Raw genomic sequence first — 230686 nt, forward strand, 5'->3', positions numbered from 1 at the left:
GGGGCGGTGCACGCGGCGGCCGCGACCAGCAGCGCCGCACGTCCCGTGACTGACACCATGCCCCCTCCCGGCCCCGCGTCGGCGGTGACGGGCGGCGGGCCACCCGTCCTGCCGTACTGGGATGAATCCTCTCACCCCGGGCCGCACATCACATCCGATCCGCTCCGGCGGTCGCGTACGCTCGGGTCGCTGTGACCTCCACCGACTTCAGCGCCGCGCCGCCGGCCCACGCCGCCCGTATCCGCACCTTCCACCCGCGTCGCGGCCGGATGAGCGACCGGCAGCGCGGCGCGCTGGCCCGGCTCTGGCCCGCGTACGGCCTGGAGATCGACGACCTGGACGGGCCGTGCGATCCGGCGGCGCTGTTCGGACGGCGGGCGCCGCTCGTGCTGGAGATCGGGTCCGGCATGGGCGACGCGACCGCCGCCATGGCGGCCGCCGACCCGGACCGACACTATCTGGCGGTAGAGGTGCACACGCCCGGAATCGCCAACCTGCTCGAACTGGTCGAACGGCACGGCCTCGGCAACGTGCGGGTCGCCAAGGGTGACGCGCTGGACCTGGTCCGGGCCATGCCGGAGGGCTGCCTGGACGCGGTGCACGTCTTCTTCCCCGACCCGTGGCCGAAGGCCCGCCACCACAAGCGGCGGATCATCCAGCCGGCGCACGTGGCGCTGCTGCGCTCCCGGCTGGCCCCCGGCGGGACGCTGCACTGCGCCACGGACTGGGCGGAGTACGCCGAGGCCATGCGGGAGACGCTGGCCGCCGACCCGGGGCTGGTCGACGTGCACGGCGGCTTCGCGCCCCGCCCGGAGCACCGGCCGGTGACCAAGTTCGAGCGCCGGGCGCTGACCGCCGGGCGGGAGATCTTCGACCTGATCCACCGGCGGCGCTGAACCCGGTTGGCGCGGCGGCCCATGATCCAGGCACGATGGGAGCCGCCATGACTCTCACCGCCGCGCTGCCGAAGAGCGCCGACCCCGACACCCTCTACGACGCGTTCGCCGGCTGGGCGTCCGAGCGCGGTCTCGACCTCTACCCCCACCAGGAGGAGGCGGTCATCGAGATCGTCTCCGGCGCGAACGTGATCATGAATACGCCGACGGGCTCGGGCAAGAGCCTGGTGGCGATCGCGGCGCACTTCGCGGCGCTGGCCGACGACCGGACCACCTTCTACACCGCGCCGATCAAGGCGCTGGTCTCGGAGAAGTTCTTCGCCCTCTGCGAGGTCTTCGGCGCGGAGAACGTCGGCATGCTCACCGGCGACGCCAGCGTCAACGCCGACGCCCCGATCATCTGCTGCACGGCGGAGATCCTGGCCAACCTGGCGCTGCGCGAGGGCGCCCGGGCCGACGTCGGCCAGGTGATCATGGACGAGTTCCACTTCTACGCCGAGCCGGATCGCGGCTGGGCCTGGCAGGTGCCGCTCATCGAGCTGCCGCAGGCGCAGTTCGTCCTGATGTCCGCGACGCTCGGCGACACCACCCGCTTCGTGGACGACCTGACCCGGCGCACCGGGCGGCCGACCGCCGTCGTCCGCTCGGCCGAGCGGCCGGTCCCGCTCCTCTTCTCGTACGCGACGACGCCGCTGCACGAGACCCTGGAGGAGCTGCTCACGACGAAGCAGGCCCCGGTGTACGTCGTGCACTTCACCCAGGCGGCCGCGCTGGAGCGCGCCCAGGCGCTGATGAGCGTGAACGTCTGCACCCGCGCCGAGAAGGACATGATCGCCCAGGCGATCGGCAACTTCCGGTTCACCTCGGGCTTCGGCAAGACGCTGTCCCGGCTGGTCCGGCACGGCATCGGCGTGCACCACGCCGGCATGCTGCCGAAGTACCGCCGTCTCGTGGAGACCCTCGCCCAAGCCGGGCTGCTCAAGGTCATCTGCGGCACCGACACCCTCGGCGTCGGCATCAACGTGCCGATCCGCACGGTGCTGTTCACCGGCCTGTCGAAGTACGACGGCACCCGCACGCGGCTGCTCAAGGCCCGCGAGTTCCACCAGATCGCCGGCCGGGCCGGGCGGGCCGGCTTCGACACCCTCGGCCGGGTCGTGGTGCAGGCCCCCGAGCACGTCATCGAGAACGAGAAGGCCCTGGCGAAGGCGGGCGACGACCCGAAGAAGCGCCGCAAGGTGGTGAAGAAGAAGCCGCCGGAGGGGTCGATCGGCTGGGGCGAGCCGACCTTCCAGCGCCTCGTCGAGGCCGAGCCGGAGCCGCTGACCTCCAGCTTCCAGGTCAGCCACTCGATGCTGCTCAACGTCATCGGCCGCCCCGGCGACGCGTTCGCCTCGATGCGGCACCTGCTCACCGACAACCACGAGGACCGGGCCGCCCAGCGCCGGCACATCCGCCGGGCCATCGCCATCTACCGGGCGCTGCGGGCCGGTGGCGTGGTCGAGGAGCTGCCCGAGCCGGACGAGCAGGGCCGCCGGGTGCGGCTCACCGTCGACCTCCAGCTCGACTTCGCGCTCAACCAGCCGCTCTCCCCGCTCGCCCTGGCCACCATCGAGCTGCTCGACCGGGAGTCGCCGTCGTACGCGCTGGACGTGCTCAGCGTGATCGAGTCGATCCTGGACGACCCGCGCCAGGTGCTCTCCGCGCAGCAGTTCAAGGCCCGCGGCGAGGCGGTCGCCGCCATGAAGGCCGAGGGCATCGAGTACGAGGCCCGGCTGGAACTTCTCGACGAGGTGACCTGGCCGAAGCCCCTCGCCGAACTGCTGGAGTCGGCGTACGAGATGTACCGGCAGGGCCACCCCTGGGTCGCCGACCACCAGCTCTCCCCCAAGTCGGTGGTCCGCGACATGTACGAGCGGGCCATGACGTTCCCCGAGTACGTCCAGTTCTACGGGCTGTCCCGCTCCGAGGGCCTGGTGCTGCGCTACCTCGCGGACGCGTACAAGACGCTGCGGCAGACCGTCCCCGAGGACGCGAAGACCGAGGAGCTGGTCGACCTCATCGAGTGGCTGGGCGAGCTGGTCCGCCAGGTCGACTCCAGCCTCATCGACGAGTGGGAGCGGCTGCGCAACCCGTCCGACGTCGCGGAGGTGGCCGCGTCGCTGGACGACCGGCCCCCGGCGGTCACCCGCAACGCCCGGGCGTTCCGGGTGCTGGTGCGCAACGCGCTGTTCCGCCGGGTCGAGCTGGCCGGCCTGCGCCGCTGGGACCTGCTCGGGGAGCTGGACGCCGAGCAGGGCTGGAACGCGGACGCGTGGGCCGACGCGCTGGAGCCGTACTTCGAGGCGTACGACTCGATCGGGGTCGGGCCGGACGCGCGCGGGCCGGCGCTGCTGATGATCGAGCAGGGCCGGGAGAAGTGGACCGTACGCCAGATCCTGGACGACCCGGAGGGCGACCACGACTGGGGCATCAGCGCCGAGATCGACCTCGCCGCCTCCGACGAGGCGGGCGCCGCGGTGGTCCGGATCGTCGAGGTCGGACAGCTCTGACCCCGTTCGCGTCGCGGGGGTGGACCGGAGACCGGCCCACCCCCGCGACGTCGGCGGATCAGTCGCGCGGGGTCTGGAAGGCCACGCGGCGACGGCGGAACATCACGAACAGCACGGCACCGAGCGCGAGCACGGCGGCGCCGACGCCGGCGAGCGCGACGGCCGGGGCGCCGGTGACGGGCAGGCCGCCGCCGGAGCCACCGTTGCCGTCACCGGAGCCGCCCTCGCCGCCGGTGATGACGATGCGGGCGGTGTTGTTCGCCGGGTTCGACTCGGTGGAGGACGTCGCGCCGTCGACCACGATCGTGCCGTCGGTGCCCGGAGCCGACTTGATCTTCAGCTTGACGGTGGGCTTGATCCGGCCGTAGCCGGAGAAGGTGGTGGGGAACTCGCTCTCGAAGTTGCAGCGCAGCTTCGCCGACTCCGGCAGCTGCTTGCCCGGCGTGCCGTCGGTGTAGCACCACTCGGCCGGCAGCAGCACCGTGCCGCTCGGCGCGGTGATGACGACACCCGGACCGCCGCCGTCGGACGGGCCGTTGTTCACGATCTCGTAGGTGAGGTCGACCGTCTGCCCGACGCTGCCCTTCACGGGCGGGGCGGTGACGGCGACGTCGAGCGTGTTCTTCTTCGTCCAGAACTGGATGTCGGCGTAGTTGTCCGACTCGTCGAGCTCACGCTCCACGACGGACCGCTTGGCGAGGCCCGCCGCGACGGCCTTGGCGTGCAGCTTCTCGGCGGCGGCGGCGAACGACGGGCCGGTGCCCCTGGTGGCGGCGACCTTCTTCGCCGCCTCCGCCTCGCCCGCCAGGGCGGTGCTGAAGGCGGCGTAGTTCTCGGCCGGACCGGGCAGGTTGCGGCCGAACGTGATGTTGAACAGCGACGCGCCGGTCTCGTCGTCGAACAGCAGCAGCCCCTCGCCGGGGTTGAGCGTCAGCGGCACCGTGCAGGTGACCTGGCTCGGCCCGTAGACGTAGGGCGCGCCGGTGTCCTTCGGGTAGTAGTCGACGTAGGTGCAGTCGCTGTACCGCTCGACGAAGGTGGCGCCGGTGGGCAGGTCGACCCGGACCGTGAAGTCCGTCGCGGGGCTGTCGCCCTCGTTCAGGACGCCGCTGTAGAGCGGGACGCGGTCGCCCGCGCCGACCGGGTGCGCCTTGTCGTTCAGGTTGTCGGCGGCGGCGACCAGGTCGGGGCCCGACGCGACCACGGTGACCGGGAACGAGGTGGTGTTGTCGCCGGGGTTGGCGTCGTCCTCCGCGCCGGCGATGGTCACCGTCACCGAGCCCGCGTCGCCGGGCGTGGCGCCCGTGCGGCTGGCCAGCGACACCGGGTAGACGTTGGTGACCTGTCCGGCCGCGAGAGCGCCGACCGTGCAGGTGACCTTGCTGTCGGCCAGCTTGCAGGTGTCGTCCCAGTCCGACACGGAGGCGGTGACCGCGTCGGAGAGCTTGCTCAGGTCGAGGGTGACGGTCACCGCCGTCGCGTCGGCCTCGCCGTAGTTGTAGACGTACATGCCGATGGTGGTGCCGCTGTTGTCGATCTCCGCGACGGGGTCGCGGTCGAACGAGACCGAGAGATCGGGCAGCGGGTCCGCCGCGTGGGCCGGGGCGGAGAAGCCGAACAGCGCGGTCGTCGCCAGCGCCGCCGCGCCGACGGCGAGGCGGGGCCAACGGGCCGTGAGGGATGTCATGTGAGCTCCGGGAGAGAACGGGGGAAGCCCGCACTCTAGTTGATGATCAGCGACCGCGGTGTCCCGTGCGAAGAGGCGCTCCAGACCCCTGGGCGATGTCAGACCCGTCGATTAGAATGTATGTACTAATCGAGCTTTTGACCTGGGAGGATGCTCGTGACCGCGCCCACCTCCGCCGCCCCCGTCACCCCCTACGCCACCCTCCTCGGGTTCACCCGCTACGTGGACCGCACCGGGCCCACCAAGGCCACCTTCGTGGGCGGCCTGCGCAAGCAGCGGGCGAGCCGACACGGCTTCAACCCCCACGGCCAGTTCGTCAAGGCGCTCAAGGCCGACGTCGCCTTCCACACCGGCGGGACGCACCTGGCCCAGGTCGCCGACCTGGTCAAGCCGCGCTGGCGCCCGCTCTACGAGGCGCTGGTGCCCGGCGCGACCACCTGGCTGCACTCGCTCGGCGAGCCGGCCGGCGTCGACCTGGCCCAGACCCGCGACGCCCTCGCGATGCTGGGCGACCTCCCCGTGAAGATCAACCCGCAGTTCGGCGTGCGCTACGCCGACGGCCGCGCCGAGGCGATCCGGCTGCACTTCGACGAGGCCCCGCCGAGCGAGGAGACCACGCTGGCGACACTGCACCTGATGGCCCGCCACATGGACGCGGTCCTGCCGCACGCCGAGCCGGTGCTCGTCGACGTCCGGCGCGGCGAGTCGCACCGGATGCCGGCCGACGTCAAGCCGGAGCAGGTCGAGCAGTGGCTGGCCGGCGAGGCCGCCGCGTTCCGCGCCATCTGGTCCACCGCGGCCTGACCCGACCCACCCCCCGACGAGCGGCCGCCCCTCCCCGGGCGGCCGCTCGTTCGCGTCTCCCCGGACCGCGCTCGACGACGTCAGCGGTGCCGGGCGCGGTGCAGCAGGTACGCGGTGACCAGCCCACCGGCCAGCACGGCCGCCGCCCCCGCCGTCTGCCCGGTCTCCAGCGACACCCGGAAGGCGTCCCGGACCAGCGCCCGGTCCCGGTCGGAGCCGGCGGCGGCCAGCGCGGCCGGGAACGAGCCGGCCCCCGCCAGCGCGGCCGGCAGCAGGGCGGCGAACCGCGCGTTCAGCACCGCGCCCAGCACGGCCACGCCCAGGCTGCCACCGACCTCGGTCATGGTGCCGTCGACGCCCGCCCCGGCGCCGGCCCGCTCCGGCGGCAGCGCGCTCACCACCGCCTCGACGATCGCCGGGTTGGCCAACGCGCAGCCGGCCCCCATGAGCAGCAGCCCACCGAGCAGCGCCGGATAGCCGTCGCCCGGGGCGTACGTGACGACCAGCAGGCCGACGGCGAGCAGCGCCATCCCGACGGCGACCGCCGCCGGCCGCCCCGTCCGACGGATCAGCGCGGCGGCCACGCCGGTGAGGTTGAGCGCCACGATGGACAGCGCGAACGGCGCCATCCGCAGCCCGGCCTCCCAGGCCGGATAGCCGCGGACGAACTGCAGGTGCTGGGTGAGCAGGAACAGGGCGCCGGTCGCGCCGAAGGTGATCAGCACGACCCCGGAGACCGCGCCCGCGAAGCGGGGGTCCCGGAACAGCCCCATGTCCAGCATCGGGTCGGTGACCCGGTGCTCCCAGGCCACGAAGGCGCCGAGCAGCACGGTGCCGGCGGCGGCCGCGGCGAGCACCGCCGGGGCGGTCCAGCCCTCCTCCGGCCCGGCGGTGATGGCCCAGACCACGCCGGTGAGCCCGGCCGTGGAGAGCAGCACGCCCAGCACGTCGAGCCGGCCGGTGGCCGCCTTGCGGGACTCCGGCACCAGCAGCCGGACGGCCACCAGGCAGACCAGCACCACCGGCACGTTCACCAGGAAGATGGCCTGCCAGGGCAGGTGGGCGAGGATCGTCCCGCCGACCGGCGGCCCGACGGCGAAGCCCAGCGCGCTTGTCGCCGCCCAGACCCCGATGGCCCGCTGGCGGGCCGGGCCCTCGAAGACCTGCACGGCCACCGCGAGCGTGGCGGTGACCAGGAGCGCGCCCCCGACGCCCATGCCGGCCCGGGCCGCGATGAGCTGGCCGGTGGTGGTGGCCAGCCCGGCGGCCAGCGAGCCGGCGCCGAACAGCACGAGGCCGACCAGCAGCATCCGCCGCCGGCCGTACCGGTCGGCCGCGCTTCCGGCGCTGATCAGCAGGCCGGACAGGACCAGGGCGTACGCGTTGATGATCCACTGCACGTCGCTGGTGCTGGCGGCCAGTTCGGTGGTGAGCACCGGCACCGCCACGGTGAGCACGGTGTTGTCGAGCACCACGGTGACCTGGGCCAGGCAGAGCACGGCCAGGATCCACCACCGGTGCCGCAGGACCGCCGGCCCGACCGGGGCGACCGGCGCGGCGACGGTGCTCACGGCGCGTACGGGGCGAGCGGGTTGGCAAGCGTCCCCACGAACTGGAGCGCCGCCGACGGGTCGGCCAGGTCGACCATCTGCTGGTTGTTCCGCAGTTGCAGCCGGTTCAGGCAGGAGAGCGCGAACTCCGGGGCGAACAGGTCGTGCCGGTCGGCCAGGTGCGGCACCGATTCGAGGTAGGCGCGGACGCACCCGGCGACGGTCCGCCAGAAGGTCTCCTCGTCGGCGACGCCCTCGGTGGCCAGGATGGCGTTGAGGTGGCGCAGGAACGAGTCGAACACGTCGGTGAAGACGCAGAGCACCTTCTCGTCCTCGGGGACGGCGGCGCGGATCCGGCGGACCGCCTCGGGCAGGTCGGCCTCCGGGTCCATCACGACGATCTCCTCGGCGATGTCCTTGAAGACCACCCGCTCCACCACGCCGTCGCGGAGCACCAGGATGACGTTCTCGCCGTGCGGCATGAAGGCCAGGTCGTAGGCGTGCAGCGCGTGCAGCAGCGGCACGAGGTAGGCGTCCAGGTAGCGGCGCAGCCACTCCGCCGGGGTCAGCCCGGAGGCGGCGATCAGCGCACCGGCGAACGAGCGCCCGGCCCGGTCGACGTGCAGCAGCGACGCCATGGTGGCCAGCCGCCGGCCGGGCTCCAGGCCCGGCACCGGGCTCTCCCGCCAGAGCGCGGCGAGCATCTTCCGGTACGGCGAGTACCTGTCGGTCGCCGCCTCGAACTGCCGGTGCCGGTAGCCGATCGCGGCCCGCTCCCGGATGATCGTCAGCCCGGTCCGCCGGAACACCGGGTCGGCGGCGATCAGGTCGGCCAGCCAGTCGTTGATGGCCGGGGTGTGCTCCATGTACGCGGCGGACAGCCCGCGCATGAAGCCCATGTTGAGCACCGAGAGCGCGGTCTTCACGTAGTGCCGGTGCGGGTCGGTGACGTTGAAGAAGGTGCGCACGGACTGCTGTGCGAGGTGCTCGTCCGGCCCCTCGCCGAGCGGCACGAGGCGCCGCCGGGCCACCTCGCCGGCGAAGGTGACGGCCAGCTTGTTCCACCACTGCCAGGGGTGCACGGGCAGCAGCAGGTAGTCGGCCGGGTCGAGGCCGAGCCCCGCGAGGGTACGGGCGAACCCGGCGAGGGTGTCGGCGCCCAGTTCGGCGCGGACGTGGGTGTCGTAGTCCAGGTCGGCGGCGCAGGTGAAGGTGGTGTGGTCGCGGTGGGCGGCGAGCCACAGCAGGCGGACCGGCCGGCCGGCCTCCGGGGCGTACCGGTGGTGGTCGTGCACGCCCCAGCCGATCCGGCCGCTGTTGGCCACGAAGCACGGGTGGCCCTCGGTCATCGCCGTCTCGATCTGCTGGAAGTCGGCGTTGACCAGTTCGGCCGCGTCCCGCTCGGGCCGGGCCAGCTTGTACGCGAGCCCGGCCAGGGTGGAGGTGATCTCCTCCAGGTAGACCGGCAGGACGGCGTCGGTGAGGCCGAGCGCGCCGCGCAGCTCCAGGCAGAGGTCGACGGCGTCCAGCGGGGCCTCCCGCCCGTCGACGTACCGGGTCAGGCCGGCGGGGTCGATCCACCAGTGGTTCAGGCTGAGCCGCCGGGCCGCGAAGCGGTACTCGACGGTGCCGTCGTCGCCGCGTACCCGGTAGTGGCCGGGGCCCTGCGGCTCGGGGGTGATGAGCCGCTCGTGGGCGAACTCGGCCAGGGCCTTGCGGACCAGTTGGCGGTTGGCGGCGGCCCAGAGTTCGGGGGTGAGGTGGTCGACGGCGGCGGAGGGGGTGGTCACGGGGTTACCTCTCGGCGGTGGCGGCCAGGAACTGCTCGCGGGTGCAGACGCTGAGCAGGGCGGTCTTCTCGGGCTTGGTGACCGGGCCCACGACGGTGAAGCCGACGGCCGCGTTCAGCGCGTGCACGGCGGTGTTGCGCACGTCGGGCTCGACCACCACCCGGCGGGTGGCCGGGTCGGCGAAGAGCCAGTCCAGCACCGTGGTGAGGACGGCGAGGGTGAAGCCGCGCACGGGGGTGTCGGTGGGCGCGCAGAGGAAGTGCATCCCGACATCGCCCTCGGCCGGGTCGTAGAGGCCGACCAGTTCGACCCGGGCCGGGTCGTAGCGTTCGGCGAGGAACGCCGGCCGGCCCCGCCAGGACCCCAGGTACGCGTCGTGGTGCGGGTGCGCGGCGATCCGCCGGTACTCCTCGGCGACCCGGGCGACGTCGGCGTCCTGCATCATCCAGAACACCGCCTTGGGGTGGGTGACCCAGCCGTGCAGCAGCGCGGCGTCGGCGTCCGGGTCGAGCGGGCGGAGGCGGAACTCGCCGAGCCGCGGGTCGTCGCGGCGGTGGACGGTCACGAGGCCACACCGGCGGGCGCGCCGAACTCCTGGAACGCGATGCTCTTCTCGATCGGGTAGTGCTCGCGGCCGGTCAGCTCCCGGATGATCCAGGAGTTGCGGTAGGGGCCCATGCCCAGGTCGGGCGAGGTGACGCTGTGCGTGTGGGTGCCGGCGTTCTGGAGGAAGACCCCGCGTCCCGTGTGGTCGATGCTGTAGTTGCGGGCCACGTCGAAGCGGCCGTGCCCGTCGAAGCGGAGCCGGTCCCGGATCGGGTCGAGGAAGGCGGGCACCCGGTAGCGGTAGCCGGTGGCCAGCACCAGCCCCTCGGTCTCCAGGGTGAGGTCGCGGCCCTGCTCGACGTGGTGCAGCCGCAGCGCGTACGTGCCGCGCGCCGGGTCGTACGCGGCGTCGGTCAGGGCGGTGTTGGTGAGCAGCCGGGTGGGCACCGGGCCGCCGACGCTCTTCACGTAGAGCAGGTCGAAGATGGCGTTGATCAGCTCGGCGTCGATGCCCTTGAACAGCCCCTTCTGCTCCGCCTCCAGCCGGTAGCGGGTCGGCTCGGGCAGGGCGTGGAAGTAGTCCACGTAGTCCGGGGAGGTCATCTCCAGGGTGAGCTTCGTGTATTCGAGCGGGAAGAAGCGCGGCGAGCGGGTGACCCAGTTCAGCTGGTAGCCGTGGGTGTCGATGTCGGCCAGCAGGTCGTGGTAGATCTCGGCGGCGCTCTGCCCGCTGCCGACCACGGTGATGCTCCGCTTGCCGCGCAGCGCGGCCCGGTGCTCCCGGTACCGCGAGTTGTGGATCACGTCGCCGGCCAGCCCTTCGCAGGCCGGCGGCACGTGCGGCGGGGTGCCGGTGCCGAGCACCAGCCGGCGGGCCCGGTGGGTGACCTGGCGGCCGCCCACCCGGGCGTGCACCACGTACCGGTCGTCGGCCGGGTCGTACTCGATGGCGGTGACCTCGTGTCCGAACCGGACGGCGGGCAGTTGGGCGGCTGCCCACCGGCAGTAGGCGTCGAACTCGGCGCGCAGCGGGAAGAAGTTCTCCCGGATGTAGAACGGGTAGAGCCGGCCGGTCTCCTTGAGGTAGCTGAGGAAGGAGTATGGCGAGGTCGGGTCGGCGAGCGTGACCAGGTCGGCGAGGAACGGGGTCTGGAGGTGGGCGCTCTCCAGCAGCATGCCGGGATGCCAGTCGACGTCGTCGCGGGCCTCCAGGAACAGGCCGTCGAGGTCGTCGATCGGGGCGGTCAGGCAGGCGAGGCCGAGGTTGTACGGGCCCAGCCCGACGGCGATGAAGTCATGTGTCGACATGGGTGTTCTCCAGGGCGGGCGGTCAGCCGACCGCTGTCAGCTCGTCGGCGGTGCGGGTGCGCGCGTACCAGCCGGCGTGTTCGGCGATCAGGTCGAGGACCGCGGCGACGTCGTCCCCGGTGGTCTCGGGGTTGAGCAGGGTGAACTTCAGGTGGTGGGCGCCGTCGACCCGGGTGCCGGCGACGAGCGCGGCGCCGGAGGCGGCGAGCGCCTCGCGGGCGTACAGGTTGGCGTCGTCCACGAGGTCGGCGGCCAGGCCGGCGGGGCGCCAGCGGAACACCAGGGTGCTGAGCGTCGGCCGGGTGACCACCTCGAAGCGGGGGTCGGCGTCGAGCAGGTGCCAGGCCTCGCCGGCCCGGTCGATTACCTCGTCGAAGAGCGCGCCGACGCCGTCCGCGCCCATGATCCGCAGGGTGAGCCAGAGCTTGAGCGCGTCGAAGCGGCGGGTGGTCTGGAGGCTCTTGTCGACCTGGTTGGGGATGCGCTGCTCGACGGCCCGGGCCGGGTTGAGGTAGTCGGCGTGCCAGGTGGCGTGCCGCAGCGTCCGGCTGTCGCGGACGAGCACGGCGCTGGAGCTGACCGGCTGGAAGAAGGACTTGTGGAAGTCGACGGTGACCGAGTCGGCCCGCTCGATGCCGTCGAGCAGGTGCCGGCGGGTGGGCGAGACCAGCAGCCCGCAGCCGTACGCGGCGTCGACGTGCAGCCACACGCCGGCCGCCGCGCAGATGTCGGCGACCTGCGGCAGCGGGTCGATGCTGCCGAAGTCGGTGGTGCCGGCGGTGGCGACGACGGCCATCACGAGCAGGCCGTCCGCCCGGCAGCGGGCGATCTCCCGGGCCAGCGCGTCGGGGGGCATCCGCCGCTGCGCGTCGGTGTCGACGGTGCGGACCGCGTCCGGGCCGAGGCCGAGCAGCCGGGCGGCCTTCTGCACGCTGAAGTGGCCGGCGGCGGAGGTGAGCACCCGCAGCCGGGACAGGGCCTCGGGTCCGGGCCGCAGTCCGGCCCGCGCCCGGGTCTCCTCCCGGGCCAGCAGCAGCGCCTGGAGGTTGGAGTGGGTCCCGCCGCTGGTGAACACCCCGTCGGCGGCGGGACCGAGGCCGATCCGTCCGGCCGTCCAGTCGATGAGCCGGCGCTCGACGAGGGTGCCGCCGGCGCTCTGGTCCCAGGTGTCCATGGAGGAGTTGACAGCGCTGAGCACCGCCTCGCCGAGCAGCGCCGGGATCACCACCGGGCAGTTCAGGTGGGCCAGGTAGCGCGGGTGGTGGAAGTAGACGGCGTCGCGCAGGTAGACGTCGTGCAGTTCGTCGAGCGCCGCGCCGGGGTCGCCGAGCGGGCGGTCCAGGTCGACGGCCGCGACGCGCGGGGCGAGGTCGTCCGGGCCGGCCCCGGTGAACGGCCGGTCCGCGGTGGCCACCCGGCGGGCCACCCGTTCGACGCCCTCGGCCAGCACGGCGCGGTAGCGGTCCAGCGAGCGGGCGGTGAACAGGTGGTCCCGGGCGGCGGCCGGGCCGGCGCCGGCCGAGGGGGCCGGAATGGTGGCTCCGGACAGACTCATGGGCAGTCCTCAGTGGTCGGAGGCGGACACGGCGGCGTCGGCGCGACGGCACGGCGCGGTCCCGCGCGGTCCGGAAATGATCGCGGAATTTAGGGTACCCTAACCTAACTTCCGGTCAAGGCGGTCACCGGACACTCCAGTAGCCGAGCGAGGTCACCTGGTGCCGCCCGACGCCGAGGGTGCGGCGCAGGTGCCGGGTGATGTCCCGGGTGCTCGCCGCCTCGACAGCCACCCAGTAGTGCGCGTCGCCGGATCCACATGGTGGGGTGCACGCCGCAGGCGTCCAGCAGACCGCCGCCGTCCACCAGCAGCCGCCGGTACCGGTCACCGACGGGCTCGGTGTCGAGCACGGTGAGCCGGAAGTTCCGCCCGCCCATGGCCCGCAGCACCAGTGCTTCCCAGTTCCGCTTCACGTCCGCCCCTCCAGTAAGGTCTGCCTAAGTTAGGAAAGGGTAACCTAAGTTGATGTTCACGAACGGGCGGGCCGGCATCCGTCGCGACGCCTGGGGCGTACCGCAGCTGTGGGGCGACACCGTCGAGGAGCTGGCCCGGCTCCAGGGCCGCGCCGCCGCGCTGGACCGGGCCTGGCAGATCGAGGTCGAACGGTGGCGCGCCGAGGGCCGGCTCGCGGCACGCCTCGGACCCGCCGAGCTGGGCTGGGACCGGTTCGCCCGGCGGGCCCGCCTCGCCGACACCGCGGCCCGCTGCTTCCGGCGCCTCTCCCCCGCCACCCGCCGCTGGGTCAGCGCGTACGTGGACGGGGTGAACGCCGGGCTCGCCGAGGGCGCGGCCGGCGCGCCCGAGTTCGCGGCGACCGGCTGCGTCCCCGGCCGGTGGCGGCCCTGGTCCCCGCTCGGCGTCTTCCTCGTGCAGCACATCCTCTTCGGCACCTTCCCCAACAAGCTCTGGCGGGCGCACGTCGAGGCCACCCTCGGCCCGGCGGCGACCGGGCTGTTCGCGGTGGAGGGACCGGGCGGGTCGGGCAGCAACGCCTGGGTGGTGCCCGGTGACCCGGCGGCCGGCCGGGGGCCGGTGCTGGCCGGCGACCCGCACCGCGTGCTGGAGCTGCCCGGCATCTACCAGCAGGTCCGACTGGCCTGCCCCGAGTTCGACGTGCTCGGGTTCGCGTTCCCCGGGGTGCCGGGGCTGCCGCACTTCGGCCACGCGGGCGAGGTGGCCTGGGCGGTCACCAACGCGATGGCCGACTACCAGGACGTCTACCGCGAGCACCTGCGCCGCGCGGGCGGGCGGGTGCTGGTCCGGGACGCCGACGGCTGGCTGCCGGCCCGCCGCCACGTCGAGCGGATCCGGGTCCGGGGCGCCGCCACCGAGCCGGTCGAGGTGATCGAGACCCCGCGCGGCCCGGTGATCGACCACGACCGGCACACCGGCGAGGCGCTCAGCCTGCGGATCCCGGCCCGGGTCGAGGCGGACCTCGGCTTCGACGCGCTGCTGCCGCTGCTGCGGGCGCGGACCGTGGACGACGTGGCCGAGGCGTTGCGCGGCTGGGTCGAGCCGGTCAACAGCGTGCTGGTGGCCGACCGGCACGGCGGGGTGCGCCGGCTCGTCGCCGGGCTGGTGCCGCTGCGCGACGACCGCTGCCGGTGGGTGCCGGTGCCCGGCTGGGAGGCGCGTTACCGCTGGTCCGGCCGGTACGCCGAGACCAAGCCGGTCGAGGTGGCCGGAGTGGCGGTCTGCGCCAACGACCGCCGCGACGACGTGGCCGACCTCGGGGTCGACTTCGCGCCCCCGCACCGCGCCGCGCGGATCCGGGACCTGCTCGCCGCGGGCGTCCCGTCCGACGCCGTGCACGTCGACACGCGGCTGGCGGCTGGCCCGCTGCGGGCGCTGCTCGACCGGCTGGACCCGGCGGCGCTCGCCCCGGAGGCCCGCGCGCTGCGGCGGCGGCTGCGCGCCTGGGACGGCCGGATGGCCGCCGACAGCACCGACGCCGGCGCCTGGGCGGCCTGGCGGAACGCCCTGGTCCGCCGGCTGCACGACCACCCGCGGCTGCGCCCGCTGCGCACGCCGGCCCGGTACGACGCGCTGTTCGCGCCATGGACCGACCCCCTCGCCCGGCTCGGGCACGCCCTCGACGGGCTGGTCGGCGGGGCGGACCGGCTCGGGGTGGACGTGGCCGCGGTCGCCGCGGCGGCGCTCGCCGAGGTGGCGGCGGCCGGCCCGGCCCCGGCGTGGGGCGCCCGGCACCGGCTGCACCCCGTGCACCTCGGCGTGGCGCCCGACGTCGACACCGCGGTGGCGGCGATGCGCGACCGGGTGGCCCTCGGCGGCGACACCGACTGCGTGCTCGCCACCTCCAGCGTCCCGGGGGTCTCCGACGCCTGCTGGCGGGGCCCGGTGGCCCGCTACGTCTGGGACCTCACCGACCGCTCGCGCAGCCGCTGGGTGGTGCCGTTCGGCGCCTCCGGCCGGCCGGGCGACCCGCACTTCGACGACCAACTGCCGCGCTGGGCGGCCGGCGAGCTGATCCCGGTGCCCGACACCGACCTCACCCGAGAAGGAGACCCGTCATGACGTACCAGGAGAAGTTGCCCGGACTCGGCGAGCTGCGGCTCGTCCCGGTCGACCCGGCGGCGGACGCGGTGCTGCTCCACGGCTGGGTGACCCAGCCGTGGGCCCGGTTCTGGGGCATGGGCGACCACACCGAGGCCGACGTGCGCGAGGTCTACGAGTTCCTCGACGGCCTGGCCACCCACCACGCCTACCTGATCATCCTGGACGGGACGCCGGTCGGCCTGTTCCAGAGCTACCGGCCGGAGGCCGACCCGGTCGGGGAGCGCTACCCGGTCCGGCCCGGCGACGTCGGCATGCACCTGCTGCTGACGGCGGACCGGCCGGCGCCCGGCCTCGCCTCGGCGGTCGTGCCGGCCCTGGTCCGCTTCCTGTTCACCGACCCCACCCGGCAGCGCATCGTCGTCGAGCCGGACGTGCGCAACGACCGCGCGCTGCGCCGGCTGGAACGGGAGGGCTTCACCCTCGACGCCGAGATCGACATGCCGGACAAGCGGGCCCGGCTGGCCTTCCTCACCCGGGACCGGTTCGAGGCCGACCACCCGGTCCCGGCCTGACGACGGCAGCGCCCGCCCGGCACGGGGGCCGGGCGGGCGCGGGGCGGTACGGGTGGCTCAGGCGGCCAGGTACTTCTCCAGGTCGTCGACGATCTTGTTGGCGGCGCCGACGCCGATGCCGGTCATCCAGACCTCGTCGGAGACCACGTGCGCCTTGCCCGCCTTGACCGCGGACAGGCCCTGCCAGAGGCTGCCGGCGGTGACCTTCGCCTGCTCGGCGGCGGCCTTCTCGCCGTACGCGGTCACGAAGACCACGTCGCCGTCGACCTCGTTGACCCGCTCGGGGCTGACCAGGTCGAAGCGCTTGTCCTCCTTGCCCTCCAGCAGCTGCCGCTCGGGGCGGCCCAGGCCGGTGTCACCGACCACGATGCCGGAGAACGAGTCCGGACCGTAGACCCGGATGTTGCCCGGGATGAAGCGCACGATGGAGACCTTCCGCGACGAGGCGTCGCCCAGCTTCGCGCCGAAGTCCTTCGCCCGCTTCTCGTACGCGGCCAGCAGGTCCTTGGCCTGCTGCTCCTTACCGAGGGCCTTGCCGTCGAGGAGGAAGTTCTCCTTCCAGGTGATGCCCACCTTCTCGGTGAAGACGGTCGGGGCGATGGCGGACAGCTCGTCGTAGAACTTCTCCTGGCGGAACTTGCTGCCGAGGATGAGGTCCGGCTTGAGCGCGTTGATCGCCTCCAGGTCGGGCTCGGTGAGCACCCCGACCTCCTTGATGCCGGCGAGCTTGTCGGCGCCGAAGTAGGTGGGCCAGCTCTTCGCCTCGCCGGCGGTGGCCGCGCCGACCGGGGTGACGCCCAGCGAGAGCGCGGTGTCGATCTTGTCTGTGTCGAGCACCACCACGCGCTTCGGCTCGGCCGGCACCTTGGTGGTGCCCATGGCGTGGGTGATCTCCCGGGTCTCCCCGGCGGCGGTGCCGGAGACGGGATCGCTCTCCCCGCAGGCGGTGAGGCCCACGCCGAGGGCGAGGGCCGCGGTGAGAGCGGCGGCGAGACGACGCATCAAAAAGGTCCTTTCCTGACAGGTACGGGTCGACGCGCGATCAGGCGTCGCCGACGGAGGCGCCGGCCGGGGCCGGCGTGGCGGCCGGAACGGCCGAGGTGTGGGTGAGGGCAGGCACCACGAGCGGTGCGCCGGTGACCGGGCAGGGCACGACCACGCAGTCGAGCCCGAAGACGTCGCGGACCAGGTCGACCGTGAGGATCTCGCGCGGCGGGCCGGCGGCGACCACAGCGCCGGCGCGCATGGCGACCAGGTGGTCGGCGTACCGGGCGGCCTGGTTGAGGTCGTGCAGCACGGCGACCACGGTCCGGCCGCGCTCGGCGCGCAGCCGGTGCAGCAGGTCCAGCACCTCCACCTGGTGGGCCAGGTCGAGGAAGGTGGTCGGCTCGTCCAGCAGCAGCGCCTCGGTGTCCTGGGCCAGGGTCATGGCGATCCAGACCCGCTGCCGCTGCCCGCCGGAGAGGGTGTCCACCGGCCGGTCGGCGAGTTCGGTCACGTCGGCCATGGCCAGGGCCGCCTCGACGGCCCGGCCGTCCTCCGCGGACCACTGCCGCCACCAGCGCTGGTAGGGCTGCCGGCCCCGGCCGACCAGGTCGGCCACGGTGATCCCCTCCGGCACCAGCGGGCTCTGCGGCAGCACGCCGAGGCGCCGGGCCACCTCCCGGGTGGGCAGGTCGCGGATCGCCGTGCCGTCGAGCAGCACGGCGCCGCGACGCGGGGTGAGCAGCCGGGCCATGGTGCGCAGCAGCGTGGACTTGCCGCAGGCGTTCGGCCCGACGATCACCGTGAACGCGTCGGCGGGCAGGTCCAGGTCCAGCCCGTCCAGCACGGTCCGGGTCTCGTAACCGGCGACCAGGTCACGGGTGGACAGCATCGCGGTCACGACCGCCTCCCTCGGGTCCGCAGCAGCAGGAAGATCAGGTAGGGGCCGCCGATCGCCGCGGTGAGCACGCCGGCGGGGAGCTGGGTGGGCGCGAACAGCCGGCGGCCGGCCAGGTCGGCGAGCACCAGCAGCAGCGCCCCGAGCAGGGCCGAGCAGAGCAGCGGTGGCCGCTCGGCGCGGACCAGCCGCCGGGCCACCTGCGGGGCGACAAGCGCCACGAAGTCCACGGCGCCGACCTGGGCGGTGACCGTGGCGGCGGCCAGCACGCCGGTGGCGGCCAGGCCGATCCGCCGGGCCACCGGGCGCAGCCCGATCCCCCGGGCGGTGTCGTCGTCCAGGGCGGTGCTGCGCAGCGCCCAGCCGGCCCAGAGCAGCACCGGCAGCAGCACGGCGAGGGTGCCGGCGATCCAGGCCGCCTCGGTCCAGCCCTTCCCGGCCAGGGTGCCGATCAGCCAGAGCTGGGCGCGCAGCCCGTCGATCGGGTCGGCGGCGAGCATGACCACCTCGGTCAGCGCCCGGAGCGCGAACGCCACCGCCACGCCGGCCAGCACGAAGCGCTGCGCGGCCAGGCCGTGCCGCGCCCCGAGGGCGAACACCAGGAGCGCCGCCACCAGGCCGCCGACCAGCGCGGCCGGCGCCACCAGGACCGCCGCGGCGCCGCCGGTCAGGGCCACCGTGGCGGCCAGGCCGGCGCCCTGGGTGACGCCGATGACGTCGGGGCTGGCGAGAGGGTTGCGGGCCACGCTCTGGATCAGGGTGCCGGCCACCCCGAAGGCCGCCCCGGCCAGCGCCGCCAGCACCGCGCGGGGCAGCCGCAGCTCCAGCACCACCAGGTCGTACGGGGTGCCGGCACCGGAGAGCGCCCGCACCACGTCCCCGGGAGCCACGTACGGCGTCCCAAGCGAAAGAGAAACCACCACAGCACCCGCGAGCAGCACAACCAGCACACCCGCGACCAGCACCGGCCGCCGCCGCACCGGCACACTGAGCGGCCCGACCCGAACAAGCAACCGCCCCACCAGACCCCGGCCCCCCGCGCCTCCGCGGCGATCTTGCAGTTCGGTCCCCGCGGGTGCGGCATCTGTCCTGTTTGCCGGGGCGGCAACTGCAAGATCGCGAGGGCTGGAGGTGCTCATGCCGTCACGACCTTGGCGCGGCGGACCAGGAAGGCCAGCAGGGGGGCGCCCAGCAGGGCCGTGATGATGCCGGCCGGGACCTCGCCGGGTGGGGCGACCAGGCGGCCCAGCACGTCGGCGCCGAGCACCAGGGCGGGGCCGAGCAGCGCGGCGACCAGCAGGGTCCACCGGTGGTCGGCGCCGACCAGGGCCCGGGCGAGGTGCGGCACGGCCAGCCCGACGAAGGCGATCGGCCCGGCGGCGGCCACCGCGGCGCCGGTGAGCAGCACCCCGCCCACGCCGGCCGCGAGGCGGACCAGGGCGATCCGGTGGCCGAGGCCGCGGGCGACGTCGTCGCCGAGGGCGAGCGCGTCCAGGCCGCGGGCGGCCAGCGCCGCGAGGACGGTGCCGGCGAGGACGAACGGGAGCACCTGTCCGGCGACGCCGACGTCCCGGCCGGTGAGGCCGCCGACCACCCAGAACCGGTACTCCTCGAAGGTGCGGGCGTCGATGCTGAGCAGCGCGTACACGACGGCGCCGAGACCCGCGTCGAGGGCCGCGCCGACAAGCGCGAGGGTGACCGGGCTGGCCCCGTCGCGGGTGCGGTTGGCCACGGCGAAGACCAGTAGACCGGCGAGCAGCGCGCCGGCGATGCCGAACCAGACGTACCCGGTGAGCGTGCTCACGCCGAAGACGGCGATCGCCAGCACCACGCCGAAGGACGCGCCGGCGCTGACGCCCAGGATGCGCGGCTCGGCGAGCGGGTTGCGGGTGACGGCCTGGAAGAGCACCCCGGCCAGCGCCAGGGCGAGCCCGACGACAAGTCCCAGGGCGGTACGCGGCAGCCGCAGCTCGCGGACCACTGTGGTGGCCTCACCGCCGTCCGGGGCGACCAGGGCGTGCCACACCTGGTCGACGGGGAGGTGGCGGCTGCCGAGCGCCAGGCTGGCCAGCAGCGCGACGAGGAGCAGGAGCGCCGCCGCCAGGGTGACCGCGAGGCGGCGGGGCACGCCGCGGCGGGTGGGGGCGTCGGCCCGGGCGGGCCGGACGGCGACGGTGGTCACGGGGGTGTTCGCCTCTCGGATTAGGTACGCCTTACCTTAACCGAGCTGGTTAGGCTCGCCTAACTCGGCAGTGTCGATGCGTGGCTTGCGCCTCCACCAGGGGGAGGCGGCAGGGTGGTCGGCATGGACGGTGCGACGCGCTACTCGATCGGCGACCTGGCCCGGCGGACCGGGCTGCCGGTGAAGACCATCCGCTTCTGGTCCGACCGCGGGCTCGTGCCGCCGACCGACCGCGGCCCGACCGGGCACCGCCGCTACGACGCCGACGCCCTGGCCCGCCTGGAGCTGGTGCGGACGCTGCGCGAGCTGGGCGTCGACCTGCCCTCGGTGCGCCGGCTGGTGGAGCGGGAGGTCACCCTGCCCGAGGTCGCCGCGGCGCACGCCGACGCCCTGGCCACCCAGATCCGGGTGCTGCGGCTGCGCCGCGCCGTGCTGACCGTGATCGCTCGGCGCGGGTCCGACGCCGCCCGGGCCGAACTCCTGCACCGGCTGGCCGGACTCGCCGAGGCGGAGCGGCGGCGGCTGGTCGACGAGTTCCTCGACGGCGCCTTCGCCGGCGTGACCGATCCGGGGTTCGCGGGGATCCGCCGGTCGCTCACCCCCGAGCTGCCCGACGACCCCGCCGACGAGCAGGTCGAGGCGTGGGTGGAGCTGGCCGAGCTGGCCCTGGACCCGGACTTCCGGGCCGGCCTGCGCCGGCTGGCGGAGCAGCATGAGGCGGACCGGGCCGGCGCGCCCGGAGTCCGGCGGGACGCCGTCGCGGTGGTGCGGGCGGAGGTCGCCCCGGCGCTCGCCGCCGGCGTCGACCCGGCCTCACCCCGCGCCGACCCGGTCGTCGCCGCGGCCACGAGCCGGTACGCGCGGCTCTGCGGGCACCCCGACGACGCCGACCTGCGCCGCCGCCTGTTGGACCGGCTGGAGGCCGCCGACGACCCGCGGCGGGAGCGGTACCTGCGCCTGCTCTCCGTGGTCAACGGCTGGCCGCCGCCGGAGAGCCTGACCCCGGTGCTCGACTGGTCGATCCGGGCGCTGCGGGCCCGGCAGCCCCTAACCTGAGGACATGCGATTCGACCAGCACACGGTGGTGCTCCTGGTCCGCCCGGACGACGCGCCCGACCTGCCGCAGGACGCCCTCGACCGGCTCCAGGACGCGCACCTGGCGCATCAGGCCGGGCTGGTGGAGCAGGGCGCCGTCCTCGCGGCCGGCCCGTTCCTCGGCGGCGACGACGAGCGGATCCGCGGCATCGCCGTGCTCTCGGTGGACCCGCAGATGGCCCGCGAGCTCTACGCCAACGACCCCGCCGTCCGCGCCGGGCGGCTCCAGGCACAGGTGCTGAGCTGGATGGTGCCGGAGGGCAACGTGCGCTTCGAGCAGGTGGCGGTGCCCCGCTCGATGCTGGAGGCCGCGACCGGCGACTGACCGGCCCTCACTCCGCGCCCATCACCAGGCCCTCGATGGTGTGCTTCTGGCGGATCGGCACGAGGGTGTCGACCACCGGGCAGCGCAGGTGCGCCCGGACCAGGTCCGGCAGGCCGGCCCAGTAGTCCCGGGTCACCGCCATGTCGTGGTGGGCGGCGTTGCCCGCGCCGGGTGCGTCGACGCCGAGCACCAGCACGGGCCGGGCCAGGTCGCTGACGTTCGGGGTGCCCCGGTGGATGGTCAGCGCGGAGCGCGCCGAGATGTCGCCGCGCTTCGGGTACTTGCGCACCGCGCGGGCCTCGTAGCGGGGGTACCGGTCCTTCGGCGGGAACATCTCGTGGTCGAAGTCGCGGCCGTCGTCCCACTGGGTGCCCGGGGCGATCTCGAACGGCCCCATCTCCTCCACCGTGTCGACGGTGGTCAGGTTGAACGCCAGCGAGGTGAGCCGGCGGCGCAGGCGGGTCTCCTCGGGCATCGGGAAGTCCCGGTGCCACGGCTGGGTCCTCGCGCCGGGGAACGGGATGTCGAAACCCAGCTCGACGAGCTCGTACTCGGGGCCGAGCACCGCGCGGCACACCGACACCACCCAGGGGTGGGTGACCAGGTCGACGAAGCCGCGCAGCTGCTCGGGGTGGATCTCGACGTACCACCGCTCCGGGCCGCGGCCGACGGCGCCGTCGGGCCGCGACCGGGCCTCCCGGAACGCGGCGTGGATGTCCTCGTCCACCCGTGCGACCCAGTCGACCCCGAAGGCGCCACGGCAGGCGGTGATGCCGTCGCGGTAGAGGTCGCCGAGGGCCTCGACGGGGGTCTCTTCCGCACGCACGTCCGTTGTCATCGGGCCTCCTCGTCCGGGGGACGACCCGAGTATTACAACGTTGTATATGGCTCGCAAGAGGAGCCGGAGCCACTCCTGGGAAGGGCCGTCAGTCCTCGGCGGCCTGGCGGCTGCCCGGCACCACCGGCATGGGCCACACACCCGTGCGCGGCGGCCCCGCCGGGACCTCGACCTGGTGGTCCGACCAGACGTACGTCTCGGGTAGCAGGTCGGTCACCGGGACCGCGCGCAGCGCGTCCGGCGGCCCCACGATCACCCGGATCGACGGGAAGTAGTCGAGGAGCACCTGCCGGCACCGGCCGCAGGGCGGGATGACGCCCCGGCCCCGGTCCCCCACCGCCACGATGGTCTCCAGCTCGCCGGCGCCCTGGGTGGCCGCGGCGCCGATGGCCACCACCTCGGCGCAGGGGCCACCGGTGAAGTGGTAGACGTTCACGCCGGTGAAGACCCGGCCGTCGGTGGTCCGCGCGGCGGCGGCGACGGTGTGGTTCTCGCTGCGGCAGCGCAGCTTCGCGACAGCGGTGGCGGCCTGCACCAGCGCCCGGTCGGTGTCCCGCATGATCATCCGTCCCCGTCGTCGACCTCGCCTCGGCGGAAACTCTAGCCGGACCACCCGCCCCCACCTGGGAGGGCGCGCGGGGGGTGGCCGGGGCCACCCGGCCCGGCGGCGGCCGCCCGGTAACCCGGGGGCGCTGCGCCGCGCGGCTGCCTATCCTTGGCGACGACATGCAGAATCCAGCCGCACCCGCCGTACCCGAGACCGTCCGCGACCTGCACCGCCGCCTCTCCGCCCTCATGTTCCGCGACCAGCGCCGGCTCCAGCGCCGGGTGGACGGGGTACGGAAGCTGCGCGACCCGCAGCGACGGGAGTCGGCGCTGGCCGAGATCGCGGCCGACGTGGCCCGGGCCGAGGCGCGGCTGGCCGCCCGGCGGGCCGCCGTGCCGACGGTCACCTATCCGGCGCAGCTGCCGGTCAGCGAGCGCAAGGACGACATCGCCGCCGCCATCCGCGACCACCAGGTGGTGATCGTGGCCGGCGAGACCGGGTCCGGCAAGACCACCCAGCTGCCCAAGATCTGCCTGGAGCTGGGCCGCGGCGTCACCGGGCTGATCGGCCACACCCAGCCCCGGCGGCTCGCCGCGCGGACGGTGGCCGACCGGATCGCCGAGGAGCTGGGCACCGAGCTGGGCGACGTCGTCGGCTACAAGGTGCGCTTCACCGACCAGGTCGGCGACAACAGCCTGGTCAAGCTGATGACCGACGGCATCCTGCTGGCCGAGTTGCAGACCGACCGGATGCTGCGCCAGTACGACACTCTGATCATCGACGAGGCGCACGAGCGCAGCCTCAACATCGACTTCATCCTCGGCTACCTCCGGCAGCTGCTGCCCCGCCGCCCCGACCTCAAGGTGGTCATCACCTCGGCGACCATCGAGACCGACCGGTTCGCGAAGCACTTCGCCGACGCCGAGGGCAACCCGGCGCCCGTCGTCGAGGTGTCCGGGCGGACCTACCCGGTGGAGGTGCGCTACCGGCCGCTGGTCGAGGTCACCGAGGCCGAGGAGGAGGACGAGGCCGACGAGGAGAACGTCCGGGACCAGATCCAGGCCATCGGCGACGCCGTCGAGGAACTGGCCGCCGAGGGGCCCGGCGACATCCTGGTGTTCCTCAGCGGCGAGCGGGAGATCCGGGACACCGCCGACGCGCTCGGCAAGCTGGTGCAGAAGAAGCGCTCGCTGCTCGGCACCGAGATCCTTCCCCTCTACGCCCGGCTCTCCACGGCCGAGCAGCACCGCGTCTTCGCCCCGCACGCCGGGCGCCGGGTGGTCCTCGCCACCAACGTCGCGGAGACCTCGCTGACCGTCCCCGGCATCAAGTACGTGGTGGACCCGGGCACCGCCCGGATCTCCCGCTACTCCAGCCGGCTCAAGGTGCAGCGGCTGCCCATCGAGCCGGTGTCGCAGGCCAGCGCCAACCAGCGCAAGGGCCGCTGCGGCCGCACCTCGGACGGCATCTGCATCCGCCTCTACGACGAGCAGGACTTCGACAGTCGGCCCGAGTTCACCGACCCGGAGATCCTGCGCACCAACCTGGCCTCGGTCATCCTCCAGATGACCTCGATCGGCCTGGGCGACATCGGCGCGTTCCCGTTCATCGACCCGCCGGACCGGCGCAACGTCACCGACGGCGTGAACCTGCTGCACGAGCTGGGCGCGCTGAACCCGGCCGAGACCGACCCGGCGAAGCGGCTCACGGCACTCGGCCGGCGGCTGGCCCAGCTCCCCGTCGACCCCCGGCTGGCCCGGATGGTCCTCGAAGGCGAGCGCAACGGCTGCGCCACCGAGGTGATCGTGATCGCCGCCGCGCTCTCCATCCAGGACCCGCGCGAGCGGCCCGCCGACAAGCAGGCCCAGGCCGACCAGGCGCACGCCCGGTTCGCCGACCGGGAGTCGGACTTCGTCGCGTACCTGAACCTGTGGCGCTACCTGCGCGAGCAGCAGCGGGAGCTGTCCTCCAGCGCCTTCCGGCGGATGTGCAAGGCCGAGTACCTGAACTACCTGCGGGTACGCGAGTGGCAGGACATCGTCAGCCAGCTCCGCCAGGTGCTGCGTACCTCGGACAGGGGTGAGGGCCGGCGCGGGGGCGGCGCGGACCTGCCCGAGGAGATCGACACCCCGAAGGTGCACCAGTCCCTGCTGCCCGGCCTGCTCTCCCACCTGGGGCTCAAGGACGCGCAGAAGCACGAGTACCTGGGCGCGCGCGGCGCGAAGTTCGCGATCTTCCCGGGCTCGGCGCTGTTCAAGAAACCGCCGCGCTGGGTGATGGCCGCCGAGCTGGTGGAGACCTCCCGGCTCTGGGGCCGGGTGGCCGGGCGGGTCGAGCCCGAGTGGGTCGAGCCGCTCGCCCAGCACCTGGTGAAGCGCAGCTACAGCGAGCCGCACTGGGAGAAGAAGCAGGCCGCCGTGATGGCCTACGAGAAGGTCACCCTGTACGGCATCCCGATCGTCACCTCCCGCAAGGTCAATTTCGGCCGGATCGACCCGGCGCTGAGCCGCGAACTGTTCATCCGGCACGCCCTCGTGGAGGGCGACTGGCAGACCCACCACCAGTTCTGGCGGGACAACCAGCGGCTGCTGACCGAGGTGGAGGAGCTGGAGAACCGGGCCCGGCGGCGGGACATCCTGGTCGACGACGAGACGATCTTCCACTTCTACGACCAGCGGATCCCCGCCGACGTGGTCTCCGGCCGGCACTTCGACACCTGGTGGAAGAAGACCCGGCGGGAGCGCCCGGAGCTGCTCACCTTCACCCGCGAGCTGCTGATCAATTCCGGGCGCGGCGGCGTGGACGAGACCGACTACCCGGACGAGTGGCGGGCCGACGGGGTCGCCCTGCCGCTCACCTACACCTTCGACCCGGGCACCCCGACCGACGGCGTCACCGTGGACATCCCGCTGCCGCTGCTCAACCAGGTGCCCGCGGAGAGCTTCGACTGGCAGGTGCCCGGCCTGCGCGAGGAACTGGTGATCGCGCTGATCCGGTCGCTGCCCAAGTCGATCCGCCGCAACTTCGTGCCGGTGCCGGACTACGCCCGGGCGGCGCTCGCGCAGATGCCGGCCGGCGAGGAGCCGCTGCTCGACGCGCTGGCCCGGCAACTGCGCCGGATGACCGGGGTGACCGTGCCGCCGGACGCCTGGGACGTCGGCAAGCTGCCGCCGCACCTGCGGGTCACCTTCCGGGTGCTCGGCGACGACGACAAGCCGGTCGCCGAGGGCAAGGACCTGCCGGCCCTGCAACGCGAGCTGCGCCAGGAGGTACGCCAGGTCGTCGCCGCCGCCGCGCCGGACGTGGCCCGGACCGGGCTGACCGGGTGGGACATCGGCACCCTGCCGCGCACCATCGAGCAGGTCCGTGCGGGGTACGCGGTGACCGCGTACCCGGCCCTTGTCGACGAGGGCACGACCGTCGGGGTGAAGGTGTTCGACTCCCCCGCCGAGCAGGAGGCGGCGCACTGGGCCGGCACCCGGCGGCTGCTCCGGCTGACCGTGCCATCCCCGGCGAAGTTCCTCCAGGGGCGGCTCAGCAACGAGGCCAAGCTGGCGCTGTCCCGCAACCCGCACGGCGGGGTGCCGGCGCTCATCGAGGACGCCGCGGGCGCGGCCATCGACAAGCTCATGGCCGACGCGGGCGGCCCGGCCTGGGACGCCGAGGGCTTCGCGGCGCTGCGCGACCGGGTGCGCGCCGACCTGGTCGACACAGTGGTCGAGGTGATGGGCCGGGTCCGGCAGGTGCTGGCCGCCGCGTACGCCGTGGAGCAGCGGCTCGGCGCCACCCGGAACCTGGCCGTGGTGGCCGCCCTGGCCGACATCCGCAACCAGCTCGGCGGCCTGGTGCACAAGGGTTTCATCACCGAGGCCGGGTACGCCCGCCTGCCCGACCTGCTGCGCTACCTGACCGCGATCGAGCGCCGGCTGGACCGGCTGCCCGGCAACCCGCAGCGGGACAAGCAGCAGCAGGACCGGATCGCCGCGGTGCAGAAGGAGTACCAGGACCTGCTCGCCGCGCTGCCGCCCGCGAAGCGGCAGTCCACGGCGGCCCGGCAGATCCGCTGGATGATCGAGGAGCTGCGGGTGAACGTCTTCGCCCAGGCGCTCGGCACCCCGTACCCGGTGTCGGAGCAGCGCATCTACCGCGCCATGGACGAGGCCGAGGGCCGCTAGAGGGGTTCCACCCCGGCGGGGAGTTGGTCGGCGGCGGTGGCGTCGTGGACGTACTCCAGCAGGATGCGACGCAGTTCCCGGCCGGCGTGGGTGGGCACCACGTCGCGGCGGCGGGCCACCGCGATGGTCCGGCGGACGCCGGGCGGGACGAGCCGGGTGACCCGGATGCCCGCCCGGCGGGCCACCACGATGCCGGGAACCAGGGCGACGCCGAGCCCGGCCTCGACGAAGCTGAGCACGGCGTCCATCTCGCCGCCGTCGACCGAGAGGGTCGGTTCGAAGCCGGCCGCCCGGCACGCCTGGAGGGTGGCGTCGCGCAGGTCGTAGCCCTCGCGGAACATCACCAGGGGCAGGTCGCGCAGGTCGGTGATGCGCACCTCGCCCCGCCCGTCGGCGGCCGGCAGCGGGTCGACCGAGGCGACCACCAGGCTCTCCCGCAGGATCGGGTCGGCGCGCAGACCGGGGTCGGTGCCGGTCGAGGGCTCGATGATCAGCGCCAGGTCGAGGTCGCCGCGGAGCAGGTCGCGGACGAGGTCCTGCGAGCCGCCCTCCTCGACGCGCAGGTCGACGGTGGGGTGGGCGTCGCGGAACCGGCGCAGCACCGGGGGCGCCAGCGAGGTGGCCAGGCTGGGCGTGGCGCCGAGCCGGACCCGGCCCCGGCGCAGCCCGACCAGCTCCTGCACCTCGCGGGTGGCGGTGTCCACGTCGGCGAGGATCCGCTTGGCCAGCGGCAGCAGCACCTCGCCGGCCGCCGTGAGGGTGATGTTGCCCCTTACCCGCTCGAAGAGCGGGGCTCCCAGGTCGGTCTCCAGGGCGTGAATTTGCTTACTGAGAGAAGGCTGGGTGATGCCCACCAGATCGGCAGCTTGGGTGAAATGTCGTACTTCTGCGACCGCGACGAAGTACCGGAGCTGATGGAGCTGCATCTGTATAGCTTATGGCTATCAAGACTGCGAAGTCGATGCATTGGACGCCTGATCGAACTGCTCCTAGCGTCGATCGCGTGGTAATCACGAAAACTCGGTCGCCCATCCGCTCCAACGTCGGCCTCAAGGCCGTCATGGCGGTGACGGGCATCATCCTGGTGCTGTTCCTGGTCGCGCACATGCTCGGCAACCTGAAGATCTTCACGGGCGAGACCTCGTTCGACCACTACGCGCACTGGCTGCGCGAGATCGGCACGCCGCTGCTGCCGTCGACCTGGTACCTGTGGATCCAGCGCACGGTGCTCACCGTGGCCGTGCTCGCGCACATCGTCTCGGCCACCGTGCTGGCCCGGCGCGCGCGGGCGGCCCGCCCGGTCCGGTACGCGCACCGCCGGAAGATCCACGTCAACTACGCGGCCCGCACGATGCGCTGGGGTGGTGTGATCATCCTGCTCTTCGTGATCTACCACATCCTGGACCTGACCACGGGTCACCTGAACCCGCAGGGCGACGCGGCCAACCCGTACGGCAACGTGGTCCAGGACTTCGCGGCGGACCGCTGGTACGTCACGCTCTTCTACACCCTGGCGATCGTCACGCTCGGCTTCCACCTGCGGCACGGCGCCTTCAGCGCGTTCCGCAGCCTCGGCCAGCAGACCCCCAAGGGCGAGCGCCGGGCGCGCGCCGCGGCCCTGGTCTTCGCCGTCGCGCTCTGCGCCGGCTACCTGGTGGTCCCGTTCGCCGTACTCACCGGATTGGTGGCCTGACATGGATCTCTACACCAACGGCGACCCGATCGCCGACACCAAGGCTCCCGACGGCCCCATCGAGACCCGCTGGGAGCGCCACCGGTTCGAGATGAAGCTGGTCAACCCGGCGAACCGGCGGAAGCTCACCGTGATCGTGGTGGGCACCGGCCTGGCCGGCGGTTCCGCCGCGGCGACCCTGGCCGAGCAGGGCTACCAGGTGAAGTCCTACTGCTACCAGGACAGCCCGCGCCGGGCCCACTCGATCGCGGCGCAGGGCGGCATCAACGCCGCCAAGAACTACCGCAACGACGGCGACTCGGTGCACCGCCTCTTCTACGACACCGTCAAGGGCGGCGACTTCCGCTCCCGGGAGTCGAACGTGCACCGGCTGGCCGAGGTATCGGTCAACATCATCGACCAGTGCGTGGCCCAGGGCGTCCCGTTCGCCCGCGAGTACGGCGGCCTGCTCGACACCCGCTCGTTCGGCGGCGCGCAGGTGCAGCGCACCTTCTACGCCCGGGGCCAGACGGGCCAGCAGCTGCTGCTCGGCGCGTACCAGGCCCTGGAGCGGCAGATCGGCCTGGGCAACGTGGAGATGAACTCCCGGCACGAGATGCTCGAGCTGGTGATCGTCGACGGCCGGGCCCGCGGCATCGTGGTCCGCGACCTGGTGACCGGCGAGATCAGCACCGAGATGGCCGACGCCGTCGTGCTCGCCTCCGGCGGCTACGGCAACGTCTTCTACCTCTCCACCAACGCCAAGGGCTGCAACGTCACCGCCTCCTGGCGGGCCCACCGCAAGGGCGCGTACTTCGCGAACCCCTGCTACACGCAGATCCACCCGACCTGCATCCCGGTCTCCGGCGACCACCAGTCGAAGCTCACCCTGATGAGCGAGTCGCTGCGCAACGACGGCCGGGTGTGGGTGCCCAAGGCCAAGGGCGACACCCGCAGCCCGAAGGACATCCCCGAGGACGAGCGGGACTACTACCTGGAGCGGATCTACCCCTCCTTCGGCAACCTGGTCCCCCGGGACATCGCCTCCCGCGCCGCGAAGAACGTCTGCGACGAGGGCCGCGGCGTCGGCCCCGGCGGGCTCGGCGTCTACCTCGACTTCGCCGACGCCATCAACCGGCTCGGCCGCAAGGCCATCGAGGCGAAGTACGGCAACCTCTTCGAGATGTACGAGCGGATCACGGGTGAGGACCCGTACGAGGTCCCCATGCGGATCTACCCCGCCGTGCACTACACGATGGGCGGCCTCTGGGTCGACTACGACCTCCAGTCGACCATCCCGGGCCTGTTCGTGATCGGCGAGGCGAACTTCTCCGACCACGGCGCCAACCGGCTCGGCGCCTCGGCGCTGATGCAGGGCCTGGCCGACGGCTACTTCGTGCTGCCGAACACCATCGCGAACTACCTGGCGTCCGGCCCGCTGGAGAAGGTCGACGCCAGCCACCCCGAGGCGGTCGCGGCGCGGACCGAGGTCGAGGACCGGCTCCAGCGGCTGCTGGCGGTCAACGGCGACCGGACGGTGGACTCGTTCCACCGGGAGCTGGGCCAGATCATGTGGGAGCACTGCGGCATGGAGCGCTCCGAGGCCGGGCTGCGCAAGGCGATCGACGAGATCCGCACGCTGCGCGACGAGTTCTGGCAGCGGGTCCGCGTCCCGGGCGACGGCGAGGGGCTCAACCAGTCGCTGGAGAAGGCCGGCCGGGTGGCCGACTTCTTCGAGCTGGCCGAGCTCATGTGCATCGACGCCCTGCACCGCGAGGAGTCCTGCGGCGGCCACTTCCGGGCCGAGCACCAGACCCCCGACGGTGAGGCGCAGCGCGACGACGACCGGTTCTCCTACGTGGCGGCCTGGGAGTACACCGGCACCGGCCAGCCCGTGCTGCACAAGGAAGACCTGACCTTCGAATACGTCCACCCCACGCAGCGGAGCTACAAGTGAACCTGACCCTGCGCATCTGGCGCCAGAAGGGCCCCGAGGACAAGGGTCAGATGGTGACCTACCAGGTGCAGGACGTGTCCCCGGACATGTCCTTCCTGGAGATGCTCGACGTGCTCAACGAGCGGCTCATCCTCGACGGCGACGAGCCGGTCGCGTTCGACCACGACTGCCGCGAGGGCATTTGCGGCATGTGCAGCCTCATGATCAACGGTGAGGCGCACGGCCCGCAGCGCGGCACCACCGCGTGCCAGCTGCACATGCGGCAGTTCTCCGACGGCGACACGATCGACATCGAGCCGTGGCGGGCCCGGGCCTTCCCGGTGGTCAAGGACCTGGTGGTCGACCGGAACGCCTTCGACAAGATCATCTCGGCCGGTGGCTACATCACCGCGCCGACCGGCAGCGCCCCCGAGGCGCACTCCACGCCGGTGGCCAAGGCCGACGCGGACGCCGCCTTCTCCTCGGCCGCCTGCATCGGCTGCGGCGCCTGCGTGGCCGCCTGCCCGAACGGCTCCGGCATGCTGTTCACCGCCGCCAAGATCACCCAGCTCTCGCTGCTGCCGCAGGGCCAGCCCGAGCGGTACACCCGGGTGATCGGCATGGTGGACGCGCACGACGAGGCCGGCTTCGGCGGCTGCACCAACATCGGCGAGTGCGCGGCGGCCTGCCCGAAGGGCATCCCGCTGAACACCATCGGCCGGCTCAACCGGGACTACCTCAAGGCGACGTCCAAGCGCGCCGGCACCCCGGGCTCCTGAGCCCCGGCCGTCGAGCCACCCCGACCGCCGCGCCCCGCACCGGGGCGCGGCGGTCGCCCTTTTCCGGGGTACGCGAGGCGCCCGCCGCTGCAGTGGCGACCCCGTTCGCGGCAGGGGCAGCGGACGGGCGGCGGCTCGGATAGTCTGCGTCGCTCGATCGACGTCCCGACACGGGAGCAGGTGCCGTGCGTCCTGAACGTCGGCGCTGGCGGCCCCCCGAGCCGCGCTCAGAAGGCGGTCAACGGAAGGACGCGGCGATGACCCGATGGACGGAGAGCATCGAACTGCCGAGCGCGTGGGTCCATGCGTACGGGCCGCGGGTCTGCGCCCGGCACGGCGAGCCGGCCGAGGACCTGCGGAGGGTGACGCTCCGACCGAAGATGCCGGCCTGGGTCTGGATCTGCGCCGTCGTGGCGGGCGGCACCCTCGGCTTCGCCTGCGGTGTGTTCGCGGCGGTGCCCGTGGCGCTCCTCACCGCCATTGTCGAGCGTCAGGTCCGGAAGCCGATGAATGTGCCGGGCTGGCCGTACTGCCCGCGCTGTTTCACTCTGCACCGGATCTCCGTGGTCGGCACGGCCGCCGTGGTGCTCGGTCTTGCCACCTACGTTCTGGGGTTCGCACTGTTCCTGCTCGGCGTCCTGCGGCACAGCCCAGGCGTACCGAGCGACGGCACCCTCGCGCTGATCATGGTCGGAAGCCTGCTTGCTCTCGCCGGGGCGTTGACGCGTCCCTGGTTCTCCTGGCAGAAACTCGCGGGCGCGCACGTGTCGAGAGATCACGGGATCGTGCGGGTCGTGGCGCACGGACGGTTCGCCGCTGACGTCCGGGAGCGGCTCACGGCCCGGACCGGCCGCGCGAGAGGTGGCCGGGACCTGCTTCAAGCCGACCCCCGCGGGTAGCAGTCCGATGGACGGCACCACAGAGGGGACATTCAGGCATGAAGGCACTGACCTGGCACGGCAAGCGTGACGTCCGCGTCGACGACGTACCGGACCCGCGGATCGAGGAGCCGACCGACGCCGTCATCCGCGTCACCTCGACCGCCATCTGCGGCTCCGACCTGCACCTGTACGAGGTGCTCGGGCCGTACCTGAAGCCCGGTGACGTCCTCGGCCACGAACCCATGGGCGTGGTCGAGGAGGTCGGCCCCGCCGTGACCCGGCTCAAGCCCGGCGACCGGGTGGTCGTCCCGTTCAACATCGCATGCGGCTCGTGCTGGATGTGCGACCGCCAGCTCTACGCCCAGTGCGAGACCACCCAGGTGACCAGCCAGGGCAAGGGCGCCGCGCTGTTCGGCTACACCTCGCTCTACGGCTCCGTCCCCGGCGGGCAGGCCGAGTACCTGCGGGTGCCGCAGGCCCAGTTCGGCCCGATCAAGATCCCGGAGACCGGCCCCGACGAGCGCTGGCTCTACCTGTCCGACATCCTGCCCACCGCCTGGCAGGCGGTGAAGTACGCGGACACCCCGCCCGGCGGCACCCTGGCCGTGTTCGGCCTCGGCCCGGTCGGGCAGTTCAGCGCCCGGATCGGGCGGCACCTCGGCGCCGGCCGGGTGATCGGGCTCGACCTGGTGCCCGAGCGGCTGGAGATGGCCCGGCGGCACGGCATCGAGGTGCTCGACGTCAGCGAGCTGGACGACGTGCCCGGCGCGCTGATCGACCTGGTCGACGGGCGCGGCCCGGACGCGGTGATCGACGCGGTCGGCATGGAGGCGCACGGCGCGCCGCTGGGCAAGGTCGCCCAGGCCGCCGCGGGGCTGCTGCCCAACAAGCTGGCGCAGACCATGACCGACAAGGCCGGTGTGGACCGGCTCGTGGTGCTGCACGCCGCGCTCAAGGCGGTCCGGCGCGGCGGCACCGTGTCGGTCTCCGGCGTGTACGGCGGCGAGCAGGACCCCATGCCGCTCATGGAGATGTTCGACCGGGGCGTCCAGCTGCGCATGGGGCAGTGCCACGTGAAGCGCTGGGTCGACGAGATCATGCCGCTGCTCGCCGGCGACGACGACCCGCTCGGCGTCGAGGACCTGCGGACCCACCGGCTGCCCCTGCCGCGGGCGCCGCAGGCGTACGAGATGTTCCAGAAGAAGCAGGACGGCTGCGTCAAGGTCGTGCTCGAACCGTGAACCGGACGGTGGTGATCACCGGCGCGACCAGCGGGATCGGCCGGGCGGCGGCCCGGGAGTTCGCCGGCCGCGGGGACCGCCTGGTCCTCGCGGCCCGCTCCCCCGCCACCCTGGCCGAGGTGCGCGACGAGTGCCGGGCGGCCGGCGCCGACGTGCTGGTCGTACCGGTGGACGTCACCGCGCCCGGCGCCCTGGCCGCGCTGGCCGACGCGGCCGAGGCCGAGTTCGGCGCCATCGACGCGTGGGTGCACACCGCCGCCGTCATGACCTACGGCCGCTTCGACGAGACCCCCGCCGAGGTCTTCGACCAGGTCATCCGCACCGACCTGCTGGCCGCGGCCGAGGTGGCCCGGGTGGCGTTGGGTCGCTTCCGGGCCGCGTCGGCCGGCACCCTGGTCCTCACCGGCTCGGTCCTCGGGCACATCACCGCGCCCTACATGAGCGGCTACGTGGCGGCCAAGTGGGGCCTTCAGGGGCTCACGCGGACGTTGCAGCAGGAGGCCCGGGAGACCCCCGGCGTGCGGATCTGCCTGGTCAACCCGGGCAGCGTCGACACGCCTGTCTACCGGCAGGCGGGCAACTACCTGGGCCGGGTCGGCCGGCCGCCGCCGCCGATCACCACGCCGGAGCGGGTGGCCCGGGCCATGGCGGACTGCGTGGACCGGCCCCGCCGGGAGGTCTCGGTGGGGCGGCTCAACGTCGTCATGCGGTTCGGCTTCACCGTGCTGCCCGGGGTGTACGACGCGCTCGTGGGGCCGCTGATGCGGCTCGCCGGGCTGACCGACCGGCCGGTGGCGCCGCACCCGGGCATCGTCTTCGCGCCCAACCCGGCCGGCGAGGCGGTCCGGGGCGGCTGGCTTCCCGACGTGTCGCGAGTGGTCCGGTCGGTGGGCGGGGTGACCGCGGCGGCCGGCTCGGCGCTGCTGCGCCGGCTGCGCTGAGCCGTGCGTGCGCGCCGTCTCTGCCGCCGGGCCGCGCCACCGGATCCGCCGGGCGTGGGCGCCGTCTCTGCCGCCGGGCCCGCGCCGCCGGATCCGCCGGGCGTGCCTCGTCGCGCGCGCGGGGTGGCGGGCGGGTGGCTACCGTGTACTGCGGGACACGGCGGAGGGACGGGACATGCGGGAACCGGACGACCGGGCACTGGAGCGGGCAGCCGGCGGGCGGCTGTGGCGGATGGCGGGGCTGGCCGCGGTGGCCGGGCTGGCCTGGGCGGCGCGGGACGTGCCCGCGCAGCTCGGCGGCCGGCTCGCCGGCGCCCGCGCGGAGCGGGCGGCCCGCTCGCCGCGCTTCCGCGACGGCACCTTCCACAACCCGTCGGGCACCCGCAGCACCATGGTGGCCGACCCGGGCCGCAACCTGGTCAAGGAGCTGATCTTCGGCAAGCAGAAGCGCCGGCCGGACAGCGCCGTGCCGCTGCTGCGCCCGGCCGACCCGGCACCGGCCGACCCGGCCCGGGAGCTGAGCGTCGTCTGGTACGGCCACGCCTCCACGCTCGTCGAGATCGAGGGGCACCGGGTGCTGCTCGACCCGGTCTGGAGCGACCGCTGCTCCCCGTCCGCGCTGGTCGGCCCGCGCCGCATCCACGAGCCGCCGGTACGCCTCGAGGAGTTGCCCCGGCTCGACGCCATCCTCATCTCGCACGACCACTACGACCACCTGGACATGGAGACCGTACGCGGGCTGCTCGCCCACCAGTCCGCGCCGTTCCTCGTGCCGCTCGGCGTCGGCGCCCACCTGGACCGGTGGGGCGTGCCGGAGGACCGGATCGTCGAGCTGGACTGGAACGAGAGCCACCGGGTGGGTGGGCTGACGCTCACCGCCACCGCCGCCCAGCACTTCTCCGGCCGGGGGCTGCGCCGCGACGGCACGCTCTGGAGCTCCTGGGTGATCGCCGGGGCGCAGCGGAAGGTCTTCTACACGGGCGACTCCGGCTACTTCGACGGCTACGCCGAGATCGGCGCGGAGCACGGCCCGTTCGACGTCACGCTCATGCAGATCGGCGCGTACGACCGGGCCTGGCCGAGCATTCACATGTTCCCCGAGGAGGCGGTCGCCGCCCACCTCGACCTGCGCGGCGGGCTGTTCGTGCCGGTGCACTGGGCCACCTTCAACCTGGCCCTGCACGACTGGTCCGAGCCGGTGGACCGGCTCTGGGCCGAGGCGAAGGCCCGGGACGTCCGGCTGGCCGTGCCGCGACCCGGCGAGCGGGTGGTGGTGGACGAGCCGCCGGCGGTGGACGGCTGGTGGCAGGCCGTCGCCTGACACGCCCGAAAAAACCGGACAAGCAGTCATTCGGCGGCACATTTGTCTACTCTGTGCCCGTGAATGATGCCATCAAGCGGGCCGTCGACCTCACCGTGGCCCTGGTCGCGCTGCTGGTGGCGGCGCCCGTCCTGGCCGCGGTGGCGGTCGCGGTGCTGCTCACCATGGGCCGGCCGGTGCTGTTCCGGCAGGCCCGGATCGGCCGCCACGGCCGCGAGTTCACCATCCTGAAGTTCCGGTCCATGGCGCCCGGCGCCGGCGGCTTCTCCACCGCCGACGACGCGCTGCGGCTGACCCCGCTCGGCCGCTGGCTGCGGGACACCAGCCTGGACGAGCTGCCCAGCCTCTGGAACATCGTCCGGGGCGACATGAGCCTGGTCGGGCCGCGTCCGCTGCCGACCAGCTACCGCTTCCGCTACACCCCGGAGCAGTTCCGCCGCCACGAGGTCCGGCCCGGGCTCACCGGGCTCGCCCAGGTCAACGGGCGCAACGCGCTCGACTGGGACGAGAAGTTCGCCCACGACATCCACTACGTCGACCACCGCGGCCTCCTGCTCGACCTGCGCATCCTGGCCCGTACGGCGGTGGCCGTGCTGCGCCGGCAGGGAATCAGCGCGCCGGGCAGCGCCACCGCGCACGAGTTCCGCGGCCGCGCCGCCGCGGAGCAGCCGGTCCCGGCGACCGCCGGCAGCGGCGCCCGGTGAGCCTCGACCTCGTGATCGTCGGCTGCGGCGGCCACGGCCGGGAGATCGCCCAACTGGTGGCGGCCGTCAACGACGCCGCCGCCCGGCCGCCCTGGCGGCTCGTCGGCTTCGTCGACGACAACCCGTCGGAACGCAACCGCAAGCGGGCCGAGGCGGGCGGGACACCGTACCTCGGGACGCTGGCGGCGCTCGCCCACCTGCCCCCGCAGACCCACGTCGTGCTCGGCCTGGGCGAGCCCCGGGTCCGGCGGACCGTCGGCGCGCGGGTCGACGCGCTCGGCCTGCCCCCGGCGAGCCTCGTGCACCCGGACGCCACCGTGGGGGCCGACCTGGTCGCGGCCGAGGGCCTCGTGGTGTTCGCCGGCGGCCGGATCACCACGAACGTCACCGCCGGCCGGCACCTGCACGTCAACCAGAACGCCACCCTCGCGCACGACTGCGTGGTCGGCGACCACGTCTCGCTGCACCCGCTCGCCGCCGTCTCCGGCGACTGCCGCCTGGACGACGCCGCGCTTGTCGGCGCGGGGGCCGTGGTCCTGCCCGGGCTGCGCGTCGGCGCCGGCGCGACCGTCGGCGCGGGCGCCTGCGTGGTGCGCGACGTGCCGCCCGGCACCGTGGTCAAGGGCGTGCCGGCCCGCTGACTCAGAGCACGAAGGCGTCCGTCCAGAGGGCGCCCGAGCGGCCGGAGAGCGCGTCCAGCATGGCCACCGCCTGCCCGTCGGTGAGCTGCGCGACGAAGTCGACGATCGCCCGCCCCCGGGCCCGGCCGATCCGGTCCGGCGTGCGCGGGTGCAGCTCCGCCTCGGCCAGCTCCACCAGGTCGTGCAGCCGCCGCGGCAGCCGGGACTCCTCCTCCGGGTCCAGCAGCCACTCCCAGAGCGCCTCCACGAGGGTGCCGAGCAGCCGCGCCTGGCCGCGCTGGTGCAGGGCCAGGTCCGGGCGGGCCAGGACGAACCGGTGGTGGACGAACTTGAGCACCTGCACCTCGTGCCACTGCGGCCGGGCCAGCAGCACGTGCCCCGAGCGGACGTCCGGCTCCGGGGTCACCGTGATCGCCTCCACGAAGCGGGTGGACCAGCGCGCGGAGAACCGGGCGACGTACTGCTCGGCCTCGATCGAGCCGTCGAAGGGCAGCGCCAGCAGCCCCTCCACCAGCTCCTCGCGGACGTGCTCGACGGCGGCGGCGAACGCCTCGTCGTCGGCGATCCAGGCGTCCTTGCGGTGCAGCTGGCGGCGCAGCCGCTCGATCGCCGCACCGGGCCGCCGGCCGGCCGCGGCCAGCGCCGGGGAGGTGATCGCCCGGAAGTGCCCGCACTCGCGCTGCCAGGCCATCAGCTCGGCCGCCACCGCGCCCTGCTGGAGGACACCGACCCGGTAGAAGTCCTCCACGTCGTGGATGGCGTACGCGATGTCGTCCGCGGTGTCCATGATCGACGCCTCGGGGGTCTGCTGCCAGTCCGGGATCCGGCCGGCGAACGGCTCCCGCGCCTGCCGCAGGTCGTCCACCTCGGTCCGGTACGCGCCGAACTTCGCCGACCCGCTCTCCGGATCCTCCGGCGGGGCGGCCGCGCCGCGCGGCGCCGGGTCCAGGTGCCGCGGGTGCGGGTCCGGGTGGTCCAGCCGGGTCCACGGGTACTTCAGCATCGCCGCCCGGACCGCCGCGGTCAGGTCCAGGCCGGTGGTCGCCGCGCCGCGGATCTCGGTGCTGGTGACGATCCGGTACGACTGGGCGTTGCCCTCGAAGCCGTCGGGCAGGCCGAGCCGCTGCCGGGCCAGCCGGTCCAGCACCCGCTCCCCCAGGTGCCCGAACGGCGGGTGGCCGAGGTCGTGGGCGAGCGCGGCGGCCTCCACCACGTCCGGGTCGCAGCCGCCCAGCTTCTCCAGCAGGTCGCGGTGCGCCGGGTCGGCGGTCAACCGCTCGGCGATCGCCCGCGCCACCTGCGCCACCTTGAGGCTGTGGGTGAGCCGGTTGTGCACGAGCAGCCCCGACCCGCCCGGGCTGATCACCTGGGTCACCCCGTTGAGCCGGGCGAAGAACGGCGACCCGACGATCCGGTCCCGGTCCGCCCGGAACGGGCTGACGGCGAGGTCACCCAGGGCCCGGGCGCTGCCGCCGAAGAGCCGCCGCGCCCGCGGATCCGCAGGTTGTTCCATGATCGCCACGCTAGCGCAGCCTGCCGCCGGTCGCGATGCACCTGTCGGCCTCCGGGACCGGTGTGCCGGATGGGGTCCGCCGGGTGCCGGCGCCCGGCCGTGGCGCCACCGGCACAATGACTGCCGAACCCACCGGAGAAGGCGGATCAGATCGTGACCCAGTCTGTGCACCAGCGGATCGCCGAGGAACTCGGCGTCGCCGAACGTCAGGTGCGGGCGGCCGTGGAGCTGCTCGACGGCGGCGCCACCGTGCCGTTCATCGCCCGCTACCGCAAGGAGGCCACCGGCCTGCTCGACGACGCGCAACTGCGCACCCTGGAGGAGCGGCTGCGCTACCTGCGCGAGCTGGACGAGCGGCGCGCCGCCGTGCTGGAGTCCATCCGCGGCCAGGGCAAGCTCGACGAGGCCCTGGAAGCGCAGATCATGGCGGCCGACTCGAAGTCGCGCCTGGAGGACATCTACCTGCCCTACAAGCCCAAGCGGCGGACCCGGGCCCAGATCGCCCGCGAGGCCGGGCTGGAGCCGCTCGCGGACACGCTGCTGGCCGACCCGGCGCGGGACCCCCGCGACACGGCCGCCGGCTACGTCGACGCCGACCGGGGGGTGGCCGACGCCGCCGCCGCGCTCGACGGGGCGCGGGCCATCCTCATCGAGCGCTTCGCCGAGGACGCGGACCTCATCGGCACGCTGCGCGAGCAGATGTGGTCGCGCGGCCGGCTGGTCTCCCGGGTACGCGAGGGTCAGGAGACCACCGGCGCCAAGTTCGCCGACTACTTCGACTTCGCCGAGCCGTACCCGAAGCTGCCCTCGCACCGGATCCTCGCCATGTTCCGGGGCGAGAAGGAGGGCGTGCTCGACCTGACCATGGACCCGGAGGCGGACGGCGACTCCGACGCCGTGGTCACCGGCCCCACCCGCTACGAGGCGGCCATCGCCGGCCGGTTCGGGATCACCGACCAGGGGCGGCCGGCCGACAAATGGCTCACCGACACGGTCCGCTGGGCCTGGCGTACCCGGATCCTCATCCACCTCGGCGCCGACCTGCGGCTGCGCCTGTGGCAGGCGGCCGAGGAGGAGGCCGTCCGGGTCTTCGCCACCAACCTGCGCGACCTGCTGCTGGCCGCGCCGGCCGGCGCCCGCCCCACCATGGGCCTCGACCCGGGGCTGCGCACCGGCGTCAAGGTGGCCGTCGTCGACGCCACCGGCAAGGTGGTCGCGACCGACACGATCTACCCGCACGAGCCGCGCCGGCAGTGGGACGCCTCCCTACACACGCTGGCGACCCTGGCCGCGGCGCACGGGGTCGAGCTGGTCGCCATCGGCAACGGCACGGCCAGCCGGGAGACCGACAAGCTCGCCGGTGACCTGATCAAGCGGCACCCCGAGCTGAAGCTGACCAAGGTGGTGGTCTCCGAGGCCGGCGCGTCGGTCTACTCCGCGTCCGCGTACGCCTCCCAGGAGCTGCCCGGGCTGGACGTCTCGCTGCGTGGCGCGGTCTCCATCGCCCGCCGCCTCCAGGACCCCCTGGCCGAGCTGGTGAAGATCGACCCGCGCTCGATCGGCGTCGGGCAGTACCAGCACGACCTGTCCGAGGTGAAGCTCTCCCGCTCCCTCGACGCGGTCGTGGAGGACTGCGTCAACGCCGTCGGCGTCGACGTCAACACCGCCTCCGCGCCGCTGCTCACCCGGGTGTCCGGCATCGGCGCCGGGCTGGCCGAGAACATCGTGCTGCACCGCGACGCCAACGGGCCGTTCCGCACCCGGGCCGAGCTGAAGAAGGTGCCCCGGCTCGGGCCGAAGGCGTTCGAGCAGTGCGCCGGCTTCCTGCGCATCCCCGGCGGCGACGATCCGCTCGACTCCTCCAGCGTGCACCCCGAGTCGTACCCGGTGGTGCGGCGGATCCTCGCCCACACCGGGCAGGACCTGCGCGGGCTCATCGGGAAGTCGGCCATCCTGCGGGGGCTCCGGGCGACCGAGTTCGTCGACGACACGTTCGGCCTGCCCACCGTCACCGACATCCTCACCGAGCTGGAGAAGCCCGGCCGCGACCCGCGCCCGGAGTTCCGGACCGCCACCTTCGTGGAGGGCGTCGAGAAGATCAGCGACCTGACGCCGGGGATGGTGCTGGAGGGCGTGGTCACGAACGTGGCCGCGTTCGGCGCGTTCGTCGACGTCGGCGTGCACCAGGACGGCCTGGTCCACGTGTCCGCCATGTCGCACACCTTCGTGAAGGACCCGCGGGACGTGGTGAAGTCCGGCGACGTGGTCCGGGTCCGGGTGCTCGACGTCGACGTGCCCCGCAAGCGCATCTCGCTGACCCTGCGGCTGGAGGACGAGGTCCCGGCCGGCGGCGGGCGCCCGCAGGGCGGCGAGGGGCGCCGCGACCGTGGCGCGCCGGGCGGCGGCGATCAGCGGGGCGGCCGGGGCGGCCAGCGTGGCGGCGGTCCGCGCGGCGGCCAGGGCGATGGCGGCCAGGGCGGCGGTGCGCGCGGCGGCCAGCGCGATGGCGGTCAGGGCGGCGGCGGTCCACGCGGCGGCCACGGGGGCGGCCAGCGCGGCGGGGGGCAGCGCGGTGACCGGGGCGGTTCGCAGCCGCGGCAGGGCCGCGGTGGCGGGGCGCCGGCGCCGGCCAACAGCGAGATGGCGGAGGCGCTGCGCCGCGCCGGCCTGGCCTGAGTCCGACACGATGAGGATCTTGGACAGGTGCCGTTCGCAGCGAACGGCACCTGTCCAAGATCGCGGTCCGGGCGCGGCGGGTACGCGTACCCTCGCCGTCGTGGGTGGGGACGACGGCCTGGAGTGGCGGGAACAGCAGCGCCGGGCGGTGCGGGCGCACGCGGCGGCCGACGCCCGGCAGCGCGCCGCCGAGCAGGCGGAGGCCGCGGAGCTGGTGGCGCGGTTCGCCGCCGAGGCCTCGCGGCGGGGGTTGCGCACGGACCGGTTGACGGCGGCCGGCTACGACGGGCGCGGCCGCTACCGCACGCGGATCACCGGCTGGTACGTGGACCGGGCGCGGAGCCGGGCGGTGGACACCGAGGGCCGGTTCTACCTGCTCACCGTGCCGCCGGGCCTGCGGGCGCGCCTGTTCGGGGCCGACCCGGAGCCCGCCCCGCCACCGCTGGTGGTCGGCCGCGGCGGCCGGGACGGCGAGTCGGTGCCCCTGGCGACGCTGCTCAGCCTGCGTCTCGAGGCGGGCGACGACTGGCGCTGACCCGCGCGGGGCGCCGGTCGGTGCGCTGCCGGGGCACGCCCCGGGCGGACCGCCGCTCCACCCGCCGCCACCAGCAGAGCTGCACGACGAGGGTGAGCAGGCCGGCCAGCACGATGGCGGCCAGGTTGATCACGAGTTGGAGGGCGGAGCCGGCCGCCTCGTGCCACACCCCGTAGGCGGCGGCGACCGCCACGTTCGCCGCCGCGGGCACGGTGGTCACCGAGATCAGCACGCCGACCAGCGAACCGGACTTCTTCGAGGTCAGCGAGAGCATGCCGGCGATCCCGGCGAGCAGGCCGACCACCCAGGAGAGCGCGTCCGGGCGCCAGATGAAGTCGGTGAGCGGCCGCTCGGCCAGCAACATGTCCCGGCTGACCAGCCCGGCCGCGGTGAGCGCCCAGGTGCTCAGCACGGTGACCAGCATGGCCGCGAGGAAGCCGACCACCAGGGCGTGCACCGAGCGGCCGATGACGTGCGGCTGCCGGCGCAGCAGCGCCACGCAGAGCGCGGCCAGCGGGCCGAACTCGGGGCCGACCACCATGGCGCCGACGATGAGGATGGGCTGGTCGAGCAGCACACCGATGCCGGCGATCATGGTGGCCACGGTGATCAGCGCCAGGAAGGTGCCGGTGAGCACTGTCTGCTCGCCGGTCTTCGCGGCGATCTCGTCCCAGACCACGGCGTCCTCGCCGTGGCCGGGGGCGTCGGCCGCGGCCTTGTCGGCCTGCGCCGACAGGGTCAGCTCCACGTCGTCGGCGGAGATGCCACCGCGCGCGTCCACGTCGAGTTCCTGGAGGCGGTGCAGGACCTGGTCGGCGCTCTCCCGGACGACGTCGCAGAGGATCAGGTCGCCGGCGGGCTGGCGGGCGGCGCCGGGGATGACGGCGAGGTGGGTGACGCCCGGGGTCTCCGCGAGCAGGTCCGTCACGGCCGCGGACCGGTCGGTCGGCGCGATGATCCGCAGGTGCAGCACGTGTCTCCCCTCGCCGGGCCGGGCAGCCGCCGAGTCTACTGGCCGGTTTCCGTTCTCCGCCCGCCGACGGACCCGCTGGCGGCCAGGCCGCGTCCTCCCGGCTGGTCCGTCGGTTTATTGAGGGGGAAAACCGACATCCGCCGGGGGCGACCGATGAGCCAGATGATCCACCTGTCCGCGCCCGATGTGGGGCCGCTGGAGGAGGCGTACCTGATCGCCGCGCTGCGCTCGGGCTGGGTCGCGCCGGTCGGGCCGGACCTGGAGGCGTTCGAGCGCGAGATCGCGGCGCGGGTCGGCACCCGGGGCGCGGTCGGGGTCAGCTCCGGCACGGCGGGGCTGCACCTGGCCCTGCTCGGGGTCGGCGTGCGGCCGGGGGACGTCGTCGTGGTCTCGACGCTGACCTTCGTGGCGACCGCCAACGCGGTCCGGTACACCGGCGCGCGCCCGGTCTTCGTGGACTGCGACCCGCAGACCGGCAACCTCGACGTGCCGCTCACCGCCGACCTGCTCCGCCACCTGCGGGCACGCGGCGAGCGGGTCGGCGCGGTCGTCCCGGTCGACCTGTTCGGAGCCTGCGTCGACTACACCGCGCTGGAGCCGGTGTGCGCCGAGGCCGGGGTGCCGATCGTGGAGGACGCGGCCGAGGCGCTGGGCGCCACGCACGCCGGACGCGGCGCCGGCTCGTTCGGCCAGGTCGGTGTGCTCTCGTTCAACGGCAACAAGGTCATCACGACCTCGGGCGGCGGGATGATCGTCTCCGACGACACCGCGCTGCTCGCCCGGGCCCGCCACCTGTCCACCCAGGCCCGGGAGCAGGCCCGGCACTACGAGCACCGGGAGACCGGCTACAACTACCGGCTGAGCAACCTGCTGGCCGCGCTGGGCCGCGCGCAGTTGCGCCGCCTCGACGGGATGATCGGCCGCCGGCGGCAGCTCCGCGACCGGTACGCCAAGCTCTTCGCCCCGGTGCCCGGGGTCACACTGATCGGCGCCGACGACGCGGCAGCCAACTGCTGGCTGACCAGCCTCGTGGTCGACCCCGAGCGCTCCGGCTGGCAGGCGCGGGAACTCGCCGACCACCTCGCCGAGCGGGGTGTCGAGACCCGTCCGGTGTGGAAGCCGATGCACCTCCAGCCGGCGTACGCCGACGCGGAGAGCTGCCTCACCGGCGCCGCGGACCGCCTGTTCGCCCACGGGCTGACGCTGCCCAGCGGAAGCGCGCTCACCGAGCCCCAGATCGGCGTCGTCCTGGGCGCGATCGACGAGTTCCTGGCCGACCGCACCGGGTCGGCCGCCCGCTGACGCCAGGTGCCCCGCCGCGGATGCCGCAGCGCGACACCGGCGGAACGGTCAGCGGCGTGCCCCCGCGGCGGCCTTGGTGAGGATGTCCTCGAACTGGTCCACGCCCACCGACAGCGACATCCGGTCGAGGTAGACCTGCCGGGCCCGCGCCCCCAGCTCCGCCCGGGCCGCCGGCGCCAGCGCCGCCGCGTCGGCGAACCGCTCGGCGAGCGCCCGCGGGTCCTCCGGGGCGGCCACCAGACCGACCCGGGCCGAGCCGATGAGCGCGGCCGCGTCGCCGCCCACGGAGCCGATCACCGGCACCCCGCAGGCCAGCGCGGCCTGGAGCTTGGACGGGATGGTGCCGGCGAGCGCCGGCAGGTCGCGCAGGCAGACGAGCTGCCAGTCGGCGGCGGCGTAGAGGTCCGCCATCCGGTCGGCGGGCTGACGGCCGACGAAGCGTACGTTGTCGGCACCCAGCCCGGCGGCGAGCCGGCGGGCGGTGTCCTCGTCGGCGCCGGAACCGACGAGGACCAGGTCCATCCGGTCCCGCACCAGCGCGGCGGCCCGGATGGCCGTGTCGATGCCCTGGAGCAGGCCGAGGTTGCCGGCGAACATCACGGTGCACCGCCCCCGGTGCCCGATCGCCGCGCGCGCCTCCGCCGACGCCGGCACCGGCCGGAACAGCACGTCGTCGGTCCAGTTCCAGACCACCCGTACCCGGTCGGGGTCGGCGCCCTGCCGTACCACCAGGTCGGCCATGGTCGGCGAGATCACCACGACGGCGCCGGCCACCCGGTACGCGGCGCGCATGAGCCGGGTCAGGCCACCGGCGAACGCGCGGCTGGCCCAGCCCGTCGGCGCCATACCCGAGTGGAGCACCGACTCGGGCCAGAGGTCCTGCACGTGCAGCACGACCGGGGTGCGCCGGGCCAGCCGGTGCAGGGCGGCCGCGGCGACGGTGGTGGGCGGCGGGTGGTAGACGTAGGTCACGTCGACGTCGCGCAGGGCGCTCACCCCGGCGAGGGTGCTTGTCGCCGCGAAGGAGGCGAAGCTGAGCACCCGCCGCGCGGCGGAGGTGTCGTGGCTGGGGTAGGACGGCACCCGCCGGACCCGCACCGCGCCCTGCTCCTCGCGGTGCCGCCACCGCTGCCGCCACCCCGGATAGGTGCGGCCGTGCGGATAACTGGGGAACGCGGTGAGGACCCGGACGTCGTGCCCCCGCTCGGCGAGTCCCTGGGCCAGATTTCCGGGGATGAACACGCCCTCCGGCGGATACCACTGGCTGACCAGCCCGATCCTCACGCCGGCACCGCCACCCGGGGCGCCGGCTCCACCGGTTCGGCCCAGGTGTCCGGCCGGGCCGGGTCGAACAGATCGTTGGTCCAGAACAGCGTGACCAGCTCGTCCGGGCCGGTGTTGACGATCTTGTGGACCCACATGGTCGGCATGTCGACGAGCACCGGATCGTCCCCGGACACCGCGAACCGCAGCACCTCGCCGTCGCCGACCCGGCGCAGGCAGATGTCGGCGGTGCCCCGCAGCACGACGAACCGTTCCACCTTAACCAGGTGGAAGTGCTCGCCCCGGGTGACGCCCGGCACGGTCGTCGAGCAGAAGGTCTGCCCCGCTCCCCCGTGCGCCCGGACCGCCTCGACCAACTCGCCCCGGGCGTCGGCCCGCCGGGTCAGCGGCATCGGGTAGTGCGCCGGGAAGCAGTGCGAGCGGTAGGTGTTGAACAGCCGGACGTGGTGCCGGTCGGACAGCGCCGGGATGTCCCCGACCCGGTAGCCGGCGGCCATCGTGGTGAGCCGCCCGGCGAGTTCCCGGACGCCGATCCGCAGCGCGGGCAGCGCCGGGTCCCACGAGCCGCCGGCCGGGACGCCGGCGAGCCGCGCCGCCGCGTCCGTGACGTGCACCAGGTCGAGCTGCCGGTCCTGGTGGACCTCCGGCCGGCCGCCCTCGGCGAGGACCCGGCAGAAGGTGGCGACCACGGAGTTGTAAAACGGGCGGCCGTGCTCCCCGTAGAGGTGGGGCAGCGGCACGTCGTCGAGGGGCAGGCCGGCGTCCGCCAGCACGGCCGCCGCGGCGGCCTTGCCGTCGCCGTACGGGGTGCCGTTGCCCGCCTGCACCGAGTTGGCGTAGACCACCCCGCCGGGCGGGACGGGCGCGGCGCGCAGCCCCTCGGCCAGCGCGACCGCCAGCCGGACGTTGCCGGCCGCCACCTCGGTCGGGTCCTCGGCGCGGTTCACCCCGGCCAGGTGCAGCACCCGGTCGACCCCGCTCACCCTGGCGGCGACCCGTGCCGGGTCGGCCAGGTCGGCCCGGGTGAGGACCACCGGCTCCGGCCAACCCAGGGCGCGCAGCAGCACCCGGACGTGCCAGCCGAGGAAGCCGCCGCCACCGGTGAGGGCCAGCCTCAGCATGCCAGCGCCGGATCCCGCAGCGCGAGTTCCGCGCGCACCTCCGGCAGCGTGCGCAGCAGGTCCATGATCTGGGGTACGCCGAGCCGGGGCGCGTTGGCGGAGTTGAAGTCCTCGACCGGGCCGGCGCCGATCTCCCCCTCGGAGACGTAGAGGGCGTAGTTGAGGTCGCGGGCGTCGACAGGCACGCGGAAGAAGTCGCCGAAGTCCTCCGCCTGGATCAGCTCCTCGCGGGTGGCCAGCGTCTCGTCCGGCTTCTCGCCGTGCCGCAGGCCGATCAGGTCGAGCTTGACCGGCACGTCGAAGAGGCGGCAGACCGCCTCGGCCAGGTCGCCGATGGTGCAGGCGGCCGCCTTGCGGATGAAGATGTCGCCGGCCTGCGCGTGCTGGAACGCGTGCTCGACGAGATCGACCGACTCCTCCAGGGACATCAGGAAGCGCGTCATCTGCGGGTCGGTGACGGTCGGCGCGCGACCGGCCTTGATCTGCTCGATGAACAGCGGGATGACCGAGCCGCGCGAGTACATGACGTTGCCGTAGCGGACGCAGCTCACCGTGGTCGGGCTGTCCGGGTGGTTGCGGGCGTGGGCCTGCGCCACCTTCTCCATGAGGGCCTTGCTCATGCCCATGGCGTTGACCGGGTATACGGCCTTGTCGGTGCTGAGCAGCACCACGTTGCTCACCCCGTTGGACTCGGCGGCCTCGACCACGTTCGCGCTGCCCAGCACGTTGGTCCGGATGGCCTCCAGGGGGAAGAACTCGCAGGAGGGCACCTGCTTGAGCGCGGCGGCGTGGAAGACGTAGTCGACGTCCCGGCAGGCCCGCGCCACCGAGTCGAGGTCGCGTACGTCGCCGACGTAGTAGCGCACCCGGCTCTCGCCCACGGTCTGCCGCATGGCGTCCTGCTTCGCCTCGTCGCGGCTCAGCACGCGTACCTCGCCGACGTCGTGCGTGAGCAGGCGCCGCACCATCGTCTGACCGAAGGAGCCGGTGCCACCGGTGATCAACACCCGGCACCCGGCAGGAAGGACAGTCACAGAAACTCCGCTCCTCGTTACTCGGCCGCGACCTTGACGTACTGACAGGCCAACGAGGCGGGACCGGACGAAGAAACGGAAACAGGCATAAACCAGACGAAAGTCCCTCAGCGCACGGTCTGGCTGACCAGCGTCCGGAGCCGGGGCGCACAGGTCCGCTCCCAGGACAGCTCCGCCCGCGCCGCCGCCGCGTGCCGGTCCGCCGCCACGCACACCTGGTCGGCGTCGTCCAGCAATCGCCGCACGCCCTGCGCGAAGGCCGCCGGCCGGCGGGGGTCGGCGAGCACGCCGACCATGGAGCGGGTCACGAAGCGCCGGGTCGCCGGGAGGTCCGAGGCCACCACGGCCAACCCGACCGTGGCGTACTCGTAGAGCTTGGTGCTGACGCAGAGGGCCGCCTGACCGACGTCCTGCAACGCCGACACGCCGATCCCGCAGCTCGCCAGGAGCCGGCCGACCTCGTGCGGCGGCATCGGGTCGAGCAGGACGAGGTTCGCCGGCGTGCCGTGCCGGCGCAGCAGTTCCTCGAAGGCGTGCCGGGCCGCCGCCGAGGGGAACCGGCGCACCACGAGGAACTCCACCTCCGGCGCGACCCGCGCCAGCTCGTGGGCCAGGCCGACGATGACCTCGGCGCCGAACATCGAGGTGAGGGTGCCGGTGTGCACCACCCGGCGCAGCAGCTCCGGGACGAGCGGCCGGGGCGCGTCGCCGAGCAGCGCGTCCGCCGGGTAGTTCGGGGTGACCGAGGTGGGGATGCCCCAGCCACGGAAGCGGTCACCGAGCTCCTCGGTGGCGACGTTGGCGCCGGCCAGCACCGAGGCGTACCGGCGTTCCACACCGGTGATCATGTGGTGGGCGGGCCGACGCAGCAGCCGCGGGCCCGGCAACCGCTCCGAGTAGTACTCGGGGTAGTACTCGTGGACGTCGTAGAGCACCGGCCGGCCGGTCCGGCGGGCCCAACGGCGTGCCTGCGGCAGCAGGTAGAAGTCGTGGATGTGCCAGCCGTCGGGATCCGCCCGGCGGGCCAGCTCCGCGACCCGGGGCACCAGCCGGAGCCGCTCCCGGAACGACGTCGGCGCGGGAAGCCGGGTCTCCCGGACCCGGTCGTGGGGCCGCGACTCCCCCGGCTCCCCACCGAGCCAGATGAAGTGGACGTCGAACCCCGCGTCGAGCACCGACTGCGCACACCGCAGGATCCGCTGGTCGCCCACCGGGTGGACGGTCGGCACGCAGACGGTGCGCCGCAACGCGGGCACTGTCGGCGCGCGGAGCTGCCACCGGTCTGTGCTGATCTGGCCGTTCGGCACGTCCATGTGTCTCCCTGCTTCGTCGAGGCCCGTGGTCACGGGGTGGCGGTCGATCCGTCCAGGAACGGACGCAGGACCTCGGCCGCCGCGGTTCCGTCATGCCACCGGGCGACGAACGCGGGACCGGCCGCCGCCGTGCCCGCGTAGGCCGCCGGGTCGGCGAGAATCTCCTCCAGCACGGCCGCGAACCGGTGCGGTGGCGCGTCCACGATCGGTGGCTGCTCCGGCATGAGCGCCCGGGTGGGCGCGTCGACGTAGCCGACGACGAGGCGCGCGGCGGCCATGGCCTCGACGGCGGCCACGCCGTAGCTGCCCGTGAGGATCTGGTCGACCACGATGTCGGCGCCGGCCACCAGGTCGGGCATGGCGGCGTGCGCGACCGTCTCCGGGGCCAGGTAGCGGATCCGGCCACGGGCGGCGAGGTCCCGCAGGACGGGGTCGATGACCCGCGTGCCCTTGATCGGCGGGACGGTACGACTGGGCCGGTGCAGCACCGTCGGGGGTCGGGCCGCCAGGGCCGGGCGCGGCGTCCACCAGTCGGCGGCCGCGACGGACACCGGCAGCCAGGACGCCCACGGCGCGTCGAGGAGCAGGTCGGGTGTGCTGACGAACAGGGGGACGCCGAGGTCGGCGGCGATCGTCCGATGCCGACGGGAGAGCCCACGGGCGAGGTCCACCCACTCCCGGGGGGCGGTGGCGTAGTACGAGAACGGGTTCCGCTGGATGTGGGCGTCCGGGTCGCGGAGGTCGGTGCCGTGCGCGATCAGCGCCACCCGCAGACCCTGGCCGGCCAGCAGCGGGACGTCCCCGCCGAGATCCGACCTGCCCACCCGGCCGTACACCGGCAGGAAACCGTCCACCGCGATGTGGGTGGCGTCCCGCAGGACGCGCCGCATCCGCCAGCTTCGCCCCCACGGCGTGCTCAGGCGCGGATGCGGCAGCCGGTGGTCGGCGTGGAACGACAGTCGGCGGCCGGGCCGCAGCCGGGGACGCTGTTCCACCGCGAACGATACGGCCGACCCGCCCAGGCGGCGTTCCACCGCGCGCGCCCACTGGTGCGCCTGTCCGGCGTAGTTCGCGGGCCCGACGGCCAGCCGCCACCGCGTGGTGAGGTCCGCCGTGCCGCCCGGCTGTTCCCGCCGGCGGCTGGACAGGCTCACCGGTGGGCTCCCGACGGGACGGGCGTGCCGGCACCGTCGCCCGCCGGCACCGAGGGCTTCGGCGTGCCCTCGGGGCCGCCCGGCCGGTTCCGGTGGAGCCAGCGGACGGCGAAGCCGAGCAGGACCGCGGTCAACGCGACCGCCAACGCCGTGGCGACGGGTTGCGGGAGGTGCCCCCGGGCGGCCAGGAGGACCGGGTAGGCGGCACCGACCAGCAGCAGGTAGCCCCGGACGGAGCCGGCCCAGCCACGCAGGCTCGAACCGGCCAGGCGCAGCGACCAGCCCACGTACCCGACGCTGATCGCGAGGCCGCTCAGGGAGTACGCGCCGATGCCGACCGTGGCGGAGCCGACGAGGAGCCCGGACGCGAGCGAGCCCAGCCGGAGCGCGGTCTCCAGGCCCGACAGCAGCAGCAGGCTGCGGAGCCGGTCCTTGACCGTCATCAGCGTGCTGAGCGGCGATGACACGAAGGAGGCGGCGAGCCAGGGCGCGAGGAGGGCCGAGATGGACCCGGCGGTCCGCCACTGGGCGCCGAAGGCGAGCACGTACAGCTCCGGGCCCAGCAGGAGGACGAAGCCGAACGTCGGCACGGACAGGAACACGAGCCCTGTGGTGACCCGCTCCACGGCGAGGCGGACATCGCCGCCGTCCCGCTCCAGCGCGGCGATTTTGGGAAAGAAGACGCTGCCGACCGCCTGCCCGATCAGTGCGGCCGGCAGGGTCAGCAGGCGGGTCGCGAACGCGAAGAGCCCGGAGACCGTCACGCCGTAGCAGACCGCCACCACCGGTGCGATGGCGCCGACGCTGATCATGTTCAGCAGCGCCGGCGGGCTCGTCAGCAGGGCGAAGCGCCGCCACTTCACTGTCGTCGACCACCACTGGGCGGCGGAGCGGACGCCGAGGACGCCCGAGCGGCGCAGCAGCGCCACCGAGTAGCAGACACGTCCGGCGACGTAGCCCCCCGTGAGGCCCGTCGCGCCCAGTGGCGCGGCCACGAGCTGCCCGACGCCCTGCACGGCGGCGCCCAGCACCGTCGCTCCGCTCACCGCCGCGAACCGCTCGCGGCGGCTCTGGAGCATCCGGGCGGCCGCCGACGTGCCGAGTGCCGCCACCATGGCGGGCACCAGCAACACGCCCGCCCCGGCGCCGAACGCGGACCACCGGCGGCCGCTCACCACCAGGCAGGTCACGAGGATCGCCAGCATGGCGACGGCGACCAGCACCGCGGCGACGACGGCGGTGGCCGTGAGGACGACGGCTTCCCGGTCGTCCTCGGCAAGCGGAATCGCCATCTCCAGGCGCAGCGTGGCCGCCGTCGCGACGATCAGGGCGAGCGAGAGCGCGATCGAGAACTCGCCGAACTCCCGCGGCGCGTAGAGGCGGGCCAGGAACACGGAGGTCAGCATCGCGATGCCCTGGGCCAGGGCGGTGCTGATCGCGAGATGGGACACGTGCCGGTAGAAGGGAGACGCCCCGGGACCGGAGTGGCGCCGCGGCACTACCTCCTCCTCGCGCCGACGAGGAGGGACCGCGGGCCGGTGACCTGATCGTCGCCCCGCACCCACGGGCTGCCGGCCGGCCTCTGGTCGGTCGGCCCGTCGCCCCGCGACGGGCACATCCGGTGGAGGAGCCAGACCTGGGCGGACGCCTGCCCCAGCAGCAGCCACCACCAGGGCGAGGCCAGGATCGAGCTGGCCGCGAGACCGCTGGCGGCGAAACCGGCGAGCCCGAGGCCGGTCGCCATGCGCAGGTCGAACGCCTCCGCCCGGTGGGCCGCGGCGGCCGTCCGCCGCAGCGTGACGCGCACCAGCACCACGATGACGGCGGCCAGCGGAAGGAGCGCCGGCAGGCCGAACTCGGCGGCGATCTCGGCGAAGCTGTTGTGGGCCACCGTCGTGCCGCCGAGGTCGGCCTCCTGCCACTGACCGGCGAGCAACTCGTACGAGCCGGCGCCGCGCCCGAGCAGCCCGGAGCCGACGAACAGCCGCCAGCCCAGCAGCGTCAGGCTCACCCTCATCTGGTCGGACGCGCGCAGGCTGTCGTTCTCCTCGAACGGGGACGTGAACTGCCCCAGCACGCGCTGCCCCGGCTCGCTCGCGGCGGCGAGCGACAAGCCGATCCACGCGACGAGACCGAGCACCAGCACGGGCACCGCCACGGGCCGCTGGCGCAGGCTCGCCGCCCGGCCGAACCACCACACCGCCACGGGGCCGATCACCAGCGCGCCCAGGAAGCCCGTGCGGCTCTGCGTGGCCACGATCAGGACGATCCAGAGGACGACGAGCCCGGCGTGCAGGACGCGGACCAGGATCGACCTCGCGGCGACGCCGCCCCAGACGAGGAAGGGGAGGCAGGTCAACAGGAACCCGGCGTAGTTGTTGGGGTTGTAGAAGGTGCTGGCGACGAGCGTCGCGTCGGGACCGAGGGCCGCGCCGTCCGACAGGTGACGCCCCGACTGCAGTTCCCAGACCGCGATCGCTCCCGTCACCAGGAAGGCCGCCGTCCAGCCCAGGCGCAGCGTGGCGACGCCGGCGCGTGATCCACCGGAGAAGGCCAGCACGCAGAGCCCCGCCGCGAACGCGTAGGCGATCGCGCCGATCTTCCGGAGCCCGGCGTCCGCGTCCACGGTCCAGAAGAGCGAGACGGGCAGCCACAACGCCCAGGTCACCGCCAGCCACAGGAAGAGCCTGGGCACCACGACGGTGGCCGTCCGCGGCCTGATCAGCAGCAGGAACGCCGGCACGACGGCCAGCACGACGACGAGCCGGTAGAGATTCGGGAAGGTCGCCGGAGAGAGATCGACGGTGGCGTACGCGCCCAGCGCGCCGAGGACCGGGAGGAGCGCCAGCAGCAGCCGCCGCACCGTGCCGAACTCGGGGGATGCCGCGGCGGAGTCGCCGCTGTCGGGAGCCGTCACCACAGTCACGAAACGAACCAGGACGCGCGCGGGTTACTTGATCACCGCGTCTGCCCGTACGCACCGCCGACCGCCTCCGGATGTGGTGAGCTGTACGGGTGGCGGGACTGGGTCTGGTGCTGCACCCCACCCGGGACGTCTCCGAGGTGGTCGGGATCATCGAGCGGTGGGCGTCGGGCCACCGCAAGACGCTGCTGGTCCGCGCCGAGGACGAGCACCGGGTGCCGTCCTGCGTCGAGCCCGTCCCCGCGGACGAGTTGGCCGGCCGCGCCGACGCCCTGATCAGCATCGGCGGCGACGGGACGATGCTCGGCGCGCTGCGCATGGCGGTACGCGACCCGAAGCCGGTGCTCGGCGTGCACCTGGGCCGGCTCGGCTTCCTCGTGGAGGTCGAGCCACCGGACCTGCCGCGGGCGCTGAGCCGGCTCGCGGCGAAGGACTTCACCGTCGAGTCGCACGCCTGCCTCGCCTGCGACGTGTGCGGCGACGACGTGGTGGCCTTCAACGACATCGCGCTGGTCCGCCAGCCCGGCTCCGGTTTCGTCACGGCCACCCTCGCGGTGGACGGCCAGCGGTACGGCTACTACCGCTGCGACGCGCTGGTGGTGAGCACGCCGACCGGCTCGACGGCGTACAGCTACGCGGCGGGCGGCCCGCTGATCTCGCCGGCGGCGGACGCCGTGGTGGTGACCCCGTCGGCGCCCATGGCCGGCATCTCCCGGTCGGTGGTGCTCGCACCGGAGGAGAGCATCCGGCTCGACCTCCGGCCGAACTCGGCGGCGGTCGCCGTCGAGATGGACGGGCTGGTGATCAAGGAGGCGGCGACCGAGGGGGCGGTGCAGATCCGCTACCGCCGGGACGCCGGCCGGGTGGTCCGCTTCGACCCGCAGCGCTACCAGGAACGCAACCAGCTCAAGCTGAGCCTGCTCGACCTGCCGTTCCTGCCCGACCAGCTCCGCGAACTGCTCCCCGAGGAGCTGCGCCGGGAGCGCGACCAGCGGGAGCTGGAACCGCCCTGTTGACCGGGGCGGCGGCTCCGCCGGTCAGACCCGGATGCCGGCCCACTGGTGGTGCCGGCGGACCGTGGAGAGGATGAAGTCGACGACCCGGCGGGAGGTGTCCGGCACGCGGTAGTCCGCCGGGCAGGGCACGCCCTCCGCGGCGACCTGGTCGACCGCGACCCGCACCGCCTCCACCACACCGTGCGGGTCCAGCCCGGTCATGATGATCCCGCCGGCGTCGAGCGCCTCGGGCCGCTCGATCGACTCACGCAGGGTCACCGCGGGGAAGCCGAGGATGGCGGCCTCCTCGCTGATGGTGCCGCTGTCGGACAGCGTGCACCGCGCGCGCGTCTGGAGGCGTACGTAGTCGATGAGGCCGAACGGCTCGTGGAAGGCGATGCCCTCCAGCGCGGTGTCGTCGACGGCGAGGGCCTCCAGGGCCTTGCGAGTGCGGGGGTGGGTGGAGACCAGCAACGGCAGCCCCCACTCGTCGCGGACCGCGCGCAGGCAGTCGAGCAGGCGGTGCAGCCGGTCCGGCCGGTCGACGTTCTCCTCCCGGTGCGCGCTGACCACGAAGTACCCGTCGGGCGCCAGCTCCAGCTGGTCGAGGATCGTCGACGCCTCGATGTCGGCGCGGTAGTGCTCCAGCACCTCCCGCATCGGCGAGCCGGTGTGCAGGATGCGCCGCGGGTGCAGGCCCTCGGCGAGCAGGTTGCGCCGGGCGTGCTCGGTGTAGACCAGGTTGAAGTCGGCCACGTGGTCGACGAGCCGCCGGTTGGTCTCCTCCGGCACGTTGAGGTCGAAGCACCGGTTGCCGGCCTCCATGTGGTAGACCGGCACCCGCATCCGCCGGGCCATCAGGGCGGCGATGCAGCTGTTGGTGTCGCCGAGCACCAGCAGCGCGTCCGGCCGGTACGCGGCGACGGCCTCCTCGACCCCCACGAGGACCCCGCCGAGCACCCGGCCCAGCGAGGCGGTGTCGACACCGAGGAACCGGTCCGGCCGGCGCAGCCGCAGCTCGGTGAAGAAGATGTCGGAGAGCGTCGGGTCCCAGTTCTGCCCGGTGTGCACGAGCACGTGCTCGACCGTGCTGTCCAGCCGGGCCATCACCCGGGACAGCCGGATGATCTCCGGCCGGGTGCCGACCACCGTCATGACGCGGGTCATGGCCCGTCCCCTCGCCTCGGGCCGGCGGCGTGACGCCGGCGCACCACCGTCGCGTACGCACGCCACGGCACCTCCCCCGGAGCAACGAGAGGGCTCCGGGGGAGGTTGTGCGCGGTGCGGGATCCCGTCAGGCCCGGCTGAGCACCTCGGTGACCAGCGCCTTCGCCTCGTCCTGGATCCGGGCGAGGTGCTCCGGCCCGCGGAACGACTCGGCGTAGATCTTGTAGACGTCCTCGGTGCCGGACGGCCGGGCGGCGAACCAGCCCGACGTGGTGGTCACCTTGAGCCCGCCGATCGACGCCCCGTTGCCCGGCGCCGTGGTGAGGGTCGCGCTGATCGGCTCGCCGGCCAGCTCGGTCGCGGTCACCTGCTCGGGCGACAGCTTGGCCAGCACCGCCTTCTGCTCCCGGCTGGCCGGGGCGTCGATCCGGGCGTACGCGGGCGCGCCGAAGCGCTCGGCCAGCTCGGCCCAGTGCTCGCTCGGGGTCTTCCCCGTGGTGGCGATGATCTCCGAGGCGAGCAGGCAGAGCAGGATGCCGTCCTTGTCGGTGGTCCAGGTGCCGCCGTCGCGGCGCAGGAAGGAGGCGCCGGCGCTCTCCTCGCCGCCGAAGCCGACCGCCCCGTCGAGCAGGCCGGGCACGAACCACTTGAAGCCGACCGGCACCTCCAGCAGCGGGCGGCCCAGGTCCGCGGCGACCCGGTCGATCATCGAGGAGGAGACAAGCGTCTTGCCGACCGCCGCCGCCGGCCCCCACTGCTCGCGGGTCCGGAACAGGTGGCCGATGGCCACGGCCAGGTAGTGGTTGGGGTTCATGAGGCCACCGTCCGGCGTGACGATGCCGTGCCGGTCGGCGTCGGCGTCGTTGCCGGTGGAGACCGCGAACCGGTCGCGGGCCGCGATGAGCGAGGCCATGGCGTTCGGCGACGAGCAGTCCATCCGGATCTTGCCGTCGCCGTCGAGGGTCATGAACCGCCAGGTGGGGTCGACCGTCGGGTTGATCACCGTGAGGTCGAGGCGGTGCCGCTCGGCGATCTCCCCCCAGTACGCCACGCTCGCCCCGCCCATCGGGTCGGCGCCGATGCGCACCCCGGCGTCCCGGATCGCGGCGATGTCGAGCGCGGCGGGCAGGTCGTCGACGTAGCGGGCGAGGAAGTCGTACTCCCCGGTGGTGTCGGCGGCGCGCGCCCGCGCGTACGGGATGCGCTTCACCTCCTTGAGCCCGGCGGCGAGGATGCTGTTCGCGCGGTCCTGGATCCACTTCGTGACGTCGGTGTCGGCGGGCCCGCCGTGGGTGGGGTTGTACTTGAAGCCGCCGTCGTCGGGCGGGTTGTGCGACGGCGTGATGACGATGCCGTCGGCGAGCCCGGCGGTGCGCCCCCGGTTGTGGGTGAGGATGGCGTGCGACAGCGCCGGCGTGGGGGTGTAGCCGTCCCGGCTGTCCACCAGCACGGTGACGTCGTTGGCGGCGAGCACCTCCAGCGCGCTGGCCTCCGCCGGGGCCGAGAGCGCGTGGGTGTCCCGGGCCAGGAAGAGCGGGCCGTCCAGGCCCTGCTCCCGCCGGTAGTCGCAGAGCGCCTGGGTGACGGCGAGGATGTGGTCCTCGTTGAAGGCGTTGCGCAGGCTCGACCCGCGGTGCCCGGAGGTGCCGAACGAGACCTGCTGCGCCGGGTCGGTCGGATCGGGGTGCCCGGCGTAGTAGGCGGTGACCAGCCGGGGCACGTCGACCAGGTCGGCGGGCTCGGCGGGCTGGCCGGCACGGGGGTGGGCCACGGTCGGAACCTCCTTGCGATGTGCGGGTGGATCAGGGCTCGACGCGCTGGCCCTTGCCGATGACGACGATGCCGTTGTCGGAGACGGTGTACCGCTGGCGGTCCTTCTCCAGGTCGACGCCGATCTCGGCGCCCTCCGGCACGTAGACGTTCTTGTCCAGGATGGCCCGGCGGACCACCGCGTGACGGCCGATCTCGACACCCTCCATGAGCACCGAGCCGTCCACGTGCGCCCAGGAGTGCACCTTCACCTTCGGCGAGACGATCGAGTTCTCCACCAGCGAGCCGGAGATCACCGAGCCGGGCGACACCATCGAACTGACCGCGCGGCCGACCCGCTCGCCCCAGGCGTGCACGAACTTGGCCGGCGGGTACGGCGGCTGGTTGCTGTAGATCGGCCAGTCGAAGTTGTAGAGGTTGAACACCGGGTGGACGTTGATGAGGTCCATGTGGGCGTCGTAGAAGGAGTCGAGCGTCCCCACGTCCCGCCAGTAGCCGCGGTCGCGGTCGGTGCTGCCCGGCACCTCGTTGTCCTTGAAGTCGTAGACGTTCGCCTCGCCCCGCTCGACGAGCATGGGGATGATGCTGCCGCCCATGTCGTGCTTGCTGGTCTTGTCCTCGGCGTCGCGCTCGACCGCCTCGCAGAGCGCCTTGGTGCTGAAGACGTAGTTGCCCATCGAGGCGTAGATCTGGTCGGGGGCGTCGGGCAGCCCCACGGCGTCGGTCGGCTTCTCGCGGAACGCCCGGATCCGCCGGCCGTCCTCGCCGACCTCGATGACCCCGAACTGGTCGGCCATCGACAGCGGCTGCCGGATGCCGGCCACGGTGACCGCGGCGCCCGAGGCGATGTGGTCCTCCACCATCTGCCGCGGGTCCATCCGGTAGATGTGGTCGGCGCCGAAGACGATCACGTGGTCCGGCTGCTCGTCGTTGATCAGGTTGAAGCTCTGGTAGATCGCGTCGGCCGAGCCGGCGAACCACCACGGGCCGCGGCGCTGCTGCGCCGGCACCGGGGTGACGTAGTTGCCGAGCATCGTCGACATCCGCCACGTCTGCGTGATGTGACGGTCCAGCGAGTGGGACTTGTACTGGGTGAGCACGACGATCTTGAGATAGCCGGCGTTGGCCAGGTTGGAGAGGACGAAGTCGACCATGCGGTACATCCCGCCGAAGGGGACGGCCGGCTTCGCCCGGTCGGTCGTGAGGGGCATCAGGCGCTTGCCCTCCCCGCCGGCCAGGACGATCGCGAGCACCTTGGCAGCCATGCTCCGACGCTATCCATCCCGCACCGACTTCACCACTCGTACGGGCACGTTTCCGCACCCGGTGCGGCGGGGGAAAGCACGCTAGGGTGCCGGTCATGAGCGATTCCGCCCGGCTGCGTGTCGACCTGCTCACCCGCGAGTACCCGCCGGAGGTCTACGGCGGCGCCGGGGTGCACGTCGAGTACCTCGCGCGCGAGCTGCGCCGCCTCGCCGACGTGCGGGTGCACTGCTTCGGCGCGCCCCGCGACGAGCCCGGCGTCACCGCGTACGCCGAACCGGCCGCGCTGGCCGGCGCGAACGCCGCGCTGCGCACCATGGGCGTCGACCTGGAGATGGCCGCCGGCGCGGCCGGCACCGACGTGGTGCACAGCCACACCTGGTACGCCAACCTGGCCGGGCACACCGCGAAGCTGCTGCACGGGGTACCGCACGTGGTCACCGCGCACAGCCTGGAGCCGCTGCGCCCGTGGAAGGCCGAGCAGCTCGGCGGCGGCTACGCGCTCTCCTCCTGGTGCGAGCGCACCGCGTTCGAGGCCGCCAACACGGTCATCGCGGTCAGCGAGGGGATGCGGCGGGACGTGCTGACCGCGTACCCGGAGGTCAACCCCGACCGGGTGCGGGTCGTCTACAACGGCATCGACACCGCGCAGTACGCCCCGGACTCCGGCACCGACGTGGTGGACCGGCTCGGCATCGACCCGGCCCGCCCGAGCGTTGTCTACGTCGGCCGGATCACCCGGCAGAAGGGCCTGCCGTACCTGCTGCGGGCGGCCCGGGAACTGCCCCCCGACACCCAGCTCGTGCTGCTGGCCGGCGCCCCCGACACGCCGGAGATCGCCGCCGAGGTGGAGGGCCTGGTCGCCGAGCTGCGGGCCAATCGGTCGGGCGTGATCTGGATCGCCGAGATGCTGCCCAAGCACGAGGTGATCCAGGTGCTCACCCACGCCACCATCTTCGTCTGCCCGTCCGTCTACGAGCCGATGGGCATCGTCAACCTGGAGGCCATGGCCTGCGAGACCGCCGTGGTGGCCACCGCCACGGGCGGCATCCCCGAGGTGGTCGCCGACGGCGAGACCGGGCTGCTGGTCCCCATCGAGCAGGCCGGCGACGGCAGCGGCCGGCCGCTGGACCCGGGCCGCTTCGTGGCCGACCTGGCGGCGACGATCAACGACCTGCTGGCCGACCCGAAGCGGGCCGAGGAGTTCGGTCTCGCCGGCCGCCGCCGGGCCGTCGAACACTTCTCCTGGGACACCATCGCGCAGCGCACCCTCGAGGTGTACCGGTCGGTGGGCGCCGCCGGCTGACCCGAGCGCGAAGCGATCTCGCGCAGTAGGTTGAACCGGTGACTGGACGGTTCCCGATCGAAGACGTCTCCCCCGTCGTCGCCTGCGGTCGCTACCCGGCCAAGGCGGTGGTCGGCGAGATCGTGCCCGTGTCGGCCCGCGCCTACCGCGAGGGCCACGACGCGCTCGGCTGCAACGTGGTCTGGCTCGGCCCGGACGGCGCCGCCCGCCCGTTCACCCGGATGCGCCCCGGCGAGCCCGGCCAGGACCGCTGGCACGCCACCATCCGCCCCGACGCGGTCGGCACCTGGCGGTTCACCGTGGAGGCGTTCCAGGATCCGTACCTGACCTGGCAGAACGCCGTAACCAAGAAGCTCGCCGCCGGCCAGGGCCCGGCCGAGCTGGCCAACGACCTGGCCGAGGGCGCCCGGGTCCTCGAAGCCGCCCTCGACCTCGTGCCGAAGGACGACCTCGACCGGGTCCGGGCCGCGGTCGACGCCCTGCGCGACGACGACGAGGACCTGCCCCGCCGGGTCGGCCCGGCGCTCGACCTGGCCCCGCTGCTCTGGGACCACCCCGTCCGCGAGCTGGTCACCACCGGCGACGAGCACAGCATCTGGGTCGACCGGCCGCGGGCGCTGTTCTCCGCCTGGTACGAGTTCTTCCCCCGCTCCGAGGGCGCCATCCCGGCCACCGTCGACGCGCCCGCCCGCTCTGGCACCTTCGTCACCGCCCTGGACCGGCTGCCCGGCGTCGCCGCCATGGGCTTCGACGTGCTCTACCTGCCGCCGATCCACCCGATCGGCCGGGTCAACCGCAAGGGCCCCAACAACGCGCTCACCGCCGGGCCGGACGACGTCGGCTCGCCCTGGGCGATCGGCGCCGCCGAGGGCGGCCACGACGCCATCCACCCCGACCTGGGTACGCCGGAGGACTTCCGCGACTTCATCGCGGCGGCCGCCGAGCAGGGGCTGGAGGTGGCCATGGACCTGGCGTTGCAGTGCGCCCCCGACCACCCGTGGGTGACCGAGCACCCGGAGTGGTTCACCACCCGGGCTGACGGCAGCATCGCGTACGCGGAGAACCCGCCGAAGAAGTACCAGGACATCTACCCGCTGAACTTCGACAACGACCCGGAGGGCATCCGGGCGGAGATCCTGCGGGTGGTGCTGCACTGGGTCGGCGAGGGCATCCGGATCTTCCGGGTCGACAACCCGCACACCAAGCCGTTCGACTTCTGGCACTGGCTGATCTGGGAGGTCAAGAAGGTCGACCCGGACGTGCTCTTCCTCGCCGAGGCGTTCACCCGCCCGGCGATCATGCACGGGCTCGGGAAGATCGGCTTCACCCAGTCGTACACCTATTTCACCTGGCGCACGTCGGCGGCCGAGATGCGGGAATACTGCGCGGAGCTGGTCGCGGCGGCCGACTACATGCGACCCAACTTCTGGCCGAACACGCCCGACATCCTGCACGAGTCGCTCCAGCACGGCGGCCCGCCGATGTTCAAGATCCGGGCGGTGCTGGCCGCGCTGCTCTCCCCCTCCTGGGGCATGTACGCCGGCTACGAGCTGTTCGAGCACGTCGCCCGCCCCGGCGCCGAGGAGTACCTGGACAACGAGAAGTACGAGCTGCGCCCCCGGGACTGGGCGGGCGCGCAGGAGCAGGGCCGGTCGCTCGCCCCGTTCATCGCCACCCTCAACCGGGTCCGCCGGGACAACCCCGCCCTGCACCGGCTGCGCAACCTGCGCTTCCACGACATCGACAACCCGGCGCTGCTCTGCTGGTCCAAGCACGACCCGGACACCGGCAACACGGTGATCGTGGTGTGCTCGTTCGACTCCCGCGCCGTGCAGTGGGGCAACACCACCCTGGACATGCCGGCGCTCGGCTTCGACTGGCACGAGCGGTTCACCGTGCACGACGAGCTGACCGGCGCCGACTACGACTGGGGGCAGCGCAACGCGGTGCGGCTCGACCCGTACCTGCAACCCGCGCACGTGTTCACCGTGCGGCGGCCCGCCCCGCCGGCCGAGCCCGAGGCCGCGCCGCCGGCCCCGGCGGCGCCCGACCTGACCGTCGAAGACGTACCCGCCGACCTCTCCGGCGGCACCGCCCCGACCGCACCGGCCGTGAAGGACGACCCACGATGGAGCAGCTGATCGCCGGCCAGGCGCACGACCCGCACGCCACGCTCGGCGCGCACCCCGCCGACGGGCACACCACCATCCGGACCCTGCGCCGGGGCGCGACCGACGTGGCCGTCGTCGCCGGCGACGAGCGGCACCCCATGAAGCGGGTGCACGACGGGGGCGTCTTCGAGGCCGTGCTGCCCGGCGAGGTGCTCGACTACCGGGTCGAGGTCGACGGCGCGGTGCACGACGACCCCTACCGCTACCCGCCCACCCTCGGGGAGCTGGACCTGCACCTGATCGGCGAGGGCCGGCACGAACGGCTCTGGGAGGCGCTCGGCGCCCGGGTCTTCGACGAGGGCGTGGCGTTCACCGTGTGGGCGCCCAACGCCCGCGGGGTGCGGGTCGTCGGCGACTTCACCGGCTGGGGTCCCGACGACGGCTGGCCGATGCGCTCACTCGGCTCCAGCGGGGTGTGGGAGGTCTTCGTGCCCGGCGCGACAGTGGGCAGCCGGTACAAGTACCGGATCCTGGGCGCCGACGGGCACTGGCGGGACAAGGCCGACCCGATGGCGGTTCGCACCGAGGTGCCGCCCGCCACCGCCTCCGTGGTGCACCACTCCCGGTACGCCTGGGGCGACACCGACTGGCTCGCCCGCCGGGCGCGCCGGCAGCCGCACCAGGAACCCATGAGCGTGTACGAGGTCCACCTCGGCTCCTGGCGCCCCGGCCTCGGCTACCGCGAACTGGCCGAGCAGCTCACCGCGTACGTCACCGAACTCGGCTTCACCCACGTCGAGTTCCTGCCCGTCATGGAGCACCCCTTCGGCGGCTCCTGGGGCTACCAGGTCACCGGCTACTACGCCCCCACCGCCCGGTTCGGCGACCCCGACGAGTTCCGCCACCTGGTCGACCGGCTGCACCAGGCCGGCATCGGAGTCATCCTCGACTGGGTGCCGGCGCACTTCCCCAAGGACGAGTGGGCCCTCGCCCGCTTCGACGGCACCCCCCTCTACGAGCACCCCGACCCGCGCCGCGGCGAGCACCCCGACTGGGGCACGTACGTCTTCGACTTCGGCCGCCGCGAGGTCCGCAACTTCCTGGTCGCCAACGCCCTCTACTGGCTGGACGAGTTCCACGTCGACGGGCTGCGGGTCGACGCGGTCGCCTCGATGCTCTACCTGGACTACTCCCGCCAGGAGGGCCAGTGGGCGCCCAACGTGCACGGCGGCCGGGAGAACCTGGAGGCCATCGCGTTCCTCCAGGAGGTCAACGCCACCGTCTACAAGCACCACGCCGGTGTGGTGATGGTCGCCGAGGAGTCCACCGCCTGGCCCGGTGTCACCCGCCCCACCGCCGAGGGCGGGCTGGGCTTCGGCTTCAAGTGGAACATGGGCTGGATGCACGACACCCTGCTCTACACCTCCAAGGACCCGATCTACCGGCAGCACCACCACCATCAGCTCACCTTCTCCCTGGCGTACGCCTGGAGCGAGAACTACGTGCTGCCCATCAGCCACGACGAGGTGGTGCACGGCAAGGGCTCCCTGACCGGCAAGATGCCCGGCGACACGTGGCAGCGGCTGGCCAACGTCCGGGCGCTGCTCGCGTACATGTGGGCGCACCCCGGCAAGCAACTGCTCTTCATGGGCTGCGAACTCGCCGACGACCGCGAGTGGAGCGAGGAGCGCGGCCTCGACTGGTACCTGCTGCACGACCCGGCGCGCGCCGGCGTGCAGCGCCTCGTCGGCGACCTCAACCGCGTCTACCGGGAGACCCCGGCGCTCTGGGCGCAGGACACCGACCCCGCCGGCTTCCGCTGGATCGCCGGGGACGACGTCGCCAACAACACCGTCTCGTTCATCCGGATCGCCCCCGACGGCCAGACCCTCGTCTGCGTGGCCAACTTCTCCGCGCTGCCACTGGAGGGCTACCGGGTCGGCCTGCCCGCCGGCGGCGCCTGGACCGAACTGCTCAACACCGACGCCCACCACTACGGCGGGTCCGGGGTGGGCAACCTCGGCACGGTGCACGCCGAGAGCGTGCCGTGGCACGGCATGCCGGCCTCAGCGGCGCTGCGGGTGCCGCCCCTCGGCGTCCTCTGGCTCCGCCCCGCCTGAGCATCGCTGCCCTCTTCCCGCCGCTCGTGACACGTGGTCCGTGGTCCATGGCGTGGAGTCCGTGCTCCGTGGCCTGGGTTCGTGGCTGGCTGCCGGATCTTGGAGAGTTACCGTTCGTGGCGAACCGTAACTCTCCAAGATCGCCGGGCACCGCCGGCGACATGCGCGGAGAGTAGCGCCATCGCCCGCGATCACTACGCTCCGTCGAGATGTCGCGCGGAGCCGCGATCGACCTGAACGGACGTGCCTCACCCTCCGTACCGCTGGACGGATGCCGGACACCCGTGACGGACGAGGCGGAGGAGCTTCGATGGCGTGGAGCAGAGGCACAACCAGGCGACGGAGGACGGCGGGCTCGTCCCGGAACCGGAAGATCGCGGGCGGCGTGGCGCTGGCCATGACGGCCGGTGCCGCGTTCGCGGTGGCCACCGGCACCGGCCAGGCGGCCGAGAACTGCCAGGGCCTGGACACGGCGCTCCGCAACAACCTGACCTTCATCGCCGACCAGCGCCGCAACCCGGACGCCAACTCGGCGGCCCGGATCGCCAACCGGCAGGCCGTGGTCGACCTCATCCAGCAGCGCCGGAGCGCCGCCGGCTGCGCCGGGACGGTCGAGGTGGCCGGTGCGATCTGCCCGAGCGTGCCCTGGGAACAGGCGATGGGCACGCAGCTCGGCCGCGCCTGGGCGGTGACCGAGCAGATGGCCGGCGAGCGCTCCGGCCAGCTCGCCGACCCGCAGGTCACGCGGGCACGGGTGAAGCGACTCACCGGCCTCGTCGACGGGGTAAGCGGCATCGTGCAGGGCGCCCAGGAGGCACAGGCCGGGGAGGCCGGGGCTGCGGCCGGCGGAGCCGGCAAGGTCGGCGCGGCTGGCAATGCCGGTGGAGCCGGTCAAGCTGGTGGAGCTGGCGATGCGGGCGGAGCCGGCAAGGCCGGTGGTGCCGGGAAGGCCGGTGGTGCGGCCGGCGGAGCCGGTGCAGCTGGCGGTGCGGCGGGTGGCGCGGAGCGCGCCGCCAACATCATCAACGCGATCGGCGGCCTGCTGGAGCAGATCGCCGCCATCGTGCAGGCGGCCCAGCAGGCGGACGGCGGCCAACAGGCCGGCGCCGGCCAGGAGGCGGACGGCGGACAGCAAGCCGGCGACGGCCAGCAGGCAGGCGGGGCGCCGGGCGATGAGCAGGGTGCCGGCGAGCAGGAAGGCGCGGGCCAGCAGAACGGCGGCGAGGCGGCAGCGGACCAGCAGGGCCAGGCCGAGCAGCAGAACGGTCAGGCGGCCGACGGGCAGCAGGACGGCGACCAGGCCGCGGAGGGCGATCAGGCCGCAGACGGTGACCAGGCGGCCGGCGGTGGCCAGGCGGCAGCAGCCGGGAAGCGGGTCGCCCAGCGGCTTCAGCAGGTCCGAGCGCGGATCCAGCAGCTCCGGGCGATCGTCCAGCAGATCCGCGCCGCCCGCCAGGCCGCCCGCGACCAGCGCGGCCAGGGCCAGGACGTCGGCCAGGGCCAGAACGGTCAGGGCCAGGGACAGGACGTCGGCCAGGGGCAGGGCGGCCAGGGCCAGGGCGGCCAGGGGCAGGGCCGGGGCGCCGACCAGGCTCCCGGCCGGAACAAGGGCATGAACCAGGCCGGTGCGGGCGCGAACCAGGGTGGCCAGGGGCAGGTCTACATGGTGGCCGACCCGAGCGTGCCCGGCTGTGCCCCGGCCGACCCGGGCCAGGGCGCCGCCAACGCAGGCGAGCAGAACGACGCCGACCAGCAGGACGGCGCGCCCGACGGCAAGAGCAGCGACCCTGCCGACTCAACCGCAACCGACAAGGCCGAGGCCCCAGGCGCCGACGCCGGCATGGCCGACCCCGGCGACCAGGGCGCCATGACCGGCACAAATGGATGACGAACCCACGGCGTCCCCGAGGCCGGCATGACCACCACGCTCCCGAACCGACGCCCACGCGGACAGTGCCCGACGGTCGATCAACCGATCGTGGACACTCACCGTTCGCACCGAACGGCAACTGTCCACGATCCCGACGGAAGCGCAAGGCTCCGGCCCTGACAGCATGACAAAAGGGACCTGACCCCCGACTGACAGACACCCAGACCCCACACGGCGTTGATCATGAGGTTGGCGGCGCTCTAGGAGATCGACTTCGCCGTCAACCTCATGATCAACGGATAAGGCGGGAGGGGTCAGACCAGGCCGGCTTCGCGGAGGAGTTTCCAGAGGCCGGCGCCGTCGGGGGCGGCCAGCCACTTCTGGCCCACCGGGCCGGCCGAGGGGCGGCCGGGTGGGGTGGGCAGGCTGCCGGCGAGCACCGACTGGGTGGGCGAGAGGCGGCGGATCGCCACCCCGGCCACGTTGTCCGGGTGGGCGGCGGCGAACTCGCGGTAGATCTCCTGGTCGTGCTGCCCGTCGTCGCCGATGAGCAGCCAGCGGACGTCGGGGAACTCCCGGGCCAGCCGGGCCAGGGTGGCCCGCTTGTGTTCCCGGCCGCTGCGGAACCACCGGTCGGCCGTCGGCCCCCAGTCGGTGAGCAGCAGCGGACCGGCCGGGTAGAGGTGCCGGGAGAGGAACCGGGTCAGCGTCGGCGCGACGTTCCAGGCGCCGGTGGAGAGGTAGAAGACCGGCGCGCCGGGGTGGGCGGTGACGAGGCGCTCGTACAGCACCGCCATGCCGGGGACGGCGGCGCGGGCGTGCTCGTCGAGGACGAAGGTGTTCCAGGCGGCGAGCAGCGGCCGGGGCAGCGCGGTCACCATGACCGTGTCGTCGATGTCGGAGAGGATGCCGAACCGGACCTCCGGGTCGAGGATGCGGACCAGCGCCTCCACGGGTTCGGCGTCGGCCACGCTGAGGCGTACGCAGCCCCAGCCCGGCGTGAAGTCGGCCTTGATGACGGTGTCGACGAAGCCGCTGCGGTCCGCTGTCGCCTCCTGGGTGGCGCCGCCCGCCTCGATGGTGACCTTCGCGTACTTGGCGGGCAGCGTGGTGAAGCTGCGCCAGCCGCGGACCTTCTCCAGCCGGCCGCGCTGGCGGGTGTCGGGGCGGCCGAGCAGCACCCGGCAGAGCACCCGCGCCCACCCGGGGGCGCCGTACCCGGCGTACGCGATGATGTTGACCTGCCACCCGGTGCGCCGCAGCCGGCGCTCCACCAGGCCGTGCAGCGCGTCCTCGATGCGGGCGGCCCGGTGCAGTTGCGGCACGGCCAGTTGGTCCGGTGGTGTGGGTGGCACGCTGTCACCCTGCCACAACCCGCGCGCACCGGCCACGCGAGTGGTCTGCGCCGATCCCCCCGCCGCCCGTCGCCGGGCGTGACAGACTGCGGTCGAGGCGACGACGGGGGCGTTGGTCGTGTCGAGACCAGAGCGGGACCCGGGACGATGGCGTCCGGCGCTGGACCGGCCGGCGCTGGTGGCGCTGCTGCTCGGCGTCGCCGGGGTGGGCTACCGGCTGGTGCTGACGCTGCTCACCCTGCCCACCTCGAACAGCGACGAGGCGACCTTCGGCCTGGCCGCCCTGCACATCGCCACCGGCAACGAGCGGCCGGTCTTCCTCTACGGCCAGCGCTACATGGGCATGCTGGAGTCCTACCTGGCGGCGCCGCTGCTGGGCTGGGCCGGGGCGAGCTGGCCGGTGCTGCGGCTGCCGCTGCTGGCGCTCTTCGCGGTCTTCCTGTGGCTGGCGTACCGGCTGACCCGCCGGCTCTTCTCCCCCTGGCTGGCCACCGTCGTGGTGGGCCTGCTGGCGCTCGGCTCGGAGCGGGTGGTCCGCGACCAGCTCACCGCTGTCGGTGGCCGGCCGGAGGTGAAGCCGGCGGTGCTGGCGATGGTGCTGATCGCGGTGGCCCTCGGCGAGCGCCGGGTCCGGCACCGCTGGCTGGCCACCGGCCTGTTCGGGCTGCTGGCCGGGGTGGCGCTCTGGTCGGACTGGCTGATCGTGCCCTACCTGGCGGTGGCCGGGTTGCTGCTGCTGTGGGCCGCGCCCCGGGACCTGGTGGGCTGGCCGGGGGTGCTGCTCGTGGTGGGGTTCGTGCTCGGTGTGGCGCCGATGGTGAAGGACAACCTGGTCGCCCCGGACGGGCAGGACTCGCTGTCGGTGTTCCGGGAGATCAGCACGAAGGACGGCGCGACGCCGTCGCTGGCCGAGCGGCTGCACGGCGGGCTGCTGGAGGGGGTGCCGCTGGCCTCCGGGCTCTGCCCCATGGACGGCTGCGCCCGCTGGGCGCAGTGGTTCGGGCTGCTCTATCCGGTGCTGCTGGTGGCCGCCGCCGGGCTCGGGCTTGTCGCGTTCCGCCGGGCCGCCGACCCGCCCGCGCGGACCCGGACCGTGGCGATCCTCGCCCTGGTCGCCGGGGCGGCGCTGACCCTGCTGGCGTACGTGCGCAGCCCGCTCGCCGCGACCGACCCGCTCGGCAACTCCCGCTACCTGTCGGTGCTCCAGATCTCGCTTCCGGCGGTGCTCTGGCCGCTCTGGCGGGCCGCCGCGCACGCGGTCCGGGCCACCGCGGGCGGGGCGGCCCGGCTCGCCGGCGCGCTGGCCGGTGTGGTGCTGGCCGCGCTGGTGGCCGCCACCCTCGCGGGCACCGTGGCGTTCGTGGCGGACGCCCCGTCGCTGCGGGCCGAGGAGCGGCAGGCGCGGGAGCTGGCCGACGCGGTGCGCCGGGCCGGGCTGCGCGAGGTGTACGGGGACTACTGGACCTGCAACAGGTTGATCTTCAACACCGGCGAGGCGGTGGTCTGCGCGGTGCTCGACGGCGACCTGAGCCCGGGGCAGAACCGCTACCCGGCGTACTGGAAGCGGGTGGGGCGGGCGGCCCGACCCGGGTACGTGGTGGCCGTCGGCTCGTCCGCGGAGCGCGGGCTGCGCCGGATGCTCGGTGACCGGGCCGACGCGGCGCTGGTGGCCGAGGTGGGCGGCTATCGGGTGTACCACCCGGACGCCGCCGTGCGGCCGTGGCGCTGAACCCGGGCCGTACGCTGTGCCGATGCTCATCCTGCTGCCCCCGTCGGAGGGGAAGGCCGAGGCCGGCACCGGCCGGCGGCTGGACCTGTCGAAGCTCTCCCTGCCGGAGCTGAACCCGGCCCGGGAGGAGGTGCTCGCCGCCCTCGTCGACCTCTGCGCCGGCCCGGACGAGGCGGCGGCTCGCGAGGCGCTGGGCCTGAGCGAGGGGCAGCGCGGCGAGTTGCGGCGCAACGCGCGGCTGCGGGCGGCGGCCACCGCGCCGGCCGGGCGGATCTACACGGGGGTGCTCTACGAGGCGCTCGACCTGGCCACGCTGCCTCCGGCGGCCGAGCGGCTGGCCCGCCGCTCGGTGCTGGTCAGCTCGGGCCTGTGGGGCGCGGTGCGCCTCACCGACCGGATCCCGCCCTACCGCTGCCCGGTCGGGGCGCGGCTGCCGGGCGTCGGGGCGCTGTCGGCGTACTGGCGCGCGGCGCTGGCGGGGGCCATGGCGGCGGCCGCCGGGAAGGGTCCGGTGCTGGACCTGCGCTCCGGCGCGTACGCGGCCACCTGGGCGCCGCGCGGGGCGGTCGCCGAGCGCACCGTGACCGTGCGGGTGCTGCACGAGCGGGAGGTCGACGGGGTGCCGACCCGGTCGGTGGTGAGCCACTTCAACAAGGCCACCAAGGGCCGGCTGGTGCGCGACCTGCTCACCGCCGGTGCCGGACCGCGGACCGCCGACGCGCTGGTCGGGGCGCTGCGCGAGCTGAAGTACCAGGTCGAGGAGCAGCCGCGGGCGGCCGGTCGCCCCCGCCAGGTCGACGTGGTCGTCACCGAGCTCTGAGGGCGGCTTGCCGCAAATTTTGCTCAAGGCTCGGTCGCAGCGGTTTCGCGGTGCCGACGGCGGGGGCCACGGTTAGGGAACCCCGACGCCGACCAAGGAGCTGTTCCGATGGCCCCCGAGTCCACCGCACTGCTCGACCGGCCCCGCCAGTCGTCACCGCCTCCGCCCCTGGACTGGCTCACCCTGGCCGACGCCTTCGAGGTCGCCTGCCTGGTGCGCTGCACGCCGCCACCGGCCACCGACGCCCGCCGAACCGACGTCGGGGCGTACCGGGGCGGGATCGCCGAGTTCAACCGCGAGGACGCCGCGCACCGGATGCGGCAGCTGCTGCACCGGCTGGACGTGCCGGTGGAGCACGAGCTGGCCACGGGCGGCCTGCGCCGCCGGTACGAGCTGCACCGGCTGTCGGTGCCCCGGGAGCACCGGCCGGCGTACGCGACCCTGCTGGAGGCCGGCTGGCGGCAGGGCCGCCGGGAGCTGCTCGGCGGGCCCTTCCCCGGGGCGTCCACGGCCCGGCGGGTGTGGCGGCCCCGACTGGCGGCCGCGGCGTGGCGGGCGGCGCTGCTGGCCGGCGGCCGGCACGTACGCCGGCACAGCCTCGGCATCCGGCTGGCCGACCGGGACCTGGCCGCGGTGCTGGTCCGGAGCGCGGCGTTGCTGGACGTGCCGGCGGTGCTGCGGCCCGGCTCGGGCTGTTTCCTGGTGAGCGTGGCCAACGGGCCGCACCGGGTGCGGATCACCGAGAGCGCGAAGCTGGCCCCCGCCGCGGCCTGCTGACCGCGGCACCCGAGCCCCGCCCACGGTCACCGCACGGCCGCGGGGGCGGAGTCGGGTGGCCGGGCTTGCGCGGCGGGTGGTCGGCGGCGCACAGTTCAGCCCGTGAGCCGACACTGGTCTGTGCGCGGCCGGCGCCGGACCGCGGCCCCGCTGGCGCTGTTGCTGCTGCTCGTGGCCGGCCTGGCCGGCTGCCGGGACGAGCCCACCGAGCCGGTGCGGATCCGGATCGCGACCGGCAGCCCGACCGCCGTCTACCACGCCTTCGGCCAGTCGCTGGCCGCCCTGCTCAACCGGGAGCTGCCCGGCGTGCGGGCCAGCGTGGTGGTCACGGCGGCGTCCGCGCAGAACGTGCGGCTGGTCGGCGCCGGCGAGGCGGAGCTGGGCTTCACCCAGGCCGACGTGCTGCCGCCGCACGCGCCGGAGCACCCCACGGTGCTCGCCGTGGCCCGGGTCTACGACGACCTGCTGCACCTCGTCACCACCGCCGGCGGCCCGGTACGCACCCTCGCCGACCTGCGCGGGCGGCGGGTGTCGGTGGGCGCCGACGGCTCCGGCACCGAGGTCACCGCCACCCGGCTGCTCACCGTGGCCCAGCTCGGCGGCACGGTGGTGCAGGAGCACCTCGGCCTGGACGACTCGGTGGCGGCGCTGCGTGCCGGCCGGATCGACGCCTTCTTCTTCTCCGGCGGCCTGCCGGTCCGCGGCGTCGCGGAGCTGGCCGGGCGCACCTCGATCCGGATGGTCGACCTGGGCGAGTGGACCGAGCCGCTGCGCAGCGGCTACGGGCAGGTCTACGTGACACGGGACATCCCCCGCTCGGTCTACGGGTCGGACCCGGTCAGCACGGTGGCGAACCCGAACTACCTGATCGTCCGCGCCGACCTGCCGACGGAGCTGGTGCGCGAGGTGACCCGGCTGCTGATGGAGCGCCGGGAGGAATTGGCCGCCGCGCACCCGGCGGCCGGCCGGATGAGTCCCCGGGCCGCGATCGTCACCACCCCGCTGCCGCTGCATCCGGGCGCGGCGGAGTGGTACCGCGCCACCAAACCCTGACGCGGGGTCAGCGCCGCCCGGCCTCGGAGCCGACCCGCGCGACCGGGCCGTCAACGGGCGCCGCGGCCGGTCCGTCCGGCTCGGCGGGCTCGTCGTCGGGGGCCGGGAACCACACCTCGGCGACCAGCCCCCGGGGCTCGCCCTGGCGCATGGTGAGCCGACCGTCGGAGGCGTCGACGAGCACCGCGACGATGGTCAGCCCGAGCCCGGCGCCGTCGACGTTCTGCACGTCGGGGGCTCGCCAGAACCGCTCGGTGGCCTGGTCGAGCTGGCTGGCCGTCATGCCGGGGCCGGTGTCCCGCACCTCCAGGGCGGTCCCGCCGTCGGCCCGCCGTACGGTCACCGTCACCGCTCCCCCGGCGCCGCTGAACTTGACCGCGTTGTCGATCAGCGCGTCGAGCGCCTGGTCGATGGCGGTCGGCACGGTCCGGGCGTACGCGGGCGCCCCGGTCGTGTCGAGCGCGAGGGTGACCGACCGGTGCCGGGCCAGCGGCAGCCAGGCCGCCACCCGGGAGGCGGCGATGCCGGCGGCATCGACGGTGACCCGCTGGTTCTCCTCCCGCTCGGCGCGGGCCAGGGTGAGCAGCGCGTCGAGCACGGTGGCCAGCCGGTCGGTCTCCTCCAACGCCAGCCGGTGCTCGGCCCGGCCGTCGGGGTCGGTCAGGCTCGGTCCCAGCTCCTCCACCCGCAGCCGCAACGCGGTCAGCGGGTTGCGCAGCTGGTGGCTGGCGTGCGCGACGAACGCCCGCTGCCGGTCCATCACGTCGGAGACCGCGTCGGCCATGTCGTTGAAGCTGGTCGCCAGGCGGCGCAGCTCGGGCGGGCCGAGCCGGGGGCGGACCCGGGCCCGCCGGTGCCCCTCGGCGATCTCGTGGGTGACCGCGTCCAGCTCGGTGACCGGGCGCAGCACCCAGCCGGCCAGCCCGAACGCCGTGGAGACGCAGGCCAGCACCGCGAGCAGGCCGATCCCGGCCAGCAGCAGCCACCAGGCGGTGACGGTGCGGCGCACCTTTGCCGCCGGGGTCGTGGTGATCACGGCGCCGAGCACCTCGCCGCCGTCGTTGATCGGGACCGCCACCACGAGCGGCCCGTCCACCCACGGCCAGACCGACTCCGGCCCGCTGAACTGCTGTCCGGAGAGCGCGGTGTCCAGGGCCGGGTCGGTGCCCGCGCCGAACTCCCAGCGGGCCGAGGCGGCCACGGTGCGGCGGTCCCGGTCCACCACGGCGGCGCCGACGCCGTAGAGGTCGTCGTAGGCGGCCAGTTCCCCGTCGAGCGGGCCGGGGGTGCCGCCGCGCAGCGCCGGGCCGGCCAGCGAGGCGAACCGGGTGGCGTCGGCGAGCCGGTCGGCGCGGACCCGGTCGGTCTCCCGGGTGGCCAGGGTGGCGGCGAGGGGGGTCTCCAGGGCGAGCAGCACCAGCACCATCAGCAGCAGATAGCTGATCACCAGCCGGCGGCGCACCGGGGCCTCCTCACTCGCCGCGGAGCCGGTAGCCGACCCCGCGGACGGTCTCGACGAGCGTCGGGTCGCCGAGCTTGCCGCGCAGCGAGCCGACGTGCACCTCGACGGTGTGCCGGTCGGCCCAGGTGGTGCCCCAGACGTCGAGCAGGATCCGGTCCCGGGGCACGGCCACCCCGGGCTGGCGGGCCAGGGAGAGCAGGATGTCGAACTCCTTGCGGGTGAGCGCCACCGGCCGGCCCGCCACCGTGACGGTCCGGCCGCCCACGTCGATGCGGACGGCCCCCGCCTCGATGTGGTGGCGTTCCGGCACGGTGTGCGCGGCGCGGCGCAGCACCGCCTCGATCCGCGCCTGGAGCTCCACCATCGAGAACGGCTTGACCACGTAGTCGTCGGCGCCCAGCCGCAGCCCGAGCACCCGGTCGCGTTCCTCGCCCCGGGCGGTCACCGCGATGATGCCGAGCTGGCTGCTGCGCCGGCGCAGCTCCCGGCACAGGTCGGTGCCGTCGCCGTCGGGCAGGGTCAGGTCGAGCAGCACCAGGTCGCACGGCGCGGCGGAGAGCGCGGCCCCGACGGTGGCGGCGTGCTCGACCTCGTATCCGCGCCGGGTCAGCGCGGACGACAGGGCGGCGGCCACCCGCCGATCGTCCTCGACCAGGAGGATCCGCACCCGTGTCTCCATCCGCTCGACGTGCTGCCCTGGGAATGGTGGCAGACACGGCCCGGCAAGGGGAGACCCCGGGCGCACCGTGCGAACCGGGCACGCCGCCGGTGAGCTGAGGTTCCGCCTGGTGTTCGCGGCTGCTGCCACACCGGAGTCCCCGGTCACCGACCCCGCCGGCGCCCCTGCCGCCGTCAGATGCCGAAGACCTCGTCCGCGGTGGCGTCCCGGACCCCGTCGGTGAAGCCGCGGAAGCCCGGGTCGGCGTGGCTGGCCGGCACGCTCGTCACGTTCTCGCCGGTGGCCTCGGTGACGGCGTCGACAAGCGGCGGGAAGTCGATCTCGGCGTCGTTGAAGGAGTCGTCGTCGGCCTGCCCGAGGTTGATCACCTGCTGGACGTCCTCGGTCGGGGTGTCCGGGGGTCACCGGCCCAGTCGGTGCCGGCCCGGTAGCACTCGTCGTAGACGCCCCGCTGGCCGTCGGTCCAGTCGCCGTCGTAACCCTGCATGCCCACCCCTCCGCGGCCGCCGCACCCCGAGCATGCGGGCTCGGGGCGGCAACCGGAGGCGTACACCGGAACCGGCCCACGGCGGGCGGTCGCCGGTCTCTAGGCTGCGATGGTGATCTACAAGATTCTGGCCACCAGCGAGTGGGAGCAGGCGCAGGAGGCCGGGCGGTTCACCGGCACCGCGATGGACCAGCAGGACGGTTTCATCCACCTGTCGGCGGCGGACCAGGTGGTGGAGACGGCCCGCCGGGTCTTCGCCGGGGTCGCCGGCCTCACCCTGCTCGCCGTGGACGAGGCGCGGCTCGGCGACGCGCTGCGCTGGGAGGTGTCCCGGGGCGGGGCGCTGTTCCCGCACCTCTACGCCCCGCTGCCGGTCGACGCGGTGCTGGCCGCGCACGCCCTGCCCGCCGACCGGCCCGCCGCCGACGCGGTGGCGGAACTGGTCGCCTGACGGCTCGTTATGCTGCGTCGAGCCCGCCCGCCGGCTCCGGAAGTCCGGCGCGGCCGGGCGGTCCTGGCCCGGCCGGGCGCGCGGCGGTCAACCGACGCGGCCGCCCGGCACCGACGGCGCGACGACGCGCCCTGCGACGATGCGAGTTGACATGACTGACACCACCAACCGGTCCGCCTCCGTCTTCGTCCACCCGACGGCCGACGTGGAGGACGGCGCCCAGGTCGGCGACGGCACCAAGGTCTGGCACCTGGCCCACGTCCGGTCCAGCGCCCAGGTCGGCGCCGGCTGCGTGATCGGCCGCAACGTGTACGTCGACGCGAACGTCACCGTCGGCGACCGCGTGAAGATCCAGAACAACGTCTCGGTCTACCAGGGCGTGACGATCGAGGACGAGGTCTTCGTCGGCCCGTGCGCGGTGTTCACCAACGACTTCCGCCCGCGCGCCCAGAACCCGGACTGGACCATCACGCCGACCATGGTCCGCCGGGGCGCCTCGATCGGCGCGAACGCCACCCTGGTCTGCGGTATCGAGGTGGGCGAGTACGCGATGATCGCCGCCGGCTCGGTGGTGACGAAGGACGTCAAGCCGTACCAGCTGGTGGCCGGCAACCCGGCCCGGCCGAAGGGCTGGGTCGACGAGAAGGGTGAGGTCGTCTCCCGGGACGTCGACAACCCGCCGCACCAGGGCTGAGCGCGCGACCGGGGCGGCGACCCGACCGGTCGTCGCCCCCGCGCCTCGCCGCCCCGGTCAGCCGCAGAGCCGGCCGATCTCGTCGCGGAACCGGTCCATCGGGTTCACCCCGGGCGGGCCGAGCAGGTACGCCTTCAGCTCCCGCCGCGCCCCGGCCATCGGGTCGTCCCCGGCCCCGGTGACGGCCAGGACCTCCGGCAGCTCATGACAGTCGGCGGAGAGCAGGTACGCCGCGCGCGCCGTGGGAAAGGTCCGGCGGAACTCGTCCTCCGGCAGGCCGGCCGGGTTGGCCACCACGTACGGCCGCTCGCTCTGCACCCAGTCGGAGACCACGCTGGAGACGTCGCTGACGAGCAGGTCGGTGACGTTGAAGCAGTCGAACAGGGCCGGGGTCCGGCCGGTGACCACCAGATGCGCGGCGCCGTCCAGCGACGTCGGGTCGGTCCGGCCGCCCGCGCCCCGGATCCGGGCGACGATCCGCTCGTGCGCCGCCCGTGCCTTCCCCGACCGGCTGCCGGTCAGCGGGTGCGGCTTGTAGACCAGCCGCAGGTCGCCGGCGGCGAGCAGCCCGGACACGATCCGCTCCCCCATCAGCACCAGCGACGTGTGGTACGGGTCGTCCTCAAGCCAGCCCTCCCAGGTGGGGGCGTAGAGCACGGTGAACACGTGGTCGGCGGCGCCCGAGCCGAAGGTGTGCACCCCGGCGAGCTGCGGCCGGCCGATCTCCACGATGTCGCGGTCCAGCACGCCCACCCCGGCCCGGGCGTACCGCTCCCGGCCGGCCGGCCCGGCCACCCAGACCTCGTCGTAGACCTTGCTGTACGGGTTGACGCTGGCCTGCTTGTCGCTGTCGCCGTGGCCCACGAAGACGTGCTTCACGCCCGGCTCGCGCAGCAGGTGGATGTTGGCGCCGACGTTGGCCACGTAGAGGGCGACCCGGATCGGGGCCAGGTCGAGGTTCATGAAGTCCACGCCGGCCGGTACGCAGATCACCGGCAGCCGGGTGTCGGCCAGCTCGCGGAACGCCTCCTCGGAGCGCAGCAGCACCACCGCGCGCCGGCCGGCCGCCTCGACCGGGGCGAGCCACATGTTGACCTGGTAGACGTCCCTGGCCGAGCCGGCGAAGTAGAGCGCCACCTCGGGCCGCTCCCGGGCCAGCCAGTCGTGCACGGCGGGCAGCACGCCGGGGGCCTCGCCCCGGCCGGGCAGCCGGGTGAGCGTCAGCACCGCGGCGGTGACCAGCCCGGCCACCAGCGTGACCACGCCGGTGACCACCACCGGGGCGACCCGGTCGGCGGCCGCGGCCACCACGGCCGCCGGCACGAGCAGCACGTTGAGCAGGGGCAGTCGCAGGCCGGCCAGGCGCCGCGCCCAGGCCGGCGGGACCGGCGCCCGGCGCAGCGCGCCGAGGTCGAGGTTGCGGGTCAGCGCCGGGGTGGCGGCCCGCCCGTCGACCGCCCGCGCCAGTGCCGTGGTGCCGACGGCCACGGTCCAGAGGGCGGCCGGCAGCAGCAGCACCGCGAGCGTGCCGGCCCGGTCGGGGCGGACCGCGCTCACCACCAGCAGCACCACGGACAGGTCGCGGACCAGGCGGCGGAAGACCAGCCCGACGCCGGCCTTGCGGAGCAGCCCGCCGGTCTCGGCGTACCGGGTGGCGAGGGTCAGCTCACCGGTGATGACCACCGCCGCGGCCACCGCGTACGGGACCACCAGACCGAGGACCCCGGAGAGGATCATGACCGCGTAGCCGAGCAGCGTCAGGCCCACGACGGCGAGACCCCGCTGGCTCCGCACCCTGCTGAACAACGGCACGCTCCCTGTCCGCCCACCGGCGTCGAGGCGGCCCGGCAACGGGCAGCCGCGACCGAAAACGGGGCAAGCAAGACAAGTATCGCCGGGGGCCGGGCGGGCGAGCGGCCGTTGGACGACGCTCACCCCGGCGGGCGGCGCGACGCGAACGGGCCCCGGCCGTCACACGGCCGGGGCCCGGAGGCTGCGGGCGGGTCAGCCGCCGATGACCACCCGGCGGACGCCGGTCCAGCGCGCCGGGTCGGTGACGCGGCGGCCGTCGACGAGCACCGTCACGCCCGGCAGGTCGGCCGGGGTGAGGTTGCGGTACTCGGCGTGGTCGGCCTGGATCACCGCGGCGCCGACCGGCTCGCCCTGGTAGCCGGGGAGACCGTGCGCGGCCAGCTCCTCGTTGGAGTACATCGGGTCGGCGACGTACGGGACGGCGCCCCGCGCGCGCAGCGCCTCGACGGTCGGGAAGACGCCGGAGAAGGCGGTCTCCTTGACGCCGCCCCGGTAGGCCGCGCCCAGCACCAGCACGCCCACCCCGGTCAGGTCCCCGTACGCGGCGGCGAGCAGGTCGACGGCGTACTCCGGCATGGCGGCGTTGGCCTCGCGGGCCGAGCGGACCACGGTGGCCGCCGGGTCGTTCCACAGGTACATCCGCGGGTAGATCGGGATGCAGTGGCCGCCGACGGCGATGCCCGGCGAGTGGATGTGGCTGTACGGCTGGGTGTTGCAGGCCTCGATGACCTTGGTGACGTCGACGCCCACGGTGTCGGCGAAGCGGGCGAACTGGTTCGCCAGGCCGATGTTGACGTCGCGGTAGGTCGTCTCGGCGAGCTTGGCCAGCTCGGACGCCTCGGCCGAGCCGAGGTCCCAGACGCCGTTCGGGCGGTCGAGGTCGGGGCGCTCGTCGAAGTCCAGCACCGCCTCGTAGAAGCGCACACCGTGCGCGGCCGACGCCTCGTCGATGCCACCGACCAGCTTGGGGTAGCGGCGCAGGTCGGCGAAGACCCGGCCGGTGAGCACCCGCTCCGGGCTGAACACCAGGTGGAAGTCCTGGCCGGCGGTGAGGCCGGAGCCCTCCTCCAGCATCGGGGCCCAGCGGTTGCGGGTGGTGCCGACCGGCAGCGTGGTCTCGTAGCTGACCAGGGTGCCCGGCTTGAGCCCGCGGGCGATGGCCCGGGTGGCGTCGTCCATCCAGCCGAAGTCCGGCACGCCCTCGGCGTCCACGAAGAGCGGCACGACCACGACGACCGCCTCGGACTCGGCGACCGCGGCGGCCGTGTCGGTGGTGGCCGACAGCAGCCCGGCGGCGACCGCCTCCTTCAGCTTGACGTCCAGGTCGGCCTCGCCGGGGAACGGCACGGCACCGTCGTTGACCAGCTGGACGACCCGCTCGGAGACGTCGGCACCGATCACCCGGTGCCCCTTCGAGGCGAACTGCACGGCGAGCGGCAGACCGATCTTGCCGAGCGCGACGACGCAGATGTTCATGAAACTACTTTCCTCCAGAGGGCCAGATTCGGCGCAGGCGGGCAAGGAACCGACCGGGGGTCACCGGCGTGATCGCGACGATCACCTGGCCCTTGTGATTGGTGGTGGGCGTGACGAGGTGGAACCGGACGCCGTGCCGGGCCAGCATCCGGGGCGCCGCGACGCGGCGGTCCGTGCGCAGCGGCGCCGAGGCCGTCCCGCCCAGCGCGGTGACCTTCGCACGCACCACCCGGCGCTCGCCGTTCGCCGCGACGACCCCGAGCAGCCGGTCCATCGCGAAGTCCGTCCGTACGACGGTACCGGTGCCGTCGGGCGCGACCGACGTCACACCCGCCAACTCACCGACGCTGACCTGGATGGCCTCGGCGGACAGCTCGGACAGCTCCGCCCAGCGGCTGTGCGCGGTGACCACCAGCGCGCGGGCGCCGGTGGCGTCCCGGCCCCAGTCCAGCCCGGTCGCGGTCAGCTTCGCGAGCGCCTTGGCGGCCTGGTCGGTGATGTCGTACCAGTCGTCCGGATAGCCGAACGCCGGGTCGCGGAAGCCGACGTGGTGGGCGTACCAGCGACCGTCCTCGACGGTTACCTCGGGCAGCCCCCTGTCGGACTGCTGCCGGATCAGCTCACACAGCTGCGCCAGGTCGCCGTCGCGCGCGACCGCCACCCGCACCCGCACGTCGCGCGCCATCCGGGCCAGGACGCCCTCGGTCAGGTACGCCCCGGCGAGCTTGCGGATCCGGTCGTGGACGTGCTGCTGGACGTCCGGGGACAGCTCCAGGAACTCCGCCCGGAGCAGCTTCGCCACCTCCCAGCTGAAGTGGCGCACCAGCACCGCGTCCCGGCGCGGGCCCGGCTCGATCAGCCCGGCCACGAAGCCGACAAGTTCCTCGGCGCAGCGCAGCCGCTCCTCGAAGCGGCTCGCGTAGGTGATGTTCTGCGCGTTCTCGCGCTTGACCGCGTAGTAGAACTCGTAGTCGGCGAGGACGGAGATCTTCTTCGCCCGGAAGCAGGCCTCCAGCGTGAACGGCTGGTCGCTGCCCATCGGCATGTCGGTGCGGAACCGCAGCCCGTGGCGCTCGACGAGGTCCCGCCGGAAGAGCTTCGTGTTCGACAGCGACCAGGGCAGCGGGCTGTCGAAGAGGTCCAGCCGTTCCTCGGTGCTCGCGTAGGCCGCCTGGTGCACGTAGCGCTTGTTGGTGCCGACCATCCGGCCGAGCACCACGTCGGACTCCCACCGGTCGGCGGCCGCCACGAGACGCTCCAGCGCCTCCGGGCCGAGGTGGTCGTCGGAGCCGATGAAGAAGACGTACCGGCCGCGGGCGTGGTCCAGCGCGAGGTTGCTCGGGGCGGCCGGGCCGCCGGAGTTGGCCTGGTGCAGCACCCGGACCGTGTCCGGGTAGCGGGCGGCGTACCGGTCCAGCTCGGCGCCGCTGCCGTCGGTGGAGCCGTCGTCGACCGCCACGACCTCCAGCCGGTCCAGCCCGATGGTCTGCCCGACCAGCGACTCAAGGCAGGTGGTCAGGTACGGCATGGTGTTGTAGACGGCGACGACCACCGTCACGTCGGGCTGCCGGCTCATGCGCCCACTCCCACCGAGGTCGGGGCGGCGCCGGGGGCCGGGTCGCCGGCCGGCGCCGGGCGCGGCGGGGCCTCGGGCAGCAGCCGGGAGTAGACGCCGTCGAGCACCTGCGCCTGCGCCTCCCAGGTCCAGCCGGCCAGCAGTCCGGGCCGGTCGTACGCGGCGCGGTAGCGCTCCGGGTCGGCGAGCACCGCGCTGACCGCCCGGACGAAGTCGGCCACGTCCTCGGCCGTGAACACCTCGCCCTGCCCGGTCTCCCGGACAGTCTCCGCCATCGTCTGCACGTCGGAGACGACAAGCGGGAGGCGGGCGTGTGAATACTCGAAGAACTTGGTGATCAGCGCGATCTCGTGGTTGGGCCAGTGCTGGATCGGGATGACGCCCACCTGCGCGCCGGAGAGGAACCGGACCACCTGGTGGTGCGGCACGTAGGGCAGCAGGTGCACCCGGTCCGCCACGCCCAGCTCGCCGGCCCGGGTGACCAGGCCCCTGACGTACGCCGACGTGGGCTTGTTGACCACGAACGCGACGTGCGCGCCGGGCAGCCGGGGCAGCGCCTCGACCATCACGCCGAGGCCGCGCTTGGCGGCGGCCACACCGCTGTAGACCAGCAGCGGGGTCTCCGGGCCGATGCCGCAGAGCGCGCGGATGTCCGGCACCGGCTCGCCCGCGTCGGCCGGCAGCTCGTCCACCGCGGGGGCGTTGAGCACCACCGCCGGGCGCTCCGCCAGCCCGTGCTCCCGCTGGAGCAGGTCGGCCAGGCCGCCGGAGACGGTCATCGTGGCGTCCGCGTACGGCACGTACTCCCGCTCGTGGGCCACGTTGCCGGGCAGCCAGCGGGCGTTGTCCCGCCACGGCTGCACCCCGGGCAGGTACTCGTGGGCGTCCCACACCAGGGCGATCCGGCGGCCCTTCGCGGCGGCCCGGATCTTCGCGCGGGCGCCGACGCCGATCATCCGGAAGTCGTTGGCGTGGATCAGGTCCGGGGCCAGCTCGTCGACGACCGGGCCGTAGGCCAGCTCGTAGTCCCACAGCCCGGGCTCCAGGCGGCGCCACGCGCCGTCGCCGCGCAGCCGCTGCCAGAACAGCGTGTACGCCCGGTCCCAGGGACCGTCGAGCTTGCGGCCCTTCCGGGCCTGGTTGAGCTGCCGGTTGCGGAGGCCCACCCACTTGCGGGTCAGGCCGGCGAGCTTCTCCTCGGCGCGCAGCGCCGCCCAGGGCAGGCCACCGGGCCGGCCGGCGCCGGATTCCCGGGCCGCGGTGGTCAGCGCCGCCCGCCGGACCGCCAGGTCGGCCCGCCAGGCCTTCACGGCCTGGGTGCGGTGGGCGGCGATGCCGGACGGCGGGTAGGCGAGCGGCCGGCGCAGCCAGGCCCGCCGGAACTCGTGCCGGCGCTTGGCGAGCGGCTCGGGCATCGGGATCAGGCGGACCTCGGCGTCGCCGAGCCGCCACTGCTGCGGCTGCCCGACGGGCGCGCGCCCGAGGAGGACGACGTCCCAGCCGGCCTCGGCCGCCGACCGGGCGGCCTTCTGTACCCGGGAGTCACCGATGACCCCGTTGTCCACCAGCATGACGACCCGTCCCCGGGTGGCCGCCGCTGCGGTCGTGCCGTCAGATCGCATTCCTTGCCCGTCTCCGTCGTCGCCAGCACCGCACCCGCGGACGGGAGCGAGTCTACGACAACGGATCGGCCGCGAACGGCCGCAGTCGTCGGTGGTCCGCGCCCTCCCGCGCCGGTTGCTACCCTCCATGCTGTTCGACGCCAGGTGGCCGCCCGGTTCGCGGGTCCCGGCCGGCGCCGAGCCTCCCGACGGGCCGGGTGAGCCGTCGGATCACCCCAGCTCAGCGCGGACGGGATCGCAAAATGGACGTGGTGACGACCGAGGAACCGAGCCGGCCGACGCCGGCTGCCTCCACCGAGCCGGCGAGTCCCGACCCGGTCCGCGCCGGCGTCGGCCGGCGGTTCCGGGACGCCACCCGGCACGCGCTGCCCGCGCTCGCGGTGTACGCCGCGATCCGCCTGGTGAGCGTGCTGACCGTCTACGTCTGGGCCCGCAACGTGGGCACGTCCCCGCTGGGTCGGCTGGTGCGGGCCGACGGGACCTGGTACACGGCGATCGCCCAGCACGGCTACGACGGGTACGAGAAGACGCAGAGCAACATGGCGTTCTTCCCGCTCTTCCCCGGCCTCACCGCGGCTCTGGACCGGATCTCCCCGCTCAGCACGCCCGAGGCGGCGGTGGCCGTGGCCTGGGTGGCCGGGCTCGCGGCCGCCTGGGGGCTGTTCGCGATCGGCGCGCACCTGCACGACCGGCGCACGGGCGTGCTGCTCGCCGCGCTGTGGGCGGCGGTGCCGCACGGCGTGGTGGAGTCGATGGGATACAGCGAGAGCCTGTTCACCGCCCTCGCCGCCTGGACGCTGTACGCGCTGCTGCGCCGCCACTGGGTCACCGCCGGGGTGGTCTGCCTGTTCGCCGGCCTGACCCGGCCGACCGCCTCGTCGCTGATCCCGGTGGTGGGGCTGGCCGCGCTGCTGGCGATCGTCCGGCGCCGCGACGGCTGGCGGCCCTGGGTCGCCCTCCTGCTGGCGCCCGCCGGCTGGCTGGCGTACCTGGCCTGGGTGGGCGCGCGGACCGGGCGGCCGGACGGCTGGTTCCACATCCAGTCGGCCGGGTGGGGCACCACGTTCGACTTCGGCGTCTACACCGTGGAGCGGGGGCAGCAGGCCCTGGTGCAGGTGGCCGCGCTGCCGCTGCTGGTGGTCACCGTCGTGGCGCTGCTGTCGATCATGTTCTTCGTGCTGAGCGCGATCGACCGGCAGCCCTGGCAGCTGCTGCTCTACAGCGGGCTGCTGCTGGTCACCACGCTCGGCGCGGCCGGCTACTACCACTCCAAGGCGCGGTTCCTGCTGCCGGCGTTCCCGCTGCTGCTGCCGGCGGCCGTGGGCCTGGCCCGGGCCGGCTGGGCCCGGGCTGCCACGGTGCTGGTGACGCTGACCGCCTTCTCCGCGTACTTCGGCGGCTACCTTCTGCTGGTCTGGACGAAGTCGCCCTGACGGTCAGCCGGTGACGGGCCGGGCGGTCGTCACCGGGTGAACGGCCGGACGTCCCAGAGCCAGACGTCGTCGACCCGCTGGCCCGGGCCGTACAGGGCGTCGAGCACGGTCTTCAGGTCGTCGTGCCGCCGGGCTCCCCGATCGGGCAGCGCCACGGCGTCGGCCTTCCAGTAGCGGACGTCGGCCCGCGCCTGGGCGATCTCGGCCGGGCCGACCGCGGTGTCCCGTTGGCCGAGCGAGACGGCGGTGAGCAGCTTGGCGGTCGGCTGCGGGTCGACGCCCCAGCGGCCGGTGGCGTCGGTGGCGGAGACCGGCGCGAGGAAGTAGCCCTCCGGCACCGCGAAGCCGGCCACCGCCGCGGAGCTCCAGTAGAGCGACGTCATGCCGTTGACCGGCGCCGGGACCAGGGTGCGACCCGGTGCCACGTGGTCGCGCCAGGCGCCGCTGGTGACGAAGTCCGGCACCGGGTTGCGGCCGCGGGCCTCCAGCGGCATGGGCAGGATCGGTAGCAGCGCGGCGGCCACCGCCACGGCGCCCACCCGGGCCGCCAGGCGGCCGGACGGCTGGTCCCGGTGGGCGGCGAGCCGGTCCCCGGCGACGGCCAGCAGCACGCCGAGCGCCACCGTGGTGATCAGCGCGAACCGGGATACCACCACGGAGTCGAACACCGGCAGGTTCTGCACCAGCGCGAACGGTGCCGGGACGTCGGTGCGGCGGGTGCCGGAGGTCCAGGTGGTGCCGATGGAGAAGAGCGCCGAGACGAGGCCGACGGCCCCCAGCACCCGGGCCGTGATCTCCCGGCGCAGCCACCAGAGCGCGCCGAGCGCGACCACCAGCATCGGCCACCCGTAGAAGCTCGCCTGCTCGGTGGTGTTCGGCGCCCAGCCGACCGCGCTGGTCGGGCCGCCGGCCACCGACTGGGTGGCGAACTTGACGTACGAGCCGAGCTTGAGGGCGTAGATGTCCGGTGTCCCCGGGTGACCGACCCGGTGCTGCGGACCGGCGAATTGCATCCACAGCGGGTACGCGGCGGCGAGCGACACCAGCGCGGCGGTGATCGCGAGGCCGGGCAGCAACGGACGCAGCCGGCGGACCGCGTCGCGGGGCCGGAAGGCCACGTATGCCAGGACCAGCATCAGGCAGCCGAGCGCTGTGAGGAACAGGATCTCCAGGCTGATGAAGAACTGGGCCACCACCAGGCCGCCCAGCACGAGGCCGTCGCGGGCCACCCGCCCGCCCCGGGACAGGGCGATCACCCGCCAGACGATGAACGGCACCAGCCACTGCGCGGTGATGTGCGGGTGGCCGTTGCTGTGCGAGACCAGCGCCGGCGCGAAGGCGCAGAACAGCCCGCCGACGAAGGCCGCCCCCCGGGAGTCCACCACGTGCCGGGAGAGCACGTGGTACCAGGCGTAGCCGGTGCCGGCGAGGTTCAGCGTGATGAACAGCAGGTAGGAGAAGGACGCGCCGAAGAGCAGGGTGACCGGGGTGAGCACGAGCCCGGGCAGCTGCAACCCGACGTTGGTCATGAGGTTCACGCCGGACGGGGCGTTCTGGAGCGTGGTGAAGAACGGGTTCTCCAGGTGGCTGACCGCGTGCGCCGCGTACGCCAGCATCCACTCGTTGAAGCCCTGGTCGTTGGGGCGGCTGCCGAGCAGGCGCCCGTCGTAGTCCCGCCAGCCCCGGGCGGTGACCCAGAACGCGCCGGCCAGGAAGATCAAGGCGACAAGCGCGTCGACTCGTCGCCACCGGCCGCCGCCGGGGCGGCCCTCGGACGCCGCGTCCGGACCCGGCTCGGCCGGGGCCGCCGTGGCGGTCGCCGTCGGGCGTGGGGTGGACGACCCCGGAGCGGGCGAGTCGTCGCCCGCCGCCTCGGCGCCCCCGGCGGGGACGGGCTCACGGTCGCGGGTGTCGGGCGCGGGCGCGGTCATGGCGTAGGAGTCTACGAAAGCCGTGGCCCCGGCCGGGGACCGGCCGAGGCGGCGCCGCGGTGTCGCGCCGAGCGCGCGTGAGCTGGGCCCCGGTGACCCGGGGCACGGTGCCCGGGCGGCCCGCCGGGCGGGGGCAGGCCCGCCGCCCGGGACGGCGTTATTGTAGTGTCCGCACGCTTTCCGAGGGTCGTCAAAGGGCCGTCGGCGGAGCAGGCACCGCGTCCGGCCGATCCGTCCGGGTCGCGACGTGGCATCTCCCCACCTCCCCAGGATCGGAATCGATGAACAACGGGCGAAGTCTCTGGGACTCGTTGAAACTCCCCCGGCCGCGGCGATCCGGGTCCCGACCGCACATGATCTACCTCGCGATCGGCTTCCCGCCGGCGGCGAAGAGCTGCGCCTACCGCATGCGGGAGACGGCGAACCAGTTCGCCGCCGCGGGCTGGGACGTGACAGCGGTCACCATCGCGGACGAGGCCTGGGAGCGCGAGTACGGGCTCGACCACACCCTCACCCAGGGCCTGGACTCCCATGTCCGGGTGGTGAAGCTGCCGCTGTTCCGGGATGACCTGGAGACCGACATCCGCTCCTTCACCGAGCAGCGCGCCCTGGCTCACCTGGACTACCTGGCCACCCTGCGGAAGCAGAACCTGAAGGTCTTCCCCGAGCCGGTCTTCGGCGGCTGGCGCCCCGCGCTGGAGAAGGCGCTGCTCCAGATCCACCGGGAGCGGCACGTCGACCTGCTGGTGACGACCTGCGCCCCGTACGTCAACCTGGCCGCGACCTGGAAGCTGTGGGAGACCCACCGCGTGCCGTACGTGGTGGACTTCCGCGACGGCTGGTCCGTCGACGTGATCAACAACGGCGAGGCGTTCCCCAAGGAGTCGGTCTCCGGGCAGTGGGAGATCAAGCTGCTCACCAACGCCGTGGCCATCTGGAACGTGAACGAGCCGATCTCCCGCTGGTACCGCGAGCGCTACCCGGAGCTGGCGCACAAGATGCGGATCGTGCGCAACGGCTACGACGCGGCCAGCATCCCGGCCCAGGTCCGTCCCGCTCCTCCGGACCGACCGCTGACCTTCGGTTATCTCGGTGCCCTGAACCTGCCCGTGCCGCTGCTGAGCGCCGTGCTCGACGGCTGGCGGACGGCGCGCGCCGAGGACCCGGCACTGGCGGACGCGCGCTTCGAGGTACGCGGCCACATCGGCGCCGCCTGGGCGCGCGGCGACAACGCGCACGCCGAGCTGCTCAGGGCCGCCGCCGCCGACGGCGTGCTGGTCGGCGGCTCGGTGCCCAAGGCCGAGGTGGTCGACCTCTACTCCCGCTGGGACGCGGTGGTGCTCATGGTGACCGGCGGCCGGTACATGACCTCCGGCAAGGTCTACGAGTACATGGCCACCGGCCTGCCGGTGGTCTCCGCCCACGAGGCCGACCACGACGCCTCCACCGTGCTGTCCACGTACCCGCTGTGGACCGGGGCGGTCGGGCTGGACCCGGTCGAGCTGGCCGGCGCCTTCCGGCGGGCCGCCGCGATGGCCCGCACGGCCGACGAGGCCGAGCGGGAGAAGGCCCGGGCCGAGGCGCGGCAGTACGCGCGCGAGGAGCAGCTCATCCCCGCCGTCCGGGAGGTCACCGAGCTGGTGCTGGGCACCGGCGGATCGTCCGGCACCCCGCAGGTCACCCCCGCCGGCGCGCGCGTCCTGGCCAGAGAAGGTAGGTCATGATCGAGGTCCTGATGGTGCTGGGCGCCGTCCCCGGCCGGGTGGCGGTCCTCACCGACGCGCTGGAGCAGTTCCGCGCCCTGGGGGTCACCGTGCGGGTGGCCACCACCTTCAACCCGGCGGAGAAGATCCCGGCGGCGGCCGAGCTGGCCGAGGTGCACCTGCTGCCGACGGCCAACGAGCTGGGCCCGCGCTTCGGCCGCATGATCAAGCGAGCCAGCCCGGGCCGCCGGCCCTGGCTGCGCGCCCAGCGCGACCCGTGGGTACGCCGGCACGCCAAGCGGGCCGACGTGCTGGTCGCGCTGGACGCGCAGGCGCTGCACACCGTCTGGCAGCTGGCGCAGCGGTACCGGCGGGCCGACGCGGTCTACGGCATCGCACCGGCGCTGCGGGCGGTGGAGAAGCGGTCGGCCGATCCGGCGCGCTACCGCCGCCCCCGGCTCACCACCGTCGGCCCCTCCCCGGCCGTGCTGACGAGCGCCACCCGCAGCCAGACCGTCGACCTGGCGAAGCGGGTGTTCGAGATGAGCACCGGTCAGCGGGCCATGAAGCTCGGCCCGGTGCGCTGGTTCTGGCAGGGCGCCGTCACGGCCCCCGGCCTGCCCGAACGACACCGGGGCAAGATCGCCCGGCGGGTCAGCGGCAGCATGCTCAAGACCGGACACGGCGCCAGCGCGAAGCGGTTGGCGCTGGCGGCGCAGGGCCGCCTGAAGAGCCCGACGACCAAGGGGCAGCTCCTCGGCCCGATCGTCGACGCGGAGCTGGCCCAGGGCAAGGTGCCCGAGCACCTCATGACCGTGGTGCGGGGCCAGCTCAAGCTGGCGGACGGCTTGCTCAAGAAGCGGAACCCGGGCAAGGCCGCGCCGCACGTGCTGCGCGCCTTCAACCTGATGTTCCACCGGATCGTGCAGTTCGACGGTCCGACCTCGCCGCTGGCCGAGGATCCGGAGAAGTTCCTCGCGCCGCTGCACAACAGCGATGCCGGCAGGGCGATGGCGACACCGCGCGGCCGGCAGAGTCCGGCGGAGTTCCCGCCGGCCGGCCGGCCGCACCGGATGCTCTTCTTCACCGGGCTGAACGACAACTTCCTCGGGCCGATCCTCGAACGCTACGAGGCGATGCCCGGGGTGGAGGTCCGCCGGCTGAACCTGATGGAGGAGTCGATCCTCCCGGTGCTCAGCAACGGCCGCACGAACGTGGTGCACCACATGCTCGCCGGCACCTCCAAGCGGGCCGGGGAGGTCCAGGAGGCGTGGGGCCCCCACCTCGAGTGGGCGGACACGGTCTTCGTGGACTGGTGCAACCTGGGGGCCGCGATGCTGACGATGATCGACCCGGGCACCACCCGGGTGATCGTTCGCCTGCACAGCTTCGAGGCGTTCAGCTGGTGGCCGCACCTGACCGACTGGTCCCGGGTGGACGACGTGGTCTTCGTCTCCGAGCACCTCCGCGACCTGGCGCTGGCCGCGGTGCCGCGGCTGCGCGCCCCGCAGGGGCCCCGGACGCACATGATCAGCAACGCCATGGAGCTGCACCGGTACGTGGCACCGAAGGTCTCCGCCGACAGCCGGTTCACCCTCGGGCTGGTCGGGTTGAGCTCGCTGGCCAAGGACCCGCGCTGGGCCCTGGCGGTGCTGCGGGAGCTGCGCCGGCGGGACGAGCGGTACCGTCTCAAGCTGATCGGTGACGACCTCAACCCCGAGCTCAGCCCGGCGATCGCGGCGTACGTCCGTGACCTCGACGCCGAACTGGCCGAGCTGGAGCCGTCCGGCGCCGTGGTGCGGACCGGCCGCACCGAGGACGTCCCGGGCGCGCTCACCGACGTCGGGGTCATCCTCAGCACCTCGCTGCGGGAGAGCTTCCACTGCGCACTGGTCGAGGGCGCGGCCAGCGGCGCCGTACCGGTGGTGCGGGACTGGCCGTTCTTCGCCGGCCGGCCGCACAGCGCCCGGAGCCTCTTCCCCAGCGACTGGGTGGTCAGCACCCCGGAGGAGGCCGCCGAGCGGATCCTGGCCCTCACCGCGTCGGAGGAGGTCTGGCGCGAGGCGGGCCGGGCGGCCGCGTCGCACGTGCTGAGCACGTGGGACTGGTCGGTCACGCAGAAGGACTTCGACCGGCTGCTGCTGGAGCCGCCGGCCACGGTCGACTGACCGTCGCACGAGCGGGAAACAATTCGGCCGGCTCCCCTGAGGGGGAGCCGGCCGAACCGTTTGTCCGGGGTCAGCGCGAGGTGCCCGCCAGCTCCCGCTCGTCCTCGGGCCGCCGTGCCGACGGAGTACGTGCCCCGCCGGCCGGAGGAACGCCCAGCAGCGAGCTGTACACCTCGTCGAGGATCCGGGCCTGGGCCTCCCAGGTCCAGCCCTCCAGCAGGCCGGGCTTGTCGTACGCGGCCCGGTAGCGCTCCGGGTCGGCGAGCACGGCCCGGACGGCCCGGACGAAGTCGGTCAGGTCCTCGGCGGTGAACACCTCACCCTGACCGGTGGCCCGGGCGGTCTGCGCCATGGTCTTCACGTCGCTGACCACGATGGGCAGCCGGGCGTGCGAGTACTCCAGGTACTTCGTGATCAGCGCCAGTTCGTGGTTGGGCTTGTGGTGGATCGGGATGATCCCGGCGTCCGCCGCGGACAGGAACGGCACCACCTGCCAGTGCTTGACGTACGGCAGCAGGTGAACCCGGTCTTCGACGCCCAGCTCGACGGCCCGCGAGCGCAGCGCCTCGGAGAACTGGTTGTCACCGTTCGGGTTCATGGTCACGAACGCGACGTGCACCTCGGGCAGCTCGGGAAGCGCCTCGACCATGATCTGGCAGCCCCGGCTCGGGTTCACGGCGCCGGCGTAGACCAGCACCGGGGTCCGCTCGTCCACTCCGCACAGCGCCCGCAGGTCCGGCACGTCGCGGTCGGCCTCGGCCGGCGGCGCCATCGGCGCGTTGAGCACCACGGCCGGCCGCTCGGGCAGGTCGTGGGTCTCCTGCAGCAGCTCGGCCAGGGTGTCCGAGACCGTCACCACGGCGTCCGGGTAGGCGGCGTACTCGGCGGTGTAGGCGATCTGGGCCGGCAGCCAGCGCGGGTTGTCCGCCCGGCCGGTGATGCCGCCGACGAACTCGTGGGCGTCCCAGACCAGCTTGGTCTTTCGTCCGGCGGCCCGGGCCCGCAGCATCGCCCGCGCGCCGACCCCGAGCATCCGGAAGTCGTTGGCGTGAATGATGTCCGGCTTCAGCTCGTCGATCGCCGAGCGGAACGCCAGCTCGAAGTCCCACAGGCCCGGGTCCAGCCGGCGCCAGCTGCGGTTGCCCAGCAGGCTCTGCCAGAACCGGACGGGCAGCCGGCTGAACAGCGCCTCCGGGTCGGTCTGGGCCTTGCGCAGGCGGCGGGTCTCGCCGCTCCGGAGCCGCACCCAGCGGGCCAGGGCTGTGGCGGCAGCGCGGGACGGCAGCTGGGCCGCTCGGCCCACGGCCGCCGGGACCCCGCCGCCCTGAGCCTGGGCGCGGACCCGGCGCTCGTAGAGGTCGGCCTGCCAGGCCTTGATCTCCTGAACCCGGTAGGCGGCCTTGGTGGTCGAGGCGTAGGCCAGGGGTCGCCGCAGCGAGCGGCTGTAGTCCCGGGGCAGCCGGTGCAGCGGCTTCGGCACCCGGAGCAGCCGCACCTCGGCGCCGCCGATCCACCAGTTGTCCGACTCGGAACGCGCGTTGCGGATGCCGAGGAGGACGACCTCCCAGCCGGCGTCGGCCGCCGACCGGGCGGCCTTCTGGACCCGTGAGTCGCCGTGCACGCCGTTGTCGACCAGCATCACCACCCGTCCCCGGGTCGGTCGGGCGTTGCTCTTCGGGCCTGCTTGCATCGGATGCTTCTCCTCGTTGACGGGGCAGGGCACGGGCTGTCGGCGGATCAGCGGAGGAAGGCGTCGAAGGCCTCGGCGGTCCGGCGCCCATCGTGGTGGTCACGGACGTATCGCGCGCCCTCCGCGGCGAGGGCGACCGCGGCGTGCCTGTCGTCGAGCAGCGACTCGATCGTCTTGACCAGGGTGCTGGGCGTGGCGTTGGCGATCGGCGGCTGGACGCCGGCCGCCCGGTGCGGCCCCTCGCTCACGTACGCCACCACGACCTTGCCGGCGGCCATCCCCTCGCAGGAGAAGGTGCCGTAACTACCCATCACCAACTGGTCGACCACGATGTCGGAGTCCTGCACCAGGCGACGCATCTCGTTGTGCGGCAGACCCTCCACCAGGCGCAATTCAATGATCCGTCGATCGTGGAGCTCCTGCAACCGGGGCAGGAGCCGGTCGGTGCCCTTGGTCCACCGCTTCGACGGCGCGTGCAGCACCACCGGCCGGGCGCGTTCCAGCACCGGGCGGTCGCAGGCCCAGCCGTCCACGTCGACGATCAGCGGCGCCCAGGTGGCGAACGGCACGTCGTCCAGCAGGTCCGGGGTGGTCACGAAGAACGGCAGGCCGCTCTCCTCGGCGGTGCGCCGGTTCCGCTCGGCCACCGTGGTGAGCCGCTCGCGCAGCTCCTCCGGCGCGTCCCGGAACGCGGACTCGGCGTGCCGCTCCAGGTGCGCGCCCGGATGGCGGATCTCGCTGCCGTGCGCCAGAAGCGCGACCTTGAGCCGGGCCCGGCGCAGCGCGGGCAGGTCCGCGGCGATGTCGTCGCCGTTGCCCCGGCCGAGCACCGGGCGGAACGCGTCCACGATCAGGTGCGTGTACCAGCCGAGCACCCGCCGGGCCTGCTCCATCTGCACGTCGAGCCGGTGTTCGCTGGGGTAGTGCACGTACCGGTCGGCCGGGTAGCGGTAGGTGGCCGGCGGCTTGGCCATCACCAGCTCGATGCCGACGTCCGCCCGCGCGGTGGTGATCGCCACCGCCAGGGCGGAGAGTTGCCCGGCGTAGTTCGCGGTGCCCATCCCCAACCGGATTGGACCGGCGCCGAGCGCCCGCCAGGGGCCCGGGGTGCCGGCCTGGATCGGAGCGACCGGAGGTTCCTCCGGTGCGGGCGTCGCGTCACCGCCGCGCTGCCAGGCCCGCTCCACCGCCTTCGCGAAGGAGGGCAACGAGCCGGGCGCGAAGAAGTCGCCGGTCTGGTGCGGTGCCAGGTGCTCACGGACCACCCGGCTGTCCGCCGCGACGAGCCGCAGCCCGGCGGCGACGTAGGTGTCGAGCAGCGCGAGACCGGCGTCCGGCTCGAACCCGAACACGGCCACGTCCGCCGAGGCGAGGAACGCGGCCGTCACCGTACGCGGGCGTGGCACCTCGTGGATCCGGCGCCGGGCCTTGCCGGCCCCGCGGATCAGGTCCTGGGCCGCCGCCCGCTCGGCTTCGCCGCAGACCAGCGCCAGGTGGAACTCGGGCAGCCGCGCCAGGGCGCGTACCACGCCGGCCAGCGCCCGGTCGCCCGCGATCCCGCCCGCGTATACCAGGAGCGGCGTGCCGGCGGGCAGCTCACAGAGTTCGCGTACCGAAGGGGTCTCCCAGGGCCGCGTGCCGGCGGCGGCCCGGCGGAGCGCGATGCGCCACCGCCGGGGAATCCGCCGCCGCACCGCCGAGACCGTCCGCCGGACCGGCGCCGGGCTCATCGCAGTGCCGGCTCCGCGTCGTTGCCGCTGGCCACGACGGACACGACCTTGCCGTCGGACGCGGACTCGAGGAGGCCGGCGGCGACCCGCACGGTGCGCAGGCCCTGCCGCAGCGTGACGATGTCACTCTGCTTGCCCTCCACGGCGTCGCGGAAACGCTCGTGCTCCACCAGCAGCGGCTCGCGCTTCGGGATCGCGTACCGGACCATGTCGCCCTCGGCCACGCCACGGAACGCGCGCAGCGCCTCCCACTCGGTGTCGATGGCGGCGTTGGCGTAGAAGGTCAGGTCGGCGGTGAGCGTGTCGGCGACGAAGCAGCCCTTGTCGCCGGTGACCACGGTGGACCGCTCCTTGAGCGGGCTCAGCCAGTTGACCAGGTGGTTGACCATCGTGCCGTCGGCGAGCTGGCCGACCACGGCGACCATGTCCTCGTGCAGCCGGCCGCTGCGGGAGACGGTCCGGGCCGACACGGAGGTGTATTCCTGGCCGGTCACCCAGGCGGTCAGGTCGATGTCGTGGGTGGCCAGGTCCATGACCACGCCGACGTCGGCGATCCGGTGCGGGAACGGGCCCTGGCGCCGGGTGACGACCTGGAAGACCTCGCCCAGCTCGCCGGCCTCCAGCCGGGTGCGCAGGCTCTGCAGCGCCGGGTTGTAGCGCTCGATGTGCCCGACGCCGGCCACCAGGCCGGCGGCCTCGAACGCCTCCACCAGCGTGGTGGCGGCCTCGACGGACTGGGCCAGCGGCTTCTCGATCAGCGCGCAGACGCCGTTGGCGGCCAGCTCCAGACCGATCCGCTCGTGCAGCGCGGTCGGGCAGGCGACGACCGCGTAGTCGATGCCCATGGCCAGCAGGTCGGCCAGCTCGGGAACGACGGGGGCGCGGAGCGTGCCGGTCACGTCGCCGGCCGGGTCGACGACGCCGACCAGCTCGACGCCGTCGAGGTTGGACAGCACCCGGGCGTGGTTGCGGCCCATGGCGCCGAGGCCGATGAGGCCGGCGCGCAGCTTGCGGCCCTGGCTCATCGGGCACCCCCGGCGAGGTTCGCGCCCTCGGCGATCCGCTCCAGGTCGGCCGGGCTCAGCGACGGGTGCACCGGCAGCGAGACGACCTCGGCGGCGGCCCGCTCGGTCTCCGGGAGGTCCCACGGGCCCGGCTTGCCGTCGGCGTCCAGGTAGGGCTTGAGCCGGTGGATCGGGGTCGGGTAGTAGACGGCGTTGCCGATGCCCAGCTCGGTGAGGCGGGCCATGGCCGCGTCCCGGTTGCCCTGCACCCGCACCGTGTACTGGTGGTAGACGTGCTTGGCGGCGTCCGCCACGGGCGGGGTGACCATCCCGGTGATCTTCGAGTCGAGGAACTTGGCGTTGGACCGGCGCTGCTCGGTCCACTCGGCGAGCTGGGTGAGCTGCACCCGGCCGATCGCCGCGGCCACGTCCGTCATCCGCATGTTGGCGCCGACGATCTCGTTGGCGTACCGCTGCTCCATGCCCTGGTTGCGCAGCAGCCGCAGGGTGCGGGCCAGCTCGGCGTCGGCGGTGGTGACCATGCCGCCCTCCAGGGCGTGCATGTTCTTCGTGGGGTAGAAGCTGAAGCAGCCCGCGGTGCCGAAGGCGCCGACCGGGGTGCCGTTCAGGGTCGCCCCGTGCGCCTGGGCGGCGTCCTCGACCACGGCGAGGCCGTGGCGCTCGGCGATCGCCATGATCTGGTCCATGGCGGCCGGGTGCCCGTAGAGGTGGACCGGCATGATGGCGACGGTGCGCGGGGTGACCGCGGCGGCGACCGCCTGCGGGTCGACGCAGAAGCTGCCCGGCTCGATGTCCACGAAGACCGGCTCGGCGCCGACCAGCCGGACGGCGTTGGCGCTGGCGGCGAACGAGAACGAGGGCACGATGACCTCGTCACCCGGGCCGAAGCCGAGCGCCATCAGGGTGAGCTGGAGCGCGGAGGTCCCGGAGTTGACGGCGACGCAGTGCCGGCCGGCGACCAGGTCGCCGAACTCCTCCTCGAACGCGGCTACCTCGGGGCCCTGCACGACCCGGCCGCTCCGCAGCACCCGGACAGCCGCCTCGATCTCGGCCTCGCCGATGATCGGTCGTGCTGGGGGAATGAACTCTGGATGCGGCCCGACCATGGGGCTTCCTCCTGTCGACACGTTGCTCATTGGGGGGAACGTTCTGGGGATGGTAGCGGTTTGTGGTGAAAACAACCTGGTCGCGTTCAATGTCCGGCCAGTTGTTCTCTGCTGTTCATGATCGACGGGCCGGCCCCCGACGACGCGACCGGGGGTCAGACTTCCACCTCGTCGCGGACAGGCCCCAAGCATGCTACCCGCAGGGCCGCGACGATCGCGGAGGCCAGGCGGGGCACCTCCTCGACGTCCAGCGGCGCCCGGGAGATGGCCATCCGCCAGTAGACCGGACCGACGATCAGGTCCACCGCGGCGCGCCGGTCGGTGTCCGGGGAGAGCTCTCCCCGCTCGACCGCGCGGCCGATGAGGATCCGGCCGACGGCCTGCTGGTAGTCGTCCAGGGCGGCCTGGAGCTTCTCCGCGATCTGCGGGTTGCGGGCCGCCTCGGCCAGCAGGTCCGGGATGATCTGCGAGGCCAGCCGGTGCCGCAGCGCGCGGGCCATCACGTGGAGCAGGATCTCCAGGTCGCTGAGGAGACTCCCGGTGTCCAGCAGCGGCAGGTTGCGTCCCGCCGCAGCGGAGACCATGTCGAGCACCAGGTCGAGCTTCGAGCGCCACCGGCGGTAGATCGCGGTCTTGCTGACCCCCGCCCGGCGGGCCACCGCCTCGATGGAGAGGCGGCCGTAGCCGACCTCGGCCAACTCCTGCATCACGGCGGCGCGGATGGCACTGGTGATCTCCCCGCGCAGCACCGCCGCGCCGGCCGGGGCACGCCTCTTCTCGGTCGTCACGTGGGACAATGTAGCGCAACGACGGTACGGTTGCGTCCCGACGTGTTTTGGACTACCTTCCACGCAGCAGCGAGGCACCCTCCCCCGCCCGGCCACGCTAGATTTCAACGCCGCGACACATCTCCTGCTCCCCATCGGCACGAAAGATCGGAGCGCCTGACCATGGCCAACACCGCGGTGGCCGACCCCGAATCCGGGCTGACCCGGGCCCAGCTCGCCCAGCGGTACGGGCTGCGGGTCGCCGGGGAACGCCCGCCTCTGGCCGAGTACGCCCGGAAGCTGTGGGCGTACCGACACTTCATGACCGCGTACTCGCGGGCGAAGGTCGCCTCCTCGCTGAGCAACACCCAGCTCGGGCAGCTCTGGCAGGTGCTGACACCGCTCACCAACGCGGCGGTCTACTTCCTGATCTTCGGCGTGATCCTGTCCCAGCACCGGAACGTCTCGAACTTCATCGCGTACCTGTGCACCGGCGTGTTCATCTTCATGTTCACCCAGACCGCGGTGCAGAACGGCACCAGCGCGATCACCGGCAACCTCGGTCTGATCCGGGCCCTCCAGTTCCCCCGGGCCGCGCTGCCGATCACCGTCACCCTGGTGCAGCTCCAGCAGCTGCTCATGTCGATGATCGTGCTGGCCGTCATCGTGGTGCTCACCGGCGAGCCGATCACCTTCCGCTGGCTGCTGATCGCCCCCATGCTGCTCCTGCAGAGCATCTTCAACGTCGGGCTCACCATGGTGATGGCCCGGCTCGGCTCCAAGGTCACCGACCTCAAGCAGGTCATGCCGTTCGTGATGCGGACCTGGCTGTACGCCTCCGGCGTGCTCTACCCGGTCTCCCTCTTCCGGCAGCACCTGCCGCCCTGGGCGGCGACCGTCCTGGAATGGAACCCGCCGCTGGTCTTCATCGAGCTGGCCCGGTACTCGCTGCTCGACTCGCACCAGGCGAACCTGGTGAGCTCCCCCCTGCGGCTCTGGGCGCTCGGCCTGTTCTGGGCGGTCGTCATGGGCATCGGCGGGTTCGTCTACTTCTGGCGCGGAGAAGAGGAGTACGGCCGTGGCTGACCTCACGCAGCCGGCGGGCAGCGCCGCCGTGGTGGACTCGGGGCGCGTCCCCACCGTCGTGGTGGATGACGTGCACGTGATCTACAAGATCCACAAGGGCGCCACCGGCGGCACCACCCCGGTCTCCGCGCTCAAGCGGATCGTGTCCCGGACCAAGGCGCCGAACATCCGCGAGGTGCACGCGGTCAAGGGCGTGAGCTTCACCGCGTACGAGGGTGAGGCCATCGGCCTGATCGGCAGCAACGGCTCCGGAAAGTCGACACTGCTGCGGGCCATCGCCGGCCTGCTCCCGCCGGCCCGGGGCGCGGTCTACACCCAGGGCCAGCCGTCCCTGCTCGGCGTGAACGCGGCCCTGCTCAACGACCTGTCCGGCGAGCGCAACGTGGTGCTCGGGTGCCTCGCCATGGGCATGACGCCGGACGAGGTCAAGCGGCTCGCGCCGGAGATCATCGAGTTCTCCGGGATCAACGAGCGCGGCGACTTCGCCTCGCTGCCCATGCGCACCTACTCCTCCGGCATGGGCGCCCGGCTCCGCTTCGCCATCTCCTCGGCGAAGAAGCACGACGTCCTGCTGATCGACGAGGCGCTGGCCACCGGTGACCGCAAGTTCCGGGCCCGCAGCGAGCAGCGGGTCCGGGAGCTGCGCGACAGCGCCGGCACGGTCTTCCTGGTCAGCCACTCGATCAGCTCGATCCGGGACACCTGCGAGCGGACCATCTGGCTGGAGAGCGGCGTCCTCAGAATGGACGGCCCCACCGACGAGGTCTGCGACGCCTACGAGAACCAGAAGTAGCCGTCCGGGAGCGCACCGGTCCCGGGCTCGCCCGGGTCGGTGCGCTCCGTCGTACGCGTTAAGGTTTCCTGGTTGCCGGCGAAAGTTCACCACCCGGTCATCCAGTCGCAAAACCCCATCCACCCGCAGAAGTGAGGAACGGCAATGACGCAGGACCGCACCCCCGCACCGGACGCCGCGCCGGCGAGCCCGGCACCCTGGCGCCCCTCGCGGACGGTGGCCGTGATCCTCGCCGGGGGGACCGGGACGCGTCTCGGGCTGGGCATCCCGAAGCAGCTGCTGAAGATCGCCGGCAAGCCGATCATCGAGCACACCCTGGCCGTGTTCGAGGCCGCGCCCGAGATCGACGAGATCATCGTGCTGATGGCCGCCGGCCACGTGCCCGACGCCGAGCGGATCGTCGCCAACGCCGGCTTCCGCAAGGTCAGCAAGGTGATCGAGGGCGGGGACACCCGCAACGACACGACCCGGATCGCGCTGGACGCGGTCGGCGAGGGCGACGTCAACATCCTCTTCCACGACGCGGTGCGCCCGCTGGTCAGCGCCCGAATCGTGCGCGAGTGCGTGAACGCCCTCTGGACCTACTCGGCGGTGGACGTGGCCATCCCGTCCGCCGACACGATCATCCAGGTCGACGAGGACGACTGCATCACCGGCATCCCGGTCCGCGCCACGCTGCGCCGCGGCCAGACCCCGCAGGCGTTCCGCTCCGGCACCATCCGGGAGGCGTACCGGCGGGCCGAGGGCGACCCGGACTTCGCCGCCACCGACGACTGCGGCGTGGTGCTGCGCTACCTGCCCGGCACGCCGATCAAGGTGATCGACGGCTCGGACGAGAACATCAAGGTCACCCACCCGGTCGACGTGCACCTGGCCGACAAGCTCTTCCAGCTCGCCGCCGCCCAGGTGCCCAAGCTGACCGACCACCGCAGCTACTCCGAGGAGCTGACCGGCCGGACCATCGTGGTCTTCGGCGGCAGCTACGGCATCGGCCACGACCTCACCGAGCTGGCCCGCCGCTACGGCGCCCAGGTCTTCCCGTTCAGCCGCTCCACCACCGGCACCCACGTCGAGCGCGCCGAGGACGTGGCCGCCGCGCTGAAGACCGCCTTCGAGGCGACCGGCCGGATCGACCACGTGGTGGTCACCGCCGGGATCCTGGAGAAGGGCGCCCTCGCGGAGATGGACGAGGAGACGATGGAGCGCCTCCTGCACGTCAACTTCGTGGGCCCGGTCACCATCGCCCGGCAGTCGCTGCCGTACCTCCAGCAGACCAAGGGCCAGCTGCTGCTCTACACCTCCAGCTCCTACACCCGGGGCCGGGCGCGCTACGCGCTCTACTCGGCCACCAAGGCCGCGCTTGTCAACCTGACCCAGGCGCTCGCCGACGAGTGGGCCGAGTTCGGCGTACGGGTCAACTGCGTCAACCCGGAGCGCACCGCCACCCCGATGCGCACCAAGGCGTTCGGCGAGGAGCCGGAGCACACCCTGCTCTCCGCCGAGGCGGTCGCGCAGGCGTCCCTGGACGTGCTGATCTCCGAGCTGACCGGTCAGGTGATCGACGTCCGCCGGGCGCCCGGCGAGCCGGTGGCCGCGGTGCCCGCCCAGGCGGGTGCGCACGCGGCCGAGCAACTGCCCACCGGCGTCGACGCCTGAGCCGCGGACGGGACGAGCCAGATGCGTGGTGACCTGGTCCGGAAGCTGCTCGCCCGGGTGCTGACCACCGGGCTGGCGGTGCTGGCCTTCCTCGTCGTGGCGCTCACCGGCGCGACCGGCTGGGGGCTGGCGGTCGCGGTGGCCGCCCTCGCGGCCACCGCCTGGGAGCGCCGGGTCCGGCCCACCGCCGACGGCCTCGCCGAGTCGGTGCTGGTCGCCGCCGGCATCCTGGTCGGCTACGCCCGCCGCCTGGACGCCGGCTTCGACCCGGCCCTGGCCGCCACCGCGCTGGTCCTGCTCGGCCTGGTGCTGCTGGTCGGGCCGCTGCGCGACGCCGGCGCGCTGGAGATCCGGGCCGCCAACCTGCCGGTCCGGTCCTGGACCCCGCTGGTCGCCGCCCGGCTCGGCGACGCGCTGCTGGTGCTGCTCGCCCTCGTGGCGCTGGCCGCCGGCCTGGCCCTGCCCGCGTGGGTGGCCCTGGCGGCCGCGCTGCTGGTCGCGGCGGGCTGCGGCGCGGTCGGCCTCGACCTGGCCCGCCGCCGGTTCCGGCCGCCGGCCGGTGGGGGCCCGGTGGGCCGGGCGCTGCGCCGGCACCAGCCCGAGTTCGTCCTCTACTTCTCCGCCCCGCCCGGCTCCGAGTACCAGGTCACCATGTGGCTGCCCTACCTGGAGCGGATCGGCCGGCCGTTCATGGTGCTGCTGCGCGAGCCCGAGTTCCTGCCCACCGTGGCCGCCGCGACCCGCGCGCCGGTGGTCTTCTGCCCCACCCTGAAGACCATGGACGAGGCCCTGGTGCCGAGCCTGCGGGCGGCCTTCTACGTCAACCACGGGGCGAAGAACAGCCACTGCATCCGCTTCTCGCAACTCACCCACGTGCAGCTGCACCACGGCGACAGCGACAAGGCGCCCAGCGCCAACCCGGTCTCGGCGATCTTCGACAAGATCTTCGTGGCCGGTCCGGCGGCCATCGAGCGGTACGCCCGCGCCGGCGTGGAGATCCCCGCCGAGAAGTTCGTCGTGGTCGGCCGCCCCCAGGTCGAGGCCATCGAGGTACGCCGGGAGCCCGCCACCGCCCCGGCCCACCCGACCGTGCTCTACACGCCCACCTGGACCGGGCACCACGCCGACGCCAACTACTGCTCGCTGCCGGTGGCCGAGACGGTGATCCGCCGGCTGCTCGACCGGGGGGCCACGGTGATCCTGCGGGCGCACCCCTACACGGCCCAGAACCCGGCCTCGGCGCGGCAGCTGGCCCGCCTCACCGAGCTGCTCGCCGCGGACCGGGCGAAGACCGGCCGGGCGCACCTGTGGGGGGCGGCGGCCGGCCGCGACCTGACCCTCACCGAGTGCGTCAACCGCGCCGACGCGCTGGTCTCGGACGTCTCCGGGGTCATCTCCGACTGGCTCTACTCCGGCAAGCCGTACGCGGTCACCGACATGGGCGTCGACGGCGAGCACTTCGTCGAGCGGTTCCCCCTCGCCGGCTCCGGCTACGTGCTGCGCCGGGACATGTCCAACGTTGACGAGGTGCTGACCGAGCTGCTGGACACCGACCCGAAGGCGGCGGACCGCTGGGCCACCCGGGTCCGCTACCTGGGTGACTTCCCGGCCGAGTCGTACGCCGAGGTGTTCCTCGACGCCGCCCGCCGGCAGCTCGCGGCGGACTGGACCGCGCCCGCCCCGCGGGACGGCTCGCCGGTCCCCTCCCCCGCCGCCTGAGCCCGGCGGTCAGAGGTACGCGTCGAGGAGGGCGAGCACGGCGGCCGGGTCCTCCACGTGCGCGTTGTGGCCCAGCCCCGGCAGCGTGGCGACCGGGACGCCCAACTCCTTGAGCTGCGCGTCGGTCACCATCGGGTCCTGCTCGCCGCGGGCCAGCAGCACCGGCACGTCGGTGGCGCCCAGCAGCGCGGGCAGCCGGGGCTCCCCCACCGCGAACGCCGCCGGATCCATGGCCAGCCGCCAGCGGCCGTCCTCGCGGCGCAGCCCCGCCTCCACCACCGGGTGGTCGGGGGCGAACAGCCCGGTCAGCCCGGAGACCCGCAGGTAGCGGCGGGCGGCCTCGTCCCGGGTGGCGAACCAGGTCACCGGGCGGGCGGCCAGCTCCTGGGCCTTCTCCAGGTCGGCCGGGGACCACACGGCCTTGATGCCGAGCCCGACCACCGCGTCGACCGGCAGGCGCCGCGACCGCGCGGCCAGAGCCAGCGCCACCACCCCGCCGAGCGAGTGCCCGAGCAGCACGAGCCGGTCGTGGGGGCCGAGCCGCTCGGTCACCGGACCGAGCCCCTCGACCACCCGCTGAGCCAGGCCGTCGAAGGAGTAGCCGGGCAGCGGCGGCGACCAGCCGTGCCCGGCCAGGTCCGGGGCGAGCCAGCGCCCCGCCCAGTGTCGCTCCAGCAGCGGCGCCCAGGGCAGCCACACCTCACCGGTGGCGCCCATGCCGTGCAGAAGCAGCAGATGGCGGGTACCCGTCTCGTCGCCCATAGGGCGCAGTGTGCCACCGGACGGACAGCCGGCGCGAGAGCGGACACGCGCGCGGACGACGTCGGGCACCGGCTCGCTGGAGCCGGTGCCCGACGGGAGGGGTGGTTCAGGCGGAGTAGCCGCGGGTGGCGGCCCAGTTCGCCAGGTCGATGGTGCTGATCCAGTACTCGGGCAGCGCCGGGTTCGCCGAGTCGGCGATCCGGACGGTACGGCCGTCGTTCTTGTAGCCGATCACCGCGATGTAGTGGCCGCCCGGGAACGAGTGCCAGCCGCCGTCGGTGTCCGTGGCGTCGCCCGCGATGTTGACCACCACGCCCCGGCCGTCGGTGATCGCCTTGACCACGTCCGCCTGGAGCTGGTCGATCTCCGCGGGGCTCGCGGAGCCGCCGAACATGTGGGTCCGGTACGGGTTGCCCTTGACCATCTGGTTCAGGCCGCGGGTGGTGTCCTCGGCGGAGTTGGTGCCGTTCTCGCCGGCGTTCAGCGGGGCGATCATCGCGTCCTGGGTGGTCTCGACGCCGCTCGCGCTGAGCGCGTTGCGCACCGCGGCGGGGCCGCAGTTCCAGTAGGCGGTCTGCGCCTCGTAGGTGTAGTCGAGCACCTTTGTCGACGGGGGCTTCGGCTTGGCCTTCGGGGTGGTGTCCGGGTCGGCGGCGGCCTTGGCGGCCGGCTTCGCGGCCGACGGCGACGCGCTCGGCGAGACCGAGGGCGACGGGGCGGCGACCCGGGCCTCGCCCCGGCTGGCGACCTCACCGAGGCGGGAGCCCAGCTCGGCGACCGCTGCGGTGTTCTCCCGGGGGGCCGGGGCGTCGTCGGTGGCGGCGACGGCGGCGCTGGCGCCGCCGGCCAGCACGAGCGCCGCGGCCGAGCCGGCGACGATCTGGTACGGGCGTTCGGTAACGAGGCGGCGCAGCTGACGCTTCAGGTGGTGCTTCACTGTTTCCTCCACGGGGCGTGAGCGGCACGCGCCGGCCCGGCGCGCGGAGGAACTCACGCGCGCTGCGGGGCGGATGGCCGCGGAACGGGGAGCGCCCGGGGGGCCGGGCGATCGGGCGGGTTGCCGGGTTCGGTCGCCGTCAGGCGAGCGCCGGCACCGCGATGCCGTGGAGGCAGGGGGACGAGCGGGGGGTGGGCACGAGGAATGGCACTCCTTCCGTGACCGCCGACCGGGTTAGCTGACGGATTCGGGCGGGAAGTACGCCCTACCGCGGGCTGGCCCGCGGATTCACCCCGGTGTTGCTGTGGGTCCCCGGTTCGTGAGAGCACGATTAGGCGGGTCGGCGCGGCGTCGCCTCTTGCGATCGAAAACCGCTCCGGACGCGCCGACACTACCGGTGGGTACGCCGGCTGCCAAGCAGTCCCACCTGCGTAAACCTCGTGCACCACTACGGATATCGGAACAGTCGGTCACTCACTTCACTCAATGGGACGAGCAGTTACGGCGGTACCGCGCGGCAAAAAGCGGACATCCGGTGGCGACCGGCGCGGAATTGCGGGGGTCAATCGCCCAGCCCGGCACCGATGACCGTTTCCGCGGTCGGCGTGACCGGGCTCACCGAATTCGGATAACGATTCGGCCGACCTCGCCGGTCAGCCGGCCCGGGCCGGGCGCCAGCGCGCGCCGGGCACGGCGGCCGGGACCGGAGCCGGCGCCGCCTCGCCCCGCCCCCGCACCGTCCCCGCGGCGTCGCCCGCCAGGGCGGGTCGGAGCGCGTCGGCGGCCGCGTACGCCTCCGCGGCCAGGATCCGGGCCGCCTCGGCGGCCAGCTCGGCGTCCCGCCACGCCCGCCGCTCCCGCTCGGCGGCCGCCGCCCAGCCGGCCCGGCGGCCCTCGCGTACCGCCCGGGCCAGGACGATCTCCTGCTCGGCCGGGTGCCGGCGCGGGTCCCACCCGTTGCGGTGGGCCAGCACGTCGGCGAGCTGCCGGGCGCTCAGGTCGCCCCGCCAGTGCGCGGTCATCGCGGCGTGGTGCAGCCACCGCTCCCGGGCCGCGTACTCGGCCGGTGTGCGGGGGGTGTGCGGTGCGGGCAGCGCGGCGGCACCGGCGAAGCGGCGGGCGGACGCCTCGGCCTCGTCGTACGCCCGCCAGGCCCGGTCCGCCTCGTCCTGGGCGGCCAGCCACTGCTCCCGCCGCCTCCGGGCGGTCTGCGCGGCCCCGGTGGCGGCCACCGCCACCTCGTCGGCGTAGCGGCGCAGGTCGGCCCGGCGGGCGGCCTCCTCGGCGACCGGGTCGGGCACCGGATCGGTCCCGTCGTCCCGCTCCGGGCGGGCGACCAGCACGGCGAGCAGGCCCAGGGCCAGCAGGAGCAGGGCCGACCAGATCGCGGCGGCCTCGGGGACCTCGGTCAGGAATCGGTAGAGAACGGTCTGCGGCATGGTCGGCACCTCACGGGAGAGAACGTGGCGGAGAGGTGTCCGCACGAGCCGTGGGAGCGGCGGGTGCACCGGGAACCGGTGCCGGGCCGCGGACGGGCGGGTGCGGGGGTGAGGTTCGGTGCGTGCGGCGGGCGCGGGCCAGCGGCCCACGGGCGGGTCAGCGGGCGGGCGGGGCCCGGGAGCCGACGGTCGCGGGAACCAGCCCGGCCAGCACGACAGGCCGGTCCGCCGGTCGCGTCGCGGCCATCGGCGTGTGCCCATCGGCCGGCACGGCCGCCCGGTCGAGGTCGGCGCCGCTTCCGGCATCGTGCGCGCCGGCGGCCGGACCGGCCGCGGCCCGGAAGTCCGGTCCGGCGACAGTCCGGCGGGCGGTGTACCGGAAATCGTGTCCGGCGACGGTCCGGCCCGCTCCGTCCCCGAGGTGTCGCGCGGCGGCACCGGGCGGGAGGGCCAGGCCCTCGACCGGGGCCACCGCGGAGGACGCCACCGGTGCGGTCGCGGCGCCGCCGACAGGCAGCGCCGCCGCGCCGAACGAGCAGGCGGCGAGGACGGCCAGGCTGGCCAGTGTGCGGGCGATCCAGCGCGCCACCCACCACACGGGACAGGTGAGCGCGATCGGCAGCACGGGTACAAACTACCGCCGAAGCCGCCACATCGCACCGCCGCCGGGCGTGTCGCGCCATCCGTTCATCCGACGCCGTCCAGCGTGGACGGACGGCCGGCGCGGGCGCGGCGGCCTCACCGGATCCGCCGGCGCGCGCTACGCCGGCAGGGCGCGCACGGCTAGCCCGGGTCGCGCCGCCCGGCGTACTCGACAGACCTGGCCGGAATGGCGGCGGGGGCCGCCCGCGGGGCGGGCACGGACGGCGCCGGCGCGGCGGTGGCCGCCGCCGGACGGGCCCGGCGCGGCGGCCCGAGGCGGCGCATCAGGGGCATCTCCACCCCGTGGTGCAGAGCCGCGGCGAGCAGCAGGTTGAGCAGCAGGAGACCGAGCACCGCGAGCGGCCCCCACCACCCGCGCAGCCCCGTGCCCCAGTCCCCGGTGAGCCGCAGCACGGTGGTCATGACCAGCACGTGCACCAGGTAGAAGGCGAACGAGACCTCGCCGAGCCAGACCATCGGGCGGGCCCGCCACGGCGTGCGCCGGCCCCGGACGTCGGCGTCCGCGGCCGCGGTGATGACGAGCAGGTAGGCCACCGCGAGCAGGGCCGCCCAGAACTCGGCGCGGATCCACTGCGCGGCGACCACCCAGACGGCCACGAACAGCAGGCTGGCGGCGGCGAGGTTCGGCCCCCGCCAGCGGCCCCGGCGCAGCAGTTCCGCGGCGGCCGCCCCCATCCAGAACTCGACGGAGCGGGTGACCGGGAAGATCTGGGTGAACCACCAGCGGCTCTCCTCGGGCACCAGGAGCTGGGCGGGCCAGAGGGCGAGGATGAGCAGCGGCACGGCGACCACCGCCGCCCACAGGACGCCCACGCGGGCCCGGCGCAGCCACGGCAGCACCAGCGGCAGGCACAGGTAGAAGGCCAACTCGCAGGAGAGCGACCAGCTCACGTTGTTGACGCTGTAGAAGTAGCCGTCGACGGGGATCCACGCCTGCACCAGCAGGAGGTTCCCGATCGCGGCCCACGGGGCGACCGGGTCGGCGAACCAGAACGCGACGGCCAACGCCACCACGAAGGTCACCAGGTGGTTCGGGTAGATCTTGGCCAGCCGGCGACGGAGAAAGGTGTGCCGCGGCTCGCCGTCCCGGTACGACCACACCAGCACGAATCCGCTGAGGACGAAGAAGAACTCCACCCCGGACAGGCCGAGGGCGAACGCCCGGTCCAGCACCGCCTTGACGCCGGGCTCCGCGACGATCCGCATGGTGGCGACGTGGAAGGCGAACACCAGGAGGGCGGCGATCCAGCGCAGCCCGGTGAGCGACGGCAGCCGGGTGGCGCGGGTGGCCGGGGTGCTTGTCACCCGGGGCACCCTACCCGGTGGTAGCCGGGGTCGCCGCCGGGCGGCGCTCGCACCGATCCTCGTACGCCTGTACGAGAGCAGGGTAGGATCGGCGGCGTGTACCAGCCCTCGATGCTCGACCTCGCCGAGCAGGGCCCTTCCCTGGGCCCGCTCGCCGGCCGACTGCGCCGGCACGAGCTGAGCCGGGGCGCCTGGGTCGACCACCTGCCCGGCTGGGTGGCGGGCTCCGACGCGGTGCTCGACACGCTGCTGCACGAGGTGCCGTGGCGAGCCGAGCGCCGCACCATGTACGACGCCGAGGTCGCCGTCCCCCGCCTGCTCTGCTGGTACGGCGCCGGCCGGCCGCTGCCCCACCCGGTGCTCACCGCGGCGCGCGACACGCTCACCCGGCACTACGCGGCCGAGCTGGGCGAGCCCTTCGTCACGGCCGGCATGTGCCTCTACCGGGACGGCCGGGACAGCGTGGCCTGGCACGGCGACACCCAGGGCCGTTCCGCGCACACCGACACCATGGTGGCCATCGTCTCGTTCGGCTCGCCCCGGCCGCTGCTGCTGCGTTCCCGGGGCGGCGGCGGGACCAGCCTGCGCTTCCCGCTCGGGCACGGCGACCTGGTGGTGATGGGCGGGTCCTGCCAGCGCACCTGGGAGCACGCCATCCCGAAGACGGCCCGGCCGGTCGGCCCCCGGGTCAGCGTCCAGTTCCGTCCCACCGGCGTGGCCTGACGCCGAGCCGCCCCCGGGCCCGGGCCGGCGCCGTGCTAGAAACAACTCTCAGGGTCGATCACGCCCCCGTCACCTGACGACGCGAAGGGCGCAGCATGACCCAGTCCCCCACCTCCCGCTGGTCCCCGTGGCGCCTGCACGGTGACGGGCGCTCCGTCACCCCGGGCGACGTGGTCCACCCCGATGAGCGGCTCTCCTGGCCGCGGACGGTCGGCGTCGGCGTGCAGCACGTCGTCGCCATGTTCGGCGCCACCTTCACCGTGCCGCTGATCACCGGCTTCCCGCCCGCCACCACCCTCTTCTTCTCCGGGCTGGGCACCCTGCTGTTTCTGCTGATCACCGGCAACCGGCTGCCGTCGTACCTGGGCTCGTCGTTCGCCTTCATCGCCCCGGTGCTGGCCGCGAAGACCGACGGCGGGATCGGTGCGGCGCTCGGCGGCATCGTGGTGGCCGGCGCGGCGCTGGCGCTGGTCGGCGTGGTGGTGCAGGTGGCCGGGGCGCGCTGGATCGACGCCCTCATGCCGCCGGTGGTCACCGGCGCGATCGTGGCCCTCATCGGGCTCAACCTGGCCCCGGTGGCCTGGGACGGCGGCGGCAGCGGCACCGGGTTCCAGTCACAGCCGCTCATCGCGGTGATCACCCTGGTCGCGATCCTGGTCACCACGGTGCTCTTTCGCGGCTTCCTGGCCCGGCTGTCGATCCTGCTCGGCGTGGTGATCGGCTGGGTGCTGGCCGCGCTGCTCGGCAAGCTCGACCCGGCGGCGGTCACCGCGCTGAAGGAGGCCGACTGGGTGGGCCTGCCGCAGTTCCACGCGCCGAGCTTCGGCCTGCGCGCGGTGGTGCTGGTCATCCCGGTGATCCTGGTGCTGATCGCGGAGAACGCCGGGCACGTCAAGGCGGTCGCCGCGATGACCGGGCGGAACCTGGACCGGGACATGGGCCGGGCGTTCCTCGGCGACGGCGTCGCCACCGTGCTGGCCGGCGCGGGCGGCGGCTCCGGCACCACCACGTACGCGGAGAACATCGGCGTGATGGCGGCCACGCGGGTCTACTCGACGGCCGCGTACTGGGTGGCCGGGTTCGCGGCGGTGCTGCTCGGGCTCTGCCCGAAGTTCGGGGCGCTGATCCTCACCGTGCCGGCCGGCGTGCTGGGCGGCGCCACCACGGCCCTGTACGGCCTCATCGCCGTCCTGGGCGCCCGGATCTGGATCGAGAACCGGGTCGACTTCCACGACCCGGTCAACCTCATGACCGCCGCGGTCGCCGTGATCGTCGGCGCGGCCAACTACACCCTGACCGCCGGGGACCTCTCCTTCAACGGCATCGCCCTGGGCACCGCCGCCGCGCTGGTGATCTACCACGGCATGCGCCTGATCGCCCGCCTCCGCGGCACGACCCCGGCCTCCCGCCGGGGCCCCGAACCGGAACTCTGACCCCGAACGCGCGACGGGGCCCTGCGGCGCAGCCGCAGGGCCCCGTCCACACGTGACGGTCAGTCGCGGTCGATCTGGTGGCCGATCACCGTCGGGCCGAGCATCACCGCGAAGCCGGAGCCGTCGCGGCGGGGATCCGCCGGCGGCAACTCGACCGGGTCGCCGGTGGCGGTGGCGCCGACCGGGCGCGGGCCGATCCAGGCCACGGCCAGGTCCAGCTCACCCTTGAGGAACCGCTGGGCGCGCACGCCGCCGGTCGCCCGCCCCTTCGCCGGGTACGCCTTGAAGGGCGTCACCTTGACCGTGGCGCCCGTCGAGGTGACCACCATCGGCTCGCCGTGACCCGGGTCGTCGGTGCGGACCGCGCCGAAGAAGACCACCCGCGCGCCGGCCGGCAGGTTGATGCCCGCCATGCCGCCGCCCTTGATGCCCTGCGGCCGGACCACGGACGCCGCGAAGCGCAGCAGCGACGCCTCCGAGGAGACGAACGCCAGGGTCTCCGCCCCGTCGGTGAGCCAGGTCGCCCCGACCACCTCGTCGCCGTCGCGCAGCGAGATCACCTCGAACTCGTCCGAGCGGACCGGCCACTCGGGCGCGCAGACCTTCACCACACCGTGCCGGGTGCCGAGCGCCAGGCCGGGTGAGCCCTCGGCGGACGGGCCGAGCGGGGCCAGCCCGACGACCGTCTCGCCGGGCTCCAGCGGCACCAGTTCGGCGGCCGACATGCCGCCGCGCAGCGACACCGTGCCGGACTGCTCGGGCAGCACCGGCAGCGGGAGTACGTCGATCTTGAAGGCCCGCCCGGCGCTGGTCACCAGGAGCACGCGACCGCGGGCGGTCGAGTGCACCGCCGCGCGTACCGCGTCGTGCTTGACCCGGCCGCTGCGCCGGCGCGCCTCGGCGGCCTCCTCCGACTCGGCCGCGGTCCGGGCGACGAGCCCGGTGGCGGAGAGGATGACCTGGCAGGGGTCGTCGGCGACCTCCAGCGGGCCGGCCGGCACGGAGGCCGCCAGGACCTCCTTGAGGTCGCCGTCGACAAGTGTGGTGCGGCGGTCGGCGCCGGACTGCTTCACCACGGCGGCCAGCTCATCGGAGACCAGCTTCCGCAGCACCTTCGGGTCGTCGAGGATCTTCGACAGCTCGGCGATCTCGCCGCGCAGCTTCTCCTGCTCGGCCTCCAGCTCCAGCCGGTCGTACTTGGTGAGCCGGCGCAGCGGGGTGTCCAGGATGTAGGTGGCCTGGATCTCGGAGAGCTTGAACTTCTGCATGAGGCCGTCCTTGGCGGCCTGGGCGTCCTCGCTGGCCCGGATCAGCCGGACCACCTTGTCGATGTCGAGCAGGGCGATCAGCAGGCCGTCGACCAGGTGCAGGCGCTCCTCGCGCTTGCGCTTGCGGTACGCGCTGCGCCGGGTCACCACCTCGTAGCGGTGGTCGAGGAAGACCTCCAGCAGCTCCTTGAGGCCGAGGGTCTGCGGCTGGCCGTCGACCAGGACCAGGTTGTTCACGCCGAAGGACTGCTCCAGCGGGGTGAGCCGGTAGAGGTCGGCCAGCAGCGCCTGCGGGTTGACCCCGACCTTGCACTCGATCACCAGCCGGGTGCCGTTCTCCCGGTCGGTGAGGTCCTTGACGTCGGCGATGCCGGTCAGCCGCTTGGTCTTGTTGACCTCGTTGGTGATGGCGGCGATGACCTTCTCCGCGCCCACCCCGTACGGCAGCTCGGTGACCGTGATGGCCTGCCGGCCCCGGCTGCCCTCCAGCGGGCCGGTCTCCACCCGGGCGCGCATCCGCACCACGCCGCGCCCGGTCTCGTACGCCCGCCGCACCTCGTCGAGGCCCAGCAGCAGCCCGCCGGTGGGCAGGTCGGGGCCGGGGACGAACTCCATGAGCTTGTCCAGCGTGGCGTCCGGGTGGTTGATCAGCCAGCGGGCCGCCTGGACCACCTCGGCCAGGTTGTGCGGGATCATGTTGGTGGCCATGCCGACCGCGATCCCGGACGCGCCGTTGACCAGCAGGTTGGGGAAGGCCGCCGGCAGCACGGTGGGCTGGGTCAGCGAGCCGTCGTAGTTGGGCTCGACGTCGACGGTGTCCTCGCCCAGCTCGCCGACGAGCAGCATGGCCTCGCGGGACATCCGGGCCTCGGTGTAGCGGGCGGCGGCCGGGCCGTCGTCGGGCGAGCCGAAGTTGCCGTGCCCGTCGATGAGCGGCACGTTGAGCGAGAAGTCCTGCGCGAGCCGGACCATCGCGTCGTAGATCGCCGCGTCGCCGTGCGGGTGGTACTTACCCATGACGTCGCCGACGATCCGGGCCGACTTCACGTGGCCCCGGTCGGGGCGGTGGCCCTGCTCGTACATCGACCAGAGGATGCGCCGGTGCACCGGCTTGAGCCCGTCCCGGGCGTCGGGCAGGGCCCGCGAGTGGATGACCGAGAACGCGTACTCCAGGTAGGAGTCCGAGACCTCGTTGACCAGCGGGTTGTCGAACACCCGGGCGCCGGCCTGGTCGAAGGCGGAGAGGTCCGCCCTGGCGCGGTCGTCCTTGCGGCGTGCCATGGTTCAGCTTTCCCTTCGAAGAACCCGGTGGTCAGGCGTCGATGGCGTCGCGGTCGACCAGGTCGGCCGATTCGATGAGCCAGTTGCGGCGGGGCTCGACCTTCTCGCCCATCAGCAGTTCGAGGATCCGCTCGGCGGCCTCGACGTCGTCGAGGGTGATCCGGCGGACCGCCCGGGTCGCCGGGTTCATGGTCGTCTCCCACAGTTCGTCGGCGTCCATCTCACCGAGACCCTTGAACCGCGGGATCGGCGTGACGATCTGCTTGCCGGCCTTCTCCAGCTTGCGGACCGTCGCCTCCATCTCCGCCTGTGTGTACGTGTAGACGGTCTGCGGGTTGCGCCCCTTCGTGGTGATCTTGTGCAGGGGCGGCATGGCCGCGTAGAGCCGGCCCGCCTCGATCAGCGGTCGCATGTAGCGGGCGAAGAGCGTGATGAGCAGGGTGCGGATGTGCGCGCCGTCCACGTCCGCGTCGGCCATGATGAGCACCCGGCCGTACCGCAGCGCGGAGAGGTCGAAGGTGCGCCCCGAGCCGGCGCCGAGCACCTGCACGATCGCCGCGCACTCGGCGTTGTCCAGCACCTGCTGGAGGTTCGCCTTCTGCACGTTGAGGATCTTGCCGCGGATCGGCAGCAGGGCCTGGTATTCCGAGGAGCGGGCCATCCGGCTGGTGCCGAGCGCGCTGTCCCCCTCGACGATGAACAGCTCGCTGCGATCCACCCCGGTGGCGCGGCAGTCGACCAGCTTGGCCGGCATGGACGCGCCCTCCAGGGCGGTCTTGCGCCGGGCGGCGTCCTTCTGCTGCTTCTGGGTGAGCCGGACCCGGGCCGCGTCGACGATCTTCTGGAGCACCGTCCGGGCCTCGGCCTTGGTCTTCCGGTCCTCCAGCCACGCCTTGAGGTGCGCCTCGACCAGGCCCTGGAGCACCTTGGTGATGCCCGCGGTGGAGAGCTCGTCCTTGGTCTGCGAGGTGAACTGCGGCTCCGGGATCCGCACGTGCACCACGGCGGTCATGCCCTCCAGGACGTCGTCCAGGGTGGGCGCGTCCTCCTTGGGCTTGAGCAGGCCGCGGGTGTTGCGGGCGGCCTCCGCCAGGGTGCGGGCCAGGGCCCGCTCGAAGCCCTTGCGGTGGGTGCCGCCGTGAGCGTTGCGGATCGTGTTGGTGAAGCACTCGACGGTGCGCTCGTAGCCGGTGCCCCAGCGGAACGCCACCTCGACCTCGGCCCGGCGCTGCACGTTCGACTGCATGACGCCGTTGGCGTCGGCGGCATTCTCCCGGTAGGTGCCCTCGCCGGTGACCAGCAGGGTGCCCGAGACCGGGCGGTCGCCGGCCGGGGCGAGGTATTCCACCATGTCGGTGAGGCCGTTGGGGAAGTGGAAGTTCTCCTCGACGGGCTTCTCGCCGGTCTCGTCGCGCAGCCGGTAGGCCACGCCGGGCACCAGGAACGCGGTGTTGCGCAGCTTGAGCCGGACCGCCTCGGTGTCGAGCGCGGCGCCCGTCTCGAAGTAGCGCGGGTCGTGCCACCAGCGGATCGAGGTGCCGGTGCGCTGGCCGCGCTTCATGGCGCCGACGATCTGGAGGCCGGGGCCAGGGGTGAACGGCGCGTCCGGGCCGTCGCCGTCGAAGATCCCGGGTACGCCGTGCCGGAACGACATCGAGTGGACCTTGCCGCCACGGCGGACGGTGACGTCGAACCGCCGGGAGAGCGCGTTGACGGCCGAGGCGCCCACGCCGTGCAGGCCGCCCGAGGTCTTGTAGCCGGAGCCGCCGAACTTGCCGCCCGCGTGCAGCCGGGTCAGCACCAGCTCCACGCCCGAGATCCCGGACTTGGCGTGCACGTCGGTCGGGATGCCGCGACCGTCGTCGTCGACCCGTACCGAGCCGTCGGCGTGCAGGATCACGTCGATCTTGGTGGCGTGACCCCCGACACCCTCGTCGGTCGAGTTGTCGAGGATCTCGTTGACGAGGTGACCCACGCCACGGCTGTCGGTCGAGCCGATGTACATGCCGGGGCGCTTCCGGACGGCATCGAGGCCCTCCAGGTGCGTCAGGTCGTCGGCCCCGTACAGGGTCTCAGGCTGTGCGGTCAACTGGTCGTACTCCCAGGTCTCGGCGGTGTGGTGCCGGTCACCGTGTCGATTCCCCAACTCGATCGCCACGGGCGGCGCGCCGCAGCGAGCCTAGCCCGGCGCTCCGACAGAGCTGTGGCACCCGTGCGGTGCGTTGTCCGGTTAGGCTCCGGGCGGTCCGTGCCACCGCCCTCGGGAAGGGGGCTGGAGCGAGGAGGCGTCCGTGCGGGACAACGTCGTGAACAGCCCGATGTCTTCCCGGGCCGCCGCTGCGGACGAGCCGGGCGACCGCTTCGAGCGGCTCTACGCCGAGGCCGAACGGGGCGCGGCGGTGGTGCCGTGGGACCGGGACAGCCCTCACTCGCTGCTCGCCGAGTGGACCGACCGGGACCGACCGGACGGCGCCGGCCGCCGCGCCCTGGTGGTGGGCTGCGGCTTCGGCCGCGACGCCGAGCACCTGGCCCGGCTGGGCTTCGCCACCGTGGCCTTCGACATCTCCCCCACCGCGGTGCGGACCGCCCGCCGCCGTCACGCCGGCTCCCCGGTCCGGTACGAGACCGCCGACCTGCTCGACCCTCCGGCCGCCTGGCTCGACGGGTTCGACCTGGTGCTGGAGAGCATGAACGTGCAGGCGCTGCCGGCCGGGACCCGGGAGCGGGCGATCCCGGCGGTGGGCCGGCTCGTCGCGCCCGGCGGGACCCTGCTGGTGATCGCGGCCGGCCGGCGCGCCGACGAGGAGGTCGAGGGCCCGCCCTGGCCGCTGACCCGGGCCGAGCTGGACGCCTTCGCCACCGGACCGCTCGTCCCGGCACGCACCGAGGAGATCGTCGCCCCGGACGGCGGCCTCCGCTGGCGCGCGGAGTTCCGCCGGCCCGCCTGATCCACCCCGCCCACCGCCCGGCGCGCCCCGCGCGTCGGGCCATTGACGTGCGTCACACGACCGTGGTCTGATCGCCTCCTCAGAGGATCTTTCACATTTAGATGTGTGAGGGGGTCGGGACATGTCCCTGTTCCGTCGTGCCGCGCTCGCGGCGGCGCTGGCCGTCGCCGCGGTGGCGCTGCCGGCCGCCGTGGCGCCCGCGCGGCCCGCCACGGCGGCCCTGCCCACCGCCGCCGTGGCGCTGGGCGACAGCTTCATCAGCGGCGAGGGCGCCGGGGCGTACGCGCCGGTGGTCGACGTCAACGGGGTGGCCCAGGGCTTTCCCGGCTGGTCGGCGCCGAACAGCAACGCCTACTTCTGCCACCGCTCGCCGAACGCCTCGCTCTTCCAGGCCGACCTGCCCGGCATCGCCGCCCGCTTCAACCTGGCCTGCTCGGGCGGGCAGCCCTACGACATCGCCGCCGCCTCCGCGACCCGGACCAAGGGCCGGCAGGTGAGCGCCCAGCTCGACCAGCTCCGGGCGGTGGCACAGACCCACGACATCGACCTGGTGCTCGTCGGGCTCGGCTCGAACAACAGCTCGTTCACCTTCGGCAGCGTGGCGGAGAAGTGCGCCAACCGCTTCATCGCCGACGCCTGGACCGGCTGGTGGGAGTTCTGGGCGTACCTCGGCGGGCCGGTCGAGCAGGAGCCGTGCACGGACGCCGACCTGGCCACGGCCGCGCAGTTCAGCGCCGCCACCGCGGAGACCACCGCGGCGGTCCGGCAACTGCTCACCACCCTCGACCAGATCGACGCCGACGGCCAGCACCGGGTGGTGTTCCAGGACTACACCAACCCGCTCCCCACCGACCTGGCCACTCCCTACTGGACGGAGGACGACCGGGACGACACCCGGGACAAGTTCCGCGCCCTCGGCGCCGAGCGGTACGCCGCCGGATGCCCGATCCACCGGGCCAGCCTCGCGCCGGGCCAGCGCTTCTCCCAGGGCCTCGGCACCCTGGTCAGCTCGGTCCGGACCACCCTGGCCGCCGAGTTCCCGCAGGACGACCTGGTCTACCTGAACGTGCAGCGCGCCTTCGACGGCGCCCGGCTCTGCGAGTCGGCGGGCAGCCCGGGCAACGCCCTGGCCACCCCGATCCGGCTCATGGACGGCCCGACCGGTGTCTTCGTGACCAGCCTCTCCGGCTACGACAAGCTCGACATCCAGCGGATCGCGAACGCCTGCGGCACGTACTTCCAGACCTGCCAGGAGTCCTGGCACCCGAGCGCCGCCGGCCACCGGGTGCTCGGCCGCTGCCTGACCGGCGCCGCCGCGACCGGCGCACGGGCGGTCTCCTGTGTCCGCGCCCCGGACGGCACGATCACGGTGAGCTGACCCGCGTCGTGGGGCGTCCCCGGCCGGGGGCGCCCCACGACGGGCCGGGCCGGAGCCGGCACGGTGAGCCTCAGGCGCGGACGGCCGTGCCGAGCGCGTGCGGCGCCGCGGGACCGGGGACACCTGTCGGCGGGAAGCGGAACCGGTCCAGCTCGACCACCGTGAAGCCGGCCGCCCGGATCGCCGCCACGGTGTCCCGCGCGGTGTGGCAGCCGGCGCAGCAGAGCGGCCAGAGCGTCGCGTCCGCCACGCGCTGGGCGCGGCGCAGCCCAGGGGTCTCCGCGACGACGTGCTCGTAGAAGCGGAGCTGCCCGCCCGGGCGGAGCACCCGGCGCGCCTCGCGCAGCGCCACCGCCTGGTCGGGCACCGAGCAGAGCACCAGCGACAGCACCACCGCGTCGGCGCTCGCGTCGGCGACCGGCAACGCCTCGGCCAGGCCGGCGACCACGGTCACCGGAACCGGCGCCTCGGGCGCGGCGGCCCGTAGGGCGGCGCGCAACCGGGGCTCCGGCTCCACGGCGAGCACCCCGGTCACGGTCGGCGGATAGTGCGGCAGGTTCCGCCCGTTGCCGGCGCCCACCTCGACCACCCGGCCCCGCAACCCGGCCACCAGGCGGCGTCGGTGCGCGGCGGCGCCGGCCCGGTCCATGGCGACGCTGGCCCGGGCGAAGACCCGGGCGAAGATCGGATGCGAGACGGCCATCAGGCACGCACCGGTGGGGCGCCGAGGGCGAGCAGCACCGGACCGGCCGCGCCGTCGGCCAGGTCGCCGAGGCGTACGCCGTCGAGCACGGCGAGGAAGGCGGCCTGGGCCCGGCGCAGCTCGCCGCGCAGTCGGCAACCCGCGACCAGCGGGCAGGCGGGCTGCTCGCAGTTGACCACCTCGTCGTCGCCCTCGAAGGCCCGGACCACGTAACCGACGGTCAGCTCCCCGGCGTGCTCGGCGAAGGTGACTCCGCCGGAGCGGCCCCGGATGGTGACGAGCACTCCGAGCCGCTGCAACCGCTGCACCACCTTGGCCACGTGGCTGCGCGGCAGCGCGAGCTGGGTGGCGAGCTCGTCCACCGTCCTCCGTGCCGGGGAGGCGGCGGTCAGCATGGCGATGCGCAGCGCCATGTCGGTCGACCGGTTGAGCTTCACGCCTCGACCCTAGCCAGCGGTCGCTCGTCGCGACACGGGTCGAACCGCCCGTCGCCTGGTGTGACGAGCGCTACCGCGACCCCGGGACCTTCGACCCTGAAGAGGAACTTTGAATGCCTGTTCAGTGGGGAGCGACCCGTTCGACGCCACAAGGAGTAATCGTGCTTTCGGAATCCTCAGCAGCGGTGGTGACGGCGACCCTGCCCGCCGTGCAGGCCAACGGCGAGGCGATCACCGGCCGGTTCTACCAGCGGATGTTCGCCGCCCACCCGGAGTTGCTGAACATCTTCAACCGGAGCAACCAGGCCACCGGCACGCAGAAGGCCGCGCTGGCCGGCGCCGTCGTCGCGTACGCCGAGCACCTGACCGGCGGCAGCGCCGTGCCGTGGGGGCCGATCCTGGACCGGATCGCGCACAAGCACGTCTCCCTGGGCATCACCGCCACCCAGTACACGATCGTCGGCCGGCACCTGATGGCCGCGGTGGCCGAGGTGCTCGGCGAGGCGGTCACCCCCGAGGTCGCGGCGGCCTGGGACGAGGTGTACTGGCTGCTGGCCTGCGAACTGGTCGCCCGGGAGGCGCGCCTCTACACCGAGGCGGGGGTGCCGGAGAACGGGTCCGTGTGGCGCGAGTGGCGGGTCACGGACCGGACGGCGGAGACCCCGGACGTGGTGTCGTTCACCCTGGTCCCCGCCGACGGCGGAACGGTGCCCGGCTTCACCGCCGGTCAGTACACCTCCGTCGCCGTCGACCTGGGCGGCGGCCGCGGCCAGCAGATCCGGCAGTACAGCCTCTCCGGCCGGCCCGGCGCCGACCACTGGCGGATCACCGTGAAGCGGGTACGCGGCACCGGCGACGCGCCCGACGGCATGGTCTCCGGTTTCCTGCACGAGCGGGTGACCGTCGGCGACACGCTCCGGCTCAGCCCGCCGTTCGGCGAGGTCAGCGCGCTCGGCGGCGGGGAGCCGCTGCTGCTGGTCAGCGCCGGCATCGGACTGACCCCGGCCATGTCGGCGCTGGCGCACCTGGCGGCAACCGAGCCCGAGCGGCCGGTGACGCTGGTGCACGCCGACCGCAGCGGCGCCGCGCACGCGCTGCGCCACGAACTGCCCGCGCTCCAGGAGCGGCTGCCGAACCTGTCGGTGCGCCTCTGGTACGAGGACACCGCCGGCGCCGAACTGGCCGGCATCAAGGCGGAGATCGCCGAGGGACTCGTCGACCCGGCGCTGGTCCCGCTCACCCCCGGCGCGTACGTGCACCTGTGCGGGCCGGTGCCGTTCATGACGCTGGTCCGGGGTGGCCTGCTGCGCCGGGGCGTACCGGCCGAGCGGATCGCGTACGAGGTGTTCGGTCCGGGCATGCTGCGCTGAGGCTCGCCAGCCGCGGCGAGCGAGGGCCGGTGTCGGGCAGCGCCCGACACCGGCCCTCGCCATCTCCCGGCGAGCCCATCCCGGTCCATTCGGGCGCGCACGCCGACCGGACCCGAACCACTGCTCGCACACCACGGCCACGCTCCGTGAGGACCGCTCCCGCCCCGGCACCCCTGCGCACTCGCTTTGCTCTGCAGCCCTATAGGCATCACTCACGGAGGGTTGCCGGTGCGTATAGGGCTGCAGAGCAAAGGCGGGCGGCAGGGGGTGGGGGCCGGGGCGTCGCAGTTCGCGTTGTGGCTGCTCAGCCCGGGGCTGCCGGCGGCGACGCCGGAGGCGGCCGCCCGGCGATGCCGTCACGCCTCGTAACCACGGCCGTCGGAGGGGGCAGTCACTCAGGGTTGCGAGAACGTCCCGTGCGCGGCGCCGCGGCCTCCGGCGGGCCGCAGCACCGGCCCCGTTCCCGTCAGGCCCAGCGGGTGACCACCGCGGCGAGCACCAGCAGGGTGCCGACCATCTCGATCAGGCCCACCCGCACCGGGGTGAGCCGCCGGCCGGGCAGCACGCCCGCCCGGAGCAGCAGCAGCGCGAAGACCCCCGCCACCGCCGGCCCCCATCCGGCGACCACCGCCACCGCCAGCGCCACCAGGTGGTACGCCAGCGAGGCCCAGCGGTACTGGGCGCTCCCCCGCTCCCGGATCATCGTCTTGACGTACAGCACCGTGCCGACCAGGTACGCGCCGACCGCCGCCGCCACCCCGACCAGGTCGGCCGGCGGGACCTCGGCGACGGTGGCCACCACGAACACCATGAGCAGGCTCTGCGCCACCGACGCGAGGTCGTTGAGCAGGGCCCGCTCGCGGCGGCGTCGGGCGTGGCCGGCGTTGACCGCGAGGAGCACGCCGTAGAGCGGGACGTAGCCGAGGACGGCGGGGCGGGCGAGCAGCACGGGCATCCCGAGCAGCGCGGTCGCCCCGCCGTAGACGAGCAGTTGCGGGCGTACCCGGTCGGTGCGGCCGGTCTTCACCGCGAGCAGTGCGTAGTAGGAGAACAGGTAACCGGCGAGCCCGACGCCGAGGACGGGCAGGTGCAGCCAGCGCGGACCGGTCACGCCGACCGCCGCGACGTACGGCAGGAGCAGCATCGCCCAGGCGCCGTGCTGCGGCGGCAGCCAGCGGTTCCGGCGTCCCCTAGCCGGTCGACCGGGCCGCGCCGCGGGCGCACGGGAGGCGGGGTCCGCGGCGGGACTGGTGCCGGTGGCGTGCAGCGGTCGGACGGCGCTCATCCGCGGGCGACCGTGAGCAGCACCACGGCGTCCTCGTCGGCGTGCAGCGCGTGGTGGGCGTCCGGAATCACCAGCAGGTCGCCCGCCGAACCCGGCCAGGTCCGGTCCCCGGCGGTCAGGCGGACGCGTCCGCGCAGCACCTGGAGCGTCGCGTCGCCGGGGCTGGCGTGCTCCGCCAGGGCGTGCCCGGCGACCAGCGCGACCAGCGTCTGGCGCAGCCGGGTGGTCGGATCGCCGTGCAGGGTCCGGGCGCTGCGCCCGCTGCCGGTGGCCCGGGCCAGGGCGAGCTGCTCCTCGGCGAGCACGGACAGTGAGGACGGGGACACGAAAGCACCTCCCGGTCGGATCGTCGCGGGCAGAAGGCACCGGAGCCGGAACCGGCTGTGCCGGAGCCGACTGCGCCGCTTTGCCCAGCTTCGCCGCTTCATGCGGGGCCGACCAGGGGCTTTGGTCCCGAATTGGAAGCTCCACAACGGAGATTCGACTTCTCGGGAGAAGTCGATGATCTACAGGTTAGGTCGTGGTCGCCAGGGTAGGGACCACTCATGCGCGTCCTTGGAATCAACGCGATCTTCCACGACCCCGCGGCCGCCCTGGTGGTCGACGGCCGGGTGGTGGCCGCGGCCGAAGAGGAGCGGTTCAGCCGCCGCAAGCACGGCAAGCGGCCGGTGCCCTTCTCCGCCTGGGAGCTGCCCGAGCTGTCCGCCGCGTGGTGCCTGGCCAGCGCCGGGATCGACGTGGACGCCCTCGACGCGGTCGCCTACTCCTTCGACCCCGGCCTCTGCCGCGAGGCGGCCGAGCTGGGCCTCAGCGACCCCTGGGACTGGCTGCGGGTCGACTACGCCCGGCGGGCCCCGCAGTTCCTGGCCGCCGCCCTGCCCGGGCTCGACCCGGAGAAGGTGCGGTTCGTGCCCCACCACGTCGCGCACGCGGCCTCCGCCGGCCTGGCCGCACCGCCGGCCGGCGACGACACCGCGGTGCTGGTGCTCGACGGCCGCGGCGAGGTGGCCAGCCACCTGGCCGGCGTCTACCGCGACGGCCGGCTGTCGCCGCTGCACTCCCAGCAGCTCCCCCACTCGCTCGGCCTGCTCTACGAGGACCTCACCCGGCACCTGGGCTTCCTGCACTCCAGCGACGAGTACAAGGTGATGGCACTGGCCTCCTACGGGCAGCCCCGGCACCTGGGCCTGCTCCGTGACCTGGTGCGGGTCACCGACGACGGCGGCTTCCAGGTCGAGCGGATCGACTGGTCGAGCATGGCCAAGGCGGTCGCGGCCGGCGGCGAGCTGGCCGAGGAGCACGCCGACCTGGCGTCCAGCGTGCAGGTGCGGCTCGAGGAGGTCGTCCTCGACCTGTCCCGCTGGCTCTACGACGCCTCCGGCGGCGCCACCACCCTGGCCATGGCCGGCGGGGTGGCGCTCAACTGCGTGGCCAACGCCCGGCTCGCGGCCGAGGGGCCGTACCGGGACGTCTGGGTGCAGCCGGCGGCCGGTGACTCGGGCACCGCGCTCGGCGCGGCGCTGCACGTGGCCGGCGAGCTGGGCGACCGGTCCGCCCCGATGGCCGGCGCCGACCTGGGCCGGGGCTGGTCGGACGAGGAGCTGGAGGCGGAGCTGCGCCGGGCGGCGCTGCCGTACACGCGGCCGGCGTCCATCGCCGTCGAGGCCGCCCGGGTGCTCGCCGACAACGGGATCGTCGCCTGGTACCAGGGGCGCAGCGAGTACGGCCCGCGGGCGCTCGGCCACCGGTCGCTGCTGGCCCACCCCGGCGACCCGGACACCACCCGCCGCATGAACGACGTGAAGGGCCGCGAGCAGTTCCGGCCGATCGCCCCGATGGTCCGCGCGGAACGCTTCGCGGAGCTGTTCGACGGTGTCTACCCCAGCCCGTACATGCTCTTCGTGCACCGGGTGAAGCCGGAGTGGCGGGACCGCATCCCGGCGGTCACCCACGTCGACGGCACCGCCCGGGTGCAGACGGTGCACCCGGAGACCGAACCGGTGGTGGCCGAGCTGCTGGCCGAGTTCGAGCGGCGCACCGGGCTGCCCGTGGTGGTGAACACCTCGCTGAACACGGCCGGGCGGCCCATGGTGGACACTCCCCGCGAGGCCATGGAGCTGTTCGGCTCCGCCCCGGTGGACCTGCTCGCCCTCGGCCCGTTCGCGGTGCACCGCGCCGCGCTGGGCGGCGCCCGATGATCAGCGTCGTCGTGCCGACGCTGGGGCGGCCCAGCCTCGCCACGCTGCTCGACGCCCTGACCGGCCAGCTCGACGAGCTGCCCGGCGCCGAGCTGCTGCTGGTGGACGACCGGCGCGACGACACCGGCGAGCTGGCCGTGCCGGGGGCGCTGGCGGCGTACACGAAGGTGTTGACCGGGCGTGGCGCGGGCCCGGCGGCGGCCCGCAACCTGGGCTGGCGGGCGGCGCGCGGCGAGTGGGTGGTGTTCCTCGACGACGACGTGGTGCCGGCGCCGGACTGGGCCCGGCGGCTGCGCACCGACCTCGCGGTGGCCGGCGGGACCGGCGGCGTGCAGGGCGTCGTCGACGTCCCGCTGCCCGCGCACCGGCGCCCCACCGACTGGGAACGCGGCACCGCCGGCCTGGCCGAGGGTAAGTGGATCACCGCGGACATGGCCTACCGCCGAGCTGCCCTGGCCGCCGTCGGCGGCTTCGACGAACGCTTCCCCCGCGCTTTCCGGGAGGACGCCGAGCTGGCCCACCGGGTCCACCGCGCCGGCTGGGACCTGGTCCAGGGCCGGCGGCGGGTCACCCACCCGGTCCGGCCGGAGAGCCGCTGGGTCAGCCTGCGCACCCAACGCGGCAACGCCGACGATGCGCTGCTGCGCCGGCTCTACGGCCGCGGCTGGCGCGCTGACCTCGACCTGCCACCGGGGCGGCGGCCCCGGCACGTGGCGGTCGCCGCGGCCGGCACCGTGGCGCTGGCCGCCGCGGCGCTGCGCGCCGCTCCCCTCCGCTCCGCCCGCGCCCGGCGGGCGCTCGGCGTGCTCGGCGGCGTGGCCGCGCTCGGCTGGGCGGCCGGCACCGCGGAGTTCACCCGGGCCCGTGTCGCGCCCGGCCCGCGCACCCCCGACGAGGTCGCCACCATGCTGGTGACCAGCGCGCTCATCCCGCCGCTCGCGGCCGTCCACTGGGTACGCGGCTGGCGGCGCGCCCGCGCCGTGCCCGCCGGGGACCTGGTCACGGGGGCGGGACGCTGATGTTTACGTCCTTGTCCCAGGGCAACTTCTCGGCCATGAAACCGCCGGGCCCCGCCCTGTACGACGCGGTGCTGCTCGACCGTGACGGCACCCTGGTCGAGGACGTGCCCTACAACGGCGACCCGGAGAAGGTCCGGCCGCTGCCCGGGGCCCGGGAGGCGCTGGACCGGCTGCGGGCGGCCGGGGTTCGGCTGGCCGTGGTGACCAACCAGTCCGGACTCGCCCGGGGCTACTTCACCGAGCGCGACATGCACGCGGTGCACGCCCGGATCGAGGAGCTGCTCGGCCCCTTCGACCACTGGGCCATCTGCCCGCACGACGACACCGACGGCTGCGCCTGCCGCAAGCCGGCTCCCGGGCTGGTGCACGAGGCCGCCCGGGCGCTCGGCACCGCGCCCCGGCGCTGCGTGCTGGTCGGCGACATCGGCCGCGACATGGCCGCCGCGCTCGCCGCCGGCGCCACCGGCATCCTCGTGCCCACTCCGGTGACCCGTCCCGAGGAGGTCGCCGAGGCGCCCGCCGTCGCCCGGGACCTGCCCGGCGCGGTGGACGAGATCCTGCGCCGGGCCCGGGCGGTGCGGCCGGTGGTGCCGCGTACCGGGCGGGCCGGCACGGTCCTGGTGGTGCGGAGCGACTCGGCCGGCGACGTGCTGGTCACCGGCCCCGGCATCCGCGCGGTGGCGGCCGGGGCGGAACGGGTGGCGCTGCTCTGCGGGCCACGCGGCCGGGCGGCCGCGGAGCTGCTGCCCGGCGTCGACGAGATCATCGAGTGGCCGCTGCCCTGGATCGACGGCTCCCCCGAGCCGGTGGACCCCGACGACATGCGCCGGCTCACCGCCCGGCTGGCCGCGGTGGGCGCCGAGGAGGCGGTCGTCTTCACCTCCTTCCACCAGTCGGCACTGCCCCTGGCCCTGCTGCTGCGGATGGCCGGCGTCCCACGGATCAGCGCGATCAGCGACGACTACCCCGGGTCCCTGCTGGACGTCCGGCACCGGGTGCCGGTCGGCGTGCCCGAGCCGGAGCGCGCGCTCTCCCTGGCCGCCGCGGCCGGCTTCGCCCTGCCCGCCGGCGACGAGCCGGTGCTGCGGCTCCGCGCCGACCTGCCCGCGCGCGCCGTGGCCCGGCCCGCCGGCGACTACCTGGTGGTGCACCCCGGCGCGTCGGTGCCGGCGCGGGCCTGCCCGCCGGAGCGCTGCGCCGAGATCGTGGCCGCCCTCGCGGCCGACGGGCACCGGGTGCTGGTCACCGGTGGACCTGGCGAACGGGAGCTGACCGCCCGGGTGGCCGCAGCCGGGGGCACCGACGTCGGGGGGACCACGGACCTGGCCGGGCTCGCCCGGATCCTCGCCGGCGCCCGCTGCCTGGTGGTGGGCAACACCGGGCCGGCCCACCTCGCGGCCGCCGTCGGCACCCCGGTGGTCAGTCTCTTCGCCCCGACCGTCCCGTTCGGGCAGTGGGCGCCCTACCGGGTGCCGACGGTCCGGCTCGGCGACGCCGGGGCGGCCTGCCGGGACACCCGCGCGGCCCGCTGCCCGGTCGCCGGGCACCCCTGCCTGAGCGGCGTCGACCCCGCCCGGGTGGTCACCGCCGTCCGCCGGCTCGCCCCCGGCTGAATCCACCCGACCCGCCCCCGCCCCGCCGCCGACGAGGAGAGAGATGAACGTTCTGCTCTGGCACGTGCACGGCTCCTGGACCACGTCGTTCGTGCACGGGAGACACCGGTACCTGGTGCCGGTCACGCCCGACCGCGGCCCGTACGGGCTGGGCCGGGCGCGCACCTACGAATGGCCGGAGAACGCCGTCGAGGTGACGCCGGAGGAGCTGGGACGGACCGACGTCGACCTGGTGATCCTGCAACGGCCCGAGGAGCTGGAGCTGGCCGAGCAGTGGCTGGGCCGCCGGCCCGGCCGGGACCTGCCGGCCATCTACGTCGAGCACAACACCCCCAAGGGCGACGTGCCGGACACCCGCCACCCCATGGCCGACCGGGACGACCTGCTGCTCACCCACGTCACCCACTTCAACGAGCTGTTCTGGGACAACGGCGGCACCCGCACCGCGGTCGTGGAGCACGGCATCGTGCCGCCGAAGGTGGAGTGGACCGGCGAGCTGGACCGGCTCGCCGTGGTCACCAACGAGCCGGTACGCCGCGGGCGGGTCACCGGCACCGACCTGATGCCGCGGTTCGCCGCCGTCGCCCCGCTGGACGTCTTCGGCATGGGGGTGGCCGGCCTGCCCGACCGGCTGGGGCTCCCGGCGGACCGGCTGGCCGTCCACGACGACCTGCCGCAGGACCGGATGCACACCGAGGTGGCGCGGCGGCGGGCGTACCTGCACCTGTGCCGCTGGACGTCGCTCGGGCTGAGCCTGATCGAGGCCATGACCATCGGCATGCCGGTGGTCGCGCTGGCCACCACCGAGGCCGTGGACGCCGTGCCGCCCGACGCGGGGGTGCTCTCCACCCGGGTGGACACCCTGGTCGAGGCCGCCCGCTGGCTCGCCGAGGACCGCGACGCGGCGTACCGGCTGGGGGCACGGGCACGCGAGGTGACGAAGGAACGCTTCGGGCTCGACCGGTTCCTCGCCGACTGGGACCGGATCATGGAGGAGGAGACATGCGCATCGCGATGATTTCGGAGCACGCCAGCCCGCTCGCCGTCCTCGGCGAGGAGGACGCCGGCGGGCAGAACACCCACGTGGCGGAGCTCGCGGCCGCGCTGGTCGGCGAGGGGCACGACGTCCGCGTCTACACCCGCCGGGACTCCACCGCCCTGCCCGAGGCGGTGGCCACCGTCGACGGCTACCAGGTGTGCCACGTGCCGGCCGGCCCGGCGCACCGGGTGCCGAAGGACGAGTTGCTCCCCTACATGGGCGAGTTCGGCAGCTGGCTGGCCGACACCTGGCGGCGCGGCGGCTGGACCCCGGACGTGGCGCACGCGCACTTCTGGATGAGCGGGCTGGCCACGGTGCACGCGGGGCGGCGGACCGGGGTGCCGACGGTGCTGACGTACCACGCGCTCGGCACTGTGAAGCGCCGGCACCAGGGCGCGAAGGACACGAGCCCACCAGGGCGGATCGGCTACGAGCGGACGCTCGGCCGGGCCGTGGACCGGGTCATCGTGCAGTGCGAGGACGAGGTCGCCGAGCTGGTCCGGATGGGCGTCCCGCGGTCGCGGATGGCGCTCGTCCCGTCCGGCGTGAACCAGGCGGTGTTCCGCCCCGACGGCCCGGTCGCCCCGCGCGACCCGGCCCGCCCCCGCATCCTCACCGTCGGCCGGATGGTCGAGCGCAAGGGCTTCCTGGAGGTGGTCCGGGCACTGCCCGCGGTGCCGGACGCCGAGTGCGTGGTCGTCGGCGGCCCGCCGGCCGACCTGCTCGCCGCCGACTCGTTCGCGCGGCGGCTCTCCGCGCTGGCCGAGTCGTGCGGCGTGGCCGACCGGGTGAAGCTGGTCGGCGCCGTGCCGCGCGAGGAGATGGGCGCCTGGTACCGCTCGGCGGACTTGCTTGTCGCCGCGCCCTGGTACGAGCCGTTCGGCCTCACCCCGCTGGAGGGGATGGCCTGCGGCGTGCCGGTGGTCGGCACCAACGTCGGCGGCATCGCCGACACCGTCGTGGACGGGCTCACCGGTGACCTCGTGCCGCCCCGCGACCCCCGCGCGCTCGGCACCGCGCTGCGCCGGCTGCTGTCCGACAAGGTCCGGCGGTTCGCGTACGCCACGGCCGCGCTGGACCGGATCCGCAGCCGGTACTCCTGGAAGCGCTGCGCCGAACAGCTCGGCGCGGTCTACGCGTCGCTGACCACGGCCTCCCGGCCGGCGCCGGCGGTGGCCTGATGAGCCACCACGACACCCTCGACGCCCACCTGTCCGGGCTGGCCGCGGCACTGCTGCCGTACCGGCGGGAGGCCGAGCGGCTGGCCGGCTGGGGCACCGAGCTGGCCTGGACGCTGGCCCGGGGCGGGCGGCTGCTGGTGGCCGGCAACGGCGGCAGCGCCGCCGAGGCCCAGCACCTCACCGCCGAACTCGTCGGCAAACTCCGCGACGACCGCGAACCCCTGTCCGCCATCGCCCTGCACGCCGAAACCTCCGCCCTCACCGCCATCGGCAACGACTACGGCTACGACGAGGTCTTCGCCCGCCAGGTCCGCGCCCACGGCCGACCCGACGACATCCTCCTGCTCATGTCCACCAGCGGCACCAGCACCAACCTCCTCACCGCCGCCCAGGCCGGCCGCGACACCGGCCTGCGCTGCTGGGCCTTCACCGGCCCCGCCCCCAACCCGCTCGCCGACCTGTGTCACGACGTGCTCGCCGTGCCGTCCCCGGACAGCCAGGTGGTGCAGGAACTGCACCTGGTCTCCACGCACCTGCTCTGCGAGTACGTCGACCAGGCGCTGCCGCTGATCCGGCAGCTCCCGACCGCGTCCGTACCGGCGCCCCGGGCCGGCACGTACGCCCGGTGGGCCCCGCCGGCCCCGCGCGCCGCCGAGCCGGCGGCCCACGACGGCCGCGACCGGCACGACGGGGCCGGTCGGGACGGCCTGGTCCTGGCCACGGTGGACGGCGTGGCGCCGTTCGCCGGCGCCGGGCAGCACGCGAACGGGCACGGCCGCAACGGGCACGCCGGTACGAACGGGCACGCCGGTACGAACGGGAACGGGCACGGCCGCAACCGCTCCACCGGCACCGGGTGGGTGGAGCCGTGAGCGGGCCGCTCGTGGTGGTCGGCGACGCGCTGCTGGACCGGGACGTGACGGGCGCGGTCAGCCGGATCTGCCCGGACGCCCCGGTGCCCGTGCTCGACGAGCACGCGGCCACGGACCGACCCGGCGGGGCCGGACTGGCCGCGCTGCTCGCCGTCGCGCCGGACACCGAGGTGGCGCTTGTCACCGCGCTCGCCGACGACGCCGGCGGGGCCCGCCTCGCGGAACTGCTGGGCGAGGCGGGGGTGGCGGTATACCCGATGCGCCTGCCCGGCGCGACGGCCGAGAAGATCCGGCTCCGCGCCGGCGGGCAGACCCTGCTCCGGCTGGACCGGGGCGGCGAGCCGCAGGCGCCGGGCCAGCCCTCGGAGGCCGTGCTCGACCTGCTCTCCCGGGCCCGGGCCATCCTGGTCAGCGACTACGGTCGCGGCCTGGCCCGGCAACCCGCGCTGCGCGCCGCGCTGGCCGAGGCGTCCGCCCCGGTGGTCTGGGACCCGCACCCGCGCGGCCCGGCCGCGGTGGCCGGGGTCCGGCTGACCACGCCGAACCTCGGCGAACTGCGCCGGCTCACCGGGGACGCCGGCGCCGGCTCGGGACTCTCCACCGCCACCCGGGCCGGGCACGAGCTGCGCCGCCGGTGGCGGGTCGGCGCGGTCGCGGTGACCATGGGCCCGGACGGGGCGGTGCTCTGCCACTCCGGCAGCACCCCGCTCGTCGTGCCGCCGCCGTCCACCGTGGCGCACGTGGAGGACACCTGCGGCGCCGGGGACCGGTTCGCCGCCACCGCCGCGCTGGCGCTGGGCGACGGCGCGTCGACCGCCGAGGCGGTGCAGGCGGCGGTCGAGGCCGCGTCCGCGTACGTGGCGGCCGGCGGTGCGGCCGGCCTGCACCGGGCGCCGGAGCCGTCGCGGCCGGCGGAGGCCGTCCGCTCCGCCGAGGAACTCGTCGCGAAGGTACGCGCCGACGGCGGCACGGTGGTCGCCACGGGCGGCTGCTTCGACATCCTGCACGCCGGGCACCTGGCCACCCTCCAGGCGGCCCGCCGGCTGGGCGACTGCCTGGTGGTGTGCCTCAACTCCGACCGGAGCGTCCGGGGCCTCAAGGGACCGGAGCGCCCGGTCCACCCGGAGCAGGACCGGGCCCGGCTGCTGGCCGCCCTGGACTGCGTCGACGCCGTGGTGGTCTTCGACGAGCCCACCCCGCACCAGGTGCTCGGCCGGCTGCGCCCGGACGTCTGGGTCAAGGGCGGCGACTACGCCGGCGACGGCGCGCCCGAACTGCCCGAGGCGGAGCTGGTGCGCCGCTGGGGCGGGCGGGTCGTCACCGTGCCCTTCCTGGCCGGGCGGTCCACCACCGGCACCATCTCGGCCGCGCGCCAGCGCGGCCTCCACCTCGTCAAGGGAGCGGTATGAGCGAGCGTCAGCGAGCGAATCATCAACGCAGTGAGCCTCAGTGCGGCACGGAGCGAAGCGGAGTGCCGGCATGAGCAGGGACATGAACGGTCGGGCGGTGCTGGTCACCGGCGGGTCGAGCGGCCTGGGCGCGGCGGTGGTGACCGCGGTGGCCAAGGCGGGTGGGCGGCCGTACGTGCTGGACCGGCAGGCGCCGGCCGACGGGGTGCCCTGGGTCGAATGCGACCTGGCCGACACCCGGGCCGCCGAGGCGGCCACCCGGCAGCTCGCCGAGCAGGCCGGCGGGCTCGACGGCGTGGTGACCGCCGCCGGCATGGACGTGCCCGGCCGGCTGGCCGACGTCGACGGCGCGACGTGGGACCGGATCGTGACGATCAACCTGCTCGGCACGGCCGCGGTGATCCGGGCCGCGGTGCCGCACCTGGAGCGGTCGCACGGCACGGTGGTGACCGTGGCGTCCACGCTGGGCGTGAAGGCGGTCAGCGACGCGACCGCGTACTGCGCGGCGAAGTTCGGGGTGGTCGGCTTCACCCGGGCGCTCGCCGCCGAGCTGGCCGGGACGGTCGGCGTCACGCTGCTGATCCCGGGCGGCATGCGGACGGCGTTCTTCGACGACCGGGACGAGCGGTACAAGCCCGGCCCGGACGCGATCCTCAACGACCCGGCGGACACCGCCGAGGCGGTCCTGTTCGCGCTGTCCCAGCCGCCCGGCTGCGCGGTACGCGAGCTGGTGGTCTGCGCCGAGCAGGAGTCCTCGTACCCGTGATCCTCGTGCTCCGGGCGCTCGGCGTCGGCGACCTCGCCACCGGGGTGCCGGCGCTGCGCGCGCTGCGTGCCGCGTACCCCGGGGAGGAACTGGCGCTGGTCGCGCCGCGCTGGCTGACGCCGCTGGTGGAGCTGGTCGGGGTCGTGGACCGGCAGGTCTTCGCGGACGGGCTGGGCCACCTCGGGTGGTCCGGCCCGCCGCCCGCGGTGGCCGTGAACCTGCACGGCCGGGGGCCGCAGTCGCACCGGATGCTGGCCGGAGCGCGGCCGAGGCGGATGCTCGCCTTCGCCAACGCCGACGCCGGGTGGCACGACGGTCCACCGTGGCGGGCCGAGGAGCACGAGGTGGACCGGTGGTGCCGGATGCTCGGCTGGTACGGCATCCCCGCCGACCGCACCGACCTGGCGCTGCGCCGGCCCGGGCCGGGTGGGCTGCCGACCGGGGTGACCGTGGTGCATCCCGGCGCCAAGGCGGCGCAGCGGCGCTGGCCGCCGGAGCGGTTCGCCGCGGTGGCGCGGGAGCTGTCCGGGCGGGGCCACCGGGTGGTGGTCACCGGCAGTCCCGGCGAGCGGGACATCGCCGCCGAGGTGGCCCGCCGGGCCGGGTTGCCGGCCGACGCGGTGCTGGCGGGCACGACCGACGTCGGTGAGCTGGCCGCGCTGGTCGCCCACGCCCGCCTGGTGCTGTGCGGGGACACCGGGGTGGCTCACCTGGCCACCGCCTTCACCACCCCGTCGGTGCTGCTCTTCGGACCGGTGCCGCCCTCGTGGTGGGGGCCGCCGCCGGACCGGCCGTGGCACGAGGCGCTCTGGGCCGGGCCGCGCCCGGCCGCGGACGGCCCGGGCGTAGACCCGGCGCTGGCCGAGCTGGACGTGCCGGCCGTGCTGGCGGCGGTGGACCGGGTGACGGCCGCGGCCCGGTCGCGTGTGGCAGCGGTGCGCCGGATTCCCGCGCAGGCGGCTCACCCACCCCTTGCTACCCGCCGGTAGCTTCCCGCCGTACGCTGAGCCGGTGAACGGGGACTACACGCAGGAGTTCGTGGAGGTCGACGGGGCGCGGATCGGCGTCCAGGTCCACCCGGAGCCGGACGGGCCACCCGGCGCGCCGGTGGTGGTGATCTGGCCCGCCATGGGGGTCCGCGCCCGCTACTACCGGCCGTTCGCCGCCGCCCTGCGCGAGGCCGGGCTGGCCGTGGTGGTGGTCGACCTGCGGGGCACCGGCGAGAGCACGCCCGCACCGTCGCGCGACTGCCGGTACGGCTACGCCGAGCTGGCCACCGACGTCGGCGCGGTGCTCGACGCGCTCAAGCCGCGGCTGGACGGCCGGACCCGGCTGCTGCTCGGGCACTCGCTCGGCGGGCAGGTCGCGGTGCTGCACCAGGCGCTGCACGACGCCGACCGGGTGGACGGGCTGGCCCTGGTGGCGGTGGGCATCCCCTGGTGGCGCGGGTACCCGGGGCTGCGCGGCTGGGGCGTGCTGCCGTACACCCAGGGCATCGCGGCGGTCGCCCGGCTGCTCGGCGTCTGGCCGGGCTGGGGCTTCGGTGGCCGGCAGGCGCGCGGGGTGATCCGGGACTGGGCGTACACCGCCCGGACCGGCCGCTTCCCGGTGCTCGACGGGGTCGACGCCGATGCCGCCGTCGGGCGGGTCCGCACGCCGGTGCTCGCGGTCAGCGTCGACGACGACCAGTACACGCCGCACGAGACGCTGGACCACCTCTGCGGCAAGCTCGCCGCAGCCCCGGTGACCCGGCACCGCTACACCGTCGCCGAGGCGGGCGCCCCGCTGGACCACTTCACCTGGGTACGCGCCGCCGGCCCGCTGGCCGCCCGGGTCGCCGCGTTCGCCGCCACGCTGCCGCGTCGCTGACACCCGGACGTGCCGGACTGCCGGGCCGGAACCGGGCGGGCCGATCCGCCGCCCGGAAAACGGGTGCGTAACCGCGCCGAAGGTGGGTAAGCCGCACCGCCCGAACACGGCGGATGGGGGATCAGATGTCCGAACGGCACACCGCGTTGCGCTCGATGCACGATCTGGGCCTGGCGGCCTGGTTCGGCGGCTCACTGATGGGCGCGCTCGGCGTCAACGGCGCAGCGGCGAAAATCGACGACTCGACCCAGCGACTGCCGGTCGCCTCGGCCGGCTGGGCGCGCTGGACCCCGGTCAACGCGGCGGCGATCGGCGCGCACCTCGCCGGCGCGGTCGGCGAGCTGGTGACCGAGAGCCCACGCGTGGCCGCCCAGTCCGGGGTGGCGAAGATGAGCACGGTGAAGACGGCGCTGACCGTGGGCGCGCTGGCGGTGACCGGCTACAGCCGGCTGCTCGGCATGCGGCTGCAGAAGGCGGGCGGGCCGTCCGTCGAGGGGGCCACCGAGCCGAACTACCAGACGCCCTCGAACGTGGCCGCCTCGCAGCGGCAGATGAAGCTGCTCCAGTGGGCCATTCCGGCGCTGACCGGCGCGCTGGTCGTGGTCTCGGCGTACATGGGCGAGCAGCAGAAACCCGGACAGGTGTTCCGGGGCCTGCTGGGCCGGGCCGGCGGGCTGGCGAGCGCCCCGATGGCGATCGGAAAGATGGCCGGGATGACCGGGATGCACGCGACGAAACGACCGATGGCCATGGCCGGTCGGTGACCCGCTCCGCGGCCGGCGGCCCACATCGGGGTGGGGCGCCGGCCGCGTGGCGTACCCGGGGTCCGGCGCATGACCGGACCGGTGGCGGGCAATCAGCACCGGCACGGGGGAATCCAGCCAGGTGAGGTGGCCATGACGAGCAAGGACCGATCGGGTAGAGGCGAGGGGCGGGGGCCCGAGGCGGCCGCGCCGTGGGGCACCACCGACGGCTTCGACGCCGACCCGCCGTGGGGCGCGGGCGCGGACGACCCGATGGACGAGGGCAGCGAGGAGAACGCCGTCCCCGAGGGCCGGCGGGGCGAACGCCGGGCGGCGGGCGCCGGGCCGGGCGGGCCGAAGGCCGGCCGGCACGGGTTCGGCCCGGTGGAACCCACCCGGACCGCCGAGGCGGGCCCCGGCGCGCCGCCGGATCCGGCGCCGTCCCGACGGACCTTCCCCGACGACCGCGCCGACGGGGACCTCGGGGACAACGCGCTGGAGGACGCCACCGGCATGCGTCCCGAAGGGGTCAGCCGGCGCGGTTGACCCGGACCGCCGGACCGAAGACGACACGACGCCCGGGGCGACTCACCGCCCCGGGCGTCGTACCGTCCGGTCAGGAACCGGTGCCGTCCTCCCCCGGCCGGCCCAGGGCCGACGGTTCGTTGTCCGGCACTGGCGGCTCGGCCACCGGGCGGCCGGTGTCGTCCACCAGGCCCGGGGCCATGCTGCCGCCGTGCGCCTCCTCGGCCTCCCGGGTCGCCCGGGGATCCCGGTCGTCCCGGGCCAGGCCACCGGGCTCGTCCCGCCGCTCGTCCACGCGCTCCCCCTCGCTGTCGTCCCTCGGCACCGCCGGTACCCGCGAGGTGCCGGCGGAAACCTCAGGCCCGTGCGGCGGCGGGCGCGACGCCGAGCAGCCCGGCGAGCCGGGCGGCGTCCCGCTGGGCCTGGTCGCCGCAGCAGTTGTTGAGCAGCACGTGCAGCTCGCCGCACTGGTCGGCCAGCTCGCGGAGCAGCACGGACCAGCGTCGCAGCTCCTCCTCGCCGTAGGCGTAGCGGAACCGGTCCTGCTTGTCGCCGCTCTCCCAGGCGGTGCTGTGCCCGTGGAACCGCACCACCGCGAGGTCGGTGGTGGCGGTGAGGATCGGCGGCACCGAGGAGGCGTGCCCCTGGGGCATGTCCACGCAGACGTACCCGAGCCCGTTCTCGCGCAGGAACGTCACCGTGTCGACCACCGCGTCCTCGGTGAACCAGGAGGAGTGCCGCAGCTCCACACTCACCGGCCAGGGCCGGCAGCGGAGGGCCGCGGACAGGATCCGCCGCTTGGCCGCGTCGCCGCGGGCCAGCCACGGTGGGAACTGGAGCAGCACGGCGCCGAGCCGGTCGGCCTCCGCGAGCGGCGCCAGCGCCGCGTGGAACCGGTCCCAGAGTTCGTCGTACGCCCCGGCGGACAGGTCCCGCCAGCGGATCCGGCTCGGGCCGCCGGCCGGGCGCAGCTCCCGCGGCAGCGCGTCGATCGGCGTGTGGTGGCCGGTGAAGAGGCGGAACGCCTTGACGTCGAACGTGAAGCCGGGCGGGGTGGCGGCCGCCCAGCCCTCGGCCGTCTCCGGCGCCGGGATCGCGTAGTACGACGTGTCCACCTCGACCAGGCCGAAACGCTCGGCGTACCAGGCGAGGCGGCCGGCCGGGGTGTTGGCCGCGCGGGGATACCAGCCGGAGCGGACCAGCATCTGGTCGGCCCAGGAGGACGTGCCCACCTTGATGACACCCATGTAATTCAGTGGACCCCGATCCGGACGAACCGGCAACCCGGGAGCGTCCGGTGGGTAACCGGGAAAGTGTCGGTGGCGGGTCGTACGGTGTCCGCGGTCCTCGATGAAAGGCAGGCGGCATGAGCGTCTCCGACCAGGTCCTCACCGGCGAGCGAGCCGACCTGCTCGCCACCCTCCAGCGGCACCGCGGCTTCCTCCGGCAGACCGTGACGGGGCTCGACGACGAGCAGGCCGCGCGACGCAGCACGGCCAGCGAGCTCTGCCTCGGCGGCCTGATCAAGCACGTCGCCGGCACCGAGCACCGGTGGATGCGGTTCGCGGTCGGCGGCGCCGAGGCGATGCAGAGCGAGCCGGTCGACTGGGCCGGCCAGTTCCGCATGGCCGAGGGCGAGACCCTGGCCGGGCTGCTCGCCGAGTTCGACCGGGTGGCCGCCGAGACGGACGCGCTGGTCACCACGCTCGACCTCGACACCGCACACCCGTTGCCGAGCGCGCCCTGGTTCGAGCCGGGCGCCAGCTGGTCGGTGCGCCGGGTGCTGCTGCACCTGATCGCCGAGACCGCGCAGCACGCCGGGCACGCCGACATCATCCGCGAGTCCATCGACGGAGCGAAGACCATGGGTTGACCGGCGGTGAGGTGACCGATCTCACCCGCCTCGATGGGGCGGACAGCGGTTTCCGGTGTGACGCCACGGCCGGTGGCGGCGCTGAGGGACACGAGATGAACGGACACCGCATGGACCAGGAGACCGTCGAGCGACTGCTCGTCGGTCCCGCCGCCGACGCGCAGGACGGTCCGGAGGCACTGGTCCGGTTCCTCGCCGCCGTCCGCGCCGCACCCCGCCCGCACGAACTCAGCGGCGAGGGGGCCGCCCTCCAGGCGTTCCGCATGACGCAGGCCGGCGGCCCGGTCCCGCTGCGGGTGTCCCGTCCCGAGCGACGGCTGCGCGGCGGGCTGGTCGGCGCGAAACTCGCCCTGGCCGCCCTGCTGGCGACCGCCACCGGCGGTGTCGCGCTCGCCGCCGTGACCGGCCACCTGCCCGCCCCGCTGGGCGGCGGTGGCGCGGACACCACGGCGAGCCCGAGCACCGGGGCCGACGGCCGGCCCACGCCGACCGGCGATCCGGACCACCCGACCAGCCCGGCCGGCGTCCCCACCGACCCGTCGGGCAGCCCGTCGGCGCTGGCCGGCCTCTGCACCGCCTACCGGGCGGAGGGCGACGATCGGCGCCGCGCCCTGGAGAAGCCGCGATTCGCCGACCTGGTTGCCGCCGCCGGCGGGCGGGAGCAGGTCGCCGGCTACTGCGACCACCTGCTCGACGGCAGGAGCAAGCCGACCGACCCCGCCGCCGACCCGACGCGGCGGCCGAGCGCCGAACCCACCGGCCGGGTCACCGGCCGGCCGGAGCAGACGCCGGACCGGCCGCCGGCCGCTTCGCCGCCCACCACCCGTCCCGCTGGTCCGACGGTGCGGGAGCCCAACTCGGTCGGCGCCTCCCCGCGCTGACCCGCACGCGCACCGCGCGCCCACCCGGGTACGCACGAACCGTGCCGGTCCACGTCGGACCGGCACGGTCGTGGCGTCACGGTCAGAAGGTGGCCACGTTCAGCAGCTTCTCCTGGATGCCGTCCGGGTCACCGGCCGGCCAGCTGTAGTTGGTCGTACCGGCCGACTGGAGGGCCGACTTGACCGCGCCGGGGGTGGCCGTGGGGTGGGTGGCCTTGTAGAGGGCGGCGCCACCGGCGACGTGCGGGCTCGCCATCGAGGTACCGGAGATCGTGTTGTAGCCGCCGCCCTTCCAGGTCGAGTAGATGCACACGCCCGGCGCCATCAGGTCGACGTCGGCGCCGTAGTTGGAGAAGTCGGCGATGGTGTCGTCCACGTCGCTGCGGCAGGTCGCCGCGGCGCCGCCGCCCGGCAGGCCGTTGAAGTCGGCAAGCGCGGAGACGGTGATGACCTCGTCGTACGCGGCCGGGACGTGGTTGGCGGCGTTGTCGGTCTCGTTGCCGGCGGCCACCACGTACGTCACGCCGGCCACGACGGAGTTGCAGATCGCCTCGTGCATCGCGTCCTTGTTGCTGCCGCAGGCGCTGTCGGAGCCGGAGCCACCGAGACTCATGTTGGCGACCTCGATCTCGCTGGCGTGCGCGGTCACGTAGTCGATGCCGCAGATGATGCTGGAGAACGAGCCGCTGCCGGCGTTGTTGAGCACGCGGACCGGCCAGAGCCGGGCACCGGGAGCCATGCCGACCACGCCGACGCCGTTGTCGAGCGCGCCGATGGTGCCGGCGACGTGCGAGCCATGGCCGTTGCCGTCGTTGGCGCTGCTGCCGGTGGAGCAGTTCTTCGCCCCGGCGGTGTAGACGTTGAGGTCCGGGTGGGTGAGGTCGATGCCGGTGTCGATGACCGCGACGTCGACGTTCACCCGCTCGTCGGCACCGTTGATCTTCGCGGTCGGGCTCAGCTCGGCGTCGGCCCGGTTGATGCCGGTCGGCGTGGTCTGGGCGTCGGCCGTCACCACCCCGTCGGGCTGGACGAGGAGCACCCGCGAGTCGCGGGCCAGGCGCGCCGCGGCGGTGGCGCTCATCCGGGCGGAGTAGCCGCGCAGGGCGTGCTCGTAGACGTGGCCGACCGTGGCGCCGGTAGCCCGGGACTGCTCGGCGGCGACCGACGACGGGTTGGCGCCGGCGCGGAGGACGACGATGTAGCCGCTCTCCGCCTCGGCGCGCGGGGCGGCGGTGGCGCCGGTCGCCGAGGCGGCGACGACGATGCCGGTGAGCATCGCGACGCCCAGTGTCTTGCGCATGGGGGTTCCTCTCCACGTGCGGGTCGGGCGGATGGCCCACGTCGAGGCTGGCCCCGTCGAGGGCCGCCGGTACAGACCGGCTCGGCATTCGTTATTGGAAATATATAAATTAGGTGGAAAAGCCGCACAACGACCGACCCGATGTCGGAAACACCAGGTCACGCGAGCGGGGCACCGCCTCCTGCACGGTTATCGCCGCCGGCCGGCCCGGTGTTTCACCCCACCCCTTGGCCGCGCGGCGGACGCCGGTTACGGTCGATCCAGCCACAGCGGAAGGGCCTCGTTGACCTCTATGGACACACCGGATCCCGACCTCGTGCGGCGGGCCGCGGCGGGCGATCCGGCGGCGGTGGCCCGGGTGCTCACCGTGATCCGGCCGATCGTGGTGCGCTACAGCCTGGCCCGGTTGGGTCACGTCGGCGCCGGTGGCGCGACCGCCGAGGACGTCGCCCAGGAGGTCTGCCTCGCGGTGCTGCGCGCGCTGCCCCGCTTCGTCGACCAGGGCCGCCCGTTCCTCGCCTTCGTCTACGGCATCGCGGCCCGCAAGGTCGCGGACGCCTGCCGGAGCGCCAGTCGGGACCGCACCGACAGCGTCGCCGAGGTGCCCGACACCGCCGACCCGGCGCCCGGTCCGGAGCCCCGCGCGCTCAACGCCGACCTGAACGCCCGGCTCAGCGGGCTCCTGGCCCAGTTGCCCGCGACCCACCGGGAGATCCTGGTGCTCCGCCTCGCGGTCGGCATGACGGCCGACGAGGTCGGTACGGTGCTCGGCATGACCGGTGGGGCCGTACGGCTGGCGCAGCACCGCGCGCTGACCCGGGTGCGCGCGCTCGCCGGCGACTCCCTCTCGGCGGTGATCCGGTGAGCGCCACCGACCCCGCCCCGCGTCCCGAGGACCCGGTGCGGCGCGACGACGAACTGCTCGACGCGCTGCGCCACGGCGCGGTCCCGGCGGACGACCCGGTTGCCGCCCTGCTCGGCGGCTGGCAGGCCCAGGTGGAGGCCCGCGCCGTCGAGTTGGAGGGCAGGCCGTGGCCGGCCCTCGACCGCCGGTCCGCCGACGACCAGCCGGCCCCGGCGGACCCGGCCGGGACGGCACCGGTCCGCGCCGTCCCGCCCGCCCGGAAGCAGGGCCGGCCGGCCGACCCGGCGGGTGCGCCGGAGCCCGGCGAACCGGCCGGGACCGGCCTGGGGCGGGGACGGTCCGACGGCCGGCGCCGGCGGGCCCGCGTCCTCTCCGGGGCGGCGCTGACCCTGGTGACCCTGGCCGGCGGGCTCGGGCTGGGGTCGGCCCGGGCCGAGCCGGGTGGCCTGCTGTGGCCGGTCACCGAGCTGGTCTGGACCGAACGCGCCGACGCCCTGGTCGCCGAACGCGAGATCGACGGGATGCTCGACCAGGCCCGACGCGACCTCGGCGCCGGCCGGTACGCCGAGGCCCGCACCGACCTCGAACGGGCCGCCGCGCTCCTGGGCCGCCTGGGCGACGGGCCCTCCGCCACCCGGATCCGCGAGGACCTGGCGGATCTGTGGCGGCACCTACCGGCGGGCGACGGGACCCCGGTCCCGTCGCCGGCCCCGCCCGGAGCCCCCGCCACAATGCCGCCCCCGCCGGGAGCCCCGGACACCATGCCGCCCCCGCCCGGAGCCCCGGACACCATGCCGCCCGGTGCCGGGGCCGGCGACGACGTGGGCACCGCCCCGGCCGTGGTCCCGCCCGCCGGCGGCGACCCCGGGCCCGACCCGGGCCACAGCGGGACGCCCGGGCACCCCACCCGGCAGCCCGCCACCACGTCACCGGCGACGGCTCCGGCCACCACCGCACCGCTCACCGGCGCCGGCCGGGACGGTCACACCGCCCCGCTCCGGCCGGCGCCGCACAAGGCCCCGCACACCGCCCCCGACCGGCCCGGCCCGGGCACCGCCCCCGCCCGGCCCGGCCCGGGCACCGCCCCCGCCCGGCCCGCCCCAGGCACCCGCGCGAACCGGCCGAACCCCGGCGCCGCCGCCGACCGGCCGGATACGGCCCCCGGCGCCGCCGCCGACCGGCCGGATACGGCCCCCGGCGCCGACCAGCGGGACCGGGCCTCCGCCGCCGAGCGGCGCGGGTCCGCGGCGGACCGGCCGCGGGCCACCGCGGACCGGCCCTCCCCCGGCGAGTCGCCCCCGGCCGACCCACCGCCAGGCGCGGGAGCCATCCCGCCGGCTGCCTCCCGCCCGGCCATGTCGATCAAGAAGTTCGCGTCAGATTCGGGCCCGTTGCCGACGCAAAGCTCTTGATCAACAGGGCGGGGAGGGCGTCGGCTCGCGCGGCCTGCGGCGGCGCGGGCCGCGCGACCCGGCGCGCCGGACCGGCCGGTCCCCTGGCCGGCTACGGCATCCGTGACCGGCGGGGCCGGCTGATAGCTTGCCCCGGTGACTCCGCGGCGTCGCCGACTGGCGATCCTCTTCCGGCTGGCCGTCGTGCTCGGCGTGCTGGCCGGCATCGTGCTCACCGCGCTGGGCCCGGCCACCATGACCGGCCTGCTGCCGTACTTCACCATCCAGAGCAACGTGGCCGTCGGCGTCTTCGCCGGCTACGCCGCCTGGCGGGCCTGGCAGGGCCGCCCGGAGCCGCCGAGCGCGCTCAAGGGCGCCGTGACCCTCTACATCACCATCACGGGCACGGTCTACCACCTGGTGCTCGCCAACCCGGCCAGCCCGTTCGCCATGGTCCAGCCGCACCGGGAGCCGGGCGAGTGGTGGGGCAACCAGTTCCTGCACACCGTGGTGCCGCTGCTCGCGATCGCCGACTGGGCGCTGTTCGACCGCCGGGGCCGGCTGCGCCCGCGGTACGCCGCGTGGTGGCTGGCGTTCCCGCTGGCGTACCTCGGGTTCGCCCTGGTGCGGGGGCTGGTCGTGCACCGCTACCCGTACCCGTTCCTCGACGCGGGAGCGCTCGGCTACGGCGGCGTGGGGCTCAGCGCGGTCTTCTTCGCCGTCGCGTTCTGGCTGCTCGGGCTCATCCTGGTCGGCGTCGACCGAGGGCTGGCCGGGCGGGCCCGCGCCATGCCGGCGGAGGCGGCCCCGACCCCCGCCGGCACGCCGGATCCGACCCCCTCCGGCACGCCGGAGCAGAGCCCGGCCGGACCACGCTGACCGGCGACGGCGCCCGGACGGGCGTCGGTCACCCGGTGGTGCGCCGCTCACCTGTCGCGCCGCCGACCCGGACCCGCCGGCCCGTGCTGCGGTCGCGGCCGTAGGAGTCGGCCCGCCCCCAGCGCCCCGGCACGTCGAGCAGCTCGATCCGGCCGTACCCGTCGGGCACGCACGGGTTCACCAGCAGGTTCTCCCCGCACGGGCGCAGCCCGAGCATGGTGGCGAGCAGCATCAGCAGGCCGCCGGAGGCCCACGACTGCGGCCTGCCGGCCGCCGGCAGCTGGACCGGGTACTTCGTGACGTCGCGCGGGTAGCCGGCGATCACCTCCGGCATCGAGCCGCCGAGCGTCTCCGCCACGGCGAAGATGCCGGCCACGACCTGGGCCGCCTCGGCGTCGTACCCGTAGCGGCGCAGGCCCGCCGCGACGAGCGCGTTGTCCGACGGCCAGACCGCGCCGAGGTGCGCGCCGACCGGGTTGTAGGGCCGCTGCCCGGTGGCGTACGTGCGCACCCCCCAGCCGGAGAAGAGTTCGGGGCTCGACAGGTGCGCGGCGACCGCGTCGGCCCGCTCCGGCTCGACGATGCCGCTCCACAGCAGGTGCCCGAGGTGGGAGGTGAGCGCGTCGACCGGCTGCCCGTCCGGGGTGAGGGCCAGCGCGTAGTAGCCGCGGTGCGGCAGCCAGAAGTCCCGGTCGAACCGCTCCCGCAGCCGTGCGGCCTCGGCCTCCAGCCGGTCGGCGTACCCCGGGTCGCCCCAGACCTCGCGGGCCAGCCGGGCGCCCCGGACCTTCGCGTCGTACGCGTACCCCTGCAACTCGCAGGTGGCCCGGGGGTACGGCGGCTCGACGGCGTGCCGGTCGACGATGGCCCCCGGCGAGTTGCGCCAGGTCTGGTTGGCCACCCCGTTGACGGTGTTGCGCGGCTGGTAGCGGAGGTAGCCGTCGCCGGTGGAGTCGCCGTACTCGTCGAGCCAGTCCAGCGCCATCCGGGCCGGGTGGCGCAGCTCGCGCACCAGGTCGGTGTCGCCGGTCCAGAGCTCGTACTCGTCGAGCAGGACCACGAACAGCGGCGTGGTGTCGGCCGCGCCGTAGTAGAACGCCGTGGGCTGCTCGCCGAAGGCGGCCTGCTCGCCGTAGCGCAGCTCGGAAAGGATCTTGCCAGGCTCCTCGTCGTGGTAGTCGTCGAGCTGTCCGCCCTGGAGCAGGGCGAGCAGGCGCAGGGTCGCCGGCGTGAGCTCGGGGGTGAACGGCAGCGTCGCCAGGCAGGTGACGAGGGCGTCGCGGCCGTAAAGCGCCATGGCCCAGGGCAGCCCACCCACCGGCACCCGTTCGTTGTACGACAGCGGCGTGTAGCGCAGCGACGCCAGGTCGGTCAGCGCCTGCCGGTACGCCGACATCAGGGGCTCGCGGTCGGCGATGAGCTGCGGCGCGTGGTCGAACCAGCGGGCGAGGTCCTCGCGCATGTCGTGGTGGACCATCTCGCGGTGGGATTCGAGGCTGGCCCGCAGGTCGCGTCCCCCGGCGCCGTGGATGATCATGCCGACCTGCAGGTCGGTGTGCCACTCCCCGTCCGGACCGACCCGGATCCGGAAGGTCATCCCCCGCCGGTCGACCTCGACGGGCGCGGTGCTGGACACGAAGGTCTCCCGGGCGAACCGGTCCCGCCCGTAGCAGATCCGCAGCTGCCGGTGGACCGGGTCGGCGACGACCTCCGGCCGGCGCTCCCCGGGTCGGAGGATCTCCGCGGTGTCGGCGAAGTCGCTGCCGATCTCCATCCGCACGGTGAACTCGGCGGGCTCGGCCGAGTGGTTGAGCACGGTGATCCGCTCGTGGAAGCTCTCGTCGATGGACCGGTGCCGGATCACCGAGACGTCGGCGTCCACGTAGTGGCTGGCGGCGCCGGGGACCAGCACGAACCGGGTCTCGAAGTAGGCCAGCTCGTCCCGGGACAGGGCGTGCAGCCGCTCCCCGTCGACGGTGAGCACCCAGCGGGACAGGAAGCGGGTGTCGAACGAGAACAGGCCGATGGGGGCGTACGGCGCGGCCTCCATGTCGCCCTGCCCGTCGCTGAGCACGAAGGCGTTTCCGGCGCGGATGTTCACCAGCTCCTGCTTCACGGCGCCACCACCTCGCCGCCGGCGCGGGCGACCTCGCGGGGATGCCGGGCGTCGGGCGGACCCGGGAAGATCCGGCGCAGCGACAGCAGGAGCCGCAGGTCGCCCTGCGCGGTGAGGTCGTTGCGCAGCAGCGCCGCGGCGGGCTGCAGCCGGCCGGCGGCGATGCGGTCGAACACCTCCCGGTCGGCGCGGAGCACCAGGTCGGCCTCGTCGGCCAGGCGGGCCACCCGTACCTCCTGGTGGTCGATGGTCAGGTACCAGTGTTCGGTCCGCGCCCCGTCCTTCAGGTCCAGCCGCAGCGTGCCGGCGGTGGTCTCCGGCAGGTCCGGGTGGCGACCGGCGACCTCCCGGTCCAGGTACTCCGCGGCCGAGGCGCTCATCGGTCCCTCCCCTGTCCGTCGTCGCGGCTCACCGCCGGGCGGCCCACGCCCGCTCCCGCAGCCTCCCCGCCGGCCGGGTGAGTCCGACTCACCTCGTACGGGTGACTGAGGGCTGGTGCACGGGGCGGAAGTCGGGTAGTCCGGAGCAATGGGTATGACCGGGGACGACACGACCGACCGGGTGCTCGCGGCGCTGCTGGCCATGCAGCGCCAGTCCTGGGAGCAGGGGGTGACCGGCCACGCCCTGCTCGACCTCGGGCTCGGTGAGCTGGCCGTGCTGGTCGCCGACGCGGCGGTGACCCGGCAGCATCCGGACGGGCGGCTCGGCGACGTGTCGGGCGAGGCCGGCGCGGTCAACGGCGCCGCCTGCGGCGAGGTGGTCCGGTACGCGGCCACGACCGACGGGGATCCCCGCTTCGCCGCCGCGCTGGACGCGCAGCTCGACTGGCTGGTCACCCGGGCGCCCCGGGCCGCCGACGGCACCCTGTTCCACCTGCTCGACGGCCGCCAGGTGTGGGCGGACACGGTGTACATGGTGGTGCCGCTGCTCGCGCTGGTCGGCCGGACGGACCTGGCCGCCGTGCAGGTCGACGGGCACCGCCGCCGGCTGTTCGACAGCCGCACCGGCCTCTACGCGGCCCGCTGGGACGAGGACCGGGGCGAGCCGGACCAGCCGCAGCCGTGGGGCACCGGCAACGGCTGGGTGGTCGCCGGGATCGCCCGGGCGCTGCGGCTCGCGCCGGACTGGCCGGCCGGACTCCGCGCCGAGCTGGCCGGGCACGCCCGCACGGTGCTGGACGCCTGCCTGGCGTACCGGGCCGACGACGGGCTCTTCCCCGACGTGCTCGACGACCCGCGCTCGTTCCGCGAGGCGAACACCGCGCAGCTGCTCGGGTACGCGGCGCTGACCGGGGTGGCCGACGGCTGGCTGCCGGCGTCCTGGCTGGGCACGGGCGCGGAGCTGCTGGCGGCGGCGGGCCGGCGGGTCGACCGCCGCGGGCGGGTCACCGGGGTCAGCGGCGCGCCGGACTTCACCCGACCCGGCACCTCCCCGGAGGCGCAGGCGTTCCACCTGCTCGGGCACGCCGCCCTGCGCCGGGCCCGGGCCGCGGTCAGCCGCGCTGGATGAGCCCGCGCACGTACGCGGCCTGGCCGACGTGCTGGAGGTCGTCGTCGAGCACGCTCACCAGCCGCACGCCGAGGGTGACCGGCGGGTCCCAGTTCTCGTCGACCACCCGGTCCAGGTCGGCCGGGCCGAGCCCGCGCAGGTACGCCAGGGTCCGGTCCACCACCGCCCGGTGGTAGTCGAGCAGCACCGCACCGTCCTCCGGCCGCACGCGGGCGATCTGCTCGGGGCCGTGCCCGAAGCCGGTGTCGTCGGGGTCGGCGGTCAGCCCGCACCGCTCCGCCCAGGGGCCGCCGACCCAGAGCTGCTCCTCCCCCAGCACGTCGCTGACGTGGTGGTCCTGGAGCCGGGTCAGGTGCCAGACCAGCCAGCCCACTGGATTCGACCCGGGGGCCGGGGCCTGCCGCAGCTGTTCGGGGCCGAGCCCCTCGATCGCGCCGGCCACCAGGTCGGGCAGCCGGCCGTACGCGTCGGTCAGCAGGTCGTTCACGTCCACCGGTCCCACACTCCTCCGCAGTCGGCTCCACCCGGGCAGTACCGCCCTGGCCGGGCGGCAAACCTCACCCCCTTAGGGTGATCGCGTGGTCGCGGCGCTGGAGCTGTATCTCGACACCGACGCCACCCGGCGGATCCGGGTGCTCTGGGACGCGTTGGAGGCCGAGGGCGTGCAGAGCATGAAGTCGCTGCTGGAGCAGCGGCACCGGCCGCACGTCTCGTTGGCGGTCGCGCCGCGGCTCGACCCGCACCGGGTCGCCGAGGCGCTCGCCGGGATGGTGGTGGCCGCCCCGCTGCGGCTGGAGTTCCAGCACGCCGGGCAGTTCGTCGGGCGGGTGCTCTGGCTCGGCCCGGCTCCCACGCCGGAGTTGCTGGCCCACCACGGCGCGGTGCACGAGCGGCTGGCCCGGGCGGGCATCGGCCTGGTGGAGCACTACCAGCCGGGCCGCTGGGTGCCGCACTGCACGCTCTCCATGCGGGTGCCGAACGCGCTGATGGCCGCGGCGGTGCGCCGCTGCCTGGAGGTGCTGCCGCTGACCGCCACCGTGGTCGGCGCGGCCGTCACCGACCACGCCCGGGGCATCTCCCACCCGCTCGGCTGACCTGCGTCCCGACCGGGTTTTTCGCCATCTGCTGGCGGTGATGGCGTTGCCTCCGGACCGACGCAAGCTGGTAAAAGCGCAGGTCAAGGCCGTCCTGGCCACCCGAGGACGTGCGGCCGGAGCGCCACGAGCACGCCCTACGGAGGCATCCCATGGCCGCACCCGTCGTCCGTTCCGTCACCGCCGAATCGACAGTCCTGCTGCCCGGGCAGTCCACCACCGTCCGGGTGGACGCCTACCATCCCGACTCGCGGCTGCTGACCCTCTCCGGGCGGGTCAGCGACCCCACCGGCGCCGCCTGGGACAGCCCGGTCCGGGTGGACCTGAGCGTGCCGCTGACCGTGCAACTCGGCAGCAGCGCGCCCGGGGTCACCGTCACGCCGAACCCCACCGACCCGACCACCTTCACGGTGACCGTGCTGGCCGGCCGGGGCACGGTCACGCTGACCGCGACGGCCCGCGACGGCGCCGGCCGGACCGGCACCGCCACGACCACCCTGACCGTGCCGCTGCTGGTGGGGATGAGCACCGAGAAGGGGGCGCGGACCCAGCGGGTGGTGGTCGAGTACCCGGGCATCCGCTACATGCGCGACTTCGGCACGGACGGCGGCGACGCGGACGCCCTGCCGGAGCTGCCGCCGCTGAACGCCGGCAAGTTCGTCGACGCGCCGTCGGCCGTCATGCACGTCTCGTGGAAGGACGACGTCGAGCAGTTGACCGGCTGGCTGGACGGGCTGAGCCGGCCGATCTACCTGACCTGGTACCACGAGCCGATGGGCGATGTGACGCCGGCCACGTACCGGGCCACTGCGACCCGGGTGGCGCAGATCGTCGCCGCCCACCGCAACCGGCGCTGGGTCCTCGGGCACGGCCCGATCGTCACCCGCTACTGGCTGGACGAGGGGCGCGGGAACCCGGCCGACTGGGGATACCCGGGCATGACCCACTACGGCGTGGACTGCTACTCGCGGGACACCGCCACGTACTGGCCGGCGTCCCGGATGTTCGGGGTGGCGTTCGGCAAGGTGCGCGCCGCGTACCCGGGGATCCGGTTGCTGGTGCCCGAGTACGGGCTGACCCGGACCACGGCCGACACCACCGGCGCGGGCCGGGCCCAGACGATCCGGGACCACGTGACCTGGCTGCGCGGTCAGAACGACGTGGACGCGGTCGCCTACTGGAACAACTGGGCCGAGTTCGAGCTGGGCGACCCGCCGCTGGAGTCGACCGCCTGGCGGAACCTCCAGCTCACCTGAGGCGCCCTGCCCGGCCCGGCGGCACCCCGCCGGGCCGGGGTGGGGTGGCCGCCGGAGGGCCGCCCGGGCCGGGTGTGCCTAGACTGGCCGGGTGGGGCAGACCGAGTGACCAGCGACAGCGCGTCGACAACGGCGTACGGTCACGCCTGCCTCGCCTACGACGACCCGGCGGCGCTGGACGCCCGGGCGGTCGCCCACCTGGCCGCGGGGCTGGCCGCCGGTGAGCAGGTCTGGCTGGTCGCCCCCGGCGACACCGACTCCCTGGCCCGCCGGCTGGACCGCCTCCCCGGCCGCGACGACGCGCTGCGCCGGCGCGCGCTCCGGCTGCTCCCGGTGGAGCACGCCTACCGCCACGACGAGATCGTGGACCCGGAGAAGCAGGTCCGGGCGTATGCGGCGGCCACGACGGAGGCGCTGGCCGCCGGCTACACCGGCTTCCGGGTGTTCGCCGAGGCCACCACGCTGGTACGCAGCGTCGCCCAGCGGGACGCCTTCACCCGGTACGAGCACCTCATCGACCGCTGGATGCGACACCACCCCATGTCGGCCGTCTGCGCCTACGACCGCCGGGAGCTGAGCGAGGCGGCGATCGCCGAGCTGGCCTGCATGCACCCCGAGACCAACACCGATGGGCTGTTCCGGCTGCACGCCGGTGGCGGCGAGGCGGTCGTCGAGCTCGCCGGGGAACTGGACCCGTCCAACCACCGGCTCTTCGCCGCCGCGCTGGACCGGGCCGACCCGCGACCGGTGGACGGCCGGCTCGTGCTCGACGCGACGGGGCTGCGTTTCGTCGACCACCGCAGCCTGCTGCACCTGGGCGACCACGCCCGCCGGCACGACGCCACCGTCGTGCTGCGCACCTCGCGCTCCGCCCCGGCCCGGCTGGTCGAGCTGTTGGACCTCCACGACGTGCGGGTGGAGGTGGTCCCATGAGGACGGGCGCCGCCGCCGGTCACGTGGGCTACTACCACGAGGCGATCCTCCACGACTCCGACGAGCACCTGCTGGCCGTCGTGCTGCCGTTCCTGCTCGGCGGGATCGAGGCCGGCGAGCCGACCGTGGTGGGTCTCGCCGGGCGCAACGCGGAGCTGGTCCGCCGAGCCCTGCCCGCCGGCACCCAGGTCGCCTTCCTGCCCGGCGGCGACGTCTACGCCCGCCCCACCGCCGCGATCCGCGTCTACCGCAAGCTGCTCGCCTCGTACGTGGCCGACGGCGCCCGGCAGATCCGGATCGTCGGCGAGCTGCCGCCACCCGTGCTGGGGGCCACCTTTGACTGGTGGGCCCGCTACGAGTCGGCCATCAACCACGCGTACGACGACTTCCCGCTCTGGAGCATGTGCGCGTACGACACCCGGACCACGCCGCCACGGGTGCTGGCGGAGGTGACGCGGACCCATCCCCGGGTGGCGCTGCCGGACGGCAGCCACGTGCCGACCGGCGACTACACCGAGCCGCCGACCTATCTGGCCGAGCAGCGGCTCATGCTGCCCGACCCGGTGCAGCGGACGACGCCGACGGTCGAGCTGACCGACCCGACCCCCGCCGAGGCCCGGGACGCGGTACGCGCCGCCCACCGCGGCCAGCTTCCCGCCGACGATGTCGACGACCTGGTCGTGTCGGTCAGCGAGGTGGTGAGCAACGCGCTGCGGCACGGCGTGCCGCCGGTGCGGATGCGGCTGTGGACCGCCGCGGACCGGATCGTGGTGACCGTGCGCGACGGCGGCCCCGGCCCCACCGACCCGTACGCCGGGCTGCTGCCCGCGGGCAACGGCGCCGCCGGTGGCCTGGGCCTGTGGATCAGCCACCAGTCCTGCGACCACGTGGCGCTGCACCGCGACGCCGACGGCTTCACCATCCGGCTGACCGCCGGGAACCCGCACTTCCCCGTCTGAGGCGGGGCGGGGCGGAAGCCGCGGGCCGACGGCGGTACCGTTGCGCCTCATCGAGCCCTGCGGGGCGGTCATCCGCCGGCCTGGCGCTGGCGAACCGACGGAGGATGGCGCATGTCCAACGGCGAGGAACCGTTCGCACCCCACGACGACGTGTCCGCGCGACCGAGGTTCGACCCGGCACTGCGGGGCTACGACAAACGCCAGGTGGACCGGTACGTCGAGCAGATGGACGGCGAGCTGACCGCCGTGACGGCCGACCGGGACCGGGCGTATGCGCAGGTCCGGGAGCTGACCGCGCAGGCGCAGCGGGCGCAGACCGAGGCCGCCGAGCTGCGCCAGCGCCCGACCCAGGTGGACCGGGCGTCCTTCCGCGACCTCGGCCCGATGGTCGACCAGATCCTCGACCTTGCCGAGAAGCAGGCCGGGCAGATCACCGAGGCGGCCACCAAGCGCGCCGCCGACCTCCAGGCGCAGGCGGAGAAGGTGCTGGCCACCGCGCGCGAGGAGGCGGAGCGGGAGCGGCACGAGCTGGCCGAGGAGCTGGCCACCCGCCGCGCCGAGCAGGAGAAGGCGGACGAGGAGCGGCGGACCGCCGCGCAGGCGGAGCTGACCGCGGTCCGGGAGCTGACGGAGAAGCTGCGCACCGAGGGGCAGGCCGCCCACGACCGGGCCCAGCAGGAGGCGAAGCGGATCGCCGAGCAGAGCGCCCAGCAGGTCGAGCAGGCGCGCTCCGCGTCGGAGGCGCTGGTCAAGGCGGCCCGCACCCAGATCCAGCAGGAGGTGCAGGCGAACCGGAGCAAGGCCCAGCAGGAGCTGGCCCAGTGGCAGGCCACCATGGCCCGCGAGCTGGACGAGCGGCGGGCCGCCGCCGAGCAGGAGCTGGCCGACCGGGCCAGCGCCGCCGAACGGGACATCGCCGCCCTGGTCGCCGAGGCCCAGCAGTACGCCACCGAGGTCCGCGAGCGCGCCGACGAGGAGACGACGGCGCACCAGGAGCAGCTCGCCACGGTGCAGCAGGAGATCCAGCAGCGGCAGGAGGCCCTCACCCAGCTCCTGGCCGAGCTGGCGACTGTCGACGAGCAGCTCGAGCGCACCCGCCGGGAGATCGGCACGATCGAGGAGCAGGGCGCCGCGCTGGAGGAGCAACTGGTCGAGGTGCGCCGGGACCTGGCCGCCGAGACCAAGCGGCTGGACGAGGCGCGCCGGGCGGCGGACCTGGCCGAGCAGCACGCCAAGGAGACCCGGGCCCGGGTGCAGCGGGAGGCCAAGCGGGTCGCCGACCTGGCCGCCGCCGCGGTCATGGCGGCCGCCGCGGGCGGCGTGGAGACGGCCGAGTACCCACAGGTGGCGCCACGTCCGGTCGGCCCGGGTGCGGACGCCGTCCCGGTGGCGGTCCCCGCACCGGCCGCACCCGTGGTGGTGCCGGCCCCCGCGGCGCTTGTCGACCCGGCCGCGCTGGCCGATCCGGAGCCCGCCGAGCCGGCCGACGGTGAGCGGCGCCGCGCCGAGCCGTTCCTGGAGCGGGCATCCCTGGACCGGCCGAGCTTCGACGCGTTCGCGGTGCGCACCCCGGCGCAGCGCCCCGCCCCCGAGGCGGAGGCCACCGGGGACCCGGCGGCCGGTCCGGACGGCGGCGTGCCCGCCAACGCCTGACCCCGAGCGCCCGCGGACAGCCGGCGCGGTCAGCGGGCGGCGAGGGCGGCGGCCAGGTCGGCGAGGTAGCCGGCCACCGGGCCCGCCGTGAGCACGCCGCTGCCCGCCCCGGCCAGCTCGTCGGCGGCCGGGCGCAGCGCGGCGTGCAGCCGCGCCATGGTGGGCCGGTCGTCGAGGGCGAGGGCGGCACGGGCGGCGACGCAGAGCCGGGCCTCGCGCAGCAGGTCGTGCGGCGACTCCGGCAGCGAGCGCAGCGCGGCGGCCGCCTCGTCCCGGCGCCCAGCGGCGAGCAGCGCCAGCGGCCGGACCCACGGCGCGTACGGGCCGGTGGCGGTGGCGTCGACAAGCGCCGGAGCGGGATCGTCGCCGGTGGACAGCCGCAGGCAGAGCAGGGCGAACGGCAGCAGCCCGCCCGCCATGCCCGGCATCTGCCCGGCGTCGAGCCGGACGGCCGCCGCCCGGTACGCCGCCTCGGCCTCGGCGCGGTGGCCCGTGACGGCGAGCCGGAGGGCGGCGTACCAGGCGGTGAAGACGCCGACCAGGGGCAGCTCGTAGCGGCTGGCGAGCCGGTCGGCGGCGGCCGCGTGGGCGTCGGCGACGGCCAGCTCGGCGCGGGCGCAGTGCGCCTGGAGCGCGATGAGGTGCCCGAGCACCTCGAAGGTGACAAGCCCGTGCCGGGCGGCCAGGTCGACCAGTTCGGCGCCGATGCGGCCGCGCTCCGGTGCCCGGCCGGCCCGGTCGAAGGAGTGCATGAAGCGGGCGTTGAGGGCGAAGGCCAGCAGCGCCGGGTCGCCGAGCCGGCGGGCGATCCCCTCCGCCTCGGCGGCCGCCCGCCGGCCGCGGTCGCCGGTCTCGCCGCGCAGCTCCAGGGCGAGGGTGCAGAGCAGCCGGGCGCGCCGGGCGGCCTGGTCGGCGGGGAGGCCGCCGAGGGCGGCCTCGGCGGCGGCGACGATGCGCCGGGACAGTTCCTCGTCGTCGTTGCGGGTCCAGACGGCCGGCACGTCGAACGCGGCCAGCACGTCAGCGGTGAGCCCGGGGTCGGCGAGCCGTTCGACGGTGGCCACCGCCTCGGCCCGCAGCACCCGGGTCCGGTCGAGGTGGCCGGTGACGGCGAGGCCGCGACCCCAGCCGATGAGCGCCGCCAGCCTTCCGCGTACGTCCGTCCCGCCGGCCCGGTCGTGGGCGGCCACGGCCTGCTGCCAGAGCCGGGCCGCCTCATGCGGGTGGCTGCGCCGCTCGGCCCGTTCGGCGGCGGCAGCGGCGTACCGGGCGGCGCGGGTCGCGGCCTCGGGACCGGTGGCCTGTCCGAAGTGGTGGGCGAGGGCGGTGACGTCGTCCGGCCGGAGCCGTTCGAGCGCCGCCCCGACGGCGGCGTGCCAGCGGGCCCGGCGCGGGGCGGACAGGTCGGCGTAGAGGGTGTCGCGGACCAGCATGTGGCCGAACCGGGTGCCGTCCGGGGTGAGAAAGCCGGCCTGCGCGGCCCGGTCCACGGCGTCCAGCATGGCCTCCTCGCCGGCCAGCGCGGCCAGCACGTCCGCGTCGAGGTCACGGCCGAGCACCGCGGCCTGCCGCAGTACCGTCCGGGCCGGCCCGGGCAGCTGCGCCAGGCGGTGCCGGATGACGTCCCGCACGCCGGCCGGGACGGTCTCCAGCGCGGCGGCCCCCTCGGCGGCGAGCAGCCGGGCGAGTTCCCGGGCGAAGAACGGGTTGCCGCCGCTGCGCCGGTGCAGCACCCGCACGGTGTCCCCGTCGGCCGGCCCGGCGACAGCCCGGACCAGGTCGGCGGTCTCCGCCTCGGCGAGCCCGCCCAGGTAGACCCGGACCGGTTCGGTGCGGGCGAGGCGGGCCAGGGCCCCGGTCAGCGCCGGCGTGATCCCGGTGGCCCGGTACGTGCCGACCGCCAGCACCGGCCCGGTCACCGGCTCCGGCCCGGTGAACAGCGCGGTCAGCAGGTCGAGGGTGTCCTCGTCGGCGCTGTGCAGGTCGTCGAGGACGAGCAGCACCGGCCCCCGCCGCGCCGCCGCGCGGAGCCGGGCACCCGCGATCCGGTGCAGCCGGTACCGGGCCACCGCCGGTTCCTCCGCTTCCGCCGGCCCCGCCGCCATCTCCGGCTCCGCCGGTTCGGACGGGTCGGGCAGGGCGGCGGCGAGCTGCGTCCACGGCCAGGCGGCCGGGGCGCCCTCGTACTCGGGGACCCGCCCGACGGCGCACGTCCAGCCGGTTGCGGCGAGCCGGTCGGCAAGCGCCTCGACGAACGCGGTCTTCCCCGCGCCGGCGTCCCCGGAGACCAGCGCGAGGGCGGGCCGGCCGCGCCGCGCCACCTCCGCGGCGAGCCCGGTCAGGCTCGCCAGCTCGGCCACCCGCCCTACGAAGGGCCGCCGCTCCTCCACCGCTCCCCCGGCGGCCACCGACAGCCGGGCGGACGCCGCGACCGGCGCCGGCACCGGGACGGACGGCGACACCGGGGCCGGAGCGGGCGGCGACACCGGGGCGGGCGGCGTCGGGTCGAGGTGCGGGGCCTGGGCGAGGATGTCGGCCTCCAGCCGGCGCAGCCGGGGGCCGGGATCCACCCCCAGCTCCCGGACCAGCACCGCTCGGGCGTCCCGCAGCGCGGCGAGCGCGTCACCCTGCCGGCCGGCCCGGTAGAGGGCGACCGCGAGCAGCCGCCAGGTCTCCTCCCGCAGCGGGTGGCCGGCGGCCTGGGCGCGCAGGTCGCTCGCTGCCTCGGCGGCCCGGCCCAGGGCCAGCAGCGCCTCGGCGCGCCGCTCGACGGCGAGCATCCGCAGCTCGTCCAGCCGGTCGATCTCCGCCCGCGCCCAGGGCTCGCCCGCGAACTCCGCGTAGGCGGGGCCGCGCCAGAGCGCGAGCGCGTCGTCCAGGGCGGCCAGCGCCGGGCCGGCCCGCCCCGCCGCGAGCAGCTCACCCGCCGCCGTGACGGCCGCGTCGAACCGGCCCGCGTCGACCGCCTCGGGGGCGGCCGCGAGCGCGTACCCGGGTGGGGCCGTGACCAGCAGCCGGGCCGGCTGCCGTGGCGGCCGGTCGGGCTCCAGGGCCCGGCGCAGGTCGGCCACGAAGGTCCGGACCGCGCCGACAGCGCCCTCGGGCGGCTCCGCCCACAGGTCGTCGACGAGCCGGTCGACCGGGACCACCCGGCCCCCGGCGACCAGCAGGCGGGCCAGCACCGCCCGCTGCCGGGCGCCCCTCAGCGCCACCGGGCCGCGCTCGCCGGCCGCCACGAGCGGCCCGAGCACCCCGAAGGCCGTTCCGGGTACGCGCGGTGGGCTGGTCACCCCGCCCACTCTAGGCAGCCCGGTGCGCCCGTACCGGCGGCCCGGCCAGGGCACTCATCGGATGCTGACCGGCCACTGACCGGCCCCGGGCAGGCTCGACGGGTACCTGAAAGCACCCGGAGAGGAACCCTCATGATCAACGGATTCGCGCAGCACCGTGTCACAGTCGCCGACGGCGTCGCCCTGCACGCCGCGGTGGGCGGGAGCGGCAGCCCGGTCGTGCTGCTGCACGGCTTCCCGCAGACCCACCTGATGTGGCGGCACGTCGCCGCCGACCTCGCCGCCGACCACACGGTGATCTGCCCCGACCTGCGGGGCTACGGCGACAGCGACAAGCCCGCCGACACCGACGGCACCGCGTACGCGAAGCGGACCATGGCCGCCGACGTGGTGGCGCTGGCCCGGGCGCTCGGGCACGAGCGGTTCGCCCTGGCCGGGCACGACCGGGGCGCCCTGGTGGCGATCCGGGCCGGCCTGGACCACCCGGAGACGGTCACCCACCTGGCCGCGCTGGACGTGCTGCCCACCCTTGACACCTGGGAGGTGATGCACGGCGTCACGGCCGCGGTCGGCTTCCACCTCTACCTGATGGCCCAGCCCCCGGGGCTGCCGGAGCGGCTGATCGGTGCCGCCCCGGACGAGTTCTTCGGGCACTTCCTCGACCTGTGGGCCGGCGACCCGGAGGCGATCCCCGCCGACGTGCGGGCCGTGTACCTGCGGGCCTGCCGGGCGGCGGTGCCCTCGATCGTGGCGGACTACCGGGCGTCGGCGGGCGTCGACCTCGCGCACGACGAGGCGGACCGGGCCGCGGGCCGGGTGCTGCGGATGCCGGTCACCGTGCTCCAGCAGGACTGGGGCGCCGCGCTCGGTTTCGACGCGGCGGCGCGCTGGCGGGCCTGGGCGCCGGACCTGCGGCACGTGCCGGTGTCGTACGGCCACTTCATGGCCGAGGAGGCGCCGGCCGAGGTGGTGAAGGAGCTACGCGCGCTGCTGGACCGGTGACACCCTTGCCCCGCTCCGTGAAAGATGCAAATATTCGGATCACTGTACGTAGGGGCTCATGTTCGGGGGGTTGATCGACATGCGGAAGGCTTCCTCGATCGCGGCGGCGGTCACACTGACGGTCGGCTGCACCGGTGTCGCGGTGGTGAGCGTGGCGGGGCCGGCCAGCGCGACCTGCAGCCACGCGCACTCCAACATCGACACCAAGTACGGCACGCTCTTCAACGCCAGCAACGTCAACATCCGCACCGGCCCGCACACCAGCTGCGGCTCGCTCGGCTACGGCCAGCTCAGCCACAGCGTCGACTTCCACTGCTACACGAACGGCGACCGGGTCAGCGCGAACGGGCACACCACCTACACCTGGACCTACCTGAAGGACACCACGACCGGTGTGTCCGGCTGGGTCGCCGACGCCCTCCTGGACAACCTCGGCAGCGGCATCGCCTGCTGACCGTCCCCGCCCGACCCGGCGCGGGCGGGCAGGATGGTCCGGATGACCGAGCCTCCCCTGTACCCGCCCGTCGAGCCGTACGCCACCCACCGGATCGCCGTCGGCGACGGCCACCAGCTTCACGTGGAGGAGGTGGGCACGCCGGACGGCGTACCCGTGGTCTTCCTGCACGGCGGGCCCGGCGGCGGCCTGGTGCCGGCGGCACGGCGGTTCTTCGACCCGCGGCGCTACCGCGCCGTGCTGTTCGACCAGCGCGGCGCGGGGCGCAGCACCCCGTTCGGTGAGCTGCGCGCCAACACCACCGGGCACCTCGTGGCCGACCTGGAGACGATCCGGGAACGGCTCGGGATCGACTCCTGGCTGGTGTTCGGCGGATCGTGGGGGGTCACGCTCGGCCTGGCGTACGCGCAGGCCCACCCGGACCGGGTCACCGGGCTGATCCTGCGCGGGGTGCTGCTGCTGCGGCGCAGCGAGCGGGACTGGTTCTACCAGGGCGGCCTGCGCCACCTCCAGCCGGACGAATGGGAGCGCTTCGTGGCGCCGATCCCGGCCGCCGAGCGGGACGACGTGCTGGCGGCGTACCACCGGCGGCTGCACGGGCCCGACGAGGAGCAGGCGCGGGCCTGCGCGGTCGCCTGGGGGCGCTGGGAGGCGGTCAACTCCTCCCTGCGCCCCGACCCCGGGCTGCTCGCGCACTTCACCGGCGAGGAACAGGCGCTGCCGATCGCCCGCATCCTCTCGCACTACGCCGTGCACGGCGGCTTCCTCGCCGAGTCGCAACTGCTCGACGGGGTGGACCGCATCCGCCACCTGCCCGCCGTGATCATCAACGGCCGCTACGACCTGTGCTGCCCGCCGGTGTCCGCGTACGACCTGGCCCGGCGCTGGCCCGAGGCCGAGCTGCGGATCGTGCCCGACGCCGGCCACTCGGCCGCCGAGCCGGGCATCGCCCGCGAACTGCTCCGGGCCACCGACCGCTTCGCCGACCTGCTCGGCTGAGCCGGGCTACGTCGCGAGCAGCGCCCGGATCGGGCCGGCGATGGCCGGGTCGAGCGGGAACCGGGCCGCCAGCCAGTCGAGCGTGGCCCGGGCGGCCTCGCGGTTGTGCCGGTAGCCGGGCACCATGGCGGCCAGCGGCAGCACCTCCGGCGGGTACGCCTGCTCGACCCGGCGGCTCGGGTCGAACGGGTCCCGCCGGTGCGCCGCCGACGGCTCGCTGAGCCGCAGGAGGGCGAGCACCCGGTCCAGCGCGTACGACTGGATGAACCGCGCCGCGGTCAGCCGTTCCCCGCGCAGCTCGCGGTGCAGGCCGACGTAGAGGTTGGTGAGCGCCTCGTTGAGGTGGAACTCGACAGTGTCGTACGGCGTGGCGGGGCGCGGGGACGCACCGCTTCCGGCCAGCCCGGCCGGCGCGTCGGGGCGCTGCCACACCACCCGGGCGCCGGTGAACGGCAGCCGGGCCAGCTCGGCCACGGTGAAGACGGCGTACTCGACGAAGATCCCGTCGGCGTAGCGCGCCTTGCGGCCGTTGCGCTCGTTGGCGAAGCTGTACGCCACCGGGCAGGGCGCGGCCAGCCAGTCGATCGAGTCGACGTAGCGGGCCACCGCGCCGTCGGAGACGACGAGGAAGAAGTCCAGGTCGGAGTGGTCGTCGAGCCGGTCCGGGTCGACGCCCGCGGAGCCGAGGCCGAGCAGCGCCACGGTGTCCGGCCGGGTGGCGAGATGGGCGGCGAGGTCGTCGAGCCGACGCAGCATCGGGTGCATGCCGTCGCCCCTTCCGTGAAGAGTCGACGTTTCAGCCCGTGCGGCCCTGCACGCCGCCGGGGTCGCGACACCGATGCCGGCCATTCTGCGTCGGACCCCCGACACCGGACAAGTCCCCGCTGTCCATCCGGGAGCGGCGCTGGCAAGATCGACCGGGTGACGGGTGCGCTGTTCGCGGTCAGTGACCTCCATGTGTCGTACGCCGAGAACCGCACGGTCGTGGACGGCCTCCGGCCGGAGTCCGGTGACGACTGGCTGATCGTGGCCGGCGACGTCGGCGAGGTGTTCGCGGACGTCGAGCGCACGTTGCGGCAGCTCCGCGACCGGTTCGCCCGGGTGGTCTGGGTGCCCGGCAACCACGAGCTGTGGACCCATCCGACCGACCCGGTGACGCTGCGCGGCAGGGCCCGCTACGACGCGCTTGTCGGCATGTGCCGTGACCTGGGCGTGCTCACCCCGGAGGACGACTATCCGGTGTGGCACGGCGAGGGCGGGCCGGTCACCGTGGCGCCGCTGTTCCTCCTCTACGACTACTCGTTCCGCGCACCCGGCACGAACTCCAAGGAGGAGTCGCTGCGGGCGGCGTACGCGGCGGGGGTGGTGTGCACCGACGAGATGCTGCTGCACCCCGACCCGCACCCGGACCGGGAGTCGTGGTGCTGGGAGCGGGTCGCCGAGACCGAGCGGCGGCTGGCCGCCGTCGACCCGGCGCTGCCGACCGTCCTGGTCAACCACTGGCCGCTGGTCCGCCAGCCCACCGACGTGCTCTGGTATCCCGAGTTCGCCCAGTGGTGCGGCACCGACCGCACGGCCGACTGGCACCTGCGGCACCGCGCCGCCGTCGCGGTCTACGGGCACCTGCACATCCCCCGCACCACCCACTACGACGGGGTGCGCTTCGAGGAGGTGTCGCTGGGCTACCCGCGCGAGTGGGGCCGGCGGGGCGGCGAGCCGCGGCCGATGCGGCGCATCCTCGGCGGCGCCGCGTGATCGAGATCCTGCTCCCGCCGGCGGCGGTGCCCGTCGAGGCGTTCTCCGACATCCCCGGCGAGGCCCCGTACCCGGGCGAGGAGGACCTGCTCGCCCGGGCCGTGGAGGCGCGCCGCCGGGAGTTCGTCACGGCCCGCCGCTGCGCCCGCGAGGCCCTGGCCCGCCTCGGGTACGCTCCGGCGCCGATCCGGCCCGGCCCGAAGCGGGAGCCGCTGTGGCCGGCGGGCGTGGTCGGCAGCATCACCCACTGCGCCGGGTACCGGGCCGCGGCGGTCGCCCGGGACACCGCGCTGGCGGGGCTCGGCATCGACGCCGAGCCGCACGAGCCCCTGCCGGACGGCGTCGTCGAGGTGGTCACGACGGCCGGCGAGCCGGAGTCGCTGGCCCGGCTGCGCGCCGACCGTCCGGGGGTGCACTGGGACCGGCTGCTGTTCAGCGCCAAGGAGTCCGTCTACAAGGCGTGGTATCCGCTGACCGGGCGCTGGCTCGGCTTCGAGGACGCCGAACTCTCCGTCGACCCGGCCGCGGGGACCTTCACGGCCCGGGTGCTTGTCGACCCCACCCGCGCGGACGGCGGCCCGCCCCTGGCGGTGCTGCACGGCCGCTGGCTGGTCGCCGACGGCCTCGTGGTCACGGCCGTGGCCGTGCCCCGGCACCCCTGATCGGGTGACGGTCGTCCCGCCCGACTGATCCGCGTTTGCCCCCTCCGGCCCAGGGTAGGGCCTTGAGGACCTGGTCGTTTCGCCGCATGGAGGACAGGTCCTGATGGATTCCAAGCCCGCCAAGGTCGTGAAGGATGTCGTGGAGGCCGCCACCGAGAAGGTCACCGACATCCTGACCCCGGACGTTCCCGGCGCGCCGGGCAGCGCCCCACCGCCGCTCGAGGAGCCGACGACGCCGCACGGCCCGCTGCCGCCGAAGGAGGAGCAGGGCGCCCCGGACACCCGCACCCCGACCGGCGCCGAGACCGGCGTGCCGAGGATCGCGAAGGGCCAGCAGGGCGCCTTCCTCACCACCGCCAACGGGGCCCGGCTGCGCGACACCGACCACTCGCTCAAGGCCGGGCCGCGCGGCCCGGTGCTGCTCCAGGACCACCACCTGCGCGAGAAGATCACCCACTTCGACCACGAGCGCATCCCGGAGCGGGTGGTGCACGCGCGTGGCGCCGGCGCGCACGGCGTCTTCGTCGCGTACGGCACCGCGGAGGAGGTCACCCGGGCGGGCTTCCTGAAGAAGGGCCGGGAGACGCCGGTCTTCGTGCGGTTCTCCACCGTGCTCGGCTCGCGCGGGTCGGCGGACACGGTCCGCGACACCCGCGGCTTCGCCACCAAGTTCTACACCGACGAGGGCACCTTCGACCTGGTCGCCAACAACATGCCGGTGTTCTTCATCCAGGACGCCATCAAGTTCCCGGACATCATCCACGCCGGCAAGCCCCACCCGGACCGGGAGATCCCGCAGGCGCAGAGCGCCCACGACACCTTCTGGGACTTCGTCTCCCTGCACACCGAGGCGCAGCACCACACCATCTGGAACATGTCCGACCGCGGCATCCCCCGCTCCTACCGGACCATGGAGGGGTTCGGCGTCCACACCTTCCGCCTGGTCGACGAGGCCGGGGCGACGGTGCTGGTCAAGTTCCACTGGAAGCCGAAGCTGGGCGTGCACTCCCTGACCTGGGAGGAGGCGCAGATGATCAGCGGCATCGACCCGGACTTCCACCGCCGCGACCTCTACGACGCGATCGAGTCCGGCGCCTTCCCGGAGTGGGAGCTGGGCATCCAGGTCTTCCCGGACACCCCCGAGGAGACTTTCGCGGGCATCGACCTGCTCGACCCCACGAAGATCGTGCCGGAGGAACTGGCGCCGGTGCAGCCGATCGGCCGGCTCACCCTCAACCGGACGCCGCGGAACTTCTTCGCCGAGACCGAGCAGGTCGCCTTCCACCTCGGGCACCTGCCACCGGGCATCGACGTCACCAACGACCCGCTGCTGCAGGGTCGGCTCTTCTCGTACCTGGACACGCAGCTCACCCGGCTCGGCGGGCCGAACTTCACCCAGATCCCGGTCAACCGGCCGCACGCCGAGGTCAACGACATGCTGCGGGACGGCTTCCACCAGCAGGCGGTGCACGCGGGCGTGGCGCCCTACCGGCCGAACTCCCTCGACGGCGGCAACCCCTTCCCGGCCGGCGACCGGGAGAACGCGTTCGTCGACACGCCGGTCACGGTGGCGGAGGCCCCGAAGGTCCGGGCGGCGCCGGCCTCGTTCGACGACCACTTCAGCCAGGTCCGGCTGTTCTGGCTGAGCATGTCGCCGGTGGAGAAGGAACACATCATCCGGGCGTACACGTTCGAGCTGGGCAAGTGCTACCACCAGGCGATCAAGGAGCGCCAGCTCCAGTGCCTGGCCAACATCGACCCGGTGCTGTGCGAGCAGGTCGCCACCGGCCTGGGCCTGCCCGCGCCGAAGCCGACAGTGCCGCTTGCCGACGCGCAGCCGAGCCCGGCGCTGTCGCAGGTCGGCCGGGAGTGGCCGGGCGACGGCCGGATGGTTGGCATCGTGGTCGACGCGGACAGCGACCTCGACGGGGTGGGACAGGTCCGGCGGGCGGTGTTCGCCGCCGGGATGGTGCCGCTGCTGGTCGCCGCGCACGGCGGCACGGTGGGCGACCTGCCCGTGCAGCGCACCTTCGCCACCGGCCGGTCGGTGGAGTTCGACGCGATCCTGCTGGCCGGGGCCCCGGCGCCGGCGCCGGACGCGCTGCCCGCCCGGGACGCCAAGGCCGGCGCGGCCGACTCCGCCACCGTCGACCCCCGGGTGCTGCTGCTGGTCGAGGAGGCGTGGCGGCACGCCAAGGCGATCGGCGCCTGGGGCGCCGGCGCCGACGTGCTGCGGCAGGCCGGGGTGGCCGGCTCGCCCGGTGTGGTCACCGGCGGCTCCGGCGGCGAGGTCTTCGGCGCGGTGCAGCAGCTCATGTCCGCGCACCGGGTGTGGGAGCGGTTCCCCGCCTCGGTCTCCTGAGCCCGTGCCGAAGGGGCGGCCCCGGTCCGGGGCCGCCCCTTCGGCGACGTTTGCGCCCCGCCGCGGCGGGAAGGACCGGGGCCTCACAGTCAGGAGCGGCGGATGAACGGGCCCATGGGCGACGAGCCGGTCGGCGACCTCGAACTCGTGCACACCTTCAGCGGGGCGATGCCCACCGGGGTCAGCGTGTCGCACACCGGCCGGGTCTTCGTGAACTTCCCGCAGTGGGGCGACGAGGTGGCGGCCACCGTCGTCGAGCTGCGCGACGGCCGCGAGGCGCCGTTCCCGGACGAGGCCTGGAACAGCCCGTCCGGGGACGACGACCCGAACGCCTTCGTCTCGGTGCAGAGCATCGTGGTCGACCCGGCCGACCGCCTCTGGGTGGTGGACACGGGCAGCCCGATGTTCCGGCCGACCAGGCCGGGCGGGCCGAAGCTCGTCCGCGTCGACCTGGACACCGACACCGTCGCGCAGGTGATCACCTTTCCGACCGACGTGGCCCTGCCCACCACGTACCTCAACGACGTCCGTTTCGACCTGCGCCGCGGCGACGCCGGCCTGGCCTACGTCACCGACTCCTCCGACTCGGGGTCGAACGGCATCATCGTGGTGGACCTGGCCTCCGGCGCGTCGTGGCGGCGGCTGCACGACCACCCGTCCACGAAGGCCGAGCCGCTGGACTCCTTCCGGCCCGTGGTGGAGGGACGGCCGCTGCTGGAGCGCCCGGCCGACGGCCCGCCGAAGCCGATCGCCATGGGCTCCGACGGCATCGCCATCTCCGCCGACGGCTCCCGGCTGCACTACTGCCCGCTCGCCTCCCGCCGCTGGTACAGCGTGGCGACCGACGCCCTCGCCGACCTGACCCTGAGCGAGGAGCAGGTCGCGGCCACCGTCGTGGACGAGGGCGACAAGGGCGGCGGCTCCGACGGCCTGGAGACCGACGACACCGGCGCGTTCTACCTGACCTCGTACGAGCACAACGCGGTGCTGCGCCGCCGGCCGGACGGGGAGTTCGAGACGGTGCTGCACGACCCGCGGCTGCTGTGGCCCGACACGATGTCCGTCGCCGACGGCTACCTCTACGTCACCGCCAACCAGCTGCACCGGCAGGCGAAGTACCAGGGCGGCACGGACCTGCGGCGCAAGCCGTACGCCCTGTTCCGCACCCGCATCGACGCCGGACCGGTGCGGCTGCGCTGACCTTTCATTGATTTGTTTAAGTATTGCGATCGAGTGTCGCGCACTGCCATGATGACCGTCAATTTCTTCCTTCCCCGAAGGAGCGGTCGTCATGGCGCTCACCCGCCGTACCCTGATCCGGTCCGTGGCGGCGGGGGCCGCCCTCGCCGCGCTCCCCGACCTGGCCCCCACCCTGACCCGGGCCGCCGCCGCGGCAAGTCCCCCCGGGGACGTGGTCGGCAGGATCTCCGTCGGCTACCAGGGCTGGTTCAGCTGCCCCGGTGACGGCGCGCCGATCGGCGGCTGGTGGCACTGGAGCCGGGACCGGTTCCAGTCCCCCTCCCCCACCAACACCACGATCGTGTCCTGGCCGGACATGCGGGAGTACGCCCGCGGCTACCCCACCGCCTACCCGAACCTGGGCAACGGCCAGCCGGCCACGCTCTTCTCCTCCTACGACCAGCAGACCGTCGACACCCACTTCCGGTGGATGCAGGAGTACGGCTGCGACACCGCCGCGCTGCAACGGTTCAACCCGTTCGGGGACGAGGGGCCGACCCGCGACGCCATGGCGGCGAAGGTCCGCTCCGCCGCTGAGCGCTTCGGCCGCAAGTTCTACGTCATGTACGACGTCACCGGCTGGACGGCCATGCAGTCGCAGCTCAAGGAGGACTGGACCACCCGGATGTCGGCGCACACCGCCTCACCGGCGTACGCGCGGCAGAACGGGAAGCCCGTCGTCTGCGTCTGGGGGTTCGGGTTCAACGACGACGGCCGCCCGTTCACCCCGGCCGCCTGCCTGGACGTCGTGCAGTGGCTCAGGGCGCAGGGCTGCTACGTCATCGGCGGGGTGCCCACCTACTGGCGGCAGGGCATCAACGACTCCCGGCCCGGCTTCGCCGACGTCTACCACGCCTTCCACATGCTCTCGCCGTGGATGGTCGGGCGCACCGGCACCCTCGACGGGCTGGACTGGTTCCACACCAACGTCAACGTTCCGGACCTCGCCGACTGCGTGGCCCACGGCATCGACTACCAGCCCTGCGTGATGCCCGGCGACCTGTCCGCCGGCCACCGCCGGCACGGCGACTTCTACTGGCGGCACCTCTACAACATGGTGCGGCTCGGCGCCCAGGGCCTCTACGTCTCGATGTTCGACGAGTTCAACGAGGGCAACCAGATCGCCAAGACCAGCGAGACGGCGGCGACCACACCGGCCGGCGCCGGCATCCGGGCGCTCGACGAGGACGGCACCGCCTGCTCGGCGGACTACTACCTGCGGATCACCGCCGACGGCGGCCGCATGCTCAAGGGCCAGCTGGCGCTGACCGCGGTGCGGCCGACCCCGCCGGTCACCGGGGGCGGGCAGCCGCCGGCCACGAACCTCGCCGCCGGCCGGCCGGCGTCGGCGAGCAGCCAGAACGGGCCGTTCGTCGCCGGCAACGCCGTCGACGCCGACCGGGGCAGCTACTGGGAGTCCGGCAACAACGCCTTCCCGCAGTGGTGGCAGGTGGACCTCGGCGCCAGCCACCCGGTGACCCGCCTGGTCCTCGCCCTGCCGTCCGGCTGGGAGGCGCGGACCCAGACGCTGTCGGTGCAGGGCAGCACCGACGGCGCCACCTTCACCACCCTGGCCGGGCCGGCCGGCGTCCGGTTCGACCCGGCGTCCGGCAACACCGCCACCGTGCCCGTGCCGACCACCACGGCCCGGCACGTCCGGGTCACCGTCACGGGCAACACCGCCTGGCCCGCGGCCCAGCTCGCCCAGGTCGAGGTGTACGCGGCCACCGGCACGTCCACCCCGCCGACCGCCCCGGGCGGCCTCACGGTGACCGGGCGGACCGCCACGAGCGTGTCGCTGGCCTGGACCGCGGCCACCGACGCCGACGGGGTGGCCGACTACCAGGTACGCCAGGGCGGCGCCACGGTCGCCTCGGTCAGCGGCACCTCGGCCACCGTCACGGGGCTGAGCGCCGCCACCACGTACACCTTCACGGTCGTGGCCCGGGACACCACGGGCGCGGTCTCGGCGCCGTCGAACTCGGTCACCGTGACCACCGATCCGGCGGCGCCTACCGATCTGGCCCGGGGCCGGCCGACGACCGAGAGCAGCCACACCCAGAGCTACGGCAGCGGAAACGTGGTGGACGGCAACCCCGACACCTACTGGGAGAGCGCCAACAACGCCTTCCCGCAGTGGGTCCAGGTCGACCTGGGCGCGGCCACCCCGGTCGGGCGGGTCGTGCTGCGGCTGCCCCCGTCCGCGGCCTGGCAGGCGCGCACCCAGACCCTCTCGGTGCTGGGGAGCACCGACGGCGGGAGCTGGAGCACCCTGGTCGCCTCCGCCGGCCGGTTGTTCGACCCGGCGACCGGCAACCAGGTGTCGCTGGCCTTCCCCGCCACCCCGGCCCGGTACGTGCAGGTCCGCTTCACCGGCAACACCGGCTGGCCGGCGGGCCAGCTCGCGCAACTGTCGGTCCACTCCGGATAACTCATCGAAACACATCGTTGACGGCTTAGTTAATGCTCTTTAATATTTGGCCTACCTCGAGGAAGACCGTCCCCCGCACCACCCGCACGCCCGGCCGGCCGCCGACCTCACCGGCACCGGCCGGGCAGTCCGGCACCCCGACCGTCAACGGGAAGGCCCCTCGATGTCCGCACCGCGCCCCCGCCGCCGATCCCCCGTGGCCGCCGGCCTGCTCGCCCTGGCCACCGCCACCGCCACGCTCGCCCTGACCCCGGCCGCCGCCGAGGCCGTCGTCCTGCCGAACAACTTCAAGAGCGTCGGCTACCTGCCGTCCTGGAGCGGCAGCGTCGACACCATCCAGTACGGCAAGCTCACCCACATCAACTACGCGTTCGCGCTGCCCAACAACGACGGCAGCCTCCGCCCGGTGGAGAACCCCAGCAAGCTCTCCTCGCTCGTCTCGCGCGGGCACGCCAACAACGTCAAGGTGTCCATCGCCATCGGCGGCTGGAACGACGGCGACGACTCCGCGTTCGAGGCGCTCGCCGCGAACTCCGGCGCCCGCGGCGCGTTCGTCACCAACGTGGTCAACTTCGTCAACCAGTACAACCTCGACGGCGTCGACATCGACTGGGAATATCCCGACCCCGGCGCCTCGGCCAACAACTACACCCTGCTCATGCAGCAGCTCGGCAGCGCGCTCCACAGCCGCGGCAAGCTGCTCACCGCCGCCGTGGTCTCCGAGGGCTACTACGTCGACGGCGTGCCGACGGCGGTCTTCGGCTCCGTCGACTGGCTGAACATCATGGCGTACGACGGCGGCAGCCCGCACGCCAACTACGACTGGTCGGTCAACAGCGTCAACCTGTGGAAGTCGCGCGGCCTGCCCGCCGCCAAGGCCGTGCTGGGCGTGCCCTTCTACAGCCGGCCCGGCTACTACACCTACGCCGCGCTGGTCGGCATGGACCCGGCCAACGCCAACCGCGACTGCACCACGGTGAGTGGCACGCAGCAGTGCTACAACGGCGTACCGACCGTGAAGCGCAAGACGCAGTGGGCGCTGGCCAACGCCGGCGGGATGATGAACTGGGAGCTGTCCCAGGACACCACCGGCGCGACCTCGCTGGTCACCGCCATCTACGACACCGTCATGGGCGGCGGCACCCCGCCGCCGAGCGGGCGTACCGGCCCGATCACCGGCATCGGCGGCAAGTGCGTCGACGTGGCCGCGGCCGGCACCGCCAACGGCACGGCGATCCAGCTCTACACCTGCAACGGCACCGCCGCGCAGAGCTGGACGGTGGGCGGCGACGGCACGCTGCGGGCGCTGGGCAAGTGCGCCGACGTGACCAGCGGCTCCACCGCCAACGGGGCGAAGGTGCAGCTCTGGGACTGCAACGGCACCGGCGCCCAGGTCTGGCAGGCCCAGTCCAACGGCACCCTGCGCAACCCGCAGTCGAACAAGTGCCTCGACGCTACCGACAACAGCTCCGCCAACGGCACCCGGCTCCAGATCTGGGACTGCTTCGGTGGCGCCAACCAGGTCTGGCGGCTGCCGGCCTGACCCGTCGACAGGCGATCCCCGCCGCGCCGGCCCGGTGCGGCGGGGATCCGCCGTCACCAGCGGTTGCGGGCCTCCTCCGCCCAGCCGACCAGCCCGTCGAGGTCCACCCGCTCGCCGTCGTCGGTGGCGGCCCAACCGGAGAAGTGCCCGAAGCACTGGTGGGTCTCCCCGGCCAGCACGCCCAGGTTGGTGCGCGCCACCCGCTCGTGGAACGGGTGGAACGTCACGTCCACCCGGTCGCCGGTGATCCGCCACGGCCGCAGCCAGTCGGCCCGGTCGTAGCGCCAGGCGAGGTCGGCGCCGATCTTGTGCAGCCGCCCGTCGACGACTACCGCGTTTTCGGTCGAGCCGGTGCCGTCGGTCCACACGCCACCGAGCTGGACGGCCCGCCCCGGTCCGCTGCCGGCCGCCCAGTTCCAGCGCGCCGAGTACGGCCACTTGCCGCGTCCGTGGTCGAGCACCGCGAAGGACTCCCCCGCGTCCACGGGGAACGCCGTGCCGTCGACCCGCAGCGTGCCCCGCACCGGCCGGCCGACGTCCTTGAGCGTGTACTGGAACCGTCGGGTGCTCCACGGCACCACCACGCCCAGCGACTCGTGCCCGGGTGGCAGCGGCGCCACCAGGTCGACCTCGATGCCGGGGGCGGTGGCCCGGATGGTGCTGCCGTCGGGGCGCTGGTCGACGTGGACGGTCAGGCCGCCGCCGCGGGCCCGCACCTCGCCGACGCCGCTGACCGGCGGCAGCACGGTGCCGCGGGCGAACGGGACCACCGCCTCGGTGGTCCGCTCGACACCGGTGCGGCGGTCCAGCAGGTAGACGCTGTGCACGCCGGCGTAGTCCAGCGACGAGGCGACCAGGCCGACGATGTGCGTCGGGGTGACCACGCCCCAGTACTCCCAGCGCTTGGCCCGGCCCCAGCCGCGCAGGTTCGCCCGGTGCAGCGGCCGGCGGCTCCAGCCCACCGCCGCCGGGTTCAACCGCCCGTCCGGTCGGCACAGGTCGACCGGCTCGGTGATCTCCCGCTCGTGCGTCATCGACGCAGGCTACCGGCTCGGGCCGCGGCCGCGATCGGTCGCGGCGTTCAGCCGACCCGGTTCAGGTTCGACCGGCCGGCACGGGCCCGCTGCCGGTCCGCGGGCACCCGCGGGCCGTCCACGGCGAGCATCCGGTCGGCCGCCGCCAAGCCGGTCAGCGCGGCGCCGTAGGCGGCCAGCTCACGCTGGAAGTGCTCCACCTTCGCGTACCAGAACTTCAGCTCCGGGTTCATGGCCTTGGCGTTGATGTACCCGACGATGTCGGTGTCCGGCGTGATGCCCCGGCGCGCGTAGCAGCGGTCGAAGGCCGCCTTGGTCCGCTCGTACCGCTCGTTCATCGCGGTGAGGCCGGCCTCGGCCTCCAGCAGCCGGTCACGCAGGTACCGCACGTACGTGGGTGGGACGCCGGACGGCGCGGGGGCGGGCCTCCGATGACCGTCGGCTCCATTGGGGAACGTCATGACCGCCCTCCTTCCTGCGGTCGGGATGCAGAGACGTCCTTCTACCCCCGATTCGGCCGGATCATGCCGAGGCGAGGTTGACCGGGGCAACGGATCGGGTAGAGAGCCAGGCGTGAAGCTCGTGCACCGGCTGGTCCTCTCGGCGGCGGCGCTGCTCGCGCTCTGGGCGTCCGTGGCGTACCACGTCTCGCGGCCCCCGGACGCCGCCGACTACCTGCGCACCGTGACGCAGGTGGCCACCTCGGCGCACGACGCGGCGGCCACCGGGGTCCTGGTCGGCCGGCAACAGCTCCGGGACGGGGTCACCGACGCCTACGCCGCCACGGCCTACGACGACGGGCTCCGCGCGGTCGCCGGCGCGCAACGGAAACTGGCCGGCGCGGTGCCGCCCGACGACGCCTCGGCCGCGCTGCGGGACCGCCTGTCCCCGCTGGTGCAGGCGACCGCCCGGGAGCTGACCGACGCCGCCCGGGCCGCCGACGATCCCGCGCTGCGGGCGGCCGTCGAGGCCCTCGACGAGATCTCCGGACGGCTGGCGGAGCTGATCGAGGAGCAGCGGTGAAGCGCGTCCTGGCGGTAGCCCTCGGGATCCTGACCGCCATCGGCGGCTTCGTGGACATCGGCGACATCGTCGCCAACGCCGAGGCGGGCGCCCGCTTCGGCCTGGCCCACGCCTGGGTGCTCCTCGTGGGGGTGGTGGGCATCTGCGCGTACGCCGAGATGAGCGGCCGGGTGACCGCGGTGAGCGGCCGGCCCGTCTTCGACCTGGTCCGGGAACGGCTCGGCCCGCGGGTGGCGCTGGCCAACCTGGCCGGGTCGCTGCTGGTCACGGTGCTGACCCTCGGCGCCGAACTGGGCGGCGTGGGGCTGGCGCTGCAACTGGCCACCAGCGTCGACTACCTGCTCTGGGTGCCCGTGGTGGGCGTGGTGTTGTGGGTCGCGCTGTGGCGGGCGAAGTTCTCGGCGCTGGAGAACCTGTTCGGCGTCACCGGCCTGGTCCTGGTGGTGTTCGTCATCGCGTTCTTCCGCCTCCACCCGGACGGCGGCGAGCTGTGGCGGCAGGCCAGCCGGCCGGGGCCGCCGGCCGGCGAGGACTGGGGCACCTACTGGTTCATGGCGGTCGCGCTGTTCGCCTCCGCCATGACCCCGTACGAGGTGTTCTTCTTCTCCTCCGGCGGGGTGGAGGAGCGGTGGAGCCCGCGGGACCTGCTCACCTCGCGGGTCAACGTCTTCGTCGGCTTCCCGCTCGGCGGCCTGTTCGCGTTCGCGCTGATGGCGACCGCCGCCACGGTCTTCCACCCGATCGAGACCGGTGTCGACTCGCTGTCCCAGGTGGCGCTGCCCGCCGCCGTCGCGCTGGGCAAGCTGGGGCTGGCGGCGGCCATCCTCGGCTTCTTCGCGGCCACCTTCGGCGCCGCCATGGAGACGGCCCTGTCCAGCGGCTACACGGTCGCGCAGTACTTCGGCTGGGCCTGGGGCAAGCTGCGTCGTCCCCGGGACGACGCGCGCTTCCACACCGTCCTGATGGTCTCGATCCTGGTCGGCGTGCTGGTGCTGATGACCACCATCGACCCCATCCAGCTCACCGAGTACACGCTGGTGTTCAGCGCCGTGGCGCTGCCGCTGACCTACCTGCCGATCCTGGTGGTCGCCAACGACCGGGGCTACCTGGGCCGGCGGGTGAACGGGCGGCTGGCCAACACGTTCGGCGTGCTCTACCTGGTGATCGTGCTCGCCGCGGCGGTCGCCGCGATCCCCCTGATGATCGTCACCCGGATGGGAGGTGGCTGACGTGTTGATCGGCTTCGACCTGCTCGACCGGCAGATCCTCGACCGCGACGGCGAACCCGTCGGCAAGGTCGACGACGTCGAGCTGGCGCTCGGCGAGGACGGCACGCCGTACGTGGCGGCGCTGCTGGTCGGGCAGCAGGCGCTCGGGGACCGGATCGGCGGCGGCTTCGGGCGCTGGCTGGCCGGCACCGCACGACGGCTCGCCCCCGACCCGGCCCGGGGGCCGATCCGGATCCCCTACGACCTGGTGGCCGAGCTGAACAGCGCGGTCAACCTGTCGGTCAGCCGCGAGCTGCTGCCGGATCCACCGCTGGAGACCTGGCTGCGCGACCACCTGATCGCGCGGATCCCGGGAGCCCGCGATGCCGGCTGACGGGCCACCGATGCGCGCCGGCGGCATCCTGGGCCGGCCGGTCCACGACCACGACGGCCGGCTGATCGGCCGGGTGGCCGACATCGAGACCCGCCGCGACGACGCCGGCCGCGAGCGGGTCACGGCGCTCGTCGTCACGGCCGGCCGGTGGGGCCGCCTGCTCGGCTACGAGCGCCACGAGGCCGGCGGGCCCTGGCTGCTCGAAAAACTCGCCCGGGCGGTGCTGCGCCGGCACCTGACCCGGGTGCCCTGGCCCGACGTGCGGCTGTAGCGGCCCGGTCACGACTCGACGCGCATCGACCGGATCCCGGTGCTCAGCGTGGCGGTGATCGCCGAGACCCCCACGAGGGCCGCGAAGACCAGCATGGTCACCGCCGCGGGGAACCGCGCCAGCAGCAGGCCGGCCAGGCCGGGCGCGAGCGCCGCGGCCGAGGTCGCGGCCAGGAAGATGACGCTGACCACCCGGCCCTGGAGCCGGTCCGGCGTGATCGCCGCCTGGTAGCCGAAGAGGACCGCGTTGGCCGTCGGGCCCAGGAACACCGCCGCGCCCAGCGGCACGGCCGCCAGCACGCTGGTCGGCACCAGTGCGCTGCACGCCATCAGCACGGCGGTGGCCCAGCAGAGCACGATCACCAGGGTCGGCAGCCGCAGCCAGCGCTGCACCGCGGGGGCGGCGAGCGCGCCGAGGAACCCGCCCAGGCCGAAGATGGTGCTGGCCAGGCCGACCAGCACGGACGGCGTGCCGGACCGCTGCAACGAGACGATGATCGCGAAGATCATGCCGGTGAAGGCCATGTTCAGCGGCGCCGCGATGATCAGCAGCGCGCGCAGGAACGGGTTGCCGAGCACGAAGCGGACGCCCTCGGCCGCCGCCGCGCCGCCGGACTGCGGCGCATCCTCCGCCGCCCGCGGCTGCTGCATGGGCCGGCGGATGAGCAGCACGGCCAGCAGGGAGAGCAGGTAGGTGACCGCGTTGCCGACGAACGGCAGGGAGCGGCCCAGCCCGTAGAGCAGGCCGCCGAGCGGCGGGCCGGCCAGCTGGGTGCCGTAGGACCGGGCCTCGTTGCGGGCCACCGCGGTGGAGAGCTGGGCGGCCGGCACGAGGTTGCGGACCGCGGCGTGCTCGGCGGTGCCGAACACCGCGTTGGCGGCGGCGCCGACCACTGTCACCGCGAGGATCATCGGCAGGTTCGCCACCCCGGCGAGCACCGCGCCGGCCAGCGCCAGGTAGCCGACGAGCCGGACCGCGTCGCAGGCCACCAGCAGCGTGCGGCGGGGGAAGCGGTCGGCCACGACGCCGGCGGGCAGCCGGCAGGCCAGCGTGGTGAGCAGGCCCGCCGTGCCGACCAGCCCGGCCTGGGCGGCGGAGCCGGTCAGCCAGAGCACCAGCAGCGGCATGGCCAGGTTGGACATGGCGGTGCCCAGGTCGGACAGGCTCTGGCTGATCCAGAGCAGGTTGAAGTCGCGGTTGCGCCAGAGGCTGGCCGGCCGGTCGGTGCCGCCCACCGCCGTCCCCGGCACCGTCGTCTCGGTCACGGTGGGCACCTGCCCCTCGTCGGGTGCGGTCAGGGTCGGGTCGGCGGCGCGGCTCATGCCGGCCACCAGGAGCCGAAGGCGGGGCGCAGGTCGTCGAACCACTCGGCCGCCGGGTCGTGGTGGGCGAAGAACTGCCGCCCCACGTCGGCCGCGTCGCGGGCCTGGAGCAGCCGCAGGCTGAACACCTCGGCGCCGCCGATCCGCACCACCCCGTCGACGAGGACCTTACCGGGGGCCGCGGACATCACGGGGCCCCGCGCGGTGCGGGCCAGCCCGGAGACCGAGCGGATGGCGTCGGTGTAGACCTGCCAGGCCCGGGTGAGCGGCACGCTGAAGTAGCTGCGGGCGCCGGTGTCGCGCTCCACGAACATGTAGTACGGCACCACACCCAGCTCCACCAGCTGCTGCCACATGGTGGCCCAGTCCTGCGCCCGGTCGTTCACGTGGGCGATCAGCGGGGCCTGGGCGCGGATCACCGCGCCGGTGGCCCGGATCCGCGCGATGGCCCGCCGGGCCTGCTCGGTGGCGAGCTCGCGGGGATGGGAGAAGTGGGCCATCACGGCGACGTGCCGGCCGCTGGCCACGATCCGCTCGAACAGGCGCAGCACGTCGTCGGCGTCGTGGTCGGTGGTGAACCGGGCCGGCCAGTAGGACAGCGCCTTGGTGCCGAACCGGACGGTGCGGATGTGCTCCAGCGCCGGGTCCAGCAGCGGCGACACCCAGCGGTCCAGCACCGCCGCGCTCATGATCATCGGGTCGCCGCCGGTGAACAGGACGTCGGTGACGGTGGGGCTGTCGGCCAGGTACGCGACCACGTCCGCGACCCCGGTGGCGGCCTGGCGGATCTCGGCGTTGCCGACGAACTGGGCCCACCGGAAGCAGTAGCCGCAGTACGAGTGGCAGGTCTGCCCCTGGGACGGGAAGACCAGCACGGTCTCGGCGTACTTGTGCTGGAGGCCGAGCAGGCGCCGGCCCCGGTGGGTCGGCACGTTCGCCTCCAGCTGGGCGCCCGGGTTGGGGTTGAGCTGGGCGTGGGCGTCCCGGGCGGCCTTGCGGATCACGCCCGGGTCGGCGGCGGAGAGGTGCAGCGCCGACAGGTGCTCGTAGATGTCCGGCGGCAGCATGTCCCGGTGCGGGAACGTGAGCCGGAAGATCGGGTCGTCCGGGACGGCGGACCAGTCGATGAGCTCGTCCACGACGTACTGGTTGACTTTGAACGGCAGCACCGAGGAGACGACCCGCAGGTCGTGCAGGTACTCCTCGGGCATGCCACGCTCGCCGGCGAGTCGCGCCAGACGTTCGTGGGAAAAGACCTTCATCACCGTCGCCTCGTTGTCAGCGGGATCGGAACAGGGGTGGCCGCCGGCCGGCGGCCCGGTCGGGGTGGTCCGGTCCGGACCACCCCGACCCGCGGCGGGTCAGCCCTGCGCGGCGGCCATCCGCTCGCGCAGGCTCTTCGGGCGCATGTCGGTCCACACCTCGTCGATGTGGGCCAGGCAGTCCGCGCGGGAGCCCTCGAAGCCGGTGGCGGTCCAGCCCGCCGGCAGCTCGCGCTCGGCGAACCAGATCGAGTACTGCTCCTCGTGGTTCACCACGACGCGGTAGGTGCGGTCATCGTCGTCGACGGCCATCGCCGTTCTCCTTCTCGTCAGATTCCTGTTGACGGATGCCCCGGTCGGCGACCGGGAGGTGTGCGGGGCGGGACGACCGGCGGCCGTCCCGCCGGGGATCACAGCCGGACCGGCAGGGCCTGGAGGCTGCGGTTGAGCAGTGAAGGCTGCCAGCGGACCGCGCCGCCGGCGAGCGCCAGCCCGGGCGCCGCGGCCAGCAGGTCGGTCAGCGCCGACCCGGCCACCAGCCGGGCGAGCGGCGCGCCGAGGCAGAAGTGCGCGCCCTGCCCGAAGCCCAGGTGCGGGTTGGGGTGCCGGCGCAGGTCCAGCTCGTCGGGGCGGTCGAAGCGGGCCGGGTCGCGGTTGGCGGCGGCGGTCACCACGTAGAGGCGCTGCCCGGCGCGCAGCCGCTGACCGCCCAGCTCGAAGTCCTCCCTGACGTGCCGGATGGACATCTTGGACGGTCCGTCGAAGCGCAGCAGCTCCTCGACGGCGACCGGGCCGAGGTCCGGCTCGGCGCGCAGCAGGGCGAGCTGGTCGGGGTGGCGCAGCAGGTTCCACACCCCGACGGCGATCAGGTTGCTGGTGGTCTCGCCGCCGGCGAACGCCACGTGGGTGAGCATGGCGACGAACTCGTCCTCGCTCACCGACTCGCCGACCAGTCCGTTGGCCAGGGCCGCGCTGATCAGGTCCTCGCGGGGCGCGGCCCGGCGGGCGCGGACCAGCCCGCGCAGGTAGTCGAAGAGGTCCAGCAGGGCGCGCTGGGAGCGCTCGTGCTCCTCCGGCGTCTGCACCGCGCCGAGCGCCAGGTCGCCGACCTGGATGGCCCAGCGCTGGAACATCCCGGTGTCCTCGACCGGCACGCCCATCCAGGCGGCCGCGACGGTGGCCGGCAGCGGCCGGGCGAACTCGGTGAGCAGGTCGACGACCTCGCTGCCGGCGCCGGCCCGGGTGGCCAGCCGGGCCACCGCGGCCTGCACCATGGGCCGGTTGCGGCGCACCTGGCGGGCCCCGAACGCGCCCCGGAAGACGGCGCGCAGCCGGCGGTGCTCCGGCGGGTCCACGAAGACCATCCAGCCGGCCATGATCTTGAAGGCGCGGGCCGCCTCCGGGCTGAGCAGCTCCAGGGGGGTCTGCGCCAGCATCGGGCTGATCCGGTCGGCGGAGATCGCCGGCTCGGTGTAGCAGGCCGCCGCGGGCTCGTAGCCGGTGACCAGCCAGGCCCGGTGCACCGCGCTCCAGTGCACCGGCGCGGCGGCCCGCAGCTCGGCCAGGTAGGGGTACGGGTCGGCGACGAGGTCGTCGTCCAGCAGGTAACGGTCGGTGACGGTGGCGGCGGTCATGCCGTACGCTCCAGCAGCTCGGCGGCGAGGGCGGCCACGGCCGCCACGCCCGGGTCGGTGACCATGCTCCGGTGGGTGCCGGGCAGGTGGTGGACGGTGAGCGCGCCCGGGAACAGCTCCCGGCAGCGCCGCTCGTAGGTGGGCCAGCTCTCCCCGGCCACGACCGAGGGGCGGCCCGGACCGGCGGTGGTCGCCTCGGCACTGACCAGCAGGTGCGCCGGCCCCCGGTACGGCGCCGGCCGGTAGCCGGCGGCGGCGCGCAGCAGCGCGGTCCACATCGCCACCGGCCAGTCGGCGCCCAGTTCCGCCTCGGCCTCGTTGACGCCGGCCGCGCGGAGCGTGGCCACCAGCTCGCGTTCCTGGCTGAGCCGCGCCGGGGTGCCCGGGGTCAGCTCCCGGATCGCCGCGCGCATCGCCACGGCCCGGTCGAGCAGGTCCAGCGCCTCGGTGACGGCGAACATCCCCGCCTCGTCCGGCACGGCCGGTTCGAGCAGCAGCAGGACGTCCACCCGCTCGCCGGCGTCGGTCAGGCGGATCGCCATCTCCTGGGCGATGTTGCCCCCCATCGACCAGCCGAGCAGCGCGTACGGGCCGTGCGGCTGGTGCGCCCGCAGCTCGCGCAGGTAGTCCTCGGCCAGGCCGGTCATGGTGTCGGCGTCCACGCCGCCGTCGATGCCCCGGGCCTGGAGGCCGAGCACCGGCCGGCCGGCGGGCAGCGCCTGGGCCAGCGGCAGGTACCAGGCGACGCTGCCGCCGCTCGGGTGCACGCACCACAGCGGACGCTGCCCCGCGTCGCCGTCGCGCAGGGTCACCACCACGCCGCCGTCCCGGCGTACCGCGGTGCCGGCCGGGACGGGTTCCCGTGCGTCGACCGCGGCGGCCAGGGCGGCCACCGTGGGGTGCTCCAGGATGTCGGCGACCCCGACGGGCAGCCCCAGGTCGCAGGCGCGGGCGGCGAGCCGCACGATGGCCAGCGAGTGGCCGCCGAGGTCGAAGAAGTCGTCGTGCACCCCGACCCGGTCCAGCCGCAGGGTCTCCGCCCAGAGCTTCGCGAGGGTCGCCTCGGACTCGGTGCGCGGCTCGACGTACGGGCGGTCGGTGTCGGCCGGGCCGGTCGGCGCCGGCAGGGCGGCCCGGTCCAGCTTGCCGTTGGCGGTCACCGGCAGCGCGTCGAGGGGCACGAACGCGGTCGGCACCAGGTACGTCGGCAGCCGCTCGCGCAGCCAGCGGCGCAGCTCGGCGGCGCCGGGCAGGGCCGCCCCGGCCACCGGCACCAGGTAGGCCACGAGGCGGGCGTCGCCGGGCTGGTCGACGCGGGCGGCCACGGCGGCCATCCCGACGTCGGGTCGGGCGGCCAGGACCGCCTCGATCTCGCCCAGCTCGATGCGCCGGCCCCGGATCTTGACCTGGCGGTCGACCCGGCCGCCGAAGTCGAGCGTGCCGTCGGCGCGCCAGCGCCCCCGGTCGCCGGTGCGGTAGAGCCGCCGGCCGCCGCCGGCCGGGTCGGGGACGAACCGGTCCGCGGTGAGGCCCGGCTGCCCGAGGTAGCCGCGGGCCAGCGAGTCGCCGCCGAGGTAGATCTCCCCGGCCACGCCGACCGGCGCCGGGCGCAGCGCCTCGTCGAGGACGAGCACCGTGGCCCGGTGCAGCGGGCGGCCGATGGGGACGCTCACCGCGTCGGCGGGCAGGTCGCGGACCCGCTGGGCGGTGACGATGAGGGTCGCCTCCACCGGGCCGTACCCGTTGACGACGCGCAGGTGCGGCCAGCGGGCGGTCAGGTCCCGCACGTGCGGCGCGGACGCCGCCTCCCCGCCGAAGAAGACCTGGCGCAGCGCGCCCAGTTCCTCCAGGCACTCCTCGACCGCCAGGTTGAACAGGGTGGTGGTGAGGAAGGTGGTGGTGACGCCGTGCCGGCGGATCGCCGCGGCGATGCCGGCCGGGGTGATCGGCTCGGCCGGGTAGAGCGCGCAGGTGCCGCCGTGCAGCAGCGGGCCGAAGATCTCGAAGAGCGCCGCGTCCCAGTTGACGCTGCTCAGGTGCAGGATGGTCTCGTCGGCGCCGAGGTGGACGAAGTCCTGGCCGACAAGCGAGTCGACGATCGCCCGGTGGGTGAGCGCCGTGCCCTTCGGCCGGCCCGTGGAGCCGGAGGTGTAGAGCACGCAGGCCAGGTTGTCGGCGTCCGGGGCCGGCCCGGGCGCGTCGGCCGGCTCGGCGGCGAAGGTCTCCGCGGCCAGGGTGACCGCGGCCCGCTCCGGCACCAGGTGCCGCCAGGCGGGCTGGACCAGCACCAGGTCGGCGCCGGTGTCGGCGGTGAGGAGGTCGAGCCGGCGGCGCGGGTCGCGCGGGTCCAGCGGCAGGTACGCCGCACCGGCCTTGAGGATGCCGAGCAGGCCGACGACCAGGTCGGCGGAGCGTTCGGCGCAGAGCCCGACGATCCGCTCCGGGCCGGCGCCGCGCCGGCGCAGGTGATGGGCGACGCGGTTGGACAAGGCGTCCAGCTCGGCGTAGCTGACCGGGCCGTCGGCGGTGGCCAGCGCGGCCTTGTCCGGGTGGGCGGCGACCTGGTCGGCCAGGATCGCCACCACGCTGCGGTCGTCCCGGGCCGGGCTGGCGGCCTCGGCGCGGGCGGCGGCCGCCACGGGCACGCCGGGTGCGGCCTCCGGGTGGGCGACCATCTCGGCCAGCAGCGCGCAGTACGCGTCGGCCAGCCGCTCGACCTCCCCGGGGGACATCCGGCCGGCGTCGGCCTCGAAGGAGACCCCCTGCGGGCCGGTGGTGACCATCAGCCCGAAGTTGGTCCGGGCGATCTCCTCGATCTCCTGCTTGTGCTCGCTGTCCAGGGCGTGGAAGTGCACGTAGTTGAAGGCGGTGTCGACGAGCACCTCGCCGGCCCACCGGCCGCGCTGGAGCTCGGCGAGCGGGAAGCGCCGGTGCGGGATCAGCTCCCGCTCGGCGGCGAAGACGTCCCGCAGCAGGCCCAGCCAGCTCGTCGCGGCGGAGCGCACCCCGAACGGCACCACGTTGAGGAACAGCCCCCGCATGCCGTCCGCGCCGGCCCGCTCCGGGCGGCCGTTGGTCGCGAACCCGGTGGAGTACGCCTCGCCGTCCGCGAGCTGTCCCATGAGGTGGTAATAGGCGGTGAACAGCACCGTCTTGCGGGGCACCCCGGCCCGGGCGGCGAGGGCGTCGAGACCGGCCTGGAGGTGCTGGTAGGTGCGCAGCACCTCGCACGTCGACTTGTCGGTGGGCTCCGCGCCGACCGAGCGCGGCACCCGCACCGGCGGGAACTGCTCCACCATGCCGTCCCAGAAGGCCCGGGCGGCCGGGTCGGCGACGGCGGCGCGCTCCAGCGCGACGTACTCGGCGAAGCGGGGCACCGGAGCGCCGGCCGGCTCCTCCCCCGCGCCGGTGACCGCGCGGCGGTGCCGGTCGACCAGCTCGGCGATGAGGGACGTGAGGCTCCAGCCGTCCAGCACGGCGTGGCAGTCGGTGATGGTGAGCCGGTACTCGGCGTCGTTGAGCACGTGCACGTGCAGCCGGATCAGCGGCGGCACGGCCAGCTCGAACCACCGCACCGCCTCGGCGTGCAGGTGCTCGCGGACCCGCTCGGCCTGGGCGGCCTCGTCGAGGCCCCGCAGGTCGTCCACGCCGACGGGCAGCTCGGCGGTCGGGTGCACCAGTTGCAGCGGCTCCTCGTACGCGCTCCAGTCGAAGCCGGTGCGCAGGATCTCGTAGCGGGCCACCACCGCGTCGGCGGCGGCCTGCATGGCGGCGGCGTCGAAGCCGCCCGGCTCCTGCACCCGGAAGCTGGTCACGTTGTGGTACGCGCCCTTGCCCGCGTCGGCGAGCAGCTCGTAGAGCATGCCCTGCTGCATCCGGGTCAGCGGGTACGCGTCCTCCAGCCCGGCGGGCAGCCGCTCCCGGTCGGCCGGGGCGACCATGGCGAACCGCTCCACGGGTGCGTCCCCGGCCGGGGCGGCGCCCCGGCGGTCGGCGGCGGCGTCGACCGCCCGGGCCAGCTCGCCGAGCGCCTGGTGGGCGAAGACGTCGCGCAGCGCGACGGTGACACCCCGCCGTTCGGCGAGCCCGACCACCCGCAGCGCGAGGATCGAGTCGCCGCCGAGGTCGAAGAACCGGTCGGTGACGCCGACCCGCTCGGCGCCGAGAGCCGCGCACCACACCTCGGCGAGCAGCCGCTCGGTCGGGGTGGCCGGCGGCACGTGCTCCCGGGCGGCGTCCAGCGTGGCGCCCTCGGCCGCGGGCAGCGCCTTCCGGTCGACCTTGCCGTTGGCGGTCAGCGGCAGCGCCGGCAGCACGGTGAAGGTGGCCGGCACCATGGCCTCGGGCAGCCGGTCGCGCAGCCAGCGTCGCAGCTCCTCCCCGGTCAGGTCGCCGTCGACCACCAGGTAGGCGTGCAGCCGGTGCTCGCCGGTGCGCTCGCCCCGGGCCACCACGGCGGCCTGGCCGACGGCGTCGTGCCGCAGCAGCGCGGCCTCCACCTCGCCCAGCTCGATCCGGTGGCCGCGGATCTTCACCTGGTCGTCGGCGCGGCCCCGGTACTCCAGCTCCCCGCCGGGCAGGTGCCGGGCCCGGTCGCCGGTGCGGTACAGGCGGGCGCCGGGGTCGGTGGAGAACGGGTCGGGGACGAACCGGTCCGCGGTGAGGCCGGGGCGGCCCAGGTAGCCGCGGGCCAGGCCGGCGCCGCCCACGTACATCTCGCCGGTGGCGCCCAGCGGGACGGGACGCAGGTGCCGGTCGAGCACGTGGACCGTGAGGTCGCCGAGCGCCCGGCCGATCGGCGAGACGGCGTCCCCGGCGAGGTCGGCGGCGGTCACCAGGCGGTGCGTGACATGGACGGTGGTCTCGGTGATGCCGTACATGTTGACCAGCCGCACGCCGGCCCCCGGGCCGTCGAGCCAGCCGTCCAGCTCCGGCAGGTCCAGCTTCTCCCCGCCGAGCACCACGTGCCGCACCCCGAGGTCGGCGAGGGGCCGGTCGCCGAGGGCGGCGCGCAGGTTGCGGAACGCGCCGGGGGTCTGGCTCAGCATGGTGACCCGCTCGGCCGCCAGCAGCGCCGCGAACCGGTGCGGGTCGCGGGCGGTGGCCTTGTCGACCAGGACCACCGTGCCGCCGCGGGTCAGCGCCCCCCACAGCTCCCAGACCGAGAAGTCGAAGGCGTACGAGTGGAACAGGCTCCACACCCCGCCAGCCGCCAGGTCGAGCGCGTCCACACAGGAGTCGAGGAGGCGGACCACCTGCCGGTGCGGCACGCACACGCCCTTCGGGCGGCCTGTCGAACCGGAGGTGTAGATGACGTAGGCGAGGTTGTCGGCGGTGGCGACCGGCTCCGGATCGCCGGTCGGCGCGGCGGCGATCAGCGGGTCGTCCAGCCGGACCAGGCCGGCGGGGTCCACCGGCGCCCGGTCGGCGAGGCCGGGCGACACCACGGCCAGCCGGACCCCGGCGTCGCCCACCACGTAGGCGAGCCGGTCGCGCGGATGCTCCGGGTCCAGCGGCACGTACGCCCCGCCGGCCTTGAGGATGCCGAGGATGCCGACGGCCAGGTCGACGTCGCGGTTCACGCAGAGCGCCACCATCGTCTCCGGCCCGACCCCGGCCGCGCGCAGCCGGTGGGCGAGCTGGTTGGCCCGCCGGTTGAGGGTGGCGTAGTCCACCCGCTCGGGGCCGGCCACCACGGCGACGGCGTCCGGGGTGGCGGCGGCGTGCCGGGCGAACCGCTCGTGCAGCAGGTCGGCCGAGTCGTAGCCGCGCAGCGGGGCGGCCCAGTCGGCGAGCCGGATCCGCTCGTCGTCGGGGAGCAGGTCCAGGTCGGCCAGCGGGGTGTCCGGGTGGGCGACGGCCTGTTCCAGCAGCCGGCGGTACTGGGCGGCCCAGCGCCGCATCGTCTCCGGCCGCCACAGGTCGGCGCGGTGGAAGAACGCGCCGGCCAGCCCGTCGGGGCGGCGGGCGGTCTGGAGGATCAGGTCGAACTTGACCGCGTCGAGGTCGAGGTCGAACCGCGCGCCGGTCACCTCGCCGAGGCGGACCGGGCGGTCGTCGGCGTCGTCGTCGAGGCTGAACATGGCCTGGAACAGCGGCGTCCGGTCCAGGCTGCGGTCCGGGCTGACCTCGTCGACGACCCGCTCGAAGGGCGCCTCCTGGTGGTCGTACGCGCCGAGGGCGTCGGTGCGGACCCGGTCGAGCAGGTCGGCGAAGGACGGGTTCCCGCCGAGGTCGGCCCGGAGCACCAGGGTGTTCACGAAGAAGCCGACGACCTGCTCCACCTCGGGCCGGGTCCGCCCGGCGACCGGGGTGCCGACGCCGAAGTCCACCTGCCCGGTGAGCCGGCCGAGCACCGCCTCGAAGCCGGCCAGCAGGGCCATGTAGAGGGTGGCGCCGCGCCCCTTGGCCAGCCGCTCCAGCGCGTCGACGAGCGCCGGCTCCAGGCGGAACTCGCAGGTGGCGCCCGCGGTGGAGCGGCGGGCCGGGCGCTCGGTGTCGGTGGGCAGCTCCAGCGGCGGCAGGCCGGCCAGCCGGTCCCGCCAGTAGGCCAGGTCCCGGTCCAGCCGCGCGCCGCCGGCGGCGTCGCGCTGCCAGGCCGCGTAGTCGGCGTACCGGACCGGCGGCTCGGGGCGGGACTCGCCGGCGTAGAGCGCCTCCAGGTCGCGGACCAGCACGCCCATCGACCAGCCGTCGGCCACGATGTGGTGCATGGTCAGCAGGACCACGTGGTCGGCCGGGCCGAGCCGCCACCCGGTGACCCGGAACAGCGGCCCGGTGGCCAGGTCGAACGGCTCGCCGGCGATCCGCCGGGCCGCCTCGGCGACCTCGGCGGCGCCGCCCGCGTCGCGCCAGTCGACGCCGGCCCAGCCGGGCACGATCTCCTGCCGGACCACCCCGTCGACCACGCTGAACCGGGTGCGCAGCGCGTCGTGCCGGTCGACCAGGGCGGCGAACGCCGCGTCGAGGCGGTCGCGGTCCAGCGGCCCGGTGAGCCGCCAGGCCACCGGGATGGTGTACGCCGCGCCGGCGCCGTCGAGCCGGTCGAGGAAGACCAGTCGCTCCTGCCCGAAGGAGACCGGCAGGTCGGTGGTGCCGCCGCCCCGGGTGATCCCGTCCGGTGCGGTACGCGGCGCGGCGCGTCCGGCGAGCCGCTGGCGGAGCAGCTCCTGCTGGGCGGGGGTGAGGGCGGTCATCGGGTTTCCTCCAGTTTCCGGGCGAGCCGGGCGATGGTGCGGGCCTCGAAGAAGGTGCGCAGAGTGAGCGGGGCGGCCAGCCGGTCCCGCAGCCGGGAGATGACCCGCAGCGCGGTCAGGGAGTGGCCGCCGAGGGCGAAGAAGTCGTCCTCGACGCCGATGTCGGTGCGGTCCAGCAGCTCGGCCCAGACCTCGGCGATCAGCCGCTCGGTGTCGGTGCGCGGGGCGACCCGGGCGGCGCCGGTGGCCTCGGCCCGGATCTCCGGCAGCGCCGCCCGGTCGACCTTGCCGTTGCCGAGCAGCGGCAGGGCGTCCAGGACGAGCAGCTCGGCCGGGATCATCGCGTACGGCAGGGTGGCCTCCAGGTGCCGGCGCAGGTCCGCCTCGGTGACCGCGCCGCCCGGCGCCCGCTGGGCGTAGCCGGCGAGCCGCCAGCCGTTCGGCCCGTCGGGGCGGGCCACCACGGCCGCCCCGCCGACCTGCGGGTGGGCGGCCAGGGTGGCCTCCACCTCGGCCGGTTCGACCCGGACGCCGCGGACCTTCACCTGCCGGTCCAGCCGGCCCCGGAACTCCAGCGTCCCGTCGGCCAGCCAGCGGGCCGCGTCGCCGGTGCGGTACATCCGCGCCCCGGGCGGCCCGGCCGGGTCGGGCAGGTACGCCGCGGCGGTGAGGCCGGGCCGGTTCCGGTAGCCCCGCGTGACCCCGGCGCCGCCGATGTGCACCTCGCCGAAGACGCCCACCGGCACCGGCCGCAGCGCCGGGTCGAGCACCTGCACGGTGGTCCCCGGCATCGGGGCGCCGATGGTGACGGTCTCGTACGCCGCCGCCGGGTCGAGGTCGGCCACCGTGGTGGTGATCGTGGCCTCGGTCGGGCCGTACTGGTTGACCACGCGGGGCAGCCCGGGCAGCGCGGCGTGCACCTTGGCCAGCAGCGCCGGGGTGCACGGCTCGCCGCTGAGCACCAGCAGCCGCAGCGCGGGCAGCGTCGCGGCGCTCACGTCACCGGCGTCGAGGAGCTGGTGCAGCAGCGACGGGACGATGCTCAGCAGCGCGGTCGGCGCGGGCCGGCCGGGCAGGTCGGCGCGCAGTGTGGACAGGTCGGACTGCCCGGCCATCAGCACTGTCGCGCCGACGGTGAGCGGGCCGACGCAGTCGCGCAGGAACGCGTCGAAGCTCGGCGAGGCGCGCTGGAGGACGACGTCGTCGGCGTCCAGCCGGTAGTGGGCCAGGATGGTGTCGAGGTAGGCGGTCACGCTGCCGTGCTCGACGAGCACGCCCTTGGGCAGGCCGGTGGAGCCGGAGGTGTGGACCAGGTAGGCGAGCTGGTCGGGGCGGGTGGCGACGGCCGGCGGGGTGGCCGGCCGGGCGGCCAGCGCCGGGTCGGCGAGCGCCGCCGGGTCGAGCACCAGCCGCACCCCGGAGTCCTCGGCCAGGTGGGCCAGGCGGGCCGGCGGCAGGTCCGGGTCGAGCCCGACGAACGCCGCCCCGGCCTTCCACACGCCGAGCACCGCGACCACGGTGTCGACGCCGCGGGGCAGCCGCAGCCCGACGCGGTCCTCCGGCCCGACACCCTGGGCGAGCAGGTGGTGGGCGAGCCGGTTGGCGCGCCGGTCCAGCTCCGCGTAGGTCAGCTCACCGCCGGGGCCGGTCAGTGCGGTGGCGTCCGGGGTGGCCCGCACCCGGTCGGCGATCCGGTCGAGCAGCGAGCGGAACGGCGCGGCCGGCGCGGTGGCCGCCGGGGCCGGGGCGGCCTCGGCGAGGGGCAGGTCGGTGATCCGGGCCGCCGGGTCGGCGGCGACCGCCCGCAGCAGCCGGGTGTACGCCTCCGCCATCCGCGCCATGGTGCCGGCGTCGAAGATGTCGGTGGTGTAGTCGAGCGCGCCGGCCAGCCCGTCGGGGCCGTGCACCAGCTCCAGGGTCAGGTCGAGCTTGGCCGCGCCCCGGTCCACGGGCAGCGCGGCGCCGGCCACCGGCCCGAGCCGCAGGGTGTCCAGCGTCCAGTCGTTGTAGCTGAACAGCGCCTGGAACAGCGGCGAGCGGCTGAGGTCCCGCTCGGGGCGCAGTTCCTCGACCAGCCGGCCGAAGGGCAGCTCCTGGTGCTCGTACGCGCCGAGCGCGTCGTCGCGGACCCGGTCGAGCAGCTCGGCGAAGGTGGGCGCGCCGGTCAGGTCGGCCCGCAGCACCAGGGTGTTGAGGAAGAACCCGACGACGTCGCGCACCTCGGGGCGGCCCCGGCCGGCGACCGGGGTGCCGACGGCGAAGTCGGCCTGCCCGCTCCACCGGCCCAGCAGCACCTGGTAGGCGGCGAGCAGCGTCATGAACAGCGTCGCGCCGTGCGCCCGGCTGAGCCGTTCCAGCGCGGCGACGAGGTCCGGCTCGACGGTGAACCCGACGCTCGCCCCGGCGCCGGTGCGCACCGCCGGGCGGGGCCGGTCGGTGGGCAGCTCCAGGGTGGGCAGGTCGGCGAGCCGTCGCCGCCAGTGGTCCAGCTCGGCGGCCAGCCGGTCACCGGCGAGCCGGGTCCGCTGCCAGGCCGCGAAGTCGGCGTACCGCACCGGCGGGCGGGCCGGGTCGGCGCCGTCGTAGCCGGCTTCCAGCTCGCGGACCAGCACGGCGGCCGACCAGCCGTCGGCGACGGTGTGGTGCAGGGCGAGCAGCAGCAGGTGCGCGTCGCCGGCCCGCCACAGCACGGCCCGGAACAGCGGCCCGGTGGTCAGGTCGAACGGGCGGCACGACTCCCGCGCCAGCTCGGCCTCCGCCTCGGCCGGCGTGGCCGCGTCCCGCCGTTCCAGGCCGGCCCAGCCGGGCGCGATGTCCTGCCGGACCACGCCGTCGACCAGGGTGAACCGGGTGCGCAGGGCCTCGTGCCGGTCGACGAGCGCGTCCAGCGCGCCGGCCAGCCGGTCGGCGTCCAGCGGCCCGGTGAGCCGCCAGGCGAGGGGGATCGTGTACGCCGCACCGGCGCCCTCCAGCCGGTCGAGGAAGACCAGCCGCTCCTGGCCGAAGGAGACGGGCAGCCCGGTGGTCGCCGTGCCCCGGGTGATCGGGGCGGCGACCTCGCCGGCGCCGGCGAGCAGCCGGGCCAGCCCCGCGACGGTGCGGGTGGTGAACAGGTCCCGGAAGGTGATCTCCCGGCCGGTCCGGGCGGCCACCGCGCCGACCACCTTGATGGCCAGCAGGGAGTGCCCGCCGAGGGCGAAGAAGTCGTCGTCCAGACCGGGGTCGGCAACGCCGAGCACCTCGCTGAAGATGGCGGCGAGCTGCCGTTCCAGCTCGGTGGTGGGTTCCCGCCGGCCGGCGCCGGCGGCGTAGGTCGGCTCGGGCAGGGCGGCCCGGTCGACCTTGCCGTTGTGGGTCAGCGGCAGCTCGTCGAGCACCACCACCGCGGCCGGCACCAGGTAGGCGGGCAGCGACCCGGCCAGGTACGCCCGCAGGTCGCCCAGCTCCGCCGGGTCGGCGGCCACGTACGCGACGAGGCCCAGCGCGCCGCTGCGGTCGGGGCGGGCGAGCACCACGGCGTCCCGGACCGCCGGGTGGCGGCGGACGGCGGTCTCGATCTCGCCGGGCTCGACCCGGAACCCGCGCACCTTGACCTGCCCGTCGGCGCGGCCGACGAACTCCAGGACCCCGTCGGCGGTCCAGCGCACCAGGTCGCCGGTGCGGTAGACCCGGCCGCCGGGCGGGCCGAACGGGTCGGGCAGGAACCGCTCGGCGGTGCGGCCGGGCGCGCCCACGTACCCGCGGGCCAGGCCGGCGCCGCCGAGCAGCAGCTCGCCGACCACGCCGACGGGGAGGGGCCGCAGCTCCCGGTCCACCACGTACGCGGTGGTGTTGTTCATGGGGCGGCCGATCGGGACGGCGCCCGCCCCGCCGGTCGCCGCGGTGACCGGGTGCCAGGTGCCGAAGGTGGTGGACTCGGCCGGGCCGTACATGTGCAGCAGCCGCTCGGGGCCGCCGTGGGCGAGCAGGCCGTCCACCGCGACCGGGTCCGCGGCCTCCCCGCCGAAGAGCACGTGCCGCAGCCCGCTCAGGACGTCCGGGCGCTCCCGGGCGACCTGGTGGAACAGGGCGGTGGTGAGGAAGAGCGTGGTGACCCGGTGCCGGTTCAGGTGGGCGGCGAGGGCGGCCGGCGAGAGCGCCACGTCGGGCGGGGTGACCACCAGGGTCGCGCCGGCGACCAGGGTGGCCCACACCTCGAAGGTGGCGGCGTCGAACACCGGGTTGGCGGCGAACGCGACCCGGTCGTCCGGGCCGAGGGTGAGGTAGTCGCCGTCGTGCACGGTGCGGACCAGGCCGCGGTGGGTGATGCCGATGCCCTTGGGGCGGCCGGTGGACCCGGAGGTGTAGACCACGTAGCCGAGCTGCTCCGGGTCGACCGGGACGCGCGGGTCGGTGTCGGGGCGCCGGTCCAGGTCGGCGGCGTCCCGGACCAGGTCGACCACCCGGCAGCCCAGCCCGGCGCCGTCGTGGTGCCCGGCCGCGGTGATCAGCACGGTGGCGCCGGTGTCGCCGATCATGTGCTGGCTGCGCTCGGCCGGCTGGTCGGCGTCCAGCGGCAGGTAGGCCCCGCCCGTCTTGAGCACCGCGAGCTGGGCGCGGACCAGGTCCGCGGAGCGGGGCAGGCTGACCGCCACCACGGTCTCCGGGCCCACGCCGAGGGCGGCCAGGTGGTGGGCCAGCCGGTTCGCCCCCCGGTCCAGCTCGGCGTACGTCCAGACGGTCTCGCCGTCCACGACGGCCGGGCGCTCCGGGTCTGCGGCGACCCGGTCGGCCACGAGGTGGTGCAGCGCGCGGGCCGGGATCGCCGGCCGCGGCGCGGTGCCCGCGGCGCGCAGGGCGGCCCACTCGGCGGGGTCGAGGACGTCCCAGTCACCGAGCCGCCCGCCGGTGTCGCCGGCCAGGGCGGTGAGCAGCCGGGCGTACGCGGCGGCCAGGCGCGCCACGGTGGGCGCGGCGAACAGGTCGGTGGCGTACTCGAACAGGCCGGTGAGGGTGCCGTCGGGCGCCTCGTCGACGAAGAGGGTGAGGTCGAACTTGGCGGTCCGCCAGCCCAGCGGCAGCTCGGTCGCGGTCAGTCCGGGCAGCCGCAGCGCGGTGACCGCGGTGTCCCGCAGCGCGAACATGGTCTGGTAGACGGGGGTGCGGCTGAGGTCCCGCTCCGGGCGCAGCTCCGCCACCACCTGCTCGAACGGCACGTCCTGGTGCTCGTACGCGCCGAGGGTGGCCTCGCGGACCCGGCCGAGCAGCTCGGTCAGCGTGGGGTCGCCGGCCAGGTCGGCCCGGACAGCGAGGGTGTTGACGAAGAAGCCGACGACGTTCTCCACCTCGGCGCGGGAGCGGCCGGCGACCGGCGTGCCGACCGCGAAGTCGGTCTGCCCGCTCCACCGCCCGAGCAGCACCTGGAACGCGGTCAGCAGCACGGTGTGCAGGGTGGTCCGCTGCTCCTGGGCGAGCGCGGCCAGCCGGCGCAGCGCGTCCTGGGGCAGCGCGAAGCGGTGGGTGGCGCCGTCCGCACCGAGCACCGCCGGCCGGGGCCGGTCGGTGGGCAGCTCCAGCGCCGGCACGTCGGCGAGGGTGTGCCGCCACCAGTCCAGCTCGGTGGCGAGCCGGGCCGGGGTGAGGTCGGCGCGCTGCCAGCGGGCGAAGTCGACGTAGCGCACCGGCGGCGCGGGCGGGGTGGCGCCGGCGTACAGCTCGCCCAGCTCACGGGCGATGACGCCGAGCGACCAGCCGTCGGCGACCACGTGGTGCAGCACCAGCAGCAGCACGTCGTGCCCGGGCAGGCGGACCAGCGCGGCCCGCCACAGCGGCCCGGCGGCCAGGTCGAACGGGCGGCGGATCTGCGCGGCGGCCAGCTCGTCGCTCCACGCGTCGGCGTCCAGCCGGGCCAGCTCGACCGCCGGCTCCGGGTCGACCACCGGGGCGTCGTCGACGAACCGGGTCCGCAGCGCGTCGTGCCGGGCGGCGAGCCGGTGCAGGGCCCGCCGCAGCGTCGCCTCGTCGAGGTGGCCGTCGACCCGCCAGGCGACCGGGATGACGTAGCTGGGGCTGTCCGGGTGGACGCGCTGGAGGAAGAGCAGCCGCTCCTGCCCGAACGAGGCCACGGCGGGCGCGTCGTCGCCGCCGGCCACCAGCGCCGGGGCGGTGTCCCCGGCGGGCGCGGCGGCGACCGTCTCGGCGAGCCGGGCCACGGTCAGCCCCTCGAACAGGTCGCGGACGGAGACCTCGACCCCGAGTTCCTCGCGCAGCCGGGCGATCAGCCGCACGGCCAGCAGGGAGTGCCCGCCGAGGGCGAAGAAGGTGTCGTCCACGCCGACCCGGGCCACCCCGAAGACGGACGCCCACACCTTGGCCAGCCGTTCCTGCACCGGGTTCTCCGGCGCCCGGTACGGCACGGCCAGGTCGGGCCGGTCGGGGGCGGGCAGGGCCTTGCGGTCCAGCTTCCCGCTCGGGGTCAGCGGCAGCTCGGCCAGCGGCACGAAGATCGACGGCACCATGTAGCCGGGCAGCCGCCCGGCCAGCCCGTCCCGCAGCGCGGACAGGTCCAGCCCGTCGCCGACCACGTACGCGACGAGCCGCTTCTCGGCCGCCTCCCCGGTGGCCACCACGACGGAGGCACGGACGCCGGGCTGGTCGTTGAGCACGGCCTGGATCTCGCCCAGCTCCACCCGGTTGCCGGCGAGCTTGAGCTGCTCGTCGACGCGGCCGAGGTAGTCGACCACGCCGGGGCGGTGCCAGCCGGCCAGGTCGCCGCTGCGGTACATCCGCCCGCCCGGCTCGCCGTACGGGTCGGGCAGGAAGCGCTCGGCGGTGAGGCCGGGCTGCCCGAGGTAGCCCCGGGCCAGCTGGACGCCGGCCAGGTACAGCTCCCCCGGCCCGTCGCCGGGGACCGGGCGCAGCTCGGGGTCGAGGATGTGCAGCTGGGTGTTGTCCACCGCCGCGCCGATCGGCACGCCGGCGCCGGTCCACTCCGGCCGGCAGGCCCAGGCGCTCACCTCGATGCTGGCCTCGGTCGGGCCGTACAGGTTGTGCAGCTCGACGTCGGGCAGGGTACGCAGCACCCGGTTCTGCAGGTCGGTGGGGAGGGCCTCGCCGCTGGCCAGGATCCGGCGCAGGGTGTGGCAGTCGGCCACGCCCGGCTCGCCCACGAACAGGGCCAGCATGGTGGGGATGAAGTGGACGCTGGTGATCTCCCGACGCTGGATGGTCTCCACGAGGTAGCGGGTGTCGCGGTGGCCGCCGGGCTTCGCGATGACCAGCCGGGCGCCCACCATCAGCGGCCAGAACAGCTCGTGGACCGACACGTCGAAGGCGTACGGGGTCTTCTGGAGCACCCGCTCGTCGGAGGTCATGCCGTACTCGTGCTGCCCCCAGCGCAGCCGGTTGACCACGCCCCGGTGCTCGGCGACCACGCCCTTGGGCCGGCCGGTGGAACCAGAGGTGTACATGACGTAGCAGGCGTTGCGCTCGTCGACCGCGACGCCGCACGGCTCGTCGGACTCCCCGTCGGTGTCGGCGAGGGTCAGCTCGGGCAGGCCGGGCAGGCCGAGGTCGACGGCCATGCCGGGGCCGCGGACCAGGGCCACCGCGCCGGCCTGGCCGGCCATGTAGGTCAGCCGGTCGGTGGGCAGCTCCAGGTCCAGCGGGAGGTAGGCGGCGCCGCTCTTGAGGATGCCGAGCAGCGCCACCAGCAGGTCCAGGGACCGCTGGGCGCCGACCGCGACCACCGTCTCCGGCCCGGCGCCACGGCGGCGCAGGGCGTGGGCCAGCCGGTTGGCGCGCCGGTCCAGCTCCCGGTAGGTCAGCTCGGCGCCCTCGAACTCCAGGGCGACCGCGTCCGGGGTACGCCGGACCTGCGCCTCGACCAGGCCGTGCATCGTGCTCATGCCTGCTGCTCCTTCAGTGCCTGCTCGACGTCCTCGCTGCTCATCGCGGCGATCTCGGCCATCAGCTGCTCCTCGACGGCGGCGGCCAGCCGGGCCACGGTGGGCCGTTCGAAGAGGGTGCGCACGGCCACCTCGCAGCCGAAGGCCGCGCGCAGCCGGATGGCGACCCGGGTGGCGAGCAGGGAGTGACCGCCCAGGTGGAAGAAGTTGTCGTGGATGCCGATCGCGTCGACCTGGAGGACCTGCCGCCAGATGTCCGCGATCGCCTCCTCGGTCGGGGTCCGCGGCGGCTCGGCGTTTGCGCCGGGCGCCGGCCGGTGGCCGGCCGGGTCGGGGAGCCGGTCCCGGTCGACCTTGCCGCCGACGGTGCGGGGCAGCTCGTCGAGGACGATCAGCAGGGCCGGCACCATGAACTCTGGCAGCCGCTCGGCCAGCCGGTCCCGCAGCTCGTCGACGGCCACCCCGTCGCCGGCCAGGTAGGCCACCAGCCGGTCCTGCCAGGCGACCACCACGGCGTCCCGCACGCCCGGGTGCTCCCGCAGCCGGGCCTCGACCTCGCCGACCTCGACCCGGAACCCGCGCACCTTGACCTGGCCGTCGGCCCGGCCGTGGAACTCCAACTGGCCGTCGGCCCGCCAGCGCACCAGGTCCCCGGTGCGGTACAGCCGCCCGCCGGGCTCCCGCCCGTACGGGTCCGGCACGAACCGCTCGGCGGTCAGCCCCGGCCGGCCCAGGTAGCCCCGGGCCAGCTGGGTCCCGCCGACGAACAGCTCGCCCACGGCGCCCACCGGCACCTCGGCGAGGTGACCGTCCAGCACGTACAGCTCCCGGTCCCCCACCGCCCGGCCGATCGGCACCACGCCGTCCACGTCGGACGGCACGTCGTAGACGGTGGCGCTGACGGTGGTCTCGGTCGGGCCGTAGGTGTTCACCACGGCGACGTCCGGGTGGTGGCGGCGCCACCAGGCCAGGTCGGCGGGGCGTACCGCGTCGCCGCCGAGCACCAGCAGCCGCAGCCGGGCCGGGCTCCACGTCGGCGCGGAGGTGCCGTCGGCGGTGACCTCGGCGATCAGCTCGGTGAGGTAGCCGGGGACCACCTCCATCACGGTGACCCGGTGCCGCTCGACGTCGGCGACGAGCTGGGCCGGGGCGACCAGGCCGTGCTCGGGCAGGACGAGGGCGGCCCCGCAGGTCAGCGCGGGGAAGATCTGCTCGACGGAGGCGTCGAAGGCCAGCGCGGCGAACTGGAGGACCCGGTCGGTGGGGCCGAGGCCGAAGCGCCGGCGCATCCGCGACACGTGCGCGGCCATGGCGCCGCGCGGCACCCCGACGCCCTTCGGCCGGCCCGTCGACCCGGAGGTGTGGATGACGTACGCGAGCTGCGCCGGGTCCACCGGGACACCCGGGTCGTCGTCCCGGCCGCCGTCGGGCAGCGGCCCGTCCAGCACCACGCCGGCGCCCACGTCGGCGGTGACCAGGTCCACCCGCTCGGCCGGCCAGGCCGGGTCGACAGGCACGTACGCGCCGCCGGCCTTCAGCACGCCGAGCACCGCGGCCAGCAGGTCGATCCCGCGCGGCAGCCGGATGACCACCGGCGTCTCCGGCCGGACGCCGTGCTCGCGCAGCCACCAGGCCACCCGGTTGGCCCGCGCGTTCAGTTCGGCGTACGAGACCACCCCGCCGGCGGCGATGGCGGCCAGCGCGCCCGGGTCGCGGCGGGCCCGCGACTCGAAGGCGGCCACCGGGTCGACGGTGCGCCCGGCCACCTCGGCGGCGCCGAAGCGGCGCAGCAGGGCGGTCTCGGCGGCCGGCAGCCCCAGCGCGCCGATCCGGGTGTCCGGTGCGGCCAGCACGGCGGCGAGCAGCTCCCGGCACCGCTGCACGAGGCGGTCGATGGTCGCCGCGTCGAACAGGTCGGTGCGGTACTGCACGAAGCCGCCGGCCGCGCCGGGATCGGTGGTGAAGGTGAACATCAGGTCGAACTTGGTGACGTCGAACGGGATCTCGGCGCTGCGCAGCCGGGCGGCGCCGAGCCGGGGCGCCGCCACGGCGCGTACCTCCAGGTCGAACATGGCCTGGAACAGCGGCGACCGGCCCGGCTCACGGTCCGGGGCGAGCTCCTCGACCACCCGCTCGAACGGCACCTCCTGGTACTGGTACGCGTCGAGCGCCTGGTCGCGGACGCGGCCGAGCAGCTCGGCGAAGGTGGGGTCGCCGGCCAGGTCGGCCCGCATGACCAGGGTGTTGACGAAGAACCCGATGACGTTCTCCACCTCGGGCCGGGTACGCCCGGCCACCGGCACCCCGACACCGAAGTCGTCCTGCCCGCTCCACCGGCCGAGCAGCACCTGGAACGCGGCCAGCAGGGTCATGTAGAGGGTGGCGCCGTGCCGGCGGCCGAGCCGCTCCAGCCCGTCGACCAGCTCGGGTTCGAGGGTGAACTCGTGGGTGGCGCCGACCCAGGAGGGCCGGGCCGGGCGGGGCCGGTCGGTGGGCAGCTCCAGGGCGGGCAGCGCGTCGAGGTGCTTGCGCCAGTGGCCCAGCTCCGCGGCGAGGCGGTCACCGGTGAGATCCTGGCGCTGCCAGCCGGCGTAGTCGGCGTACTGCACGGGCAGCTCCGGCAGGGTCTCGCCGTCGTGCAGCGCGCCCAGCTCCCGCACGAGCACGCCCATCGACCAGCCGTCGGAGACGATGTGGTGCATGGCCAGCACGAGCAGGTGGTCGGCCGGGCCGAGCTGCCAGACCAGGGCCCGGAACAGCGGGCCGGTGGCCAGGTCGAACGGGCGGTGCAGCTCCGCGCCGGCCTCCGCCACGGCGGTCGCGTACGGGTCGGTCGCCGACCGCACGTCGTGCCACTCGGCGGTGACCTCGGCGGTCGCGGCGACCCGCTGCACGGGCTGCGCGTCGACCACCGGGAAGGTGGTGCGCAGCGACTCGTGCCGGTCGACGAGCTGCCGCAGCGCCCGGTCGAGGCGGCCGCGGTCGAGCGGCCCGTCGACCCGCCAGGCCAGCGCGGCCATGTAGTCCGGCGCGTCGGGTTCGAGCCGGTTGAGGAACCACATCCGTTCCTGCGCGAACGAGAGCGGGAAGTCGCCGCTGCGGCGCAGCCGGGTGATGCCGGCCGCGGGCCCGGCCGCCGCGGCGGGCAGGGCCGCCGCGAACTCGGCGATGGTCGGGTGGGCGAAGAAGGTACGCACGTCGACCGGCCGGTCGAGCGCCTTCACCAGCCGGGCCACCGCGAGGGTGGCCAGCAGCGAGTGCCCGCCCAGGTCGAAGAAGTTGTCGTGGACGCCGATGCGGTCGACCCGGAGGACCTGCCGCCACACCGCGGCGACGGCCTCCTCGGTCTCGTCGCGCGGGCCCTCGAAGGTGTCGGTCAGCTCGGGCCGGTGCCCGTCCGGGTCGGGCAGCCGGTCCCGGTCGACCTTGCCGCCGACAGTGCGCGGCAGCTCGTCGAGGACGACCACCACGGCCGGCACCATGAACTCGGGCAGCCGTTCGCCGAGCCACCGCCGCACCTCGTCCACGGCCACGCCGGCGCCGGCCAGGTAGGCCACCAGCCGGTCCTCCCGGGCGACCACCACGGCGTCCCGCACGCCCGGGTGCTCCCGCAGCCGGGCCTCGACCTCGCCGACCTCGACCCGGAACCCGCGCACCTTGACCTGGCCGTCGGCCCGGCCGTGGAACTCCAACTGGCCGTCGGCCCGCCAGCGGACCAGGTCACCCGTGCGGTACAGCCGGCCACCCGGCTCGTGCCCGAACGGGTCCGGCACGAACCGCCCGGCGGTGAGCCCGGGCCGGCCCAGGTAGCCCCGGGCCAGCTGTCCACCACCGACGAACAGCTCACCGACCGCGCCGGCCGGCACGTCGCGGAGCCGGTCGTCGAGGACGTACAGGTGACGGTCGCCGACCGCCCGGCCGACCGGGACCGTGCCCACGACGCCGCACGGGACGTCGGCCACCGCCGTGGTGACGGTGGATTCGGTCGGGCCGTACGCGTTGAGCACCGCGACGTCGGGACAGCGCGTCGCGAAGCGGTCCACGTCGGCGGGGCGCACCACGTCGCCGCCGAGCACCAGAAGCCGCAGCGCGCCCGGGACGGGCCCGTCCCGCTCGGTCAGCTCGGCCACCAGCTCGCCGAAGTAGGCCGGCGGCAGGTTGGCGACGGTGACGCCGTGCCGGTCCAGCAGCGGCAGCAGCGTCGCCGGGGCGACCAGGCCGTGCTCGGGCAGGACGAGGGCGGCCCCGCAGGCCAGCGCGGGAAAGACCTGGTCGATCGAGGCGTCGAAGGCCAGCGCGGCGAACTGGAGCACCCGGTCGGCCGGGCCGAGGCCGAAGCGCCGGCGCATCCGCGACACGTGCGCGGCCATGGCCCCGCGCGGCACGCCCACGCCCTTCGGCCGGCCCGTCGACCCGGAGGTGTAGATGACGTACGCGAGCTGCGCCGGATCCACCGGGACACCCGGGTCGTCGTCGCGGCCGCCGTCGGGCAGCGCGCCGTCGAGGAGGATGTCGAGGCCGGCGTCGGCGCGCACGAAGTCGATCCGCTCGGCCGGCCAGGCCGGGTCCAGCGGCACGTACGCGCCGCCCGCCTTGAGCACGCCGAGCACGGCGGCCAGCAGGTCGATCCCGCGGGGCAGGCGCACACCGACAGGCGTCTCCGGCCCGACGCCATGCTCACGCAGCCACCAGGCCACCCGGTTGGCCCGCGCGTTCAGCTCGGTGTAGGTGACGGCCTCGTCGGCGGTGACGGCGGCCGGCGCGCCCGGCTCGCGGCGGGCCCGCGACTCGAAGGCGGCCACCGGGTCGACGGTGCGCCCGGCCACCTCGGCGGCGCCGAACCGGCGCAGCAGGGCGGTCTCGGCGGCCGGCAGGGCCAGCGCGCCGATCCGGGTGTCCGGTGCGGCGACCACGGCGGCGAGCAGCTCCCGGCACCGCTGCACGAGGCGGCCGATGGTCGCCGCGTCGAACAGGTCGGTGCGGTAGACCACGGTCATGGCCAGCTCGTCGCCGCGCGGCTGGGCGAAGAGCGACACGGCGAAGAGCGCCTTGGGCCGGTCGGTGTCGAAGTCGGTGAAGCGCAGGGCGCCGCCCGGCCCGTCGTCGCCGGGCACGTTCTGCATGGCGAACCAGGCGTCGATCAGCGAGTCGGTGTCCGGCCGCTCGGGCCGCAGCTCCCGCACCACCCGCTCGTACGGCACGTCCTGGTGGTCGAGGGCGTCGAGCGCGTCGTCGCGGACCCGGCCCAGCAGCTCGGCGAAGGTCGGGTCACCGGCCAGCCGCGCCCGCATGACCAGGGTGTTGACGAAGAGGCCGATGAGGTTCTCGACCTCGGGCCGGCCCCGACCGGCGACCGGGGTGCCGATGCCGAAGTCGTCCTGCCCGCTCCACCGGCCCAGCAGCACCTGGAACGCGGCGAGCAGGGTCATGTAGAGGGTGGCGCCGTGCTCGCGGCCGAGCCGGTGCAGCCCGCTCACCAGCTCCGGGCCGAGGGTGAACTCGCTGGTCGCGGCGGCGTGCGACGGCTGCTCCGGCCGGGGCCGGTCGGTGGGCAGGTGCAGCGCCGGCAGGGCGGCCAGCTGGGCGCGCCAGTACGCCACGTCGGCCGCCAGGCGGTCCCCGTCGAGTTCCCGCCGCTGGGCCTCGGCGAAGTCCACGTACCGCAGCGGCAGCTCGGGCACCGCCCCGCCGTCGTGGTGGGCGGCCAGCTCGCGGGCCAGCAGGCCGATCGACCAGCCGTCGGAGACGATGTGGTGCATGGCGGCCAGCAGGACGTGCTCGCCGTCGCCGAGCCGCCAGACGACCACCCGGAACAGCGGGCCGGTGGCGAGGTCGAACGGCCGGGCGGCCTCCACCTCGGCCGCGCGGGCGACCTCGGCGGCCGAGCCGGCCTCGCGCCAGTCGATCGCGGCGTCGACGTGCGCGGCGAGCACGGCCCGGGGCACCCCGTCGCGCTCGACGAAGGTGGTGCGCAGCGCGTCGTGCCGGGCCACCACCGCGTTCAGCGCACGCTGGAGGCGGTCACGGTCCAGCGGGCCCTCCACGCGCCACATCGGGGTGGTCACGTACGCGGTGCCTCCGCCCGCCAGCCGATCCAGAAACCACATCCGGTGCTGGGCAAATGACACGGAGTAATCATTCCGGGCACAGTTCTCGAGCTGGCGCAATTCAGATTCCCCTCGGCTGGAAACGGGCTGGTGACAGCCCGACTTAGCGCAGGTTAAGCCGCATCAAAGCAATGAGGATCGGACTTGATGATGACCGGATCTGTCAATTCACTTCCATTCACAACGCACGGCGAAATGGGAACGGCCGCCACGGCGACACATTCCTCCGGCCTACGTTGATCACGGAAGCGACCTGTCCGGACGCGATCTCGGGCACCCTATGTCGGGTTCGGCCCGCTATGACCGCCAGCCACAGATCATTTTTCCACTCCCCAGGACCTTTACGATCATTAAGTCTGTCGGCCACAGCGGATCCCCCCGCCGGCTGCGGCCACGGCTCATTCTGCAACGACGGACGGTAATTCCGCAAACCACAGCGTGTCAGGTAGACGACGATCAAGGAGTGGTCGGACAACGGCGAGCCCAATGACCGGCGGCAATTCCACCGATCGATTACATCGTTGCAGCAGTTGAGCGCCCGGACGGCCGGGTCGACCTCCGCCAACCGGCCGGCCCGTCCGGTCGACTACCTGACACCGACCGGGCGCCCGGATGAGACCGGTGTCACATCACCACGCGGCCCACCGGGCCCTCGGGGCCGGCCCCAATCAATGCTTGATATCGATGTAGACCGATATATAGGCTGGGCCGGTCCCCGCTCGACCCCGTCCCACAAGGAGAGTGAGCGATGCGTCTGCCCAAGGTCACCCGGTTCCTCGCCACCGTCGCCACCGCGGCGCTGGCGGCGCTGGGCGCCGTCACCGTCGACGCGGCGCCGGCCGCCGCAGCCGTCCGCAACGTCTGCTACAACACCAGCCAGGCCGGGCCGTTCGCGAGCTACGCCGTGCAGGCCGCCTCGATCTGGAACAACGCCACCAACAACATCAACATGGCGCAGTGCGGCTCGAACCTGATGATCTACTACACCTACGGCGGCGGCTCGTACGCCCAGCGCACGAGCCTCGGCAACGGCCGCGTGGTCATCGACTACTACCAGGCGCAGCAGTACTCGCCGCTGCGCATCATGACGCACGAGATCGGGCACATCCTCGGCCTGCCCGACAACTACAACGGCAACTGCGCCATCCTGATGTCCGGCGGCAGCGCCGGCACCAGCTGCACCAACCCGTACCCGAGCTCCACCGAGGCCGCCCGGGTCGACTCGCTGTTCGGCTTCGCCGCCCGCAGCGAGGTGACGTCGCAGGTCTTCACCGGCAGCTGGCCGGCACCCGTCGCGGCGGGCGCCCAGCGCTGACCGGCGGAAACGACGAAGCCCGGCCGGACCGGCGGAGACGCCGACCCGGCCGGGCGATCCCGGTTCAGGACAGGAACTTGTCCAGCGCGGCCTCGATGGTGCCGCTGTCGGGGGAGGCGTACGACTTCATGGTGAGCTTGTTGTACGAGATGAAGCTCGGGCACCGGTTCGCCGGCGCGTTCACCGTGCCGCCGTCGCCGATCTTCTCGCCGGTCTTCGCCGCGTAGAAGGTCAGCGCGTAGCGCGAGGAGACGTAGGAGACTGTGACGATCTTCCCGTCGCTGTTCTTGTAGTCGCACTTCTTGGGCGTACCCTCGCTGCCCTCCACGACCTTCAGGCAGCCGACCACCGCGACCGACTCGAAGTCGGCGCTCTTGCTGTAGTACGGCTTGGCCGAGCTGATCGACTTGGACGACCAGTACGACGGCCGGTCGGGCGAGTTCGCGAACGTGTACGCCTTGGCCGGGGAGCCCGCGGTGTACGGAGCGGCGTTGAGGATCGGGCTGCCGTCGCAGACCGAGGACATGTCACTGGAGTAGCGGGCCGTCACGGCGTTGTTGTTCGACGGCTCCGGCGTCTCCGACTCCGCTCCTCCGGCGGACGGTCCCGCGGTCGGGCCGGCCGGGTTGCTGCCGCTCGACGCCACCGGGTCCGGCTTGTCGTCGCCGGCCGCCAGGAAGAGGCCGACACCGCCGCCGCAGAGCGCCAGCAGGACCACCGCGGCGCCGGCGGAGAGCCCGATGATCAGGCCCTTGTTCGACTTCGGCGGCGGTACCGGAGCGCCGAACTGCGGGGGCTGACCGGGCTGGCCGTAGCCGGGGTACGCCCCGGGCTGGGCGGGCTGCCCCCACTGGGGGTTGACCTGCGGGCCGGGCTGCTGCCCCCCGTAGTTCGGGTCCGGCTGCCCCCCGTACGGGGGGTAACTGTTGGTCATCTGACGCCCTTATCGCTGTCGACGGGTACCCCGGCAATGGATCACGGACAGGGTAGTGAGCGGCGCAAATTCCACCGCCGGTCGACGAGCGGCACCGGGCCCGCGGGCGACACGGTGCGTGGCGGCCCGCCCATCCGTCCGTGATGGACCCGGCGGGCACCGACGACCGCTCCGAGCCCGGCCGACCGGCCGGATCAGCGTGCTGGCGCGGGATTCGGCCGCCCGGGGAGCCGTTGCGACGCCCCTGGGTCGCGCGGCCGCCAACGTGACGGACATCACCTCCGATCAATGGGAGGCGTCCCACCGCGGGCTCCCGGCGGGGCGGCGCACCGCCCCGCCGGGAGGTGGCTCAGCGGCCCCGGGTGGCCTTGCAGATCTCCACCGGCAGGGCCGGCGCGCCGTCGACCGGTGCCGGGTCCTCGGGCGTGGCGGCGATGCCACCCGCCGCGATCCGGTCCAGCGTGGCCAGCCCGGCCTCGTCGATGGTGCCGAACACCGTGTAGTTGGGGCGCAGCGCCGAGTCGGACTGGACCAGGAAGAACTGGCTGCCGTTGGTGTCCGGGCCGGCGTTCGCCATGGCCAGGGTGCCCCGGGCGTAGAGGCGGCGGACCCCGGTCGGGTCGGTCGGCGCCGGCGGAAGGTCGGTCGGCAGCTCGTCGGCGTACCGGTAACCCGGCCCGCCCTCGCCGGTGCCGGACGGGTCACCACACTGGAGCACCTTCAGCGTCGGGTACGCGGTGAGCCGGTGGCAGGGGGTCCGGTCGTAGAACCGGTGCCGGGCCAGGTGCAGGAAACTCTGCACGGTGCACGGGGCCTGCTCGCGGTCGAGGGTCAGCCCGATCGGCCCCTGGTTGGTCCGCAGCGTGACCCGGACCGTCCCCCGGTCGGGCGTGTGGCGGGGATCCGGCGGCAGCGGCACCGGCCGGGCGGCCGGCTCGTCCGGCGTCGGCGTGTACGCGCACGGGCCCTTCGTGGGCGCCGGGTCGGCGGCCGGCGCCGCGGACGCGGCAACGCCGCCGGTGGCGACCAGCGCGGCGGAGATCGTCGCCACCCCGGCGAGGCGGGCGAGCAACGGCGGTACGGCGTGCGGTCGGGTTTCGCTCGACACGTGGGTCCTCCCTGGACTCGTGGTACCAGAAAGACCGGAGTCTATGGAGGCGCTGACCGGATGTCGATGACGGTCGACGCGTGCGCAAGGCCCCGGGCGCGCGCGTTGCCGTCGGCGCCCCGGAAGGTGACATGATGATGCGACCGAGCCGGTGCCTCAGGTGAGAAAGCGTGGGCTGCCCATGGCGTCCTTCCGGGCGAGGACCTCCCGCGAGGCGGGACGCACGGTGATCCGGCTGGCCGGCGAGTGCGACCTCGCCGCCCGCGAGCGGCTGACCGGCACGCTGCTGGCCGCCGTGGACGGCGCTCCCGTCGTCGTGGTCGACCTGGCCGCGGTCGAGTTCCTCGACTCCACCGGCATCCACGCGCTGGTGGCCGCGCACCACCGGGCGCGGGCGGCGGACGGGCGGCTCTACCTGGTCAACGCCGAGGGGGCGGTGGCCGCCCTGCTGGAGCTCACCGGCGTCGGCGACCTGCTGCGGCATCCCGACGGGGCCGGCTCGTGACGGCGCCGGGAGACGTGCCGCCCGCCGGGGAGAAGGCCCGTGGCTGACCACCCCACCGTCCCGCCCGACACCATGCCCTACGACCACGCGGCGGACCTGTCCGCCGTGCGCGCGTTCGTCTCGGCCCGCGCGCTGGCCGGCGGGCTGCCCGCCGCCCGGGTCGACCTGCTCGCGCTGGTGGTGAGCGAGCTGACCACCAACACCCTCCAGCACACCGACGGTGGCGGCTCGGTCCGGGTGTGGGTCGAGGCCGGGCAGCTGTGCTGTGACGTCGTGGACCGGGGCGGGCCGCGCCCGACGGCCCGCCGGATGCCCCCGCCCGACGCCGTGCGGGGCCGAGGGCTGGCCATCGTGGCGGCGTTCTGCGACGAGGTCGACGTCCGGCCGGGTCCGGCCGGGACGGTGGTGCGTGTCCGGTTCGACCTCTGAGGACGGTCAGGGCAGCACGCGGACGGCCAGGGTGCAGGTGTCGTCGTCCGGGCTGGGCCGGTGCAGCGCCTCGCGCAGCCGTGCCAGCGGGCGTGCCCCGGGCTGACCGGAGAGCGCCGACAGGGCCGACCGCACCGCCGCCAGCTCGTCCTCGGGGTTGCCGGCGCGGCGTTCCACCAGCCCGTCGGTGTAGAGCAGCAGCACGTCGTCGCCGCGCAGCTCGGTGGTGACCACCGGGTAGCGGGTCGCGGGGTCGGCGCCCAGCAGCATCCCGGCGGGCCGGCCGAGGTCACCGGTCGCGCCCGCCCGGGACAGCATCGGCAGCGGGTGCCCGGCCCGGGCCCAGGCCAGCCGCCGGGTGGCCGGGTCGAAGACCGCGATCACGGCGGTGCCCGTGATGGCCAACTGGCCGCAGAGCCGGTTCATGTGCCCGAGCAGCGCCGCGGGTTCGCGGATGCCGATCGAGAGCCACGCGACGAGCGCGAAGCGCAGGTGGGCCATCCCACTGGCCGCCTCCAGCCCGTGCCCCGCGACGTCGCCGACCGCCAGGACGACCGACCCGTCCGGCAACGTCTCGGCGTGGTACCAGTCGCCGCCGACCCGCAGCGCGCTCTCCGCCGGCAGGTAGCCGACCAGCACCTCCAGGCCGGCCAGGGACAGCGGCTCGCGCGGCACCGGTTGGATGAGGTTCTGAAGCTGGGCGGCGAGGCGGTGCTCGGCCAGCGCGGTCGTCTCCCGGGTCCGCAACTGGTCGCTGAGCTGCTCGATGGCGCTGCGCGACCTCTCCCGGGCGGTCACGTCCTGGACCACCGCATAGATCTTCACCGGCGCGCCGCCCTCGTCGCGGGCCACGTCCGACAGGATCCGCAGGTACTTGACGGTCCGGCCGGCACGGAACCGCACGGTCACGTCCGACGCGGCGCCGCTGTCGAGCGTCTGCCAGGCGGTCTCGCGCAGGCCGTGGTCGTCGGGGAGGAGCGCGGCGGCCTGGTCGGCCCGGGACATCGGTCCGAGCGCCGGGTCCCGCTCGAAGATGCGGTACATCCCCGGGGACCAGTCGCTGCGGCCGGTGACCAGGTCGTACTCGGCCCAGCCGAGGCTGCCGAGCAGCTCGGTACGCGCCAGCCGCCGGCGGTGCTCGTCCAGCCGCTGCCACCAGACCAGCAGCCCGTCCAGCACCCGGTACACGGTCACGTCGAATACCGAGTCGGTGACGACACCCGCGCCGTGCCCGGCGTACCGGAAGTCGGGCAGGTGGGCGGGCTCCCCGGTGGCCAGCACCTCGTGGTACGCCTGCCACAGCGGGCCGGCGACCATGCCGGGATACAGCGCGCTGAGCCGCTGGCCGACGCGTTCGGCGCCCCGGCCGTGGACGTCCCGCCCCTGGGCGCTCGCGGCGGCGACCAGGAAGTCCACGACCGCGCCGTCCGGCGCCCGCACCGGCAGCAGCCACGTGCAGCCCGCGGGGATCGCCGCCAGCACCTGCCGGACCGCCGCCACCATGGGGTCGGCGATCGACCGGGACGCCACCTCCGCGGGCGCGCGCGACACGGCCTCCTCTGCCATGCCGGCAGCGTAGTCATCTCCGGTGCGCCGCGGTGGATCCGAGTGCGGTCGGCTCGGGAGCGTTCCGGCGAAAGTCGGTTGCCGCCCGTCGTGGACTCCGGCAGGTTGTGTCCATGACGTTCTGACGGACCGCACCCGAAGCTCCCGGGCCGCGCGCGCCACGAGCCGCGCCGCCCCGCCGTCCGCCTTTCCTCCTTCGCGAGAAACGAGCGTCCTTGTCCGCGCACCCCTCCCGGCGGGAGTCCCTGCCGCCGTCCACCCCGGCCACCGTCTCCGTCTTCGCCTCCCCCGGCAGCTGGATCGAGTCCGCCGCCCTCGACCAGTGCCGGCAGGTCGCCGCCCTCCCCGGCATGGTCCACGTCGCCGGCATGCCCGACCTCCACCCCGGCAAGGGCGCCCCGATCGGCGCCGCCATGACGTCGACAGCGCTCTACCCGTTCCTGGTCGGCTCCGACATCGGCTGCGGCATCGCCGTGTTCCCCATCGCGCTCCGGCGCGCCGTACCCGAGCGGCTGGCCGCCCGGTTCCCCGACCTGGACCGGGCGCTGGACCCGAAGCGGGACGCGGACGACCCAGCCTGGGCCGTCGTGACCGGCGACATCCCCGCCGGCCACCTCGACGGTCTCGGCACGGTGGGACGGGGCAACCACTTCGTCGAGCTGGCCCGGGTCGGCACCGTCCTCGCGCCGGAGCATGCGAGCCGGCTCGGGCTCGACGCCGGCGACCTGGTCCTCGTGGTGCACAGCGGCTCCCGCGGCCTGGGCGAGCGGATCCTGCGGGCGCACACGGAGGCGCACGGCGCCGGCCCCGCCCCCGACCCGGCCGCCTACCTGGCCCGGCACGACGCCGCCGTGCGGTGGGGTTCGCTCAACCGGCGGCTGCTGGCCGCCCGGGTCGCGCACGCCCTGGGTGCGGAGCCCACCGCGCCGATCGTCGACCAGTGCCACAACCTGGTCGAGGTCCGGGACGGGCACTACCTGCACCGCAAGGGCGCGGCCCCCGGAGACGGCCGGGACGTGCTCGTCGCCGGCACCCGGGGCACCCCCTCCTACCTGGTGGCCGCGCACGCCGGTCCGGCGGCCAACCACTCGGTGGCGCACGGCGCGGGCCGCAAGATGTCCCGCGCCGACGCGCTGCGCCGCGGCCGCGCCAAGCACACCGTCGAGGAGCTGCGCCGCACCCCGCTGGGCTCGGTCGTGGTGTGCGGCGAGCGCCAGTTGCTCTTCGAGGAGGCGCCCACCGCCTACAAGCGCATCGAGCAGGTGATCGGCGACCTGGCCGCGCACGACCTGGCCACACCGGTGGCCACCACGGTCCCGCTGGTCACGTACAAGACGCCCGACCTCGGCCCCCGGTCCGGGCGCCGGGACAACCGGCGCGGGCGGGGCCGTCCGTGAGCGTCCACCTGTTCCTCTCCGCCGGGCGGGGCCCGCAGGAGTGCGCCTGGGCGCTGGGCATGCTGCTGCCCCGCCTGGAGGCCGACGCCGGCCGGCGGGGGCTGACCACCAGTCGGGTCGAGACCGTGCCCGGTGACCGGCCCGGCACCTTCCGGTCGGCGCTGGTCCGGATCTCCGGCGCCGACGCCGCGGCGTTCGCCGTGGGCTGGACCGGCACCCTCTGCTGGCAGGCGCGCAGCCCGTACCGGGCCGGCAACGGGCGCCGGAACTGGTACGTGACCGCCCGGCCGTGCCAGGTGGACGCCCCGGTCTCGACGTTCGCCGAACGGGACGTCGAGGTGGTGGCCGTCCGCACCGGCGGACCGGGCGGTCAGCACCGGAACAAGGCCAGCACGGCGGTGCGGGCCACCCACCGCCCCTCGGGCACGGTGGTGGTGGTCGACACCGAGCGGCAGTTCAGCCTGAACCGCAGGATCGCCGTCGACCTGCTGCGCCGGCGGATCGCGCAGGCCGACGAGGCGACCCGGCGCGCCCTCACCGCCGGCCGCTGGCGGGTGCACGACGACCTGGTCCGCGGCGACCCCGTCCGGGTCGAACGCCCACGAACCCTCGGGTGACCCGCGCTCCGGGTGGTTTCGGCGCCGGCGTCCCGGGTGGTGCGTCGGCGCCAAGCCTTCGGCGGTGGCGGACGTTCGGCGGGCGGCTGCCCGGGTAACCGCGCCGGAGCCGACCAGGGGCCCTCACAGGGGCCCCTCGCCCGGGCTGACCGCCGGGCGAGCCACGGAGACCCCATGCTGCGACCACCGCTCACCCCGATGCTCGCCGCGCCGGTGGCGGAACTGCCCACCGGCCCGGACCTGGCGTACGAGCCGAAGTGGGACGGGTGGCGGACCCTCGCGTTCCGCGACGCGGCCGGGGTGCGGCTGCAGTCCCGGGCCGGCCGGGACCTCACCGGCTACTTCCCCGACGTCACCGCGACGCTGCGGTTTCTGCCCGCCGGCACGGTGCTCGACGGCGAGCTGATCGTGTGGGCGGAGGGCCGCACCGACTTCGCGCTGCTCCAGCGGCGGGTGACCGCCGGGCGTGGACTCGCCGCGCTGGCCGAGCAGCATCCCGCGCACTTCGTGGCCTTCGACCTGCTCAGCGGCCCGGGCGGGGAGCCGCTGCTGGACCTCCCGCTGACCGGCCGGCGGGACCGGCTGGCGCGGCTGCTCGACGGTGCGCCCCCGGGACTCGTCCTGTGCCCGCAGACCGGGGACCTCTCCGAGGCCCGGGAGTGGCTCCGGACGTGGACCGAGGCCGGCGTTGAGGGGATCGTCGTCAAGCGGCGCGACGGCCGGTACGAGCCGGGGCGTCGCGGCTGGCAGAAGGTACGCGCGCACCGCACCGTGGAGACCCTCGTCGGCGGCGTCACGGGCCCGGTGACCGATCCGGACACGCTCCTCGTCGGCCGGTGCGACGACCGGGGACGCCTGCGCTACCTGGGGCGGACCCACCCGCTGCACCGGCGACAGCGCCGCGAGCTCGCCGGGCTGCTCCGGCCGGCCGCCGCGCAGGGCCACCCCTGGCCGGAACCGCTGCCCGGCGGATGGACCGGCCAGCTGAACCCGGCGCCGCCGCTGCCGTACACGCCGGTGCGTCACGACCTCGTCGTCGAGGTGGAGGCCGACACGGCGTACGAGCACGGGCGCTGGCGGCACCGCGTCCGGCACCTGCGGCCCCGGCTCGACCTGGCCGCCGACGACCTGCCCGTGCTCACCGACGGACCGGAGGCGCTGGGCGGTGACGGGGCGGCCGGCGGGACGGGCGGTGTAGGCACGGGCCGACCGGGTAGGCGCACCGGGTGAGCGACTGGCAGAGGCTGCTCGTCCCCGACACGCCGCTGTGGGAGATCGCGCTCCGGGGCAGCGTGATCTACCTGGTGCTGTTCTTCCTCCTGCGGGTGCTGCTGAAGCGGGAGAGCGGCAGCACCGGCGTCACCGACCTGCTGGTCATCGTGCTGATCGCCGACGCCGCGCAGAACGGCATGTCGAACGACTACACGTCCATAACGGACGGCGTGCTGCTGGTCGCGGTGATCATCGGCTGGGCGTACCTGCTCGACCTGCTGGCGTACCGCTGGCCCGCCGTCGCCCGGATCGTCCAGCCGGGGTCGCTGGTGCTGGTGCGCGACGGCCGCGTCCTGCGCCGCAACATGCGGCGCGAGCTGGTCACCGACGAGGAGCTGTACAGCCAGCTCCGGCAGCGGGGCGTCGAGCACCTCGGCGACGTCAAGGAGGTCCGGATGGAGTCCCAGGGCCAGTTCAGCGTGATCCCCCGCGAGGGCGGGCGCGACCGGAGCTGAGGCCGTTTGCTGCCGGCCGGCTCGGGAAGGCGACGTCGGAGTGGCGCGCGGAGCCGCCCGCGCCAGCCCACGGAGGGAGCACGACATGGGTGACCGTGATCGGTTGCATGAAATGCGGCAGCAGGCCCACAACGCGGGCATCGAGGGGAACTCCAAGATGACCGAGCAGCAGTTGCGCGACGCGCTGCGGCGGGTCGGCAAGGGTGAGAAGCCGCAGATGGCCAAGGAACACGCCAAGCGGTGACGGCCACGGCCGGGTGCCGGCGCCACCGGCGCCGGCACCCGGCCGTCAGCCCAGGGTGACCTGGGCGCTCCCCTGCGTCATATGAACAGGTGGTTAACGGCCTGTCTCTTGACGGCCGGTTGATGCACGCCATTCAATTTCGACGTGGCGAGCTGCCTCATCCGAGTGGCGTCCACATCGGCGGTCGGCGCGGGTGCGCCGGCCGGGCGACGTCGCGCCCGCACCGGCGCGCGCGGCCGACGGCCGGGGGCACGATGGACGGCGGGATGAGGGAGCGCCGCCGCCGCACGCTGATCAGCGCGGCCCTGCACGCCGTCTCCCACGCGGTCGCCGTCGTCTACTGCCTCATGACGCTCACCGGGCCGAACCGGGGGCTCATGCTCACGGCGTACGGCTGCGGCCTGGCCGCCGGCGTCGTGGGGTTCTGGGCGGCGACCCGCGTGACCACGAAGGCGTCCGGCTACCGGGTCTCGTTCACCCTCCTGATGATCACGCTGGTGGTCGCGGCGCTCGGCGCGCACTGGGACGGCGGGGTCACCTCACCGGCGGCGCTCGGATTCGTGACCACGGCCGTGTTCGTGGCCGGCTACACCCCGCACCTGCGGCTCATGGTGGGGCTGGAGGTGCTCACCGTCGGGTCGTACGTCGTCGTGGCCGTCGCCGGCCCGCCGGCGCCCGCCGGTCACGTGTTCGTGTACCTGGCCGGCATGCTGGTTCTCGTCTCGGTCTGCTCCACGCAGACCCGGACCCTCGCCCGGCAGCGGTCCCAGCTGCGCGCCCTGGCGTCCCTGGACCCGCTCACCGGCGCCCTGAACCGGCGTGGCCTGGCCGAACTGGCGACGTTCCTGTTCCACACCGGCTGCCGCCCCGGCCCGTCCCTGCTCTGCCTCGACCTGGACGACTTCAAGCTGGTCAACGACCGCCTCGGCCACGCCGCCGGCGACGACCTGCTCCGCCGGGTGGTGGCGACGACCCGGAACGTGCTGCGGGCCGAGGACGCCGTGGCCCGGATCGGCGGCGACGAGTTCGTGGTGGTGCTCGGCGACGCCGACCGGGACTCGGCGCGCGCCGCGGCGGCCAGGATCGAGGCGGCGGTCCGGGGGCTGGCCGGCGTCAGCGTCGGCTCGGCCACCGCCCCCTACGACGGCGACAGCCTCGACCGGCTGCTGCACGTCGCCGACCAGCGGCTCTACCTGGTCAAGCAGCAACGCCGCCGGACCGCGGGCCGGCTCCTCGCCGACGGCACCGGGCGCGGCTGAGCGGGGTTCCCTCCTGCCGCCGGCGGACCGGTCGAACCCGGCGGACGGCACGGGGCCGGATACCGTTGCCGCGGCGCGGGTGGCCGCGCCGGGGCGGTCGAGCGGTGGGAGGGTCGGATGCGCCTGCACGTGGGCTGCGCCATGTGGACGCACAGGTCCTGGCAGGGGCGGTTCCTGGCACATCCGCTGCCGGCCCACGAGCGGCTGCGCGCCTACGCCGAGTGGTGCACGGCGGTCGAGGGGAACACCACCTTCTACGCGACCCCGGTGCGGGAGACGGTGGCGTCGTGGGCCGCGCAGACCGGTCCCGACTTCCGCTTCGTGCCGAAGCTGCCGAAGGTCGTCACGCACGAGCGCCGGCTCACCGGGGCCGACGCGGAGCTGCGGGCCTTCCTGGACGCCGTCGAACCCCTCGGCCCGCGGGCGCACGCCCTCTGGGTGCAGCTGCCGGGCTCGTTCGGCCCCGGCGACGTGCCCACGCTGGCCCGCTTCCTGCGCGGCCTGCCCACCACCCACCGGTACGCCGTCGAGGTCCGCCACCCCGCGTTCTTCACCGACCCCGGCGCGGCACGCGCACTGGAGGAGACGCTCGACCGGGCCGGCGCGGAGTGGATCCCCTTCGACACCACCGCGTTCTTCCGTACCCCGCCGACGAGCGACGCGGAACGGGAGGCGTGGCTGAAGAAGCCGCGTTTGCCGCTGCGGACCCGGGCGCTGACCGACCGGCCGATCGTCCGCTACCTGGGCCGGGACGACCCGGCGCGGACGGTCGAGGGCTGGCAGCCGTGGCTCGATGTGGTGACCGGCTGGCTGCGCGAGGGCCGCTCGCCGACGGTGTTCGTGCACACCCCGGACAACGCCGACGCGCCCGACCTCGCCCGCCGCTTCCACGACCAGGTCCGGGCACGCCTGCCCGAGGTCGCGCCGCTGCCCGAGCCGGCGCCGGCCGCCCCGACGACGCTGTTCTGAGGCGACCGGTCAGGCCGGCGCCAGCGGCAGCAGCACGACGAACCGGGTGTCGCCGGGTTCGGACTGCACCCGGATGTCGCCGTGGTGCTTGTTGACCACGATGCGGTAGGAGATGTCCAGCCCGAGGCCGGTGCCCTCGCCGACGGGCTTCGTGGTGAAGAACGGCTCGAAGATCCGCGGCCGGATCTCCGGCGGGACGCCGGCGCCGGTGTCGCGGACCTCCACGATCAGCCGGTCCTCCTTCCGGCCGGTCCGGATGGTCAGCGTGCCGGTGCCCGCCATGGCGCCGAGCGCGTTGTCGATGAGGTTGGTCCAGACCTGGTTCAGCTCGGCGGCGTACGCGGGCACCGGCGGCAGGGCCCGGTCGTACTCCTTCACCACCCGCACACCCGCCGGGATCTTCGCCTGGAGCATGACCAGTGTGGCGTCCAGCAGGTCGTGCACGTCGACGGTCTGGTAGGGCGCGCGGTCCAGCTGGGAGTACTGCTTCGCGGCGCCGACCAGCCCGGAGACCCGGGTGACGGCGTCGTCGATCTCGCCCATCAGCAGCTCGGTGTCGATGGTGTACGTGATCCAGTGGATCGCCGACTCCAGGTCGTCGGCGCCGACCGCGGCGTCGACCTGACCGAGCCAGCCGCTGTCGATGCCCCCGGCGACAAGCGTCGGGGCCAGCTCCCAGGCGCCCCGGACGCCGTGGTCGTCGAGCCAGTCGGCCAGCTCGTCCTCGGCGTCGCTGGCCGCCAGGGGCGTGAGGGCGGGCGCGGCGGCGGCCCGCTTCACGGCCTCCTCCTGCAACGCCACGAGGTCGTGCAGGCGCCGGCCGTCGAGCCGGCCGTCGGCGATCATGGCGAGCTTGTGCCGCATCTTCGCGACCCGGCCGCGCAGCGCCGAGGTGGCCCGCACCGCGGCCGCCGCCGGATTGTTGAGCTCGTGGGTGAGGCCGGCCGAGAGGGCGCCCAGGGCCAGCAGCCGCTCCCGCTCGCCGACGATGGTCTGGGTGTTGCGCATCCCGACGAACAGGCCCTCCAGCAGGTGGGTGGCCATCGGGAACCAGCTGCGCATCGCGTCGGCGATGATCTGGGCGGGCAGCGCGAAGACGGCGCAGTCGGTCACCGCGAAGAGGCTGTTCAGGTAGCGCTGCTCGGCCAGGTCGCCCACGTACGCCTGCATGGCGCCGCCGTAGACGCCGGGCTGGCTGGTCCGGCTGATCTCGACCTCGTCACCCTGCACCCGGCGGTGCAGGGTGACGGTGCCGTCGAGCAGCACGTAGAAGCAGCTCGCCGGCTCGCCCTCGACGTAGACCGCCTCGCCGGCGCGGCGTCGCTCCACCCGGCCGTGCTCGGCCAGGTGCGCGAGCTGCTCCGGGGTGAGCGACTCGAAGAGGAAGAGGCGCCGCAGCTCGTCCGGGGTGAGCCGATCGCTGTCCGTTGTCACTGTGCCTCCCTGGTTCGCGACTGCGGGGCTCGCAAACCCGGCTCACTCCTCGCGCTCACTGTGCCTCCAGGTAGCGGTGCACCAGCGAGACCGCCATGGCGCCCTCGCCCACGGCCGAGGCCACCCGCTTCACCGACTCGGCCCGCACGTCACCGGCGGCGAAGACGCCCGGCATGCTGGACTCCAGGTGGTACGGGTCGCGCGGCAGCGCCCAGCCGGCCGGCCGGCGGCCCCCGCGGGTCAGGTCCGGCCCGGTGAGGACGAAGCCCCGGCCGTCCCGGGCGACCGCGCCGTCGAGCCAGTCGGTGTGCGGCTCCGCGCCGATGAACACGAAGAGCCAGGAAGTGTCGACGCGCCGGGTCTCGCCGGTGCGGGTGTCGCGCAGGGTCACCTCTTCCAGGTGCTCCTGGCCGGCGCCGCCGACCACCTCGGTGCGCGGGTGGACCTCGATGGTGTCGATCCGGGCGATCTGGTCGATCAGGTAGCTGGACATCGACCGGGTCAGGTCGTCGCCGCGGATCAGCAGGTGCACCCGGCGGGCGTACCGGGAGAAGTGCACGGCGGCCTGGCCGGCCGAGTTCGCCCCGCCGACGATGTAGACGTCCTCCCCCTTGCAGCTCGGCGCCTCGCTGGCCACCGAGCCGTAGAAGCAGCCCCGGCCGGTCAGCTCGGCCAGCCCCGGCGCGGGCAGCATCCGGTAGGAGACGCCGGTGGCGAGCACCACCGTGTGCGCGGCGACGCTGCTGCCGTCGGCGAACCGGAGCACCCGCGCCCCGCCCGCGTCCTCCAGGGACACCACCTCGCGGGCGCTGAGCAGTTCGGCGCCGAACCGCAGCGCCTGCCGGCGGGCCCGGTCCGTCAGCTGCAGGCCGGACACGCCGTCGGGGAAACCGAGGTAGTTCTCGATCCGGCTGCTCTGCCCGGCCTGGCCGCCGGTGGCCCGCCGCTCGATCAGCACGGTCCGCAGCCCCTCCGAGGCGCCGTAGACGGCCGCGCCGAGCCCGGCCGGGCCGGCGCCGACCACCACCAGGTCGTAGAAGTCCGCGGCCGGCGTCGTGGCCAGCCCGACCTGCGCGGCCAGGTCGGCAGTCGTCGGCTGCACCAGCGACTTGCCGTCGGCCGTCACCACCAGGGGTACGTCGTTCGCGGTCACCCCGGCCGCCGTCAGCAGCTCGGCGCCCTCCGGCTCGTCGGCGAGCACCCAGCGGAACGGCACCAGGTTGCGGGCCAGGAAGTCCCGCGCCTTGAACGACGGGGCGGACCAGCGGTGCCCGACCACGCGCAGCTCGGGGGTGGCCGTGGCGGCGGTGGCCGTCCACGCCTCCAGCAGCTGGTCGAGCACCGGGTAGAGCTTCTCCTCCGGCGGGTGCCACGGCTTGAGCAGGTAGTGGTCGAGGTCGACCACGTTTATCGCGTTGATCGCGGCGTCGGTGTCGGCGTACGCGGTCAGCAGGACCCGGCGCGCGGCGGGGAAGAGGTCCATGGCGGCCTCGAGGAACTCGATGCCGTTCATCTGCGGCATCCGGTAGTCGGCGATCAGCACCGCCACCTGCTCGCCGCGCAGCTTCAGCTCGCGCAGCGCGTCCAGCGCCGCCTCGGCGGAGTCGGCCCGCACCACCCGGTAGCGGTCGCCGTAGCGGCGCCGGATGTCGCGGGCGACCGCCCGGGAGACGGCCGGGTCGTCGTCGACGGTGAGGATCGCGGGGTTGGGCATGGCGTCTACTAAAGCACTCTCACCGCCCGGCACCCACCACGCGCCGTCCCCGGCCCACTCAGCCGGACCGGCCGCCCTCGCGCGGCGGCACCGGATCGGCGTACGCCCCGGGTGGTCCCGCGTACCGCCGGCCGTGCGGGTACGGCAGCGCGTTCGGGGTGCAGCCGTGCAGGCCCAGGGTCTGCTGCTGCATCACCGGCGCCGGCCGGCCCCGCCCGGGGCACCGCTCGTGCCCGTGGCCGAGCCGGTGGCCGACCTCGTGGTTGACCATGTACCGGCGGTAGGTGGCGAGGCTCGCGCCGTAGCCCGGCACGCCGTCGGCCCAGCGGGCGACGTTGAGCACCACCCGGTCGCCGCGGCGGCAGGAGGTGTAGCCGTCCGGCGCGTCCCCGCACAGCTCGTCGCGGGTGCCGGGGGTGGCGAGGTAGACGGTGAAGTCGGCCGGCTGGTCCCGCCCGACCCGGCGCAGGGCGAGCGTCCCGCCCGCCGTCCATCCCTGCGGGTCGGTCAGGGTGCGGGTGACCTCCGCGGCGAAGTCGGCAGGCGGCACCCCGTGGATGTCGCGCTCCACCGCGACCCGGTAGCGCAGCAGCCGGCCTGTACCCCTCGGGGCGGCCGGCCCGGCGGCGGCGAACCGCCACTGGTTGCCGCCGTCCGCCGGATAGCTGATCCGGACCGGGCGTGGCCGGACGGGCCCCGCGGCCGGCGCGGTGGCGACCGGGCCGGCGGCCGGGTTGGCGGGCCGGCCGGCCGCGGGCGGCGCGCAGCCGGCCAGCAGCGCGGCCAGCAGTAGCATCGTCCCGCCACCGCGAGCCCGGCCCCCGGTCGTCGTCATCCCCGTCTCCCCTCGCCGCCTCCGGTCGTGCGCGGGGAGGAGGACGGGTGACCCGGTGCCGAAGTTGATCCGGCGGGGACTCAACCTTTTCCCCGCCTCACCCGTCCTGACCCCTGTGAGATGTGGAGAGGGCGGACATGGCCCGGGGTGACGCCGAGTTCGTCGAGTTCGCCACGGCGGCGTCCGCGCGGCTGGTGCACGCCGCCTTCCTGATGACGGGCAACCACCACCAGGCCGAGGACGCGGCACAGACCGCGCTGGTCCGCACCTACGCGTCGTGGTCCCGGATCCGCAACGGCGACGCCTACGGCTACGCCCGGTCGGTGCTGGTGAACCACCTCGTGGACACGTGGCGGCGGCCGATCCGGGAGTACCCCACGGAGGACCTCCCGGAGCAGCGTGGCGGGGACGTGGCCGACGAGGTGGCCACCCGGCGCTGGCTGCTCGCCATCCTCGGCACGCTCACCGCCCGCGAGCGGGCCGTCGTCGTCCTGCGCCACTACTTCGACCTTCCGGAGGCCCAGGTGGCCCGCGAACTCGACGTCTCGGTGGGGACCGTCAAGAGCACCGGTTCCCGCGCCCTGGAGAAGCTGCGCGCCGCGGGCCTCACCGCGCCGGAGCCGCAGGGGACGCGCCGATGAACGAGGTGGACGAGCTGCGCCGGGCCATGCGGGCGACCGAGCACGCCGACCGGACCGGCCTCGACCTGGCCGGGATCATGCGGGAGGGCCGGCGGGTGCGCCGCCGCCGGCGGGTCGCCGGGACCGGCGCGGTGGCGGCGGTGGTGGCCGTCGTGTTGATCGGCGTCGGCGGCGCCGTCGCACGGACGCGTCCCGCCGAGCCGCCCGGGCCGGGCGGCACCGCGCCCGCCGCCGCCTCGACGGCGACCGCCCGCCCCAGCCCCACCCCGACCCCCGGCCCGACCGGCCCCCCGGTCCGGCCGGTCGGCGCCGTGGTGGGCAGCGGCATCCGGTACGGCGCCGACGAGCGGGTGTTCTACCTGGTTCCGGTCGACGTGCCCGAGCTACCGGGTGTGACGCTCGGCCTGGTCGCCGGCCGGCGCTCCCCCACCGGCGAGCTGACCACCGACTACCTGGTGAACGACGTCGAGGGCAGCGACCGCCGGCCGGGATTCCACCAGATCGGCTACGACCAGCAACGGGTGCCCACCGACGCCCCCGTACCCACCTTCGGGTACTTCGTGGGGCCGGCCGCGCGGATCGTCGGCACCGTCGACGGCCGCCACGTCGAGGCCCGGCTGGCCCGCTGGAGCGAGGACCCCCGACTGGTGATCTTCTGGTTCGACCCGGGTGTGCTCGCCCCGGGGACACCGCTGGACGGGATCGTCGCCCGCGACGCCCGGGGCCGGAAGCTGTGACCCACCCGCGGTGGTCGCCGCTCCGGGGCGCGGTTCTAGGCTGGGGTGGCAGGGTGTTGACCAGGGAGGAATCGCCATGAGCCAGACCGAGCGGACCGACTTCGACGAGTGGAACGTGGCCGAGGACGACGGCGTCCTGGACGCCTCGGACACCCTCGACGACGACCGGGTGGGCGACCCGCTCGACACCGGCATCGTCGCCGCGGACCACTGGACGGCGGCGAACCGGTTCGGCACCACCGCCGCCGAGGAGCGGGCCGGCGAGTCCCTCGCCCAGCTGCTCGCCCAGGAGGAGCCGGACCTCGACCCGTACGCCGAGGTGGCCGACGACGAGGACGAGCTGACCCGCCGGGGCTACGAGCGGGAGGCGCGGACGGGGCGGCTGGTAGCCGACGACGCGGGCTTCGGTGAGGACGAGCAGGCGGACTCGGTCGCCTGGGACGCCGGCGTCGACGGCGGCGGGGCCAGCGCCGAGGAGGCCGCCATGCACCTGGTCGACGACCCGAACGGCCCGGGAGACGGCCCGCTGCGCTGACACGCCGCCGTCCGCCGCGTCGCGGGTGGGCGTGAGCGCCGGTCCCGGGGAGAGCACCGGGACCGGAGCGGCGCCCGCGATGGCGGCCGCACTGGTCGACGGCTCGACAGGCGTTGGCGCAACGCTCGCGTTCCCGACACGTCAGGTCCACCTGCCGCCCATAGCGTGCATCCGCCAATCGTTCGGCGTCAGTCAGGTGGTGCTCTGTCATGGCAAGTGTCGACCGTCGGAAATTCCTGAAGATGATGAGCGCTCCGGTGGCGGCAGCCGCCCTGCCGGTGGACTTCAGCAAGGCCCTCGCCATCCCGGCGAACAACCGGACCGGTTCCATCGAGGACGTCGAGCACGTCATCTTCCTCATGCAGGAGAACCGTTCCTTCGACCACTTCTTCGGCACGATGCGTGGCGTCCGGGGCTTCGCCGACCCGCACCCGGTGACGCTGCCCTCCGGCCGGAGCGTCTGGCACCAGCCGAACGGCGCCGCCGACCTGCTGCCCTTCCGGCCCGAGGTGCCGGACCTCGGGCAGACCTTCCTGCCCGACCCGCCGCACGGCTGGGCCGACACCCACGGCGCCTGGAACGGCGGCCGGTACGACCGGTGGGTGCCCAACAAGGGCGTGGTCACCATGACCCACCACACGCGCGGCGACCTGCCGTACCACTTCGCCCTGGCCGACGCCTTCACCGTCTGCGACAACTACCACTGCTCGGTGCTGGCCTCGACCGACCCCAACCGCTACCACATGTGGACCGGCTGGGTCGGCAACGACGGCAGGGGCGGCGGCCCGGTCATCGACAACGCCGAGGCGGGCTACGACTGGTCGACGTACCCGGAGCGGCTGGAGCGCGCCGGCGTCTCCTGGAAGGTCTACCAGGACGTCGGCCTGGGGCTGACCGCCGAGGGCTACTGGGGTTGGACCGGTGACCCGTTCATCGGCAACTACGGGGACAACTCACTGCTCTACTTCCACCAGTACCAGAACGCCCGCCCCGGCACGCCGCTGGCGGACCGGGCGAAGACCGGCACCGAGATCGTGACGCGGGACCGCTCCCCGGAGGCGCTGCTGGCCGACTTCCGGCGGGACGTGGCGAACGGGACGCTGCCGCAGGTGTCCTGGATCGTCGCGCCGGAGGCCTACAGCGAGCACCCGAACTGGGGCCCCGACTACGGCGCCTGGTACATGTCGCAGGTCGTCGACATCCTGGCCGGCCACCCCGAGGTGTGGAGCAGGATGGCCCTCTTCATCACGTACGACGAGGAAGGCGGCTTCTTCGACCACCTGGTCCCGCCGACGCCGCCGCAGAGCCGCGCCGAGGGCCTGTCCACGGTGCCCACGACCAACGAGATCTTCCCCGGCGACGGTCGGCGCGCCGCCGGGCCGTACGGCCTCGGCGTCCGGGTGCCGATGATCGTCGTCTCGCCGTGGACCCGGGGCGGCTGGGTCAACTCGCAGGTGTTCGACCACACGTCGCTGATCCGCTTCCTGGAGGCCCGGTTCGCGAAGGGCAACCCCGACCTGGTCGAGTCCAACATCACGCCGTGGCGTCGGGCGGTGGTGGGCGACCTGACCAGCGCGTTCGACTTCCGCACCCCGAACGCCTCGCCGCGGGTGACGCTGCCGGACACCGCGGACCTCAAGCCGGTCGACCTCACCCGGCAGCCCGACGAGGCGCCGGTGCCGCCGGCCGACCCGCGCCTGCCCGGCCAGGAGCGCGGGGTACGGCCCGCGCGGCCCATCCCGTACACCCTGCACGTGGACGGGCGGGCCGCCGGCACGTCGTTCCACCTGGACTTCCGCAACACCGGGGGCGCCACCGGCGTCTTCCAGGTGCGTTCGGCCGATCCGGCGCAGCCGCCCCGCACGTACACCGTCGAGCCGGGCCGGCAGGTGAGCGACACCTGGGACGCCACGGCCGGCTACGACCTGGAGGTGCACGGCCCGAACGGCTTCTTCCGCCGCTTCACCGGTGGCGCGGGCGCCGGTGTCGACGTCCGGGCCCGGTACGACGAGCGCGACCACGAGGTCGGCCTGACCCTGGTGAACCGGGGCGCGAAGCGGGTCGAGGTGACCGTCGCCGACCGCTACACGTCGCGGCGGACCAGGCTGTCGCTCAAGCCGGGCGAGACGACCTCCCCGTCGTGGTCCGTGTCGCGGGCGCACGGCTGGTACGACCTGACGGTCACGCTCTCCGCCGACGCCGCCTTCACGGCCCGGTACGCCGGTCACGTCGAGAACGGCAGGCCCAGCATCAGCGACCCGGCCATGGGCGGCCTGGTCTGATCCCACCCCCGAGGTGACCGTCCCGTCCCCGGTCCGGGGCGGGACGGTCACCCCGGGCGCCGGCGCGCTGCGTCGCCTTTCCGACGCCGGTGTTCCCCGCACGGCCGGCAGGTCGTTCACTGTCGCCACACCGAACCGGCGGAAGGGAACCCCGACATGACGATCAGCCACCTCAGCGTCGGTCACGGGCCGCACCGGGTGCTGGCCCTGCACGGCTGGTTCGGGTCGGCGCGGGGCTGGGGCTGGCTGCCGGAGCTGGTCGACGTCGAGCGCTTCACCTGGGCGTTCCTGGACTACCGGGGGTACGGGGCGCGTACCGGCGTCGCCGGCGAGCACACCATCGCCGAGATCTCCCGCGACGCCCTGGCGCTCGTCGACTCCCTCGGCTGGGACACCTTCTCGGTCGTCGGGCACTCGATGGGCGGCAGCGCCGCCCAGCGGGTCCTCGCCGACGCCCCGGGTCGGGTGGACCGCCTCGTCGGGATCAGCCCGGTCCCGGCCGGCGGCGTGCCGTTCGACCTGCAGGGCTGGACCCTGTTCGACGGCGCGGCCGGCAACCCGGCGAACCGGCGCGCGATCATCGACCTCACCACCGGCAACCGGCTCTCCGGTCGCTGGCTGGACGAGATGGTCCGGTTCTCCCTGGCGCACTCCACCCCGGAGGCGTTCGGCGCGTACCTCACGGCGTGGGCGCGCACCGACTTCACCGACGAGGTGAAGGGCAACCCGGTGCCGGCGCTGGCAGTGGTCGGCGAGCACGACCCCGCGCTGGGCGCCGACACGATGCGCGAGACGTGGCTGCGCCACTACCCCAACGCCCGGCTCGAGGTCCTCGCCAACGCGGGGCACTACGCCATGTACGAGACCCCGGTGCGGCTGGTCACGGTGGTCGAGGAGTTCCTCGGGCGGTGACGCCGGGGCGGCCGCTCACCGCACCGGCCGCCGGCCGCGGGTCGACACGAACTGGTACGACATCACGGCGAACCCCGGATCCCGCAGCAGCCGGCGGAACGCCTCCAGCTGCCCCGGCGACAGCCCCGCGTCGAGCAGTTCCGGCTCCAGTTGCCGGGAGTTCGTCCCGTACAGCGACGCGCCGAGGGAGCCGCCGGGCCAGCTCCGCGCGTGCGTGACCGTGTCCACCTCGACCAGCCCGGCCGCCACCAGTTCCCCGTGCACGTCCTGCGCCCAGGCCAGGTCCGCGCCGTGGCTGTCCAGGATGCCGAGCATCGCGTCCGTGACCTGGGCGAAGAGCTTCGCCGCGTCGTCGCTCGGCGCGGTCAGCACCCGCAGCGGCGCCGTGCAGTCGAACTCCTCGACCACCAGCCACCCGCCGGGGGCCAGGGCGCCGGCCAGCGAGGCCAGCACGCGCCGCCGCTCCGGCAGGTGCAGCAGCACGAGCCGCGCGTGGATCAGGTCGAAGGAATCACCGGGCGGCGGCTCGGTACGCACGTCGTGCCGGCGTACGTCGAGGTTGTCGGCCGGGGTGAGATGCGCGGTGTCGAGGTCGGTCGCCACCACCCGGCCGCCCGGGCCGACCACGCGGGCCAGGCTGCGGGCGACCGAGCCGCCGCCGGCGCCGACCTCCCAGCACGTGCCCCCCGGGGCGAGCACCGGCGGGGCGATCCGGCCCGCGGTGATCGGATCCAGGAAGGACTCCAGCGCCCGCAGCTGGGGCACGGCCTCCGGTGAGCCGTTGTCGAAGGCGTAGTCGGTGTCATGGACGTGGGTCGGCATCGTTCCTCATCCCTGTCGCGGCGGGTCGGGTCAGGTGCCCGGCGTCGGGCCAGAGCCCGGGCACCGGTCGGGGAGCCGGCGGCTCCGGGACCGCGGCGACGCTGAGCATCGCCGCCAGGACGTCCGGGTCGGCCCGGACCTCGTGCGCCGGCCGGTCGTAGACCACCCGGCCGTACTCCAGCACCGCGACCCGGTCGGCCACCTCGACGGCGTGCCGGAGCTGCTGCTCCACGAGGAGCACGGTCAGCCCCGCCCGGGCCAGCGTGCCGACGAGGTCCCGCACCCGGGCCGCCAGGTCGGGGGCCAGCCCCTCGCACGGCTCGTCGAGCAGCAGCAGCCGGGGCTGGCCGAGCAGGGCCCGGGCGATGGCCAGCATCTGCTGCTCGCCGCCGGACAGCTGGTCGCCGCGATGGCGCAGTCGGGCCCCCAGGCGGGGCAGCAGCTCCAGGACCCGGGTCACCGTCCAGCCCTCGCCGCCCGGTGTCGCGGCCCGCCACGGCGCGGCCGCCAGGACGAGGTGCTCGGCCACCGTCAACCGGGAGAACACCCGGCGGCCCTGCGGCACGAGGCCGACCCCGGACCGGGCGATCCGGTGCGGTTGCCGGCCGGCCACCTGCACGCCGGCGACCTCGATGGCGCCCGAGTAGGGCCGCACCAGGCCGGCCACGCTGTGCACCAGCGTGCTCTTGCCCGCGCCGTTGCGGCCCACCACCGCCTGGACGGTGCCGGTCCGCACGGCGAGGCTGACCTCGTGCAGCACGGTGCCGCCCGCGTAGCCGGCGCAGAGCCGGTCGACGCGCAGCATCAGGCCACCCCCTCGGCGTACGCCTCGCGGACCGGGCCGGAGGCGCGGATGTGGGCCGGTGAGCCGGTGGCCAGCGTCCGGCCGTCACGCAGCACTGTCACCGTGTCGCAGAGCGCGTAGACCAGGTCCAGCCGGTGCTCGACAAGCAGCACCCCGACCGCGCGCGGCAGTGTCCGCAGGAACTCCCCGAGCCACGCGACCTCGACGGCGGACAGCCCGGCGGCCGGCTCGTCGAGCAGCAGCAGCCGGGGCCGGCCGGCCAGGCCCACGGCGATCTCCACCTGCCGGCGCTGGCCGTGGGCGAGCTGGCCGGCGGGGAGCGCGGCGATCTCCTCCAGGCCCACCCGGGCCAGCAGCGCGTCCGCCGTCCGCTCGGCCGCCCGCCGCCGCGCGGACGGGTGCCAGCGGCCCGGCCGCACCGCCCGCGGCAGGGCGGCGACCAGCACGTTTTCCCGGACGGTCAGCGTCGACCAGACCGCGGGACGCTGGTGGATCCGGCCGATGCCCCGGCGGGACCGGGCCGCCGGGCCCAGCCGGGTGACGTCCCGGCCGGCCAGCAGCACGCGGCCGTCGCCGGCCCGGGTGGACCCGGCGAGCACGTCCAGCAGCGTCGTCTTGCCCGCGCCGTTCGGCCCGATGAGCGCGTGCCGCTGGCCCGGTTCGATCCGCAGGTCCACGCCGTCCAGCGCGGCCAGCGACCCGTACCGGACGGTGATCCCGTGGGCGGACAGCAGCGGGGTCATGCGCGTACTCCCGTCGGCGTCGGGCGGTCCGGTGCGGGCCGGCGGGCCGGGAGGGCCGGGAGCAGCCGGCCGCGTGCCGGCGGCCGGCGCCCACCGTCGGGCAGCAGGTAGACGGCGGCGACGAACGCCAACCCGAGCACCAGGGGCGCCTGACCGGGGAGCACGCCGAACAGCCAGTCCCGGGCGGCCACGACGAGCGCGGCCCCGACCAGCGCACCGCCGACCGAGGCGGTGCCGCCGACGACCACGCCGAGCAGCAGCAGGGCGGAGGTGTCGAAACCGAAGTCGGCCGGCGAGACGAACTGCTGGGCCACCACGAGCAGCGAGCCCGCCGCGCCCGCGACGGCCCCGGCGGCCACGTGCACGCCGGCGACGTGGACCGGCACCGGGTGGCCGCTGGCCCGCAGCCGCGCCTCGTCGTCCCGGCCGGCCCGCAGCAGCAGCCCGACCCGGGTGCGCAGCACCAGCAGCACCACGCCGACCAGCACCGCGACGACCACCAGGGTGTACAGGTAGCGCGCCCGGTCGGTGGCCAGCACCGGCAGCCCCCACAGCGGACGGGCCGCCGGGACGCCGGCCAGCCCGTCGGTGCCGCCGGTCACCGACCGCCAGCGCCCGACGGCCGTCACCGCGAGTTCGCCCACCGCCAGGGTGATCATCAGGAACACCACACCCCGCGCGCAGACCACCAGCGGCACTGTCACGGCGGCCAGCGTCGCCCCGGCCGCCGCCGCGACGCCCAGGTGCACCAGGCCGACGTCGGAGAGGTGGCTGCCGACGACCGCGCTGGCGTAGGCGCCCGCCGCGTAGGGCGCGGTCTGGCCGAGGGTGGGCAGGCCGGCGACGCCGGTGAGCAGCGCGACGCTCACCGCCACCAAACCGAGCGCCAGGGTGCGGGCGAGCAGCGCGACGGTGTAGTCGTCGACCGTCCACGGCGCCAGCACCAGGGCGGCCACGACCGCCGCGGCGACACCGCGACGCAGCGCGCGGACGGCTTGTCGCCTCACGTCGCCCTCCGGGCCGTGGCGAGACCCCGCGCCCGTGCCGCGAGCACCACGGCCATGGCGGCGAAGAGCAGGAACGGGGCTGCGGACGGGGCGAGCGCGACGCCCAGGGTCTGGATCTGCCCGACGGCCAGGGCGGCGAGCAGGGTGCCGGTCATCGAGCCGAGGCCGCCGAGGACGACCACCACCAGGGACAGCAGCAGCACGGCGTCGGCGGTGTCCGGCCCGGGGCCGATGATCGGCGCGCCGAGCACGCCCGCGGCGCCGGCCAGCGCCCCGGCCGCCGCGAGCACGCCGACCCGGACGCGGGCCGGGCTCACCCCGAGGACGGCGACCATCTCGGCGTCGTCGACGGCCGCGCGGACCAGCATCCCGGCCCGGGTGCGCCGCACCACGAGGTGGAGCAGACCCGCGAGCAGCGCGGCCACCACGATGAAGACCAGCCGGTACGCCGCGTAGCGGTGGCCGGCGACGACCACCGACCCGTCCAGCGCGGCGGGGACGCGCACCGGCGGATCGTCCGGCCCGAAGGCGCCCACGAGCAGGCTCCCGCCGGCCAGTGCCACCCCGAAGGTCAGCAGCGCCTGCGTGAGGTGGTTGCGCGCGGCGACCCGGGTGAGCAGCCCGGCGACCAGCGCGCCGGACGCCGTGGCGGCCACCACCCCGACGGCCAGCGCCAGCACCTGGCTCGGCCAGCCGCCGTCCAGCAGCGCGGCCGCCGTGTAGCCGCCGATCGCGTAGAGCGTGCCGTGCGCCAGGTTCAGGATGCCGGCGACGCCGAAGCAGAGCACCAGCCCCGCGGCGGCGACGAAGACCAGCAGCCCGTAGGCGACCCCGTCCAGGGCGGGGACGACGTACGGGTCGAACCGGATCCCGGCGGCCACCGCGGTCACCCGCCGACGGTGGCGAGGTCACCCACCACGGTGTTCGACAGCGCCCGGCCGTCCTGGCGCACCTGGCGCAGGTACCACTTCTGCACGGGCGCGTGCGTGGTGGGCGAGAACTGCCAGGTGCCGCGCGGGCTGGCGATCTGGCCGAGCTGGCCGATGGCCGCGTTGACACGTTCCGGCGTCGGGTCGCCCCCGGCCGCCGCGACGGCCCGGTCCAGCACGGCCGCCGCGTCGTAGGAGGCCATGGCGTACGTCGTCGGGGAGCCGTCGTGCTCGGCCTTCCAGGCGGCCACGAACTCGCGGTTCTCCGCGTTGTCGAGGTCGGGCGAGTAGTTGAGCACCGAGTAGATGTCCCGGGCGGCCTCGCCCTGCGCGTTGAGCACCCCGCCCTCGGTCAGGAAGCCGGCGGCGTACAGCGGCAGGTCCTTCACCTCGGACTGGGCGTACTGCTTCACGAAGTCGACGGCAGCGCTGCCGGCGTAGAACGTGTAGACGGCGTCGGCGCCGGAGGCCTTGATCCGCGCGAAGTACGGGGTGAAGTTGGTGGTCGTCGGGAACGGGGTGAAGGTGGTCTTCCCGTCCGGGTTGGCGAGCCGGCCGCCGGCCCTGACGAACGCCTCGGTGAAGCCGCGCAGCTCGTCCCAGCCGCCCTGGTAGTCCGGGCCGATGGCGTAGACGCTGCCCTTGACGTCGTCGCGGACGTGCTGGGCGATCGCCTCCCCCGGCTCGTCGGACAGGTAGGACGTGTGCCAGACCCGGGACACGTCCTTCAGCTCGGGCCGGCCGTTGGAGCCGACGAACGGCACCTTCGCCTCGTTGAGCAGCGGGTAGACCGCCGCCACCGAGCCGCCGCCGACGATGCCGGTGAGCGCGACCACCCGGTCCTGCTTCAGCAGTTTCGTGGCGGCCGGCACGGCGGTCGCGGCGCCGTTGCCCTCGTCGGCGACCACGAGCTCCACCGTCCGGCCGCCGAGCTTGCCGTCGTGCTGGGAGAGGTAGAGCTGGAAGCCGTCGCGGATGTCCTTGCCGACCGCCTGGTACGTGCCGGATAGCGACGCCAGCAGGCCGATCTTGACGGATCCGCCGGAGCCGGCGCCGCCCCCGTCGTCGGCGCACGCGGGCGCGGCGAGCAGGACGAGGGCGAGCAGCGCCGCGGTGCGGGCACGGCTGCGCCGGGGCATGGTCAGGGACATTGTCGTTCCTCCGTGAGGGGTGGGGTGTCCGGCGTGGGGGCGCCGGAGGTCAGCGGCTGCGGCTCAGGGCCGCCCGCGCCGCCGGGGTCAGGGCGTCGCCGATGCGGTTCGCCAGCTCGGTCATCTCGTAGGAGACCTTGCCGACGTCGCACTGCGGGTCGGCGAGCACGAGCAGCGAGGCGCCGTCGTTGAAGGCCATGGAGAACATGAAGCCGCCCTCGAGCTGGGTGACGTTCGAGATCACCGCACCGGCGTCGAAGAAGGCCGCGGCGCCGCGGAGCAGGCTCACCAGCCCGCTGCCGGTGGCCGCCAGCTGGTCGGCCCGGTCGGGCGGCAGCCCCCGGGTGGCGGCCACCATCAGGCCGTCGCTGGAGATGGCGATCGCGTGGCTGACCTCGGTGGCGCGCGAGGCGAAGGCGTCCAGCAGCCAGCCGAGATCCTGATGGTCGGTCACGTGCACTCCCTGTCGGATCAGTTGTTGACCAGGTTGGGCCGGCGACCCGCGACGCCCCGGGCGTACGCGGCCATCGCGGTGGCCACCCGGGCCGGGTCGCGGTGCTCGGAGCGCTGCCGTGGGACGGTGACGCCGCCCGGCACCAGGTGCTGCTGCGGCTGCCGCTTGGGCAGCCCGGAGGTGGTGGTGCCGGCGACCTCGGGCGAGTCGGCCCGTGCCGCCGTACGCCAGGCGTCGTCGGCGGGGGTGGCCCACGACGTGCCGTTCCCGTCGGCCGGACGGTCGGCCTGGAACCAGTGGTTGACCTGGTGGAAGATGACGAGTTCCTCGGTGGGCGCGGCGCCGCGGTCCGGGGCGGGCGCGGGCCGGAAGACCGGCGCCACCGGCAGCACCGGCTCGGCCGGCGGGCTGCCGGCCCACGGCTCGGGCGCGGCCCGGTACGCCGGCGCGACGGCGGTCCGCGCGGCCCGGCGGGACGGCCGCGCGGGCGTGAGCAGGAACTCCTCCGGGGGCAGCGGCCGGATGATCGTGCCCGGCAGCGCCACCTCGGCGATGGTGCCGCGGCGCGGGCCGGGCCGGAGCTGCACGGCCACGCCGAGCCGCGCGGCAAGCTGCCCCACCACGACCAGCCCCATGGCCCGCACGGCGGCGACGTCGATGGCGGGCGGGCGGGCGAGCAGGTCGTTGAGCTGTTGCCGCCGTTGCGGGGACAGTCCCACGCCCTCGTCGCTGATCTGGACGATCACCCGGTCGCCCAGGCCGCGGCCGGTCACCCAGGTCTCGGTCTCCGGCGGCGCGTAGCCGGTGGCGTTCTCCATGAGCTCGGCGAGCAGGTGGACGACCTCGTCGACGGACTCGGCGGCGACGGCGACGTCCCCGTCGACCAGGCCGAGGCGGATCCGGGCGTAGTGCTCGATCTGGCTCTGCGCGGCCTGGAGCACCTGTTGCAACGGCACGTCGTGGTGGCGGACGCGGCCGACGCCGACCCCGCCGAGCACCAGGAGGCTCGCGTTGATGCGCCCCATGCGGGTGGCCAGGTTGTCCAGCGTGTAGAGCTGGTGCAGCCGGTCGGGGTCGGTCTCGTTCTGCTCGACCTTGTCGACCTGGGCCAGCACCGCGTCGACGAGGCGCTGCTCCCGCCGGCTGAGGTGGATGAAGATCTCGGCGGTGTTGGCCCGCATCACGGCCTGCTCGGCCGCGGTCCGCACGGCGGCCCGGTGGACCGCGGTGAAGGCCTGCCCCACCTCGCCGATCTCGTCGTCGCTGGACGGCTCCAGCGCGTCGGCCGCCTGCCGCCGGGCCAGTTCGTCGGGGTCCACTGTGGAGCTGTCCGGGTGCTGGAGCCGGGCCACCACCTGCGGCAGCCGCTCGAACGCCACCGCGTTCGCCGCGTCCCGCAGCCGGCGCAGCCGTCGGGTGATCTGCCGGGCGACCGCCCAGGTGACAAGCGTGGTGAGCAGCAGGGCGACCAGGGTTGCGGCCGCCTCCACCGCGGTGCGCCGCCGCTGGTCCGCGTGTGCGGCGCGGACGTCGTCGAGGACCGCCGCGTCGACCCGCTGGCGCACCTCGGCCAGGCGCACGGACCACTGCCGGGTGGCGGTCACCCAGGTGTCCAGGTCCAGCTCCAGGCGGCCGCCCGCGACGGTCCGGGACACCTGGTCCTGCATCCGTTGCAGCAGCAGGGCGCTCTCGCCGCTGCCGGCCTGCTCCCACCAGCCCCGCCAGGCGGGCCGGGCGAGGGCCAGGAAGGCGAGGCTGGACTCGGTGATGCCCGTGCGGGCGGCGGTGATGTCCTGCTGCATGGCGGGGGTCAGCTGGTCGGCCGCGACCGCGCGCAGGACGGCGACCTGCTGCTGGCCCACGGCCTCGGCCACCTCGGACAGCGCCGCGGAGGCCCGGATGCCGTCGGCGATCCGGGCGTTGACCACGCCGAGGGTGATGTGCTCGCGGAGGCTCAGCAGGTCGGCGATGACGATCCGGTAGCTGAAGGTCATCGCCGACACCGAGGCGCGCTCGGCGGTGCGTACCTGGGCGCGCAGCGGCGGCAGGCCGGCCAGCGCGGCGTCGATCCGGGGCAGGACGGCCTGGTCGGCGGCGGCGCCGGCGGGCAGCTCGGCCCGCTGGCGGCGGTAGTGGGCCACGGCGGCGTCGGTGGCGGTGGCGGCGTCGGCGAAGGCGTCCTGCTGCGGCGGCGCGCCCCGGGTCAGCAGGTCGGCGGCGACGATGCGCTCGTGTTGCAGCCGGTGGGCGAGGTCACCCGCCTCGGCCCCGAGCTGTGCCAGGAGGCCGAGATCGCTGGCGCGGGTGGTCTGGCGGGCGCTCTCGGTCAGCGCCAGGCCGGCGAAGCCCAGCACGGCGACCAGCGGGGCCGCGACGATGAGGCGCATCCGGGCGGCGATCTTCCAGCCGCGGCGGCGGGTCGGGTAGGGTCGGGCCGCGTGGGACCTCGTGCTCGACGCCAAGGCTGACTCCCCGCACTCATCGACAAAGTTCTATCTGCATTTGCGGATTGCACGTCTCATTGCGCCGGAAGCCGTGCGCCCAGACCAGACCTCACCGTGGTACAAACAGCCCGTACCAGCATCTGTACCCAGAGCTGGCGATGCCGAGGGCGCGCGCCGCCCCGGTGCGGGTCTCGGCGGCGTCAGCGCCCGCCGGGCGACGGCGGTCCGCCGGGCTCCGGCTGGCTGAGCACCTGGCCGATCAGCTCCCGCAACTCGTCGATGGCCGCCACCACCGCCTCCGGGTCGCGCGCGTCGCGCCGCACGGCCGGGGCCGGTTCGAGCTGTGCCACCTCGCCGAACCGGGGCCCACGCCGGCCGTCCGCGGCCAACTGCTCCGCCGCGACCTGGGGCCACAGCGCGGCCAGCCGGCCACCGGTCCCGAGGACCTCGTCGCAGCGGACCGCGAACTCCTGGCTGCCGAACCGGCGACCGGACTCGACCGCGGCGACCGTCTCCCGGCTGAACCGCACGCGCTCCGCGAGCGCCCGCTGGGTCAGCCCCTGCCGGGTCCGCCAGCGGCGCAGCTCCGCGCGGAACCGGTGGCTGGCAACGCAGTGAGCGGCGCTCGACGGGGGCGTGCGATCCATGTGCTCACCTTCGCGACGCCGGCTCGGCATCGGCGTCAGATCGGGGTGGGGTGATGACTGGGCATTCGCAGGGGACAATTCTTAACCCATCGGCGGACGGGTGTGAAGACGTGACTCCGCTCCGTGACCGCGTCCGCAGGTCAGCGCCCGGCACGGCGGTGCGGGTCACGCCGCCGGACGCTCGACGGCGGGCGCCGCCCGGCCGCCGGACGGCACGGCCGGCTCGATGACCACCGGCAGGCTTCGGTGCGCCCGGAACGCCACGTTGGGGTGGTACGACCGGCGGTGCCCGGGGGCCAGCCGCAGCCCGGGCACGGCCGCGGCGAGCCGCGTGAGCGCGATTCCTGCTTCCAGCCGCGCCAGCGCCGCGCCGATGCAGAAGTGCGGCCCGTGCCCGAAGGAGAGGTGGTCGTTCGCGTCGGGCCGCGCCGGGTCGAACCGGTCCGGGTGGGCGAACACCGCCGGGTCCCGGTTCGCGGCGCCGATGAGCAGCAGGCAGCGCGCCCCGGCCGGGATGGTGACACCACCCAGTGTGACCGGCCGCCTGGTCACCCGCAGCCAGCCGTCGATGGCGGGCGCGAACCGCAGGGTCTCGGTGAGGAAGGCGGGGACCCGGTGCGGCTCGGCGGCGATCCCGCGCCACCGGTCCGGTGTGGAGAGCGCCTGGTCCAGCGCGTGGGCGAGCAGGCCGGCAGTGGTCTCGTGCCCGGCGACCAGGAGGTTGAACACGATGCTCGACACCTCGGCGACGGTGAGGACCTCGTCGTCGCCGTCCCGGTACGCGAGCAACCGGTCCACGTACCCGTCACCGGGCCGGTCGCTGTCGAGCCGGTCGCGCACGAGCGCCTGGCAGTAGCGCCAGAACTCCAGCAGACCCCGGGCGAGCCGCACCTGTTCCGCCGGATCCGGGCGCCCCCACACCAGGGCGATCTGGCCGTCCGCCCAGGCCCGGACCCGGGCGACGTCCCGCTCCGGCACGCCGAGCAGGTCGAGCAGGACCAGCAGGGGCAGCTCGGTGGTGAACTCCCGGACGAGGTCGACCCGCTGGCCCGCGTGGGCGACGAGGCGGGACACCAGTTCGTCGACCCGGCGCCGGACGATCGCGCCGTACCGCTGCTCGACCCGGTCGGCGGTGTTGGCGAAGGTGGCCCGCAGCGCCCGGCGGGTCCGCGGGTGCACCGGAGGGTCGGCGGCGGCCGTGGTGGGCGGGGCGTCGATGCGCATGATGACGGCCAGGGCCTCCGGGCAGACGTCGTAGACCGGCGCGAGGGTGAGGGTGTTGCCGAAGCTGTCGGTGTCGCCGAGCGCCCGCCGTACGTCGGCGTGGCGGGTGATCAGCCACAGCCCGAGGTCCTCGTCGTGGTGCACCCCGCCCGGGGCGTCGAGCAGCCGCCCCCACACCTGCGCCGGGTCGGCGAGATACGCGCCGGCGAACGGATTCCACCGCATGACCGCCTCCTGGATCGCGACCCGGCGACCCGTCGGGGTGCCGGCGCTTTTCACGGTGCGCCCCCTCGGCCAATCAAGTCAAGATTTGCGGATGTCAATGGGATCGCTTTGGAAAATGCGTTCAGCCGTGCGCGCCGATTCCTTGCCGGGCTGCAATTTGCCGCCTGCCCGTTGCGCCGTGGCACCCGCCCTGAGCAGCCCTGACGACCATGGGTGGAGCAGCGCGAATGAGCGCCTCACCATGGGAACAGAATGCGGTATTCACAGCAGCCGGCGCAGTAACGCGACAAGCGCCGCCGCGTGAACACCGTCCGGATCCAGGTCGGGCCGGAAATCGGCGATGCTCAGGCCGAGCAGCCGCGGCGAGGCGAGGAGCGGCGCCAGCAGGTCGCCCAACTGCCCCAGGCCCGGCCCGCCCGGTTCCGGGTAGGTGACGGCCGGCATGGCCGCCGGATCGAGGACGTCGCAGTCGACGTGCAGCCACACTCCCCCGTCGACACCGGCGAGCAACGCGGCGGCGCGCTCGCCGCACGCCCGTGGCGCGTCGAGGACCGCCGGGGCGTCGATGCGGCGGACGGTGTCGGGCACCCGGGCCACCTCGGCGGCGGCCTCCGGGTCGAGGTCCCGGGTACGGTGGCCGACCAGCACCACGTCGCCGGGCGCCACGAGCGGCGCGGACACCCCGGCCGGCGCGGTGAGCTGCTCGGGGCCGGAGCCCGTGAGCAGGGCCAGGTCCATGTCGGCCGTCTCCCCCGTCGGCGAGGCGGCGCCGTCGAGGAAGTCGGGGTGCCCGTCGACGAACCACAGGCCGACCCGGTCGCGGCTGCGGCGCAGCCACGGCAGCACGCCGAGCAGCAGGCTGCAGTCACCGCCGACCACCAGCGGCCGTCGGCCGGGCCGGCGCCCGGCGGCGTCGTCGAGCCCGTCGGCCAGCACCCGCGCCGCCCGGGCGGTCTGCCGCAGCGCGAGTACGCCGGTGGCCTCGTCCCGCCGGGCGTCGTCGATGACGACCGGCACGTCCCCGGCGTCGTCGGGGACGAGTTCGGACAGCCCGGCCGCGCGCAGGGCAGCCGGCGCGAGCCGCTCACCCCGGCCGAGCGCCGAGCAGTCCCACGGCGCCCCCACCAGATACCAGCCCGGCGCTGTCACGCTCACATCGTGGCACCCGTCGCGTGCGGAAGCGGCGGTACGCGCCGGCCCGCCCACCAGGGCAGGATCTGGGCGAGGCCGAACGCCACCTCGACGACGAGGAACAGCCACAGCAGCCGGGTGGCCCCGTGGGCCAGCGCGTACGCCTGCCAGGCCGCGAAGAGGGCGCGCGCGACGGCGTCGTACCGGCCGTGCGCGGGCTGCGGCCGGACCAGGCGCAGCAGCGCCCACACCACCACGACCGAGCCCATGAGGTTCGCGTAGAGGATCTGGATCGGTTCGGGGGCGGGCAGGCCGCCCAGTCCGAGCGCGCCGCCCAGCCGGGACAGCGCGCCGTGCAGCAGCGCGTACGTCCACGGCGTCGCGAAGCCGGCCGTGACCACGAGGTCGTATCCGGCACTCGCGCGGACGAGGCGCAGGTAGGCGGGGCGGGAGGGGCGGGAAGACGGATCACGACGGGACTCCTGCCGTTCTGACTGCGGGACGCCCGACGCTAAACCCTGGAGTACGCTCCAAGGTCAAGTCCATGAGCCGGCGAGGTGACATGCGTATCGGGGAGCTGGCCGCGCAGGCGGGGATCAGCACGGACACCGTCCGGTACTACGAGAAGGTCGGCCTGGTCACCGGCCGGCGGCTGCCCAACGGTTACCGCGACTTCCCCGCCGAGGCCGTGGCGTGGCTGCACTACGTCCGCACCGCGCAGGCGCTCGGCTTCTCGCTGGCGGAGATCTCGCGCAACTGCGCGAAGCTGCGCGCCGCGCCCGACACCGCGACGGCGCTGTCGGCGCTGTTCCAGGAGAAGATCGCCGTCATCGACGCCCGGATGGTCCAACTCGCCGCCCTCCGGGCCGACCTCGCCGCCCGCGTCGGCACGGGATGCCCGTTGCGGACGGCAGGCCAGGCTCCGGAGCCGACCCCGCGCATGTGAGGATGCGGGCATGCGCGCGGTGATCTTCGACGAGTTCGGCGCCCGGCCCGAGGTCCGCGACGTCCCGGATCCGGTGGCGCCTGCCGACGGCGCCGTCATCCGGGTGGAGGCGACCGGGTTGTGCCGCAGCGACTGGCACGGTTGGCAGGGGCACGACCCGGACATCCGCCCGCCGCACGTCCCCGGCCACGAGTTCGCCGGTGTCGTGGCGGCGGTCGGCGCGGGCGTCCGCGGCTGGCGGCCCGGCGACCGGGTCACCGCGCCCTTCGTCTGCGCCTGCGGGCGGTGCCCCGCCTGCCTGGCCGGCGACCAGCAGGTCTGCGAGCGGCAGACGCAGCCCGGCTTCACCCACTGGGGCTCGTTCGCCGAGTACGTGGTGGTGCGCCAGGCCGACGTCAACCTCATCGGGCTCCCCGACGAGCTGGACTTCCCGACCGCGGCGGCGCTGGGCTGCCGCTTCGCCACGGCGTTCCGGGCCGTGGTGAGCCAGGGACGGGTGGCCGCCGGCGAGTGGGTGGCGGTGCACGGCTGCGGCGGCGTGGGCCTGTCGGCCGTCATGATCGCGGCGGCCTGCGGCGCGCGGGTGGTGGCCGTCGACATCTCCCCCGGCGCGCTGGACCTCGCCCGGCGCGCCGGGGCGGCGGTCTGCGTGGACGGCGGCGCGCTCACCGGCCCCGGGGCGGTGGCCGCGGCCGTCCGGGAGGCGACCGGCGGCGGCGCCCACCTGTCCCTCGACGCGCTGGGCAGTCACGCCACCTGCGTGGCGTCCGTCGAGAGCCTGCGGCGACGCGGCCGGCACGTGCAGGTCGGCCTCCTCCCGGCCGCGCAGGGCCGTCCGGCGCTGCCCATGGACCTGGTGATCGCGTACGAGCTGGAGCTGCGCGGCAGCCACGGCATGGCCGCCCACGCCTACCCCGAGCTGCTCCGGCTGGTCACCGCCGGAGTGCTGCGCCCCGGCGAGCTGATCACCCGCACCATCGGCCTCGACGAGGTGCCGGACGCGCTGACCACGATGGACCGGCCCACGACCGGCGGCATGTGCCTCATCGAGCCCCGCTGAGCATGCCCCGAACGGCCGCGGACCGGTCCGCCACGAGGGCGGGACCGGTCCGCGGCCGGGCGGCTCAGCTGACGGTCACCGAGACGGTCCGCGGCGGCTGCTGGAGCTGCCCGTAGTTGTCCACCCCGCGGATCGTCACGGTGTACGTGCCCGCCGGGATCACCGGCGAGGTGTACGCGAAGTTCGACCCCGGGGAGCCCGGGCTGGTCAGGAACGACGCGATCCACGGGAAGTTGCCCGGCGTGCTCGGCGTGCTGAAGGTGCCGGCGGCGTTCATCCCCTGGCCCGCGGCGTTGGAGATCTGGATGTCCACCCGGAGCATCCCGACATCGTCGACGGCCCGGCCGGTGACCACGATCCGGCCGCCGGTGTAGACCTCGCCCTCGACCGGGGTGATGCTCGGCTCCAGCCGCGGGTCGAGGTCACCCGGGTAGACCAGGTACCGGGCGGTGGCGCCGGAGGTCGAGCCGTCCTGCTGGCCCGCCGTGTCGACGGCCCACGCCTCGACGCTGTACTCGCCCTTGGTCGGCAGGTCGATCGACAGGGTGAAGGCGGTGCTCGTCGCGCCCGGCGCGGCCAGCGTGGCGTTCACTGTGGCGAAGGCGGCGGCCATGGTGCCGTTCGGCTGCACGTACCGGCCGGTGTCCAGGTCGCGCAGCGCCACCCGGACGCTCTGCACGCCCTTGTCGTCGGTCGCCGTGCCGGCGAGGTTCAGGTGCAGCTGGTCGACGTTCTGGTCCACCCCGGTGAAGCTCAGCCGGCCGTCCGGGAACGCGTCGCCGGGCACCTGGGCCGTCACGCTGAGCCGGCCCGAGTTGGTGCTCGACGTGGTGAGGCCCAGGCTGTCGGTGGCCCGTACCCGGAAGTCGTAGACACCCGGGGTGAGCGGCACCGTGGTGTAGGACCAGTTGTACGACGCGGCGCTCAGGTTGGTCGGCGAGATCCGGTAGTAGGCCGCGACCGAGTCGGCGCCCCACGTGCCGTCGGCGGCCAGCGACTCCCGCGTGGTGGTGTTGCGCAGGTAGATCTCGACCGACCGCACCGCGTCGTCGTCGTTGGCGGTGCCGGCGAAGGTGATCGCGGCGCCGGGCGCGACGGTGACGGGTGCGGCCGCGGTGGGCGGGGTCATCGGCACGGGCGCGCTGATGGCCACCGTCGGCGGGACGCCTGTCGACGAGACGGTCCAGTCCCGGGTGTCGCCGCGCAGGTCGCTCTGGCCGGTGGTGTCGACCGCGGTGGCGGTCATCTTCCACTGGCCCTCGATGGGCAGGGCCACCTCGACCTGCCAGGTGGTCGACAGCGCGCCGATCACGTCCGGCTCGCCGCGGAAGGTGTTGTAGACCGCGGCGACCGTCCCGTCGTCCTGGAGGTAGCGGTTGTCGGGCGTGCGGAACGAGTAGATCAGCGAGCTGACGCCCTTGTCGTCGCTGGCGGTGCCGGTGGCCACGAAGCTCTTCGTGGCGAGCAGCCCGGCGGTCGGGGAGTCGATCCGGGTCGACGGCGGCAGGTCGTCGAAGCGGAACGCCTCGATCTTCTTGACGGCCTTCGTGGCGTCGCCGACGCCGTCGCGGCCGAACGTCTTCGCCTGGATCTGGTAGACGCCCGACGGCAGCGACACCGGGAGCGTCCACGTGGTCGACGCGGTGTTCGGGGCGGCGACCGTGGCGTTGATGCTGTTGGCGGCACCCCACGTCGTCAGGTCGTCCTGGAGGAACTGGCTGGTGTTGCGGTTCTGGATCTCGATCTGGACCCGGCTGACCCCGGCCGGCGTCAGCGCCTGGCCGCCGAGCGTGAACGACTCGTTGGCCGGCTTCACGGCGCCCTCGATGGGCGTGGCGATGGTGGTGTCGACCGCGGACGGCGCCGGCGCCCTGGACTGGTCGAAGAAGCCGACGCGGCCGACGGTCTTGCCGCCCTTGACGTTGCCGTCGCCGCCGACGAGGAGGCCGCGCGAGGTGGCCAGCATGGCCTTCTCGCCCTCGTACGAGTTGGAGCCGGGGTTCCACTCCAGCGCGGTGCCCGTCTTCGGGTCGAGCGCGCCGAGGTGGTCGCGGCGGACCACCTGGTCGCCGAGGCCGTAGCCGCTCAGGCCCTGCCCGGTGCCGTACCCGACGTTGTCCAGGCCCGGCCACGGGACGTTGGAGGTCGGCGACTCCTGCCAGCTGAAGTGCCCGCCGACGTACACGGCGGTGGCGGTGATGGCGACCGAGTAGACGCTGTCGAAGTGCCGGGACACCCAGAGCGGCTGGACGTTGTCGGCGCCGGTGAGCGGGTACGCGATCGCGGTGTCGTTGATCGGCGGCCGGTCACCGCCCGAGCCGCTGGTGACGACGAAGTAGGAGTCGTCCGGCGCGATGTCACCGGCGAACACCCGCTGGATGCCGCCGACGAAGGAGAGGTTGTCCTCCCACAGCCGGGTACGCCACGGCAGCAGGGCCTTCGTGGCGGTGTCGATCAGCGCGACGCCGTACCGGTCCTGGCCGGCGATCTGCCGGCCGGTGTGGACGACGAGCAGCTTGCTCCGGTCGTGGGTCAGCTTGAGCTGCTGCACGGTGAGCATGCCGCCGACGCCGATGCCGCCGGTGAGCGGCAGGTTGAAGCCGGCGTCCACGGCGCCCGTGGTCGGGTTGAGCGCGACCAGGCCGGGGCGGCTCACCCCGTTGACGGTGCTGAACTGGCCGCCCACGTAGACCGCCGTGCTGCTCACGGCCAGCGCGGTCGCGCGGGCGTTCGCGGTCGCCGTGAACGCCGCGATCGGCGCGCCGGTGGTCGGGTTGAGCTTCACGATCTTCCGCTTCGTGACGCCGCCGACCGTGTTGAAC

General features: G+C 74.6%; 184 protein-coding genes, 2 pseudogenes and 1 riboswitch (2 of these 187 only partly in view). Of the genes and pseudogenes, 96 read left to right on the forward strand and 90 right to left on the reverse strand.

What is annotated here, in order from left to right; genetic code table 11:
* Positions 1 to 59, reverse strand: the 5' end (the start) of a protein-coding gene (locus GA0070603_RS09395; protein WP_091310337.1) for a hypothetical protein. 523 nt of this gene lie to the left of the window's left edge; the window shows 59 of its 582 coding nt (coding positions 1–59); the start codon lies at positions 57 to 59; its stop codon lies off the left edge, out of view.
* A gap of 132 nt (positions 60 to 191) precedes the next feature.
* Here GA0070603_RS09395 and trmB point away from each other — a divergent pair, with 132 nt between their 5' ends.
* Positions 192 to 896 (forward strand): tRNA (guanosine(46)-N7)-methyltransferase TrmB, encoded by a 705-nt coding sequence (gene trmB / locus GA0070603_RS09400; protein ID WP_091310341.1) that lies wholly within the window; start codon positions 192 to 194, stop codon positions 894 to 896.
* Between the two features lie 47 nt (positions 897 to 943).
* Entirely contained in the window at positions 944 to 3448 is a 2505-nt protein-coding gene (locus tag GA0070603_RS09405) for a DEAD/DEAH box helicase (protein WP_091310345.1), read from the forward strand.
* A gap of 58 nt (positions 3449 to 3506) precedes the next feature.
* Here GA0070603_RS09405 and GA0070603_RS09410 read toward each other — a convergent pair whose 3' ends face one another.
* Positions 3507 to 5135 carry a COG1361 family protein gene (locus tag GA0070603_RS09410; RefSeq protein ID WP_091310348.1) on the reverse strand — a complete coding sequence of 543 codons (1629 nt, stop codon included), beginning with the start codon at positions 5133 to 5135 and terminating at the stop codon, positions 3507 to 3509.
* Between the two features lie 156 nt (positions 5136 to 5291).
* Between GA0070603_RS09410 and GA0070603_RS09415 the strand changes: the two genes are divergently transcribed.
* On the forward strand, positions 5292 to 5939 hold the full coding sequence (locus GA0070603_RS09415; RefSeq protein WP_091263986.1) for a hypothetical protein: 648 nt from the start codon (positions 5292 to 5294) through the stop codon (positions 5937 to 5939).
* A gap of 80 nt (positions 5940 to 6019) precedes the next feature.
* Here GA0070603_RS09415 and GA0070603_RS09420 read toward each other — a convergent pair whose 3' ends face one another.
* The 7 genes and pseudogenes from GA0070603_RS09420 to GA0070603_RS32615 form a co-directional block, all read right to left on the reverse strand.
* Entirely contained in the window at positions 6020 to 7510 is a 1491-nt protein-coding gene (locus tag GA0070603_RS09420) for an MFS transporter (protein ID WP_091310352.1), read from the reverse strand.
* Positions 7507 to 9279, reverse strand: coding sequence for an IucA/IucC family protein (locus GA0070603_RS09425; RefSeq protein WP_091310355.1), 1773 nt, complete (start codon positions 9277 to 9279; stop codon positions 7507 to 7509). Before GA0070603_RS09425 ends, GA0070603_RS09420 begins: the two co-directional genes overlap by 4 nt.
* A gap of 4 nt (positions 9280 to 9283) precedes the next feature.
* Complete coding sequence (locus GA0070603_RS09430; protein ID WP_091310358.1) at positions 9284 to 9844, reverse strand: GNAT family N-acetyltransferase; 561 nt, start codon at positions 9842 to 9844, stop codon at positions 9284 to 9286.
* The gene (locus GA0070603_RS09435; protein WP_091310361.1) at positions 9841 to 11133 is read right to left on the reverse strand and encodes a lysine N(6)-hydroxylase/L-ornithine N(5)-oxygenase family protein; all 1293 of its coding nucleotides are present in this window, start codon (positions 11131 to 11133) and stop codon (positions 9841 to 9843) included. Before GA0070603_RS09435 ends, GA0070603_RS09430 begins: the two co-directional genes overlap by 4 nt.
* 22 nt (positions 11134 to 11155) lie before the next feature.
* A complete protein-coding gene (locus tag GA0070603_RS09440) occupies positions 11156 to 12688 on the reverse strand; it encodes a pyridoxal phosphate-dependent decarboxylase family protein (RefSeq protein ID WP_091310364.1) in 1533 nt (510 codons plus the stop codon).
* A 124-nt stretch (positions 12689 to 12812) separates the two neighbouring features.
* Positions 12813 to 13016, reverse strand: coding sequence for an SIP domain-containing protein (locus GA0070603_RS09445; RefSeq protein ID WP_425270426.1), 204 nt, complete (start codon positions 13014 to 13016; stop codon positions 12813 to 12815).
* Positions 12937 to 13101: pseudogene (locus GA0070603_RS32615) on the reverse strand (siderophore-interacting protein); the annotation flags it as partial. The gene GA0070603_RS09445 and the pseudogene GA0070603_RS32615, both read right to left, overlap by 80 nt.
* A 52-nt stretch (positions 13102 to 13153) precedes the next feature.
* Here GA0070603_RS32615 and GA0070603_RS09450 point away from each other — a divergent pair.
* Together GA0070603_RS09450 and GA0070603_RS09455 are read left to right on the forward strand one after the other, a co-directional pair.
* On the forward strand, positions 13154 to 15223 hold the full coding sequence (locus GA0070603_RS09450) for a penicillin acylase family protein (RefSeq protein WP_091310367.1): 2070 nt from the start codon (positions 13154 to 13156) through the stop codon (positions 15221 to 15223).
* Positions 15220 to 15777: a GNAT family N-acetyltransferase gene (locus GA0070603_RS09455; protein ID WP_091310370.1), complete on the forward strand. Its 558-nt coding sequence runs from the start codon at positions 15220 to 15222 to the stop codon at positions 15775 to 15777. The genes GA0070603_RS09450 and GA0070603_RS09455 overlap by 4 nt, the downstream gene beginning before the upstream one ends.
* 57 nt (positions 15778 to 15834) lie before the next feature.
* On the opposite strand, the gene GA0070603_RS09460 is transcribed toward GA0070603_RS09455, so the two are convergent.
* The 4 genes from GA0070603_RS09460 to GA0070603_RS09475 all read right to left on the reverse strand — a co-directional run bounded on the left by GA0070603_RS09460 (position 15835) and on the right by GA0070603_RS09475 (position 19841).
* Complete coding sequence (locus GA0070603_RS09460) at positions 15835 to 16779, reverse strand: ABC transporter substrate-binding protein (RefSeq protein ID WP_091310372.1); 945 nt, start codon at positions 16777 to 16779, stop codon at positions 15835 to 15837.
* Between the two features lie 40 nt (positions 16780 to 16819).
* Positions 16820 to 17662, reverse strand: coding sequence for an ABC transporter ATP-binding protein (locus tag GA0070603_RS09465; RefSeq protein WP_393191835.1), 843 nt, complete (start codon positions 17660 to 17662; stop codon positions 16820 to 16822).
* Positions 17659 to 18549, reverse strand: a complete 891-nt coding sequence (locus tag GA0070603_RS09470; protein ID WP_244282466.1) for a FecCD family ABC transporter permease — start codon at positions 18547 to 18549, stop codon at positions 17659 to 17661. Before GA0070603_RS09470 ends, GA0070603_RS09465 begins: the two co-directional genes overlap by 4 nt.
* A gap of 245 nt (positions 18550 to 18794) precedes the next feature.
* The gene (locus tag GA0070603_RS09475) at positions 18795 to 19841 is read right to left on the reverse strand and encodes a FecCD family ABC transporter permease (RefSeq protein ID WP_091310377.1); all 1047 of its coding nucleotides are present in this window, start codon (positions 19839 to 19841) and stop codon (positions 18795 to 18797) included.
* A 123-nt stretch (positions 19842 to 19964) separates the two neighbouring features.
* On the opposite strand from GA0070603_RS09475, the gene GA0070603_RS09480 reads away from it, so the two are divergent.
* Both GA0070603_RS09480 and GA0070603_RS09485 read left to right on the forward strand, forming a co-directional pair.
* Entirely contained in the window at positions 19965 to 20897 is a 933-nt protein-coding gene (locus tag GA0070603_RS09480; protein WP_091321732.1) for a MerR family transcriptional regulator, read from the forward strand.
* 4 nt (positions 20898 to 20901) lie between these two features.
* Positions 20902 to 21261, forward strand: a complete 360-nt coding sequence (locus tag GA0070603_RS09485) for a YciI family protein (RefSeq protein WP_091310380.1) — start codon at positions 20902 to 20904, stop codon at positions 21259 to 21261.
* A gap of 7 nt (positions 21262 to 21268) precedes the next feature.
* Here the strand turns inward: GA0070603_RS09485 and GA0070603_RS09490 are convergent, their stop codons facing one another.
* Positions 21269 to 22099 carry a phytanoyl-CoA dioxygenase family protein gene (locus tag GA0070603_RS09490; RefSeq protein ID WP_091310383.1) on the reverse strand — a complete coding sequence of 277 codons (831 nt, stop codon included), beginning with the start codon at positions 22097 to 22099 and terminating at the stop codon, positions 21269 to 21271.
* Between the two features lie 88 nt (positions 22100 to 22187).
* The gene (locus GA0070603_RS09495) at positions 22188 to 22658 is read right to left on the reverse strand and encodes a cytidine deaminase family protein (RefSeq protein WP_244282467.1); all 471 of its coding nucleotides are present in this window, start codon (positions 22656 to 22658) and stop codon (positions 22188 to 22190) included.
* 167 nt (positions 22659 to 22825) lie between these two features.
* Between GA0070603_RS09495 and hrpA the strand changes: the two genes are divergently transcribed.
* Positions 22826 to 26821 (forward strand): ATP-dependent RNA helicase HrpA, encoded by a 3996-nt coding sequence (hrpA, locus tag GA0070603_RS09500; protein ID WP_091310389.1) that lies wholly within the window; start codon positions 22826 to 22828, stop codon positions 26819 to 26821.
* On the opposite strand, the gene GA0070603_RS09505 is transcribed toward hrpA, so the two are convergent.
* Positions 26818 to 27753, reverse strand: coding sequence for a LysR family transcriptional regulator (locus tag GA0070603_RS09505; RefSeq protein WP_208863016.1), 936 nt, complete (start codon positions 27751 to 27753; stop codon positions 26818 to 26820). The two genes, hrpA and GA0070603_RS09505, sit on opposite strands and share 4 nt — an antisense overlap.
* Positions 27754 to 27782: 29 nt before the next feature.
* Here GA0070603_RS09505 and GA0070603_RS09510 point away from each other — a divergent pair, with 29 nt between their 5' ends.
* The 9 genes from GA0070603_RS09510 (at position 27783) to GA0070603_RS09550 (ending at position 36937) form a co-directional block, all read left to right on the forward strand.
* Positions 27783 to 28514: a succinate dehydrogenase cytochrome b subunit gene (locus tag GA0070603_RS09510; protein WP_208862846.1), complete on the forward strand. Its 732-nt coding sequence runs from the start codon at positions 27783 to 27785 to the stop codon at positions 28512 to 28514.
* A 1-nt stretch (position 28515) separates the two neighbouring features.
* Positions 28516 to 30450: a fumarate reductase/succinate dehydrogenase flavoprotein subunit gene (locus tag GA0070603_RS09515; protein ID WP_091310395.1), complete on the forward strand. Its 1935-nt coding sequence runs from the start codon at positions 28516 to 28518 to the stop codon at positions 30448 to 30450.
* Positions 30447 to 31208 (forward strand): succinate dehydrogenase/fumarate reductase iron-sulfur subunit, encoded by a 762-nt coding sequence (locus tag GA0070603_RS09520; RefSeq protein ID WP_091310398.1) that lies wholly within the window; start codon positions 30447 to 30449, stop codon positions 31206 to 31208. The genes GA0070603_RS09515 and GA0070603_RS09520 overlap by 4 nt, the downstream gene beginning before the upstream one ends.
* Positions 31209 to 31465: 257 nt before the next feature.
* Entirely contained in the window at positions 31466 to 32107 is a 642-nt protein-coding gene (locus GA0070603_RS09525; protein ID WP_091310401.1) for a hypothetical protein, read from the forward strand.
* 38 nt (positions 32108 to 32145) lie between these two features.
* On the forward strand, positions 32146 to 33330 hold the full coding sequence (locus GA0070603_RS09530; RefSeq protein ID WP_091310404.1) for a zinc-dependent alcohol dehydrogenase: 1185 nt from the start codon (positions 32146 to 32148) through the stop codon (positions 33328 to 33330).
* The gene (locus GA0070603_RS09535) at positions 33327 to 34271 is read left to right on the forward strand and encodes an SDR family NAD(P)-dependent oxidoreductase (protein WP_091310407.1); all 945 of its coding nucleotides are present in this window, start codon (positions 33327 to 33329) and stop codon (positions 34269 to 34271) included. The genes GA0070603_RS09530 and GA0070603_RS09535 overlap by 4 nt, the downstream gene beginning before the upstream one ends.
* Positions 34272 to 34446: 175 nt before the next feature.
* Positions 34447 to 35592, forward strand: coding sequence for an MBL fold metallo-hydrolase (locus GA0070603_RS09540; protein ID WP_091310410.1), 1146 nt, complete (start codon positions 34447 to 34449; stop codon positions 35590 to 35592).
* A gap of 59 nt (positions 35593 to 35651) precedes the next feature.
* Positions 35652 to 36296: a sugar transferase gene (locus GA0070603_RS09545; RefSeq protein WP_091321735.1), complete on the forward strand. Its 645-nt coding sequence runs from the start codon at positions 35652 to 35654 to the stop codon at positions 36294 to 36296.
* Positions 36293 to 36937 carry a NeuD/PglB/VioB family sugar acetyltransferase gene (locus GA0070603_RS09550; RefSeq protein WP_091310414.1) on the forward strand — a complete coding sequence of 215 codons (645 nt, stop codon included), beginning with the start codon at positions 36293 to 36295 and terminating at the stop codon, positions 36935 to 36937. The genes GA0070603_RS09545 and GA0070603_RS09550 overlap by 4 nt, the downstream gene beginning before the upstream one ends.
* 1 nt (position 36938) lies before the next feature.
* Here the strand turns inward: GA0070603_RS09550 and GA0070603_RS09555 are convergent, their stop codons facing one another.
* Positions 36939 to 38450 carry a deoxyguanosinetriphosphate triphosphohydrolase family protein gene (locus GA0070603_RS09555; protein WP_091321737.1) on the reverse strand — a complete coding sequence of 504 codons (1512 nt, stop codon included), beginning with the start codon at positions 38448 to 38450 and terminating at the stop codon, positions 36939 to 36941.
* Between the two features lie 153 nt (positions 38451 to 38603).
* Between GA0070603_RS09555 and GA0070603_RS09560 the strand changes: the two genes are divergently transcribed.
* A complete protein-coding gene (locus GA0070603_RS09560) occupies positions 38604 to 41126 on the forward strand; it encodes a Tex family protein (RefSeq protein WP_091310417.1) in 2523 nt (840 codons plus the stop codon).
* Between the two features lie 100 nt (positions 41127 to 41226).
* Positions 41227 to 41661, forward strand: a complete 435-nt coding sequence (locus GA0070603_RS09565) for a hypothetical protein (RefSeq protein ID WP_091310421.1) — start codon at positions 41227 to 41229, stop codon at positions 41659 to 41661.
* Here GA0070603_RS09565 and GA0070603_RS09570 read toward each other — a convergent pair.
* Positions 41624 to 42634, reverse strand: coding sequence for a DUF389 domain-containing protein (locus GA0070603_RS09570; protein ID WP_091310425.1), 1011 nt, complete (start codon positions 42632 to 42634; stop codon positions 41624 to 41626). The two genes, GA0070603_RS09565 and GA0070603_RS09570, sit on opposite strands and share 38 nt — an antisense overlap.
* Before the next feature lie 153 nt (positions 42635 to 42787).
* On the opposite strand from GA0070603_RS09570, the gene GA0070603_RS09575 reads away from it, so the two are divergent.
* Positions 42788 to 43936, forward strand: coding sequence for a DegT/DnrJ/EryC1/StrS family aminotransferase (locus tag GA0070603_RS09575; RefSeq protein ID WP_091310429.1), 1149 nt, complete (start codon positions 42788 to 42790; stop codon positions 43934 to 43936).
* Positions 43937 to 43984: 48 nt separating this feature from the next.
* Here GA0070603_RS09575 and GA0070603_RS09580 read toward each other — a convergent pair whose 3' ends face one another.
* The 7 genes from GA0070603_RS09580 to GA0070603_RS09610 all read right to left on the reverse strand — a co-directional run bounded on the left by GA0070603_RS09580 (position 43985) and on the right by GA0070603_RS09610 (position 52759).
* Entirely contained in the window at positions 43985 to 45220 is a 1236-nt protein-coding gene (locus GA0070603_RS09580) for a glycosyltransferase family 4 protein (protein WP_091310432.1), read from the reverse strand.
* Positions 45217 to 46341 carry a polysaccharide biosynthesis C-terminal domain-containing protein gene (locus GA0070603_RS09585; protein ID WP_091310435.1) on the reverse strand — a complete coding sequence of 375 codons (1125 nt, stop codon included), beginning with the start codon at positions 46339 to 46341 and terminating at the stop codon, positions 45217 to 45219. Before GA0070603_RS09585 ends, GA0070603_RS09580 begins: the two co-directional genes overlap by 4 nt.
* On the reverse strand, positions 46335 to 47375 hold the full coding sequence (locus GA0070603_RS09590) for a polysaccharide biosynthesis protein (RefSeq protein ID WP_091310437.1): 1041 nt from the start codon (positions 47373 to 47375) through the stop codon (positions 46335 to 46337). The genes GA0070603_RS09585 and GA0070603_RS09590 overlap by 7 nt, the downstream gene beginning before the upstream one ends.
* Before the next feature lie 107 nt (positions 47376 to 47482).
* Positions 47483 to 48688 carry a glycosyltransferase family 4 protein gene (locus GA0070603_RS09595; RefSeq protein WP_091310439.1) on the reverse strand — a complete coding sequence of 402 codons (1206 nt, stop codon included), beginning with the start codon at positions 48686 to 48688 and terminating at the stop codon, positions 47483 to 47485.
* A 29-nt stretch (positions 48689 to 48717) separates the two neighbouring features.
* Complete coding sequence (locus GA0070603_RS09600) at positions 48718 to 49842, reverse strand: hypothetical protein (protein ID WP_091310443.1); 1125 nt, start codon at positions 49840 to 49842, stop codon at positions 48718 to 48720.
* Positions 49839 to 51293 (reverse strand): lipopolysaccharide biosynthesis protein, encoded by a 1455-nt coding sequence (locus GA0070603_RS09605; RefSeq protein WP_139131844.1) that lies wholly within the window; start codon positions 51291 to 51293, stop codon positions 49839 to 49841. The genes GA0070603_RS09600 and GA0070603_RS09605 overlap by 4 nt, the downstream gene beginning before the upstream one ends.
* A gap of 47 nt (positions 51294 to 51340) precedes the next feature.
* Complete coding sequence (locus tag GA0070603_RS09610) at positions 51341 to 52759, reverse strand: O-antigen ligase family protein (protein ID WP_167544526.1); 1419 nt, start codon at positions 52757 to 52759, stop codon at positions 51341 to 51343.
* 98 nt (positions 52760 to 52857) lie between these two features.
* Here GA0070603_RS09610 and GA0070603_RS09615 point away from each other — a divergent pair, with 98 nt between their 5' ends.
* A complete protein-coding gene (locus GA0070603_RS09615; RefSeq protein ID WP_091310453.1) occupies positions 52858 to 53781 on the forward strand; it encodes an NAD(+)/NADH kinase in 924 nt (307 codons plus the stop codon).
* A gap of 21 nt (positions 53782 to 53802) precedes the next feature.
* Here the strand turns inward: GA0070603_RS09615 and wecB are convergent, their stop codons facing one another.
* The 3 genes from wecB to glgC form a co-directional block, all read right to left on the reverse strand.
* Positions 53803 to 54927: a non-hydrolyzing UDP-N-acetylglucosamine 2-epimerase gene (wecB, locus tag GA0070603_RS09620; RefSeq protein ID WP_091310456.1), complete on the reverse strand. Its 1125-nt coding sequence runs from the start codon at positions 54925 to 54927 to the stop codon at positions 53803 to 53805.
* 127 nt (positions 54928 to 55054) lie between these two features.
* Positions 55055 to 56698 carry a phosphoglucomutase (alpha-D-glucose-1,6-bisphosphate-dependent) gene (gene pgm / locus GA0070603_RS09625; RefSeq protein ID WP_091310460.1) on the reverse strand — a complete coding sequence of 548 codons (1644 nt, stop codon included), beginning with the start codon at positions 56696 to 56698 and terminating at the stop codon, positions 55055 to 55057.
* Positions 56699 to 56729: 31 nt separating this feature from the next.
* Entirely contained in the window at positions 56730 to 57962 is a 1233-nt protein-coding gene (glgC, locus tag GA0070603_RS09630) for a glucose-1-phosphate adenylyltransferase (RefSeq protein ID WP_091310463.1), read from the reverse strand.
* Between the two features lie 95 nt (positions 57963 to 58057).
* On the opposite strand from glgC, the gene glgA reads away from it, so the two are divergent.
* The 4 genes from glgA to GA0070603_RS31740 all read left to right on the forward strand — a co-directional run bounded on the left by glgA (position 58058) and on the right by GA0070603_RS31740 (position 65385).
* Complete coding sequence (glgA, locus tag GA0070603_RS09635; RefSeq protein WP_091310467.1) at positions 58058 to 59266, forward strand: glycogen synthase; 1209 nt, start codon at positions 58058 to 58060, stop codon at positions 59264 to 59266.
* Positions 59267 to 59304: 38 nt separating this feature from the next.
* Positions 59305 to 61407 (forward strand): alpha-1,4-glucan--maltose-1-phosphate maltosyltransferase, encoded by a 2103-nt coding sequence (locus GA0070603_RS09640; protein WP_091310470.1) that lies wholly within the window; start codon positions 59305 to 59307, stop codon positions 61405 to 61407.
* Positions 61395 to 63497: a 1,4-alpha-glucan branching protein GlgB gene (gene glgB, locus GA0070603_RS09645; RefSeq protein ID WP_091310473.1), complete on the forward strand. Its 2103-nt coding sequence runs from the start codon at positions 61395 to 61397 to the stop codon at positions 63495 to 63497. The genes GA0070603_RS09640 and glgB overlap by 13 nt, the downstream gene beginning before the upstream one ends.
* A gap of 385 nt (positions 63498 to 63882) precedes the next feature.
* A complete protein-coding gene (locus GA0070603_RS31740; protein ID WP_208862848.1) occupies positions 63883 to 65385 on the forward strand; it encodes a hypothetical protein in 1503 nt (500 codons plus the stop codon).
* A gap of 296 nt (positions 65386 to 65681) precedes the next feature.
* Here GA0070603_RS31740 and GA0070603_RS09655 read toward each other — a convergent pair whose 3' ends face one another.
* On the reverse strand, positions 65682 to 66722 hold the full coding sequence (locus tag GA0070603_RS09655) for an App1 family protein phosphatidate phosphatase (protein ID WP_244282468.1): 1041 nt from the start codon (positions 66720 to 66722) through the stop codon (positions 65682 to 65684).
* Between the two features lie 118 nt (positions 66723 to 66840).
* Here GA0070603_RS09655 and GA0070603_RS09660 point away from each other — a divergent pair, with 118 nt between their 5' ends.
* The 4 genes from GA0070603_RS09660 to GA0070603_RS09675 all read left to right on the forward strand — a co-directional run bounded on the left by GA0070603_RS09660 (position 66841) and on the right by GA0070603_RS09675 (position 71101).
* Positions 66841 to 68451 carry a glycosyltransferase family protein gene (locus GA0070603_RS09660; protein WP_091321739.1) on the forward strand — a complete coding sequence of 537 codons (1611 nt, stop codon included), beginning with the start codon at positions 66841 to 66843 and terminating at the stop codon, positions 68449 to 68451.
* A 22-nt stretch (positions 68452 to 68473) separates the two neighbouring features.
* A complete protein-coding gene (gene yaaA / locus GA0070603_RS09665; RefSeq protein ID WP_167544527.1) occupies positions 68474 to 69271 on the forward strand; it encodes a peroxide stress protein YaaA in 798 nt (265 codons plus the stop codon).
* 108 nt (positions 69272 to 69379) lie between these two features.
* Positions 69380 to 70048 (forward strand): hypothetical protein, encoded by a 669-nt coding sequence (locus tag GA0070603_RS09670; RefSeq protein WP_091310483.1) that lies wholly within the window; start codon positions 69380 to 69382, stop codon positions 70046 to 70048.
* Between the two features lie 102 nt (positions 70049 to 70150).
* A complete protein-coding gene (locus GA0070603_RS09675; RefSeq protein ID WP_091310486.1) occupies positions 70151 to 71101 on the forward strand; it encodes a TAXI family TRAP transporter solute-binding subunit in 951 nt (316 codons plus the stop codon).
* A gap of 7 nt (positions 71102 to 71108) precedes the next feature.
* Here the strand turns inward: GA0070603_RS09675 and GA0070603_RS09680 are convergent, their stop codons facing one another.
* From GA0070603_RS09680 to GA0070603_RS32360, 4 genes are all read right to left on the reverse strand, one after another.
* Positions 71109 to 72563: a sensor histidine kinase gene (locus tag GA0070603_RS09680; protein WP_091310489.1), complete on the reverse strand. Its 1455-nt coding sequence runs from the start codon at positions 72561 to 72563 to the stop codon at positions 71109 to 71111.
* Between the two features lie 10 nt (positions 72564 to 72573).
* Complete coding sequence (locus GA0070603_RS09685; RefSeq protein ID WP_208862849.1) at positions 72574 to 73242, reverse strand: response regulator transcription factor; 669 nt, start codon at positions 73240 to 73242, stop codon at positions 72574 to 72576.
* 173 nt (positions 73243 to 73415) lie between these two features.
* The gene (locus GA0070603_RS31960; protein ID WP_244282469.1) at positions 73416 to 73610 is read right to left on the reverse strand and encodes a hypothetical protein; all 195 of its coding nucleotides are present in this window, start codon (positions 73608 to 73610) and stop codon (positions 73416 to 73418) included.
* Positions 73607 to 73729, reverse strand: coding sequence for a hypothetical protein (locus tag GA0070603_RS32360; RefSeq protein ID WP_279627485.1), 123 nt, complete (start codon positions 73727 to 73729; stop codon positions 73607 to 73609). The genes GA0070603_RS31960 and GA0070603_RS32360 overlap by 4 nt, the downstream gene beginning before the upstream one ends.
* Positions 73730 to 73841: 112 nt before the next feature.
* Here GA0070603_RS32360 and GA0070603_RS09695 point away from each other — a divergent pair, with 112 nt between their 5' ends.
* The gene (locus tag GA0070603_RS09695; protein ID WP_091321742.1) at positions 73842 to 74180 is read left to right on the forward strand and encodes a DUF952 domain-containing protein; all 339 of its coding nucleotides are present in this window, start codon (positions 73842 to 73844) and stop codon (positions 74178 to 74180) included.
* A 151-nt stretch (positions 74181 to 74331) separates the two neighbouring features.
* Positions 74332 to 74874 carry an acyltransferase gene (locus GA0070603_RS09700; protein ID WP_091310492.1) on the forward strand — a complete coding sequence of 181 codons (543 nt, stop codon included), beginning with the start codon at positions 74332 to 74334 and terminating at the stop codon, positions 74872 to 74874.
* 57 nt (positions 74875 to 74931) lie between these two features.
* Here GA0070603_RS09700 and GA0070603_RS09705 read toward each other — a convergent pair whose 3' ends face one another.
* The 4 genes from GA0070603_RS09705 to GA0070603_RS09720 all read right to left on the reverse strand — a co-directional run bounded on the left by GA0070603_RS09705 (position 74932) and on the right by GA0070603_RS09720 (position 81360).
* On the reverse strand, positions 74932 to 76680 hold the full coding sequence (locus GA0070603_RS09705) for a CDP-glycerol glycerophosphotransferase family protein (RefSeq protein ID WP_091321743.1): 1749 nt from the start codon (positions 76678 to 76680) through the stop codon (positions 74932 to 74934).
* A gap of 198 nt (positions 76681 to 76878) precedes the next feature.
* Positions 76879 to 78162 (reverse strand): nucleotide sugar dehydrogenase, encoded by a 1284-nt coding sequence (locus GA0070603_RS09710; RefSeq protein WP_091310495.1) that lies wholly within the window; start codon positions 78160 to 78162, stop codon positions 76879 to 76881.
* A 4-nt stretch (positions 78163 to 78166) separates the two neighbouring features.
* Positions 78167 to 79738 (reverse strand): glycosyltransferase family 2 protein, encoded by a 1572-nt coding sequence (locus GA0070603_RS09715; RefSeq protein ID WP_091310498.1) that lies wholly within the window; start codon positions 79736 to 79738, stop codon positions 78167 to 78169.
* Positions 79735 to 81360 carry a glycosyltransferase family 4 protein gene (locus GA0070603_RS09720; protein WP_425270427.1) on the reverse strand — a complete coding sequence of 542 codons (1626 nt, stop codon included), beginning with the start codon at positions 81358 to 81360 and terminating at the stop codon, positions 79735 to 79737. The genes GA0070603_RS09715 and GA0070603_RS09720 overlap by 4 nt, the downstream gene beginning before the upstream one ends.
* A gap of 242 nt (positions 81361 to 81602) precedes the next feature.
* On the opposite strand from GA0070603_RS09720, the gene GA0070603_RS09725 reads away from it, so the two are divergent.
* Positions 81603 to 82793, forward strand: coding sequence for a putative hexosyltransferase (locus GA0070603_RS09725; RefSeq protein ID WP_091310505.1), 1191 nt, complete (start codon positions 81603 to 81605; stop codon positions 82791 to 82793).
* A 29-nt stretch (positions 82794 to 82822) separates the two neighbouring features.
* On the opposite strand, the gene GA0070603_RS09730 is transcribed toward GA0070603_RS09725, so the two are convergent.
* Positions 82823 to 84724: a DUF6311 domain-containing protein gene (locus GA0070603_RS09730; protein WP_091310508.1), complete on the reverse strand. Its 1902-nt coding sequence runs from the start codon at positions 84722 to 84724 to the stop codon at positions 82823 to 82825.
* A gap of 353 nt (positions 84725 to 85077) precedes the next feature.
* On the opposite strand from GA0070603_RS09730, the gene GA0070603_RS09735 reads away from it, so the two are divergent.
* Positions 85078 to 86448, forward strand: coding sequence for a glycosyltransferase (locus GA0070603_RS09735; protein WP_244282470.1), 1371 nt, complete (start codon positions 85078 to 85080; stop codon positions 86446 to 86448).
* Positions 86445 to 88595 (forward strand): glycosyltransferase family protein, encoded by a 2151-nt coding sequence (locus tag GA0070603_RS09740; RefSeq protein ID WP_244282471.1) that lies wholly within the window; start codon positions 86445 to 86447, stop codon positions 88593 to 88595. Before GA0070603_RS09735 ends, GA0070603_RS09740 begins: the two co-directional genes overlap by 4 nt.
* Before the next feature lie 70 nt (positions 88596 to 88665).
* On the opposite strand, the gene GA0070603_RS09745 is transcribed toward GA0070603_RS09740, so the two are convergent.
* From GA0070603_RS09745 to GA0070603_RS09765, 5 genes are all read right to left on the reverse strand, one after another.
* Positions 88666 to 90285, reverse strand: a complete 1620-nt coding sequence (locus tag GA0070603_RS09745; protein WP_091310514.1) for a glycosyltransferase family 4 protein — start codon at positions 90283 to 90285, stop codon at positions 88666 to 88668.
* A gap of 47 nt (positions 90286 to 90332) precedes the next feature.
* Positions 90333 to 92015, reverse strand: coding sequence for a glycosyltransferase (locus GA0070603_RS09750; protein ID WP_091310517.1), 1683 nt, complete (start codon positions 92013 to 92015; stop codon positions 90333 to 90335).
* A complete protein-coding gene (locus GA0070603_RS09755) occupies positions 92012 to 93040 on the reverse strand; it encodes a Gfo/Idh/MocA family protein (RefSeq protein WP_091310520.1) in 1029 nt (342 codons plus the stop codon). The genes GA0070603_RS09750 and GA0070603_RS09755 overlap by 4 nt, the downstream gene beginning before the upstream one ends.
* Positions 93037 to 94146, reverse strand: a complete 1110-nt coding sequence (locus tag GA0070603_RS09760; protein WP_091310524.1) for a DegT/DnrJ/EryC1/StrS family aminotransferase — start codon at positions 94144 to 94146, stop codon at positions 93037 to 93039. Before GA0070603_RS09760 ends, GA0070603_RS09755 begins: the two co-directional genes overlap by 4 nt.
* 155 nt (positions 94147 to 94301) lie before the next feature.
* The gene (locus GA0070603_RS09765) at positions 94302 to 94934 is read right to left on the reverse strand and encodes a TetR/AcrR family transcriptional regulator (RefSeq protein WP_091310527.1); all 633 of its coding nucleotides are present in this window, start codon (positions 94932 to 94934) and stop codon (positions 94302 to 94304) included.
* Between the two features lie 162 nt (positions 94935 to 95096).
* On the opposite strand from GA0070603_RS09765, the gene GA0070603_RS09770 reads away from it, so the two are divergent.
* From GA0070603_RS09770 to GA0070603_RS09785, 4 genes are all read left to right on the forward strand, one after another.
* Positions 95097 to 95999: an ABC transporter permease gene (locus GA0070603_RS09770; protein WP_091310531.1), complete on the forward strand. Its 903-nt coding sequence runs from the start codon at positions 95097 to 95099 to the stop codon at positions 95997 to 95999.
* Positions 95992 to 96792: an ABC transporter ATP-binding protein gene (locus GA0070603_RS09775; protein WP_091310534.1), complete on the forward strand. Its 801-nt coding sequence runs from the start codon at positions 95992 to 95994 to the stop codon at positions 96790 to 96792. Before GA0070603_RS09770 ends, GA0070603_RS09775 begins: the two co-directional genes overlap by 8 nt.
* Positions 96793 to 96936: 144 nt before the next feature.
* The gene (locus GA0070603_RS09780) at positions 96937 to 98448 is read left to right on the forward strand and encodes a bifunctional cytidylyltransferase/SDR family oxidoreductase (protein WP_091310538.1); all 1512 of its coding nucleotides are present in this window, start codon (positions 96937 to 96939) and stop codon (positions 98446 to 98448) included.
* 21 nt (positions 98449 to 98469) lie between these two features.
* Positions 98470 to 100167, forward strand: coding sequence for a CDP-glycerol glycerophosphotransferase family protein (locus GA0070603_RS09785; RefSeq protein ID WP_091310542.1), 1698 nt, complete (start codon positions 98470 to 98472; stop codon positions 100165 to 100167).
* A 9-nt stretch (positions 100168 to 100176) separates the two neighbouring features.
* Here GA0070603_RS09785 and GA0070603_RS09790 read toward each other — a convergent pair whose 3' ends face one another.
* The 5 genes from GA0070603_RS09790 to GA0070603_RS09810 form a co-directional block, all read right to left on the reverse strand.
* Positions 100177 to 100929: an alpha/beta fold hydrolase gene (locus GA0070603_RS09790; RefSeq protein WP_091310545.1), complete on the reverse strand. Its 753-nt coding sequence runs from the start codon at positions 100927 to 100929 to the stop codon at positions 100177 to 100179.
* A 106-nt stretch (positions 100930 to 101035) separates the two neighbouring features.
* On the reverse strand, positions 101036 to 101878 hold the full coding sequence (locus GA0070603_RS09795) for a C39 family peptidase (RefSeq protein ID WP_208862850.1): 843 nt from the start codon (positions 101876 to 101878) through the stop codon (positions 101036 to 101038).
* A 196-nt stretch (positions 101879 to 102074) separates the two neighbouring features.
* Positions 102075 to 102214, reverse strand: a riboswitch (cyclic di-AMP (ydaO/yuaA leader).
* Between the two features lie 305 nt (positions 102215 to 102519).
* The gene (locus GA0070603_RS09800; RefSeq protein ID WP_091310552.1) at positions 102520 to 103305 is read right to left on the reverse strand and encodes a hypothetical protein; all 786 of its coding nucleotides are present in this window, start codon (positions 103303 to 103305) and stop codon (positions 102520 to 102522) included.
* Between the two features lie 157 nt (positions 103306 to 103462).
* The gene (locus GA0070603_RS09805) at positions 103463 to 103930 is read right to left on the reverse strand and encodes a hypothetical protein (protein WP_091310555.1); all 468 of its coding nucleotides are present in this window, start codon (positions 103928 to 103930) and stop codon (positions 103463 to 103465) included.
* Between the two features lie 158 nt (positions 103931 to 104088).
* Complete coding sequence (locus GA0070603_RS09810) at positions 104089 to 105273, reverse strand: acyltransferase family protein (RefSeq protein ID WP_091310559.1); 1185 nt, start codon at positions 105271 to 105273, stop codon at positions 104089 to 104091.
* Positions 105274 to 105360: 87 nt separating this feature from the next.
* Here GA0070603_RS09810 and GA0070603_RS09815 point away from each other — a divergent pair, with 87 nt between their 5' ends.
* Positions 105361 to 105996, forward strand: coding sequence for an alpha-ketoglutarate-dependent dioxygenase AlkB (locus GA0070603_RS09815; RefSeq protein WP_091310562.1), 636 nt, complete (start codon positions 105361 to 105363; stop codon positions 105994 to 105996).
* A gap of 95 nt (positions 105997 to 106091) precedes the next feature.
* Positions 106092 to 107429 (forward strand): uracil-xanthine permease family protein, encoded by a 1338-nt coding sequence (locus tag GA0070603_RS09820; RefSeq protein WP_091310565.1) that lies wholly within the window; start codon positions 106092 to 106094, stop codon positions 107427 to 107429.
* Between the two features lie 59 nt (positions 107430 to 107488).
* Here GA0070603_RS09820 and GA0070603_RS09825 read toward each other — a convergent pair whose 3' ends face one another.
* Together GA0070603_RS09825 and GA0070603_RS09830 are read right to left on the reverse strand one after the other, a co-directional pair.
* Complete coding sequence (locus tag GA0070603_RS09825; protein ID WP_091310568.1) at positions 107489 to 109978, reverse strand: DNA gyrase/topoisomerase IV subunit A; 2490 nt, start codon at positions 109976 to 109978, stop codon at positions 107489 to 107491.
* Positions 109979 to 110009: 31 nt separating this feature from the next.
* Entirely contained in the window at positions 110010 to 112067 is a 2058-nt protein-coding gene (locus GA0070603_RS09830; protein ID WP_091321746.1) for a DNA gyrase/topoisomerase IV subunit B, read from the reverse strand.
* 202 nt (positions 112068 to 112269) lie between these two features.
* Here GA0070603_RS09830 and GA0070603_RS09835 point away from each other — a divergent pair, with 202 nt between their 5' ends.
* Positions 112270 to 112926: a class I SAM-dependent methyltransferase gene (locus GA0070603_RS09835; RefSeq protein WP_244282472.1), complete on the forward strand. Its 657-nt coding sequence runs from the start codon at positions 112270 to 112272 to the stop codon at positions 112924 to 112926.
* Positions 112927 to 113047: 121 nt separating this feature from the next.
* Positions 113048 to 114304, forward strand: a complete 1257-nt coding sequence (locus tag GA0070603_RS09840) for an SGNH/GDSL hydrolase family protein (protein WP_091310571.1) — start codon at positions 113048 to 113050, stop codon at positions 114302 to 114304.
* A 70-nt stretch (positions 114305 to 114374) separates the two neighbouring features.
* On the opposite strand, the gene GA0070603_RS09845 is transcribed toward GA0070603_RS09840, so the two are convergent.
* Entirely contained in the window at positions 114375 to 115007 is a 633-nt protein-coding gene (locus GA0070603_RS09845; protein ID WP_091310575.1) for a class I SAM-dependent methyltransferase, read from the reverse strand.
* Complete coding sequence (locus tag GA0070603_RS09850) at positions 115007 to 115444, reverse strand: RrF2 family transcriptional regulator (RefSeq protein ID WP_091310578.1); 438 nt, start codon at positions 115442 to 115444, stop codon at positions 115007 to 115009. The genes GA0070603_RS09845 and GA0070603_RS09850 overlap by 1 nt, the downstream gene beginning before the upstream one ends.
* A gap of 113 nt (positions 115445 to 115557) precedes the next feature.
* On the opposite strand from GA0070603_RS09850, the gene GA0070603_RS09855 reads away from it, so the two are divergent.
* Positions 115558 to 116814 carry a globin domain-containing protein gene (locus tag GA0070603_RS09855; RefSeq protein ID WP_091310581.1) on the forward strand — a complete coding sequence of 419 codons (1257 nt, stop codon included), beginning with the start codon at positions 115558 to 115560 and terminating at the stop codon, positions 116812 to 116814.
* A gap of 466 nt (positions 116815 to 117280) precedes the next feature.
* Here the strand turns inward: GA0070603_RS09855 and GA0070603_RS09860 are convergent, their stop codons facing one another.
* Both GA0070603_RS09860 and GA0070603_RS09865 read right to left on the reverse strand, forming a co-directional pair.
* Positions 117281 to 118099, reverse strand: a complete 819-nt coding sequence (locus GA0070603_RS09860) for a YwiC-like family protein (RefSeq protein ID WP_091310584.1) — start codon at positions 118097 to 118099, stop codon at positions 117281 to 117283.
* Positions 118096 to 118425, reverse strand: coding sequence for a cupin domain-containing protein (locus GA0070603_RS09865; RefSeq protein ID WP_091310587.1), 330 nt, complete (start codon positions 118423 to 118425; stop codon positions 118096 to 118098). Before GA0070603_RS09865 ends, GA0070603_RS09860 begins: the two co-directional genes overlap by 4 nt.
* Before the next feature lie 219 nt (positions 118426 to 118644).
* On the opposite strand from GA0070603_RS09865, the gene GA0070603_RS09870 reads away from it, so the two are divergent.
* From GA0070603_RS09870 to GA0070603_RS09925, 12 genes and pseudogenes are all read left to right on the forward strand, one after another.
* Entirely contained in the window at positions 118645 to 120297 is a 1653-nt protein-coding gene (locus GA0070603_RS09870) for a carbamoyltransferase family protein (protein ID WP_091310591.1), read from the forward strand.
* Complete coding sequence (locus GA0070603_RS09875; protein WP_091310594.1) at positions 120294 to 121316, forward strand: glycosyltransferase family 2 protein; 1023 nt, start codon at positions 120294 to 120296, stop codon at positions 121314 to 121316. The genes GA0070603_RS09870 and GA0070603_RS09875 overlap by 4 nt, the downstream gene beginning before the upstream one ends.
* 35 nt (positions 121317 to 121351) lie before the next feature.
* Positions 121352 to 122929 carry an HAD-IIIA family hydrolase gene (locus GA0070603_RS09880; RefSeq protein WP_244282473.1) on the forward strand — a complete coding sequence of 526 codons (1578 nt, stop codon included), beginning with the start codon at positions 121352 to 121354 and terminating at the stop codon, positions 122927 to 122929.
* A gap of 43 nt (positions 122930 to 122972) precedes the next feature.
* A complete protein-coding gene (locus GA0070603_RS09885) occupies positions 122973 to 123947 on the forward strand; it encodes a glycosyltransferase (protein WP_091310602.1) in 975 nt (324 codons plus the stop codon).
* Positions 123932 to 125149: a glycosyltransferase gene (locus GA0070603_RS09890; RefSeq protein ID WP_091310605.1), complete on the forward strand. Its 1218-nt coding sequence runs from the start codon at positions 123932 to 123934 to the stop codon at positions 125147 to 125149. Before GA0070603_RS09885 ends, GA0070603_RS09890 begins: the two co-directional genes overlap by 16 nt.
* Positions 125149 to 125715, forward strand: a pseudogene (locus tag GA0070603_RS09895) (D-sedoheptulose-7-phosphate isomerase); the annotation flags it as partial. The gene GA0070603_RS09890 and the pseudogene GA0070603_RS09895, both read left to right, overlap by 1 nt.
* A gap of 302 nt (positions 125716 to 126017) precedes the next feature.
* Positions 126018 to 127430 carry a PfkB family carbohydrate kinase gene (locus tag GA0070603_RS09900; RefSeq protein ID WP_091310608.1) on the forward strand — a complete coding sequence of 471 codons (1413 nt, stop codon included), beginning with the start codon at positions 126018 to 126020 and terminating at the stop codon, positions 127428 to 127430.
* 70 nt (positions 127431 to 127500) lie between these two features.
* A complete protein-coding gene (locus GA0070603_RS09905; protein WP_425270428.1) occupies positions 127501 to 128196 on the forward strand; it encodes an SDR family oxidoreductase in 696 nt (231 codons plus the stop codon).
* The gene (locus GA0070603_RS09910) at positions 128193 to 129185 is read left to right on the forward strand and encodes a glycosyltransferase family 9 protein (protein ID WP_091310614.1); all 993 of its coding nucleotides are present in this window, start codon (positions 128193 to 128195) and stop codon (positions 129183 to 129185) included. The genes GA0070603_RS09905 and GA0070603_RS09910 overlap by 4 nt, the downstream gene beginning before the upstream one ends.
* Positions 129186 to 129207: 22 nt before the next feature.
* Complete coding sequence (locus tag GA0070603_RS09915; RefSeq protein WP_091310618.1) at positions 129208 to 130065, forward strand: alpha/beta hydrolase family protein; 858 nt, start codon at positions 129208 to 129210, stop codon at positions 130063 to 130065.
* Between the two features lie 125 nt (positions 130066 to 130190).
* Positions 130191 to 130829, forward strand: coding sequence for a hypothetical protein (locus tag GA0070603_RS09920; protein WP_091310621.1), 639 nt, complete (start codon positions 130191 to 130193; stop codon positions 130827 to 130829).
* A 132-nt stretch (positions 130830 to 130961) separates the two neighbouring features.
* Positions 130962 to 131354 (forward strand): hypothetical protein, encoded by a 393-nt coding sequence (locus tag GA0070603_RS09925; protein WP_091310625.1) that lies wholly within the window; start codon positions 130962 to 130964, stop codon positions 131352 to 131354.
* 70 nt (positions 131355 to 131424) lie between these two features.
* Here the strand turns inward: GA0070603_RS09925 and GA0070603_RS09930 are convergent, their stop codons facing one another.
* Both GA0070603_RS09930 and GA0070603_RS09935 read right to left on the reverse strand, forming a co-directional pair.
* The gene (locus GA0070603_RS09930) at positions 131425 to 131658 is read right to left on the reverse strand and encodes a GTPase activator (protein ID WP_091310628.1); all 234 of its coding nucleotides are present in this window, start codon (positions 131656 to 131658) and stop codon (positions 131425 to 131427) included.
* Between the two features lie 31 nt (positions 131659 to 131689).
* Positions 131690 to 132580, reverse strand: a complete 891-nt coding sequence (locus GA0070603_RS09935; protein WP_091310631.1) for a DUF72 domain-containing protein — start codon at positions 132578 to 132580, stop codon at positions 131690 to 131692.
* Positions 132581 to 132699: 119 nt separating this feature from the next.
* On the opposite strand from GA0070603_RS09935, the gene GA0070603_RS09940 reads away from it, so the two are divergent.
* Positions 132700 to 133206, forward strand: coding sequence for a DinB family protein (locus GA0070603_RS09940; RefSeq protein WP_091310635.1), 507 nt, complete (start codon positions 132700 to 132702; stop codon positions 133204 to 133206).
* Positions 133207 to 133301: 95 nt separating this feature from the next.
* Positions 133302 to 134087 (forward strand): hypothetical protein, encoded by a 786-nt coding sequence (locus GA0070603_RS09945; protein ID WP_139131845.1) that lies wholly within the window; start codon positions 133302 to 133304, stop codon positions 134085 to 134087.
* 82 nt (positions 134088 to 134169) lie between these two features.
* Here GA0070603_RS09945 and GA0070603_RS09950 read toward each other — a convergent pair whose 3' ends face one another.
* Positions 134170 to 135387 (reverse strand): S8 family peptidase, encoded by a 1218-nt coding sequence (locus tag GA0070603_RS09950; RefSeq protein ID WP_091310642.1) that lies wholly within the window; start codon positions 135385 to 135387, stop codon positions 134170 to 134172.
* A 292-nt stretch (positions 135388 to 135679) separates the two neighbouring features.
* Here GA0070603_RS09950 and shbA point away from each other — a divergent pair, with 292 nt between their 5' ends.
* From shbA to GA0070603_RS09965, 3 genes are all read left to right on the forward strand, one after another.
* Positions 135680 to 136252 carry an RNA polymerase sigma factor ShbA gene (gene shbA, locus GA0070603_RS09955; RefSeq protein ID WP_091310645.1) on the forward strand — a complete coding sequence of 191 codons (573 nt, stop codon included), beginning with the start codon at positions 135680 to 135682 and terminating at the stop codon, positions 136250 to 136252.
* Complete coding sequence (locus GA0070603_RS09960) at positions 136249 to 137664, forward strand: hypothetical protein (protein ID WP_091310648.1); 1416 nt, start codon at positions 136249 to 136251, stop codon at positions 137662 to 137664. The genes shbA and GA0070603_RS09960 overlap by 4 nt, the downstream gene beginning before the upstream one ends.
* Positions 137665 to 137799: 135 nt before the next feature.
* Positions 137800 to 138522 (forward strand): Pr6Pr family membrane protein, encoded by a 723-nt coding sequence (locus GA0070603_RS09965; protein WP_167544528.1) that lies wholly within the window; start codon positions 137800 to 137802, stop codon positions 138520 to 138522.
* 28 nt (positions 138523 to 138550) lie between these two features.
* Here GA0070603_RS09965 and GA0070603_RS09970 read toward each other — a convergent pair whose 3' ends face one another.
* Together GA0070603_RS09970 and GA0070603_RS09975 are read right to left on the reverse strand one after the other, a co-directional pair.
* The gene (locus tag GA0070603_RS09970; protein ID WP_091310652.1) at positions 138551 to 140638 is read right to left on the reverse strand and encodes an amylo-alpha-1,6-glucosidase; all 2088 of its coding nucleotides are present in this window, start codon (positions 140636 to 140638) and stop codon (positions 138551 to 138553) included.
* On the reverse strand, positions 140635 to 141018 hold the full coding sequence (locus tag GA0070603_RS09975; RefSeq protein WP_091310655.1) for an SCP2 sterol-binding domain-containing protein: 384 nt from the start codon (positions 141016 to 141018) through the stop codon (positions 140635 to 140637). The genes GA0070603_RS09970 and GA0070603_RS09975 overlap by 4 nt, the downstream gene beginning before the upstream one ends.
* A 154-nt stretch (positions 141019 to 141172) precedes the next feature.
* On the opposite strand from GA0070603_RS09975, the gene GA0070603_RS09980 reads away from it, so the two are divergent.
* Positions 141173 to 142147 carry a glycoside hydrolase family 88 protein gene (locus GA0070603_RS09980; RefSeq protein WP_244282474.1) on the forward strand — a complete coding sequence of 325 codons (975 nt, stop codon included), beginning with the start codon at positions 141173 to 141175 and terminating at the stop codon, positions 142145 to 142147.
* On the opposite strand, the gene GA0070603_RS09985 is transcribed toward GA0070603_RS09980, so the two are convergent.
* Positions 142131 to 142640, reverse strand: a complete 510-nt coding sequence (locus GA0070603_RS09985; protein ID WP_091310663.1) for a mycothiol transferase — start codon at positions 142638 to 142640, stop codon at positions 142131 to 142133. The two genes, GA0070603_RS09980 and GA0070603_RS09985, sit on opposite strands and share 17 nt — an antisense overlap.
* Before the next feature lie 85 nt (positions 142641 to 142725).
* On the opposite strand from GA0070603_RS09985, the gene GA0070603_RS09990 reads away from it, so the two are divergent.
* From GA0070603_RS09990 to GA0070603_RS10010, 5 genes are all read left to right on the forward strand, one after another.
* Positions 142726 to 143241, forward strand: coding sequence for a 2'-5' RNA ligase family protein (locus GA0070603_RS09990; protein ID WP_091310666.1), 516 nt, complete (start codon positions 142726 to 142728; stop codon positions 143239 to 143241).
* Between the two features lie 152 nt (positions 143242 to 143393).
* Positions 143394 to 144497 (forward strand): hypothetical protein, encoded by a 1104-nt coding sequence (locus GA0070603_RS09995; protein WP_091310670.1) that lies wholly within the window; start codon positions 143394 to 143396, stop codon positions 144495 to 144497.
* 105 nt (positions 144498 to 144602) lie between these two features.
* A complete protein-coding gene (locus GA0070603_RS10000; protein WP_091310673.1) occupies positions 144603 to 145430 on the forward strand; it encodes an MEDS domain-containing protein in 828 nt (275 codons plus the stop codon).
* Complete coding sequence (locus GA0070603_RS10005; protein ID WP_091310676.1) at positions 145427 to 146389, forward strand: sensor histidine kinase; 963 nt, start codon at positions 145427 to 145429, stop codon at positions 146387 to 146389. Before GA0070603_RS10000 ends, GA0070603_RS10005 begins: the two co-directional genes overlap by 4 nt.
* A 111-nt stretch (positions 146390 to 146500) precedes the next feature.
* On the forward strand, positions 146501 to 148042 hold the full coding sequence (locus GA0070603_RS10010; RefSeq protein WP_091310680.1) for a coiled-coil domain-containing protein: 1542 nt from the start codon (positions 146501 to 146503) through the stop codon (positions 148040 to 148042).
* A gap of 29 nt (positions 148043 to 148071) precedes the next feature.
* On the opposite strand, the gene GA0070603_RS10015 is transcribed toward GA0070603_RS10010, so the two are convergent.
* Positions 148072 to 151332, reverse strand: coding sequence for an ATP-binding protein (locus tag GA0070603_RS10015; RefSeq protein WP_091321752.1), 3261 nt, complete (start codon positions 151330 to 151332; stop codon positions 148072 to 148074).
* 132 nt (positions 151333 to 151464) lie between these two features.
* On the opposite strand from GA0070603_RS10015, the gene GA0070603_RS10020 reads away from it, so the two are divergent.
* The 3 genes from GA0070603_RS10020 to pip all read left to right on the forward strand — a co-directional run bounded on the left by GA0070603_RS10020 (position 151465) and on the right by pip (position 153787).
* On the forward strand, positions 151465 to 152334 hold the full coding sequence (locus GA0070603_RS10020) for an alpha/beta fold hydrolase (RefSeq protein WP_091310684.1): 870 nt from the start codon (positions 151465 to 151467) through the stop codon (positions 152332 to 152334).
* A gap of 79 nt (positions 152335 to 152413) precedes the next feature.
* Positions 152414 to 152788, forward strand: coding sequence for a hypothetical protein (locus GA0070603_RS10025; RefSeq protein ID WP_091321754.1), 375 nt, complete (start codon positions 152414 to 152416; stop codon positions 152786 to 152788).
* Between the two features lie 42 nt (positions 152789 to 152830).
* Complete coding sequence (gene pip / locus GA0070603_RS10030) at positions 152831 to 153787, forward strand: prolyl aminopeptidase (RefSeq protein WP_091310688.1); 957 nt, start codon at positions 152831 to 152833, stop codon at positions 153785 to 153787.
* A gap of 6 nt (positions 153788 to 153793) precedes the next feature.
* Here the strand turns inward: pip and GA0070603_RS10035 are convergent, their stop codons facing one another.
* Positions 153794 to 154552 (reverse strand): hypothetical protein, encoded by a 759-nt coding sequence (locus GA0070603_RS10035; RefSeq protein ID WP_091310692.1) that lies wholly within the window; start codon positions 154550 to 154552, stop codon positions 153794 to 153796.
* 156 nt (positions 154553 to 154708) lie between these two features.
* Here GA0070603_RS10035 and GA0070603_RS10040 point away from each other — a divergent pair, with 156 nt between their 5' ends.
* From GA0070603_RS10040 to GA0070603_RS10065, 6 genes are all read left to right on the forward strand, one after another.
* Positions 154709 to 155542 (forward strand): metallophosphoesterase family protein, encoded by an 834-nt coding sequence (locus GA0070603_RS10040; protein WP_091310695.1) that lies wholly within the window; start codon positions 154709 to 154711, stop codon positions 155540 to 155542.
* Complete coding sequence (locus GA0070603_RS10045; RefSeq protein WP_091310698.1) at positions 155539 to 156204, forward strand: 4'-phosphopantetheinyl transferase family protein; 666 nt, start codon at positions 155539 to 155541, stop codon at positions 156202 to 156204. Before GA0070603_RS10040 ends, GA0070603_RS10045 begins: the two co-directional genes overlap by 4 nt.
* 103 nt (positions 156205 to 156307) lie before the next feature.
* Complete coding sequence (locus GA0070603_RS10050) at positions 156308 to 158566, forward strand: catalase (protein WP_167544529.1); 2259 nt, start codon at positions 156308 to 156310, stop codon at positions 158564 to 158566.
* A gap of 102 nt (positions 158567 to 158668) precedes the next feature.
* Positions 158669 to 159766: an L-dopachrome tautomerase-related protein gene (locus tag GA0070603_RS10055; protein WP_091310705.1), complete on the forward strand. Its 1098-nt coding sequence runs from the start codon at positions 158669 to 158671 to the stop codon at positions 159764 to 159766.
* Between the two features lie 91 nt (positions 159767 to 159857).
* Positions 159858 to 162236 (forward strand): discoidin domain-containing protein, encoded by a 2379-nt coding sequence (locus GA0070603_RS10060; protein WP_091310708.1) that lies wholly within the window; start codon positions 159858 to 159860, stop codon positions 162234 to 162236.
* Between the two features lie 163 nt (positions 162237 to 162399).
* Complete coding sequence (locus tag GA0070603_RS10065) at positions 162400 to 163779, forward strand: glycosyl hydrolase family 18 protein (RefSeq protein WP_091321756.1); 1380 nt, start codon at positions 162400 to 162402, stop codon at positions 163777 to 163779.
* Positions 163780 to 163832: 53 nt separating this feature from the next.
* Here the strand turns inward: GA0070603_RS10065 and GA0070603_RS10070 are convergent, their stop codons facing one another.
* Together GA0070603_RS10070 and GA0070603_RS10075 are read right to left on the reverse strand one after the other, a co-directional pair.
* Positions 163833 to 164813: a DUF2804 domain-containing protein gene (locus GA0070603_RS10070; RefSeq protein ID WP_091310711.1), complete on the reverse strand. Its 981-nt coding sequence runs from the start codon at positions 164811 to 164813 to the stop codon at positions 163833 to 163835.
* Between the two features lie 47 nt (positions 164814 to 164860).
* On the reverse strand, positions 164861 to 165274 hold the full coding sequence (locus GA0070603_RS10075; RefSeq protein ID WP_139131846.1) for a hypothetical protein: 414 nt from the start codon (positions 165272 to 165274) through the stop codon (positions 164861 to 164863).
* 112 nt (positions 165275 to 165386) lie between these two features.
* On the opposite strand from GA0070603_RS10075, the gene GA0070603_RS10080 reads away from it, so the two are divergent.
* The 4 genes from GA0070603_RS10080 to GA0070603_RS10095 are packed head-to-tail and all read left to right on the forward strand — an operon-like array spanning position 165387 to position 167709.
* Positions 165387 to 165836: a hypothetical protein gene (locus GA0070603_RS10080; protein WP_091310719.1), complete on the forward strand. Its 450-nt coding sequence runs from the start codon at positions 165387 to 165389 to the stop codon at positions 165834 to 165836.
* Complete coding sequence (locus tag GA0070603_RS10085; RefSeq protein WP_091310723.1) at positions 165833 to 167065, forward strand: NRAMP family divalent metal transporter; 1233 nt, start codon at positions 165833 to 165835, stop codon at positions 167063 to 167065. The genes GA0070603_RS10080 and GA0070603_RS10085 overlap by 4 nt, the downstream gene beginning before the upstream one ends.
* On the forward strand, positions 167058 to 167438 hold the full coding sequence (locus tag GA0070603_RS10090) for a hypothetical protein (protein ID WP_091310726.1): 381 nt from the start codon (positions 167058 to 167060) through the stop codon (positions 167436 to 167438). Before GA0070603_RS10085 ends, GA0070603_RS10090 begins: the two co-directional genes overlap by 8 nt.
* Positions 167428 to 167709: a PRC-barrel domain-containing protein gene (locus GA0070603_RS10095; protein WP_091310730.1), complete on the forward strand. Its 282-nt coding sequence runs from the start codon at positions 167428 to 167430 to the stop codon at positions 167707 to 167709. The genes GA0070603_RS10090 and GA0070603_RS10095 overlap by 11 nt, the downstream gene beginning before the upstream one ends.
* 8 nt (positions 167710 to 167717) lie before the next feature.
* On the opposite strand, the gene GA0070603_RS10100 is transcribed toward GA0070603_RS10095, so the two are convergent.
* The 7 genes from GA0070603_RS10100 to GA0070603_RS10130 form a co-directional block, all read right to left on the reverse strand.
* A complete protein-coding gene (locus GA0070603_RS10100; protein ID WP_091321758.1) occupies positions 167718 to 169031 on the reverse strand; it encodes an MFS transporter in 1314 nt (437 codons plus the stop codon).
* Positions 169028 to 170242, reverse strand: a complete 1215-nt coding sequence (locus GA0070603_RS10105; protein WP_091310732.1) for a KamA family radical SAM protein — start codon at positions 170240 to 170242, stop codon at positions 169028 to 169030. Before GA0070603_RS10105 ends, GA0070603_RS10100 begins: the two co-directional genes overlap by 4 nt.
* Before the next feature lie 150 nt (positions 170243 to 170392).
* Positions 170393 to 170605 carry an MbtH family protein gene (locus GA0070603_RS10110; RefSeq protein WP_091310738.1) on the reverse strand — a complete coding sequence of 71 codons (213 nt, stop codon included), beginning with the start codon at positions 170603 to 170605 and terminating at the stop codon, positions 170393 to 170395.
* 98 nt (positions 170606 to 170703) lie between these two features.
* Positions 170704 to 171927: a cytochrome P450 gene (locus GA0070603_RS10115; protein WP_091310742.1), complete on the reverse strand. Its 1224-nt coding sequence runs from the start codon at positions 171925 to 171927 to the stop codon at positions 170704 to 170706.
* A complete protein-coding gene (locus GA0070603_RS10120; RefSeq protein WP_091310746.1) occupies positions 171924 to 179123 on the reverse strand; it encodes a non-ribosomal peptide synthetase in 7200 nt (2399 codons plus the stop codon). Before GA0070603_RS10120 ends, GA0070603_RS10115 begins: the two co-directional genes overlap by 4 nt.
* A complete protein-coding gene (locus GA0070603_RS10125) occupies positions 179120 to 187009 on the reverse strand; it encodes a non-ribosomal peptide synthetase (RefSeq protein WP_091310749.1) in 7890 nt (2629 codons plus the stop codon). Before GA0070603_RS10125 ends, GA0070603_RS10120 begins: the two co-directional genes overlap by 4 nt.
* Positions 187006 to 193176: a non-ribosomal peptide synthetase gene (locus GA0070603_RS10130; RefSeq protein WP_279627486.1), complete on the reverse strand. Its 6171-nt coding sequence runs from the start codon at positions 193174 to 193176 to the stop codon at positions 187006 to 187008. Before GA0070603_RS10130 ends, GA0070603_RS10125 begins: the two co-directional genes overlap by 4 nt.
* A 688-nt stretch (positions 193177 to 193864) precedes the next feature.
* Here GA0070603_RS10130 and GA0070603_RS10135 point away from each other — a divergent pair.
* Complete coding sequence (locus tag GA0070603_RS10135; protein WP_091310755.1) at positions 193865 to 194431, forward strand: snapalysin family zinc-dependent metalloprotease; 567 nt, start codon at positions 193865 to 193867, stop codon at positions 194429 to 194431.
* A 64-nt stretch (positions 194432 to 194495) separates the two neighbouring features.
* Here the strand turns inward: GA0070603_RS10135 and GA0070603_RS10140 are convergent, their stop codons facing one another.
* Positions 194496 to 195365 (reverse strand): hypothetical protein, encoded by an 870-nt coding sequence (locus tag GA0070603_RS10140; RefSeq protein WP_091310758.1) that lies wholly within the window; start codon positions 195363 to 195365, stop codon positions 194496 to 194498.
* Positions 195366 to 195714: 349 nt separating this feature from the next.
* The gene (locus GA0070603_RS10145) at positions 195715 to 196473 is read right to left on the reverse strand and encodes a peptidylprolyl isomerase (RefSeq protein ID WP_091310761.1); all 759 of its coding nucleotides are present in this window, start codon (positions 196471 to 196473) and stop codon (positions 195715 to 195717) included.
* A 160-nt stretch (positions 196474 to 196633) separates the two neighbouring features.
* Here GA0070603_RS10145 and GA0070603_RS10150 point away from each other — a divergent pair, with 160 nt between their 5' ends.
* Positions 196634 to 196978: an STAS domain-containing protein gene (locus tag GA0070603_RS10150; RefSeq protein WP_341864931.1), complete on the forward strand. Its 345-nt coding sequence runs from the start codon at positions 196634 to 196636 to the stop codon at positions 196976 to 196978.
* Positions 196979 to 197017: 39 nt separating this feature from the next.
* Positions 197018 to 197407, forward strand: a complete 390-nt coding sequence (locus GA0070603_RS10155; protein WP_244282475.1) for an ATP-binding protein — start codon at positions 197018 to 197020, stop codon at positions 197405 to 197407.
* A gap of 6 nt (positions 197408 to 197413) precedes the next feature.
* On the opposite strand, the gene GA0070603_RS10160 is transcribed toward GA0070603_RS10155, so the two are convergent.
* Positions 197414 to 198973 carry a PP2C family protein-serine/threonine phosphatase gene (locus tag GA0070603_RS10160; RefSeq protein WP_091310768.1) on the reverse strand — a complete coding sequence of 520 codons (1560 nt, stop codon included), beginning with the start codon at positions 198971 to 198973 and terminating at the stop codon, positions 197414 to 197416.
* Between the two features lie 215 nt (positions 198974 to 199188).
* Between GA0070603_RS10160 and GA0070603_RS10165 the strand changes: the two genes are divergently transcribed.
* The 7 genes from GA0070603_RS10165 to GA0070603_RS10190 all read left to right on the forward strand — a co-directional run bounded on the left by GA0070603_RS10165 (position 199189) and on the right by GA0070603_RS10190 (position 205186).
* The gene (locus GA0070603_RS10165; RefSeq protein WP_091310771.1) at positions 199189 to 200370 is read left to right on the forward strand and encodes an RNA ligase RtcB family protein; all 1182 of its coding nucleotides are present in this window, start codon (positions 199189 to 199191) and stop codon (positions 200368 to 200370) included.
* On the forward strand, positions 200367 to 200987 hold the full coding sequence (gene prfH / locus GA0070603_RS10170; RefSeq protein ID WP_091310775.1) for a peptide chain release factor H: 621 nt from the start codon (positions 200367 to 200369) through the stop codon (positions 200985 to 200987). The genes GA0070603_RS10165 and prfH overlap by 4 nt, the downstream gene beginning before the upstream one ends.
* 174 nt (positions 200988 to 201161) lie before the next feature.
* A complete protein-coding gene (locus GA0070603_RS10175) occupies positions 201162 to 202217 on the forward strand; it encodes an ATP-dependent DNA ligase (RefSeq protein WP_244282476.1) in 1056 nt (351 codons plus the stop codon).
* The gene (locus GA0070603_RS10180) at positions 202214 to 202714 is read left to right on the forward strand and encodes a DUF421 domain-containing protein (protein ID WP_091310779.1); all 501 of its coding nucleotides are present in this window, start codon (positions 202214 to 202216) and stop codon (positions 202712 to 202714) included. The genes GA0070603_RS10175 and GA0070603_RS10180 overlap by 4 nt, the downstream gene beginning before the upstream one ends.
* 112 nt (positions 202715 to 202826) lie before the next feature.
* Positions 202827 to 202958, forward strand: coding sequence for a hypothetical protein (locus tag GA0070603_RS32365; RefSeq protein WP_279627487.1), 132 nt, complete (start codon positions 202827 to 202829; stop codon positions 202956 to 202958).
* Between the two features lie 266 nt (positions 202959 to 203224).
* Positions 203225 to 204217, forward strand: a complete 993-nt coding sequence (locus GA0070603_RS10185) for a GGDEF domain-containing protein (RefSeq protein WP_167544530.1) — start codon at positions 203225 to 203227, stop codon at positions 204215 to 204217.
* Positions 204218 to 204358: 141 nt separating this feature from the next.
* Positions 204359 to 205186, forward strand: a complete 828-nt coding sequence (locus GA0070603_RS10190) for a DUF72 domain-containing protein (RefSeq protein ID WP_208863020.1) — start codon at positions 204359 to 204361, stop codon at positions 205184 to 205186.
* A gap of 9 nt (positions 205187 to 205195) precedes the next feature.
* On the opposite strand, the gene GA0070603_RS10195 is transcribed toward GA0070603_RS10190, so the two are convergent.
* The 3 genes from GA0070603_RS10195 to GA0070603_RS10205 are packed head-to-tail and all read right to left on the reverse strand — an operon-like array spanning position 205196 to position 209169.
* Entirely contained in the window at positions 205196 to 206620 is a 1425-nt protein-coding gene (locus GA0070603_RS10195) for an ATP-binding protein (protein WP_091310790.1), read from the reverse strand.
* Positions 206621 to 206675: 55 nt separating this feature from the next.
* Entirely contained in the window at positions 206676 to 208334 is a 1659-nt protein-coding gene (locus GA0070603_RS10200; RefSeq protein WP_091310794.1) for an NAD(P)/FAD-dependent oxidoreductase, read from the reverse strand.
* A 58-nt stretch (positions 208335 to 208392) separates the two neighbouring features.
* Positions 208393 to 209169, reverse strand: a complete 777-nt coding sequence (locus GA0070603_RS10205; protein ID WP_091310798.1) for a DUF3152 domain-containing protein — start codon at positions 209167 to 209169, stop codon at positions 208393 to 208395.
* A 137-nt stretch (positions 209170 to 209306) separates the two neighbouring features.
* On the opposite strand from GA0070603_RS10205, the gene GA0070603_RS10210 reads away from it, so the two are divergent.
* The 5 genes from GA0070603_RS10210 to GA0070603_RS10230 all read left to right on the forward strand — a co-directional run bounded on the left by GA0070603_RS10210 (position 209307) and on the right by GA0070603_RS10230 (position 214276).
* Entirely contained in the window at positions 209307 to 209810 is a 504-nt protein-coding gene (locus GA0070603_RS10210) for a SigE family RNA polymerase sigma factor (protein ID WP_091310802.1), read from the forward strand.
* A complete protein-coding gene (locus GA0070603_RS10215) occupies positions 209807 to 210547 on the forward strand; it encodes a hypothetical protein (RefSeq protein WP_091310805.1) in 741 nt (246 codons plus the stop codon). The genes GA0070603_RS10210 and GA0070603_RS10215 overlap by 4 nt, the downstream gene beginning before the upstream one ends.
* A gap of 76 nt (positions 210548 to 210623) precedes the next feature.
* Positions 210624 to 211082, forward strand: coding sequence for a DUF5709 domain-containing protein (locus tag GA0070603_RS10220; RefSeq protein ID WP_091310807.1), 459 nt, complete (start codon positions 210624 to 210626; stop codon positions 211080 to 211082).
* Between the two features lie 209 nt (positions 211083 to 211291).
* Positions 211292 to 213364 carry a phosphocholine-specific phospholipase C gene (locus GA0070603_RS10225; protein WP_091310810.1) on the forward strand — a complete coding sequence of 691 codons (2073 nt, stop codon included), beginning with the start codon at positions 211292 to 211294 and terminating at the stop codon, positions 213362 to 213364.
* Between the two features lie 156 nt (positions 213365 to 213520).
* Entirely contained in the window at positions 213521 to 214276 is a 756-nt protein-coding gene (locus GA0070603_RS10230; protein ID WP_091310813.1) for an alpha/beta fold hydrolase, read from the forward strand.
* A gap of 15 nt (positions 214277 to 214291) precedes the next feature.
* Here the strand turns inward: GA0070603_RS10230 and GA0070603_RS10235 are convergent, their stop codons facing one another.
* The 12 genes from GA0070603_RS10235 to GA0070603_RS10285 all read right to left on the reverse strand — a co-directional run bounded on the left by GA0070603_RS10235 (position 214292) and on the right by GA0070603_RS10285 (position 226259).
* Positions 214292 to 215098, reverse strand: coding sequence for a class I SAM-dependent methyltransferase (locus GA0070603_RS10235; protein WP_091310816.1), 807 nt, complete (start codon positions 215096 to 215098; stop codon positions 214292 to 214294).
* A complete protein-coding gene (locus GA0070603_RS10240) occupies positions 215079 to 215903 on the reverse strand; it encodes an ABC transporter ATP-binding protein (RefSeq protein ID WP_091310819.1) in 825 nt (274 codons plus the stop codon). Before GA0070603_RS10240 ends, GA0070603_RS10235 begins: the two co-directional genes overlap by 20 nt.
* Positions 215903 to 216646, reverse strand: coding sequence for an ABC transporter ATP-binding protein (locus GA0070603_RS10245; protein ID WP_091310822.1), 744 nt, complete (start codon positions 216644 to 216646; stop codon positions 215903 to 215905). Before GA0070603_RS10245 ends, GA0070603_RS10240 begins: the two co-directional genes overlap by 1 nt.
* The gene (locus tag GA0070603_RS31175) at positions 216643 to 217653 is read right to left on the reverse strand and encodes a branched-chain amino acid ABC transporter permease (RefSeq protein ID WP_139131847.1); all 1011 of its coding nucleotides are present in this window, start codon (positions 217651 to 217653) and stop codon (positions 216643 to 216645) included. The genes GA0070603_RS10245 and GA0070603_RS31175 overlap by 4 nt, the downstream gene beginning before the upstream one ends.
* Positions 217650 to 218543: a branched-chain amino acid ABC transporter permease gene (locus tag GA0070603_RS31180; RefSeq protein ID WP_139131848.1), complete on the reverse strand. Its 894-nt coding sequence runs from the start codon at positions 218541 to 218543 to the stop codon at positions 217650 to 217652. The genes GA0070603_RS31175 and GA0070603_RS31180 overlap by 4 nt, the downstream gene beginning before the upstream one ends.
* Positions 218540 to 219733: an ABC transporter substrate-binding protein gene (locus tag GA0070603_RS10255; protein ID WP_091310825.1), complete on the reverse strand. Its 1194-nt coding sequence runs from the start codon at positions 219731 to 219733 to the stop codon at positions 218540 to 218542. The genes GA0070603_RS31180 and GA0070603_RS10255 overlap by 4 nt, the downstream gene beginning before the upstream one ends.
* A 49-nt stretch (positions 219734 to 219782) precedes the next feature.
* Positions 219783 to 220187, reverse strand: a complete 405-nt coding sequence (locus GA0070603_RS10260) for a roadblock/LC7 domain-containing protein (protein ID WP_091321764.1) — start codon at positions 220185 to 220187, stop codon at positions 219783 to 219785.
* 17 nt (positions 220188 to 220204) lie between these two features.
* Positions 220205 to 222649, reverse strand: a complete 2445-nt coding sequence (locus GA0070603_RS10265) for a sensor histidine kinase (protein ID WP_139131849.1) — start codon at positions 222647 to 222649, stop codon at positions 220205 to 220207.
* Between the two features lie 182 nt (positions 222650 to 222831).
* Positions 222832 to 223278 (reverse strand): helix-turn-helix transcriptional regulator, encoded by a 447-nt coding sequence (locus GA0070603_RS10270; protein WP_091310831.1) that lies wholly within the window; start codon positions 223276 to 223278, stop codon positions 222832 to 222834.
* Between the two features lie 165 nt (positions 223279 to 223443).
* A complete protein-coding gene (locus GA0070603_RS10275; RefSeq protein WP_091310834.1) occupies positions 223444 to 224727 on the reverse strand; it encodes a cytochrome P450 in 1284 nt (427 codons plus the stop codon).
* Between the two features lie 261 nt (positions 224728 to 224988).
* Positions 224989 to 225876 carry an arginase family protein gene (locus tag GA0070603_RS10280; RefSeq protein ID WP_091310838.1) on the reverse strand — a complete coding sequence of 296 codons (888 nt, stop codon included), beginning with the start codon at positions 225874 to 225876 and terminating at the stop codon, positions 224989 to 224991.
* A 2-nt stretch (positions 225877 to 225878) separates the two neighbouring features.
* On the reverse strand, positions 225879 to 226259 hold the full coding sequence (locus GA0070603_RS10285) for a hypothetical protein (protein ID WP_091310842.1): 381 nt from the start codon (positions 226257 to 226259) through the stop codon (positions 225879 to 225881).
* A 143-nt stretch (positions 226260 to 226402) separates the two neighbouring features.
* On the opposite strand from GA0070603_RS10285, the gene GA0070603_RS10290 reads away from it, so the two are divergent.
* Positions 226403 to 226804 (forward strand): MerR family transcriptional regulator, encoded by a 402-nt coding sequence (locus GA0070603_RS10290; protein ID WP_244282477.1) that lies wholly within the window; start codon positions 226403 to 226405, stop codon positions 226802 to 226804.
* 10 nt (positions 226805 to 226814) lie between these two features.
* Positions 226815 to 227864 (forward strand): zinc-dependent alcohol dehydrogenase family protein, encoded by a 1050-nt coding sequence (locus GA0070603_RS10295; protein ID WP_091310849.1) that lies wholly within the window; start codon positions 226815 to 226817, stop codon positions 227862 to 227864.
* Positions 227865 to 227928: 64 nt separating this feature from the next.
* Here the strand turns inward: GA0070603_RS10295 and GA0070603_RS10300 are convergent, their stop codons facing one another.
* Positions 227929 to 230686, reverse strand: partial view of a phage tail protein gene (locus tag GA0070603_RS10300; protein ID WP_091310853.1) — the 3' portion only. The gene runs 482 nt beyond the window's last position; 2758 of the gene's 3240 nt are visible here — the last part of the coding sequence; the start codon falls outside the window, past its right edge; its stop codon occupies positions 227929 to 227931.

It is taken from the genome of Micromonospora chersina, from assembly GCF_900091475.1.
Classification (GTDB): domain Bacteria; phylum Actinomycetota; class Actinomycetes; order Mycobacteriales; family Micromonosporaceae; genus Micromonospora; species Micromonospora chersina.

Coding starts and splice junctions, on each gene's coding strand:
- GA0070603_RS09405 (WP_091310345.1), top strand. CDS start 944: ATGACTCTCACCGCCGCGCTGCCGAAGAGCGCCGACCCCGACACCCTC.
- GA0070603_RS09410 (WP_091310348.1), bottom strand. CDS start 5,135: ATGACATCCCTCACGGCCCGTTGGCCCCGCCTCGCCGTCGGCGCGGCG.
- GA0070603_RS09435 (WP_091310361.1), bottom strand. CDS start 11,133: ATGTCGACACATGACTTCATCGCCGTCGGGCTGGGCCCGTACAACCTC.
- GA0070603_RS09440 (WP_091310364.1), bottom strand. CDS start 12,688: ATGAGTCTGTCCGGAGCCACCATTCCGGCCCCCTCGGCCGGCGCCGGC.
- GA0070603_RS09450 (WP_091310367.1), top strand. CDS start 13,154: ATGTTCACGAACGGGCGGGCCGGCATCCGTCGCGACGCCTGGGGCGTA.
- GA0070603_RS09455 (WP_091310370.1), top strand. CDS start 15,220: ATGACGTACCAGGAGAAGTTGCCCGGACTCGGCGAGCTGCGGCTCGTC.
- GA0070603_RS09460 (WP_091310372.1), bottom strand. CDS start 16,779: ATGCGTCGTCTCGCCGCCGCTCTCACCGCGGCCCTCGCCCTCGGCGTG.
- GA0070603_RS09480 (WP_091321732.1), top strand. CDS start 19,965: ATGGACGGTGCGACGCGCTACTCGATCGGCGACCTGGCCCGGCGGACC.
- GA0070603_RS09485 (WP_091310380.1), top strand. CDS start 20,902: ATGCGATTCGACCAGCACACGGTGGTGCTCCTGGTCCGCCCGGACGAC.
- GA0070603_RS09490 (WP_091310383.1), bottom strand. CDS start 22,099: ATGACAACGGACGTGCGTGCGGAAGAGACCCCCGTCGAGGCCCTCGGC.
- GA0070603_RS09495 (WP_244282467.1), bottom strand. CDS start 22,658: ATGCGGGACACCGACCGGGCGCTGGTGCAGGCCGCCACCGCTGTCGCG.
- hrpA (WP_091310389.1), top strand. CDS start 22,826: ATGCAGAATCCAGCCGCACCCGCCGTACCCGAGACCGTCCGCGACCTG.
- GA0070603_RS09510 (WP_208862846.1), top strand. CDS start 27,783: ATGCATTGGACGCCTGATCGAACTGCTCCTAGCGTCGATCGCGTGGTA.
- GA0070603_RS09515 (WP_091310395.1), top strand. CDS start 28,516: ATGGATCTCTACACCAACGGCGACCCGATCGCCGACACCAAGGCTCCC.
- GA0070603_RS09525 (WP_091310401.1), top strand. CDS start 31,466: ATGACCCGATGGACGGAGAGCATCGAACTGCCGAGCGCGTGGGTCCAT.
- GA0070603_RS09530 (WP_091310404.1), top strand. CDS start 32,146: ATGAAGGCACTGACCTGGCACGGCAAGCGTGACGTCCGCGTCGACGAC.
- GA0070603_RS09540 (WP_091310410.1), top strand. CDS start 34,447: ATGCGGGAACCGGACGACCGGGCACTGGAGCGGGCAGCCGGCGGGCGG.
- GA0070603_RS09555 (WP_091321737.1), bottom strand. CDS start 38,450: ATGGAACAACCTGCGGATCCGCGGGCGCGGCGGCTCTTCGGCGGCAGC.
- GA0070603_RS09575 (WP_091310429.1), top strand. CDS start 42,788: ATGAGCCAGATGATCCACCTGTCCGCGCCCGATGTGGGGCCGCTGGAG.
- GA0070603_RS09585 (WP_091310435.1), bottom strand. CDS start 46,341: ATGCTGAGGCTGGCCCTCACCGGTGGCGGCGGCTTCCTCGGCTGGCAC.
- GA0070603_RS09595 (WP_091310439.1), bottom strand. CDS start 48,688: ATGGACGTGCCGAACGGCCAGATCAGCACAGACCGGTGGCAGCTCCGC.
- wecB (WP_091310456.1), bottom strand. CDS start 54,927: ATGACCCGCGTCATGACGGTGGTCGGCACCCGGCCGGAGATCATCCGG.
- glgC (WP_091310463.1), bottom strand. CDS start 57,962: ATGGCTGCCAAGGTGCTCGCGATCGTCCTGGCCGGCGGGGAGGGCAAG.
- glgA (WP_091310467.1), top strand. CDS start 58,058: ATGAGCGATTCCGCCCGGCTGCGTGTCGACCTGCTCACCCGCGAGTAC.
- glgB (WP_091310473.1), top strand. CDS start 61,395: ATGGAGCAGCTGATCGCCGGCCAGGCGCACGACCCGCACGCCACGCTC.
- yaaA (WP_167544527.1), top strand. CDS start 68,474: ATGCTCATCCTGCTGCCCCCGTCGGAGGGGAAGGCCGAGGCCGGCACC.
- GA0070603_RS09670 (WP_091310483.1), top strand. CDS start 69,380: ATGGCCCCCGAGTCCACCGCACTGCTCGACCGGCCCCGCCAGTCGTCA.
- GA0070603_RS09685 (WP_208862849.1), bottom strand. CDS start 73,242: ATGGAGACACGGGTGCGGATCCTCCTGGTCGAGGACGATCGGCGGGTG.
- GA0070603_RS32360 (WP_279627485.1), bottom strand. CDS start 73,729: ATGCAGGGTTACGACGGCGACTGGACCGACGGCCAGCGGGGCGTCTAC.
- GA0070603_RS09700 (WP_091310492.1), top strand. CDS start 74,332: ATGACTGACACCACCAACCGGTCCGCCTCCGTCTTCGTCCACCCGACG.
- GA0070603_RS09710 (WP_091310495.1), bottom strand. CDS start 78,162: ATGAACATCTGCGTCGTCGCGCTCGGCAAGATCGGTCTGCCGCTCGCC.
- GA0070603_RS09715 (WP_091310498.1), bottom strand. CDS start 79,738: ATGAGCCGGCAGCCCGACGTGACGGTGGTCGTCGCCGTCTACAACACC.
- GA0070603_RS09720 (WP_425270427.1), bottom strand. CDS start 81,360: ATGCGATCTGACGGCACGACCGCAGCGGCGGCCACCCGGGGACGGGTC.
- GA0070603_RS09725 (WP_091310505.1), top strand. CDS start 81,603: ATGGACGTGGTGACGACCGAGGAACCGAGCCGGCCGACGCCGGCTGCC.
- GA0070603_RS09730 (WP_091310508.1), bottom strand. CDS start 84,724: ATGACCGCGCCCGCGCCCGACACCCGCGACCGTGAGCCCGTCCCCGCC.
- GA0070603_RS09735 (WP_244282470.1), top strand. CDS start 85,078: ATGATCTACCTCGCGATCGGCTTCCCGCCGGCGGCGAAGAGCTGCGCC.
- GA0070603_RS09740 (WP_244282471.1), top strand. CDS start 86,445: ATGATCGAGGTCCTGATGGTGCTGGGCGCCGTCCCCGGCCGGGTGGCG.
- GA0070603_RS09745 (WP_091310514.1), bottom strand. CDS start 90,285: ATGCAAGCAGGCCCGAAGAGCAACGCCCGACCGACCCGGGGACGGGTG.
- GA0070603_RS09750 (WP_091310517.1), bottom strand. CDS start 92,015: ATGAGCCCGGCGCCGGTCCGGCGGACGGTCTCGGCGGTGCGGCGGCGG.
- GA0070603_RS09755 (WP_091310520.1), bottom strand. CDS start 93,040: ATGAGCCAGGGCCGCAAGCTGCGCGCCGGCCTCATCGGCCTCGGCGCC.
- GA0070603_RS09760 (WP_091310524.1), bottom strand. CDS start 94,146: ATGGTCGGGCCGCATCCAGAGTTCATTCCCCCAGCACGACCGATCATC.
- GA0070603_RS09770 (WP_091310531.1), top strand. CDS start 95,097: ATGGCCAACACCGCGGTGGCCGACCCCGAATCCGGGCTGACCCGGGCC.
- GA0070603_RS09780 (WP_091310538.1), top strand. CDS start 96,937: ATGACGCAGGACCGCACCCCCGCACCGGACGCCGCGCCGGCGAGCCCG.
- GA0070603_RS09785 (WP_091310542.1), top strand. CDS start 98,470: ATGCGTGGTGACCTGGTCCGGAAGCTGCTCGCCCGGGTGCTGACCACC.
- GA0070603_RS09790 (WP_091310545.1), bottom strand. CDS start 100,929: ATGGGCGACGAGACGGGTACCCGCCATCTGCTGCTTCTGCACGGCATG.
- GA0070603_RS09800 (WP_091310552.1), bottom strand. CDS start 103,305: ATGCCGCAGACCGTTCTCTACCGATTCCTGACCGAGGTCCCCGAGGCC.
- GA0070603_RS09820 (WP_091310565.1), top strand. CDS start 106,092: ATGACCCAGTCCCCCACCTCCCGCTGGTCCCCGTGGCGCCTGCACGGT.
- GA0070603_RS09825 (WP_091310568.1), bottom strand. CDS start 109,978: ATGGCACGCCGCAAGGACGACCGCGCCAGGGCGGACCTCTCCGCCTTC.
- GA0070603_RS09840 (WP_091310571.1), top strand. CDS start 113,048: ATGTCCCTGTTCCGTCGTGCCGCGCTCGCGGCGGCGCTGGCCGTCGCC.
- GA0070603_RS09845 (WP_091310575.1), bottom strand. CDS start 115,007: ATGGCCGTCTCGCATCCGATCTTCGCCCGGGTCTTCGCCCGGGCCAGC.
- GA0070603_RS09855 (WP_091310581.1), top strand. CDS start 115,558: ATGCCTGTTCAGTGGGGAGCGACCCGTTCGACGCCACAAGGAGTAATC.
- GA0070603_RS09860 (WP_091310584.1), bottom strand. CDS start 118,099: ATGAGCGCCGTCCGACCGCTGCACGCCACCGGCACCAGTCCCGCCGCG.
- GA0070603_RS09870 (WP_091310591.1), top strand. CDS start 118,645: ATGCGCGTCCTTGGAATCAACGCGATCTTCCACGACCCCGCGGCCGCC.
- GA0070603_RS09875 (WP_091310594.1), top strand. CDS start 120,294: ATGATCAGCGTCGTCGTGCCGACGCTGGGGCGGCCCAGCCTCGCCACG.
- GA0070603_RS09880 (WP_244282473.1), top strand. CDS start 121,352: ATGAAACCGCCGGGCCCCGCCCTGTACGACGCGGTGCTGCTCGACCGT.
- GA0070603_RS09885 (WP_091310602.1), top strand. CDS start 122,973: ATGAACGTTCTGCTCTGGCACGTGCACGGCTCCTGGACCACGTCGTTC.
- GA0070603_RS09890 (WP_091310605.1), top strand. CDS start 123,932: ATGCGCATCGCGATGATTTCGGAGCACGCCAGCCCGCTCGCCGTCCTC.
- GA0070603_RS09905 (WP_425270428.1), top strand. CDS start 127,501: ATGAGCAGGGACATGAACGGTCGGGCGGTGCTGGTCACCGGCGGGTCG.
- GA0070603_RS09920 (WP_091310621.1), top strand. CDS start 130,191: ATGTCCGAACGGCACACCGCGTTGCGCTCGATGCACGATCTGGGCCTG.
- GA0070603_RS09925 (WP_091310625.1), top strand. CDS start 130,962: ATGACGAGCAAGGACCGATCGGGTAGAGGCGAGGGGCGGGGGCCCGAG.
- GA0070603_RS09935 (WP_091310631.1), bottom strand. CDS start 132,580: ATGGGTGTCATCAAGGTGGGCACGTCCTCCTGGGCCGACCAGATGCTG.
- GA0070603_RS09940 (WP_091310635.1), top strand. CDS start 132,700: ATGAGCGTCTCCGACCAGGTCCTCACCGGCGAGCGAGCCGACCTGCTC.
- GA0070603_RS09945 (WP_139131845.1), top strand. CDS start 133,302: ATGAACGGACACCGCATGGACCAGGAGACCGTCGAGCGACTGCTCGTC.
- GA0070603_RS09950 (WP_091310642.1), bottom strand. CDS start 135,387: ATGCGCAAGACACTGGGCGTCGCGATGCTCACCGGCATCGTCGTCGCC.
- shbA (WP_091310645.1), top strand. CDS start 135,680: ATGGACACACCGGATCCCGACCTCGTGCGGCGGGCCGCGGCGGGCGAT.
- GA0070603_RS09975 (WP_091310655.1), bottom strand. CDS start 141,018: ATGAGCGCCTCGGCCGCGGAGTACCTGGACCGGGAGGTCGCCGGTCGC.
- GA0070603_RS09980 (WP_244282474.1), top strand. CDS start 141,173: ATGACCGGGGACGACACGACCGACCGGGTGCTCGCGGCGCTGCTGGCC.
- GA0070603_RS09995 (WP_091310670.1), top strand. CDS start 143,394: ATGGCCGCACCCGTCGTCCGTTCCGTCACCGCCGAATCGACAGTCCTG.
- GA0070603_RS10005 (WP_091310676.1), top strand. CDS start 145,427: ATGAGGACGGGCGCCGCCGCCGGTCACGTGGGCTACTACCACGAGGCG.
- GA0070603_RS10010 (WP_091310680.1), top strand. CDS start 146,501: ATGTCCAACGGCGAGGAACCGTTCGCACCCCACGACGACGTGTCCGCG.
- GA0070603_RS10020 (WP_091310684.1), top strand. CDS start 151,465: ATGATCAACGGATTCGCGCAGCACCGTGTCACAGTCGCCGACGGCGTC.
- GA0070603_RS10025 (WP_091321754.1), top strand. CDS start 152,414: ATGCGGAAGGCTTCCTCGATCGCGGCGGCGGTCACACTGACGGTCGGC.
- pip (WP_091310688.1), top strand. CDS start 152,831: ATGACCGAGCCTCCCCTGTACCCGCCCGTCGAGCCGTACGCCACCCAC.
- GA0070603_RS10035 (WP_091310692.1), bottom strand. CDS start 154,552: ATGCACCCGATGCTGCGTCGGCTCGACGACCTCGCCGCCCATCTCGCC.
- GA0070603_RS10050 (WP_167544529.1), top strand. CDS start 156,308: ATGGATTCCAAGCCCGCCAAGGTCGTGAAGGATGTCGTGGAGGCCGCC.
- GA0070603_RS10055 (WP_091310705.1), top strand. CDS start 158,669: ATGAACGGGCCCATGGGCGACGAGCCGGTCGGCGACCTCGAACTCGTG.
- GA0070603_RS10060 (WP_091310708.1), top strand. CDS start 159,858: ATGGCGCTCACCCGCCGTACCCTGATCCGGTCCGTGGCGGCGGGGGCC.
- GA0070603_RS10065 (WP_091321756.1), top strand. CDS start 162,400: ATGTCCGCACCGCGCCCCCGCCGCCGATCCCCCGTGGCCGCCGGCCTG.
- GA0070603_RS10070 (WP_091310711.1), bottom strand. CDS start 164,813: ATGACGCACGAGCGGGAGATCACCGAGCCGGTCGACCTGTGCCGACCG.
- GA0070603_RS10075 (WP_139131846.1), bottom strand. CDS start 165,274: ATGACGTTCCCCAATGGAGCCGACGGTCATCGGAGGCCCGCCCCCGCG.
- GA0070603_RS10095 (WP_091310730.1), top strand. CDS start 167,428: ATGCCGGCTGACGGGCCACCGATGCGCGCCGGCGGCATCCTGGGCCGG.
- GA0070603_RS10100 (WP_091321758.1), bottom strand. CDS start 169,031: ATGAGCCGCGCCGCCGACCCGACCCTGACCGCACCCGACGAGGGGCAG.
- GA0070603_RS10105 (WP_091310732.1), bottom strand. CDS start 170,242: ATGCCCGAGGAGTACCTGCACGACCTGCGGGTCGTCTCCTCGGTGCTG.
- GA0070603_RS10110 (WP_091310738.1), bottom strand. CDS start 170,605: ATGGCCGTCGACGACGATGACCGCACCTACCGCGTCGTGGTGAACCAC.
- GA0070603_RS10115 (WP_091310742.1), bottom strand. CDS start 171,927: ATGACCGCCGCCACCGTCACCGACCGTTACCTGCTGGACGACGACCTC.
- GA0070603_RS10120 (WP_091310746.1), bottom strand. CDS start 179,123: ATGACCGCCCTCACCCCCGCCCAGCAGGAGCTGCTCCGCCAGCGGCTC.
- GA0070603_RS10125 (WP_091310749.1), bottom strand. CDS start 187,009: ATGAGCACGATGCACGGCCTGGTCGAGGCGCAGGTCCGGCGTACCCCG.
- GA0070603_RS10135 (WP_091310755.1), top strand. CDS start 193,865: ATGCGTCTGCCCAAGGTCACCCGGTTCCTCGCCACCGTCGCCACCGCG.
- GA0070603_RS10140 (WP_091310758.1), bottom strand. CDS start 195,365: ATGACCAACAGTTACCCCCCGTACGGGGGGCAGCCGGACCCGAACTAC.
- GA0070603_RS10160 (WP_091310768.1), bottom strand. CDS start 198,973: ATGGCAGAGGAGGCCGTGTCGCGCGCGCCCGCGGAGGTGGCGTCCCGG.
- GA0070603_RS10175 (WP_244282476.1), top strand. CDS start 201,162: ATGCTGCGACCACCGCTCACCCCGATGCTCGCCGCGCCGGTGGCGGAA.
- GA0070603_RS32365 (WP_279627487.1), top strand. CDS start 202,827: ATGCGGCAGCAGGCCCACAACGCGGGCATCGAGGGGAACTCCAAGATG.
- GA0070603_RS10185 (WP_167544530.1), top strand. CDS start 203,225: ATGAGGGAGCGCCGCCGCCGCACGCTGATCAGCGCGGCCCTGCACGCC.
- GA0070603_RS10190 (WP_208863020.1), top strand. CDS start 204,359: ATGTGGACGCACAGGTCCTGGCAGGGGCGGTTCCTGGCACATCCGCTG.
- GA0070603_RS10200 (WP_091310794.1), bottom strand. CDS start 208,334: ATGCCCAACCCCGCGATCCTCACCGTCGACGACGACCCGGCCGTCTCC.
- GA0070603_RS10205 (WP_091310798.1), bottom strand. CDS start 209,169: ATGACGACGACCGGGGGCCGGGCTCGCGGTGGCGGGACGATGCTACTG.
- GA0070603_RS10210 (WP_091310802.1), top strand. CDS start 209,307: ATGGCCCGGGGTGACGCCGAGTTCGTCGAGTTCGCCACGGCGGCGTCC.
- GA0070603_RS10215 (WP_091310805.1), top strand. CDS start 209,807: ATGAACGAGGTGGACGAGCTGCGCCGGGCCATGCGGGCGACCGAGCAC.
- GA0070603_RS10220 (WP_091310807.1), top strand. CDS start 210,624: ATGAGCCAGACCGAGCGGACCGACTTCGACGAGTGGAACGTGGCCGAG.
- GA0070603_RS10225 (WP_091310810.1), top strand. CDS start 211,292: ATGGCAAGTGTCGACCGTCGGAAATTCCTGAAGATGATGAGCGCTCCG.
- GA0070603_RS10230 (WP_091310813.1), top strand. CDS start 213,521: ATGACGATCAGCCACCTCAGCGTCGGTCACGGGCCGCACCGGGTGCTG.
- GA0070603_RS10235 (WP_091310816.1), bottom strand. CDS start 215,098: ATGCCGACCCACGTCCATGACACCGACTACGCCTTCGACAACGGCTCA.
- GA0070603_RS10240 (WP_091310819.1), bottom strand. CDS start 215,903: ATGCTGCGCGTCGACCGGCTCTGCGCCGGCTACGCGGGCGGCACCGTG.
- GA0070603_RS10245 (WP_091310822.1), bottom strand. CDS start 216,646: ATGACCCCGCTGCTGTCCGCCCACGGGATCACCGTCCGGTACGGGTCG.
- GA0070603_RS10255 (WP_091310825.1), bottom strand. CDS start 219,733: ATGTCCCTGACCATGCCCCGGCGCAGCCGTGCCCGCACCGCGGCGCTG.
- GA0070603_RS10270 (WP_091310831.1), bottom strand. CDS start 223,278: ATGGATCGCACGCCCCCGTCGAGCGCCGCTCACTGCGTTGCCAGCCAC.
- GA0070603_RS10275 (WP_091310834.1), bottom strand. CDS start 224,727: ATGCGGTGGAATCCGTTCGCCGGCGCGTATCTCGCCGACCCGGCGCAG.
- GA0070603_RS10290 (WP_244282477.1), top strand. CDS start 226,403: ATGAGCCGGCGAGGTGACATGCGTATCGGGGAGCTGGCCGCGCAGGCG.
- GA0070603_RS10295 (WP_091310849.1), top strand. CDS start 226,815: ATGCGCGCGGTGATCTTCGACGAGTTCGGCGCCCGGCCCGAGGTCCGC.